Genomic DNA, 230,686 nt, shown 5'->3' on the forward strand with positions numbered 1-230,686 from the left:
CAGTCCCGGAGGAACAGTTGCCATAAATGCTGCTGAAAATGTCACAAAAAAAAGTATTATTAAATGTGTCATTGGTCAATTGACAGTGAACTTAATATAAGTTATTGGTTTGCCATCTTCAAGATACTGCTTTTCATAGAAAGTTTGTATATCCACTACTTCTTTTGGGCTTCCCTCGTTCCTGTATACATCATGATTTGCATTTAAAATCTCACAATCAAGCCCATGTAACAACCCCAATGTGTACCCATGCATAAATTCACTATCTGTTTTTAAGTTGATTACACCTTTATCCTTAAGTACAAACTTATATTTCTGTAAAAACGCCTTGTTCGTTAATCTGTGTTTAGTTCGTTTGTACTTTATTTGCGGATCTGGAAACGTAATCCAGATTTCATCTACTTCATTTTCAGAAAAAATTAAATCTATCAATTCTATCTGCGTTCGTAAAAATGCCACATTCTCCAAATTCTTCTCCAGAGCCGTTTTAGCGCCTCTCCATAATCTGGCGCCTTTAATATCCACACCAATAAAATTTTTGGAAGCATTGCGCTGGGCAAGACCAACAGTGTACTCTCCTTTGCCACAACCCAATTCCACAACTATGGGGTTTTCATTATTAAAATAACTCCTCCATTTTCCTTTGAATTCAAATTTGCCTTCAATTAGTTCATCCCTGGTTGGTTGAATAACATTGCTGAAAGAACTATTTTGTTCAAATCGTTTAAGCTTATTTTTACTTCCCAATATGAGCTATATTATGATGTTTCAGCAAAACTAAGAAATTCTTTAAGAGGACAGATTTAGTTGGCCTGAGGCTTGGCTTTTTCTAATGTAAATGAAAATTCGGATCCCACATCCACAACACTTTCAACATATATTTTTTCGCCATGTGCCTCAATTATGTGTTTTACAATAGACAAACCCAGACCGGAACCACCTTCTTTTCTGCTTCCGCTTTTATCAACCCTATAAAAACGTTCAAAAATCCTTGGTATATGTTCTTCGGGAATTCCTTCACCATTATCAGTGACTCGAACAATTACTTTGTTCCTGATAAGGTTTTCGACGCTTACTTCGGTGGTACCTCCCTTATTACCGTATTTTAAGGAATTCACTATTAAATTAGACAATACCTGTTGTATCTTATCCTTGTCTGCTCTTACATAGATCGGAGCTTCATAGTTCATATCGAAAGCCAGTGTTATATTTTTTTTGGCCGCTTTCATCTCCATAAGGTCAAAAACACTTTCTATGAGTTCAATAATATCAAAGTCCGTTAAATCCAAATTAAGATCACCAACTTCTAATTTTGTGATCAAATCGAGGTCCCTAATTATGTAAATAAGCCTTTCTATGCCTTTTTGGGCGCGTTGTAAATATTTTTTCCTAACCGCTTTATCATCCATAGCGCCATCGAGAAGTGTAAGAATATAGCCTTGTACGGTAAATAAAGGAGTTTTGAGTTCGTGAGAAATATTACCTAAAAAATCCTTTCTGTATTCCTCCCGGATTTTTAGTGTATCTATTTCAATCTTTTTGTCGAGGGCAAATTTTTCTATTTCCTCAGTCAGAGTTTTCATATCTGTTGTTACAGGATCGGCAGGGAAAGAGGAAGACTCCAACAGGGATACATCATCATAAATTTTCTTAATCCTCCGGTATATATATTTCTCAACGCGGACTTGAATTATACCGAAAGATATTGCAAAAACCAATAGTACTAAAAATAGAAGTATATACCAGTTGTCTTGAAACTGTTTTAGGTACAACAGGAAAAGACTTAGAGATAGGGCAAGAATAATAGTGATTAAAAGAGCGGAACGGAATGCAAACTTGTATGACTTTTTTAACTTTATAGCCATTATAATACAAACTTATAGCCTACTCCCTTGACAGTTTTAAAATGATTATCACCAATTTTTTCGCGAAGTTTTCTAATATGCACATCAATTGTTCTTCCTCCCACCACGACTTCCTGTCCCCAGACTTTGTCCAATATAACTTCTCGTTTAAACACCTTATCTGGTTTTGAAGCTAATAATGCCAAAAGCTCAAATTCCTTCCGTGGCAGTATTATCTCCTTTCCCTTATTGATAACTTTGTATTCTTCACGGTTAATCTCAATGTTTCCGACTTTGAGAATATCTTCACTTTGACTCTTTTCTTCACTTAAACGCCTCAATAAAGCCTTTATCTTACTCACCAATAATTTTGGTTTTATCGGTTTGGTAATATAATCATCTGCACCGGCATCGAAACCTGCGACTTGAGAATAATCCTCTCCCCGGGCAGTCAAAAAGGTAATTATAGTATTTTCTAATCCTTTCGTATTTCGAATAATCTCACATGCCTCGATTCCATCCATTTCTGGCATCATGACATCCAAAATAATCAAATGTGGAATTTTTTTCTTTGCCTTTTCAACACCTTCAATTCCATTTTTAGCTGTGTACACCTGATATCCCTGAGAAGAAAGGTTATATTTAAGAATCTCCAAAATATCCGGCTCATCATCTACCAATAAAATTTTTATGTCCTGCTTTTTCATGGATTACGGTTTGATCTATCTGATCAAAAGTAAAGATAATACTAATATGCTTTGATTACTTAACATTGATTTAATGATGATAACATTAATATAACATCTAAAAGTAAAATAGATGAAAAGTTGGTGTGCCATTCTCATGGAATTGTTCCTAATTATGCATTTTGTCGAATATTATGCATTTTACAAATTGATGAAGGCAGATGGCTAGGTAAAATTTCTATATTTGTGTTTATTAGTTTGTTGAACAGTGTAAATGAAGCAATTCTACCTAGTTTTTTTCTTAGTTTTTATTTCTTTTAGCTACGGCCAGGAAGCCCGGACTACCAGTGGTGAGATAGAGGGTTTTGAACTATATCCAAATCCTGTCACAACTGGTAAAGTTTATATACAAACAGCATTGAATGCCCCGAAAAGAATACTCATCTTTGATGTTTTTGGCACGCAGAGACTTGAGACAACAATTCTAAGAAAGGAGCTCAATGTCTCTAATTTGGTTGCAGGGGTATATGTCCTTAGGGTATATGAAAAAGACAGAATGGCGACGAGGAAATTGATTATAAAGTAAAATTACACCTCCAAAAAAGTCCCGGTTAAACCTTCTCAAAAAAAATATTGTTATCGGTGTAATGCAAATTTCATCGATTAACGTAATGCTCGTAAAAGTTTACCTACAAATATTTAGTTTTCACAACAATTTCTGTTAGGAGAATAGCTATTGGTTTATATTTACTTTGTTGATCCCAAATCAATATTGATGCAAAAAGCCTACTTATTCTTTTTACTGGTTTTTACTTTAGTAGTTTCCGGACAGGAAAAACTTCCGGCTATCGACGAAAAAGACCAGGAAATCTCAGGTTTTGTACTTTATCCAAATCCTGCTATTGATGGCATTGTTTATATTAAGACTTTAAATATTGGAAGTAAAGATATTACCGTATTCGACGTCTTTGGTAAAATTGTTCTACAAGATCGGATTTCAACAAACATGCTTAATATAGGAAGGCTTTCACCGGGTGTTTATGTAATTCAGGTGATTGAGAATAGTAAAACAATGACCAGAAAGCTGGTTGTAAAATAGTCCTAAAAATAGTTCCTTTATCCTGCTGCTCCCCTGAGGGGCTTTTTTTATTTTAACTATTTTTGTAGCCTTCTTACTGATATGGATATCAATAGCATTTTTGAGATAAGAACTTCATCGCAATTTAACAACATGGCGCTGGAAATATTTAATTTTCAATATGCCAATAACCCCATTTATCAGAAATTTTGCAGCTATCTTGGCAAATCCAGATCCAATGTAACTGCAGTAGAAGAAATTCCATATTTGCCAATTCAATTTTTCAAATCCAAAAGAGTAATAACTACTAATCAAAAACCACAGCTTGTTTTTGAAAGCAGCGGGACAACAGGACAACTTGTAAGTAAGCATTATGTCATAAAGCCGGAAATTTATGAAGAGAGCTATTTGAACACCTTTGCTCATTTCTATGGGAACATAAAAGATTATTGCATATTGGCTTTGTTACCTTCTTATATGGAACGAGAAGGTTCTTCACTTATCTATATGGTAAAAGATCTCATTGAGAGAAGTGAAAATCCGAAGAGCGGCTTTTATCTTGATAACAAAGTTGAATTACGAAAAGCCCTCCAAAGCCTGGATAAATCTGGCCATAAGACTCTCCTTATTGGTGTTTCCTATGCGCTTCTCGACGTTGCGGAGAATCATTCTATGAATTTAAAGAATACAATTATTATGGAAACAGGCGGGATGAAAGGCAGGAGAATTGAATTGGTTCGTGATGAATTGCATAGAATTTTAAAAAATAGTTTTGGACTTGAAGCGATTCATTCAGAATATGGAATGACCGAACTGCTTTCCCAGGCATATTCAAAAGCTAACGGGATATTTAAATGCACACCCTGGATGTCTGTCTCAATAAGGGAAACAGATGACCCCATGTCTACTGAAACTTATGGGAAAATCGGCGGAATAAACATCATAGATCTCGCTAATATTTATTCTTGTTCGTTTATCGCAACACAAGATCTGGGGAAGGTTTATAAAGATGGAAGCTTTGAAGTACTGGGCAGATTTGACCACTCAGATGTTCGTGGTTGCAATTTAATGGTCCTTTAGTACGTGTCTAAATTATATATAAATCATTTCATAATACGTTTCGGGCTTTCGGTACCCATCCATTTATCCCAGAATGTGAAATATAATCCAAAATTATAATTGAACTTTCTGTGATGCTTGTCGTGATGACTAGCGCCAATTACCCATTTCCCAAACCATTTTCCATATTTTCCCGATGGATATATCTCAACTCCTGCATGATTAATTGTAGCTGAAATAGTCATAATTAGCAGGGTAAACAAAAAAGCATAAAAATGCAATGGTATAAACAAAACTATAAGTGGAAGTATAATAGCCTGCAACACTGTTTCAAAAGGATGAAAGGAGAAGGCAGTAAATACGGAAGTATGCACACTTTTATGATGAATCTTGTGAATGTACCTGTAAACAGAGGGTTTGTGCATCCAACGGTGAATCCAATAATAATAAGTATCCTGAATGAATAAAGTTATGAATACTCCAATTGGTAAATACCATAATGGATAATCATTAATATCGAGGTAGATCGCTGTATAGCCCATAGACCACAATAAATAAATCGCTATAGCAAAAAATGCAAAAATCAACCCGCTTATCGCTGACCAGTACAATTCCTTAAATAATTGCTTTTTCTTTAAGGGTGTATGATCCAATATCCTCTTGTCAAATTTTTTTCTGAATAAAATGAAAAACGTATAGTGATATACTCCTGAGACTATCAAAAAGCGAATGAAAATGATAAGGAATAGAGTAAAAGTCAAAAGTAGCACCGCACTTAAGTCAAAAAAATCAATATCATTCATTTATATTCCCAATTTATTACTTTAAAACCAGTATAAAATAATTCTTTTTACCTCGCTGGAGTAAAACATATTTATCGTTAATCAAATCTGCTTCCGAGATCAGATAATCTTCTTTTACTTTTTCCTTGTTAACAGAGATTGAATTTTGTTTCAGTTCTCTCCGTGCCTCCCCATTAGAACCTAAAAATCCTGTTTTAGCCGCCAATGCTGCAATCATGTCCAATCCGTTATCTAATTCAGATCTGAGAATCTCGGCTTTAGGGACGCCCTCGAAGATATCTAAAAAAGTGTTTTCGTCTAAACCCATAAGATCTGCAGAAGTTGAATTTCCAAAAAGAATAGAACTTGCAATCAACGCTTTTTCAAATTCTTCCCTGGAATGAACCAAAATCGATATTTCTTCTGCAAGGCGTTTTTGCAGTATTCTAAAATGCGGTGTCCTGGAATGCTCAATAATCAAATTGTCTATTTCATCTTTAGACAGAAATGTAAAGATTTTAATGTATTTTTCAGCATCCTCATCCGATGTATTCAGCCAATACTGATAAAATTTATAGGGCGAAGTTCTATGGGCGTCTAACCATATATTTCCACCTTCTGTTTTTCCAAATTTAGTTCCATCGGCTTTGGTAATAAGCGGGCAGGTCAGTGCATATCCTTTACCCCCTCCAATCCTCCGAATAAGCTCCGTGCCTGTAGTTATATTACCCCACTGGTCACTCCCTCCCATCTGTAGTGTACAATTATAATTCTGAAACAGATATAAAAAATCATACCCCTGAACCAGCTGATATGTAAATTCCGTAAAAGACATACCCTCCTTTTCATCTGGCGACAGTCTCTTCCTGACAGATTCTTTGGCCATCATATAATTTACCGTAATATGTTTCCCAACATCACGAATAAAATCCAGGAAAGTAAAGTCTTTCATCCAATCATAATTGTTAACCAAAACCGCAGAATTTTCTGCCTGGCTATCAAAATCCAGAAAACGCGACAATTGTTCCTTTATCGATTCCTGATTCAATCGAAGCGTAGTTTCATCTAATAAATTTCTCTCCGCCGATTTACCGGAAGGATCACCTATCATACCTGTAGCCCCTCCAATCAGCGCATAAGGTTTGTGGCCGGCAAGCTGAAAGTGCCTAAGCATCATTACACTCACCAAATGGCCAATATGAAGCGAATTTGCAGTTGGATCTATCCCTACATAGGCAGATTGCATCCCGGTAAGTAAATGTTCTTCGGTTCCGGGCATAGCATCGTGTACCATTCCCCGCCATTTTAGTTCCGAAACAAAGTTTGAAATCATTTTACAGTCTCTTAAAATAGTTGCTGCAAATATAATAGAAATAGCCAGCAGCTTAACTTATTGAACAAATATATCCAACCGAAATGAGTAATTTAGCAGCATGATTTTAGTTACGGGAGGAACCGGTCTGGTAGGTTCTCATCTTTTATTTCATTTGCTCAGGCAAGGTGCTTCTGTTAAAGCTATTCATCGAAAAAATAGCAATATACAGAGGGTTAAAGAGGTATTCTCTTTTTATGAAGAAAATCCCGCAGCACTTTTTAGGCAAATTCAATGGATAGAAGCTGATATTAATGATATCCCGGCGCTTGAATTGGCCTTTGAAGATGTTACTTCGGTCTATCATTGTGCAGCCTTTATTTCGTTTGATCCAAATGATTTCAATTCATTACAAAAAATAAATAAAAGGGGTACAGAAAATATTGTAAACCTAAGTATTGCCAGGAAGATCAGGAAATTGTGTTATGTAAGTTCCATAGGAGCTTTGGGAAAGTCTGCAACAGGCCAAATGATCAATGAAGAAAGTGAATGGAATGATGCATTTTCAAATGTCTATGCATCTTCAAAACATTTTGCAGAAATGGAAGTCTGGAGGGGTGCGCAAGAAGGGCTCTCCATGGTAATTGTTAATCCTGGTGTTATCCTTGGTCCGGGATATTGGAAAAGTGGCAGTGGATTACTTTTTCAATCGGTTGCCAGGGGAATGCGCTATTACTTCCCGGGAGGCACCGGATTTATTTCAGTGGGTGATGTGGTTAAAATAATGGTTCAGCTTATGGATTCGCCTATCAAAAATGAACGTTTTATTGCAGTGGCGGAAAATTTGTCTTTTAAAAGTATTTTAGAGAAAATCTCTCACGGCTTTAACAGGCCCGCTCCTAAAATTCGATTGAAATTTTGGCAGTTAGAATTTTTCTGGAGAATAGACTGGGTTTTAAAATTGTTTATCTCCGGAAAAAGGAAATTAACAAAACAAGGGCTAAGATCTTTGCGCTACCCACAGGTTTATGATAATTTAAAAGTACAGGAAGCACTTAACATGGAATATGAACCGATAAAAGCATGTGTGGACTATGCATGTGTAAAGTATATGGAGGCTCATTCCTCCTCCTGAATTTCAATTAAGCTGTCTTTTTTACGTTCACCCAATTTGACAAAACGTTCTTTTTCATCGGTAATCCTGTTTTCCAATTTCTTATAAATATCCTCATATTCTAAAGGCAAGGAGGCATAATATAAATCACTGGTTACAAACTGTACACTATCAACTTGATATTTATTATAAATATAATCCATGGGCTCAAAATTCATATTTTCCATAACCTTGGGCCCCGAAGACTTAGCTGCATTTATAATGGCCAAATCATAAAGAATATCGATCATTTTGTCTTTGGAAATTAGATTAACAGGCTTTTCTACGACCTCCTCTCCACATGAGAAAAGAGTACCAATAAATACTATTAATAAGAAAATATTACGCATAACTATCTGTCAAAAGTGAGTCTTTTAGCATTTCTGAAACTCGAAAATTCTCCATTATTATAGGCTAAATGCCCATTTACAAAAGTTTGTGTGACTTTTGTTCTAAATCTTGTACTATCAAAGGGCGACCATGCGCATTTATATAAAATATTGTTTTTAGCAACAGTCCATGGTGAGTTCATATCTACTATAGCCAAATCTGCATAATAACCCTCTTTTATAAACCCTCGTTTTGCAATTTGAAATAGCTTTGCGGGATTATGGCACATTTTTTCAACCACTTTATCTATAGTAATAATTCCGTCCAGTGTTTTCTCCAGCATAGCAGCTAATGCATGCTGCACAAGAGGACCTCCGGAGGGTGCATTCATATAAGAGTTATGTTTTTCTTCTAAGGTATGTGGTGCATGGTCTGTGGCCACAACATCAATTCTATCATCCAGCAGAGCCTGCCATAATTTATCTCTGTCTGCAGAGGTTTTAACAGCAGGGTTCCATTTAATTAACGTTCCCTTCTCTGAATAATCCTTATCGGAAAACCATAGATGATGAATGCATACTTCTGCTGTAATCTTTTTTTGTTCTAAAGGAATGTCATTCCTGAAAAGCGCTGTTTCTTTTCCGGTAGAAACATGGAAAACGTGTAATCTGGCCCCTGTTTTCTCTGCAAGGGCAATTGCACGGGATGAAGAAAGGTAACAAGCTTGCTCACTTCGAATTAAAGGATGGTATTCCACGGGTATATCATCGCCATATATCGCCTTATATTTCTGTGTGTTTTCTCTGACGGTCTTTTCATCTTCGCAATGGACAGAAATTACCAGTTCTGTATTCTTAAATATTTTTTCAAGAACTTCCTCATCATCCACCAGCATATTTCCTGTAGAAGACCCCAGAAATAACTTTATGCCTGAACAGGCATACCTATCAAGTTTTTTTATTTCCTCCAGATTATCATTGGTGCCACCGAACAAAAAGGAATAATTGGCATATGATTTCTTTGAAGCTATTTCAAATTTTTGCTCCAGTTTTTCAATAGTAGTTGTTTGTGGCTTCGTATTGGGTTGCTCCATATAAGAAGTTATTCCACCTGCAATTGCAGCCCTGCTCTCTGACTCTATATCCCCTTTGTGTGTAAGCCCGGGCTCTCTAAAATGCACCTGATCATCTATTATTCCCGGTAAAACAATCTTCCCGCCTGCGTCAAGAATTTCTGCGTTTTTTGAAGAAAGATTACTCCCGATTTTTGCGATAATCTCATCTTGAATTAAAATATCTGACTCAAATCTTAACCCTTCATTTATGATTACAGCATTTTTAATGAGTGTTTTACCCATAACTTAAATTTTGGTAAATAAACTTCTAAATTTCATATTGATAACTCCAAATACGGCTTCCCAGATAATTGAAGAACTCATCTTGGACTTCCCTTTCTCGCGATCTGTAAAAATGATGGAGACTTCTTCAATTTTAAATTTTTTGAGGTATGCTCTAAATTTCATTTCTATCTGAAAAGCGTATCCAACAAATTTTACGGTATCAAGGTTTATAGCCTCTAAAACTTTCCTTTTATAACAGACAAAGCCTGCTGTAGGGTCATGAACTCGCATGCCTGTAATTAATTTTACATAAAAAGAAGCGCCATAGGACAACAAGACTCTATAAAGTGGCCAGTTAACCACATTTACTCCTTTCTTATAGCGCGATCCAATTGCCAAATCTGCCCCATTTATACAGGCCCGGTATAATCTTTGCAGGTCTGAAGGCCTGTGTGAAAAATCGGCATCCATTTCAAAAATATATTCGTATTTTCTTGCCAATGCCCACTTAAATCCATGAATATAGGCAGTTCCCAAACCAGATTTCTCTTTTCTTACTTCAAGAAATAACCGCAAGGGATATTTCTTTTGTAATTCAATGACCTTATTGGCTGTACCATCGGGTGAATTGTCATCCACTATAAGGATATCAAATTCCTTTTTAAGTTGAAAAACCTCATGGATGATAGCCTCAATATTTTCAATTTCATTAAACGTTGGAATTATTACTAGGCTATCTGACATTTGGTTTTTGGCAATTTCAACAAAAATACTACTTTAAAAGGTCTGGCAGAAAATACGAAAGTAATTTTATCGTTTCTTTAAAGGAATTAATTAGTGCTATTATTTGTAATTTTGAACCGAATAGGCAACCGGAATGAAACTCAAACTACCCAGAATTTTCCTTTACTTATTGGTATTAATTTTTATACTAAACCTATTACAGGCTTATTTTACTGAGCTGATATTTGACGAAGCCTACTATTGGTATTACGCACAGAACATGGCATGGGGCTACTTTGATCATCCGCCTATGGTTGCTTTGATGATAAAGATAAGCAGCCTTTTTTTTAGTGGAGAGCTTGGAGTTAGATTTATAAGTACTCTATTTTCTGCAGGCACTTATATTGCTCTCTGGTTTTTATTTGATAACAAAGAAAAGAATAAATATATACGCCATTATTTTGTGTTGATTTTCTCAATGACCCTTATCCATGCCTATGGCTTCCTAACACTTCCCGATACACCTTTACTTTTTTTTACTGCTTTATTCTTATTGTTTTACAAGAAATTTTTAAAGTCGCCTTCCATAGGGATATCAATTATTTTGGGACTTGCTATGGCTGCTTTAATGTACAGCAAGTACCATGCTGTCCTGGTCATACTATTTGTGCTGGCATCTAATCTGCGCCTTGTCTTTAACAAATATGCCTGGCTTTCTGTACTGGTTTCACTGATATGTTATACACCCCATTTTATATGGCTTATTAATAATGACTTTATTTCTATTAAGTACCACTTGTTCGAAAGGCCAAACAGGGCTTATGAATTTGGGGATTTTACGGTGGGGTTTTTTATCAACCTCATGGTAATATTCGGATTAACGTTTCCATGGATATACAGAGCCTTATTAAAAACAAATAATAATGATAAATTCAATAAAGCTCTTCTGTTTTTAATCTATGGAATAATTGCTTTCTTTTTTATTTCCAGTTTTAACAGACGTGTACAAACACAATGGTTAATTGTTATTTGCATACCCATGATCGTAGTTGTATACAATCAAATACTCAAGGATAGGGTTACCCGAAAATGGATTTATATCCTGGGGATGGCAAACATTGTAATTTTAATGTTCCTTAGAATAGGGTTGATTTACCCCCCTCTTTTTCCAATTGTCTATGAAACACATGGAAATAAAGATTGGGTAAATGAAATTAGCTCACAAGTAGGATCAATTCCTGTAATATTTGAAAATTCCTATACGAAAGCACCAATGTATTCCTTCTATTCCGGCAATACCTCCTATTCACTCAATAATATCAGGTACAGGCAAAACCAGTTTACTTTAGACGAGTCGGAAAACCTTGTTCAGGGACAAAAGGTCATTTATATCTCAAGGTTTATGGATGAGGGTGACATTTCTTATTACGATGCAAAAGGTGATAAGCACTATGGCATCTATATAGATGATTTTGAATCTTTTCGAAAGTTGAGAACCATTATTGACGAGCCTGTTGAGTTGCTGGAAAACAAATATTTAGACTTTAAAATATACAATCCATACGCAACCGATATAGAAATCTCCAAATTAGAATTTGGAGTAGTTTTTCTTAACAAATACAAAAACTTCAGAGAAGTACAAAAATCTGAAGCAAGGCCCTCCCATGAAAATATGAGTATACTGAAATCTAAAGATACAACCAGCTTTAAAATTTTAATGCCAGAACCTAAAATTAATGATGCCTACTTTTTTAAGATTAGCATTTCTGAAAACGGACTTTATTGGGGTATAAACGGGGAAAACGTTAAATTGCCTTAATGGAACCTGTTCAAAGAGTAATTCATAACATAAACTGGATAACGATCATTATCTTTTCCAGCATTCTCTGTATAGTAATTGCAAAGAATTTGTTTTATAACAGGTTCCTGAATTTTATGATTCTTCCTTTTAATAACAAGTATATTTTTATGTATAATAAAAAGGATAAACTAATAAACTGGTTCAACATTTTTTTTACACTATTCCAGTTACTAAATTTTTCACTTTTTATTTACTACGCTTCAAATATTTTGTCTAATTCAAATAGTGACCTGTATTTTTTAGTTTTTTCAATTATTCTGGGGTTTCTGGTTTTATTTTTATTTGGGAAAATATTACTCCAACTGGGTAGTGGTTTTATCTTTAATAATAATAAAATAATATCCGAATTCATTTTTAAAAAACTATCCTACCTTAACTTCAGCAGTATCATCATGTTAGCGGCAAATATTGTCCTTACTTATGTGTTTAAGGACTCTAAAATAGTTGTATTTGTCAGCATATTCCTGGTTGTAGTTGTAAATATTATTGGTTGGATAACAATTATAAAAAATTATCAAAAAATAATCTCCGGTTACTTTTTCTATTTTATTTTGTACCTTTGCGCACTCGAAATTGCACCCTTTGTAATCATCGCAAATTATCTAAAAGATCAAGGTATATGAAGATAAAAACGATTTTGGTATCACAACCAGAACCAAAAATGGAAAATTCTCCATACCTAAGGTTAATTGAAAAGGAAAAAGTAAAGGTAGACTTTAGGCCATTTATACATGTTGAAGGGGTAGAAGCCAAGATTGTAAGGCAGCAAAAGATAGATCTTAAAAATTATACGGCTATAATCCTTACCAGCAGGAATTCTGTTGACCATTTTTTTAGAATAGCGGAAGAAATGCGTTTTAAGGTACCCGATACCATGAAATACTTTTGCCAATCTGAGGCAGTGGCTTATTATCTTCAGAAATATGTTGTTTACAGGAAACGTAAAATTTATGTAGGTAAAAGAAATTTTAGTGAATTACTGCACTTGTTTAAAAAATATAAAGAAGAATCCTATTTACTGCCTTCTTCTGATGTATTAAAACCTAGCATCCCCAATACATTGAATGAACTTGGAGTGAATTGGGATCGAGGTATTTTTTATAAAACGGTTATAAGTGATCTTTCTGATTTAAGAAATGTCTACTATGATGTTCTCGTATTTTTTAGTCCCTCCGGAATAGAATCATTGCTTAAAAATTTTCCGGACTTCGAGCAAAAAGACACGAGGATTGCGGTCTTTGGAAATTCAACTGTGGTTGCGGCAACGGATGCTGGCCTGCGAATAGATATCCAGGCCCCTACTCCGGAAACACCTTCCATGACTATGGCTTTACAGAAGTATATTACCAGTGTCAACAAAAAATAAAAACTAAATTAAAAAGGTCTCATTTACTGAGACCTTTTTAACTGGTAGTAATAGCATGTGGCACACCCGGCCTGATAACTTGGCTGGCTTGATGTTTAATGAGTACAAAGGCAGGGTAGCCCAAAACAAAATTATATCCCCCCCGGCCCCGGCTAAATTTTAAGTATTTATTGCTAAAACCTTCTGATTTCCAAGCCAATCAGTAATTTGATGAATCCGGGTTATTTAAATTTTTTACATGCCTGATACCCTAAAAGTATCCAGCCAATAATCAATAGCAGGCCCCCGATTGGGGTTATAATGCCTATTGTTTTAAAATCAAAGCCGGTAAGACTATTCGTAGCGAGGAAATAGATTGAAAATGAGAAAAAAATAATCCCCGAAACAATAAAATAAAACACCACTTTTTTTTCTTTGCCTGGAATACTTTTTATACTTCCAAGAATAAGTAGTAATAGCGCGTGATACATTTGATACGTAACCCCGGTCTTAAAAGTCTCTTTTTCGCTTGCAGTGATTAGGTCATCCAGGCCATGAGCCGCAAATGCACCCAGTATTACCGCCAAAACAGCAAAGAAAACCCCCGTACAGAAAATTGTTTTGTTCATAACTTAAATGGCCATATTTCTTGTAAATGTAACAATTTGATACCTTAGTCCTCGCAATAGTTTGTATAGAAAATAAGTTAAATGTCACGAAAAATATTAGTCATTGGGGCAGGCAAATCCACCTCCTATTTGTTGGATTACTTGCTGGAAAAAGCAGATTCGGAAAATCTATTTTTAACTATAGGAGATCTGAATCCCGGAATAGTTCCTGATGAAATAAAAAACAATCCTTCATGCAAAGTTATTAGGTTAGATATTTTTGAGGATGATGAAAGGGATATGGCTATTAAAAACTCAGATATTGTCATTTCCATGCTCCCGGCCCGTTTTCACATAAAAGTTGCTGAAGATTGTATTCGCTTAAAAAAACATATGGTTACTGCCTCATATGTAAGTGAAGAAATTAAAAAATTAGACGCTTCTGCCAAAAAAAATGGTTTGGTATTTATGAATGAAATTGGCCTGGACCCGGGCATTGATCATATGAGTGCAATGCAGTTTATAAACAAAATCAGGGACAAAGGAGGCAAAATGTTATTGTTTGAATCGTTTACCGGCGGCCTGGTTGCTCCGGAGAGTGATACTAACCTGTGGAATTATAAATTTACATGGAATCCCAGAAATGTTGTTATTGCCGGTCAAGGTGGAGCCGCTAAATTTATACAGGAGGGCACATACAAATATATTCCTTATCATAAACTATTCAGGAGAACAGAATTTATGAAGATTGAAGGTTATGGGACCTTTGAAGCATATGCTAACAGAGATTCTTTGAAATACAGGGAAGCTTATGGCTTAGAGAAAGCACTAACTCTCTACAGAGGCACTATGCGACGTGTTGGTTTCTCCAAAGCCTGGAACATGTTCGTTCAACTGGGCATGACGGATGATAGCTATACTATAGAAAATTCTGATGGAATGTCCTACCGGGAATTTACCAATCTTTTTTTACCCTATTCACCAACCGACTCGGTTGAACTTAAACTAAGGCATTATCTCAAAATAGATCAGGATGATATTATGTGGGAAAAACTGCTGGAATTAAGCCTTTTCGATTCAAAAAAAACTATCCACATAAAAAATGCTACTCCCGCGCAAATGCTGCAAAAAATATTGGAAGACAGCTGGACGATGGAGCATGACGATAAAGATATGATTGTCATGTATCATAAGTTCGGATATGAATTAGATGGGAAAAAACAACAACTTGATGCAAATATGGTGGTGATCGGTGAAAATCATACCCATACGGCAATGGCCAAAACAGTTGGCTTACCGGTGGCTATTGCTACCTTACTGATATTGAATAAAAAAATTACAACTCCGGGAGTCCAAATTCCTATTTTAAAGGAAGTGTATGAGCCTATCTTAGAGGAGCTGGCAACCTATGGCGTAGTTTTTAAGGAGTATAAAAAACCCTATTTGGGTTATAATCCTGATTCCGTAGCGGGTTAATATTTGAAACTATTTTTGGTATATTTAGATATTAAATGCAAGCCAGTTCATGAAATCAGGTAATGAAAATATAAAAATTGATGGGATTGATAAAAAAATCCTAAGGTACTTAATGCAGGATGCCAGAAAACCAATACTGGAAATTGCGAGAAATATTGGGATTTCCGGTGCTGCAATTCACCAAAGACTGCGAAAACTCGAAAAGTCAGGTCTTATTGCCGGATCCAAGTTTATTGTGAACCCAAAAGTTTTGGGTTATACAACCATGGCATACATAGGTATTTTCCTGGATAAGGCTATGAGTAATCCTGTTGCCGTTAAACAATTAGAAAAAATACCTGAAGTGCTGGAATGCCATTATACAACAGGCAATTGGTCTATCCTTGTAAAAGTTTTATGCAAAGACAATGAACATTTAATGCATTTGTTGAACAAAAAAATTCAGCAGATTGAGGGTGTTTCGAGAACAGAGACCTTCATATCACTGGATCAGCAGATAGACCGCCAAATTACTATTTAACAATTCAACAATATTGAAGCAGTGAACCTAATCTCTTCCACCGAAAACCTGGAATCCCCAGTATACCAAAGATGCCAGAGATCCAATTGCTGCAACAACGTAGGTTCTCGCCGCCCATTTTAAGGAATCTTCGGAACCTTTATATTCTTCCTGCGAAACAATGTTCTTCCTTTTTAACCATGCCAAAGCTCTGTTGCTCGCATCATATTCAACGGGAAGAGTAATAAAACTAAATAAAGTGGCAAACCCCATCATTATAAGTCCTGCCACGGCAATATAAAAACCGAACTGACCTCCTTGTCCCTCGGTTGAAGCTGCCAGTATAAGCCCTCCAAAGACTACCCATGTAGACATCCCCGATGTAACACTGACCACAGGAACTAATTTAGATCGTATTGAAAGCCACTCGTAAGCCTGAGCGTGCTGTACAGCATGACCACATTCGTGAGCTGCAACAGCCGCTGCGGCTGCATTGCGTTGGTTGTAAACCCCTTCACTCAGATTAACAGTTTTGGTTTTTGGGTTATAATGATCCGTAAGCATTCCGGCAGTCGAGACTACTTTGACATCCCTTATACCATGGTCACTTAACATTTGTTCGGCAATTTCCGCACCGCTCATACCATTGCGTAAATGCACTTTAGAATAATATTTAAATTTGCTTTTTAGCTTGTTACTTACCAACCAGCTCACCAGGGCTATAGCACCAAGTAATATATAATACATTGTCATAATTTCGTTTTTTACTAATTTAAAAGTAAATATTAGATAACAAAAACCCGGCCAATATTGAGCCGGGGTCTATTTACTGACAAAAAGTACATTTAAACTGTAAGCTCATTCCAATTAAAAGCTTCCAAAATCTCCTTATACACTACTTCTCCATGTACAATATTCAGGCCTCTCTGCAAAGAAGAATCTACTTCACAGGCCATTTCCCAGCCCAAATTTGCAAGTTTAAGGACGTATGGTAATGTAACATTTGTAAGAGCCATGGTAGATGTATGAGGCACCGCTCCGGGCATATTAGCTACGGAATAATGAACCACATCATTGATTATATAAATGGGGTCTTCATGTGTAGTTGGTCTTGTTGTCTCTACACACCCGCCTTGATCTACAGCAACATCAACAATTACAGTTCCTTTGCGCATGTCTCCTAACATATCTCTGGTAATGAGCTTAGGAGCCTTTGAGCCTTTCAACAGAACTCCGCCTATAATTAAGTCATGCGTTTTTATATGCTTTCTTATATTGAATTCATTAGAAAACTCAGTTACTACATGGCTGGGCATTACATCATTTATATATCGAAGCCTCTTCATATTTACATCCAAAATTGTAACATGTGCACCAAGGCCGGCTGCCATTTTTGCAGCCTGCGTTCCAACAACCCCGGCCCCAAGTACAAGAACCCGTCCCGGCGCAACCCCGGGAACACCTCCCAATAAAACCCCCCTTCCTCTGACGGGTTTCTCCAGGTATTTTGCACCTTGTTGTATTGCCATCCTCCCTGCAACTTCGGACATTGGAGTTAATAAAGGCAGTGTTCCATCTTCATCTTCAACAGTTTCATATGCAATGCACACTGCTTTGCTATCTATCATGGTCCTGGTTAAAGACTCACTGGAAGCGAAATGAAAATATGTAAAAACCAGCTGTCCTTTTTGGATATAATTGTACTCCTCTTCAATGGGTTCCTTCACTTTGACAATCATTTCAGCCATGGCATAAACCTGCCCAATAGTATCTAATATCATTGCACCGGCTTGTTTATAGTCCTCGTCAAAAAATCCGCTTCCTTCACCGGCACCAGACTGAATGTAAACTGTATGATTGTTTTTAACTAGTTCAAATACTCCGGCGGGGGTCATTCCAACCCTGCTTTCGTTGTTCTTGATTTCTTTAGGTACCCCTATTATCATTGTGATAGAATTTTATGTTCAGTTCAAAAATGTAACAATAATCCTTGAAAATGAAATAAAATCGATAAAATGTAGGGTAAATTCCCTAATTATAACATTTTTTAATGGTTAGCCTCTATTTTAGAGGGGGTATATTTTTAAAATATTAGTTTTTTGAACGCTTATTTACTAAAATAGAGGGGGTGTGTTCTAATTTATATCAAAATATGCTGGTGACTATCGTTTTATGCCAGCGTGTAAAATTCCTTACAATTACTCCTCTTAATCTCGTAATACTTCAAGACGGAAATTTTGGCTATTTTGAATGATGGACAAGAATTAACCTACGATATTTACAATTTTGCCGGGAACCACAATTACTTTTTTAGGGGTACGCCCCTGAAGTTGAGCCTTTGTTTTTTCATGAGCCAGAACGGCTGATTCTATTTCTTCTTTTCCCATATCCAAAGGAAGCTCAATCGTGAAACGCATTTTACCGTTAAATGAAATCGGATATTCTTTGCTGTTTTCTATAAGATAATCAGCTTCAAATTTTGGAAATGGCTCCGTTGAAATAGATTCTTTATGTCCTAGTTTTTCCCAAAGTTCTTCAGCAATATGGGGGGCATATGGCGAAACCAAAATTGCGAGGGGCTCCAGAATAGATTTATTGCTGCACTTTTGCGCGGAAAGTTCATTTACACAAATCATAAAGGTTGCTACCGAAGTATTGAAAGAAAATTGCTCTATATCCTCCTCCACTTTCTTTATTGTTTTATGAAGTGTTTTTAGTGCTTCTTTAGCAGGCAACTCTTCTGAAACATGAAAACTACCCTCTGAACCAGAATGATATAGCCTCCATAGTTTTTTCAGAAAAGCATATACCCCTGAGATACCTGCAGTATTCCATGGTTTAGCCTGTTCAAGCGGCCCAAGAAACATTTCATACATGCGCAGTGCATCTGCACCAAATTCTTCGCATATTTCATCAGGGTTCACCACATTATATTTGGACTTGGACATTTTTTCAACTTCTCGTCCAACAATATACTTTCCGTTCTCCAAAACAAATTCGGCATCCTTGAACTCAGGTCTCCATTTTTGGAATGCCGCAATATCCAATTCATCAGATGAGCTAACTAAAGAAACATCGGCATGTAATGGAGTAACTTTAAGTCCATTTATCAATCCTTTGGAAATCAACTTATTCGTACCTTCTTCTCTATAAACAAAGGCGCTGGTTCCAAGGATCATCCCCTGATTTATTAATTTTCTGGCATATTCTTCATAAGGAACCAATCCCTTATCAAACATAAATTTCTGCCAAAAACGGGAGTATAACAGATGTCCGGTGGCATGTTCAACACCCCCTATATAGAGATTTACCTGTTGCCAGTAGTTAATTGCTTCCTGTGAGAAGATTTCCTTATTGTTTTCCGGGTCCATGTACCGGTTAAAATATTGGGAACTTCCTGCCCATCCGGGCATAGTATTAAGTTCTAAGGGAAAAACAGTCTTGTTATCTATTAAATTATTATCTACAACTTTACATTGTTTTATATCCCAGGACCAAACCGAAGCATTCCCTAAAGGGGGTTCTCCAGTATCTGTAGGTAAATATTTTTCAACTTCCGGTAATGTTAAGGGTAGATTTTCCTCGCTAATCATTTTTGGGATTCCATCAACATAATAAACCGGAAAAGGTTCTCCCCAATAACGCTGGCGACTAAAAACAGCATCTCTAAGGCGGTAATTTACTTTCCCTTGTCCGCTGCCAATTTTTTCTAGTTCGGAAATCACTTTTTTGGTAGCTTCCTTAAAATCCAATCCGTTTAAAAACCCGGAATTAGTAATTACAGTTAATTCTTTATTTGCAAAGGCCTCCTCAGAAATATCAATACCTTCAAATATGTTTGGAACAGGAATATTAAAATGTTTTGCAAAATCATAATCGCGCTGGTCTCCGGCTGGAACGGACATTACGGCTCCGGTACCATAACCCGCTAAAACATAATCCCCGATCCATATTGGTATTGATTCCCCTGTAAAAGGGTGTTCGGCATATGCACCTGTAAATGCACCCGTGATACTCTTAACATCTGCCAGCCTATCTCGTTCGGATCTTTTGGAAGTGATTTGAACATAGCTTTCAACTTCCTCTTTTTGTTCCTGTGTAGTAATTTTCGACACCAACTCGTGTTCCGGAGCGAGAGTCATGAAACTTACACCAAAAATCGTATCCGGACGTGTTGTGAAAACCTCAATAGGATAGGAACTTTGGTTGTCTACGGAAGGCATAGTATTGAATGTAACTGAAGCTCCCACGGACCTACCAATCCAATTTGCCTGGGCATCTTTCAAAGACTGAGGCCAATCAACTTTTTGTAAATCATCGATGAGTCGCTGTGCATATGCAGTAATACGCATGCTCCATTGGGTCATTTTTTTCCTTACAACCGGATGTCCTCCACGCTCGGAAACACCATTAACTATCTCGTCATTAGCAAGTACTGTTCCCAGAGCAGGACACCAGTTAACCACCGTGTCTGCTAAATAAGTTAATCTGTACTTCAATAACAGTTCTTCCTGCTTTTTTTCATTCAGTTTATTCCATTCTGCAGCAGTAAATACAGGGGTGTCTTCGTCACAAGCTGCCTTGATATTCACATTCCCCTCTTTCTTAAAAATCTCTATAAGCTGCTCTATTTCTTCTGCTTTATCCTTGCTTTTGTCATACCAGGAATTAAAAAGCTGAATAAATATCCATTGCGTCCACTTGTAATATTTCGGGTCAGAGGTGCGGACTTCCCTATTCCAGTCAAAAGAGAATCCCAGTTTATCCAATTGCTCTCTGTATCTCGCTATATTGGTCTCTGTAGTAACAGATGGGTGCTGTCCGGTCTGTATGGCATATTGTTCTGCAGGCAGACCAAAAGAATCATATCCCATGGGATGCAACACATTAAATCCCTTATGTCTTTTATATCGGGCATAAATATCGCTGGCAATATAACCCAAAGGGTGTCCTACATGAAGTCCGGCACCTGATGGGTAGGGAAACATATCCAATACGTAATACTTCTCCTTCTCAGAACCATCAATTGCTTTGAATGTGCTTTTTTCCGCCCAATATCTTTGCCATTTGGCCTCAATCTCCCTAAAATTATAGCTCATAATTTTTGTTTATAACCGATACCGCGCAAAAATAAGTTTATTCAATTTACTTTCCTATTTTTACGTATTCATATCCCGCTATGAGCAAATCTTTTGAACTCTATCAAAAACGCAAGTTGATCTCTTCCTACTTTTCGGTGGTTTTGAGTATTGGGCTTGTATTATTTTTATTAGGTGTTTTAGGCCTATTAGTGCTAAATACCAAAAAGTTGGCGGATCATTTTAAAGAACAAATAAAAATATCCGTTTTCTTAAAAGACAATGCCAAAGAAGTTGAGGTAGATCAATTACAGAAAAGCCTGGTAATGGCAGATTATACCAAATCTGCAGAATATGTCTCCAAAGAAGAAGCCGCTGAAGTGCACAGTGCCGAAATTGGTGAAAACTTCCTGGATTTTTTGGGTTATAATCCTCTTAAAAATTCAATTGATGTTACTTTAAAAGCAGATTTTGTATCAACAAATCAAGTAGCGGAAATTGCAGAAGAAATAGCCAAAAGGGACTATGTGGAAGAAGTAAGCTATGATAGGCCACTTATTGCTTTGCTTACGGAAAATGTAAAACGAATCAGTTTCTGGATATTGGTAGCAAGCGCTGTTTTTACACTAATCGCCGTTTTATTAATTAATAGTTCAATCCGCTTATCTATATATTCTAAAAGGTTTATTATTAAAACTATGCAAATGGTGGGTGCTACAAAAAGGTTTATCAGAAGGCCATTTATTTGGACAAACATTAAATTAGGAATGCTGGGTTCCTTATTAGCACTGATAGCCCTGGGTACTGTACTTTATTATGTAAATATGAATTTCCCGGAATTAAATCTTTTACAGGACATTATGATATTAAGCATCCTTTTCGTTGGCGTTTTTGTTTTAGGTGTACTTATTTCATTAATTAGCACCTATTTTGCGACACAGCGTTTTCTTAATCTCAGAACAGATGATTTATATTATTAAATTTGCAGCATGAGTCAAAAGCAAAAAAACAAACAAACCCAGGTCCCGAAGGCCGAATTTATCTTCCAGAAAAAAAATTATTTCTTTATGTTTATAGGGCTTGCGTGCATAGCTCTTGGTTTTATTTTAATGAGCGGAGGTGGAAGTGATGACCCTAATGTATTTAATCCGGATATTTACAGCTTCAGAAGAATTCGGTTGGCGCCAACACTGGTCCTTATTGGTTTAGGGATAGAGATATATGCCATCCTATTAAATCCTCATAAGTCGAAAAATAACTAATTGGAAATCATAGACGCAATTATCCTTGGCATAGTACAGGGATTAACAGAATTTTTACCCGTTTCTTCCAGTGGCCATCTGGAATTGGGAAAGGCAATTTTAGGTGATAACTCTATTCCTGAAGAAAGTCTTTTGTTTACCGTTGTATTGCATTTTGCCACAGCCCTGAGTACCATTGTTGTCTTTAGAAAAGATGTTTGGACAATTTTCAGAGGATTATTTCAATTTAGATACAATGAAGAAACCCTTTTTTCATTAAAAATAATTGTCTCCATGATTCCTGCGGCTGTTGTTGGCCTTGTCTTTGAAGAAGAGCTGGAAGGCCTTTTTGGCGGTAATGTAGCGTTTGTTGGATATATGCTCACCATAACGGCATTACTGCTTTACTTAGCAGATAAGGCCCGGGAAACCGAAAAGAAAGTTACCTTTCTAAATGCATTTATTATAGGAATTTCACAGGCTATTGCAATTTTACCGGGTATTTCCAGAAGCGGGGCCACTATTTCCACATCCGTATTATTGGGTGTAGATAAGACCAGAGCTGCCAGATTCTCATTTTTAATGGTTGTACCCCTTATAATAGGTAAAATGGCCAAAGATATTATTGGGGGAGAACTTCAATTTGAAAGTGAACAGACACTTGCCATGGGAGCTGGCTTTGTGGCCGCTTTCATAGCCGGTTTAGCCGCCTGTACCTGGATGATTCAGCTCGTGAAAAAAAGTAAGCTGACTTACTTTGCCATCTACTGTTTTGTTGTTGGATTCATTGCTATTGGTTTTGGTCTTTGGGGTTAAGTTCATTATTTATGTATCTTTTCATTTAAATTAATGTCTTGAAAACGGAGCAAGATTTTTTGGAGGGGCAACTTATTCTAATAGATAAACCTTTAAAATGGTCATCTTTTCAGGCCGTTAACGCTATAAAGTGGGCAATTAGAAAAAGATACCAGTTAAAAAAGATTAAAGTGGGTCATGCCGGGACATTAGACCCTCTTGCCAGCGGACTCTTATTAATTTGTGTCGGGAAATTCACAAAGCGAATTCATGAATTTCAAGGAATGCCAAAAGTTTATGAGGGTACTATCACATTGGGTAGCTCCACTCCTTCTTATGATTTGGAGACTGAAATAGATACTTTATATCCAACTGAGCACATCACCGAAGAACTGATTCATAAGGCAAGAACTTCATTTCTAGGCAAGATTGCCCAAAAACCTCCTGTTTTTTCAGCTTTAAAAAAAGACGGAAAGCGCCTGTATGAATATGCAAGAGAAGGCAAGGAGCTGGAGCTAAAGGCACGGTCCGTTGAAATTTTTGCATTTGAAATATTGCAAATAAATATGCCGGATATACATTTCAGGATACAATGCAGCAAAGGAACTTATATTCGATCTATCGCCCATGATTTTGGAAAAGCATTGAATTCCGGAGGATACTTATCATCCCTAAGAAGAACCAAAATAGGTGAATACAACGTAGATAATGCGGTAACACCGGCATATTTTAAGGAAAATATAGATATTTAACCTCTTTAAAATAAGCTAATGAGTGAAATATATTTTTAAAAAGGTGGTTATACAAATATGGACCTGAATAGAAGTCAGCTTTCTCTTATAATTACTTTCTTCTCCCTTTCTATCGTGATTTTATTACTTTTTAATATTCACCTTGGATCAGAGGAGCAGGAAGAGTATACAATAGAATTAAGCCTGGCCGACGAGGAGCTTGAAAAAATAATTGAAGAGTTGGAGAGGCAGGAAGAACTGGCAAATGCAGATCCCATAAAAAGTCATATGGCTTTTAACGAAACAGCCAAATCCAGTTTTGAAGAACCTGAACCACTTAAAACACTTGAAGAACTATTAGAAGAAAAAGAAGCCTCCATGAATGAGGATGAATTCCAGGAATATTTGAATTCAGATTCAGGGTATGCCGCGAGCCTTAAAGACCTCGTTAAAAAAAGAGAGGAAAAAAAACAACAATTAGAGGAAGCTGAAGCTAAGAAAAAAGAATTCACGAATAAGCTTGAAAAAAGGAAAACCTCTATTTCTTTTTCCTTAATCGATCGCACTAATTATTTGCTCCCCCCACCTATCTATACATGCATAGAAGGAGGGAAAGTGGTTGTTAACATTGAAGTAGACGCCTCGGGTAATGTTGTTGACGCCAGTTATAACGAAAAAAGTTCAAATACTTCTAATGGTTGCCTTGTTGAAAATGCTATTTCCTATGCGCTAAAAGCTAAATTCAGTTCCGCAACAAGAGATAGCCAGAAGGGAACAATTACCTACCTATTCCAAAGTAAGTAAACCCTATAGGCCATCCAATACAATTTAGTTACCCTTCGTGCTTATCATACCAATGTTGTAAATCCTGCGTAAACCGGGGTGTGAGTTCCACAGGTTCTTTTCATAATCCCCAACCATTTCAGTTGCCCTGTCAGGTCTTGGACCTCAGGAATTAATAACCTTCCTAACTTCGTTTATCCAACATTATTAGCATGGGAACAGGCATGGCACCATTGGTTAGAAACAGATTAATAAGCTCCGGGGTTTCATCTCTCAATGCAACTTTGAAAATAATTTCAGCAGATGCTTTATAACCTTATTCATTACAGGAATTAAGGGAGCAGCATTACTACCCCAACTTTCGGCTAAATTGCCCGTTTCTTGATCATTCCACCCCTTGTATCATTTATACTATTCATAACCACAAATGCATCAGGGTCTATCTTTAATATTTCGTTGTTTAATTTGTTGATTTCTAATCTTGTAATTACCGTATAGATGACTTCATAGTTATTGTGCATTCCATTTTTTTGATAACCACCACGGGCGTTGTAAATTGTCAGCCCTCTTCCAAGTTTATTAGTAATCATCATCCGAATTCTTTCACTTGCCTCAGATATAATAGTTACTCCTGTATATTCCTCTATCCCATCCACAACAAAATCAAGAGTTTTGGAAGCGGCCAGATAAGTAAGCATAGAATATAATGCTGATTCTATTGATAGCATATAAGCCGCGGCGAGAAAAATGATTAGATTAATGGCAATCATAACATCTCCGATTTTAGTTCCCAGTCTTTTGCTCAAATAAAGAGCAAGTACTTCCGTTCCGTCCAGAACGCCTCCTCCTCTAATTGAAAGACCAATACCAGCTCCTAAAAAAAATCCGCCAAAAACGGAAACTAAAAGTTTGTCTTTTGTTATCTCCGGAAACTCTATCAATGCAAGCGTTAAGGAAAGGCCGAGGATGGCAATGGTAGTTTTAATCGCAAAATTTTTTCCTATAACTTTAAATCCCAATAATAGAAAAGGTAAATTCACAAGAATAATCAAGGAATACAAAGGGAGTATTGTAGTTTCTGTTATTAAAAGTGATATCCCTGTTACGCCCCCATCTATGAATTTATTTGGGAGTAAAAAACTTTCTAACCCAAATGCAGCAGATAAAATGCCTGTGGAGATAAAAAAAGTATCCTGAATGATCAATTTAGGTAAAGTTGGCATAAGCTTGGTATGAGGCATTTTCAAACTGGTTTTTAAAATTTTGGTTTCTAAAGATTTTCCGGATTAATTGCCAGGCTTCTAAATAATTTAGCCTTGGCACTCAGGTATTTGTTTTGAACTTCATTTTGCTTGAGTTCGGAATCAATGAGTCTATTTTCCCTGCTAATTATTAAAAACAAGGAACTTTCTCCGAAATCGAATTTTCTTTCTTCTGCTGCCAATAGTTTATTATAGTCACTAACAATATCCTCAATAAGTGAATTCTGTATCTGATAAGAATCCAAAGCATTATAGGTTGCCAAAACTTTATTTTGAATTTCTATTTCAGCATTGTCCAATTCAAATTGAGTATCGTTTAGTTTAAACTTTGCTAATTTCAGATCTCCTCTTTCCTTTCTTAAAAATAATGGGAACAGGAAGTTAACACCTCCTTTATATTGCTGTGAATCATAAGAACTCAGAGTGCCCGGGGTTTCTGTAAGGAAGTTATACTCAATATCAATTTTTGGCAATAATTTATTGGCTTTTAACCTCTTATCTACCTCCAGGCCGGCCAATTTAAACCCTAAAGACTTAATCTTAGGATGGTTTTCCAATGAAAAACTATCTAACGGTTTTCCCATGATTTCCAGCGTAATATCCACCTCCTTATTTATGTCGATATTTGGAATGACATTTGGCTGCAACTCTATTGGAATATTATTTTCGATCCATAAATAATTCGAAAGCTCCAAAGTCGTATTGGTCAACTCAACCATGGCTTGTTCGAGACGAAGTTGCCTGTCCTGTAATGCAATTTTGGCTTCCACAACATCTATTGATGCAATATCACCTGCTTCCGCACTACGCTTAATTCCTTCCAATCTAGAACCGGCATTACCAACAAAATTCTCATAAACCGTTTTGTTTCTGTATGCCTGTAACCAATGGAAATAGGCTACTGACGCTTTATATAGAATCTCATTAACTAATAAATCTCTATCTGCCAGGGTCTGTTCTTTAAAATATTTGGCTCGTTTTAAGGTTGCCATTCTTTCATTGATCCATATTCCCTGAAGCACTGAAACAGAGATTCCCGCACTAAACAATCCGTCCTCTGGCAATGATTCATCCGGATTTAGAAACTCTCCATCATCCTGCTGAAAGTTACCTTTCAATTCTATCCCATACCAGGTAGGGACTTTGAAGGTAGCGTTAAAACGGTCATAATACTCAACACCCTTAAACTGCTTTCTTTCGTAATCTACTTCAATTTTTGGATCAAATCCACCTCTTGAGCGCATTAGATTTGCTTGCCCAATACCAATTTGTAATTCGGCCTGACGAGCAATAGGATGATATTTTTTTACATATCCTAAGAACTCGTAAAAGCTTAAAACTAGGGTGTCGTTCCCCTGAGCGTTTAATGAAAGTGAAACGAAAAGAATAAGTAAAAACCAATGCTTTTTCATATTACTTTTTCTCAGATTTAGACATTTCCCCATTCGGCTGATAGTAATTAGGAGGGAAACCATTTAGCTGTCGCCACAATTCAAACCAAATCGGCACGTCCTCTAAAAGGGCTATAGTATAGGCTCCGGAACCAACTCTTAAATCCTTTGGCCATTCATGGTCATTTGGATCAGGTGCTAATAGAATTCTGTATTTTCCATTGTCACTAATAAAAGTTTCAATGGCTACTACCTTTCCTCCATAAGTACCATAAGAGGCATTAGGCCATCCGCTAAAAACAATAGCTGGCCAGCCATCAAATTGAATGCGCACCTCTTCGCCCAAATGCATTAGCGGAAGATCTATAGGCTCAACATAAGTCTCAACTGCCAAATCATAGTCCGCAGGCATAATTCCTACCAAGCGCTCTCCTTCTTTGAATGTTTCACCTACACCGCCTTTAATGGCTTTATTGATATAACCATTTTGCGGTGCCCTTACGTAATACATTTCATTACGCATACTATAATTTGTAAACTCATTTTCCAGCTTTGTTACCTGAGCTTCAGAATCAAATTGATTGGATTGTGCCGTATACATATCGCTTTGCGCTTTGGATATTTTATCTGTATACGCCGCATTAACTCTGCTTATTTCTACCTGGGCATTTATAACCTCATTTTTTGAAGCAAGTAATTTATTCTCCTGCGAGATTAGTTTAGCCTGGGTTTCCTGCAACTTCAACCTTTTCTCCTCTACATCTGTTACGGCCTTTAATCCTTCTTTCTGCAATTGTACTACCCTGTTATATTGCCTTTCAGCAATACTGATGTTAGTTTTGGCGGCCTCCAGGTCAATGCTGTCACTTTGAACCTTCAATTTTGCCTGAATCAATTTATTCTCTGCCTGTTGATATTTCAGTTTCCGTTCGTTATTTAAAGCACTTATCTGATTATTAAGGGCTTTGACTTTACCTTCATAAGAAGTTACCGCATTTGACTTTGCAACTATTTGTTGCCCCGTTCTTTCTACCAAATTAGGATCGAAGTACTCATTTTTCGTTTCTGAAATAAATAAAATAGTATCGCCTTTTTTCACATAATCCCCTTCCTGCACATACCATTTCTCAATTCTACCGGGAATAGGCGACTGAATGGTCTGCGGCCGCTGATCTGGCTTTAGGGTAGTTAGATAACCCGTACCAGAGACATTTTGTGTCCAGGGCAAAAAAAGAATAATTATACCCGTGAATGCGAATATCAAAAGGAAGCGATTAAAATGCTTATAATGACGCGTATGAAAAACTTCCCTGGCAGAACTAAATTGTAATAAGTTCACCTTTTGATTTAATCTATTTGGAGATATATTTAGCATGTCTTTTAACTTTCACTAATTATTTTGCCTTTGTCCATTGTGATTATTCTTGTACAATGGTTTACCCATTCGTCATTCTGACTAACTACAACCAATGCCCACGGCCGGTCTTTACCAGAGAGAAAATTCATGATTTCCTTAGTTTCCTCAATTCCAAACTGATCTAAGGGGTCTTTAAGAATAAGCAACCTTGGTTTTCTGACAATACTTCGCGCCAGAACAATTTTCTTTGTGATTACATAGGGTATTTGTTGTCCTTCGGGATATAACATGGTTTTGATTCCTTTAGGTTGCTCCTTGACAAATTGCGTTAATCCGGTTTTTTCAAGAGCCCAGTAAACATCTTGATCGGATATATCTGTATCCCCAAAAGTGATATTTTCGAGTATACTTCCTTCAAAAGGGGACTCCTCTGTAAGAGACTGGCCTAAATGTGAGCGGTAATAATTTAAATTAATTGATTTTAAAGAAACATTATTAACAAAAATATCACCTTGATCGGGCTCAATTATACCCGCTATCAGCCGAAGTAATGTAGATTTACCGGATCCACTGCCACCGCGTATTAATATGGCGCATTTAGGTGTAATATTCAAGGAAACAGAATCAATGATATGTTTGCTTCGTCCTGGAACATTGTATCTTACATTGTCTAATTCAACTACAAAACTTTCATCATCCTTAAATGGTTTTTCACCTTGCTGTGGCTCCAATTCTTTGTCTACTACCTGACCTAACTTTTCAAGTGAGGTTAGTAAATCATAAAATGTCTCCAAACCCAATATCAGTTTTTCCACTGAACTTATTACCAATAATATGATAATTTCTGCCGCAACAAACTGCCCAATATTCATCTCCTGATTAAGTACAAGAATCCCCCCTATAAGCAATAAGCCCAATGTTACCAACACTTTAAAGCCAATCATTTGAATAAACTGGATCACTAATATTTTAAAGTGACTTTCCCTCGCACTAAGATAATCAGACACCAGTGCGTCCGTTTTATTCATAGCTAAATTGGTCTTACCAGACAGCTTAAAACTAATTATGGAGCGCGCCACTTCCTGTATCCAATGGGCAACTTTGTATTTATTTTTTGATTCGTCCAAACTAGTCTCCATCCCGCGTTGTGCAGTAAATTTGAATACTATATAAATAAGTAGTAATAGCAGAATCCCATAAATAATAAAGAAGGGATGATAAAATGAAAGCAATAATAATCCAAGTATTATTTGAAGTAAAGCGGCAGGGAAATCAATTAATATTTTAGAAAGCCCCTTTTGAACATTGAGGGTGTCAAAAAAACGATTCGCTAACTCCGGAGGATAGAAATTCAGCAATTGGTTCATCTTTATTTTCGGGAACCTATAGGCAAACTCAAATGCTGATCTAGTAAATATTTTTTGCTGAACATTTTCAATGATCCTTATTTGCATTAATTGCAGGACTCCTACAAAAGCTACTGCCAAGGTTACAAGTATTACCAAAATAATCCAGGAAGTACTAACCTGCGCACCCTGTATAAGGTTAATTATAGCCTGTATTCCCAGGGGAAGAGACAAATTAACAATTCCCGCAAAAATTGCGTAGTAAAAAACCTGGAGAATATCTCTCTTATCCAGCTTTAGCAATCCTAATAAACGCTGCCAGGCACTAAGAATATTTTTAGCCATTTTTTTTAATATTTAAGGTATTAAATGTGAGGTGTTTAAAATATTCCGTGGGGGTTATTTTCTTATTGCAACTTGTTAAAGAAGAAAAATGATCCATTAAAAAATACTGATGCAAAGCCCCCTCTATAATAGTACTGGCCAGACTTGAGGAATAAGGATAATCCGGATTAACCTCATTTATCATAAGGCTCATTCTATTAACCAGTCGTTTGTATATTACGAAATAACCGTCCTTGTTTTCCTGATCTACTTCTTTAGTCAGATAAGATTTGGAATACTCATTGATTACAATTTTATTCAGTAGAACTTCATTAATGTGGGTAAAAGCCAAGTCAATCTCGGTGGCTTGCGTCACAATTTCAATGGCTCTTTCCAGTTTGGAATTAGCTTCCGGGATACTGTTTGTTGCAAAAACCAACTGATATTCAAGCCAACCCCAATACCATGAAGCCAGATAAAGCAAAAGTTTATGTTTGTTTTCAAAATAGCGGTATATAGAACTTTCATTAGATCCGATTTTTTGACCTAGCTTTTTAAATGTAAAACTCTCGAAACCAAAATCATTGATCATAAAAATACTTTCTTCAACAATTCGTTTACCCAGGTTTGAGGACTCCGGGTCCTTTACATATAGTTTATCATTAATTGTAATCCGAACAGACTGGAATAATCTTTCCATATACTTTTATTTAAATATTGCGCAAATATAATAGTATTACTATCATGTTATAATAGTTTAACTATTTTTTAACGAAAGTATTACTATTTTTTATCTCTGAGGATAGCGTACAAATATTAACTCCTAATAAATTCCATTCCGATTAATGCTATATCTTTATATAAAAGATTGTGTTTATGGAAGTGCATAAATGTGGTTGGTGTCTGGGCAATGATTTATACGAAGCCTATCATGATGAAGAGTGGGGTGTTCCTGTAAAAGATGATGCTACCTTATTTGAATTCCTGGTATTGGAAACTTTTCAGGCCGGGTTGAGCTGGCTTACCGTATTAAAGAAACGGGAAAATTTCAGAAGAGCTTTTGACAATTTTGATTACAGGAAAATTGCGGCCTATAATCAATCTGAAATTGACGCTTTGCTAAAGGATTCAGGTATCATTCGAAATAAACTTAAAATTAGGGCTACAGTTTCAAATGCCAGGGCTTTTATTGAAGTACAGAAAGAATTTGGGAGTTTTAGCGACTATATCTGGGGTTTTGTAAATGGTAAACCCATAAAAAATAGTTTTGCAGATTACAGGGATGCCCCGTCAAAAACATCACTTTCGGATACTTTAAGCAAGGATCTGAAGAAACGCGGGTTCAAGTTTGTTGGAAGCACGGTGGTTTATGCCCATATGCAGGCAACAGGGATGGTCAATGATCACGAATTAAATTGTTTTAGATATGAACAGGTATAGGTTTTTATTATTGGTAATTATAGCTTTATTGCAATATTCAACAAGCCTTTCTCAGGTAAAAGTTGAGCGCGAACATAGAATTAAAAAAAATCAATTCCCCGATGCAGCCCATGATTTCATCCAGGAGAAACTGCAGGATGCCAAGAAAATTCGTTTTTATAAAGAAACGGATACTACAAAAATTACTTATGAGGCGAAGTTTAAAAAAGATAAACTGCACTACAGTGTTGAATTTGATGAATCTGGCAAACTTGAGGATATTGAAATTCTAATCAAAGAAGTAGACGTCCCCGAGGATTCGTGGTCACAAATCACAAAGTTTCTCAAAGAAAAGTTTAATAAATATAAAATTAGAAAGATTCAGCAACAATACCCTATTACCCGTGGTGAAACAGCAGAATCTACTTTAAACAATGCATTCCAAAATCTTTTGATTCCTTCCTTAAATTATGAATTAATGGTATGGGGTAAAATACAGGAGGAACATGCAGACTTTGAAATACTGTTCGGAGCGGACGGAGGTTTTATTAAAATGAGGGAATCTCTTCCGGCCAACTATGATCATGTACTCTATTAATAATTACAAACTTTTAATTGGCTTACTCCTATTTTCTGTTTTTATCAGAGGTCAGGAAAATTTCACTACCTATGCAGAGCCCCGTTTATCTCTGAATTACAACCTTTCCAAAATGTATTCGCACAACTGGACCGTTGCCAACAGGAGCACAATATATGAATCATCAGAATTAGAATTTAATGCACTTCAGTTTGACATAGGTCATTTTTCAAATTTCAAAATAGGTGGTAATCAAAGTTTGAGCCTGGGAATATTATTCAGATATTCTGAACTATTTGAACGGGAAAGTATAAATGAATTTCGAATAACTGAACAATACAACATTATATCCAGATCACATATTGTTCGCTATGGCCATAGATTTAGGGCCGAACAAAGAATTACATCACTACTAACCATTCATCGATTCAGATATAGATTTACATTAGACCTGCCCCTCGAAGGACAGAATTTAGATGTAGGAGAAAGTTATTTTATTGGAAATGCCGAAACACTGCTGAATGTAGGTAAGGATTTAAAGCCAATTTACGAACAACGTTTTACAGCGAATTTTGGTTGGTTATTAAGCTCTAAAACCAAATTGCAATTTGGGCTTGAATATAGATTGCTGAATTTTACAGAGACCATTCTACATAGAACATTATTGCTTTCTTCCCTAAACTTCAGCCTGTAACAATTCCAAAAATTTCTTTCTCGGGATCTCCTCTGCCCCCAAACTTTCCAAATGTTCTGTGTATAATTGGCAATCAATGAATTTATAATTAAGTCTTTCCAGGTCCCGGGCTAATTTTATAAATGCAAATTTAGATGCATTTGACACCTTAGAGAACATACTTTCACCACAAAATACATGCCCCAGATCAATGCCATAAAGGCCTCCAACCAGTTTATTATCTTCCCAAACCTCGTAAGAAATGGCAATACGCAGATCATGAAGCTTCAGATAGGCCTCTTTCATGTTAGAAGTAATCCATGTGCCATCCTGCCCTGCTCTCTCTATTTGGGCACAGGCTTCCAGAACTTCCTTAAAGCATTTATTCCTGGTTAAAGTAAACCGCGTACCCGACATAATTTGTCGCATACTTTTAGAAATCTTTATTTTCCCGGGGAATAGGACCATCCTTGGATTCGGACTCCACCATAAAATCAAAGAATCATCATTGAACCAGGGGAATATACCCGATCTATATGCGAGCAATAATCGTTGCGGAGATAAATCGCCCCCAATGGCCAATAATCCCTCCGAATTAGCATTTTCTGCAGGAGGGAACTCCAACCGCTCTGTTAATAAGTAAATTTCAGTATTCTTTTTTTTCAAGTTTAGCAGTTCTTGGAATTACTGGTCAACCTAAAAATATTTTACAGATGTAAAATGCTTTTGTCTAAAAAGGAAGGTCGTCATGATCCTCTTCATTTAGTTCTTCAGCTGGTTCAAATGCCTCTATTGGAGCTACCGGTGGCATTCCGCTTTCAGCTTGATCTGTTTGTAATGATTCTATTCGCCATCCCTGGACAGAATTAAAATATTTTACCTCACCCTGAGGGTTTGTCCATTCTCTTCCTCTTAGGTTAATGCTGACTTTTACTGTTTCACCAACATTATGCTTATTAAGTAAGTCGCATTTATCCTGAACAAATTCTACCAATATATGTTGAGGGTACTGTTCTTCTGTGGTAATAACCAACTCTCTTTTTCTAAAACCATTATTTCCAAAGGTTTTAGTCTCACCAATCATTTTAATTTTTCCTTGTATTTCCATTTATTTCAATATTTATTAGCAATACTTTCCATGCCGAAAGTATCTTATTGTTATCTAAGTATTCTCTTGTTATTTTTAGTAGTTCTGTTGTATCCTTGTTTTTAACAATTGACCTGATTTGATCATTTGAAGCTATGAATTCTTCAATCTCATTTTTATCAGGGATCCTATCCACATTACCCAATAATCCCAGATCGTTCCCGGTAAGCATTTTTAGTGATCTTATTTCTTTTGGTATATTATCAACTCCAATTCCTATGGCAGAAAGAGGTTTTGGAACTTCAAACATGCCCTTATTAGCCCTGCTGTACCAATTACCGCCCATACGGGCTACCTGGTCTATCTTAAACTGGTCTATTAAGCCATTCTCATCTAAAATTGATTCATAGAAATGCATTTTAACAACTTCTGAAAAAACCAGATTCCCAGCCCCGCCTTCTTCGCCCAGCGGTTCAACTTTTGTTACCTTGCATTCAAATTGAACAGGAGATTCTGCAACTCTATAGGGCCTGACCAAATCCGATTCTAACATTGTTAACCCTGCTTTTTTAAATTCATTTTCCTTTTCCCCGTATTCCGTGCTGGTCAAAGACATTTGCTGAACGAGCTCATAATTTACAATATTAATAACCACTTCTTTAATTTTAAGCACATTATCCAGTGTATGTTTCGTTGTATTATCCCGCACTCTTCTAGCCGGTGAAAATATTAAAATTGGTGGATTTGCACTAAAAACATTAAAAAAACTAAAGGGCGAAAGGTTTGGAATACCTTGTTCGTCTATAGTACTTGCAAAAGCAATTGGCCTGGGTCCAACAGCCCCTAAAAGATAAGCGTGCAACTTACCAGTGGGAATCTCAGAAGGTATAAGGGATATAGCTTTTTGCATCATTACAAAGGTATATAAATTGTGTCCCATTTAAAACTTTAACTCACTAGCATAACACAACATTTTAGATCAATTTCTGTTATCTTTATTACTCATTAACTACTTGCATGAATTTTAATTCCCAAAAGAAGATTTCTAACCTGTTTTTATTAATAGCAGCTTTTGTTATTGTAAGTCTTATACTTTGGAATACCAATAGTTTTTTTAAGAAATTCAAGGAAGAAGAGCGCCATAAAATGGAGATTTGGGCCACAGCCCAGTCTGAATTATTGCAATCTTCAGAGGGTAGAGACCTGGGAAATCTACACGTTAAAATTTTTCAAAATAACACCTCAACCCCAATGATACTCGTTAACATGGATGGCTCCATAAGAACCAACAACATGCCTGAAGAATTAGTTGGTGACACAATTTATATAAAGAAAAAAATAAAGAAATTCAAGTCGGAAAACACCCCTATTTCTATTGATTATAACGACGAGCAACTAGCCACTCTGTATTACGGTAATTCAGAAGTTTTAAATAAATTAAAATATTACCCTATTGCACTGTTGTTAATCATATTTTTGTTTGCGGCGGTTATCTTCTTTTTCTTTAAAACCAATAAAGCTTCTGAGCAAAACAAACTTTGGGCCGGAATGGCCAAAGAAACCGCCCATCAGATTGGCACCCCTCTGACCTCGCTTCTCGGGTGGAATGAACTATTAAAAAGTGAACAAATAAACCCGGATATTACCAAGGAAATTGAGAAAGATATTGGCAGGCTTCAGAATATAACAGACCGCTTTTCCAAAATAGGTTCCCTGCCAAAACTTGAAGAACACGACATAGTTGAAGAAACCAGAAGTGCTTTTGAATATCTGAAACTCAGAAGTTCCAAACTTATTCACTTTAGCTTTAATTCTCAGGTTGAAAGATTTCCAATTCTATTAAATAGTTCTTTATACAACTGGACCATAGAGAATTTAGTTAAAAATGGTATTGACGCCATGAAGGGTAAGGGCAACATTGCTATTGAAATAGTTTCGGAGGGGAAGTACGTAAATATTTTAATTTCAGACACCGGACATGGCATTGCTAAAGGAGACTTTAATTCTATTTTTAATCCCGGGTTTACATCAAAAAAACGAGGTTGGGGATTAGGATTATCACTTGTTAAAAGAATAATAGAAGAGTACCATAAAGGAAAGATAAAAGTGCTTTCTTCGAGCAAGGAAGGCACCATAATGCAGATATCCTTAAAATCGGACCAAAAATAGATGGTAAAAGAAAAATTAATTGTCTTAAAAGAAGCAGAAATTACGAACAATTGTCCTGAATGTTTTAATCAGGATATGAAACTTACGTTTTATCAAAAGCACTTATTTCAAAGGCTATATCATAGAACAACCGCAACGATTACTCATCAAATTAAATGCAATAAATGCAAAAAGATTATTTACCCCGTAAATTGGACAGAAGATATTGAACGTGTTTTTGAATATTACCAAAAAATGATTAATCCGGAAAAAGCGAGTATTAAATTCACGCCTTTATTCTATATACTAATACTATCTCCCTTCCTTATTGCAGGCATAGTATATTACCTGTACCAAAGTGGTATTATTTCAATTTAGAACGGATCTTTAACGCAATTTCCTGAAATTCCTCCGTCGATAATTGAATTTTATTTGTAAAAGTTGCATCTGCTATTTTATTTAATGGAATAAGGTGTACATGAACATGCGGCACTTCCAATCCTATTACCGTAATCCCCACCCTTTTGCAGTCTATTGCCGCCTCAATGGCCTTGCCTACCTTTCTGGAAAATGACATTAACCCAAGATAGTCTGCTTCTTCCATATCCATTATTTTATCCACTTCTTTCTTTGGCACACAAAGGGTATGGCCCCTGGCATTGGGATTAATATCCAGAAAGGCAAAATGATTATCGTCTTCGGCGATTTTGTAAGACGGTATATCGCCATTTATTATTTTAGTAAAAATACTACCCACGACGAATAAAGATTTAAATAGAATTCCTTTTACTATTAAAAAGATTAAATATAAATAGGTTTTAATTCCTGCTTATCTCAAGAATATCAAATTTTAGAGTCCCATTAGGAACTGTTATTTCCGCAACATCCCCGACTTCTTTACCGAGGAGTCCCTTACCAATTGGGGAAGTAACAGAAATTTTTCCCGCCTTTAAATCGGCTTCACTCTCAGCCACAAGCGTATAGCTGATTACCATACCATTTTGGCGGTTTTTAAGCTTTACAGTCGATAGCACCAACACTTTGGATGTATCTAATTGAGTTTCATCAATTAACCTTGCATTAGACAGGGTTTCCTCCAGTTTAGATATCTTTAGCTCCAGTAACCCCTGTGCTTCCTTGGCAGCATCATACTCGGCGTTTTCAGATAAATCACCTTTATCCCTTGCATCAGCGATAGCCTGCGAGGATTTAGGCCTTTCAACGTCTCTGAGGTAGTTTAATTCCTCTTTCAGTTTTTTTAATCCTTCAGCAGTGTAATAAGACACAGTACTCATAACTTCATAATTTATTGAACATAAAAAATGCTCAAAATCATTAAACAATAAATCCTACGAAAACGCAGGATTAGTTTAAACAATCATTTCGATGTAACTAATTTAAGATAAACACATTAGGTGGGGGTTTTCATCAAAACGAAGTTCAACTTATAAGAAAATCCCCTTTTTTAAAGAGGATTTAACGCAAAGATACATATTTTTTACTCAATTTTGTTCAACGGATCTGAATTGAATCCTATTATTCTATGAAAAGATTATACATATGGTTGGTATTTATTTTACTTCTGGCATGCAGTGAAGATGAAGGAAACCGCAATCCCTATTTATTAGAAGTTGGATTCAGATTTGAAGTAAATCTTAATTTACCTTTATATAGTCCCTTAACTAACACAGGAAATGCCATATTTATAGGGAACCAGGGTGTGGGAATAAGAGGAGTTTTTGTAATCAATAAAGGTTTTAACGAGTTTTTTGCATGGGAGGCCAGTTGTCCAAATCACGCTCCAAATGCATGCTCTACAATGGATCTTAATGGTCAAACTGTAGTCTGTTCATGCGAAGATTTTGAGTATAGCCTGTTTACCGGGCAACAACTAAACAGGCCCGATGATGATGAACGTTATTATGACCTTTTGTTTTACAACACTTCATTCAATGGAACATCCATTGTAATCTCGAACTGAGGAAGGGATATCCTAATTAATTATCCGACTAACCCTAGAAGTTGAACGTTGCTCCCAACAGAAAGTTTATCCCTGCCTGCGGATAATACCCGGCTCCTTCAATAGTGGTTATGGCTCCAGGATTGGAAAAATCGTCATCAAAAGTAAAAAAGTAGCCATTGGATACATATTTTGCATCAAAAATATTGTTAATCAGTCCTGAGAACACAATGCTTTTCACGAATGAGTTTGTATTAAAAGTGTATTGTATATTAAAATCTGTTTGTGAATAGTCTTCAAGAACAGAGCTTTCGGCATCAATATTTGCCATAAATTGTTTTCCAACATATTTAGTCAATAATGACATTTGAAATTGTTCATCTGGCAAATAAGTAAGTATGTTACCTATCACTATTTCAGGAGAGTAAGCAATATTGGTATTCCCCAAATCCTGTAGCTCACCATCTCTCTGAAAAACAAAATCAATATTTTTATTTGAACTAAGGGCTATATTTGGTTGTAATTTAAAGTGCCTGCCAATATCCATATTTGCATCTACTTCAAGACCCAGGCGGTAACTGTCTCCCACATTTGCCCTTAGTGGGGCACCAACGTCATTCAATTCTCCGGTTAGTACCAACTGATCTTTATATCTCATATAATATACATTGGTACTCACCTGAACAGAAGGTGAGACATATCTCCAGCCAAGTTCAAGGTCATTTAGTCTCTCTGGTTTAGGGTTGCCATTCTCATAATCATTCCTGTTTGGTTCACGATTGGCTACCGCATAGGAGAGATATAAATTATTATTGGCATTAAGGTCATAGGTGACCCCAAGTTTAGGGTTAAAGAAATTAAACGTATCATCGACAATTCCGGTGTCTTCCCCATTTGCCTCATAGCTGACAGTTCTAAATTGTAAATCCCCAAAAAGTCTCCACTTTTCAAAAATCTCATAGTTAATTTTTCCAAACATATTAAAATCTGTTTTTTTGGAATCGTCATCGTAATATCTATCCCTAATCATGCTATTACCAGCAAATCGGGCCCAGATTACTTCACCAAAATGATCGCCATTATAGGAATTCCATCCTCCTCCAAGGATAAGGTTCACTCTGTCTTTATCATATTTAACTGAAAATACAGTTCCGTAAAAATCATTATCAAGCCAGCGGCGCCTCACTAAGTCCGTAGTATTTACCAATTCTCCGTTTACCAAGATTGGTGAGAATCCATAAGTTGCAAAATCATCATCCTCCCTGAATTGTTCAAAGTAGCCACGTCCATAGGTATAATGAAATGCAATATTGGTGCTCCATAAAGGAGAAATTGTCTCATTCCAAAGTAATTGAAAATGATCTTGTTTATAATTATCTTCTTCCCTGTCATAAAATTGTATATCCCCATTTTCATCCGTATATATCCCGGCCGGGTTAAATGTTCTATCCGTGGCAAGTGTTTCCGCGTCAATGCCAAACCACGATTGGTAAGTAACTTCGTGCCCTCCGAAAAGGAGCGCTTTTATTAACGTATTATCATCAATATAAGAGCCTTGTAAAAAATAGGAATCGAGTTCAGAAGAAGCCCTGTCAATATAGCCATCAGATGTTATTCTGGATAATCTCCCTGAAATTTCAATATGTTCATTTAACAATCCTGTGCTAAACTTAATGTTGTTACGCAACGTATTAAAGCTGCCATAGGAGGAGGAAATATGTCCATATGCTTCGGATGATGTTGCATCTGTCAAAATATTTAAACTGGCTCCAAAAGCCCCGGCACCGTTAGTTGACGTTCCAACGCCCCTTTGTAGTTGCAAGCTTTCTGTAGACGAGGCAAAATCCGGTAAATTCACCCAAAACGTACCATGCGATTCAGAATCGTTATAAGGTATTCCATTAATAGTTACATTAACCCGGGTAGCATCACTTCCTCTAACGCGTATGCCCGTATACCCCACCCCTGCTCCGGCATCTGAAGTTGTTACTACTGCAGGTAAAAAGTTCATAAGAATAGGGATATCCTGACCCAGATTCCTGGGCATTATTTCTTCCTTTGCTAAGTCCGAAAAGGTTACAGGAATTTCTTGAGTAACCCGTATGGCTGAAACAAAAACCTCATCCAATACAATTTTTTCAAGGGCAGTCGTATCAGATTCTTTTTGTTGGGAATACGTATTTACTCCAAAACCTACTAAAAATAATAATGCAATAACAGCCTTCATCCGTAGTTCAATTACACGAATAAAAGGGGTTCTATTCTTATTTTTATGATTCTTTTTTTTCTGAAGAAACAGGAAAAAATCCAAGTGGCGAATTTCGCCTCCCTTAGCAGCATTACCTGCCCAGGTTCATTGGGTATAATCTCAGCTTATCCTGAAAGTATTATAAAAATTGTATTTCGAGAATACTATTCTACTTAATACTTTTTTCAGGAGTTCGCACCCCTTTTGAGATGATTCAAAGTTACGATGGTAGTTTCATTTTTCATAATAAAACTCCATAAATTAAAAAGGTTCACAGACTGGAAAAACCGTTTTTATGGGATAAAGAGATCTTCTTCAATTATGTAACCTGATGTGTGGGCTTTAGAAGATCGTTGGCTGTTTTTACCGGATTAAATGTGAGTAAGGGAACTTCAACAAATATTGTATTCCAAAAGGCCATTGCACCATTCCAAAGGCCCGGTAATTCATAAGCCTTTAGTTCTTTGCCTTCTTGTGTTTTTAGCGTAATAAATCCCTGTTTGGTATCAACAAAATTCGAAAGGTTATATTTCTCACCCCTAAAGTTTCTTACACCACAGACAATATCTACCGGATTAAAATGTGTGGAATTTTTTAAAATGCTCATTTGAGCCTCATCTGAGCTATCAATTTGTGCAGATTCTACGATTTGCAATGAAATATGTGCATGGGCATCCCTAATCCAAAAAGGGCCACCACCCGGTTCGCCTTCATTCTTAACCATTCCGCAAACGCGTATGGGCCTGTTTATTTTATCTTTTAATATTTCTAACTGCTCTGAGATGCTAAAACTTGAAAAACTATCTAAAAACCTGACATTCAGATCATTTTCTAAAAATATTTTAATTTCATGTAGTTGTTCCCCGGTAATATCATTTCTATCTAACTGATCAGCATAGGCAAATGCTTTTTGCTGTACTTCCAGAAGTAATCCGGCAAGCACTTTTTTACTAAACGCAAGTTCAGCTTCGTGTTCGGGAACGACTACATTATCTATGTTTTTAATAAAAATAATATCCGCATTTTGCTCATTTAAATTCTCAATAAGTGCTCCATGTCCACCGGGTCTGAATAAAACTGACCCATCTTCCTTCTTAAACGGCTCATTATCCAGGGTAACGGCTATAGTATCTGTAGAGGCTTTTTGATTTGAATAAGTAACATCAAATTCTGTTTTTGTAGCTTCTGACACCCTCGGTCCTGCGGTTTTAAATTCTTCATTAAAAAAGGCCTGGTGTTGCTCTGAAATGGTAAAATGTAATTTTGCTTTATTGTTTACTGCAGCATATGCGGAAGCTTCCTTTAAATGCTCCTCAAATGGAGTGGCTGTAAATTTCCCATAATTATGAAAGGGTAAAAGCCCTTTTGGATAAAAACCATAATTGAGACCATCTTCCCGCAACATTTCACTTACAAAAAGATATTTATCGTCATTACCCGAACCGGCTCTATTTTTTAGTCGTTTTTGGACTATCCCATAAAAAGGGAATTTTTTAATATGTTTGAAAAATGTCCTCAAATCTGTTTCATTTAATCGCTCTATATAGGCATCTACACTTTCCCTGTCGGGATCGTAATGCTCTAAAAAGCTAAAGAGCGATTTAAACATCCTGGATGCTGCACCGGATGCCGGGACAAATTTGAGTAAGCTTAAAAGCCCTTTTAGCTCTTCGAACTTACTAACTAATATTTTCTCCCTGGCCTTGGTTAATTTTTTAATCCCATCCGATACAATTGCGGCCTTTTCCAACCTTACGAAGGGTATCCCCTGCTTAAATATCTCTATCTGATCAAGAACCTTTTCTTTTGAGATTCCTTTTTCTTCTAGTTGTTTCAAATCCTTGGGTAAAAACTCAATCATTTGTCCAGTAATTTATCGATAGATTTAATAGCCTGTGAAAGCCTTTTTTTGTTATCTCCATTTAAAATAACAAAATTCTTATTATACTTTTCCAATGTATCTTTAAAATAAAGAAACATGCGCTCCCGTTCATTCGGTTTGTCCCTAAGGTCGTCTTTTTTCCAAGGAATGTCTATTGAAGTAAGAAGGTAAAGGTCGTATATATTCTGCAAAGCGTATTTTTCCAAAACAGGATCACAATAACCCAGGTAGTAAGCTTCAGAATATACTTTGGTTTCCAATAAATCCGTATCGCAAATTAGAAGCCTATTTGCTTTTTTTGTCAAATAATTTTCCAAACGAATCTGACCTTCCGCAATAGGGATCAAATCCTGTGGCTCACAGGTTTTTTTTTCCTTATTCCACTTTTCCTGCAAATACTCACGAGCATATTCAGGCACCCATTCTGTTTTGTAATGATGAGCAAGTTCCTTAGCCAAAGTTGTCTTACCGGTAGACTCTGGTCCAAAAAGGACTACTTTAGTAATGTTAGCGGGCTTTTGTTTAAGTTTTTCTTCCATGCCATATAGCCGTATATGGCAATTATGGTAAATAATAAATATTGAAGTGATGTGAAAATAAGTCCTTTATACAAATATAAAGGAACTGTAATTATATCACCAATAATCCAATACGTCCAGTTTTCCAGTTTCTTTTTGGCCATAAGCCACATCCCTACAAAGAAGATGGCAGTGGTAAGGGTATCCACATAGGCCGTCCAACTATTAAATTTATCAAAAAAGGAATAAACCAGAAAAACAAAAAAAACAGCACCAACAAAGAGCAGTACAGACCATTTTTTCTCCTGCTTGTTGGTTCTGGTAATAGGTATAAAATGGTCATCATCTACTTTTCGTGTCCAGAAATACCATCCAATAATACTCATGGAAAAATAATAAGCGTTTATCAGCATATCACCCAATAACCCAAACACCCATAATATATATACAAAAATACCCGTACTTATAATACCTGTGGGAAATACTAGGATGTTCTCTCTTTTCGCATACCAAACACTCAAAATTCCAAAGACAACACCTATCATTTCAAGAATGACTATAAAAGTTGGGGTGTCCTGATATTGGGCAAAAACCCAATCAAAAATTTGGCTCATAATGGCTTCGGTCTGATTTTACGATTTTGATGTACAATAACCCATTTTCCATTAATTCCAAAGCAAGTTTAATTTCTTTATTAAGCAGATTCATTATACTATCATAATCTCCGTAAATCTGGGTGCTTAAAGGGTTTTCCCGGATAGTTAACCCTGAGTCCCGTAATTTTTTGATGAAATTTATAATTAATTCTTCATAATTATCCTGAAGTGGGGTTAATGTTAATTCAACAGATATATCCATAGTTTGTAAATTAAATTTAAAGCTGGTTTACTATCAAGCTTATTTTTTTATTGCATAAACGCAGGTAAATCCTTCAAATTCGAGGAAAGAAATAGAATAGTTAGTAAGAGAACCCTGATACTTTATAAGTCCGGTGGTAGAACTATCCGTCTTTTTAAAATCATGGATATAAATATGATTCATAAAGCTTAGCCCATGCGTGGCATATATCTTATAGAGAGATTCTTTTGCTCCCCAAATAATGGTGAGTTTTTTTACCAGTTCTATCGGACTTACAATCCCTGCATAATCTTCCATAGGAGTGAACTTGTGACCAATGATGGCTATTTTGTCGCGTTGCTTTTCAATATCAATACCAACTTCATCATCCTGACTTATGATTATTCCTGTAAATTGATATGAATGCGTAATGGAGATGTGTTTTCCATCTTTTAAATGTGGCTTACCAGCCTGGTCATAAAACAGGTCTTGGTCAACATAGCCCGCAAGTCCCATCAAATGCCTGATACTTAAAAATGCCCTCCTGTGCAATTCAGATTTCATGCCATCCATCCTTTGCTGACATGGGTTAGTGAGGTTAATATTCAAGGAAAGTTCCTTCTCAGATTCAGTAACCTTCCAGATGTATAACTTAATTCTTGGGTTAACGGTAATAGTTTTGTAAAGAGGCATATTATTTTTAAAGTTTTCATTACCTTTACTTTCTGAAAATTTTAACAGAATTTCTGTTAGGCGAATGTAAAAAATAAAAAAGATATGCAAACTAAAACTGTTCCATACGTACCATTTAAGGTGAAAGACATTTCATTGGCAGAATGGGGAAGAAAAGAAATTAAATTAGCCGAAGCGGAGATGCCTGGGCTAATGGCATTGCGCGAAGAATATAAAAATGAACAACCCCTGAAAGGTGCGCGTATTGCGGGATGTCTTCACATGACCATACAAACCGCCGTATTGATAGAAACACTTACTTCTCTGGGTGCAGAGGTTACATGGAGTTCATGTAATATTTTTTCCACTCAGGATCATGCCGCTGCGGCCATAGCAGCTGCAGGGATACCTGTCTATGCATGGAAAGGTATGAATGAGGAGGAATTTGATTGGTGTATTGAACAAACCCTGTTTTTCGGCAAAGAACGGAAGCCGCTTAACATGATCCTGGATGACGGAGGTGATCTTACCAATATGGTACTGGATCAATTTCCAGAACTGACATCGGGAATAAAAGGTCTTTCAGAAGAAACAACAACAGGAGTTCACAGATTATACGAGCGTTATAAAAATGGTGTATTGCCCATGCCTGCCATTAATGTGAATGATTCGGTTACCAAATCCAAATTTGACAATAAATACGGTTGTAAAGAAAGTGCGGTTGATGCTATTCGCAGGGCTACGGATACGATGCTGGCAGGAAAACGTGTTGTAGTTGCGGGTTATGGTGATGTTGGAAAAGGTACTGCAGCTTCCTTCAGAGGGGCCGGAGCCATTGTGACAGTTACAGAGATAGATCCTATCTGCGCATTACAGGCCTGTATGGACGGGTATGAGGTTAAAACTCTGGATAATGTGGTAGGGAACGCGGACATTGTGATTACTGCTACCGGAAATAAGGATATTATCAGGGAAGAACATTTTAGGGCTATGCGCGATAAAGTTATCGTTTGTAATATTGGGCATTTCGACAATGAAATAGATATGGCCTGGCTAAATGATACTTATGGTAAAACAAAGGATGAGATTAAACCTCAGGTAGATAAATATACGATTGACGGAAAGGACATTATAGTGCTTGCTGAAGGCCGATTGGTAAATTTAGGATGTGCCACAGGTCATCCAAGTTTTGTTATGAGCAATTCTTTTACAAACCAAACTCTCGCTCAAATAGAACTTTGGAAAAATAGTGATAACTATGAAAATAAAGTATATATGCTACCTAAGCATTTAGATGAAAAAGTTGCTAAATTGCATTTATCACGTTTAGGCGCTGAACTAACGGAATTAGGTAAAGATCAGGCAACATATATTGGCGTTGAAGTCCAGGGACCTTATAAGCCAGACTATTACAGGTATTAGGATTAGTATTTATTATTGGAAAACAAAAAACCCATTATGAAAACATAATGGGTTTTTATTTTGAGTTATTCAATTGAGTATTATGCCTCAAAAGGCTCTATAGAAACATAAGATTTTCCGCCTGCTTTCTTTTGAAACTTTACCAGTCCGTCTACCTTAGCATGTAAGGTATGATCTTTACCTGCGTAGACATTATTACCTGGATTGTGTTTGGTTCCGCGTTGTCTTACAATAATATTTCCTGCAATAGCTGCTTGTCCACCAAAAATCTTAACCCCTAAGCGTTTCGATTCTGATTCTCTACCGTTTTTAGAACTACCTACACCTTTTTTATGTGCCATGATATTATTTTTTATACCAAGCCTGGGCCCGTATTAGTTATTATTTTATTTATTCAATGCCTCAATAAGGTCAGCCTTTTTCATGGAAGAAATACCTGATATTCCTTTAGCTTTAGCCATTTCCTTTAATTCTGCGACCGTCTTTTTGCTTAAGTCAATTGCTTCTTTAGCTGCTGGTGCTGCCTTTGCTTTTTCAACCTTAGCCTTTGGAGCTTCTGCCTTCGGAGCTGCATTTTTAACGGGTGTTTCCTTTACAGGAGCTTCTTTTTTAGTTTCTGCCTTGGCCGTAACTTTTTTAGCACCCTTAGCTGTAATACCTTCAATTACCAACTCTGTTAAATACTGGCGATGCCCGTTTTTCTTTCGATAACCTTTACGTCTTTTCTTTTTAAAGACAATAACTTTGTCACCTTTAACGTGTTTAACGACTTTAGCCTCTACTGCGGCTCCGTCTATAGCTGGGGCGCCAATTGTAATGTTTTTACCATCTTCCAATAAAAGCACATTGTAAAAAGAAACTTTCTTTCCTTCGTCTTCCTGTAAGCGGTGAACATACACTTTTTGGTCTTTTGCAACTTTAAATTGCTGCCCTGCTATTTCTACAATTGCATACATAGCGTAAAATTAAATATTATTATTTCCCTCTGAAAGCGCTTTTTAACAAAATAAATGCCTATGGCACCTTAAAGGCGGGTGCAAATATACTGCTAAATTGGGAAATCACAAGAGTTTTTTTGTTCTAAACAGATTTTTTCTTAAGGTCTTTTGGAGTTTTGAACAGCTGCATAAAAGCAAGTGTTAATACCAGGGTAGTAGCAAAACCCATTATTGCCACAGTGAAGAATACGATTCCTTCAAAATTTTTGAAATTATTAAACCAGCTGGTTGAAAGTTCTTTTAGGAATTCTGTGTTAATTTCAGTGGCATAGAACGCAAAAAAGAAGGTAAAAATAAGCGTAGCCACAACACCGGTTACCATTCCTGCCTTAAATCCTACCCCATAGTTGAAGTTATATTTTTCCTGAAGTCTGAAATATTTTATAGCCTCATAAATCCCAAAACCGGTAATCACCCCATTAAAAAGACTAAAAAATACATTGGTATGAAGACCAAACAAGGATAAAATCAAAAAATATGCAATTAAACTCCCACTGGTTGCAATTCCAAAACGGATGGGAAGGGCAATTCTTTTCATCTTCTTATTTTTATTTGTATTTCCCTTAAAATAGTGAATATTGGCTAATTATCATATAATATCTTGTTAAAGAAGCAGGGTTTTCCTTCAAATAAGCCCGAAAAAATTATATTGCAGTCCTGTAAATTCATTTAATCAAGTACATAAATCAACCCATAAATAAATTTTTATGCAAAGGAATTTTTATACAACTTTTGTTGCCTTTATGGCTTTTGCTGCCATCCAGGCACAAGAAGTCATGTATCAGGAATATGATCTGGATAACGGGCTTCATGTTATTCTGCATCAGGATAATACAGCTCCTGTAGTTACCACAGCAGTGATGTACCATGTTGGTGGAAAAGACCGCACTGAAGGCCGCACGGGATTTGCTCACTTCTTTGAACATCTGCTGTTTGAGGGTACAGAAAATATTGAGACAGGAACCTGGCGGGAAATTGTTTCCTCTAGGGGTGGCACTTTTAATGCCAATACTTCGCAGGATAGAACCTATTATTATGTGATTTTACCTTCAAACAATTTGCAATTGGGTTTGTGGATGGAATCTGAACGAATGTTGCATCCCATTATAGACCAAAAGGGGGTAGATACCCAACAAGAGGTTGTTAAGGAAGAAAAAAGGCTTAGGGTTGATAATTCGCCATATGGACAATTAACCACAGTTTTAGGAAAAAGCCTTTTTAAAGTTCATCCTTACAAGGATCCGAATATAGGCTATATGGAAGATCTGGATGCCGCCACCCTTGAGGATGTAATTGCTTACAGCAAAAAGTACTATGTCCCCAATAATGCAGTATTAGTTGTTGCCGGCGATATAGACATCGCTGAAACCAGGAAAATGGTTTCCGACTATTTTGCTGAAATCCCAAGAGGCGAAGATGTGGTGAGAGATTATCCAAAAGAAACACCAATAACTGTAGAAGAATTAGTTAATGCCTATGATATCAATATCCAAATACCTTTAGTGGGAACGGCCTATAGAATTCCCGGGTTCAGAGATAGAGATGCGTATGTCCTTAATATGTTATCTGCTTATTTAAGTGATGGTAAGAGCTCCAAACTATACAAAAAAATAGTTGATGAACAAAAACAAGGGGTTCAGGTAGGGGCTATAAATCTTGATCAGGAGGATTATGGTATGTATTTGGTCTATGCGCTGCCTGTTGGCGAAACTGCATTGGATGTGCTCGTTGAAGAAATGGAAGAAGAAATCTCCAAAGTGCGTTCAGAATTGATTTCTGAAAAAGATTATCAAAAATTACAGAACAAATTTGAAAATAATTTTGTGAACTCCAATTCTGGTATAGAAGGGATAACCAACTCTTTGGCACGGAATTATTTGTTATATGGCGATACGGAATTAATAAACAAAGAAATTGATATTTACCGTTCTATCACAAGGGAGGAGATACAGGCAGTGGCCAATAAATATTTGAATACCAATCAAAGGGTCATCATAAATTATTTACCAAAAGAAAATATTGACAATTGAAAATATGAAAAAATTATATTTTACAATCGTAATTGCATTAACAGCAATTACCCTTAATGCCCAGGTAGACAGAAGTAATATGCCTGAGCCAGGGCCTGCCCCTGAGATTAACCTTAAAGATCCCCAACGTTTTGAACTTCCCAACGGCCTTAAAGTTTTGGTTGTTGAGAATAATAAACTACCCAGGGTCTCCATTCAGCTTACAATAGACAACCCACCTGTTGCGGAAGGAGGGAAAGCCGGAGTTTCTATCCTTACCGGAAGTTTGCTGGGGAACGGCAGTAAAACTATTTCCAAAGATGATTTTAACGAAGAAATAGATTTTCTCGGCGCGCGAATAAGCTATGGATTTCAAAGTGCTTTCGCCTCATCTCTATCCAAATATTTTCCAAGGATTTTAGAACTCATGGCGGATGCAGCTATAAATCCAAATTTTACCCAGGAAGAATTTGATAAAGAAAAGGCCAAATTAATTACAGCATTAAAATCTGAGGAAAAAGATGTTTCCGCAATTGCCAGAAGAGTTCAGAATGCTCTGGCTTACGGCGTCAATCATCCAAATGGTGAATTTGCCACCGAGGAAACGGTAAACAATGTTGCCCTGGAAGATGTTGAAAGGTTTTACAGGGAATTGTTTGTTCCGGCCAATGCCTACCTGGTAATAATCGGGGATGTAAAGTTTGACGAGGCTAAGGAATTAGTTACCAAAAATTTTGACGATTGGGTAAAAGCATCACCACCTTCATTAGGATATTCAGAACCGTTAGACGTGCAGTATACTCAGGTCAACTTTGTGGATGTGCCTAATGCAGTGCAATCGGAAGTGACCGTTGAAAATCTGGTTAATCTTAAAATGAAGGATGAAGATTACCTTTCAGCCAAGATTGCTAACTTCATTTTAGGCGGTGCATCTGTTAGTCGCCTTGAGCAGAATTTAAGAGAAGACAAAGCGTTTACGTATTATGCAAGATCAGGACTTGGCGACAACAAATATGGGGTTTCTACATTTAAGGCATTTACTTCAGTAAGAAATATAGTTACGGACAGTGCAATTGTGGAATTATTAAGTGAAATAGACAAAATTATTGCAGACCCAATTTCTGAAGAGGAATTGGAAATAGCGAAATCGGTATATACAGGAAGTTTTGTATTGGCCCTGGAAAAGCCTTCTACAATAGCCAGGTATGCTCTGAATATTGAAACTGAAGACCTCCCCAGGGATTTTTACAAGACGTATTTGGAACGCATAAATGCAATTACCGTTGAAGATGTTCAGAAAGCCGCTGAGAAATACTTCCAAATTAAAAATGCAAGGATCGTGGTAGCCGGCAAAGGAAGTGAAGTAATTGAAAGTCTGGAAAATATTCCTTTTAATGGCAGAATGCTTCCTGTGAACTATTATGATAAATATGCGAACACTGTAGAAAAACCAAATTATGACATTGACATGCCAGAGGGTGTTAATGTGCAAAGTGTTCTGGATTCCTATTTTGAGGCAATCGGCGGCAAAGCCCAGGTGGACAAGATACAATCCTTGAAACTGGTTTACGAAGGGTCTGCGATGGGGTCAACGATAAAAACCGAGGAAAAGAGGACCACCGACAAATATGCGCAAACTACCTTTATGGATGATGCTCCAATGATGGGAGTCATTGCAAAAGGAGATGAATTATATATGAAACAGGGCGGCAACAAAGTTCCATTACCCCCTGAAATGCAGCAGGATATGAAAGCTACCATAGGAATTTTTCCAGAACAGGGAATAGCCTTAAGCAACAAAGCGAAACTTACAGGAACAGAAAAGGTAGATGGAAAAGCAGCGTATAAAATTGAAGTTCCGGGGTCAACAGTTCAGGCAACATATTTTTACGATGTGGAATCCGGTCTAAAAGTAAAAGAAGCCACGGTAATTAACATGAATGGTCAAACGCAGAATCAGGAAATTATTTATAAGGACTATAAGGTAGTAGACGGCATAAAATTTCCTTCTGTTAGAATTGGTTCTATGGGACCACAAATGATTGAGACCAAATTGCTGGAAGCTGCAATCAATGTGGAGGTGTCAGAAGAAGATTTTAACTAGAATTCTATTATTTTTAATATTAACATGAGCACCTCAAATTAGAGGTGCTTTTTCGTGGAATAAGGCCGTAGTTTTTCTTAATTTTGTGATCTGAAAACCATCGATCATGAAAACTAGATATGTGATTTTTACCTTACTAACTTTGGTGTTTCTTTTTTCCTGTAAAGAAAAAAAGGAAGCTGAAGATACACTTACACAAATGAAAGAGGTTATGGCTATACATGACGAAGTGATGCCCAAAATGGGAACAATTGGAAAACTCGTAGCCGAACTAAAGCCAAAAGTAGACTCCACAGAAAGTGGGATTGCTTATGAAGTAGCCATGAAAGATTTACAAGCTGCTCATAAATCTATGATGGATTGGATGAAAGGATTTGGTGATCGTTTTACTTCGGATGAAATTCTGAATGGTGCAGAATTAACAGAAGAAAAAAAAATGTGGTTAAATGAGGAAGAGGAGAAGGTAATAGCTCTAAAAGATCAGATCAATACCAGTATTAAAAATGCCGAAAAATTGCTCGAATAACGATTAAAAAGGCAATTGATTCAAATCTACATTACCCCCTGAAATTATTATTCCCACGGATTTTCCCCGATAATCATCCTTTTCGCGGATCACAGCTGCAAGAGCAACGGCACTAGAAGGTTCTGCAATAATCTTTAAGCGCTCCCAGATAAGGCGCATAGCACTAATAATTTCATCTTCAGTGACACGTATAATGTCGTGAACATATTTTCGGATTATTGGAAATGTATTGTCTCCTAAAACTGTTTTTAATCCATCGGCAATAGTATTGGTAGTATCATTTGATTCTATCTTGCCGCTATGGAATGAGCGATAGGCATCGTCTGCCTCAAATGGTTCACCACCAACAACTTTGCAGTTATCTCCAAAATAATGCGCTGACAATGCCGTGCCGGCTATTAACCCTCCCCCTCCTACAGGAGCAAAAATATAGTCCAGTCCGGGATAATCCTCCAACAATTCCATGGCAGCCGTTCCTTGTCCGATTATTACATTCATATCATTTGAAGGGTGAATAAAAGTAGCTCCTGTTTCCAGAGCAATTTTGTTTGCAGCCGCAGTTCGCGACTCAATTGTTGGGTCACATTCCACAATGTGACCACCATATTGACTAACCGCTGCCTTTTTAACCTTGGGCGCATTTGATGGCATAACTATATAAGCCTTTACATCAAGACTTTGAGCTGCAAGGGAGAGTGCCTGTGCAAAATTACCGGATGAATGCGTAACAACACCTTTGGCTCTTTCTTCTTCTGATAATAGCAAGATGGCATTAGTTGCTCCTCTCATTTTGTAGGCCCCCATACGCTGAAAGTTCTCACATTTAAAGAACAATTTTGCCCCCGAAATCTCATTCAATAAACGGGATGTTAACACAGGTGTACGATGAATATATGGTTTTATCCTGTCATGGCAGTCGAGAAGCTGATTTCTATACATCTATTAACAATCTTTCCTAAGCAGAAGCCAGGTTTAAGTTTATTCATTCCAACGAAGAGATTCCATTATTCTCCTTATATCCTTTTGTAAATATATAGCGGCTGGATAAATAGAATCATAGTTCGGTTTCGCTCTGAAATAAAGAGATCCTGTCACAAAATGACGTGTGCTGTCTGTAACATAAAATTGTGCCTGCGATGCGGCATCCCCTGAAACTTCGTAGAACATCCCGTACACGCTGTCTTTCTTATTTATAAAAGGCTGTTCCGTTATGTTGTCAGCCTTAACCACGTGTTCATAAGATAGTTTTTGAGCATCTCGCAGTAATTCCTCCAGATTATTGTTCACTTCTTTGTAGGTAATAAAAATAGAGCCTTTCATTAAAGGGTAGTCCAGGGTAACAGAAAAGTTTTTACCCTTTTTTACCTGTGCCGTTGCGTTATGTTCAAATATAAATTTCTCTGAAACCAGCCTATCTGCAGACGACTCAGGATATTCTAAGCGAAGCATGGCTTTTGGTTTTGGGAGGTGGTCATCGCCACATGAAACCAAAAATATACTGAGTATTAGAATATATAAATATGATTTACTATTCATGAGGTAAAGTAACTTTAATTTGCTTCAATCGTTTCTTATCCAGACTCTCAACCAAAAACTGGTAGTCCATATAAGAAACTATTTCTCCCCTTTTAGGAAAACTTCCGGCTATCTCCAGAACAAACCCTGCTATCGTTTCAGATTCACCCTTTTGTGACTCGAAGTCTTCTTCATTTTTGATTTTTGTAACCCTGTAAAAGTCTTTCAGGGTAGTTTTACCTTCAAATATATAAGTAAAGTCATCGAGTTTTGAATATATCAGATCTTCATCATCAAATTCGTCTGAGATATCCCCAACAATTTCCTCAATTACATCCTCTAATGTAACAATGCCTGAAGTTCCGCCATATTCGTCAACAACAACCGCCAAATGATTTTTTTTATCCTGAAATTCCAGCAGAAGGTCATCGAGTTTTTTATTTTCAGGAACAAAATAGGGTTCTCTGATCAGAGTTAACCAATTAAAATTTTTCCTGTCTATATAAGGTAGTAAATCCTTAACATAAAGAACTCCCAGGACATTATCCATATTTTCTGAAAATACCGGGATTCTGGAATAACCATGATTCTTTATTTCTTCTAAAACCTCTGTAAATTTCATGTCTTCGCTTAAAGCGAAAATATCTAACCTGGGCCTCATCACCTGTTTTGTGTCGGTGTTACCGAAAGAAACTATTCCTTTTAAAATTTTTTGCTCTTCTTTTGTTGTATCTCCTTCAGATGTAAGTTCAAGAGCCTGGGAAAGATGATCTACACTTAGGCTAGACTTTTGTTTTCCTAATTTGTTATAGATAAATATGGTAGCAGAACGCATCGGAGAACTTAGAGGGGTAAATAGGAAATCAAGCATTTTTAAGGGATATGCCATAAAGATGGAAAACTGAAGTCTATTTCTATTTGCGTAAATCTTCGGGAGTATTTCACCAAACATTAAAATTAAAAAAGTGGCTACCAGTACTTCCAATAAAAAACGAACGGATATTAAACCAAAAAGCAGATAATTAATTTCTGAAAATAATATGTCTCCAATAGAATTAAATAAAAGTACTATGCCAATATTTATGGCATTATTGGCAATCAGGATAGTCGCAAGAAGTTTTTTGGGACGAATTAAAAGTTTAATGACTATTTTTCCTCTTACAGTCTTCTTTTCTTCTATCTCATTTAAATCTGTTGGTGAGAGCCCAAAAAAAGCCACCTCAGCACCTGAAATAAGGGCAGAACTAATTAAGAGCACCAATAGTATTATAATTTTTAATACAAAAGTGCCGTCAATTATTGAAAGGTTTAAGAATAAACTAAGGGGGTCAGGATCCAATAGTCAAAATTTACTTTTAGTTGTTTAGAACGGTAAATCATCATCCTGCTCCTGTTCATTGACAGGTTGTACTTCTATGGAAGTTTTCGGTTGCGAAGTTCCCGATGCCGGCTGAGTCTTTGGTGTATTCCCGGCATCATTGGCCATACTTTCCTTTTTGGTAGACAGAAAAGTGAAATCCTGAACATTTACCTCAGTAGTGTATCTGGTATTTCCATCTTCTCCCTGCCATTGCCTTGTTTTTAATCTTCCCTCGACATATATTTTATCTCCTTTGCTAAGGTATTTTTCACATATTTCTGCGGCTTTATTGCGAACAACAATATTGTGCCACTCCGTATTAGTAACCTTTTCACCGGTTTGTTTATTGGTATAAGTCTCATTAGTAGCAATAGGGAATCTCCCAATACAATTGCCTCCCTCAAAATAATGCATTTTTACTTCGTCTCCCAGATGCCCTATTAGCATCACCTTATTCAATGTTCCGCTCATAATATTTTAATTATTTCAAAAGTACGAATTTTTAAGTGTTTTTATAAACTCTTCAATTAAAACAGGAACGGGGTATTTATCCAGTTCTTTAGAGGACAATCCATTCGGCAGCCGGTCTTTTGTTTTAACTATCCAAAACTTCGTATACAAATGCTGATGAGACAATTTATGTACGATGATTTTATCAGATGACTGGTATACATGCTGTGGTTCCTGAAGGGTCAGAATTTCCGGCAGTCTATGTTTTATTTCATTAACGCTTATTTCTTCTGGCGTTTCCAGGAGTGGAAATTCATACAAATTATGCCAAATATCTTTCCCTGTTCTTTTTATGAGGTGCGTTTTTCCATCATCATCCAGAACAACCAGATAATTAAAAAACCTCTTTTTAATATCCCCCTTTTTTAGCTTTACCGGGTATTTCTCAATACTATTAGTCTGAAATGCCACGCATTTTTCATTTAAAGGGCAGGATAAGCAAAAAGGCTTTTTTGGTGTGCACTGAATGGCGCCAAATTCCATAATTCCCTGATTATAATCTCGTATGTTTTCATGGCTTAATACTTTTCGGGCCAAATTTTTAAAATATGATATTCCCCTGGATACATTTATGGGAATGTCAATACCAAAATACCTGGATAATACTCTATAGACATTTCCATCTACAACCGGCTCTGGTTGGTTAAAGCTTATGGAGGCTATGGCACTTGCAGTATAATCTCCAACCCCTTTTAATTTCATTAATCCTTCATAAGTCTCAGGAAAGTGCCCATTATATTCTTTCACTATTTTTTTAGCAGTAAAATGCAGGTTTCTGGCGCGAGAATAGTATCCAAGCCCCTGCCAAAGTTTTAAAACTTCTTCTTCACTAGCATCCGCTAAGTCAAAAACGGTTGGGAATTGTTTAACGAATTTAATGTAATAAGGCACTCCTTGAGCTACCTTTGTTTGCTGCAGCATAATTTCAGATAGCCATATGTTGTATGGATGAGTAGTAGTGCGCCAGGGGAGTGACCTTTTGTTTTCAGAATACCAATGAAGAATTTTGTTTGAAAACGTCATCACTTAAATACTAAGGAACAAAAGTAAGAGTTTATATACTTAAAATTAGCTCATTAAGATGAAAGAATGAATTTAATTTATATATTTGCACGCTTGAAAAACTTACAGAAATCTAAAATATTAAAATGACAAAAGCGGACATTGTATCCAGAATCTCAGAAAAACTGGGAATAGAAAAAGGAGACGTACAAGCAACTGTTGAAAGTTTTATGGAAGAAGTAAAATCTTCCCTGGAAAATGGAGATAATGTATATCTCAGAGGATTTGGCAGTTTTATTATCAAAACAAGAGCAGAAAAAACTGGTAGAAATATTTCTAAGAATACTACTATCAAAATACCAGCTCACAACATTCCGGCATTTAAACCTGCTAAGGTCTTTGTAGAAGGAGTAAAAAGCAACGTACAAGTAAAATAATAACAGCAACAAAAAGTATAGTTTCATGCCGAGTGGTAAAAAAAGAAAAAGACATAAGGTAGCTACCCACAAACGAAAAAAAAGAAGGAGAGCTAACCGCCACAAGAAGAAGTAGTTGTCTAACTACTTTTTCATTTTATACGTTCATTGACATAGAAATTCAAAAAAGAATTTCAACGGGTTTATACAACCTGTGACAACTATTGTTTAATCCATTCGTCAGATCACATATGCGACGAATATAAATTGAATCAGGTGAATAGAGAATTAATCGTAAGATCTAATTCTAATACCGTTGATTTTGCCTTATTAAATGATGGAAAACTCATAGAACTTCACAAAGATGAAGACGACAATAAATTCAATGTTGGTGATATTCTAATCGCCAAAGTCAGGAAACCGGTTACCGGTCTCAATGCTGCTTTTGTTAATGTAGGTTATGAAAAAGATGCCTTTTTGCATTATCATGATCTAGGTCCGCAATTATCCAGCATGCTGAAGTTTATTAAATTAGTGAGTACGGGGAAATTAAAAGATTATTCCCTTAAAAACTTTCCATTCGAAAAAGATATTGATAAGCATGGCAGCATTAATAATGTAATCAAAGCCAATCAGTCTCTTTTAGTGCAAATTGTTAAAGAACCCATTTCAACAAAAGGTCCCCGAATTAGTTCGGAACTTTCCATAGCCGGTAGATATTTGGTTATGGTTCCTTTTTCAGATCGTGTTTCCGTTTCACAAAAAATAGGAAGCAATGAAGAGAAAGACAGACTTAAAAGGCTTGTTAAAAGCATAAAACCAAAAGGTTTTGGGGTAATTATAAGAACAGTTGCAGAAGGCAAAAAAGTAGCGGAATTAGATAAAGATCTTCAGAACTTGCTGAACAAGTGGACAGCAATGTGTAAGAAATTGTATAAAGCGCCGACACCTTCGAAAGTATTGATTGAGCTAAATAGAGCTTCTTCTATATTAAGAGATGTTTTTAATGATACCTTCAGCGGAATACATGTTGATGATGAGACGCTTTATGAACAGATTAAAGATTATGTGCAAGAGATTGCACCGAAAAAAGAATCTATAGTTAAGTTGTATAATTCTTCTGTGCCAATTTATGAGAAATTTGGTATAGAAAGGCAGATCAAAACATCTTTTGGGCGCACGGCGTCCATGAGTAAAGGAGCCTATCTGGTAATAGAACATACCGAAGCACTTCATGTAATAGATGTGAATAGCGGTAATCGTTCGAACAAAGCAAAGAATCAAGAAGATACTGCTTTGGAAGTTAACTTATTGGCTGCCTCAGAAATTGCAAGGCAATTACGATTGCGGGATATGGGTGGTATCATTGTTGTCGATTTCATAGACATGGTCAAGTCCGATCACAGAAGAAAACTTTTTAATCATCTAAGAGATGAGATGAAAGAGGACAGAGCCAAACATAAAATATTGCCGCCCAGCAAGTTTGGTCTTATACAAATTACAAGGCAAAGAGTTCGTCCCGAAGTTAATATTAAGACAACGGAGACAAATCCCAGTGGACAGGACCAGGAAGTAGAGGCTCCCATTGTTTTAATTGAAAAAATGAATGTAGAGCTTGAAAGAATAATGAAAGGACCTGCAAAGGATAAAGGAATTGTGTTGAATACACACCCTTTTATTGCAGCTTATTTGACCAAAGGATTCCCATCACATCGTTCCAAATGGTTTATGGAACACAAAAAATGGATAAAAATTCAACCAAGAGATGCCTATACATATCTCGAATACCATTTTAAAGATAAAGATGGCAAAACCATTAGATAAAAAAAGCGACTTCCAAAACGGAGTCGCTTTTTTTTTGCCCTTAAATGATACATGATAAAATGCGCTAAGCAAAAAATTTGTACTATCACATAAGTAGTATCTAATATCTGCCTTAATTAGATATTCATGGTTATTGCTAAATTTGTTTCCAGGAAAGGAGATAATACTTAAATTATGAAAAATCCTACTAGTATAGTTTTATTAATTTTAATACTGATTCATTCGTGTACCTCCAATCCTGTTACTGGTGATTTTTCCAAAGTAGTTGAAGACAGTCCCCATATAAAAGGTAAAAAAGACTATTTAAATTCTCCATATGTAACAGCCGGAGATAGATTATATATGGTTGGTCACCAAAATGGTACTTTTCCTGATTTGGGATGGCATGTAAAAGGTGAAATGGGAGGTGTATGGGATCACCCGATAAAATTAATGGATGGTTTTGAAGTAAGCCTCAATTGGGATGATCTGACTTTAAAACTGGATTCGGCAACATCTTTTGTTAACTATCCTTTTGCAAATAAGCATCTATATGATCTAAGTAAAAATAATCTGCAAATTGAAAGGTTTCAGTTTGTGCCTGATGGCAAGGAAGGGATTCTGATTCAATATAAATTGAAAAACCTGTCGGAGAAAACACAAAACTTTGACTTTTTATTCAGAGGGGACTCCGATCTCAGACCCGTTTGGCTTGGAGAGCGAACCGGGATGATAGACAGTGAAGATAAGGCTGAATTTGTTACTAATACAGGAACTTGGTTAATGAAGGACAATCAAAATCCATGGTACGTTGCTTTTGGCACTTCTATACCCCCCTCTAAATACAGTTCTGAAAAAAGCCATCGTCCCGGCCTCGGTATTTCAGGCAATTTGACTTATGAAATATCCCTGCAGCCTGATGAAATTCAAATAATTAATTTTACCATAGCGGGTTCATATCAGTCCAGAGAACAAGCATTGGCCACCTATGATTCAATTCAGAATAAAGGCATTAGTTATCTAATAGCTAAAAAACAAAGGTACAGTACGCTTGCAGAACAATCCAAACTTACAATTCCTGATAAGGAATTACAAAATGCCTTTGAATGGCTCAAATACAATTGTGATTGGCTAATAAGAGACGTCCCTGAAATTGGAAGAGGAATAACCGCAGGAATTCCGGATTATCCCTGGTGGTTTGGAGTAGATAGCGAATATGCCCTGCAAGGCTATATGGCTATTGGTCAAAGAGATATTGTATACCAAACAATTCATCTTTTGGACAGTGTTTCCAATAGCGTTAATGGAAATGGCAGAATCCTTCATGAAATGTCCACAAATGGAACTGTTTTTAATAAGGGAAACATTAACGAAACTCCACAATTTGCGTCATTAATCTGGCAGATATATCTCTGGAACGGGGATATATTTTTTTTGGAAAAGTACTTTCCAACAGTCAGGAAAGGACTAAACTGGTTAATGTCTGAAAATGATGCCAACAAAAATTTATTTCCTGATGGCTTCGGTATGATGGAAATACATGGTCTTGATAGCGAAATGATAGATGTAGCAGTTTATACTCAAAGAGCTTTTGCTGATGCTGCTAAAATGGCAATTGAACTAAAAGAAGATTCATTAGCATTAGATTATAGTAAGATAGCCAACACTTTAAAAGATAAAATAAATTTGGAGTTTTGGTCTGAAGAATTTAACTCTTATGCCGACTTTATTGGAACTGATGAACAAGCTTTGCATTTAATAGAAGATGCAATAATAAGAGCAGATACCCTTAATAAACCCTGGGCAATTGAGGAATTAAAAGAGACTAAAAAATCTATCATTGAAAATCCGTCTAAAACACTAAGGCCATTTGTCCTGCATCACAACTGGGTTGTAAATACCCCAATGGAAATGAAAATTGCAGAAGAAGAGAAAGCATTAAAAGCGCTGCAAACCTCTGAAAATTTTGTAAATCCTTTTGGCGTTTTTGTAACCGGCATAGACAGAGATGCTTCTGCGGGTTCAGATGATGGCTCTTTTAAAGGAAGTAAAGTCTTTTCATATACAGGTGCGGTAATGACACTTCCAACAGGGGTTCAGGCAATTGCGGAAAATAACTATGGCAGGCCTGACAAGGCATTAAATTACCTTAAAAGGATGACACGCACCTTTAGTTATGCCCTTCCCGGCAGTATATATGAGGTTTCACCCGATTATGGAATGATTACCCAAGCCTGGAATATCTATAGTTATGCAATTCCGATAATTCATCAATTTTTTGGTATCCAACCTGTGGCATCAGAAAAAAGGATTCAGATTAAGATTCAAATGCCTGAAGAATGGAATTCTGCTAGTATAGAAAACGTGATGGTCGCAGAAAATAAAATATCAGTTTTTTATGAGAAAAAAGACAAATCAATTGCTGTGAAAGTAACGCAATCTGAAAGTGACTGGACTTTGGAAGTAGTGCTGCCAAAAACAGAAAATGAAAATTATGAACTAATAAAAGGTAAAGCAGAGATAACTACAGATGAAAATCAAATATTCTACCATTCCAACGATCCTATTATTGAAATCAGAACCATTCCTTAGAAATAGAAGTAATAATCAGGAACTGTTATCTATAGTATCTAAAAAACTAACCTCTGCAACATTGGTATGAATTATTCCCGTAAGTCTTATACAGTAAATGAAGTAACAAAGAAGTTGGAAAGGTATTGCATGTATCAGGAGCGCTGCCATTTGGAAGTTATTACGAAATTACAGACAATTGGAATGATCCCCGAGGCAACAGATCTTATTATTACACATTTAATTAAAAATGATTTTTTAAATGAAGAGCGATTTTCCAGAAGTTTTGCCAGAGGGAAATTTAACTTCAAAAATTGGGGTAAAGTAAAAATCGTAGGAGAATTACAACGACGAAACATCTCAAAATTCAATATAAAACTGGCTATGGACGAAATAGATGAAGAAGATTATCTACAAAAATTAGATTGGTTGGCCAGAAAGAGATTACATCAAATCAAAGAAGCTAATTTGCAAAAACGGAGAAAGAAACTGGCAGATTATTTATTCTACAGAGGATGGGAAAGAGATTTAGTTTATTCAAAAATTTCTGAACTCATAGCTTAACTTATGAATGTTACTTTCTATAGTCCTTACTGAGACAAAACACTTGTATTTAGGACTGTATTTTGTAACTTTGACCTCTAATTTAAAAAAAATGAAGCCAAAAGTCACCACAGAGTTTCATCACGGTCAGGCAAAAATATTCAATAACCCATTTTTGGAAAGCCTTACCAAGACAAATCCAATTCAAAACATCGTTGTTTATGGAATCACTATCATAGCAATGATTTCATTTACTTACTTAAAAATAGGTTTATCTGCTTTAGAAATTATAAGCCTTTTTATTGTTGGTGTATTCTTCTGGACATTTGCAGAATATATGTTACATCGTTTTGTTTTCCATTGGGTTACAGAAGCAAAATGGTCTCAGCGCTTTCATTTTATTATGCATGGTTCGCACCATCATTACCCCAGAGATGAAGAACGCCTGCTAATGCCACCGGTTCCCGGTCTAATTATGGCAAGCGTACTATTCTTGTTATTTTTCGCTATTTTCTGGCTACTGGGAATTTCTGATCTTGCCTTTGGCTTTTTTCCGGGGTTCTTTACGGGCTATTTAATGTATTCTTTCGTTCACAGGGCTACGCATATAGCGCGTCCTCCTAAGAGGTTTAAGAATTTATGGCAACATCATAGCCTGCATCATTACAGATATCCCGACAAGGCCTTCGGCGTATCAAATACATTTTGGGATAAGGTCTTTGGTACCATGCCTCCATCTAAGGTAAAAGATAAAAAAGAAGAACTGGTATAAGCGAAAGTTCTATTTTATTGCCTTCATTCTTTCGAAAGGTTTTGTTCTGTCAAATAAATACCTATAAGTGGTATGTATTTTACATATTTCGCCTCCTACTTGCTTCACGACAATAATCATTTTTCTATTAAAATCCCCTATGCCATTAATTTCAATAACTTCATATTGGTTAGATAAACTTTTGGCCATCTTATGAAATGCATGAATTATTCCACCATCCAATCCCTTACCCTGATGCTCCGGAACAATTCCAAAAACAAACCCTAACATTTTCCTATTTCTTTTATGTCGCTTATGCCAAAGAAACTTTAACTTTCCTATAAGATTGAGATTGCCATTGACATATTTAAACCATTGATTTACCTCGGGAATATTTATATAAAATGCGACCGGCTCTCCTTTATAGTAGGCAAACCATATTATTCTTTCGTCTATAATTGGCTTCAATTTACTCATCAACAAATGTCCCTGTTCTTTTGATATTGCGGAGACGCCTTCATGATTAACCCACGCTTTGTTGTACATATCGATTATATTATTCGTTTGTTCTTCAAATTTTTCCATTTGGAAATGTTCAAACGAATAGTCCGGGTTACTATTTACGATGGCCGCTTTTCTCTCTAATCGCGGGTTTACATCTTCCTTTATTACTTTTAGGAAAGTATAATGCTCAAAATAAGTCTGAAAACCATAGTTTTCAAAAAGTTCCCTGTAATAAGGAAAGTTGTAGTTGCATTGATAGTTAGGTTCCAGATCATACCCTTTGGTCAGGAGCCCCCACCATTTGTCTCTCGCGCCAAAGTTTATTGGCCCATCCATAAATTCAACACCCTGATCTACCAGCCAATTCTTACTGATATCGAATAATGCATTCGCAGCATTTTGGTCATTTATGCATTCAAAAAAACCCACCCCACCAAAATTTTCAGTAACACCCTTAACGGAGGTTTTCTTCAAAACAAAAGCTGCAATGCGGCCAAGGATTTTGTTCTCATTTAACAATAACCACCGGACACAATTACCACGTTCAAAATTCTTGTTGACTGCAGGATCAAAAATATCCGCAATATCCTTATCAAGAGGCCTTATATACTGTTTTTGATTTTTGTAAAGATCTACCGGAAACGATACGAATCTTTTACAATCGCTGCGGGACTTTACTTCAAGAAGATGCATTAAATACAATTAAAAGAAATGTAAACATAAACATTATTCGAAAGAAAAAATAAAGTGGTCAATAATTTTTTATTGGGAATGGTCATGGTAAATGAATTTAAGGGTGCATTCTATTTGTCCTTTTTATAGCCTGACTATTTTTCCAGTCAATCCAATTTTGACCTCTTATTCTTCTCATAAGATTATCAAAATATCTCATAAAAAATACATTGTAGACTGCTTTTAGAAGATTTCTCGAATTATGAGCAATCCCCCGCAAACTCATTGAAAACCCGGGTGTTATGTATTTCATATAATGCCAAAATCCTTCTGGAATATATAAAACTTCCCCATGGTTTAATTGCGCCCTAAATCCATTGGCATGCTTAAGGGCCGGCCATTCGTCTAAGTTTGGATTAGAAAAATTTATACTTTCGTGTGTAATTAATGAATGTGGTATTTTATAGAGGTATTTATTTTCAGTTTGAGGAAAAAGGATACATTCTTTTTTCCCGGCGAAATGAAAATGGAAAATATTGGCTAGATCAATATCATAATGCATAAAGGTGTGCGAATCCGCACCTCCAAAAAACAACATTGGAAGACCCTTCATTAAGCGCACACCAAAATCAGGATAAGAGAAATCTTTTTGGAGTTCGGGTGCTTCCTTAATTAAATTCCATAAAAATATTCTGTATTTCGTTGGTTGTTGCCTGATCAGATCTATATAGTCCGTCATCTTCATTTTGGAATGAGGCTCATTAAAACCGTCTTTATAATCAACGGGCCTGTCGTCATATAAAGGCACAGTTTTATCACCTGCGACCTTTTTTATATAATCAAAATCCCATTTTGAATAAGCCGGCCAATCTGTTATAAATTTTTCAATAACAACAGGTTGCTGAGGTTTATAATAGTTTTCTATAAAATCCTCTTTGCTAATGGTTTTTACTCTGGGTATATCCTTTAATTGCAAAATCTAATAGGTAAATTAAACCTTATCATTTAAACCCTAATAAAGTCTATATGGCAATTTTCTTGCTAGGAAAGGTTGCCAGGATTGGATTTCATTTTTGCAAGCTCATTGCGCTCTATCTTATGTTCTGGTCTTGACCATTTTGGTTTCTCCCCAATAGGTTGTATCCTGGATTCACTTGCTTCCACCGTCCTTGGTTGTGGAGCTTTTACAAATGGCTTTTGCGGAATAAGTCCTAATTGCTTAAACATTTCCAAATCCTCATTTACATCCGGATTTGGCGTTGTCAATAATTTATCGCCTGCAAAAATGGAATTGGCTCCCGCAAAAAAGCACATTGCCTGTCCTTCCCTCGTCATTTCCGTTCTGCCGGCCGATAATCTTACCTGCGTTTTAGGCATAACAATTCTGGTTGTGGCAACCATTCGTATCATATCCCAAATAGATATAGGATCAATATCCTCCATAGGAGTTCCTTCTACCGCTACCAAAGCATTAATTGGTACAGATTCTGGCTGAGGATTCAAAGTAGATAAAGCTACCAACATTCCTGCCCTGTCCTCTAATTGTTCTCCCATGCCAATAATTCCCCCACTACAAACAGTTACATTGCTTTTCCTTACATTTTCTATCGTTTTTAATCTATCGTCAAAGGCTCTGGTAGAAATCACATCCTTATAATAATCTTCAGATGTATCTAAGTTGTGATTGTAAGCGTAAAGACCTGCTTCTGCCAAACGCTTTGCCTGATTTTCAGTAAGCATCCCTAAAGTGCAGCAAACCTCCATATCCAGCTTATTAATGGTTCTTACCATTTCTAAAACCTGTTCAAATTCGTCGCCATCTTTTACATTGCGCCATGCAGCTCCCATACAAACCCTGGAACTTCCGGATTCTTTAGCACGCAGAGCCTGGGCCTTTACATGCTGAACAGACATTAAGTCATTGTTTTCAATATCTGTATGATAACGTGCTGCCTGGGGACAATAGCCACAATCTTCAGGACAACCGCCGGTCTTTATGGATAGCAAAGTAGATACCTGAACTGTATTTGGATCATGAAACTTGCGATGAACTGTGGCTGCCTCATATAATAATTCCATCAGGGGTTTATTATATATTTCAAGGATCTCTTTTTTTGTCCAGTTATTTCGTTCTTCAACCATATGCAAGAATTTAATATAAACATCAAAAATAATCTTTAATCTGTAAAAAATTGATAAATCTCGATTATAGTGATTTAACCTATCTGGCTTTCGGGGTTTTTTAATAAAATACTAACTGCATTGCCGCCAAAACCTACCGCATTTACAAGTACTCTATTTATTTTCCTTGGGGGGTTTGGGCTCCTAAAAGGAACTCCAAGAAATCTTTGGTGTTTCAACATTAATATTCCCATTTCCACACTAAGAATTCCTGATGCTCCAAACGTGTGTCCTACTTTCCATTTATTCGTAGTAAGTGCAGGTAAGAAATTTCCAAAGATCTTCTTAATTGCAGCAAATTCTGCCGCGTCACCTTTTATTGTGCCAGGTGCATGCATCACAATAATATCAATTTCTTTTGGAGGTACACTTCCTAAAGCCATAGACATTGAATCCTGCAAACAGCGGGCATCTGCGGAAAGAGAAATATTATGTTCTAATGATTCAGTTGCAAATCCCAGCCCTTCTATTATGGCAAGTGAGTTCTTATGAATTCCATATTCCAGGCAGGCAACGCCCGCACCTTCACCAAGGATCATGGAATTTTTTTGTTTATTAAGGTCAAGAGCCCTGCATGGGTAATCATTCTCTTCTTCCGAAGCATATATTTTTAATGCTCTCATTTGAGCAATAGTAAAAGGTGTCAAAGGTGCTTCACTTCCTCCTACTAGAAACTTTTTCGCCATTCCACTTTTAATCCATGCCACACCATTTAATATGGCATGTAGTGCCGTAGAACAGGTAATAGAGTGGGAAATACTGGGACCCTTCGATTGAAGATCATTAGATATCCAGGAAGAAATATTTCCCAATGTAGTAGTCGGAGATGTTAAAACAGCGGTAGAATTATTTTGTAAAAAATCTTTGTGATATTTTTCAAAAAGCCCCGTAGCACCGCGGGATGAACCTATATTAATTCCAAAATTATCATTTTCCCCCCAACCTGCATATTTAACTGCTCGCCTGGCCGTAAAAATACCAAATAGCACACTGTCATCGAGATTCAAATATCTTGAATTGCTATTCCTAAGGTTATTTATTTCCAATTTGGAAGGTTCTGATAGGCAAGATATCCATGCCGCCGTATTTCCAATAGATGCTTTTCTGAAAAAATGTCCTGAATGCTGATAACCGGCCCAAATATCCTCCTGATTATTCCCCAAAGGGGAAATGGATGCAATGGACGTAATAGTAATTGGTGGAGACAATGCCTTCTTATTTAGAGTAAAAATAAAAGTTCTTACCTTCAATGTATAAAAACAATATAAAAAACAATGAACAATGAATTGCTGCCTGAAAAAAGCTGGTGGAATCGCAATTGGACCTGGGCTTTACCGTTAGGTGGGTGTTTGACCGTTTTGATAATTATTGGCGTAATTATTAGCACTATTTTTTTTAGTGTTACTTCTATGCTAGATGATTCGGTGCCTCTTGAGTACGCTCTTAAGAAAATTAATGAAGATTCGGAAATAGTGGAGCAAATGGGTTTCCCGATAGAAAAAAATGGAATGATACAAGGTGAATTCAATTGGGTTAATGATGAAAAAATTGCAGATATGCAAGTTCCTATAAAGGGCCCTGAGGATAGTGGAACTTTATATATAAAGGCAAGCGCTAACGGCGATAAGTGGACCTATCACGAAATAAGGGTCGTAGTTAAAGATAATGAAGAGCTGGACCTCCTGGACGATAATTGGGATTAATAATTATCATTAACTTTTAAACCACCTCATCCAATGCGCCTTCAATACTGTCATAAATCTTAGATAACTGTGAATCTGAAATTATATATGGAGCCAAAATATAAATTGTATTTCCCAAAGGTCTCAAAAATACACCATGCTCCATAAAAAAGTTAAACAGTCTGTTACGTAAGTTCCCATAGCGTTCCGTTTTAATATTCAAATCTAAAGCAAAGATTATTCCGCACTGACGAACTGCAGCCACCTTAGGGTGTTCCTTGATTCTCAATCCAAACTCTTTATGCGACTGTATAACTCGCCGAATATCACTTTGAATTTGTTCGGATTGCAGTAATTCCAGACCAGATAATGCAGCAACACATGCCAGTGGATTTGCTGTATAAGTATGTCCATGAAACAAACCTTTGGATATTTCATCACTGTAAAACGCATCAAAAACTTCCTGGGTGCAGGAAGTTACTGCTAAAGGAAGTAATCCGGCTGAAAGGGCTTTTGACAGGCATATGATATCGGGTTTTACACGAATATGATCTGAGGCAAAATTTTTTCCTGTCTTGCCAAATCCGGTCATGACCTCATCTGCAATAAGAAGGACCTGATGTTTCTTAAGAAATTCAAGAATCGTATTCAAGCCATCGGCATCGTGCATCTTCATCGCTGCTGCCCCCTGTACCAGTGGCTCATAGATAAATCCGGCTATATTGTTCAGTTCTAACTCTGAATTAAGTCGTTGTAAAATATAACCAATATTGTCTTTTGTAGGTGTTGGAATTCGTTCTACTTCAATAAAATAATCTTCAAAGGGACCATTATATACTGAAAGCCCGGAGACAGACATGGCTCCAAAAGTATCACCGTGAAAGCCTTCCTCAAACGCCAGAAGCACTTTTCGCTTGTTGCCCTTATTGAAATGATATTGCAGGGCCATTTTAATACCGACTTCCGTAGCTGTAGAACCATTGTCTGAAAAGAATATTTTCTGCTGCTCAGGTGGTAATATTTTTATTAATTCTTCTGATAACCTAATAGCAGGCTCATGGGTGAAACCGCTAAAAACTACCTGGTCCAGCACCTCCATCTGACGTTGTACTTTTTCCAGGATATATTCATTGCAATGCCCATACATTGAAGTATACCAGGATGCAATTCCATCTATGTATTCGCTTCCGTTCTCATCATAGAGAATAGCTCCTTTAGCCTTGATTATACCCATCATGTCAGGCTGAAGTTTATGCTGCGTCAGTGGGTGCCACAGATGCTTTTTATCTCTTTCCGTAAGGTCTTTCAATATTTCCGAATATAATTGTCAGCATCAATGTCCGACATTGGATTAGAATTTATTGCAATGGCTCTCATATATTCTGAAGCATTGGATAGAATTTAGTTGCGTATTGTTTAATTAAAGATTTGTCAAAGCCGGGTTCTTCATTTATCCTGCCAATTACCTTAACTTCGGTCTTTTTCAAAATAATGTCTTCAGTGCTATGATGTTCATTTCCACTGAATATAACAGCTACCTTAAACCCTTTTTGCTTCAGGCTTTCAATAGTCAACAGTGTATGGTTAATACTTCCTAAATAATGTCTTGATACAACGATAATCAGATAATTACTTTTAATGATATCCAAAATTGTATCCTTTTCGTTTAAAGGCACTAATAATCCCCCTGCTCCCTCGATTACCAGATGATTTGTGGTTTTAGGCTCTATAATTTGGTTAAGGTCGATCTCAATATTATCTATGTCCGCAGCAGCATGAGGGCTCATAGGAGTATTCAATTCGTAGCTGCTCTTGTGTATAACAGTTTTTTCATTGGAAACCAATTCAGCTACTTTATGACTATCTGAATTTGACAAGTCCCCGGCTTGCACAGGCTTCCAGTAATCCGCTTTCAGGGACTCTGTAATTATAGCCGCGGCAATTGTTTTACCAACATCGGTAGAGATCCCTGTTACAAATATTCTTTTCATATTGAAGGGCTTGTAATCATGTCGCAGTTAAGGCATTTGTACTTTTTTTTCGAAAAAAGGAAAAAGCTTATGAATAAAACTCTTTCTGCTGTAATAAACTTCAGATCTTTGGGCTTTGCAATTTGGGCAAGTAACCAGGTTACCTTTATTGTCTAGTGCATAACTTCTAATTTCATTATAGATATTTAAAGCCATTTCTTTATCCCTGGAATAAACCTGCAACTTAACTCCTCCAATAGCGTGGCTTATTAAAGGATCTGTATTGATTGTATTTTCGTCCTTCAAAAAGACAGGAATTCCCTCGGACTCCAGTTTTCCTTTAATTATTTGTACATCCGCAGCATACTCAAATGCACCAAGGGTATAAAATTCCTGATCCATAGCTAATTAATTTCTTGCGCCAATTGTTGTAATATAATACAAATATCCTTTTTTGAATTGAAGCTGTGTAAACAAAATCGCAATCGTTCCTCTCCTTCGGGCACGGTGGGAGAAAGAATTGGTCTAATATCAAATGAATTATTTTTAAAATTCTGTGCTACATCTTTTACTTCATTATTGCCTTTAATTATGCAGGAATGGATAGCTGAGCAACTGGGAATAAAAGAAGATGAAATCCCCAGACGTTCCTTCTCCTCATTAAAATATGCAATATTTTCATGAAGCAAATCTCTCTCTCTAAGTCCCTCGGGGCCCATCAAAAACTGATAAGCCGCCATTATAGTGGCCAGGGAGTGGGGCGGCAATCCGGTTGTATAAATAAAGCTTCTCGCAAAGTTTATCAAATATTTATTTAGGCCTTCACTTCCCAAAATTGCCGCACCATGGCACCCCAGGGCCTTTCCAAATGTTATAATTCTCGCAAAAATACCTTCCTGCAGATCCAATTCCGGCACAATTCCTCTGCCATTTGAACCAAATAAACCAACAGCATGGGCTTCATCAACAATGAGGTGGCATTTGTATTTCCTGCATAAATCCAAAATGGCCTTCAAATCCGGCGAATCTCCATCCATTGAAAAAACAGATTCCGTAACTATATAAATTTCGCTGTTCTTGTTCCTCTCGCCTTTATTAATCACCCGCAAAATTTGCGTGCACAAGTCTTCAGGATCGTTATGCCTAAACTTATAATTCCTGGCGTTACTCATTTTGATGCCATCTCTGATACTGGCATGAATATACTCGTCATATAGTATTATATCATCTCTTTGAGGTACAGATGAAAACAGTCCAATATTGGCATCATATCCGGAATTAAAAATTAATGCTGAATCTGCCTGATGGAATTCCATTAGAAAATTTTCCAATTCAGAAAATAAAATGCCATTTCCGGTAAGTAATCTGGATCCCGTGGCACCATTATTTAAGATTTCTCTGTCTGAAAGAAGCCCTATGGCATTTTCAAAAACAATCCGGTTATTAGCAATACCGAGGTAGTCGTTGGATGAAAAATCAATTCCCTGAACCTCTTTTGCTAAGCTCCTCAAGGCATTCATTTTCTCTCTATCCACTAATCTTTTATGCAATTTATCCGGTAAGTGCCTCATTTCACAAATGTAGTATTTCCTACTTTTAAATAGTATATTGAATCACAGAAACTCCAGGTAATGGCTATTGAAATTAAGCAGGTACAAAACAATTTGGAATTGAAACAAATTCTTGCTTTGCAGCGAGATAATCTTCCAAACGCATTGTTAAAGAAAGAAATGCAAAAGGAAGGTTTTGTAACTATAGCGCATACCTTTGATCTGCTAAATGATATGAATAAAGTATGCCCTCATATTATTGCCAAGGAAAATGACATGGTAGTAGGGTATGTCTTGTGTATGCATCCTAAATTTGGCAATAAAATAGATATTCTAAAACCTATGTTTAAGGAAATTGATGCTGTATTATCCGGGGATGAAAAATACATGGTAATGGGGCAGGTTTGTATTGATAAAGCATATCGAAAAATTGGGTTGTTCCATAAACTTTACAAGAAAATGCAGGATATTACTAAGCCAGATTTCAACTGTATTATTACCGAAGTGGATGCGTCAAACAAGCGGTCACTTAATGCACACCTGGCAATTGGTTTTGTAGAGCTCAAGATTTATAGCTCCTACGGACGTAAATGGCATTTGATAGCTCTCAAATAAAAAAGGGTCCATACAACCAGTATGAACCCTTTTTTATATTTTCTGAATATATTAATCGGCCAGAACTATTAATTTATTATCATTTAATTCTATTGTGCCACTATTAATATGAAGGATAGTTTTCCCATTTGAATCGTTGGTAAACCTATCTCTATATTCTTCATCGATCTGAATATCTCCCTGAATCTTAACTTCACCTTCCTGCAATATGGAAACTATTGGTGCATGGTTTGTAAGCATCTGAAATTCGCCATTTACGCCGGGCACAGTTACAGAAGTTACTTCTCCTGTAAATAAAACAGCTTCTGGTGATACGATTTCTAAGTACATAGTTTAAATATTATTTTTAAACTTCAGCCAACATTTTTTCACCGGCTTCAATTGCTTCTTCAATGGTTCCTTTAAGGTTAAAGGCAGATTCGGGTAAATGATCTAATTCTCCATCCATAATCATATTAAACCCTTTAATAGTCTCTTTAATATCAACTAATACTCCGGGTATTCCCGTAAATTGCTCAGCTACATGGAAAGGTTGCGATAAAAATCGCTGTACTCGTCTTGCCCTGCCAACTGCCAATTTATCTTCTTCTGAAAGTTCTTCCATTCCAAGTATGGCAATGATATCCTGTAATTCTTTATAATGCTGTAAAAGTTCCTTAACCCTTTGAGCACAAGCATAGTGATCATTACCTAAAATTTCAGGCGTAAGAATTCTGGAGGTAGAATCCAGAGGATCAACAGCCGGATAGATTCCAAGTTCCGCTATTTTCCTAGACAAAACCGTGGTAGCATCCAAGTGGGCAAATGTAGTCGCGGGCGCCGGGTCTGTTAAATCATCTGCTGGCACATATACTGCCTGCACCGAGGTAATAGAACCTCTTTTTGTTGATGTAATTCGTTCCTGCATTGTTCCCATTTCGGTGGCCAAAGTAGGCTGATATCCTACCGCTGAAGGCATCCTGCCCAAAAGTGCAGACACTTCTGAACCGGCTTGGGTAAAACGGAAAATATTATCAACAAAAAACAGTACATCCTTGCCTTGTCCATCTCCTGCACCATCCCTGAAATATTCTGCAATTGTTAGTCCGGAAAGCGCTACCCTTGCCCTGGCTCCGGGAGGTTCATTCATCTGTCCGAAAACAAATGTAGCTTTGGATTCTTTCATTACTTTCTTATCAACCTTAGACAAGTCCCATCCCCCTTCTTCCATCGAGTGCAAAAAGTCATCTCCGTATTTTATAATTCCAGATTCGAGCATCTCACGCAACAAATCATTACCTTCTCTTGTACGCTCACCAACACCGGCAAATACGGAAAGTCCGCCATGGCCCTTGGCTATATTATTAATCAACTCCTGAATCAGTACGGTTTTACCAACACCGGCTCCGCCAAATAATCCAATTTTACCTCCTTTAGCATATGGCTCAATAAGATCTATAACCTTTATTCCTGTAAAAAGAACTTCCGTAGAAGTAGATAATTCTTCAAATTTTGGAGCTTCTCTATGTATTGGAAGCCCGTTTTTACCAGACTTTGGCAAATCTCCCAGGCCATCAATGGCATCTCCAATTACATTGAACAAGCGTCCATAAATATCGTCCCCAATCGGCATTTGAATGGCATTACCCGTAGTTACAACTTCGGTTCCCCTGCTTAAACCATCAGTAGAATCCATGGCAATTGACTTAACTGTATTTTCTCCAATATGAGCTTGCACTTCTAAAACAAGAAGGGTGCCATCACTCCTGGTGATTTCCATAGAATCATATATTCTTGGCAGGTCTGCTCCGGATGGAAATTCAACATCAATAACCGGTCCAATTATCTGGGATACTCTACCTGTAACTTTAGCCATTATTCAAGTATTTTTATTTAAAATTTAAAGCGATTTAAAAGTAACTTAAATCAATATATAAATTGATTGTTTTTTCAGGCTGCAAAGATATGTTTTTCTAACTTAAATGGAAATTGTTTTACCTTATTTTAAAGGCAATAAAAAAGCGCCTCTTATAAAGCGCTTTTTTAAGTGAAATTTATTGTTCTTACTGCAAGGCAGGGGAATAATTTGTTGGATAGTTTCCCAGATCAACCAGATTTCCTGATGCTTCAAAATTTGAACCATAAGTAGCATCAATGGCTTTCATAAATTCATTGGCAATTAATGCATAGCCTCTGGCTGTAAAATGGACACCATCCAACGAAAATGCTCCGCCTGTAACTAAGTCGGAGGTTAACGTAAAATTACCGCTAGTAAGACCGCCATTTGTCAATTGGCCTAATAAGGCATCGGCATCTACAAAAGCAAGGCCTGCCGCACTTGCCGTACTCGAAATAGTGGCGTTAAAAGCTGTTGTGGCGTCGGTGATTTCCTTTTGTTCACTAGGCAAAAGCACCCATTTATCTTCCAATGGAATGGCTACCCCATTTACGGAAAGGGGATTGTTTGGATCTGCAAGGGTACCGATAAAATTCGAGGCTGGTAGCACGATCAAATCTTCTGCCGTAGCCTGTCGAATTTGAGGTAGCCCGGCAAATGCCGGATTAATAGCTCCCAAATCTGTTAAACTCTCATCTTCAATTACCACTGCATTAGTAGCACTTGCCTCAAAACTAATAAGCCTGGCATTTGCCTCTTCCTCAGTAAAAAGTCCGGTGCCTGCTAAAGCGGCTAAAGCAGCCTGTATTCCTCCGTTATAAGCTGCATAGGCCTGGTTTACAGCAGCTGCTGTCCCAGCATTCAGAGGTACCGGGTTATGTGGTACTGTAGTTAAATACGGTATGGTAGTCACATCGGGAATATTGGCCACAACACCTCCCGCACCGGAGGCGGTAAGTGTAGCTATCAAAGCTCCATAAGTTTGGTCAAAACCCACTCCCGGTGGTCCGGCTGAGGGAGTAATAGGGTCGGTTCCATCTCCGCCGGATATTGCATAACCCAGGACATCAAAATTTCCTATCCACAAGGAAAAGAATGATGGGCTTTGGGCTACTGCCAATTGCAAAACGCTGGCATCAGGGGTTGACCCCGTCATTCTAACAAAATAAGGATTGGCCAGTCCCAGCAATACATTCCCCAAATTACCATAACCCGGGGCCAGGAGATGAAAACTTTTTGCTCCGGGTACTCCCAAATTGCCGAACGGGCCTGTGGGATTGTTAAGAGCTATATCGGTAGTCACTGTCACAGGTCCTACCACAGATTCTAGTGGAACCGGGCCGGCTCCTCCAAAAACAAGTCTTGGATCAAACCCGGGAATCCGATTGCCTGCCAGGGCTAAACCACCAAGATTATCATTGGTCAGTGGTTGTGTAAAACTACCTCCGGCAACTAGTTCAAATTGTTGTGCTAATATATTGGGAAATGAAAAAGTCTGGCTTGCACTAAATAGGGCATTATCTGTAAATCCCGCTGTGAAAGAGCTTCCCAAAGCAACAAAGTTAGAAAAATCTGCAGATCCCGGAGCTACAGGAGGCAACTCTACTTCAGGTTCTGTCATTTCAAAATCTTCCTTATCATTGCAAGCCGAAAATCCTATAAGGCATGCCAATATCCAGATATATTTTATTTTCATATTCATTGTATTATAAAGTGTTAATTGACCAAGACACGTAGTATATGGAGCCTATAAAACCAGTACCAAAAGCAGTGAAATACTCTTTTCCAAGAATATTGTTACCTCCCACCTTAAAAGTTGATTTTATGCTCGGCACCCTATAATTAAACTGAGCATCAAGGACATGGAATTCCGGAACAACCCCGTTTCCAAAAGTAGCCTCCCAGAAATAGTCATCACTGAATCTGTACGCTATATTAAATCCGAAATTTTCAAAAAGATCAGTATTTCCAAAAGATGCTTTGAATTTGTGCTCCGGGGTGTTGAAATTAGACATAAAGTCGGGGTTTGCTTCCTGATCAAAGTCCTGCCTTGTAAAAGTATAGCTTCCTCCCAGATCATAATTTCCCAATATTTTAAGAGATAATCCCAATGATGCCCCATAAGAGCTGATATCCACATCAGAATTTGTATATGCGCCCCAGATTTGTCTGTCCCCATTCGCTATTGCTGCTACTGAAAGTGAACCATCGCCAACGGTACCATAATAAGGAGCGATAACAGTCTCCTGAGAAATGAAATCCTTATATCTGTTGTAATAGGTACTGAAATCTATAACTAAATTTTCTAGTTTCCCCCTATAGCCTATCTCAAAGGAAGTTACCTGTTCCGGCTTTACAAGCTCAGGATTGGCTATTCTCAAATCAGCGGGGTTGCCAGTTTCAGCAAAGGTAAGCACGGAACTTGAGGAATAGGAATTGTTATACGCAACTGCTCCTGTCTGGGTTATAGTAGACGGCTGGCCCAAATCCTGTCCGCTACCACTAACATCAAAGTCTCTGGAATACCTGCCCAGGTTATCCGGAGCAGAACCTATTAAAATTGCCCTTCCGGCATCTAAACCTATAAATAAATCCTGTGTTGTAGGATTCCTAAAACCGGTTTGTACTGAGGCCCTTACATTGTGCTCCCTATTAATCGTAAGTCCGGCAGATAATCTTGGTGAGAAGAACCCGTCAAAAAACTCTGATTTATCATATCGAATAGACCCTGTAAGTTTAAGGTTCATACTTTCATTGAATTCTAAATTCTTTTGGATCTGGGTATAGATACCAAATTCAGAATAATTTATTGGGGCATCAAAGTCGGTGTAAATGGTCCCGGAAGAATTTAAACTGTATTGTCTGAAAGAACCTCCAACCTGAATATCGGCAAAATCAATTAAATGGCTAAAATTGTAATTTGCATCGGAATGATAGTATTTGGATGCATCCTTAAATTGGGAACCTGAATTAAGATCAGGATTCTTAATTACATTATCGAAAGCATTCTGAAATTCCGGTGAACCGGGAAGAAAACGACCAGATTCTGCCTGTTCTCTGGCTGCAGCATGCGCTTGTGCATCCGTAGCTCCTCCTAAGGTAGCCTGAACGTAGGTTCCTGTATATTCTCCAAACCATGTCTGGTCATCCTTCCATCTTCTATTAATATTAATCCCCGTAAAAACCATGTCATAGGAATCCCCGGCTTTATCTGCAACCAAATATCCCCTCAGGAAAAAATTGTCATTCCTGATTTCTAATTTATGTTGTTCCTGAAAAAAGCCATTAATATTGTAGCGGTTGGTTCCCTGGTAAATCGTTGAACCTGTGCCCACTTTGCCTACATAGGATAATTCAAGACTATTTCCATCTATTGGCCTGTAAAACAAACCCCAATCCGCTTTGATACTTTCAGCATTATAGTTGGTAAGGTCTCTTTCATTGTATCCTGTTCTACTTACATCCACTGCCGGAACCAGTGCATTGGCTCCATCGGGAAGTATACCAAGGCCCTCCAGGGTAACCGCTACACTTTTAATATTTGCTGAAACCTCGTCTCCGTATACGTTTATTCCATCATAATCCAGATCTGCCCTGGTGCGGGTTGGGTCAAACTTATCCACTTCGCTGGTTGCAGCCCAATCTGTTCCTTTCAGGTAGCCAAAGTTGACCTTGGCTGCAAATTTATCCGAGAACTTATACGCTGCCCTTATACCAAAATCTGTATAACTATTGTCCCCGGCAGCTTCCTGAGAGGTAATCCCCTGCTTTACAGAAACACTAATTCCCTGGTAATCAAAAGGACTTTTACTACGCATAAATAGTATCCCATTAAAGGCATTTGCACCATATAAAGCGGAAGACGCTCCCGGCAACAATTCAACACTTTGTACATCAGGTTCAATTAAACCAACTAAGTTGCCGATTGGAAAGTTCAGAGCAGGGGTTGAATTATCCATCCCATCCACCAACTGCATAAAACGTGTATTGGCAAAGGTGGCAAAACCACGTGTATTAATCGATTTAAAAGTTAAACTGTTCGTATTTATATCAACTCCTTTTAAATTTTCCAAACCGCCATAAAAATCTGCTGCAGTTGTATTTTTTATTGCCTCTAGGCCCAGGCGTTCTACAGTAACGGGGGATTCAAATATCCGTTCCGGTGTTCTGGAAGCCGAGATCACTACTTCGTCTAAAAACGTTTGTGCCTCGCCAAGGATAACAGAAATGGTCTGATTGTTCGTGGTAACCTCCGCAGTTGCCTCGGAATACCCAATACTCGTTATCCTTAATTGAAAGGGGGGTACTTCAGAAGTTTCCAGAACAAAATTACCATCAAAATCGGAGGTTGTTCCTATGGCTTTCCCAACTATAACAACATTGGCGCCGGGAACGGGTTGTCCATTTTCATCCGCTACATTGCCATTCACGATTGTCTGTGAATAAGCTCCCATACCCAACATCAGTAGGGAAAAAAGAAAGATTCTTCTCATGTTAATTTTGAGTTAAATTAGTATAAGTCCAAGATACAGATTTTTTTAAATTGAAAATATATAAACTAAAAAAACTATCTGTAAATAGTAGTAATTTAGCAATATAAGCCTGCTTTTAATGGTAAATTCATAATTTCAATAAAAAAGGCGACCATAAAAATGGTCGCCTTCCTTCAAGGAATTTTTGTGCTTTAATTCGCTATTCTACTATTCCACCGTGACCGATTTAGCCAAATTACGAGGTTGATCTACATTACACCCTCTCATAACAGCAATATGATATGATAGTAGTTGCAGTGGTATCGTTGTTAAAAGCGGGGTGAGACTTTCAATAGTTTCAGGGACCTCGATTACATGGTCTGCCAGTTCTTTTACCTGATCATCACCTTCAGTAACAATCGCAATAATTCTTCCCTTTCGGGATTTTATTTCCTGAATGTTACTAACTACTTTTTCATAATGTCCTTTGTTGGTAGCAATGACAATAACCGGCATTTGTTCATCAATAAGAGCAATAGGGCCGTGCTTCATCTCGGCCGCAGGGTATCCCTCCGCATGAATATAACTGATTTCTTTAAGTTTTAATGCTCCCTCCAATGCTACAGGAAAATTATATCCCCTTCCAAGATACAGGCAGTTTTCCGAGTCTTTATATTCATTTGCAATTATTTCAACCAATGGATTAGATTGAAGTGCTTTTTCCACTTTCCCCGGGATATTCTCCAGCTCAGAAAGGAATTCAAGGAACCCGGATTCCGAAAATTTACCTTTTTCTTTTGCCAGTTTTAGAGCAATTAGGGTTAATACGGTAATCTGAGTTGTAAATGCCTTTGTTGAAGCCACGCCTATTTCGGGTCCCGCATGGGTATATGCTCCGGCATGAGTCTCCCTTGCTATAGAAGATCCTACAACATTACATACTCCAAATACGTATGCTCCATTCTCTTTGGCCAGTTTAATCGCCGCCAGTGTATCGGCAGTTTCACCGGATTGTGAGATGGCAATAACCACATCTTTTTCTGTAATTACAGGGTTTCTATATCTAAATTCTGAGGCATATTCCACCTCCACAGGTATTCTGGCCAAATCTTCAAAAATATACTCTGCTACCAAACCAGCATGCCATGATGTTCCGCATGCTACAATAATGATCCTGTCGGCATTGAGAAACTTTTCAAGGTTCTGATCAATTCCGGCCATTCGTATTATTCCCTGGTCTGCAAGTAATCTTCCTCTGTAAGTATCTTTAATGGCGCTTGGTTGTTCATAAATTTCTTTTAACATAAAATGATCATACATCCCCTTTTCAATTTCTTCCAGGTTAAATTGAAGCTCCTGCACTAAAGGATACGCTATTGCATCATTCTTTATTTTTCGAAGTTTTATTTCTTTCCCAAGGCGCACAATGGCCATTTCCTGATCTTCCAGATAAACGGCATTATTGGTAAATTCTATAAACGGTGATGCATCTGAAGCAATAAAAAACTCATCTTCACCAATCCCTATTGCCAATGGGCTGCCTAGTTTGGCAACAACAATTTCATCTGGCTTCTGTACATCAAATACAGCAATTGCATAAGCCCCGACAACCTGATTTAAAGCAATCTGAACGGCCTTACCTAATAAAACCTTTTCCTTTTTCTTTACTTCTTCAATAAGATTTACTAAAACCTCGGTATCCGTTTCCGATTCGAAGGTATAACCTCTCTTGGTTAATTCCTGCTTAATCGATTCATAATTTTCAATAATCCCATTATGAATGATTATGAGATTTCCAGAATTTGAATAATGAGGATGTGAGTTCACATCATTTGGGATTCCATGAGTCGCCCATCTAGTATGTCCGATACCAACCTTCCCATTTAGTGGTATGCTGTTCTTTGATCTATCCTTCAGATCTTTAACCTTGCCCTTTGTTTTGGCCAGATTAATCTTATTTCCATCATATAAGGCAATTCCCGCACTATCATAACCGCGGTATTCAAGTCTTTGCAAGCCCTTCATAATAATGGGATAAGCATCCCTATATCCTATATATCCTACTATTCCACACATTTTAATTCTATTGACTGATTAATAGATGAACAAATTTACAAGAAGAAAATAAAACTTCGCTGTAAATTCGGTTATATAACGATAAAAAACTGTAAGTGGTATTTTGTACGAAAATTAATTAGGCTCCGTGTAGAAAATCTCTAACTTCAGCTGCATATCCTCTTCTTCAGCAGGAACATTACTGCCAAAGAGGACAGTACTTAAAGGTGTTATTGTGGCTGCAACAGGCAAATCTTCTTCGCTAATATCCAATACAGCGTTTTTAGAATTAGTAGACGCCAAATCTGCTGTTACTGCCAAGCCGAGAGTAACGTTTGCAGAATCTCTAATAATTATATCATTGATATGATTGGTTATTTTCATTTTATACCTGACCCCTTTATCATTTTCCTTTTCCAAAGACCCGCCGTAATTTATATTTATTCTATTTCTGACATCAGGATCACTTACTACACTAAGATCATAAATAGGGTTATTCGTCTCGGTGTTAAAAAGATATAATGAAGGTGGTTCATTAACATTACCGGCCATATCCAATGCCTCTCTATCTACATAAAAAATCAGGTTGGCTTCGTTAACAATCCAATTATTGGTTTTGATCTGGTTCAGGATATCTTCTCCGTTATTTTCTTCAAACAATTGAATTTCCGCATAGGCCCCTGAACCTCCTTTGAGGTATATCCTGTCTGCATTTTCATTAGTATCCAGGGCATTAGCAATCTCCGATGAAAATGGGGCATTTACCAAAGTGTTAACCGCATTTCCAATAATTGTACCAAAGGTTAAATCTCTAGTAATTAGCGATAATTCATAATCCGCTTCCTCTTTGACAATTCCTTCACCCTCCTTTTTATTGTACTCATAATTTATTGTAATTGTGGCATCCGTAATATCAAGGATAAGAAGAATATCATCAGTAATAGGAGTAGCCGACATATGCAACCCTCTAAGGAATTCACTAAAGTTGGCCTGACTTAATAATTCTGTGTCGCCTTCTTTGTCCAGTATATTATCTTGAAAAAAAGTTGGATCCAGCGCTACCTGAATACCGGGCTGGATTCGGGTGGGCTCATTCAGAGATTCGTCTGCCTCAGTTCCAGGATCATCCTCTGCAGGTACCAGGATTTCCTCATCGGATATAGTTACCTCACCATCGAAGAGTATATCTGAAACAAAATCTGGTGAAAATTCTTGGGTTGAATAGTATTCCTGGGATTCAAGAAATCCTGCATCCGCATCCAAATCTCTTAAAAAATATGTGGATCTCTCAACTTTGAAATTGAAAGGAACTTCCCGGTTTCCGTAAATACTGTCCAGATCAACCTTTCGGGGAAACCTATTTACGACATAATCGGTATCTTCGAAATCTTCTATGCCATCTCCGTCAGTATCCACATTAAGCGGATTTGTTCCCAGTATTCTTTCGTCATTATCAGTGAGACCATCTCCATCACTATCACTATTGGGATCCTCGGGGTCGGCATCAAAAGTGTCTGCTACACCATCGAGATCGCGATCACCGTTTGGGTTTTGAAGAAATGGAATATAAAGTATCACTTCCTTTACCGTTTCATTCTCCTCTATTGCTGTCTCGTCAGGATCGTTTAAAGAATTATCTTCTCTCTGTTGGCTGAATAGTCCGAATGCCGGATTACCAACGCCTCCCTGCAACCTTAATTGAGAAGTAATACTGGCCTCTGTATTGCCATAAAGCAGATCATTATATGTCCCTATTTGGTATATTGGAAGTTTGTTAGTCTCAACCGCATTAATATTTTTATTAAATACAAAAACGTCATATACGGCCCTGTTTGTCTTAAAAGGATCATCTGCAAGAATACCGTCCCCAATTGTCGTAAGGTCTTCATTACACGAAACCGTTGTAAGCATAAGTATCAAACCCGCCATAACAGCGTATACCCATCTAAAAAAAATCTTCATGAGGCTTATTTTAAAACTTCAGTGCTATAAAAATTTGCATACGCTTCTTCAAATTCCTGCAAAGGAACATATGGCAACAGAGGTTTTTGGAGGTTGGCAATATATTTAGTTAAATCTTCTGATATCTCTTCAGAGGCTAAAATAATGGCATCAGAAAAATTAACTGCAACTTTTAACAAATTATTATAGGTGGGAGACTCCAGATGAGAGATACTTTCCTCAGAAATTCCATCAAATAATATCTTATTTTTCATATTAATATCCAGACTGCCATCAAAGCCTTTACTATAAACTGAAGTAACAATTTTACTCTCTGCAAATAAAGGTTCATCTGCGTAATATGTTCTTAAATACAATGGCAAAAGCGATGCCATCCATCCATGAACATGAATAATATCCGGAGACCAGTTTAATTTTTTAACTGTTTCAACTACGCCTTTGGCAAAGAAAATAGACCTTTCATCATTATCCGGGAATAGTTCCCCATTCTCATCTGTAAATGTGGCTTTACGTTTAAAATATTCCTCATTATCTATAAAATAGACTTGTATTCGCTCGCGGGGAATAGAAGCCACTTTAATAATAAGCGGCATGTCCATATCATTGATAACCAGGTTCATTCCAGATAGCCTTATTACCTCATGCAATTGATGTCTTCGCTCATTGATATTGCCATATCTTGGCATAAATATGCGTATTTGGCCCTTTTTACTGTTGACCATCCTTGGCGCTTCGTAAGACATTAAGGAAACTTCATTCTCTGGCAGGTAGGGCACTAATTCAGAAGATACAAACAATATCTTTTTACCATTCATAAAAAAATGTATTTTGTTTATCGGAAAAACGTAGCTGCAAAATTACAAAAATAATGTAGAATAGCAGTAATTATAGTAAGTTTGCTGGCTTTTATAATTTATTATGTTGTTATTCAGTAGCAAAAAGGAATTAATAGGTCATTTAGCCACATTAAAAAATGATGCAACATCTGTTGGTTTGGTTCCTACTATGGGAGCATTGCATAAAGGACATCTATCCCTGGTCAGAAAAGCTATCTCAGAGAATGAAGTTGTTGTTGTCAGTATCTTTGTAAACCCAACGCAATTTGACAATAAAGATGATCTGAAGAAATATCCTGTAACATTGGATTCGGATCTTGAATATTTAAAAAGCATCTCCGAGGAGCTGATTATTTTTGCACCCGAAGTAACCGAATTATATTCCAATAACATTAGTTCTAAGGATTATAAATTTGATGGATTAGATACAACGATGGAGGGGAAATTCAGGGCCAATCATTTTTTGGGTGTTGCCACAGTGGTTGAAAAGCTTTTTTTAATTGTGAAACCCCATAAGGCGTATTTTGGTGAGAAAGATTTTCAGCAACTATTAATTATCAAAAAATTAGTTGAAAAAACCAAAATGCCAATTGAAATTATTGGCTGTCCAATTGTCAGAGAACCCAATGGACTTGCCATGAGTTCCAGAAATGAAAGACTACCAAAAGAGTTAAGAGATAAGGCCGCTGTAATCTATGAAACACTTTTATCTGCCAAACATTTATTTGGCATGAAAAGTGCTGATAAAGTAATGAATTGGGTGAAAAATAAATTTGATAAGCAGTCCGAATTCGATTTAGAATATATAAATATCGCGGAGCAGGAAACTTTGAAACCTGTCAAAAGAAAACAACAAAAAACAAAATACAGGGCCTTTATAGCTGTTTATGCCAACGGGGTTCGTCTAATAGATAATTTAGCCCTTAATTAATTAACTTTGTGCCATGCAAATAGAAGTAGTCAAATCCAAAATACATCGGGTTCGCGTTACGGGAGCTGACCTTAATTATATAGGAAGTATAACCATAGATGAAGATCTTATGGATGCCGCCAATATTATTCAGGGTGAAAAAGTGCAGATTGTAAATAATAATAATGGTGAGCGATTGGAGACCTATGTTATTCCGGGGCCAAGAGGAACAGGTGAATTAACACTAAACGGTGCTGCTGCAAGAAAAGTGGCTGTAGGTGATATTCTGATTTTAATTACCTATGCCAGAATGGATATTGAAGAAGCCAGGAAATTTAATCCGGCTTTGGTTTTTCCTGATGAAGAAACAAATTTGTTGAAATAGTTTTGAGCAAAAAACTGAAAAAGATCTTAAAAATCATACTCCCAATTGCTTTGGGAGTTTTTTTAATCTGGTATTCATATCGAATAACTTCTGAAGAAGATCGAACACAAATAATCAGGTATATTAAAGAAGCTGACCTTTTTTGGGTTGGTATTTCTGTTCTTATTGGGATTTTTAGCCATATTTCCAGGGCAATACGATGGAATTATCTTCTGGAACCCCTGGGATATACACCAAAAGTGAGTAATAATGTTTTCATCATCCTGATTGCTTACTTTGCTAATTTGGGCATCCCAAGGTCAGGAGAAGTTTTAAGGGCCACTGCACTTGCAACCTACGAGAATGTTCCTTTCCAAAAAGGTTTTGGGACCATAGTTACAGAAAGAGTAATAGATTTACTGATTTTACTTTTAATAATAATAATAGCTCTTTTTTCGCAAACCGATATAATCCTTGCTTTCTTAAATGAAAAGGGGGTAGGTATCACAACTACCTTAATTTTTCTAAGTATCGGTTTTATAGGACTAGTGTTGCTTATGGTATTTTTACGGCGTTCAAGTTCCCTGTTTGCCATAAAAATAAGGGACTTTGTTAAAGGTCTTTTAGACGGTGTTCTGAGTATTTTCAAAATGAAACATAAATGGGCTTTTGTCTTGCACACATTTTTTATATGGGGTGCCTATGTTCTGATGTTCTGGGTTATAAAGTTCACCGTCCCGGAAACCATTGCACTCTCATTTGGCCAACTGCTGGTAGCCTTTGTTGCCGGGGCCTTTGCAATGTCGACGACCAATGGTGGTATTGGACTTTACCCTATAGCTGTAAGCAAATCGCTGTCTATTTTTGGTATTTCAGCTGTTTCCGGAAATGCTTTTGGCTGGATTATGTGGATAGCTCAAACTATTATGGTTGTTGTGTTTGGTGCAATATCTTTCCTTCTCTTGCCGTTATTGAACAGGAATAAATAGCCTAAAGCTGTTTTCAAATAATTTGGCATGAAACGTATTTTTTTTCTATGTGCTGTAATTCTTTTCAGTACAAGTGCAGAAGCACAGATAACACAAGAGGTTTTTGAATCGTTTAAACTGCAGGAGAGAAGGGATATAAAATATTATATCCCGGAAGATTATAGCCCGGAGAAAAAATATCCTCTGGTTGTTGTGCTGGATGGAGAATACCTGTTTGATCAGGTAGTTGCAAATTCAAAATTTTACAGCTCTTTTCAGGGGACTCCAGAGACCATTGTTGTTGGGGTATTTCAGAGTCAAAATGATTTGAGATGGGAAGATTGCGCCTTTGAGGAAGCTTCCGGACTTCCCGCAGAAAAGGGTAAACTGTTTTTTGAATTTCTGGGCATGGAACTTATCCCTTACTTTAAGACTACTTACAGTACAGCCCCTTTCAGCATGTTTGTTGGATATGATATTACGGCAAACTTCGGGAACTATTATTTGTTCAAGGAAAAATCCCTGTTTAACGCATTCATCAGCATATCTCCTTACCTGGCACCGGAAATGGAAAACAGAGTTCCCTCCAGACTTAGTGAAATAAATCAGCAAATATTTTATCACTTAATAGTAAGTGGTGAACGAAATGATAGCAGAAATTCGATAATGGAGCTAGACAAAGCCTTAAAAAGTATAGATAAAAAAGGGTTTAATTATAGCTTTGATGAATATCCGGCAGCCAACGAAGTGTCTGTAGCCACTTATGGAATCGGAAAAGCATGGGGAAGCATGTTTGAGATTTTTAAGCCAATTAGTCCGAAAGAATACAAAGAAAATATTCTTACATCGGAAGAACCTGTTTTTAAGTATTTGGAAGACAAATACAATTCGATAGAAGAATTATTTGGTTTTAGAAAAGAAGTTGAGTTAAATGATATTATGGCCATATATGCAGCAAGCAGGAAAAAAGATGATTTTGAATCTTTGAAACCCCTGTCAGAATTGTGTAAACAAGAATTTCCAGATACAATGCTCGGATTCTATTTTGAAGGTGAATATTATGAAGAATTAGGAGAAGGCAAAAAAGCATTACGGACTTTTGAAAAAGCTTTTGCGATGGAAGAAATTGACTTTCTGACAAAGGAAATGGCTTTGGAAAAAATGGACGCTTTAAAAGCAGACTTTGGCTTTTAGTACGGTATCACTACAATCCTATTAGTTAAATATCCACTGCTATTTAAACTATCAACTTTCTTTTGATTTTTATGGTAACCACAATATCTTTAGCCAAAACCAGCTCAGGTTCAAATGGCTAAAACAAAAACAGCATTTTTTTGTCAGAATTGTGGCACCCAATATGCCAAATGGGTAGGACAATGTGGCGCTTGTAAGGAGTGGAATACTATCGTGGAAGAAGTAATCCAGAAAGAAAAAGATATTCCCTGGCAAAACTTTAGTGATGCCAAGACTACAAGCTCCAGGCCTGTTTTGGTTGGTCAAATCAATGCTTCCAGGGAATTTAGGCTCGATATTTACGACAAAGAATTTAACCGGGTTTTAGGCGGAGGTTTAGTGCCCGGTTCATTGGTTCTGCTCGGTGGAGAACCCGGAATAGGCAAAAGTACATTGCTGCTGCAAATTGCATTAAAACTCAACATAAGGACTCTTTATGTCTCTGGGGAGGAAAGTCTGAAGCAAATAAAAATGAGGGCAGAGCGGATTCATCCCAATAATCAGACCTGCTATATCCTAACCGAAACTAAAACGCAAAATATCTTTAAACAGATAAATGATATTAAACCTGATATCGTAGTAATTGATTCTATTCAGACCCTCCACTCAGATTATATAGAGTCTTCCGCGGGAAGCATATCCCAGGTTCGTGAATGCACAGCAGAACTTATAAGATTTGCTAAAGAAACAAATACACCTGTAATCTTAATAGGCCATATTACCAAAGACGGAAATATTGCCGGACCTAAGATTTTAGAACATATGGTAGATACAGTCTTACAATTTGAAGGCGACAGGAATTATGTATATCGAATTTTGCGTGCGCTTAAAAACAGATTTGGTTCAACTGCTGAGCTGGGCATTTATGAAATGCAGGGAGATGGACTCAGGGAGGTAAACAATCCCTCGGAAGTACTTCTTTCAAAAAGTGATTCAGGACTGAGCGGTACAGCTATTGCTTCGACCATAGAAGGGATGCGGCCGTTGATGATCGAAATTCAGGCTTTGGTTAGTACCGCCGTTTACGGCACTCCACAACGTTCTGCTACCGGGTATAATGCGAAACGTCTCAATATGCTACTGGCTGTTTTGGAAAAAAGAGCTGGCTTCAGGCTTGGGGCAAAAGATGTATTTTTAAATATCACAGGCGGAATAACTGTAGACGATCCGGCTATCGATCTTGCAGTAGTCGCTGCAATTTTATCAAGTAATTCAGATGTGCCTATAGAGAAAAATGTATGTTTCGCTGCAGAAATAGGTCTGGCGGGAGAAATTAGACCCGTGCAAAGGGTAGAACAAAGAATTCTTGAAGCCGATAAACTCGGGTTTTCAAAGATTTTTGTTTCAAAGAATAATAAAATTGCCCTAAAGAATACAAAAATAAATATTGAATTGGTATCCAAAATTGAGGATGTGGTAAACAAACTCTTTGTCTAGGTGATACAAAAAAAACTATCTTTTGTGACAAAAGACTTTTCGAACCAATAAATAAGGATTTTGAAACCTGATAAATAAATTTAGGGAGACGGATCTGGTATATTATTGTGAATAGATTCAATCTCAATTAACAGCTCATCCGAGAGGTCAACTTCAATACTGGATATATTTTCTTCGAGTTGTTTCATAGAGGTTGCCCCTATAATATTACTGGTTACAAATGGTCTGGAATTTACGAATGCAAGCGCCATTTTAGTTAGTGAAAGATTATGCTCACGCGCAAGTTCATAATATTCCTGGGTAGCCCGGTTCGCATTGTCGCTGCTGTATCGGCTATATGCCGGGAATAGTGTGATTCTGGCATTTGCAGGTTTCATACCTCCCATATACTTTCCACTTAAAACTCCAAATCCCAAAGGCGAATAGGCCAGGAGGCCAATATTTTCTCGTATCGAAATTTCTGAAAGCCCTACTTCAAACTGGCGGTTTAATAGATTATATGGATTCTGTATCGTAATCATTCTGGGTAAACTGGAGTGCACCTTGCTCTCTTCCAAAAAACGCATGGTTCCCCAGGGAGTTTCATTGGAAAGCCCTACATGTCTTATTTTACCAGCATTTATGAGATCCCTTAGCGTTTCCAATACCTGGTGAATGTTATCCTGCCAATGATCTGTAAGATCATGTTGGTAACCTCTTTTTCCAAAATAGTTGGTGCTGCGTTCCGGCCAATGCAATTGATATAAATCAATATAATCCGTTTGAAGTCGTTCCAGACTTCCTTCAATCGCTTCAACTAAAGATTCCTTCCTAAAACCGGTTGATCTGATAAACTTGGTAAAATCCGCTTTCCCGGCAATCTTTGTGCCCAGAATAATCTTGTCTCTTTTTCCCGTTTTCTTAAACCAGTTGCCAATTATTTTTTCGGTATCAGCATATCTGTCGGGATGGGCAGGGATAGGGTAAAGTTCTGCAGTGTCAAAAAAATTTATTCCCTGATCAACTGCATAATCCATTTGCTGATGTCCTTCCTCTTCCGAATTCTGGCGGCCCCAGGTCATTGTACCCAAACAAATCTTACTGACTTCTATATTCGTGTGAGGTAATTTTTTATATATCATAGGCAAATGCTATCCTTTCTTTGACAAGACAAATTTAATGATTCCGATGTTTACATTTTATTAAGCATACTTTAATTATTCATGTAATTCAACCAGAATCGGGCAATGATCACTATGTCTTGCTTCCGAAAGTATTACAGAACGCTTTAGTCTATCCTCAAGGCTACGGCTTACCATTCCATAATCCAGGCGCCACCCCTTATTGTTATTGCGGGCATTAGCCCTGTAACTCCACCAGGTGTAATTATGTGGCTCTTTGTTAAAAAACCTAAAGCTGTCTATAAATCCGCTATCTATAAAATTCCCTATCCATTCGCGTTCAACAGGTAAAAAACCTGAAACATTCTTATTCCTGACCGGATCGTGAATATCGATGGCCTCATGGCAAATATTGTAATCTCCGCAAATTATAAGATTGGGGTGTTCCACTTTAACTCTATCTATATATGATTGCAGATCTGCCATATATTGCAATTTCAGGTCTAATCTGGCCAGGTTAGTCCCTGAAGGAAGGTACATGCTCATAATGGAAACCCCGTTAAAATCTGCGCGAAGATTCCTGCCTTCAAAGTCCATATAGTCTATTCCAGTTCCATATTCTACATGGTCCGGGCGGTTTTTAGACAAAATGGCAACCCCGCTGTATCCTTTTTTTTGAGCACTAAACCAGTGATTATAATTATATCCGATATTATCAAAAACACTTAGATCTAATTGATCTTTCATTGCCTTTATTTCCTGAAGACAAATCACATCCGGATCAACCTGTTGGAGCCATTCCAGAAAACCTTTGTTAAGGGCCGCCCTGATTCCGTTTACATTGTACGAGACTATTTTCAAACCTATTTTATTTATTTTCAAAAATAGTGAATGTTTAATCCAACCTGCAAAATGTATTATACTATATGGATTAAGAATGGCCAATATATAAAATGTGCTTTTCTTTTTGAAGTCGGGTTTTGTAAAGGCAGGTCAATACCATTTCACGATTTTATTTGACTCGATATTCCAAAGGTGACAAACCTGCATTTTTTTTAAAAGATTTATTATTGAAGGGTATTAATAATGATTGCTTAAAATAAGGCACAGCAGCCTTAATCTAGCTTTTATACCTATTTTTGGAATTCATACAATTTAATGAAGTACTACTTTTTACTTTTTATCCTATTTGCAAACTGTTTCTTTGGGCTTTCGCAAGAAAAAGAAAAGGATACTATTACCTACCTTAATGAAGTAATAATTTATAATCCTATTAGAGCTAACAAAACTCTTGGGATTACGCAATCGACAATTATTCGGGAAAATGCGTTTCAAAATCACAGTCCGATTGATTTAGCCTCATCAATTAATCAGATCTCCGGGGTTTATTTACTTTCAGGCGCGCTAAACACTAACCGAATAACCATCCGGGGAGTTGGTGCACGCACCCCTTTTGGAACAGATAAACTACGTTTATATTTTATGGATATTCCGGTTACAAATGGCAGTGGTTTTTCTACTATTGAAGCTTTTGATCTGGAAAACCTAAATTCAATGGAGGTAATTAAAGGGCCTAAAGGAACTGCCTACGGAACAAATCTGGGAGGGGCCATACTCCTTAAACCAAAAGAACAGTATGCTAAAGGAACATTTTTTACCAATAATTTTACTGTTGGTTCTTACGGGCTTATCAAAGACAATTTAAGTATTGCTCATAATACGGATAGTCTGGAGTTTAATTTGAGCTATAATCATTTGAATACGGATGGATACCGGGAGAACAATAACTTTAACCGCAATGGTATACTTCTGACCACGGCCATTAAACTAAGCTCAAGGAATTCAATTGGCATATTGGCCAATTATATTGATTACACCGCGCAAATACCAAGTTCTTTGGGGATTACTGCATTTACGGAAAACCCAAGACAAGCGGCTTTTACATGGAAACAGGCAAAGGGGTTTGAATCTAATAAATATACACTTTTAGGGCTCTCCTATAGCTATAAAATTAGTAGCAGACTAGAGAATACAACAAGTCTTTTTTACTCCTATCTTGATCATTATGAACCCCGTCCTTTTAATATTCTGGATGAGTTTACCAATAGTTATGGTTTCAGGTCCTTATTCAAAGGTAATTTTAGATTTGAGGATAGAGAAGCCTCTTACCTGTTTGGAGGAGAACTTTACAAAGATGAATATAACTGGAGAACTTTTGAGAATTTATATGAAGAAAACAACGGAAATGGCAGTCTCCAGGGAAATGAGCTTAGTCGCAACAAGGAATACAGGAGGCAATTCAATGCATTTGCATCTCTTACGCTCCCACTCTCAAATAAATTTAACATGCAACTTGGTGTTAACGTAAACAAAACGCATTATGACTATCGAGATTTATTTAACTCAGGGGAAGATAATAAAAGTGCGAAGCGAAGTTTTGATCCTATCGTAATGCCAAGTTTGGATTTGATCTACTCAATTAGCCCGGGGCGGCAGTTATATGCAAATATTAGCAGGGGATTTTCCAATCCCGGACTGGAAGAAACACTTACTCCAGAAGGGGTTATCAACCCGGAAATAACCCAGGAAAAAGGGATGAATTATGAGCTAGGCACAAAAATGTATCTTGCTAAGAATAAGCTATGGTTAAACCTGGCTGTTTTTAGGATGAATATTAATGATTTACTGGTTTCACAACGTATAGGAGAAGATCAATTTGTCGGTAAAAATGCAGGTAGCACAAAACATCAGGGCATTGAATTAGATATGAATTATACCTTTGACCTGAGTCCTAAATTACAAATTATCCCATTTGCAAGTTATACCCTGAGTGACCATATATTCGTCGATTTTGTAGATGGGGACAATGATTATTCAGGAAATCCTTTAACTGGTGTTCCCAGGAATAGAATAAATTTAGGACTGCGCCTTAACCATTCCAAGAATTTTTATTGGAACACTACCTATCAATACGTAGATGGCATTCCACTTACAGATGCCAACAGTTTATATAGCGAACCTTATAATCTCCTAAATACAAGATTGGGGTATAATAAAGAGATCTCAGAGAATTTATATATCTCATCAGATTTCGGTATCAACAATATTTTTGATGTTAATTATGCGCAATCAGTGTTAATAAATGCTGTTGGATTTGGCGGAGCTGAACCCCGATACTACTACCCGGGAAATGACAGGAATTTTTATATAAGTTTGGGACTTAAATATCATTTATGAGTATTACTGCCGAATAAAACTTCATTCCATTTTCTTCAACCAGTGCTTTATTGCCACTTCATTGGCAATAGTCTCATTAACGGCACTTACCGCTATTCGCATCTGTTCCATAGAATCTCTATGACGAATAGTCACTGTTTCATCTTCTAAAGTCTGATGATCAACAGTAATGCAAAAAGGAGTCCCGGCAGCATCCTGTCTTCTATACCTTCGGCCTACTGCATCCTTTTCATCATAGATCACATTGAAATCCCATTTGAGATCATCAATAATCTTATGAGCTATTTCCGGTAATCCATCCTTTTTAATGAGTGGCAGAACAGCAGCTTTTGTAGGTGCAAGGACCGCCGGAATTTTTAAAACAATTCGTGTAGTTCCATTTTCAAGCTCCTCTTCCTTAAGTGAATTTGAAAAAACGGCCAGAAACATTCTATCAACTCCAATCGATGTTTCTACTACATAGGGCACATAATTCTGATTGAGTTCAGGGTCAAAATACTGTAATTTTTTGCCTGAATATTTTTCATGGCTCGCAAGGTCAAAATCGGTTCTGGAATGAATCCCCTCGAGTTCTTTAAATCCAAAAGGGAATCTGAACTCTATATCCGAAGCGGCATCTGCATAATGGGCCAGCTTTTCATGATCATGAAAACGGTAATTCTCTTCTCCCATTCCCAGTGATAAATGCCATTTCATGCGCAATTCTTTCCACTTTTCATACCATTCTATCTGAGTTCCGGGTTTAATAAAATATTGCATTTCCATTTGTTCAAATTCCCGCATCCTGAAAATAAACTGTCTTGCAACAATTTCATTTCTGAATGCCTTTCCAATTTGTGCAATTCCAAATGGAATTTTCAGTCTTCCCGATTTTTGAACATTCAGAAAGTTTACAAATATGCCCTGAGCTGTTTCCGGTCTCAAATAAAGATCGGTTGCATTTTCCGCCGAGGCTCCTAATTTAGTCCCGAACATTAAATTAAACTGTTTAACATCCGTCCAGTTTTTAGATCCTGAAACCGGGCATGCTATTTCCAATTCTTCGATTAGGTTCTTGACATCCGCTAAATCTTCTGCTTCCAAAGATCTGCCTAAACGTTTAAGTATACTTTCCGCTTTTTCCTGATATCCCAAAACACGGGGATTCGTTTTCAGAAACTGGTTTTTGTCGAAGGTCTCACCGAATCTTTTTGAAGCTTTTTGAACTTCTTTGTCAATTTTTGCTTCTATCCTGGCCACGTAGTCTTCAACCAGGACATCTGCGCGGTATCTTTTTTTAGAGTCTTTGTTATCTATTAGCGGATCATTGAAAGCATCTACATGTCCGGATGCTTTCCAGGTAGTAGGGTGCATGAATATAGCTGCATCAATGCCAACAATATTCTCATGCATCTGAACCATTGCTTTCCACCAATATTCTTTTATGTTTTTTTTAAGCTCTGCGCCATTTTGAGTATAGTCGTATACTGCACTCAAGCCATCATATATTTCGCTTGATTGCACCACATAGCCATATTCCTTCGCATGTGAAATTACTTTTTTAAAGATGTCTTCCTGATTTACCATTTGGCAAAAATAGAATATTATCGCATTTATTTTTTAAGAGATAGAAATAAAATAAAACAACATTTTGAAGTGATGTTTATTTCAAATGAAATTCTGAAGATGAAAGCAGCTTTTCATTTTCAAAAACATTAAGAGTGTAGGTGCCTGGATCAAGTGACCCCTCAGGAATTGTTATAAAATCACATACACTAAGTTCTTCCCCTGTGGATATAAGTTCAACCCTTTTACTGTAGATATTTCCATTTACGGTAATTATATTGGCATTGTCCTCAATTACACCCATATTAGGGCCAAGAAACTGAAAATAAATAACCTTTTCTTCATTCCTGTCATTAGGATTACCCATAATTGTCACACATCCCCTGAGCTTTTCAATAGTAGATGCTTTGGTAGTTTTAATAGGTTTTTCGCTTCGCAATCTAAAACCACTTCCTTCTGAATTTTCCAACTTCAGATAGCTCTTTATTCGCAATTCTCTGCTAAGTTCCTTATTTTTTTCCCGTAACAAAGCTTCTGCTTCTGCAAGAGAACTACTTTTCCCTCTTAATTCCTCAATCATTTCCCTGGTCTCCTCATACTTATCGGAGAGTAACATATTATTATACTTTAGGAAATTATTTTTTAGTTTAAGACTATCATGTTTTATTTCTAATTCACGAAGCTCTTTCTTGTATTCTTTCAACTTGGCCACGGTAAAGTTCAGCCTTCCTACCGAATCCAATAGTTCTTGTACACGATATCTGGAATCCTGTAATTCTATTTCGTTTACCTCATTAAGTGCTGAAAGTCGATCTACCTCAGTTTTCATGAGGGTTAAATCTTTTACAAGCAGTCCTTTTTCATTTTCAAGATAGTTTATTTGTGTCCTGGATTGGGCATAACTATAGTAGAAGGCAATTAATATGCCTATAATTACGGCTACCAATGCCGCAAGTATTATCTTATAGTTAAATTTATTATCTTGAATATCCATTCAGACAGGCTAAGTAAATAAGATATAGGTTTAGTTAAGATTTGTACTTTTCCAAGCTATCAAATATAATAAATGATATCAACACGGTACTTCTACCGAGGTTGTGTTTTGGATGTAATGCTCAATTATATCGAGGAGAGCAGCTGTTGTGTACCCTTTGTCGGAACCAAATACCACTTACCGAATACAATTTTATTGAAGAAAATGCAGTGGATAAAATATTTTATGGCAGAATTGACATAAAAAAGGCCTCTGCTTTCCTTTTTTATTCAGATCAGGGACTTGCTAAAAATTTAATCCACTATTTAAAGTATAAAAATCAACCTCAAATAGGTCAATTTTTAGGGAACTGGTACGGACAGGTACTAAAAGATCGAAACGCTTTAAATTATATTGATATTGTAATTCCTGTTCCATTGCATAAAAAGAGGCTTAAAAAACGAGGATATAATCAGGTTTCCGGGTTTGCACAAAGAATTGCAGACCACCTCAATGCCAGTTATATGGAGCATATTCTTATAAAGACAGCAAATACCCGGACTCAAACCAAAAAAAACAGGTTATATCGATGGAGGGGTATGCCCGATCTGTATAAAGTGACTCATCCCGAGATTTTATGTAACAAAAACGTGTTATTGATTGATGATGTCATTACTACCGGCGCTACCATAGAAGCCTGCGCACGGGCAATAAAAAAGGTAAAAGATGTTAGTGTTTCAGTTGCTGCGATGGCGGTTGTTCCTTAATTTCACAATTCTTTAAATTAATTGTTTCTTTGCCTTATAGAATAATCAAATGCCTCGAATACAGCGTATTTTATCCTTCTTTTTTCTGATTGCAGTTGTCCTGGCCGTAATACAATGCGCGAGGAGAGGAACTCCAACCGGTGGGCCTAAAGACACAACCCCCCCTGTACTAATTAAGGCTGATCCGGAAAACCTGACAACGGAATTCAAGGCTAAAAAAATCAGGCTTTATTTTGATGAATACATAAAACTGGAGGATGTTCAAAATCAGTTAATAGTATCTCCTCCTTTAAAATACAATCCTGAAGTTTCGCCTCAGGGAGGTGCTAGCAAATACGTTGAAGTAACAATAAAAGATACTTTGTTAGAGAATACAACCTATACCCTGAATTTTGGACAAAGTATTGTAGATAATAATGAGGGTAACCCCAACAGCTTTTTAACTTATGTTTTTTCAACAGGCACCTACATTGATTCGTTAACTGTTTCCGGGGTTGTTAAAGATGCTTTCAATGTTAAAGCGGACGAATTTATTAGTGTTATGTTATACGAAATAGATACCGCATATACAGATTCTACAGTCTTTAATAAACCTCCCAATTATCTTACAAATACTTTAGACAGTACTACGATCTTTCAACTTAAATATCTGAAAGAGGGCAACTACGCTATATTTGCTATAAAAGATGAATCTAAAAACAATGTATTTGATCAGAATATTGATAAAATAGGCTTTATTGAAGACACTGTATCACTTCCCACAGACACCGTTTATCTTCTTAATCTTTTTAAAGAAATCCCAGATTATAGTATAAAGACGCCAAATTTTGCGGCTGCCAATAAAATAATTTTTGGCTATTCCGGAGGAGATGAAAAATTAGATATCACAACTTTAACGGAATTCCCCGATTCTATCAGGACACTCATTGCTAAAGAACCCGAAAAAGATACCCTAAATTATTGGTTCACACCTTTTGAAATAGATTCAATAATTTTTAAGGTGACTAATGAAAAAATGAAGAAAATTGACACCTTTACGGTAAAAACAAGAAACCTGGTTTCAGATTCCCTGATGCTTACGCCCAGTCACCGAAACAAAATTAATTTTGAAGATGAATTCCATATAACTTCGAGCATTCCAATTAGTGCAATAGATACAACAAGAATTACAATGTTTAACAAGGATACAACAGAGGTTGATTTCAAAACTAAATTGGACACTTTGAAAAACCGCATATTCATGGATTTTGAGAAAGAACCGGAAGAGACCTATTATTTAAATATGCTTCCAGATTTTGTTACCGACTTCTTTGGAAATACAAATGATACTATTAGCTATAGATTAGCTACAGATGGATATGCTGATTTTGGGAATCTGCGCTTGAATTTGGCAGGTGAAATAGACTATCCGATTATTGTACAATTAACTGATGAAAAGGGGAAATTGTATAGGGAAATATACGTCCCCGAAGCAAAATCTCTGGATTTTAACACTCTTGAGCCGGGAAATTATCTCATCCGCATTATTATTGATGCAAACGCCAACGGAAAATGGGATACAGGAAACTATTTAAAGAAGATTCAACCTGAAAGAGTTATCTATTATCCGGGCACTATTGAAATGCGAGCCAATTGGGAAAAAATCGAGACTTTTACTGTTTTAGACTAAAATGATCTCTATCTTCTAAAAATTTAAATTGAGCCCTGAAATCTTTTAGTCCCTGCAGGCTTAAAGATGCGTAGATCACCTCATCTTTTTCTGAGAATACAACCTGACTTCCCATAGGATCATATATGGCCGAATGACCAGGGTATCTGTGTGCATTATTATCCTCACCCAATCTATTAACCCCGATACAATAACTCATATTTTCTATAGCCCTGGCTTTTAATAATGTATCCCATGCTTCAATTCTGGGTTCAGGCCAATTAGCCACAAAAACCAACAGGTCATAATCCCCTTTATATCTGGCCCAAACAGGGAATCGCAGATCATAGCATATTAAAGGGCAAATCCGGAATCCTTTGTAAGAAAACACCAATCGCTCTGTACCCGACTCGTATACTTTATCTTCCCCTGCAAATGTAAACGTGTGTTTTTTGTCATAGCTCGCGGATGTCCCATCAGGGTGTATAAAAAAAAGCCTGTTTGTATATTTATTTTTTTTCTTAAATGAAATGCTCCCAACCAAAGCCATATTCTTGTCCTGGGCTATTTCCTTCATCCATTTTACGGTATTTTCTCCCTCATCAACATTCACTCTTTCCGGGTTCATCGTAAATCCGGTAGTAAACATTTCAGGCAAAATAATCATATCCGTATCGCCGGGAATATCCTTTATTTTTACGGAAAACATATTTCTATTTTCCACTGGGTTTTCCCATATCAAAGCTGTCTGTATCAATGCTACTTTTAGTGTACTTTGCATAAGATTTATTAGTTATCCATTCTTTTCCAAAAGGGTAATCAAATCTGAAAAACCCTTCATTTTAGCATGGTCCAGAGCCGTATTTCCCTGAGCATCTTTCACAGTTGTATCTGCGCCACATTCCAACAATAGCTTAGCTAATTCCACCCTATTAAATGTTACAGCATAAATCAGGCAAGTGGCACCCATGGCATTTCTTTCATTTACATTTGCGCCTCTGCCTATTAAATCCCTGGCTATTTGAACTAAACCTTTAAAACTGGTTCCCATTAAAGCCGTATTACCTGAAGCATCTTTCGCATCGATTTTTGCACCTTTCTCCAAAAGGAAATTCGATATCTCTCTATGATCATAATATGTAGCGAGAATTAGGGGGGTAGACCCTCTCTGGTCAACAGAATTAACCAGGATTGGCATTTCTGAAACCAAATCCCTGACAGCTTCAATATTGCCATTTCTTATTTCGTTATAAAAAGTATCCGTTTTGTCTTTCATATCAATTAAATGTATAAAAAATATGCCACTAAAGTAATCTTACTGTTTTGATATAGCTCATGATTAAAAAATGAACGCAGTTAATGCCAATTAAAAAGTGCCAAATTGTGGTTCTTTAAACTTAATTATTGGTTGCAACGTCTAAAGAAATAGTTATATAAATTTTAGAAATTCAGCGGATTCCGGGTGAGAAATCTTCAGGCGCATTCTGTGGTAAATTTAAAGTTTCAGAACCTCCGGAATCATTATAAATAGTCCATTCAGTAAAAGTAAAGACCGCATTCCCTTTATTGATATTTGAATTCCTAACAGCTTTTCCATCCTCAAATTCATGATTTGTACCAGAACCATCTTCACCTATAAGTCCAAAGATGTCAATTATAGCTCCAAAGGGGTCAACAAGTAGGATATTGTCATCACCATTGGAATCTGCCGGACTATTATTACCAAGCTCGAAATCAGGGGGAAAACCGTATACACTTTCAAATTCTGCTGCATTCGGCGAAAAAACAAAGGTGCTGTTCGCATCAATTATTATCCCTGAAAGATCTATTTCTGAGCCTGCAGTAATATTTTCATTGGTGAACCTTAATAAAAACCAGCCATTTAAAGGAAACGGTTCATTCCCCGCATTGTAAAGTTCAATAAACCGGGCTTCAGCATTATTGTTAGGATCAGCTATCTCAGATATAAATATCTGGTCTGATGTCAAAAAGACATCCCTGTCTGAACAGCGCTCACTTGTCAAATCAAGATCGTTTAATCGGCGTATAATTAACTGATAATCATTGTTTTCTCTATAAAGCACTGCCGTTACAGATCCATTCCCGGAAGGAAGTAATTTATCCTGAAAATCAGAATACCCACTATTTAATAATTCAATTCTTGTACCATTACAGTTGGTAAGATTCCTTATTGTCTCCTCCTGTGGGACGGCAAAAGTCATACTTTGTTCCTCTGCTATAATCTCCAGACTTTCAAGTTTTACCAAAGTGCTCACAAGGTCCTCGTTAAGTTCTGGTATTGAGGTAACTGTTGGAACCAATTTACTGACAGGTTCGCATGAAAGAAACAGATGGTCCTTGACTGCGAGGGCAGGCAGCCTTCCTACGCTTAATTTTCCAAAAGACATAAATACACCCCCAAGTTTATAAACCCCTTTACTCTTCCCCAAATAAAGACCCTTTAGTTTTATATAAATTTTGCTTCCCGTTTCATAAAACAAATAGGAATCCCTAAGATCTATTTCTAATTGAAACCCCGAAGTGGGCATTACTGGATCATCTTGCACATGAATTGTACTAAAAAAATTGCCCTCCTGATCTGAAGATATAACATAAGCTTCAATTACCAATTCTTGCTGTATTTGTATTACATCATCTACAAATAAATCTTTGACCTCCTTAAAAGTACTATTAGTTATTAATTGGTCATTACACGTAGTTTGCGGATTTTTAAATACCGGATCTTTTACACAGCCGAAAATGAAAAGGAGACAACAATATTTAAAGAATATACATGGTTTACATTTTTTAATTATTTTCATTTTTTTACCTCTAAACATATAATTATTGCCTTCTTTGTTTTAAAAACTTATGGCAAGATTCAAAAAAATAGTTCTTCCATAGCCAAACCAATACTTCGGTCCAAATGAGGGTGAACCACTAAGATTATCCTGAACTAACTGTCCGTAATTACCATTCCTGTTTTGTTCATAACCCCCTGTTCTAAATACCACATCGAATACATTGTTAATGCTGGCAAAAACACTTATATATTTTCCATTCAGTAACCAGGATTTACCGCCCACCAGATTTAACAGGTATATGCTGCCTAAAGGATTTTGATTTAATAACCTATCTGCATACTCCAAATTCATATTTTCAAATTGTTGGCCCGTTTGGGGATTTAAATAGAAACTCCGGGTTCTTCTTATAACTGATATACTTGCATAATTCTCCGTCAGATAATTCATTTTTGCACCAATCCACCAGAACTTCGGGTCTCTGTAGTCTACGCCAAGCGAAAGTGCCATTTGAGGACCATTTGGCAGTCTATAATTTTTAATTTTTGCTATCCCCAGGTCTTTTGTCCCTTCAATAGTGATTAAATCCTCTTCGGGCCCTGCAGTATCAAAATTTATCGCCAGATTAGGATCACTGGCATAAACATATTTACCTAGTGCAAAGGCCCCGGATAAACTTACAGATGAAGAAAGCTGGTAAGACATGCCGCACTCAATGCCCATGTTAAGTTTATCAAGGTTTGTAATTACTTCTTGCACAAAATCTGAACCAACTCCGGCATCAACAAAGAAAAAGTTAACATCTGTAAGTTTTTGAAAACGAGTATAAAAGCAGGTCAATCTTCCCATGAGTTTAGGAAACCTGGCAAAGTAATTGATATCTATACTTGTTATTTTTTCTTTGTTTAAATCAGGGACAATTGCATTATTTTCTCTAGGGTTTATAAAGGCATTTAGTATTAAAGGGGCTCTATTTAAGAGCATTCCATTTGTGCTGATCCATTGTCTCAAATTTAATTTATAAATAAACCCTCCTTTAAGCCCATAATTACTGAATTGTATTGGATTGCTTTTTCCAAGGGAATTTTCGGGGAAGCGTTCATTCAAAAAATGTCCGTTTCGCTGGTACCTCGAATTGCTGTAATTCGCTGCCAGAAAAAGGTTCCATTTACTTTTGTCGATACTCGTTTGGATAAAAGCATCCAACACCTGGTAATTAAAAGTATAGTCATAATTGAAAATATTACCTTCCCCCTTCTTTAATTCACCCTCCAGATCATTTCGGGTATCAGAAAAAGGGTCTTTATCTTCATGAAAATCTGCCCCCAATAAGTCTGCTATTTTGGCGAAATTATGTGAAATAGCACTTCTAAAAGACATGTTCATGTCCAAAGAGAACACCTCATTGGGCATAATATTAAAAGTAGTATTGAGTGTCAATTGTTTATCAGAAGCAGTATCATCATATAGGACATAAGCTGCCATCCCATTTCCTGAGTTAACAGTATTTGCTTTATAGAGACTTTGCCATTGTAATTGAGGGTTTGATAAAAAGGCCTGTTTGGTTAAATCAGCATTTAAAAAGTTTGCCCCAATTGGACTATTTATGTAAAAGCTGGGTAAATATCTATAATAAGCTGGGTCCGGATTTGGAGCGTTGTAATATCCTATTCTACTTTTTGTAAAGTTGCCAAATTGGTATGATATGGCTGTATTGATATGCAGTTTTTTAAATTTCCCAAAATAATTAACCATAAATAACGGTTCTAAAATTTTGCGTTCCCTGGAGTTTCGAAAGTGGCCGCTTTGAAGGCCCCAATAAGGATTATACCTATTACCCGCTAAATTATACACCTCTTCCGTTATGGCTGCAGAACTTCCACGGCGATTGGAAGAAAGAATGCCTGTAAAAAGCAGACTATTAGTGGTATTGAATTGATATTCCATTGCTCCATATATGGAAAAGGCATCATATAATGTTCCGCTAACAAACCCTTCCCTGGCCCACCTTCTTGATGCAGCAAGCGAGTAGTGCAGATCACTTTCATTCTTTCCTGATGTATAGCTTGCCATAATACGTCCTGAGTAAATACGATTAGAGAGAGAGCCAGATAATTTAAACCCCGGCCGAAGACCTGATGGTCTTGTATCAATATTTGTGACCCCAAGAAGTCCGCCAAACCCATAAGATGATGCCTCCAATCCTAAGTTAAAATCCTGATTCCTTAAAACATCATTAAGACCTCCCCAATTATTCCATTGCGGCCTCCCGCTACTCAGTTTATTCATAAGAATACCATTTATTAATACGCTGCCATTTCGTGAGTCGTACCCCTTCACTTTGAAAAAAACTTGTCCAAAATCAAAGGCTGCACGGTTTAAAAAGACATCGCGTGTAGCTGTAAGCATTCCCAGATTTCCTCCCTCCATTTCCCCTTCAATAATTTGTGTGTCAGTAAGTGTTATTAAAATTTCATTTTGATCAGTGATGAAGTCCTTCTCAATCAAAATACGCCCCAACACCAAATCGTGCTGGGAAATCTCTACCGGCAGTCTTTTTTCAACATATTCCCTGGCCTTAATTGATATAATGAATTGACCTTTTAAAGAAGTAACAAGGGTAAAGCTCCCATCTATATTTGTAATGACCTTTAAGCTGGTTCCCTCAATTTCAATAGTTGCGTTTGATAGTGCAAGTAAACTTTGAGCATCCCCAATATTCCCATTAATACTTATCTGTTGTGCATTAAGCACTTGAAAAAGGAATAATACAACAAAAATAGTGTGGATAAATCGCATTCAAATTTATATAAGGTTCAGGCCTAAAGTATTCTCAGCGGCTGCATATTGCTTGCGGCATCCGCGTATAAATTGCAAATGGAAACAGGTTGTAACTACTTTGAAAAAACATCATGGATATAAAAAGCATGTTTTTAATTGGCTTGCTGATAGCAAATATGGCACAATCACAAAATGAAGACCGGTTTAGCATACGCACCATTGCTTTCTACAATGTTGAAAACCTTTTTGATACAGTCAATGACTCATTGTACTTTGATGATGAAATGACACCTGGTGGAAATTACAACTGGACATTGCAGCGTTATGACCTTAAAATCAACCATATAGCTGAAGTCATCTCGAAGATTGGGAGATCAATTACGCAAACTTGTCCGGATATAGTAGGTCTCTGTGAGGTTGAAAATCTGGACGTATTAAAGGACCTTATTAATCATCCGTTTCTTCGGCCTTATGACTTCAAAATTATTCATTATGATTCACCGGATGAAAGGGGTATTGATGTTGCTTTAATATACAAAAGCAACAGGTTTATTCCCATTTCATTCAAAAGCCACAGACTGTTGATTTTTAATGATTCCGATCAACGCGATTATACAAGGGATCAGCTTGTAGTAGAAGGGCTATTAGAAGGGGAGAAATTCTATATAATAGTTAACCACTGGCCTTCTCGCAGCGGAGGGGTGGCAAGAAGCAGTCCTTATAGGAAGGCTGCTGCCAGACTCAACAGAAGAATAATAGATTCTGTGCTGAGACTTAACTTTGATGCAAAAATACTATCTATGGGTGACCTGAATGATAATCCAACCGATCCTAGCATTAAAAATATGCTGACCTACAATTATAGGGAGAACAGAGAAAGTCCGTCTCTCTTTAACCCCATGCAATCCCTATACAAAAAAGGTGCAGGTTCCCTTGCTTACAGGGACCAATGGAGTTTATTCGATCAAATCCTGCTCTCAAAAAATCTTATTGATGAAAATAGGAATTCTTATACTTTTTGGAAAGCAGGTATCTATCACCCTTCTTTCTTACAGACTAAAACAGGCAACTACAAAGGTTATCCGTTTCGGACCTATGTATCCGGGAGATATGCCGGTGGATACAGTGATCATTTCCCTGTTTATGCTTTTCTACTAAAAAAGGTAGAGTAAGGTTTATTCCGGAGTGGTTATTTTAATATTTCTCCATTTAACTTTTATACCGCCTCCATCATGAATTTGCAGCGCTATGGAACCTTCGCCCGCTCCAATTTTATCATCTTTAATAGTGACCATTTCCACGCCATTCAGCCAGGAAGTAAGTTCATCTCCCGACAATTGGATTTTCATTTTATTCCAGGCCCCTTCTTTAAGCACATTCTCCTTTTCAGCGGTGGGTTTAATTAACCACCCCCGGCCATAGGATTCATAAACCCCTCCTGTGTGATGGCCTTTTGGCGCAACTTCAACCTGCCAGCCACTAACTTTGGTTCCATCAACCGTAGATCTTATAAACACTCCGCTGTTACCATCTGCTTCCTGAAAAAACTCAAGGGTAAGCACAAAGTCCTTGTAATGTTTATCTGTAGCCAGATACCCATATTGAGCGTCAGGACCACTTTCAGAAACTAAAAGTCCGTCTTCTACATACCATTTTTCAGTACCATAGATGGTCCATCCGGAAAGATCTTTTCCATTAAACAAAGATTGCTCCTGAGCTAAAACCACAACGCTAAATAACAGGGCTACAAGACTGCTGAATAATTTCATAATTTATCTATTTATTTATTAGTTAAACCATTGACTCCATGGAATCCTGCTAAGGATAAGAACAAGGCCAAGGCCGTAAAAAATACCAATTGCTTTAAATTTTCTCCCGGCTTCCATGAACTTTTTATGGCGAGACCAGCCTATTGTAATTAATACTATGGCAATTATATTTATAAATGGATGCTCCACTGCCAATAGTCTGGCGGCCGAATTTAACCCGCCCATCCCAAGCGTTTTAATTGCCGAAAAGCCATTTGCTGATACGAAAAACAAGATTAGACCCAAAACCAATTGGATATGTGAAAGTATAAGGGCAAAAAGACTTATCCTAAAATCCTTTTCAAGTGTAAACATTCTTTTGCCCATTAATCCTGTGATTGCATTGGCCACGGCAAGAAAGAGAATTGCCAGAACTACGTAAGCAAGGTAAGAATGTGCTGTTTGTAAAATTTCCATTTTGATTTATTTTTTCTAAAAATACGCATTTCTGGGAATTAAAAAACCCCGGCTAAAATACCGGGGCCTTTTAGTGGGAATTTTGACATTCCTAATTAAATATATATCGCAGACCAAGTTGCATTTGCCATCTGGAAGACTGCAATCCTGAATCGTCTAATTCAACAATATTCGGAGAACCATCATCATTGACAACCCCGGAGTTTATATCGAAGGTAGGTGTATCACCGGTAGATACAGTCGTAAGTGGGCTCACATTGTTTCTTACAAATTTTCTCTTACCCCAATCCTTGTTTACAAGGTTCGTGAAATTGAAAATATCTGCAGAAATTTGGATAGTATTTCGTTTCCCCCCAACGTCAAATGAGAAATCCTGAAGAAATTTCAAATCAATAATATTGCTCCAAGGTCCTCTTGAACCATTTCTCTCGGCATATTGCCCCCTTCGGTTTCTTAAATAATCCACACTATTTATAAAGGTATCCAATTGTTGCCATTTGGCAGCCTGTTCAGCAGGGTCCCCGGCAAAAACAATTTCATCCTGAGTTGCCGGAATATAAATGAGTGCATTATCCCTGGAATCATCATTCAACAAGTCGCGTCCTTCTCTATAGGTAAAACTATAAGGTTGTGATTGTGATCCGTCATAAAACACACCAAAAGTGGTTTTGACATTTTCATTCCATCTCACTTCATAACTTACATTAGCTGTTACCCTGTTACCAAGGGCAAAATCTGAACGGGTAACCGGTAAGTCGGAATTTTTACCATTAACGGTTTGAATGTTTCTCCATTGAGAGCTATTCTGTGAAGAGGTTCCATCAAAAACCTTAAAAGAATCACCCCATGAATAGTTAACCTGACCGGCAAAGCCATTCTCAAATGGTTTTCTTAGAGAGAAAGTAAAGTTTGTTGCATCTCCGCCGCCTGTGTTTGAGGCTAAATAAATTCCCCCATAGGTGCCATCAATTAAATCACCTCTGTCATAAAAAGGGCGGTTATCTGCTCCTGAATATCTACCTACTGGTCCTTTAAGATTCAGGTTTTCATAATAAATATCTGTAATTACATCGGTATACAAGAAATCAACCGAAGCAATTAAATTCCAGATTGGCAATTTCTGGTCTATGGCAATATTGTATTTAGCCACTTGCGGTAATTTAAAATCTTTAGCGAGCAAATCTACATTTCCACCTACGCCCCCTGTTCCGGGAAGCGGATCTTTAAACTGATTATTTACGTCTGATTCAAAAGGCTGATCAAATTCAAACATAAATCCGCCTGTTACTCCATTATTGTTATAGGTGCCTCCGGGCCATACCAGTGGAAGCCTCGATGTAAATACACCCAATCCCCCACGTATTTGGGTGGTATTGTTTCCGTCAATATCCCAGTTAAATCCAACTCTGGGAGCAATCATTGCGGTTGGGCTGATTCCCTGACCCACTCTGGCACCTTGTAAATCTTTACCAGCTGCCTCCAGTAAACCAACAGTTCTTGTATTAAAATCTTCATTTACAGGTCCATCAGACCAGTAAGGCACATCAATACGGAAACCTAGTGTTGCCTTTAAGTTATCTGTAACCTGAATTTCGTCTTGGACATAAAGCCCTAACTGGAAAGTATCGAATTCTGAAGCACCGTCTGATTCATCTCCTACTGTCCCATCTCCTACCAAAGAATACCCGTGTTGGTAAACATCGCTATTTTGTGAAGTCAAAAACTGGTTAAGGCCACTGGAAAGGAGGATTCCATTATCATCGAACTGATCTTCAAAGGTGTAATCCCCATAATTGAATGCAAAGAATAAGTTTTTAACTTTTGCAAATTCCAGGTTAGTACCAAAAGTGAATGTATGCCTGCCTGCGTAAACATCAAAATTATTGGTTATTGTAAATACATCCTGATCCAGCAAGTTGGCTGTTGAAAAGGGTTCAGCTCCAAAAGAAATTGTACCCCCGCCATCTTGAATATCTACTGTTGGAAATGGGGCTCCTGCCGGGTCTCTGTCATCCCTTACCCTTGTATAGCCGAGAACAAGGTTATTGGCAAACTTATTCCCGTACCTTGAACTCCATTCCAGGGCAGTTGAATTCGTTGTAGTATTAAATGTCTCCGATCCATTAATAAAACCAATATTTCTATTACCAGAGTTTCGGGCTTCAACATTATCTGCTCCAACATAACTATGCCTTAACGTAATTTTGTGGTCCTGGTTTATGTTCCAGTCTATTTTTGCAACCAGTTTATTACTTTCAAGCGTTCTCGTATTGTTATCAAAGATCCCCGGGTCATAACCATAAGTTTGTCGCAGGAAGTTAGAAAGTCCGTCAATATCCGCAAGTGATGAATTACCTGTATAATTACTAAAATTAAAAGGCTGTGGTGTTTCCTCATCCTGTCTTTCGTAGTTTACGAAAAAGAAAAGTTTGTCCTTTACTATTGGACCACCAATTCTTAAACCATAGGTATAGGCGCTAAAATCTGATACTTTTTCTCTTTCTTCTCCATCCCCAACCAAATCGGGAGGTGTCTTACCCACTAAATCCTGATTTCTAATAAATCCGTAAACAGAGCCACTAAATTCATTAGACCCCGATCTTGTTATAGCATTAATAGAACCACCAGAGAACCCGGATTGCCTTACGTCAAAAGGGGCAATATTTACCTGGAAGGTTTCAATAGCATCTACAGAGAAGGGATTAACCCCTGTTTGGCCGCCATTGGTGCCCGAACCTGCCAGCCCGAAAACGTCATTATTAACAGCTCCGTCAATATAAATTGCATTATACCTGTTGTTCTGACCGGCTAGTGAAATAGAAAATCCATCATTCCCTTCAGTAAGCTGAGCCTGAGGAGTAATCCTTACAAAATCTGCCAGAGATCTGGATGCAGAAGGTAAAGTCTGAATATCTCTTTGGGAGACATTCGTTTCCGTACCGGTCTTACTTGAACTGAAGATGCCACTGCCGGTACCAGTTACCACAACTTCATCCAATGCTGTAGCCGACTCAACTAATCCGGTGCTGATTGTAGTAGATTGTCCTAACGTTAAATTTACATTTTCCTGAACAAAATCGTTAAACCCAACATAGGATATGGTAATTCTATAAGGGCCTCCAGATCTCATATTTGATATCCTGTAATAGCCATCAAAATCTGTTGCAGCACCATATTTTGCTCCTGTAGGAACATAAACGGCAACTACGGTTGCCCCAGGCAAGGGCTCACCGGTGTCATCGGTTATCTTGCCTCCAATAGAAGAGGTTGTAACTCCTTGTGAAAATGCCATAGCTGACACTAAAAAAGCAATTAAGCCAAAGTAGATTTTTTTCATTTTACTAAGTGTTAATTTGTTTTTGATTAATCCCGCAAATGTGCCTGATATAAGACACAAATACGTTAAGTAAATATTAAAAAACCAATAACAAAATAAATGCTAGTTTGAAAACAAAAAGATAGAAAACGGGTTTATTAAAGGTGAATTGTTTCGAATTACAAAAGTGATAATTTAACCCTTAAAAAAATGCAAAAGATTCAGCGTAGAGCTATCATGTTTGGCAATTTCTGAATTAGTAATGTCTTTCAAAATCGTGGAGGCAAGTTGTTTCCCAAGTTCAACACCCCATTGATCAAAACTGTATATATTCCAGACAATGCCCTGTACGAATATCTTGTGTTCGTACATGGCGATTAGCATCCCCAGTGTTTTGGGAGTAAGTTTATCTATTAACAGGGTATTTGTAGGTTTATTTCCTTCAAAAGTTTTGAAAGGAACAAGCGCTTCGATTTCGTCGGCCCCCATTTTTTTAGCTTCTAATTCGTGCCTAACCTCCTCAGGGGCTTTGCCATTCATAAGCGCCTCAGTCTGAGCAAAAAAATTAGCCATCAATTTATTGTGATGATCAGTGTCTCCGTGCAAAGATTCCTTAAATCCAATGAAATCTGCAGGTATTAATTTTGTGCCCTGGTGTATTAACTGAAAAAAAGCGTGCTGTGCATTAGTTCCAGGTTCTCCCCATATAATAGTTCCGGATTGATAGTTTATAAAATTCCCGTCGCGATCCACACTCTTGCCATTACTTTCCATAATACCTTGCTGCAGATAGGCAGAAAATCTATTCAGATATTGCGCATAAGGAATAATGGCCTCTGTTTCTGCTTTGTAGAAATTATTATACCAAATACTTAAAAGGGCGAGTATAACAGGAATATTTTCATCAAAACCTGCAGTCCTGAAATGCGTGTCCATTTCATTTGCACCAGATAAAAGTTGCTGGAAATTCTCATATCCTATTGCCAGGGAAATAGACAAGCCGACGGCACTCCAAAGAGAAAATCTTCCACCTACCCAATCCCACATAGGGAATACGTTGTCATCTGCTATTCCAAATTCACTGATCTTTTCAGTATTTGTAGAAACCGCTGCAAAATGTTTGGAAACATCCATTTCTGATGCGGTATTTAAAAACCATTTTCTAATTGTATTGGCGTTACTCAGTGTTTCCTGGGTAGTAAAGGTTTTGGAAACAATTATGAAGAGTGTGGTCTCCGGATTCAATTCCTTTACTATTTCATGGACATGATCCCCATCTACATTACTCACAAAATGAGTGCGTAAGTGGTTTTTATAGTACTTTAAAGCTTCCGTGACCATTAAGGGTCCCAAATCTGAACCTCCAATGCCAATATTCACTATATCTGTGAACCTTTTGCCCGTGTACCCTTTTTTTTGACCACCAATTACCTCTTCAGAGAATTTACGAATCTGGTCTTTTACCTGATAAACTTCAGGGATAATATTTACCCCTGCTACCATGATCTTTTCTGTTTCTTTTGCCCTAAGAGCTGTATGAAGTACGGATCTGGCTTCAGTTTTATTAATAAGGTCGCCACTGAATAGCTTTTCAATGGCATCTTTTAAATTTACTTCTTCTGCAAGTTGCATTAGAAGAGATAAGGTTTTATCCGTTATTCTGTTCTTGGAATAATCTATTAGAAACTCTTCGAATCTTACTGTGAATTTTGACGCGCGTTCCTTGTCTGCCGCAAACAAGTCCTTGAGATGCAAGCTTTTTGTTTCTTCAAAATTCTCACCGAGTTGTTTCCACGCAGCTGTGGTTGTTGGGTTGGTGTTCTGTAAAGGCATTGAGTTAATTAAGAGTTAGCAGTTCTTCATTGGTTTTTCCCGGAAATTCAATACAGTCTAATTGCACTTTTTGAGGGCCAATAAAATTAAAATATTCTTCCCTCACGTTTTCAGGAAGCGGTTCTGCAGCAGGAAGTTTTTCCTTAAACGGGTCAACCTGACGGCCATTTTTCCAAAAACGATAGCAAACATGAGGCCCCCCCGTGTTTCCGGTCATACCAACCCATCCAATGACATCTCCCTGTCTGACAAACTCTCCTCTCTTTACCTTTTGTTTTCTCATATGCAGGTATTGGGTGCTATAAGTGCCATTATGCCTGATTTTTACATATTTTCCATTTCCTCCCTTTCTTGTAGATTCGGTAACCGTTCCATCGGCGGTTGCCATAATAGGCGTGCCAACCGGTGCTGCATAATCAGTACCACGGTGTGGCCTTACTTTGTATCCATAGTATCGAATTCTTCTTTTTAAATTATAACGAGAAGAAATTCTGCTGAATTTTACAGGTGCCCTTAAAAATGTTCTTCGCAAATTGTTTGCCTCATCATCAAAGTAATCTATAATATTTTTTAGCGAATCAGATTCATAGGCGAAAGCATATAAAGGTGTGCCATTATGCTCAAAATAGGCAGCTTCAATGGGTTCGGCCCCTGCATAAACTGTATCATTGATATACTTTTCCTTATAGATAACTTTAAATTTATCTCCTTTTTGCAATCGAAAGAAATCTATGGTCCATGCATAAATTTCAGAGAGGTCATTGGTTACATTGTAATCTATACCCTGATCCAATATTGCCTCTGATAGAGAGGTTTCAATTATTCCTGCTGCTTCTTTCTGCACATATTTTACGTTCAAACGATCTTTATAGGCCACAACGGAGTCTCGAAAGTCAACGACGGTGTAGTTTATGAGGTCGTTCTGATAAATAAAAACCTGAGCCCCCCGGGCGGTATCTTTTGACTTCAGAATAAGATAAGGTTTCCCTACTCTGATTTTACGCACATCGAATGTATCTCTGTAGTCCTCCGATAATTTTGCAATTTTTGGATAGTCCACCTTATTTTGAATCATTAATTCTCCAAAACTATCCCCGCGTTTTACGGTATCCCTGACTACTAAGAAATCCTCAAGATTAAACCCGAATTGTTTATCCGTAGCTGATACCGTCGAAGCTTCTATCTCATTGCTCTCATTAACTACTTTGTTGGTTTGAACTTTTTTACAGGAAATAAAAATACTAAGTAATACAAATGTGCCCCAATACTTATACATGGTCAGTTTTCAATTTTTTCCGGGTTAAAGATATGGTCCACCCATTGTTTTCCCCAATTATTTAACTCTTGTTTTGAATGCAAATTTGGAAAAAATACAACCTTTTGAAAACTTGGAGGCAAATATTCCTTCCAATTAGTTCCCCCGGTGGCCTCAATTGAAGTGTCCTCCGCGTTCAGATATCTGTGTGCTGATCCCAAATGCATCAAAGGCCAATTTACGTTTGCATTTATGTCCATTACTTTTAACGCCTCAATAAGTTCTTTATTATGCTTACTCTCTTCAGGTAAGTTTAAATATTTATGATATATCGTATTGTTTTTCAACTGTTTGGCGATCCGAATAAATCTAGGGGTATATCTGTATTCAAATTGTTTAAGTGTTAGGGTCTTCTCGCCGGTGCGCTTATCAGTCGCTCCCTTTTTCCAATAAATTTCTTCATATAGTTCCTCAATACTATTATTTTCAGAAAAATCTTTTCTTTTGGAGGGAAATACCAAATTTTCCAGGGGAGTAGCATAGATCTCTATCGTTCTATATTGAGCGGATTGAAATCCGCTTGCCGGTAACAATGCCATTCGATAATGAAGGAATTGCTCTCGTTCCATTCCTCTAATCATTATGCTAAAGGAAGAAATCAGCGCTTTATAATAATTATTAATACGATTTAATTTTTCAATAAAGAAATTTACATTTTGAGATTTATCGTCTACAATTTGTTTTTCTTCGTGAAGTATTAGCTTAAAATATAGTTCGGTGATCTGATGATACATAATAAATATTTCCTCATCAGGGAAATGTGTTCTGGGAACTTGCAAACTCAATAAGGTATCGAGGTGAATATAATCCCAGTAGGTGAGGTAGCGTTGGTACAACAAGCCATCTAAGTAGGAGCTTAAATCCTGACCTGAATCCTTATATTTTTCTTCTAGTTTTAAAATTTGGGATTCTAAGCGCTCCTTATTTTTCATATTTTTTTTAGTCCATTATTATTTTGAACTGGTGCTTAAGACCATTAAAGCCATCTAAATCTGCAGTAATTGCTCCAACCACAAGATCAGCCTTAATTCTTATAGGTATTTTGTTCATGTCATTAGACACCCATAAAGCCAGACTTTCCTCCTCTTTAAAGACACGACCAGACTGTACCAGAGGTTGAAATTTAAGACATTCTACTTTCCCAAATTTTGTTTTAAGTATTTCCTTGCCTAAATACTTTAGTTTAAACCTATATATTCCATCATCGTCATAAAGAACTTTTAGCTCCAAAGCCTCTCCCAGAACCAAATCTTCAAATTCATAGTTATTTCTCAAATAATAAAAAGCTGAAATAAGATCCTGGACACTATCCTGTAATGTAAAATTAAGTTTTTTATCGTTCTTTTTATCATTTAGAACCGCTACATCTTTATTATGATCAAAATTTATTTCCTCATCCTTGGTGTAGCCTCCCTCATATAACTTTCTGACAAAGCGGTAAGGTTTCCCGTCTTCTTTGTCGAAATAGCTTTCATAAGTGTCATCCACTTTGAAAAATATACTGGCGAAACCCGTTGTTTTGCCCCTGCCAACAACATGATATACAGGAATACTATCCACCATATCATTCTTTAGGTGCAATGTAGCATAACTTGCATTTAAAAATCCATAATGCACTCTAAATTTCAACCATTCCCCCGGTTTGAAAGCTGAAGACTTTGTTTCTTTCCTGAGATTCTTGTCGCTATTATTTTTATGAGATTCAACAACAGCATATTGCCCGGTCAGTGACAGGGTTATAGCAGCAAAAAATAGAACAACAATCTTTTTCATATTTAATTTACCGTTTAAAATTATCAAAAAAAGAATTTAATAAATCTTAATTTACAATTACATAAACAAAATTTATTCCAAAGTATTGTCTTTTAACTTCTGTTCTGTCGTTCAACTTTATTTTGAACAGATTGGAAACATTTGTCAATTGCAACTACTTGAATGAGCTGCTGGAAACAAAACCGGAAGATAATTGGACTTATCTTCTTTTATTGATTTTTAACAAAAAAAAAGCCCCGATTAAGAAATCAGGGCTTTTCCTAAATAACCAACCAAACTTTAAATTATGAAAAACCAATACTTAAAGTTATAAGGGAACCACCCCTTATGTCGTCAAATTTACTTAATAACTATTTTCCCTGAAAGTCTTTTAACTTACTTTAACGAGGGTATTAACAATACTTTATAAATGTGCCCTGATTTTTGACAAAATCTTAAGAAAAATACCGTTAAAGCGTTCCCCGGGAAGCCTGTTCTCTTTCTATAGCCTCAAAGAGTGCTTTAAAATTACCTTTGCCAAAAGACTTTGCCCCTTTCCTCTGAATAATTTCTATGAACAAGGTAGGCCGATCCAAAACGGGTTTTGTAAAAATCTGAAGTAAATATCCCTCATCATCCCTGTCTATAAGAATCCCTAATTCCTTTAAAGGTTCAAGATCCTCATCTATTTCCCCCACCCTGTCCAGTACATCTTCATAATAACTGGATGGAACCGTTAAAAATTCAACTCCCCTGTCTCTAAGAGATGTGACGGTATGAATAATATTATCGGTGGCCATTGCCATATGCTGAACACCAGCGCCATTGTAAAACTGGATATATTCTTCTATTTGCGATTTCTTTTTTCCATCTGCCGGTTCATTGATTGGAAATTTTATCCTTCCATTACCATTACTCATCACCTTACTCATTAGGGCTGTATAGTCTGTTGAGATATCCTTATCGTCGAATGAAACCAACTGAGCAAAACCCATGACCTTCTCATAAAATTCACACCACTTGTTCATTTCGTTCCAGCCCACATTGCCTACCATATGATCTACATATTTGAGCCCCACATCTGCCGGTTTGTAATAGGGGTCCCATTTAATGTAGCCTGGCATGAAGACTCCACTATATTGCCCTCTTTCTACAAAAACATGAACAGTTTCACCGTATGTATGTATTCCCGACAGAATAACCGCGCCGTTATCATCTTTAAGTTCCTTAGGCTCAAAATAACTCACTGCTCCTCTACTGGTGGTTTCCTTATAACTTTCGGTAGCATCATCTACCCAAAGAGCTATAACTTTTACACCATCTCCATGCGATTCCACATGTCGGTTAATTTCTCCTCCGGGGACAAGAGAAGAAGTAAGTACCAGCCTTATTTTTTCTTGCTCTATTACATAAGACACCCGGTCTTTGAGCCCTGTTTCCAAACCGGCATATGCCAAAGGCTGAAAGCCCCAGGCAGACATATAATAGTATGCAGCCTGTTTTGCATTCCCCACATAAAGTTCCACATGATCCGTTCCCAAAAGCGGTAAAAAATCTTCTGCTTCAGGATTTTCCTTAGGTAACCTTAATGACGTTTTATCTAATATTTCCATGATATTTTTTGAATTGATTCGTAACTAAAAGTGTTTTGAGACAGATTAGTCCCTACCTGAGTATTGGTATTTTTACCACATAGCCCTGAGGTGGGCAGAAATATCAATTCTGGTTTCCAGCATTAGCTTTATCATATGTTACAAATATCGGAAAAAACTACCAATCTTCGTAAAAACGAGGGGTAATTCCCCTCAATTGAAACCCGGATAAACTTCTAGAACCAATAACCAATACTGAAGAAAAAATTACCATCATTCAATTCCGGAGTCCACGAGTACATTACCTGCACGGGGCCAATAAAAGAATCCCATCCATAGGATATTCCGTAACCTGAAAAATCGGGCAGGGTAAACCATTCCCCGGTTCTAAATAGATCGTCTTCAACATTTGCGATATTTACCGAAAGCATCATATGATGATTCTTTATAAATTCATAATCCAGACGCCCATAAGCCTTGACATAACTATTACCTGGTAAACTCAAAAAATCATATCCTAAAAAAGGAACAAAATTATTGATAAGATCATTTCCATAACCTCCCAAAACAAAATCCAATGCTTTTACTTCAGAATTGCCCAGTTTAAAACCCCCTTCGGTCTCGAGGTTAATTGAAAGTTTATTACTTATTGGAAATGCAGCCCCCATTCTTGCCTTTGCAATGGAAAACTCTTTGAAGTTATTATTAAAATCTGAAGAAAATAAATACAAATGAAAATCACCTTTAAAATACAGTCCTTTTGAGGGAAAGTATCTGTTATTATAAGTGTCTAGTATTAATTTTCCATAAGTGCTAAAATAATTGCTGTTTTCAAAAAATATACGCTCGTTAACAGTTCCTGTTGGCGGCACCGTATCCTGGTTGCTAAATGTCCTTGAACTATACTTCAATAACTTATGCTCTAAACCCATAATGAAGGCAAATTCTTCCCTGAAAACAGTCTGGACGTATAACTGATTTGTGAAATCAGATACATCAAGGTTTATTTGATTAATATTATCATCATTAGGGACCGCAAAATTAGAACGGATTACCTCATAATTAGCATCATATCTAAAATCATTAAGTCGTGAATTTATTCCGAAACTCCAGTAAGATCCTTTATCCAGGTAATATTGAAAGTTATATCTAATATTGTCTCCAAGGGCAAAATCAATTGAGGCAACATCATCCTTCATTAAAAAATTCTTTTTGGTAAGATTTACCAGTGCGGCAGTCTTGTATAAATCATCGTAATGAACCCCAAGCCTCAAATAAGCCTTATTGGGATTTTCTTTCAATTTCAGAATCAGGTCTTCACCCAGGCCATTTGAAACCAGTTCATATCTAATTGTTGAAAAATTGTTAGTGGCAGCAAGATTGCTAATCCCTTGCTGCAGTTTTTCAAAAGTGGTTTTTAGAGGTAAGTCCATTCGCAATTTTCCTTTTACGTATGCGCGCGAATAATTTATATTCCCTTCAAGGATTAGTCTATTGATTACTATGGAGTCCTTTGGAATTATATTCCTTAGCTCTTTGTCCGGGCCCTTTTGCCTAGCCGCCAATTCTTTTAAGGCATCGAGCTGTTCAAGGGCCGCAAGCCTGCCGTTTTCAATAATGGCATCAGCCAAATCAAAATCCATAACGGAATAGTTTTCAATATCGGGCTTAATATAAATATCTGTTTCCATGGCCTTTTCCTTCATTTTCGCAACCGTTCTAAAGCTATTTAGCTGAAGTAATATTTCAGTAGCAGACTGTAAATTCTCACGGCTTCTTAGATCGTGCTGAACGTCAACACCTATAATGATATCTGCACCCAGCTTTTTAACTTCCAGGACCGGATAATTATTAATTACCCCTCCGTCGATTAAAATTTGACCGTCTATTTCGGCAGGTTCAAATAAAGATGGAAATGTGCCGCTGGCCATTACTGCTTCCGGAAGATATCCTTTGTTAAGTACTACTTGATCACCACTTTCAATATCTGTGGCAATGCAAAAAAAAGGAGTAGGTAAGTCATTAAAATCGTTTACATCCTTTACGTGATACAGTAGTCGCACGAGTTCATTGTAAATTCTTTGCCCACCAGAAATAGCTGAAGGGAACGATATTTTAAATTTATCAAAAGGAAGTGTAAGTGCATATCTCTCAGAATCTTCTTTTTCATAAAACGTCTTGGCTCCTCTCGGAAGGTTGTCCTGAATGAGATCATCAAAATCGGCCTCTCTGAATAATGAATCCAACTCATTTGCAGAATATCCGGAGGCATACAATGCTCCAACAATAGCTCCCATACTAGTGCCCCCAATATAGTCAATTGTAATGCCTGCTTCTTCTATAACTTTGAGTGCCCCTATATGCGCCATCCCTTTGGCTCCTCCACCGCTCAGGACCAAACCTACTTTTGGTTCCTTGTCCGGCTCATTTTTTTGGGCCCAGCCAATCCCAACACATACTAATAACGTCAGAATCAAAGCTAATTTTTGCATTAGGTTAAGATATGGGATTAATGGAAGTTTTCATAAATTTTCTTTGCCATAGTATGTCCGACAGTTTTCGAAAGATCTTCGATTGAAGCCTTTTTAATCCTGTTTACAGATTTGAAGTTTTTAAGCAACTCTTCTGCCGTTTTCTTACCTACCCCATGTATGCGTTCCAATTCAGAATCAATAGCCGCTTTACTTCTTTTATTTCGGTGGAAATTAATGCCAAATCGATGTGCTTCATTTCGCAATTGTTGTATTATTCTCAGTGTTTCCGACTTCTTATCCAGATATAATGGGATAGGGTCATTGGGGAAGTAAATCTCTTCAAGCTTTTTTGCAATTCCAATTATTGCTATTTTTCCTCTCAGTCCCAACGCATCAAGGCTCTTGACGGCTGAAGATAATTGTCCTTTACCCCCATCTATTACAATAAGCTGGGGCAAGCCCGAATCTTCTTCCTGCAATCTTCTATAGCGCCTGTATACAACTTCCTCCATTGATTTAAAATCATCAGGGCCATCCACTGTTTTAATATTAAAGTGCCTGTACTCCTTTTTAAACGGTTTTCCGTTCCTGAATACAACACAGGCTGCAACAGGGTTACTTCCCTGAATATTCGAATTATCAAAACACTCTATATGCCTTGGCTCTTCAGCAAGACGTAAGTCTTTCTTCATTTGAGCCATAATCCGGTTTGTATGTCTGTCCGGATCTGTAATCCTTACTTGTTTAAATCTTTCTTGTCTATAAAACTTTGAATTTCTTTCGGACAGCTCCAGGAGCTTTTTTTTGTCCCCCAGCTTTGGGACAACAACCTTGACATCATCGCCAATATTACATTGAAAAGGGAGCAAAAGGCTTTTGGACCGGGAATTAAATCGTTGCCTTATTTCTACAATTGCCAGCTGTAATAGTTCTTTATCAGTTTCTTCCAGTTTCTTCTTTATTTCCATGGTGTGCGACCGGATTATGGATCCATGTGAAAGTTGAAGAAAGTTTACATAGGCAAAGGCATCATCTGAAATAATACTGAATACATCAACATTGTTTATTTTAGGATTTACAATTGTAGATTTAACCTGATAATTTTCCAATACCTCAATTTTGTCCTTGATACGTTGTGCCTCTTCGAACTGCATCTCTTTCGCAAGAGATTTCATTTGTGTTTTGAAATAATGCAGGGAGGATTTAAAATTACCTTTTATAATTTGTCTTATATCATCAATCTGTTTATGGTATTCTTCGGAATTTTGAAGTCCTTCACACGGTCCTTTACAATTTCCAAGATGATATTCCAGACACAATTTATATTTCCCGGCATCAATTTTTTCGGGAGATAAATCATAACTGCAGGTGCGCAAAGGATAAACGCTTTTTATAAGCTCAAGTAGAATTTTTACCGTTTTCATACTGGTATATGGCCCATAATACTCAGAACCATCCTTTATTAGCTTCCTGGTAGGAAATATTCTCGGAAAACGCTCATTTTTAATGCAAATCCAGGGATAGGATTTATCATCCTTGAGCAGTACATTATATCTTGGCTGGTATTTTTTTATAAGGTTATTCTCCAGAAGTAAGGCATCAGATTCCGTTTTAACAACTATGTGTTTCAAAGAATCTATCTTCTTAACCATTACGCGAGTCTTTCCGTACTCGTGTGTTTTATTAAAATAGGATGAGACCCTCTTTTTAAGGTTCTTTGCCTTACCCACATACAATATCTTACCATCTGCATCATAAAATTGATACACCCCGGGACTGTCGGGCAAGGTACTAAGCTTAATCTCTAATGGTATTCCGGGCATAAACCAGTTTTCATTGTAATTTTCTTCTCTACAAAGGTAAGTTACAATACAATTACTATAAAGTTCATATCCTCTTATTAAGTTTAAAATCACCCGGGTTTAAATCAAAAAATAATTCGGTCTTGTTTACGGTTAGCGACTACAATCCGTTAAATGCTATTAACACATATATTTTATGATAGGCATTTGAAGTTATCCTAATTACTTATAATTCAATTATTTAACTCTTTAGGCACAAGAAATTTGAATCATTTCCTAAGGAGTACGGTGTTAAGAAAATTGTAAAAAATGTGTATTTCATCGATTAAATTGTGCTCTTTATAGGATAATTGACATTTATTTATTTATATTTAGAGCGTTAAACTCAATTACTGCATGGAAAATTATGTCATCACTTTAGGTATGTACCTTATTTTGATGCTATTTTTTAAAATATATTTTGCTGTTGCAGCAAAAGATTAATTTTATTAAAATAGTTCCCCAAACTAGCTACAGGTTTAATCGGTATTTATGCTAAAAAAAGAGCTTCGATTAAGCTACCTTCAATTAAGATATGAATTGTCTTCAGAAACAATTTCTAACTATAGTTTAGAAATTGCAAACAGTTTGTTGGATTTACCTGTTTGGACTTATAATTATTACCACCTTTTTTTATCAATTACTGAAAATAATGAAATTGACACCAGTTTCATTTTATCTATTCTACAGGGAAAAGACAAAAATATTGTAGTCCCGAAAGTACTTGAGAAAACCGGACTGATTCATTATTTACTTACGGACAGTACAGTCTTAAGGAAAAACAAATGGAATATTCCGGAACCTGCAGAGGGACTAGAGGTATCCCCTCTTAAAATAGATGTCGTATTTATTCCTCTTTTGGCATTTGATAAACAAGGCTACCGGGTGGGTTATGGCAAAGGATTCTACGATAAGTTTTTAAAGGAATGTCGTGAGGACATTGTAAAAATTGGCCTCTCCTTATTTGAACCGGTAGATAAAATAAGTGATATAGAGAAGCATGATATTTCAATGGATTACTGCGTTACCCCTAAGAAAGTCTATACTTTTTAAGGCTCTTTTTTACCAAAAGCCTTTTTATTGAATACTATTAATATTCCTACTCCCGTGCTGATAGCGGTATCTGCCACATTAAATACCGGCTCAAAAAAGCGAAAATTATCGCCGCCAACCAATGGAACCCATTCGGGCCAATTTGTGTCAATTAGGGGAAAATAAAGCATGTCAACCACTTTGCCATAGAATAAACTGCCATAGGGCTCCTCTGAAAACCAGCTTGCTACCTGATTATAGCTGTCATTAAAAAGTATTCCATAAAATAAGGAATCAAGAATATTCCCAAGCGCACCGGCAAAAATTAGCGATACTGCAGCAATTAGTGTTGCTGTTCCTTTCTTCCTGATAATGTCATATAACCAATATCCAATTCCGACTATTGCAAAAAGGCGAAAAACCGTGAGGACCAGTTTGCCAATTTTATCAGATACCGGTAATATATCACTCAATTTTGCACCCCAGGCCGCACCTTCATTCTCAATAAAAAGAATTCTAAACCAGGAAAAAACTTCCATGGATTCTCCAAGTTCAAAATTTGTTTTAATGTATATCTTACTGATCTGATCTATTAGTAAAACAATTGCTATAATAAGCAGGGACCTCTTTATTTTCATTCTTTTTCAAAATAGATTCGGCTAAAATAGGGATTATTCCACCAACAAAAGGTAAGGGTGTTCCATTTTAAATAGACATAGGGGAAATTTGACAGGAACTGACCACAGGGCATACTAATGCAGCAGGCAGAGGAGGCTTCATAAATCTAAGGCTATGCGCATGCTGAAAACCTAAATTCTCTGAAGAATAACTATAAAGCGATAAATAAGGGTATGCCTTTTATTTTTGCATATTTTTGGCCTCAATGCTCAGTGTAGCATGGGGCACCAGCTTCAGGCGCTCTTTATTAATAAGCTTGCCCGTTACCCGGCAAATACCATAGGTCTTATTTTCTATTCTGAGCAATGCATTTTTAAGGTCCCGAATGAACTTTTCCTGACGTATTGCCAATTGCGTATTCGCTTCTTTGCTCATTGTCTCTGAACCCTCTTCGAAAGCCTTAAAAGTTGGAGAGGTATCATCAGTGCCATTATTCCCATCATTCATATATGAGCTCCGGAGCAGTTCCAGATGACTTTTTGCTTTCTCAATCTTTTCTTCTATCAGTGCCCTAAATTCTTCTAATTCTTTATCGGTATACCTTACTTTTAAATCTTGTCCCATAATTTTAGTGTTTTTGGATAGACAATTTTGTGTTTACATCATCAAAGGTAATGGCCAGGCCATCTTCCATTTGTTCTTCAAAATTTAGTTCTGAGGCTAAGGTTTCGTTTTTAATATAATTCATATTGCTCTTAACCGCTCTTTCGACTAAACCGTCTTTTAATATTCTAATATCTATTTTATCAGTTACTTCAAAACCAGAATCTTTTCTAAGGTTTTGTATTCTATTTACAAGCTCTCTGGCGATTCCCTCCTGTTTGAGTTCCTCATCAATGGTTATATCAAGAGCAACCGTAAGAGAACCTGCACTGGCCACCAGCCAGCCTTCTATATCCTGAGAAGATATCTCTACATCTTCTAACTCTAATATAATACTTTTATTTTCTATTTGAAGTGAAATTTTACCTTCACGTTCAATTTCCTGAATATCTTTTTGATCCAGTTTGTTCACTGCGGCACTAATCAGCTTCATGTCTTTACCGAACCTAGGGCCAAGTACTTTGAAATTAGGCTTAATACGTTTTACCAATATTCCTGAGGCATCATCCAAAAGTCTTATTTCTTTTACATTAACCTCTGTTTTTATCAAATCTGCCACAGCTTCTATTTCCGAACGCTGTATTTCATCCAAAACGGGGATCATAATTTTCTGCAAGGGTTGGCGCACTTTGATTTTTTCTTTCTGTCGAATAGATAATACAAGGGAAGATATGGTTTGCGCCTTTTGCATTTTACTTTCCAATTCCTTATTTACAAATTCAGCCTTAAATTCTGGAAAGTCAGCCAAATGAACACTCTCAAAAAGATTTTTGCCCGTGGCTCTGGTTAAATCTGTAAACAACCTGTCCATAAAGAATGGCGCAATTGGTGCTGAGAGCTTGGCAATAGTAACTAAACAGGTGTATAATGTCTGATATGCAGAAACTTTGTCTTCCTGGTAATCTCCTTTCCAAAATCTTCTCCTACTTAAACGAACATACCAATTACTCAGGTTTTCCTGCACATAATCAGAAATGGCCCTTGCTGCTCTGGTAGGTTCATAACTATCATAAGCCTCATCCACCCTTTTGATCAAGGTATGTAATTCTGATAAAATCCATTGGTCAATCTCCGGACGGTTTACCAACGGTATTTCTGCCTCTGAATAAGTGAATTCGTCAATATTGGCATAAAGAGAAAAGAAAGAATAGGTGTTGTAAAGTGTTCCGAAAAACTTCCTTTTTACTTCGGCAATGCCCTCCTTGTCAAATTTGAGGTTATCCCATGGGTTGGCATTGGAAATAAGGTACCAACGCGTTGCATCGGGCCCATATTCCTTTATAGTCATCCATGGATCTGCTGCATTTCCGAGTCGTTTAGACATTTTTTTGCCTTCCTTGTCAAGCACTAATCCATTGGAGACGACATTTTTATAAGCCACGGAATCAAAAACCATTGTTGCAATAGCGTGCAAGGTATAGAACCAGCCCCTGGTCTGGTCAACCCCTTCTGCTATAAAATCTGCCGGAAAAGTCTCACGCCTATCAATACGCTCTTTATTTTCAAAAGGATAATGCCATTGTGCATAGGGCATGGAACCGCTGTCAAACCATACGTCAATAAGGTCATTCTCGCGCTTCATTGGTTTCCCTGAATCTGAAACCAGGATAATCCGATCAACAATATTTTTATGAAGATCTATCTTATCATAATTCGCTTCACTCATGTTTCCTACTTCAAAATCCGCGAAGGCTTCAGATTTCATAAAACCGGCCTTAACAGATCTGGCCATTTCACCTTTCAATTGTTCTACGGAACCAATAATAATTTCTTCATTGCCATCTTCCGTCCTCCAAATTGGTAATGGTATTCCCCAAAATCTAGATCTTGAAAGGTTCCAATCGTTTGCACTCGAAAGCCAATTTCCAAATCTCCTTTCCCCGGTAGCCTTGGGTTTCCAATTAATGGTTTGATTTAGTTCATACATACGTTCCCGGACATCGGTTATTTTTATGAACCAAGAATCCAGGGGGTAGTATAGTATTGGTTTATCTGTGCGCCAGCAATTGGGATAACTGTGCACATATTTTTCAACTTTAAAAGCTTTGTTTTCTTCTTTTAACCGTATGGCAATTTCAACATCAACAGAACGTTCCGGAGCTTCCCCGTCTTTGTAGTACTCATTTTTGACATACTTACCCGCCAAATCACCCATTTCTCTGCGGAATTTGCCTTGCAAGTCAACCAATGGGACTGGATTGCCGTTTTCATCCAACACCAACAAGGGGGGTACAGGCGGATCTGCCTTTTGGGCCACCTGCATATCGTCTGCACCAAAAGTGGGCGCAGTATGAACTATTCCGGTACCTTCCTCCGTCGTAACAAAATCACCTTCTATAACTCTGAACGCGTTTTCAGGATTCGCGTAAGGTTGTGCATAATCAATTAGCTGTTCATATTTTATTCCGGTCAGATCTGCTCCTTTACAGGATCCGCATACCAGGTAAGGTATTTTTTTATCCTCCTTAGAAAAAGACAACAGTTCGCTTTCATTTTCAACCTCAATAAATTTGCCGGTAAACTGCTGACTAATCAGATTTTTAGCCAGAATAACAGTAATTGGCTTAAACGTATATTGATTGTATGTTTTTACCCAGGCGTATTCAATTTTTGGCCCAACGGTCAACGCAGTATTTGAAGGAAGTGTCCAGGGGGTTGTTGTCCATGCCAGGAAATAGAGTTCATTTTTTAACGGCTCCAGGAATTCAGGCAGTGAACTATTTATAATTTTAAATTGAGCAGTTACTGTTGTATCTGTTATATCCTGATAGGTCCCCGGCATATTCAATTCATGAGAACTTAAACCTGTACCTGCTTTTGGTGAATATGGCTGAATGGTATAACCTTTATAGATAAGTCCTTTGTCGTAAATTTGTTTTAACAACCACCAAACAGTTTCCATGTATTTGGGCTTATAGGTGATGTACGGATCATCCATATCTACCCAATACCCCATTTTTTCTGTAAGGTCGTTCCAGGCATCTGTATAGCGCATTACTGCTTTTTTACATGCCTCATTGTATTCTTCAACGGATATCTTTACGCCTATATCCTCTTTTGTAATTCCGAGTTCTTTTTCTACACCCAGTTCTATTGGCAGACCATGTGTATCCCAGCCCGCTTTTCGCTTAACCTGAAATCCCTTCATAGTCTTATACCTGGGGAATATATCCTTGATAGTCCGGGAAATTACATGGTGAATCCCTGGCATTCCATTTGCAGAGGGCGGTCCTTCATAAAAAACATAGCTTGCCTGTCCATCTCTTGAGGAAATACTTTTTTCAAAAATATCCCGGGATTTCCAAAATTGGAGTATTTCTTCTCCAATCTCAGATAAATCTAACCCCTTATATTCCGCAAACTTCATACAAATAGTCTCCTTTGGTGTAAATTAAGGCTGCAAAATTAAGGAATTAGAATGAAATTATTGGTCCTATTCCAATCTCAAAACCGAAAACTTGCTCCTAGAATAAAATTAATTCCTGCAGCTGTAATTCCGGATGAATAAGGACGATACCTTTGATTGGTTAAATTCTCAACGGCGAATGTCAATTTAAAAGGATCGGCAACTTGATATTGAGACCTAAAATTTAAGGTATACCAGGAGGGTGAATAAGGGTTTCCATTTGCATCTTTAGCATAGATATAACTTTTATTTATCTCAGAAATCGCCAGGTTTTCAAAAGAAATTTCGCCATTGTAATTCACAAAAAGGTCGGCTTTCAACTTTTGGTTTCTCCAAATAAGGTGAAAATCACCGAAGGTTGGGGGAGTATGTCTGCCGGGAGTATCATTGCCATTTGCATCCTCTTCGATTCCCTCAGTGAAAGTTAAATTAGACAGGATTGAGAAATTTTCAGAAAGAAACGCCTGTAAACCAATCTCCAAACCATAAACATATGCATTAGAAGCATTTTGAATGGCCTGTACATTACTTAATTCCCCATTGTAAATAATTTCATCTTCGCCGTTAAACAGATAATCCCTTCTGACCAGAGCGTCTACCAGATAGGTGTAATATGCTGCGCTTTTAAGCACTACCTTATCCTTAAAATTCTTTTGTACTCCAAATTCAGCGTTATAGGCGTATTCCGGTTTTAGATCGGGATTTGGCACTACTACTGAACCTGGCTCAGAATCAAACACCTTGCCTATATCATCTATATTTGGGGCCCTAAAACCCGTACCTCCGTTAAGTGTGAACTGCAAGTCGGCTTTAGGAAACCAGCTAAACCCTATATTTCCTGTAAAAGCCCCATTATTCAGATCTGCATTGTCAAAAGGAAAAGGATAGAAAGTTGTATCAAAATCTGCATTAATCCAGACATGGCTATATCGAACGCCGGCCAACCATGTGAAATTTGGTTTAGCTTTGAATTCACTATTCAAATAAGCTGCAAGGGACTGCCAGTCAGAGCCATCCGGATATCTGGATTGGGCGGGTTCCACAAATCCTGTTTCAATATTGGTTTGGCTCCCAACCGAACCTACTTTATTAAAAATATATTCCGCACCGTAATACAATCTTAAATTTCCAATTTTCTTGTTTTCAAAGTCAACATTTAAGGAAAATGCATTTATATTTTCTTTTGTAGTACTGCGAATAGGGTCCTGAAATTGCCTTTCATTCCTGCTTTCCTTAAAATTCTGGAATGCTCCGGTAATTCGTAACCCATCATAAAATCTACCCCTGCCTTTATTGGAAACCTGAATGTTTCCCATAAACCACTTCTGTGGTCCATAAAACCATTCTGCTGAAAGCAATCCGTTTCCACTGCTGTCTGGTCTTATAAGTCTATCGTATCGGGAATAATCTGAAGTGCCTGATAAAAACAATCCCAAATCATAATTCCAATTATTATTTGGTCGGTAGGCTATTTTTTGCATTAGGTTAATCTGATTATAGCCTGTTGGGATCTGGTTACGCGGATTTTCATTTTCGATTAATACATCCTCCCCATTTATTCGTTTTACATATTGTTCCCGAAGATAAGAATCAGGACCATGCCGGCCCATTTTCAGGTCATTAAAGTAATTGTACGAAGCACTGGTTAAGAAAGCCCATTTTTTTAACCCAATATTTATGTTAAAATGCCCTGTATTCTCATCATTCCCGGAAGCATATCTGTAATTCATGCCCCCGGATATGTCCAAACTATCAACAGTTGAAAATTGCGGGTCATTCGTAATAAAATTCATTACTCCACCTATAGCATCACTTCCATATATTACAGACCCGGGTCCAAAAACCACTTCGGTATTCTTAACTGTAAAAGGGTCTATGGATATAATATTCTGAATATTACCTCCCCTAAAAATGGCATTATTCATGCGCACTCCATCCACCGACAACACCAACCTGTTTGTTGCAAAACCTCTTATCATAGGACTTCCACCGCCTAACTGACTTTTCTGCACAAATATTTTCCCGCTGTTTTGCAGGAGGTCTGCTGAAGTCTGTGGATTTGTAAATGCTATTGCCTGTGCGTTTATGGAAACTATTTTTTGTGGTATATCTTTCTTTTGTTGTTCCCACTTGGAAACGGACATTACCACTTCATCTAACTGTTCCCTCTTTAAACTAAGATAAACCTTGCCACCTCTTCTTACCAGCAGTTGCCTGGTGGTTTTTTTAGTTTGATAACTAAGGTGCCTTATTGTAATTCGTTCGTTGGGGTTAAAAACAGATATATCACATTTTCCGTCAAAATCAGAAAGGGCGGTTTTTGATTTATCATTATTGAAAAGAGCTACATTAATTACGGGCTCCTTTGTTTCTGCATCAAGGATTATTATATCCTGACCAGAAATTAGGTTAGTAAGCAGAAGTATAATAAGAAAAATTCCCCTTTGCATTTTAGCTAAAGACTTCGTTCAAAATAGCGAGCGATCTGGGTTTTTTAAATCCGTGCAAATGTACTTCAAAATAGAGTACGAGGGATTTTAATAATTCTTGCCTGGTTTTTTTGCCCATCCTGACTTTGTGGATAGCATCAAATTTTATGCCTAAAAATGCTTTGAAGTTTTCAAGGGCTTCTCCTTTTAGAACCGGATTAATCCCCGGCATTTCAATAAATGCACCTTCAACCAAATCAAAATACGGATAATTTATATTCGATTTAGCCGGATAAAACCCGAGATATTTTGATAAACCCAACATAAAAAACAAATGAAAGTTATTTATATTATGGTGTGTATCCATCCATTGAAGTGATGCTTCCATAAAGTGGAACAGGTCCTTATTTTGCTCTTCTTCAAAAATGCTGTTGACCAGAATTTCGGACAAAAATAAGATCATTGCATTTTTAGCGATATCTGTATGAACACTTTGGTAGGGATAATTTACTTTGGCATCAATGAGCCGTTCTAAAGTACCTTTGTTTTTGTGATTCACAACTATTTCCAGTTGCGTTAGGGGTTGAAAGTAAGCGGTTTTTAATTTCCCCCTTTTTGAGGCTAAAATTCCCTTGAGAAGATATGATTTTAGCCCATCCGAATAAGTAAAGGCTTTAACAATTAAACTTGTATCTCCATACTTTATGGAAGATAGCACTAAAGCTTTCGTGGAAATTTGCATTTATTGCGCTTAGAATAATGCAAAGATAGGTTGATTTAACAAAAAATTAGAAGGGCGGTTTCAGAAATTGAAGCTTTCAAAAAATTGAAGTTCATTCCCTGAAACCGCCCATTATCTGATTAGAATTAAATAACACCTTGTGCAAGCATGGCATCTGCTACCTTGACAAATCCGGCAATATTAGCCCCTTTCACATAATTGCAATATCCATCATCTTCTATGCCATATTCAATACAGGAATCATGAATATCTTCCATAATTCCGCGTAGTCTTTCATCTACTTCTTCCCTTGTCCAACTTATCCTTAAGGAGTTCTGCGACATCTCCAGACCCGAAGTAGCCACACCCCCGGCATTAGAAGCTTTACCCGGTGCAAATAAGATTCTGCCTTCATGAAATACATGAATTGCTTCAGGAGTTGAAGGCATATTAGCACCTTCAGCAATGCATATACATCCGTTGGCAACCAAATCTTTAGCATCATTTCCATCCAGTTCATTTTGGGTAGCACATGGCAGCGCAATATCGCATTTAACTCCCCATGGACGTTTCCCTTCATGATACGTAGCCGATTTATATTTTTTCACATATTCAGATATTCTGCCGCGCTTATTATTCTTGAGATCCATAACAAAGTTCAATTTTTCATTATCAATCCCATCCTTATCATAAATATATCCGCCTGAATCCGATAATGTCAGTACTTTTCCCCCCAACTGCAAAATCTTTTCAGCAGCATACTGAGCGACATTTCCAGATCCTGACACAACAACCGTTTTCCCTTCAATTGTCTCATTCTTTGTTTTTAACATGCTCTGAGCAAAATATACAGTGCCGTAGCCGGTTGCCTCAGGACGAATTTTAGAACCACCCCATGACAATCCCTTTCCGGTAAGAACACCGGTGAACTCATTTCTAATCTTTTTATACATCCCAAAAAGGAAACCTATTTCCCTGGCTCCTACTCCTATGTCTCCTGCCGGAACATCTGTATTAGGCCCTATATGCCTGCATAACTCGGCCATAAAGGCATGGCAGAACCGCATAACCTCATCATCTGATTTTCCTTTAGGATCAAAATCTGAACCTCCTTTGCCCCCTCCCATTGGAAGGGTAGTCAGACTATTTTTAAACACCTGTTCAAAAGCAAGGAATTTAAGAATGCTGGCATTAACAGATGGGTGAAAACGCAATCCTCCCTTATAAGGCCCTATTGCGGAATTCATTTGAATGCGATACCCCCGGTTTACATGTATCTCGCCATCATCATCCACCCAGGAAACTCTAAAGGAAATCAACCGCTCTGGTTCAACCATTCTTAGCAGGATGTTCTTGCCGTAATAGATTTCATGTTGGACTATGTAAGGAATTACCGTATCGGCAACCTCCTGCACGGCTTGAATGAACTCCGGTTCATGACCATTCCGGGTCCTCACCTCATCCATAAATGCATCAATTGTTGTGTTCATATCAAATTTAATTAGCTATGGTTTTTATTGAATTAAAAATTCAACGGCAAAATTATATCTTTTCTTCAATTTAAACCTGCTTTTTTTAAAAATATGATAAAATTTACCCGATTGCCTGTTCCAGATCAGAAATAAGATCCCGGGCATCTTCAATTCCCACACTTAGCCTGATCAGCGAATCAACTACGCCGCTTTTTTCCCGTTCCTTTTTAGGAATACTTGCGTGAGTCATACTTGCCGGATGGCCCGCCAAACTCTCCACTCCTCCTAATGATTCAGCCAATGTAAAAACCTTTAGCTTTTCTACTATTGCAATAGCATCTTTAAAATTACCCCCTTTGGGCACAAAAGATATCATTCCGCCATATGCTTTCATTTGTTTTGTGGCAACGTCATGATTGGGATGGTTTTTAAAACCAGGCCAATACACCTTTTCAATTTTTGGATGTGCCAGTAAATACTCGGCTATTCTTTTTCCATTTTCACAATGCCGCTGCATTCTTACATGCAATGTTTTAATTCCCCTTAGCACTAAAAAACTATCCATTGGCCCGCATACGGCTCCACTTGCATTTTGAATGAAATACAATTTCTCTGCTAATGCCGCATCCTTCACAACTAAAGCACCAACGACCACATCGCTATGACCCCCAAGATATTTAGTTGCAGAATGCATCACTATGTCGGCTCCCAAATCCAGTGGTTGTTGCAAATAAGGAGTTGCAAAAGTATTATCAACCGCCATAAGAATTTTATTGCTTTTGGCCAGCTCTGAAACTGCTTTAAGATCAATTATATTCATCATCGGATTGGTTGGAGTTTCAACCCAAACTAATTTCGTATTTGAATTAATCAATGCAGCGATCTCCGATACTTCCTGCATACCTACAAAGTGAAATTTGATTCCGTATTTTTCAAAAACCTGTCGGAAAAGACGATAACTCCCACCATAAAGATCATTAGTTGAAATTACTTCATCACCTGGCTCTAAAAGTTTAATAACGGCGTCCATTGCTGCTAATCCGCTGGCAAATGCCAATCCGAAATTTCCATTTTCAATACTGGCAAGTGCATTTTCCAAGGCGGTCCTTGTTGGGTTGGCGCTACGAGAATATTCAAATCCCATATGCTCCCCCGGACTGGTTTGGGCATAGGTAGATGTTTGATAAATTGGAGGCATTACGGCACCGTAAGCCTTGTCAGGCTTTTGACCCCCATGAATAACCTTGCTGTTAAATCTTAATTCCTTTTCACTCATGTTACAAATTTATGTTCACAAATGTATTGTTATCTTTTGGAGAAACCAATGAATCCTTAGTTTTGCAAAAGATCCTAATTCTACTCAATGAAACAACTTGTCCCCTGTCTTTTTCTACTGTTCTTAATTACCGGCTGTCAGGACAATCGTAATGTCACATTTGAAGCTCTAAGTCTTGAGAATACTAAATGTAAAGAATGCCCGGAGGTTTCCATTGCTATTCCAGAAGCATTGGGCAAAAATAAACTTGCCAAATCTATTAATCTGACTTTGCAGGAAGAAGTTATTTCCAAATTAACTTTTGATGATGAAATAAATGCTGAAACCATGCAGCAGGCAATTGAATCATTCACAAATGGCTATTTTGAATTAAAAAAAATCTATCCCGATGAAACAATCGGATGGAAGGCCACAATAAATGGAAGGGTAACCTATGAAGATAATAACCTTATAACCATTGAACTTCGGTCTTATTTGTTTACTGGTGGCGCCCATGGTTACGGATCGACAAACTATTTAAATTTTAATAAAAAAAGAGGCAGGGAAATTGACCCCTGGGAGTTGTTTGAAGACAGGGAGGGATTTCAGGAGTATGCAGAAACGCAATTTAGGTTACAGCAAAATATCCCCGTAAATAAGTCTATAAACAGCACAGGATTTATGTTTGAGAAAGACCTTTTTTATCTGCCCGAAAATATCGGATTTACGGAGAAAGGGCTTAAACTTTTGTATAATCAATATGAAGTGGCGTCGTATGCCGATGGCCCAATAGAACTGACCCTGCCTTATAAGGATATCCAAAAATTTTTATCTGGAAAATAAAAACCTAGAACGCCTCCTCCTTTAATAGTATTTTATCCAGTGAAAGTATTACTCCAAGATGTAATCCTTCATGATATAGATTGAAGGCTAAGGCGTCTTCAACATTTCGCAATATGACCCTGGTGCTGGTGGTATATTCATTATACGCCTTGAAAACTCCATTCTCATAATCTTCCTGTGCCCATTCCGCCGTAGAAAGCAAAAAGCCACCAATATGATCTATCTCCTCATCTGTTGGAGGTATATCGGGCAAGGTTCCTTTTTTGAATTTTTGGATCAAAGAATCATCAATACGCGGAGTTAGATTACTAAATTTGTAAACAAGTATTTGCTGGGTAACAACAACATGGGCTATATTCCACCAAATATTATTGCGATAGCCTTCCGGAATTTCAAATAGAAGATTATGGGGAGTTCGCTTTAATATTTTGTACAGTATCTTCCTGTTTTGAATTGTGATGTCAAATATTTTTTCCAATGTCTTCTAATTTTCCGATTAATAATAATGCTTTTACCATGAATAAAAATAACATAAACATCTAGAAATATTTAAGGGTGGTTATTATAATTTTAATTTCGATAAAAACTTGTCATGAAAAAAATTTATTATTTGAGTACTTGCGATACCTGCAAGCGTATTTTAAATGAATTAAAGCCTCTTAATGATATTGAAATCCAGGATATTAAATCTGAACCAATTACTGTTGAACAATTAAAGGAAATGAGAAATCTGGCAGGCAGTTATGAAGCCTTATTCAGTAAAAGGGCACGCCTGTATAATGAGCGTAAATTAAAAGACCAACGACTTGAAGAAAAGGATTATGAGGCACTGCTATTGGAGCATTACACATTCTTGAAAAGACCTGTTATTTTGGTAAACAATCAAATATTCATAGGGAATAGCAAAAAAGTAGTTGCTTCTGCCAAAGAAATCATTCATACTTGAGTAAGCGAACTCTTGCCATATTATCCGCCCTGGGCGCTACAACAATTTATGGATTAAACCATACCATTGCAAAAGGTGTGATGCCTTTGTACATTAAACCTTTTGGTTTTATAATGCTTAGAGTCTTAGGGGCTTCTATTTTGTTTTGGAGTATTTCCTTTATGGGACCGAAAGAAAAGATTGAATCTAAGGACTGGGGGCGGGTATTGCTGTGCTCACTTTTTGGCATGGCAATTAATATGCTCGCGTTTTTTAAAGGCCTGGATTTGTCAACGCCGATAAACAGTGCTGTTCTTGTAACAACCACTCCTATCATTGTGGTTATTTTGTCTTTTTTCTTAATTAAAGAAAAAATCAGGATGCTTAAAATTGCCGGTATACTGATTGGCCTTTCAGGGGCTCTTATCCTTGTGCTTTACGGTAATGAAATCAGACAGGATGCATCAAATATCCCTTTGGGCAATTCTCTCTTTCTATTGAATTCCCTGTTCTTTGGTCTTTATCTTATTCTTGTAAAAAAACTTCTTGAAAAATACCACCCTTTAACTCTTTTAAAGTGGATGTTCCTGATTGGCATTCTGTTTAATTTGCCGGTTGCACTTACTGAGTTTTTAGAGGTGTCGTGGTTTTCGCTGCCATTTGACGCTATTTGGAAAATGGCATTTGTGGTTATAGGAACTACTTTTTGCGCTTATTTGTTTAATGTTTTTGCTTTAACCCAATTAAAAGCCTCTACCGTTAGTGCCTTTGTTTATGTGCAGCCGGTAATTGGGATTCTTTTTGCTGTAATTAGTGGCAGAGATAACCTCACAACCGTTAAAATAGCAGCCGCCTGCCTGGTGATGCTGGGAGTTTATCTTGTCAGCAAAAAACCAAAACCGGGTAAAATAGCAGACTAAATAGCTCTGACTAAAGGTTTAACCACAAAATCATTACTTTCAGTACTATTTTGGGCCTCCAATATCCTGGTTATAGAACATTTTAACTTCTATGCCTCTTCATATATTCACAAACAAAATTTATCCCTATTTTTAAACTCACAAAAAACAACTATGTCCAACAAACCGTCATTTATCAAAGAACTTTCGTTGCCTGCCATTGCAGCGCCCATGTTTCTAATCTCCGGTCCTAAATTAGTTATTGAATGTTGCAAAAATGGTATTATAGGAACTTTTCCTGCCCTTAACCAAAGAACAAGTGAAGGATTTGAAGAATGGCTTGTTCAAATTAAAACCGAGTTGGATGTTTTTGAAGAACAAACCGGGACAAAAGCAGCACCCTTTGGCGTAAATTTAATTGTTCATCCCACAAATCCAAGGCTGGAAGCAGATCTGAAATTATGTATTAAACATAAAGTCCCTGTCATTATAACCTCTTTGGGGGCAGTATCACAGGTAGTTGATGCTGTACACAGCTATGGCGGACTCGTTTTTCACGATATAATTAAAAAAAGACATGCAGAAAAGGCCTCAGAGGCTGGCGTAGATGGATTAATATTAGTTGCTGCAGGAGCTGGTGGTCATGCAGGAACGATTAACCCTATGACCCTTGTGGCAGAAGTTAAAAAGTTCTATGACAAAACCATTATCCTTTCAGGATGTATTAGTACCGGCAGAGACATTGCATCTGCCCTGCAAATGGGCGCAGATTTGGCTTATATGGGTACTCGGTTTATTAACACCCTGGAAAGTAAAGCGCCGGAAGAATACCGGCAGATGATTATAAAGGCAGGTGCCAGTGATATAACCTATACTGCGGCCATTTCCGGAGTACATGCCAATTTTCTGGGAGCAAGTCTTGCCGCTGCCGGAATTACAGAAGAAGACCTGAAAAAGGATGTTAAAGTTGACTTTGGGAAAGAATTGGATACGGAAGCCAAGGCCTGGAAGACAATTTGGTCTGCCGGTCAGGGATCGGCAACAATAGATAATGTGCTTTCTGTGGCCGAGCTGGTTTCAAAACTTAAATCTGAATTTAAGGCAGCAATAGAAGAGCAAATTACCTTGTTGGAATATTATCCAAAATAATAATTAAAGTAATCATCTGATATATGTACGTAAAAAGGAACATTGGCTGGGGAGTGATCCTTAGATACGCATGGAAAAACCTCATCTTTTTTAGCCTTTATGCAAGTTTAATATTTTATGCATATCATTTCCTGGGATGGGATTTTATTGATATCCCGTTTCAGCCTATAAGTGTCATTGGTATTGCGGTTGCTTTTTATATTGGTTTCAAGAACTCTCAAAGCTATGATCGTTTTTGGGAGGGTCGAAAAATTTGGGGAGGCATAGTAAATTACAGCAGAACCTGGGGTATACAGGTGTTAAGTTTTGTGCGTACCGAGGACATAGCATACAACAAAAAGATACAGGCGCAATTGATTTACAGGCATATAGGGTGGATAAATGCCCTTAGGGTGCAACTCAGACAGCCAAAACCCTGGTCCTTAAAAGAAGACAGATCAGTAGAAAGAATGTATGAGAAACATGGAGAACGAAATCCGTCCTGTAACGAGGCTTTTAAGTACGTGGATAAAAGAGAATTTACTGATCTCAAAAAAAGAGTTAATCCGGCTACCCATTTAATTAAAAACCAGGCGATGGATATTGTAATGCTAAAAGAAAAAGAAATCATTGATGGTTTTCAGGAAGATCAGATGCAATCTGTTTTAGAGGAGTTTTATAATCTTCAGGGTAAAAGTGAACGAATAAAGAACACTCCTTTTCCCAGACAATATGGCTATTTTTCCAGGGTTTTTACCTGGATATTTATTTTGATTTTACCTTTTGGTCTGATCGACGTTTTTGAAGATGATACTTTAATGACAATCGACTCTATGAAAGCGTGGTACGTATTTTTGATGATTCCATTTTCTGTTCTCATATCATGGATCTTTATTACTATGGAGAAAGTAGGTGATAATAGTGAAGATCCTTTTGAAGGACGTATTAATGATGTGCCTATGACAGCCTTATGCCGCACAATTGAAATAGATTTAAGAGATATGCTGGATGAGGAAAACCTTCCTGGGCCTGTTGCGCCTAAGGACCATGTTCTATATTAATGCCACTGGTTGAATCTCAATATAATCCTCCACTTCCGTTTAAAAACGGTCATTTAGCTACTATTTATTCCGGGCTGATCAGAAAGGTCAGGAACATTACCCAGCAAAGGGAGCGTCTGGAACTTAGGGATGGCGATTTTATAGATATGGACTGGAGCTTTTCTGAAACCCATAGCAATGCCGTTGTTATTCTCCTGCATGGTCTTGAAGGACATGGACAACGTCCATACATAACAGGCAGTGCCAGGCATTTTAATTCCAACGGCCTGGATAGTTGCGCAGTTAATTTCAGAGGCTGTAGCGGAGAAACCAATCGTTTATTCAGATCTTATCATTCTGGGGCCACAGAAGACCTTAAAGCCGTAATAGAGCATATCCTGTCTGCCGGAAAATATAGCAGCATTTATATAAAAGGGTTTAGTCTTGGAGGTAATCTAGCATTGAAGTACCTTGGAGAAGGTGATGTGGCAAATGAAATAAAAGGAGCTGTAGCCGTATCCGTGCCATGCAGTCTGCACGATTCCCTAATACAATTGCTTAAATTTAAAAATGTTCTATATGCAAAAAGATTTAAAAAACACCTGGTTGAGAAACTGTACATAAAACAGCAAAAATTCCGGGAATTACTATCCGTAAAAGAAATAGAGAATATAAAAAACCTCAAAGATTTTGATGATCTGTATACAAGCAGAGCTCATGGGTTTAAAGATGCCCTTGATTATTATAAAAAGTGCAGCAGTCTTCAGTTTTTGCCACGGATAAAAATTCCTGCCTTGATAATTAATGCACGTGATGACTCATTTTTAGGTCAGGACTGCTACCCTGTTAAAGAAGCCGAGAATAACCCTATGCTTTTTCTTGATATGCCTAAATATGGAGGGCATGTGGGATTTTTTGATTCTCAAAACATCTCTTATTCAGAAAAAGTTGGTTTAAAATTTATTCAGGGCCTTTTTTGATCCATGCTATTTCTTATCTTAGTGCCTCTAATTTAAACGACATGCGAAAAATATTTGCCATAATTGTTATTTGTGCCCTGGCTGTAAGCTGCGGAGAAAAAAAAGAAGAGAAAAAAGAAGGTGGTTTTGAAATGAACCGTGCAAAGAAGGAGGTGAAAACAGAAACTAAATCTGAAGCCGTCCCGGTTGATTTAAACAACAAAGGGGTTGGGCCAATTACCTCTGTTGAGTTTGCAGAAGAAATTGATACTGAACTGGCTGCAGTGGGTGAAGCAAAGTACAGCGCTATTTGCACAGCTTGCCACATGGCAAACCAACGTATGATAGGGCCTGCATTAGCTGGTGTTTATGATCGCAGAAGCCCGGAATGGGTAATGAACATGATCCTTAACCCGGATGTTATGCTCAAAGAAGACCCTATTGCACAGGCATTATTGGAGGAATACAACAATGCCATCATGCTTAATCAGAATTTAAGTGAAGAAGATGCCCGGGCTGTTGCCGAGTATTTGCGTACATTATAAAGTTTAGAATTACTTATTTAAGTGCTGTTCTCCGGAATTAATACTAAGGGTTCAGCACTTTTTTTTTTGGAAAAATTAATTCAATATGGATGGCTATACCTCTATATTTGTATTATTCCCTCACTGGTCAAATGACTTCCCTCATTTTATATTTTTAAAGAATCGAGAAATTTTTAGTTTCGTATAAGCAAATTAGCCTTATGAAAAATATTGTACAGCAAAAATTAGTTTTGAGATATCTCGTATTATTTCTTCTGATCACAAGCCTTAAGAATTACGGACAAAATAAAAACTTTATTGATCAACCATATTTAGAGACCACGGCACGAGTAGACACCTTAGTTACACCCGACCGTATCTATTTATCTATTCTAATTACAGAAGCGGACACCAAAGGAAAGGCTTCGGTTGAAAAACTCGAAAATAAAATGGCCGACAAATTGGAAACACTGGGCATTGATACGGAGAAACAACTTACACTTTCTGATCTGGCCAGTAATTTTAAAAAGTATTTCCTAAGAAAAGCAGACGTTCAAAAAGACAAGGAATATTCATTATTGGTTTATGACGCCGTAACGGCAGGTAACGTTATCCTTGGTCTTGAATCAATTGGAATCTCAAATGTGAACCTTACAAAAACAGAATATTCACAACTGGAAAACCTTAAAATAATTCTTAGACAGCTTGCTGTAAAAGAAGCGAAAAAACAAGCAGAGGCAATGGTTCTTCCTTTAGACCAACAATTAGGATCTGCCCTTTTTATATCTGATCTGAACACCGGGATACTAAACAGATATCAGGGAAGGGTGGCTGAAGTAAAAGTTTTTAAAGATGGAGATAAAGATCAGCCCGTTGAAATTGAATTTGAAAAGATAGAAGTAGAAAGTACTGTGAATGTTAAATTCTCAATTCAATAATTAGGTTACTTTATCAACAACCAGCTTATAGGTAGGATCTTCAAGGACATTTACTTCTATGATAGCATCGGCATTTGCCAACAAACGCCTGCAATCATTACTCAAATGCCTTAAATGCACCTTCTTACCCACCTTGTGATAGCGTTCTGTAATTTTGTTCAAGGCTTCTATAGCAGACATATCTACCACCCTGCTTTCTCTAAAGTCAATGATTACCTCATCCGGATCTTCCAGCACTTCAAACTTCTCATTAAATAAGGTCACAGATCCGAAAAATAATGGCCCATAGATCTCATAATGCTTTATTCCATTCTCGTCTATATACTTTCTTGCACGAATTCTTTTGGCATTATCCCAGGCAAAGACAAGTGCGGAAATAATTACCCCAACCAGGACAGCCAGGGCAAGATTATGCAGAAAAACAGTAACAAGGGTCACCAGTATCATAACCAGGACGTCAGATTTTGGCATTCTCCGAAACGTTCGGAGACTGGCCCATTCAAATGTTCCGAGTGCCACCATAATCATTAACCCTGTAAGTGCGGCCATAGGAACTTTTTCAATCAGGTCGGCTCCAAACATAATAAAGACAAGAAGCATTACTGCGGCAACAATGCCAGATAATCTGGCCCTTGCACCATTTGATGTATTAATTAAACTCTGCCCAATCATAGCACAACCCCCCATTCCGGAAAAGAGACCGGAAAGAATATTGGCTGTGCCCTGGGCAACAGCTTCTTTATTGCCGCGCCCACGCGTTTCTGTAATTTCATCTATAATATTCAGTGTTAACAAACTCTCTATTAAACCTACGCCTGCCACTATTGCCGCATAGGGAAAAATGATCTGAAGGGTTTCCAAATTAAAAGGCAGTTGTGGGATATGAAAAGGAGGAAATCCGCCCTGAATAGAAGCAATATCTCCAATTGTTCTTGTGTCTATATCAAATGCGAGTACCAGCCCAAAAACAGCCAGGATTGCAATTAAAGATGCTGGAACCGCCTTGCTTAATTTTGGCAACCCCCATATAACAAGCATTGTGAAGACAACTAACCCCAAAAAGATAAATAAAGTGCTCCCGGATAACCAGGAACCATCATTCGCCTTGAACTGGTCTAACTGAGAAATAAAAATAATAATTGCCAACCCATTTACGAATCCAAATATTACCGGATGGGGAACGAGCCGCATTAATTTACCTAATCTAAGAACTCCGGCAGCAATCTGTAAAATTCCTGCCAGCACTACTGCAGCAAATACGTATTCCACACCATAATCCACGGCCAGTGAAACTATAACCACTGCCACTGCACCGGTTGCTCCCGAAATCATGCCCGGTCTTCCTCCGAGAATAGAAGTAACCAACCCCATCACAAAAGCCGCATACAAACCGGTTAATGGGGATAGCCCTGCAATAAGTGCAAAAGCTATTGCCTCAGGCACTAAAGCCAGTGCTACCGTTAATCCGGACAGGACTTCAGTTTTATAATTTACTTTTTGAGAAAAATCAAATAGATTTAAGTACTTCTTCAAAGCCTGTATATTTTAAGGTGGCAAAAATAGTACTTATTGGCAGTTTAATATCTTAATTGAAAAGAATTATGGAATTCATAAATTACCACCTTTGCAGCCCAAGTAATTTCTTTCCAAGTTCAGATAATTTAGCAGTATCGTATCTGTCCTGCTCCCAATTTCTTGGATCACCCGGAAATGCATATCCTTCCGGAGCTACCCTGTTCTTCCAGGAATTGATGCGCCATTGTCTTAATTCTTCATTTTCTTCCTCTGCAGGCATCATAGAAATATACTGAGCTATTCTTACTTTATCCTTAGACCGGTTGGGTCTTATACCATGAGGTTGAGTGCTGTTAAATATCAGGAGATCCCCTGCCTCCATTTTTACTTTTACGATCTTTTCTTCCAAACCGGTTGTATCTGGCTGAAAGTGATCTCTGTCTTCAGGCTGGGTAAGTTTCCAGCTGTCATAATTCCTGTACAACCATGGAATACATTGAAAGCCTCCCATGTTCTCGTCTGTCTGATCAGCAAGTGCCAGAACCCCCTGCACGTTCTGCGGGCGTGTTTCCGGATCGTAATCCCAGTGTATAAAGCCTTTCTTTTCAAACCCCGGTCTTTGTGGGAAATTTAGATTGGCTCTGTCGATAGTGACCCATAGTTTTTCTGTTCCCCAAACATCCACAAAGGCGTCATATACGCGTTGCGCTTGTCGGTTATCCCAAAGAAGTTGATGGTTATACACCTCAACCATACCGGTGCCGGTAAGCTCTTTCATTTGCATTTCCGCCCTGGGTGGTGCATACCAGGTTTCAGGATCGTTCGGGTCCTTTTCATCGAACTCCCATAGAAAATCTGCAGTCTTCTTTGCCTGTTCCCTCGAAATGGCATTTTTTATCACTATATATCCATTATGCTTCCAGGATTCCCAGTCCTTTTCGCTAAGAACCCTTAACGGAACATTATTAGACCTGTCATTAAGTTCAATTTTACTACTTGTAGCTGTTGAGGGGTTTCCCGGAATATCTTTATGGGCCTTATTGGCCATTTCCAATTTGGATGCTGCTTTTTCCATAATAATTCTGTATTGTGATTAAAAGATAGTCAAATCTAAAGAGATCAAAAGGTCATCTCCACCTTGATTTTGATCTATTTTTGAACTATATTGATATTTTATTTCATTTTTATAGACTTTAAAAACAATTTTGTTAAATATTAAATTTGAAAATTCAACTAGAACAAATAAATCCGGATGCCAAAAGCTCATTCCGGTTACTACACAATCCAAGGTTAAATGACCTATTCTATTGGCATTTTCACCCTGAATATGAATTGGTTTATATTGAAGGTGCCAACGGCACAAGACATGTGGGAGATCATATTTCTCTATATGAATATAGTGATCTGGTATTAATAGGGTCCAATATTCCCCATTTAAATTTCGATTATGGCATACAGACTGAATATCAAAAAGAGGTATTGCATGTTAGTTCGGCATTCAAGAACAAAATATTTACTGAAATCCCGGAGCTCTCCGATGTTTTTGAACTTTTTGAAAAATCGCAATATGGAATCGCTTTCACTGGAAATACCAAAACTACTATTGGCTCAAGGCTGAAAAGACTTCATGCTTTAAGCCCTTTTAAGCAGTTTCTGGAAGTACTCCACATTTTCTCAATTTTGGCAGCGTCTAAGGAGTATGTCTTATTACATGACTATCCGGTCATAAATAAATACAGCCAAAAACAAAAAGACCGATTAAAGGATGTTTATACATTTATTGATCAAAACTACCAGCGGAAAATAGGACTTAAAGAAGTGGCTTCGCTTAGCAATTTAAGTAAAGAAGCCTTTTGCCGATATTTTAAAGGTGCTACTGGCAGATCTTTTACTTCGTTTTTAAATCAATATCGTATTAGCCAGGCCAAGCGTTTACTTATGGGAGGGAGTAATATCAGCGAGGCCTGCTACGAATGTGGTTATGAAAGTCTTTCTTATTTTAATCGTACTTTTAAAAAAATTGCATTAGAAAATCCATCTGATTTTAAAAAAAGATATTTAAACAATAAAACGTTTTAAACTCTTAAATGAAATGAAATGAAACACCTATTTAAATTACTTTTTTTCATTATTTCCTTAGCAACAATTGCGCAAGATGGCGTATTAAATAATGCATATAACAGAACATCTTTCTCACTTAACGGGGAGTGGAATATTATAATAGATCCATATGAAAATGGCTATTATAATTATCGTTATGAAGCTTTTGATTTGACGGATCCCCCTTCAAAAAATGCATATTTTACTAATACATCGCCTGCAGACAAAACGGATTTAATAGAATATGATTTTAACAATTCCGAAACTTTAATGGTCCCCGGAGACTGGAATACCCAAAAGGATAAACTATTATATTACGAAGGATCTATTTGGTACAAAAAATCTTTCGATTATTCCAAGGAAGAAGTCTCCAACAGGGTTTTTGTTTACTTCGGAGCGGCAAATTATCAAGCTGATGTATATCTAAATGGCAGTAAACTGGGCAGACATATAGGAGGATTTACGCCTTTTAATTTTGAGGTAACGGATTTACTGATGGAAAAGGGAAATTTTCTGATAGTCAAAATTGATAATAAGAGGACCCCCGAAGCAGTCCCTACATTAAATACAGATTGGTGGAATTATGGTGGTCTTACCAGAGATGTTAAGCTAATAGAAACAAAAGAGACTTATATAGATGACTATATGATTCAATTAAATCCCAAAAATCCAGAAGAAATTATAGGATATATTCAGCTCAATGGACCAGGTAAAGCAAACAAGGAAGTAACGCTTAGCATATCAGAAGCAAAAATTTTAAAAAAATTAAGCACTGATATAACCGGCAGGGTTCAAATACATATTAGTAAGGCCAAATTGAAAAAATGGAGTCCGGAAAATCCAAAATTGTATGATGTTTCCCTATATGCAGGTGAAGACCAGATAAAAGATAAGATTGGTTTTAGAACTATAAAAACAGAAGGAACAACAATTTTATTAAATAATAAACCAATTTTTCTAAGAGGAATATGTATACATGAAGAAAGTCCCATTAATCAGGGACGAGCCAAAACCATGAAAGATTCTGAAAAGCTTTTGGAATGGGTAAAGGAAATGAACGGAAATTTTGCACGCTTGGCTCACTATCCCCATAATGAGTATATGGTCAGAGCCGCTGATAGTATGGGAATATTGCTTTGGGAGGAAAATCCGGTTTATTGGACAATTAAATGGGAGAATCCCGGCACCTACGAAAACGCACAAAATCAACTTACAGAGGTCATACAAAGAGATAAGAACAGGGCATCAGTCATCATTTGGTCTATGGCTAATGAAACCCCGGTAAGTGAACCCCGTCTTAAATTTCTTAAAAAATTGAAAGAACATACCAGAAGTCTGGACCCTACCCGTTTAATAAGCGCGGCATTGGAACAAAATGCCGTAGATGGTAATAGCAATATGCTAACCATAGACGACCCATTTGCCGAAGAAGTCGATATTCTCAGCTTTAACCAATATATAGGCTGGTATGTTGGATTGCCTGATAAAGCCCGTACCATTAACTGGAAAATTGATCAGAACAAACCTGTATTTATTTCAGAATTTGGTGCAGGAGCTAAATTTGGATATCATGCTGACAAGGAAACAAGATGGTCCGAGGAATATCAGGAATATCTCTATGAAGAAACTTTAAATATGTTAGACAAAATTGAAAAACTACAAGGATTTTCCCCATGGATTTTAAAAGACTTCAGATCACCCAGAAGGTCTCTGGCTAAAATTCAGGACGGGTATAACAGGAAAGGGCTTATTGATGAAAAAGGAAATAAAAAGAAAGCCTTCTATCTTCTGAAAAAATATTATGACAATAAAGCAAAAGCAGCTAAGGGTAACTAAAGTCATTACTAAAATAAGAAAACCACCCCGAATTCAATTCCGGGGCGGTTTCTAACTAAATAACCAACCAAAAATAATTTTACAAACCTTACCCTATTCTGGTAAATAACGCAAAATTCAAAGTATTCATTGCCTGAAAACCGTTGAGCCTATGTTAAATTTTTACGCATTTCATCGTTTTATTTATTCCAATATTCAATCCTTCCGGTCAAACTTATCTTCTGGTTTAATATTGCTTCGGTATAACTGTTTATGAAGTAAGTGGTTATTATTTTTGAGTAAATTTGATTGTGTAAATTCATTTGATGGAAAAAGATCTTAAAATTGCGGTATTGGGAGGTGGAAGCTGGGCTACGGCTATTGTAAAAATGCTCACCGAAAACAAGGATAAGGTAATCTGGTATATGCGCAATGAGGAAGCCTTAGAATATATCAAAGTCAACGAACACAATCCCAACTACCTTACCTCTGTAGAATTTAAGGTTGAACAACTGGTCCTTACCAATAATATGGATGAAGCGGTTTCCATGGCCAACCTTTTGATTTTTGCAATTCCATCTGCTTTTTTAGAGAGTGAACTCAAAAAACTTACAATCCCTTTAAAGAATAAGGTAATATTCTCTGCTATTAAAGGAATTGTTCCGGAAACAGGGTTAATTGTGGGGGAGCATTTTCATCAAAAGTACGCTATTCCCTTTGAAAATATTGGTGTTATAACCGGCCCTTGTCATGCCGAAGAAGTGGCCTTGGAGCGTTTGTCATACTTAACAATTGCCTGTGCCGATACGGAAAAAGCAGAAATCCTTTCAGAGCATTTAAACAGCCATTACATTAATACAAAAATTTCTGATGATATTATAGGCACAGAATATGCAGCCATGCTCAAAAATATTTACGCGCTTGCAGCAGGTATAGCCCACGGGTTAGGATATGGTGATAATTTTCAGTCTGTTCTCATGAGCAACGCTATCAGAGAAATGAAGCGCTATATTTCGAGAGTTCACAAGATGAAGCGCAACATCAACAACTCTGCCTATCTGGGAGATTTACTGGTAACCGGCTATTCTACTTTTAGTAGGAACAGGATGTTCGGTAATATGATTGGAAAAGGGTATACTGTAAAAAGTGCTATGATGGAAATGAAAATGATAGCAGAAGGTTATTACGCGACGGAGAGTGCCTATAAATTAAAATCAACATTTAAAAAGAAAGTCAGGACTCCAATTATTGATGCAGTATATGATATTCTTTATAACCATAAGAGTGCTAAAATAACTTTCAGAGCACTCACCGATAAATTAGATTGACCCTTAAATTTTTTTATTAGCTTCTAATTGAATACTTTAGAAACATCTTGATTTGATATTTTCAAACATTTTGAAATGAATCTAAAATATTTTATTCTCCTTGCAGTGGCAGTAGTCATTCTTATATCCATGGCTTTTACCTATGGAGGAAACGCCAAATCTTCAGGAATTAAAATAAATAAAAATCCTTTTGTTGCTTATTCTCAGGAAATTTCGGGAAGCGATATTACCATTAAAATGAATCCTGTAAAAGGAGGTGAATTTTTGATGGGCAGTAATGACCACAACGATGATGAAAAGCCTCAGCACAGGGTTTTAGTAGACGATTTCTGGATGAGTTCATTTGAAATAACCTGGGACCAGTACGAGCTTTTTTTAGAGCGGCAAATTGATACTTTTGGGCTCAAAGATTTGGATGGTGAGATTGCTATAGATATCGACGCAATATCTTCCGCATCAACGCCATATGTTGATATGAGTCAGGGCATGGGCAAAAAGGGGTATCCCGTAGTAAATATAACGCAACACGCGGCATTAACATTTTGCAAATGGCTAAGCGCGAAAACAGGAAAATTCTACAGGCTTCCCACAGAAGCCGAATGGGAGTATGCAGCAAGGGCAGGTAGCAACTCCTCCTATTATTTTGGGGATAACCCGGCTGAATTAAATTTATATGCATGGTATAAGGATAATAGTGAGGGAAAATATCAAAAAGCGGGTACTAAACAACCCAATAAGTTTGGCCTTTATGATATGCACGGCAATGTTTCTGAATGGACCATGGATCAATATGCTCCGGATACTTATGCCAATAGATTGGGAAAAACCAGCAACAATCCTTTTGTGAAACCAACAAAACTATATCCCAGAACGGTTCGCGGAGGGTCCTGGATGGATCCTGCCATTGCGCTCAGATCATCTGCCCGCGAAGGATCTTCAGCAGAATGGAAAAGAATTGACCCTCAGATTCCTAAAAGCCGCTGGTGGTTTACCAACGCCCCGAATGTTGGTTTTAGAATTATTCGTCCTAAAAAAATTCCTCCAATAGAAGAAATCGAAGCCTATTGGCTTACTGCAATTGATGACTATTAAAATCTTTAAAAATGAAAAATGAAAAGCACGCCCTGTCCCGTAGAAATTTTTGTAAAAATACTGCAATCGCCGCAGGCGGAATCTTAACTGTACCTTTGGACGTGGCGGCCTCGGCACATGTTCTTGGCGATGATTCCATAAAAATTGCGTTGGTTGGCTGCGGTGGAAGGGGTACCGGCGCTGCAGCGCAGGCCCTGAGTACTAAGGAAAATGTAAAATTAGTTGCTATGGCCGATGCATTTCAGGATCGTCTTGATAGCTGTTATGACATCTTATCCACGAAATTTGTTGATACGGACAAAATTGCACTTAAAGAAGAAGATAAACACCTGGGTTTTGATGGCTACAAAGCAGCAATTGATAAAGCAGATGTAGTAATATTAACAACGCCGCCCGGTTTCAGGCCTCTCCATTTTGAATATGCAGTAAGTAAAAATAAGCATGTTTTTATGGAAAAACCCGTAGCTACAGATGCCCAGGGTATACGAAGCGTGCTGGAAACTGCCAAAATTGCCAAAACTAAAAAATTGAATGTTGTTGTTGGGCTGCAACGTCATTATCAAAAGAATTATTTGGCCTGCCTTGAGGAAGTCAGGGCCGACAAAATAGGTCAGATCGTTTCAGGGCAGGTTTATTGGAACAGTGCAGGGGTATGGGTTAAGGAGCGCCAGGAAAATCAAACAGAAATGGAATATCAAATGCGGAACTGGTATTATTTTAACTGGTTATGCGGGGATCATATCGTTGAGCAGCACATTCACAATATCGATGTGGCTAATTGGTTTATCGGGGAGTTCCCGGTGCATGCCCAGGGTATGGGGGGCAGAGAAGTAAGAAAAGGAAAAGAGTACGGTCAAATATTTGACCATCATTTTGTTGAATTCACATATCCTTCAGGCGCGGTAATATCGAGCCAGTGCAGGCATCAAAAAGGCTGCTTAGACAATGTCTCCGAAAGTCTTATGGGAACCAAAGGTAAAATCTATTTGGATTCTCAGAATAAAGGAATAATTACCGGCTATAATGGCACTAAGATATATGAACATCAGGGGGCTAATGATCCTAATCCCTATCAGACAGAACATGATGTCCTTTTTGATTCCATTAAAAACGGAGGGGTTATAAGTGATGCGGAGCATGCTGCAAAAACAACGATGACGGCTATTCTTGGAAGGATGGCAACATATTCGGGTCAATTAATCACCTTTGAAGATGCCTTAAACAAAGGGAGGAGTATAATGCCAGATGAATATAGCTGGGACGCAATGCCTCCTGTAACGCCAGATGCCGATGGATTTTATCCAATACCCGTGCCGGGAGTTACAAAAGTGCTGGAAGAAAAGAAAATAAATTAAACCCGGTCTATGGAAAAAATGGAATGCTCATGTATTTCCTGCATTATTTTCTCTTTCCACAATAGTATCTGAGAATCATCCGACTTAAAAATTGATTTAAATTCTTCCAGAATACGATCTAACAGTAAGGGTATGCTTTCAATATCGAAATATAATCGGCCTGTCCTTCGGATGAAAAAGTCCATAGGTGAAGTTATCATTTCATAATTGATGCCATAATGAAGTTCCGCTATGGCCATTCTTACATGTGGGTCCTTTTCTTTTTGAATGGAATAATCCTGTAAAATGGTTTCCGTTTGCTTTCCATAGGTCGTAACAAGATACCAGGCATCATATTCCGTTAAACCATCTTTTTTTATTCGCTCAAATATTTCTAAGATATATTTTTTGACGTGTTTATATTTTCTAAAATCATTGCCACATAAAGGAATCTGATCTGTTGTGCATTCGGGGACTTTAATTCCTTCTTCCTCCTCCATTTTTTTTGACAGCAGGTTAACGACTCTTTCTGCCATCTTGCGATACCCGGTTAGTTTGCCCCCTGCCATACTAATAAGCCCGCTGTCAGAAATGAATATTTCATCCTTGCGGGATAATTCCGATGCAGATTTACCTTCTTCATGGATTAAGGGCCTTAAACCTGCCCAGGAGGAAATAATATCATCCATTTCCAAATTAATTTTAGGAAACATATTGTTAACTGCGGAAATTAAATACAATGCATCAGCTAAATCTAACTTTATATTGTCTTTATCCTGGTCATAGTTAGTATCGGTTGTGCCCACATACGTAATTTTACCTCTGGGAATGGCAAAGATCATTCGTCCATCAGGAACATCGAAATATACAGATTGCCTTACGGGTAATTTTTCAAATGGAAATACTAAATGGACTCCTTTAGTGAGATGAAGGCGCTTGCCCTTTTTTGAGTTATTTAAACTTCGTAATTCATCTACCCATGGGCCCGCAGCATTGATTACATATTTTGATTTAATCTTGAATTCATCACCTGTAATACTATCCCTGAAATGAAGTCCTGAAATGATATCCTCTTCATAATCAAAAGCTGTAACCTCTGCATAGTTTAAAGCTACAGCACCGAATGTAAGGCTAGTCTTAATGTTTTCAATTGTGAGCCTGGCATCATCTGTGCGATATTCTGCATAATATCCGGCACCTTTTAATTTCTTCTTTGGCAATAGCGGTTCCAGTTCTAATGCCTCTTTCTTTTCAACCATTTTGCGCTTGTCATCGCCAGATACCTGTGCTAAAATATCATATACCTTTAAACCAATAGATGTAAGCCATTTCCCATAAGACCCGCCATCGATTAAAGGAAGTAACATTTTTTCAGGAAGTACCAGATGCGGAGCGAGTTTATGAACTATTGCCCGTTCCGATCCTACTTCTTTTACCAACCAAAAATCAAACTGTTTAAGATACCGGAGACCACCGTGAATTAACTTTGTAGATTTACTACTGGTTCCTGAAGCAAAATCCCTTTTTTCAAGTAATGCTACTTTTAGTCCCCTTGAAGCTGCATCCAGTGCTATCCCACCACCCGTTATTCCACCTCCTATAATTACAAGGTCAAATTTGGTTTTGGTTAGTTTCTGAATGATTTTACTCCTGTCAAGGTTTGAAAATCGCACGTTCTCTTTCATGTTTTTTTTGGAATTCAAGGTTACTCAACTTCAATACAAATGTAACGGTTTATAACCCCAATACAGATGCCCTGATTTTAACCAAATGTTATCATTGATTATCTTTACTATTAAAGTTTCAGGTGCAAATATCAGAATAGCGTGTTTTAGGATAAAGCGGTAAATTCATATTCTCTTTCAACAAGACAGACTCGTATTTTATACCATTTATACCATTCTTTTTTCCCCAGTTCCTGAGCCGCCAAATGTTTTAGATTGGATTTCCATTTTGATATAGATTCAAGGTTTTCCCAGTAGCTTATTGATATTCCAATTTCATCTTTTGCACTCTCAAATCCCAGATAGCCCGGTTGAATTTTAGCCAGTTCTTCCATTTGCCTCGACATTAGGCCATAACCTTTATCACCGGAAGTTCTGGTGCTGGTAAAAATTACGGCATAATATGGTTTTGTCATGATGGGTTACAAAATGAAAGCGCGTTCTACAAAATAATTTACTATAGCCTCTTTCATTAGTATGGATTGCTCTCCAGCCTTAAGCGGGGGAAGTGTTTCCTTAACCTTATAATGCGGCCAACCTTCGTCGTCAAAAAACTCAAATTCATAGTATCCGTAGGGCTCCAACAATTTGCAAATGGCAATATGCATAAGATTAACTTTCTCTTCTTTTTTATAGGTTCTGTGGTATTGACCCAATTCCTGGATACCAATGAGGTAAATAATCCCATCTATATCTATTGGATCACCATCGGAAAACCTGTCGGACAGTTTCTCAATGAGTTCTTGCCACCTATCTCTTAACTGACTATCTCTGCTCACTGTAATTATGGAAAAAGGTGTAAAATCTAAATTTCATCGTGAACCCTTCTTTTGGTAAAATCAAAGGTACAAATCAAAATTCTATATTTGTGCAAACAAATTTCTGTGAATATTCTGGATATTATTTTGGGTTTATTTCTGGTATATGGTCTATATAAAGGACTAAAAAATGGACTCTTCGTTGAAATTGCCTCTCTAGCTGCCATTATTATTGGGCTTTATGGAGCAATTAAATTTTCGTATTTAACAGGTAGCTACCTTTCCCAAAACATGGATTGGGATGAAACTTACATAAAATTGACGGCCTTCATTATCACCTTTCTCGCCATAGTGATTCTGGTCAATATGGCTGGTAAAATACTAACCAAAATTGCAGATTTTGCGATGCTTGGATTATTAAACAAAATTGCCGGTGGTCTGTTTGGCGTATTAAAAACTGCTGTTATCCTTGGTACGCTGTTGTATTTCTTTGAAAGTGCGATTCCATCGTTTGATCCTTTTAAAAATAATATAGTTAAGGAATCCTTACTTTATACCCCGATAAGAGATATTGGGAGCCTGGTTTATGGTAACGTTATAGAGGTATTTAAAGTCGGATAATTGGTAAAAAGTGCAGTTCATCGAAAAAAAAAGGTTTTTTATGCGCTCTTTTCATAATTTCTTTAATATTACAAAGCTGATCCCTTAGACAAGGATGCAGGAGAACTCCCCACTCTTTCCTTACCCTACTTACAGATAGAACACTATATGAAAATGAGATTGCCTATAGCTATCTCGGTTTTATTTGTATTGTTGGCTGGATCCTGTAGCCCAGAATCCATAGAAAATACAGATATTCCGAGTCCAGAAAATGCCGTTTTGGTAGAACAGGCTTTATTGGATATTGTCAACGACCATAGAACAAGCCTTGGTTATTCCTCATTGCTCTTTAGCACAGTTGCCTATGAGTATGCCAATACGCATACGGACTATATGATTGCCAAAGGCAGTTTAAGTCATGACAACTTTAGCGCAAGAGCCTCGAGTATTTCCAGCCAGGTAAATGCCGAATATGTGGCTGAAAATGTTGCAAAAGATTACCCGGATGCTGCCACAGCTTTAGAAAATTGGCTTCAGAGTCCTAATCATCGCAAAACTATAGAAGGCGAATTTACTCATACGGCGGTAAGCGTAAAACAAGACGCCAGCGGAAAACTCTATTTTACCCAGTTGTTCTACCGCTAATTTTTTATCCGGAAAAATTTCTTTTAGTACATTTGATAGGAGTATTGCTTTTAATACGATCTAAAAACCTCCTTAATACTTAGAAAAAAATGTCTACAAAACCTCCATTTAATCTTTACAAGTGGATTGAAGAAAACAGAGACTTACTTAAACCCCCCGTTGGAAATAAGAATTTATATAAAGAATCCGGAGACTATATAGTAATGATTGTTGCCGGGCCGAATGCGCGAAAGGATTATCACTACAATGAAACTGAGGAGCTTTTCTTTCAATTGGAAGGCAATATCGAGGTCCATATACAGCAAGACAAACAAAAAAAAACAATGAAACTGGGGCCTGGAGATATCTACCTGCATCCTGCAAAAATTCCACATTCTCCTGTCAGGCATGAGGGTTCCATTGGTTTGGTAATAGAGCGTAAGCGAGATCAAATGCAAATTAAGGACGGCCTCCTTTGGTTTTGCGATAATTGCAACCACAAACTTTACGAAACATACTTTACATTGCATGACATTGAAAAAGACTTTTTATCGCATTTTAAGTATTTCTATGGTTCTGAAGAGTTAAGGACCTGTGATAATTGTGGAACCGTTATGCCCGTTGACGACAGGTTTACCGCAAAAGAAGAAAGAACATAAATGAAACTTACAATTGCCATTTTAACCGGGATTGTGGCAGTACTGCACTTGTATTTTCTTTGGTTTGAAATGTTTGCCTGGACTACCAGAGGGAAAAAAATATTTAAAAATTTCCCTGAAGATATGTTTGAGCCAACAAAGTCCCTTGCTGCAAACCAGGGCCTTTACAACGGATTTTTGGCTGCGGGCCTTATATGGGCATTTATAATACAGGATCCTCTATGGAGCACAAATATTTCCGTTTTTTTTCTTAGTTGTGTTGCAATTGCCGGCATTTATGGTGCTTTTACGGCAGATAAAAAAATCTTCTTTGTGCAGGGGCTTCCTGCATTATTTGCGCTGATCTTAATCTTTATTGATCAGGTCTAAGATTCCACAACTTTCGGGTTGCATCATCACTATTATTTGTAGCTTTGTCCTAATCTAACAAATTATGTTTTAAAAGTTATAAAATGACATTAGTTGCCGTGGATTTTGGAATAGACCAAGCATTGGAAAAATTAGGAATCAAGGAAACCAATAATGGTACCTCAACAGGATCGGATTATTTTTCCTCCGGGGAAATTATCGATTCTTATTCTCCGGTTGATGGCGCTTTAATTGGTAAAGTAAAAAGCACCTCGCTAAATGATTATGAAAAAGTAATTGAAACTGCCACTGAAGCCTTTCAAATCTGGCGAAAAAAACCTGCCCCTCAAAGGGGTGAAATTATTCGTCAGTTTGGTGATAAACTACGCGAGCTAAAGGAGCCTTTAGGCAAGCTGGTTTCCTATGAAATGGGGAAATCTTATCAGGAAGGTCTTGGTGAAGTCCAGGAAATGATAGATATATGCGATTTTGCTGTTGGCCTTTCACGTCAATTACATGGGCTTACCATGCATTCGGAAAGACCCGGGCATCGTATGTATGAACAATACCATCCTTTGGGAATTGTAGGTATAATTTCTGCTTTTAATTTCCCGGTTGCCGTGTGGGCCTGGAATACGGCACTCGCATGGATTTGTGGGGATGTATGCGTATGGAAACCATCAGAAAAAACGCCACTTTGCGGCATAGCCTGTCAAAATATAGCCGCTGAAGTATTTAAGGCAAATGGACTTCCGGAAGGTATCTCTTGTTTGATAAACGGGGATTATAAAGTCGGGGAAATGATGACAAATGACAAAAGAGTACCTCTGGTCTCTGCTACGGGTTCTATTCGAATGGGAAAAATTGTTGCACAAGCCGTTGCTGCAAGACTGGGAAAATCTCTCCTTGAGTTAGGTGGCAATAATGCTATCATAGTTACTCCGGATGCAGATTTAAAAATGACCGTAATAGGAGCCGTTTTCGGCGCAGTGGGCACTGCTGGTCAGCGGTGTACTTCTACAAGAAGACTTATAATACATGAATCTATTTACAATAAGGTAAAAGAATCTATTGTTACTGCCTATGAACAACTACGAATTGGAAACCCGCTCGATGAGAATAATCATGTTGGCCCTTTAATAGATAAAGATGCCGTAGCCATGTATAAGGACGCACTTGAAAAAGTGGTCGATGAAGGCGGAAACCTGATCGTCAAAGGAGGTGTTTTGGAGGGTGAAGGATACGAAAGTGGTTGTTATGTATATCCGGCCATAGCCGAAGCCGATAATGACTTTAAAATTGTCCAGCATGAAACTTTTGCGCCAATTCTTTATTTGTTAAAATATTCGGGTGATGTAGAAAATGCAATAAAGATTCAGAATGACGTTGTTCAGGGACTTTCCTCTGCCATTATGACCAATAATCTGAGAGAGGCCGAGATTTTCCTTTCAGCAGCTGGTAGTGATTGTGGTATAGCCAATGTTAATATTGGCACTTCAGGTGCTGAGATTGGCGGGGCTTTTGGAGGAGAAAAGGAGACAGGAGGTGGTCGTGAAAGTGGTTCCGATGCCTGGAAAATATATATGCGAAGACAAACCAATACAATTAACTATACCACGGAATTACCTCTGGCTCAGGGTATCAAATTTGATCTTTAAATAAAATACCGTTGCTATTAATGGAAGAAATAACAACGGGATTCTTACTAACCAAACTAATTCAAACTAGTCGTAAGCAGCAATAGCCCGCTATTTTGATGCCGGATCCTCATCAGGATAAATAGGGTTAGCGCTTAGTCCTGACAAATATCATAAATGGCTGTATATTTCTGCAACGGGAAGTTATAATTGGCGGTAAAAAATGTATAATCGGTAACTATTGGTTTATGTGCCGTATTTATCGCAGTGTGGAATATCTCATTAAATACCATGGGATTATCGGGGTTATTCCAGGTATTTAGCCTTATTATATTAGCAAAATTTAAGATTTTTTTAATACATTGTATTAAGAACGACTAATCATCCATTACCATGACAAAAAAGATGACCAACTTGCTTGGGATTATCATTACCATTTTAGCAGGTATTTATTTTTTTGTAATGTACTGCAGCCAATGTAGCTGAGATGATGATCTTGCACTTAAAAGGATGTGCAGTCTTCCATGCAAAAAATGTAAAGGATCTATAAAAAACCAACGTTAAGAGCAAGGATGGATTATTACTTAAGAACTAATTAAATGATATCAACTTATGAATTTTGAAAGTATAAACATCTGGTGTTGGATCATTCCTATTCTTGTAGGTCTTCTTTGCGCTATTTTTGGATATTTATTGGGTAAAGGAGCAAATGCCACCATTGACAATTCTTCTGAGTTAATTGAATTAAAAAATCGAAATGCAAAATTAGAAGCTGATCTTGCAGCTTGTACTCAAAAAATGGCCACTGAGAGTTTAGAAATGGTTTCTTCCGAAATTCCTTTTAACAAAAGTGCAGCCAAAGCAGCAATGGGCAAAAATGTAAAACAGGATGACCTGAAAATTGTGGAAGGCATTGGCCCTAAGATTGAAGGCCTGTTTCACAATTATGATATTAAAACCTGGAAGGCCTTATCCAAAACCACCGTTTCCAAATGCCAGGAAGTACTGGACTCGGGGGGTGATCGTTACAAAGTTCATGATCCGGCATCCTGGCCAATGCAAGCGAAAATGTGCTATGAAGGCAAGTGGAAAGAATTAAACAAATGGCAAGTAGAACATAAGCATGGTAAATTATAATTCAAAACCGGATTATGTCCGGCCCTTATTTATAACATGCCATTGGCCTCTACCCATTTAAATCGGAATTGATCCTCACTCAGCTTCATTCTTTCGGCAATACGCTGTAAACGATCCGGCATACCTAAAAGATAGTCTCTGGCTTTTTGGGCTTCATCTGAAAGGCTTCTAATAGATTCGAGATCCCAATACTGATTCAATTTATTAAAGATGTCTATATAATCCTGAGAAGTGTATACTCCCAATCTTTGAGCGCAGTTTGAAAAATTTTCAAATGCAAGTCCCATGCTTTCTCCGGATTCTCTCAAAAAATGGGCCGGCATTACAATCTTTCTCTTCATCATATCTGCATAGGCAAGCATCATACCATTAGGGTCCTGTCCAAATATGGTCTTCACAAATTCTCTATAAGCCAAATGATGGCGCATTTCGTCGCCGGCAATTATACTGCACATTTTACTAAGAAGTGTATTGCCTTTTTTCTTAGCCATCTGACCTACCCTTTTATGGGAAATATTGGTAGCCAATTCCTGGAATGAAGTATATACGAAATTCTTATATGGATCTCTGTCTGTTCCTATATCAAAACCATCATTAAGCAGGTATTGGGTTGAGATCTCGACTTCTCTCATATTTACTCTTCCGGAGAGGTACAAATATTTGTTCAGCACATCGCCATGCCTGTTTTCTTCTGCCGTCCAAGCTCTTACCCATTTGGACCAGCCACTTGGTTCTTCTGTGTGCTGATTAATTCCTTCAACATCCATTAACCAGGATTCATACGTTGGTAGCGCTTCTTCCGTAATTGTATCTGCAACCATGGTCACCCAAAAATCATATCCCAATTCTTTAGATTCCTCTCTGATTTGCTCTACAGCATCAATAAAACCTTCACTACGCGAGTCTGGAAGAAAGTCGGATGGCTGCCATATTTCTTCAATGGGGATTAAAAATGAATCCATAAATCCGGCAACTTTAGGTTCTATTGCCTGCATAACCTCCAGCCTAATATTTTTGGTAGACATATTAAATTTTCTTGCAAAGTACGACAATAAATTTTTGAAATAATTGCAGAAGCAATTCAAATATCAATTTCTTCCCCTTTCATTTGGATAAAAAAGATGAACCGGATCACTTTGCCAAACCTGCTTGGAATCTACGTCCATTATGGATAAAGATCCTTTAAACGCAGCTCCGGTATCCATATTCCAGACATTTGCTGCCCTATGAGGTTTATTTTTACCAATTCTGGTTACAGGAGTGTGGCCAATATATATTTCATGGTAATTGGTTAGTCTTTGAGGGTAAAACAAGTCTCTTTCTTCCAATTCAGGATTATGTGCTAATGCCAGTTCCCACAATGTTCTGTCCCAATAAAATATTGCAGGAAAATATTCAAATTCTACCCCTTTTAAGCTTGTGAAACCTGCATGAACAAAGAGGCGGTTTTTATCATCCAGGTAGTAATTTTCAAGATTATTGTAAAAATCCATATGGACTCTTTGTAAACCACCATCAACAGATTCATAGGATGTCTTGCTGGCCATACCCCCATGTTGCAACCACGTAGGGTTATCTTTCCCTGTTTTCAACCAATCATAACAGAGTTCATCATGGTTTCCCCTTAAAAATATGCATTGGTGTGTTGCTCTTAATTCAATCAGAAAATTGACCGTTTCAACAGCCTGGCTCCAACCATCAACATAATCTCCTAAAAAAATTAGAAGATCATCTTCCCTGGCATTGGCTCTCTGCAAAACTTGTTGTAAAGCCTTGAGGCCAGAATGTATATCTCCTATTACCAAAGTTCTCATTCAGCAAAAATCGGAATAATTCGCAGGATGACAATAATAAAAAGTTTGAGAAGGAATTTATTGTTGCTTTTTCCTCGAAATACAGATGTGCCATTATTCTTAATTTCGATCAGACAGGGTTTAAGTCTGATAACATTACTAACTTTGATAGCGTCAATCCATTTTGCAATAGATAGGAATCACCTCTTTTAATTGTTTTTTTATCTCTTCAAACAGGTTCATATTACAAGATTTTTATTTCAAAGGAAATACAAACAATTATTTCAAACAGACCGGGTGTCTGTAATTTAAAAAATGCTTGGCATATTCTAATAACGAACAGAATAAATAGCAGTTATTTTTTGGTGTGACACCTAATTTCTCATTACTTTGGGAATTGCTTAAGTACAGTTCCATGAAAGAAGTGTTTTGTATAGGTGAGGTACTCATAGATTTTGTTGCTGAAAAACAAGGCAGTGATTTATCCCAGGCCCGTGAATTTACCAAGAAAGCAGGGGGTGCTCCGGCCAATGTTGCCTGTGCAGTAGCTAAACTGGGAGGGAAAAGCGCATTTATTGGTTGTGTTGGCAACGATCCTTTTGGAACCTTTCTATTGAATGTTTTAGAAAATGAAGGGGTGGATATTTCTTTAACACAACGATCAGAAATTTTTACAACCCTGGCATTTGTCTCCATAGCTGAAGACGGGGAGCGCGATTTTGTATTTAGCAGGGGTGCAGATAAGGAACTTAAATACAGTCCCGGAATTAAGAAAAAATTCAATAAAAACATAATTCACTTCGGAGCTGCGACCGCTCTATTAGGTGGAAGTCTGGAGGAAGCATATGGACGATTTTTATTTGATGCCCTAACTCAAGAAACTTTTATAAGCTTTGACCCAAATTTCAGAGCAGACCTGTGGAAAAACAAAACTGAGATCTTTATAAAAAAAAGTATGCCATTTATTGAAAAATCTGCTCTTTGTAAGTTTAGTTTAGAAGAAGCAAAATTGATTTCAGGGAAGGAAAATATTTCGGAAGCGTGCGAGTTTTTTCATGAAGCAGGCACGGAAATCATTACGATCACATTGGGTTCTGAAGGCACATTTGTAAGTTGTCAGGGACATTCACGCATTATTCCCAGTATTAGCGTAAAGCCTGTTGATACTACAGGAGCGGGAGATGCATTTATAGGGTGCTTGTTAAAGCAACTTTCTTCAATCGATAGTATAGAGAGTATTAAAAGCAATCCTGATTTGCTTTTTGAAATGATAGCTATAGCAAATAAAGCAGGGGCTATTACAACTATGAACTACGGGGCAATAAAATCATTGCCTTCTCAAACTCAACTTGACCAATAGCATGAACCAGGCCTCATTGCACAGGTTGTTGGCTTCAAGTGAGCTGGATAGCCCTGAGAAAGCAAATCTTAATAAATTATTCGATTTAAGGTTATCTACCAACCTGCCTATAATACAGAACTTATTCTTGTCGCTATATCCAGAGTCTAATTTACCAGATTCCTTTCAAGTCCTGATGGAGCTTTTGCCTGAACTTTTCAGAAAGAGGTCAAGAAACCTTAAAATTCAAGACTTAAAGCGACTGAAAGATGCAAATTGGTATCAATCAGAAAAAATGGTCGGCATGCAATTGTATGTGGATCGATTCAATAAGGATTTGAAAGGTGTCGAAACCAAAATTGGATATTTTGAAAAATTAGGTGTCAATCTTATTCATATAATGCCGGTCACTACCAGGCCAAAAGGAGAAAATGACGGGGGTTATGCGGTGAACAGTTATACGCAGGTAGACAAGAAGTATGGAACCAAAGAAGACCTGGTAAATCTGGCAAAAAAACTGCATTCCAAAGATATGCATCTGATGATGGATTTTGTTGTAAACCATACTTCAGATGAATTTCCCTGGGCAAAAAAAGCTATGGCGGGTGATAAAAAATATCAGGACTATTATTACACCTACCCGGACAGACAATTACCGGATCAATTCGAAAATTCTCTTCCAGAAGTGTTTCCCAAAACATCCCCTGGAAACTTCACCTTTAATAAAAAAATGAATAGGTGGGTTATGACGGTGTTTAATGATTATCAATGGGATCTTAATTATAAAAATCCTTTGGTATTCATGGATATGCTGACCAACCTGACAGATTTAGCCAACCTGGGGGTAGATGTGATTCGATTTGATGCCCTGGCTTTTCTATGGAAGAAAATGGGCACAGATTCTCAAAACCTTCCTGAAGCACATCGTTTAATTACTTTATTTCGCATGTGCCTCCAAGTCGTTGCTCCCGGGGTTGTTCTGTTGGCAGAAGCCATTGTTTCTCCTCAGAAAATTATAAAGTATTTTGGAGAAGGCATCTCAAAAGGCAACGAATGTGAACTTGCTTACAATGCTACTTTAATGGCATTGCTATGGAATTCTATTGCAACAAAAAAAACCCATCTTTTGTATAAAAATCTGATAAATTTGCCAAGTAAACCCGAAGAGGGAGCCTGGATAAATTATATCAGATGCCATGACGACATCGGACTTGGTTTTGAAGACCGCTACATATACGAAGTAGGTTGGGATGCATTTGCTCACAGAAAGTTTTTGCTGGATTACTATGGGCAAAAACTCGATTGGTCTCCCGCCGCAGGACAAATTTTTATGTACAATCCTAAAAATGGTGATGGGCGAATTACCGGAAGTGCAGCTTCTCTGTTGGGCCTGGAGAAAGGATTAGCACAGAAAAATCATGAATCGATAATAATGTCGGTTAATAAAATCCTGATGCTACATGCCATAATTTTGTCCTATGGTGGGATTCCCATGATTTATGCCGGTGACGAAATAGGGATGCTGAATGATTATTCTTATCTTAAAAATAAAGACTTAAGAGAAGATAGCAGATGGGCCAACAGACCCAGACAAGATTGGAAAACCATATCTGAATTAGATAAAGTTGACACCCCTCAATCTCAAATATTTCATTCCCTAAAAAGATTAGTGGAAATAAGGCGAAATACTCCGGCATTTGCCGACAAGAACAATTTAAAGCTACATCCTAACGCAAACCCGCATATTTTTATGTTCGAAAGAACAAATGATTTTGGGAAAGGCGTCCTTGTGATTTGCAATTTTGACGAAACCATTCATATGATTGAAGTCGGAACCCTGACATCCATGGGCTATTCATCAGGAGGCAAATTGAAGGATCTTGTTTCAGGCAAAAAAATTGTTTTAAAAAGTGGCTTATTAGAAATTAAGCCATACCAAATATTTTGGTTGGTTAAACCTTAACTATATTTTACTTTTCTTAAAATTCGCAAAGACTCTTTCAGCGATTCATAAATACCCAAATCGTATTTCTTTAATATAGGCCTGGCCGTATCCATAAGATCCTTAGCTTCTTCAAAACCATTAAAGTGGCATATAAGATAAGTTGCCGGCAATAGTTTCAAATCAAGTTCTTCCGAGCGTTTCAGGGATAACCCCTTTTGAATTTTCTGGAGTATCGCATTGTTCGAATTAAAAATATGATGCAAGGTTTTTTTGTCGTATTGAGGGGGTTCAAAAATTAAATCGCTTTGAATTTGATAAGTTCCGTTATCCGAGAAAAATATATCCACTTTTTCCAAAGGAAAGTACTTTTGTTGATTTCCAAGACCCAACTTCACGTACTCCATAATAGAAAACGATTCATCATTATAACTTATTGAAATTTCATCGAGCGCAGAATAGAACAGTTTAACCTGCTCATTAATAAGTTCAATATCTACTCTGGAATAAAAAACTTCGTTTTTGACCTTTTTTTGATTCCCTGCCCAACAAAGCACAAATTGTTCTTTAAAAACCTTATAGCTGCTAATCAGATCCCTGTGTCTGTTATTAATAAAATCTATAACCCCGTCAAGTGTAAGTTCAATATTATTTCGGGCGTGTTGTTCAATTGTGGCAACGGCATCTGAATTGATATCTTTTAGCACCACATCAAAAGCCTTGGGCATGCTTATACTCCCATCTCTGAAAAAAACAGCTCCGCCATAATATTTCCATATATTGCGCCGCAATGAGCAGACCTTACCATTAGATCGTATGGTTACCAAACCAACTACTTTGCCTTCGGGTAAATGTGGAAAAGGAATATTTTCATAAGAAATCAAAGGTGGGTTATCCAAATACGCATTTACCAGGTTTTGAATCTTACTGTCATCAAAGAAATCTACCCCAAGGATTTTATTGTCTTCATCCTCGACCCCAACAACGATAAACGAATTGTTATTTGGATTGCTGTTAGCCAGCGCACAGACATGCTTAAGAAACTTGGCCTTCCCTTCCCGCTTACCTATATTTATAAACCTTTTTTTATCATAAAAACTATTTTCGTCATTATGAGCCAAAAGGTTTTTTACCAGCAGGCGTTTGTTAATCATATTGTTTTATTCACTATTGTACTGCTTGCCTGAGCAGTGGGCATAACTATAAGATCTGCAATATTCACATGAGCCGGCTGTGAAATTACAAAGTAAATTATGTTTGCGATATCTTCTGGTTTTAATGGTTGAAATCCCTGGTAAACACTGTTGGCTTTTGTAGCATCTCCTTTAAATCTGACATTGCTAAACTCTGTCTCCACCAATCCGGGATTAACGGCTCCAACTCTTATTCCATATGCATTCAAATCAATCCTCATTCCCTGATTAATTGCATCAACAGCATGCTTGCTGGCGCAATAAACATTCCCTCTGGGATAAACCTCTTTTCCTGCAGTGGAACCTATATTTATTATCTGTCCCGACCTGCGCTCTACCATTTGTGGTAAAATTGCCCTGGATACATATAACAAGCCTTTTACGTTAATGTCCAACATTGCATCCCAATCCTCAAGACTGCCTTTTTCTATGGGGTCCAAGCCATGGGCATTCCCCGCATTATTAATCAAAATATCAATATGTGTGAATTTCTCCGGTAATGATTCAATTGCTTTTGAAACGGCCTCTTTATTGCGTACGTCAAAATTCAATGTACAGACTTCAGTTAATGGTTCTAATTGCTTTTTCAATTTAAGCAACCGTTCTTTTCTTCGCCCGCAAAGTATTAATCGAATATCTTTTGTGGCTAAAAGCATTGCTGTAGCCTTTCCTATGCCACTGGTTGCGCCTGTAATAAATGCTGTTTTTTTCATAAGAACTGTTTGGGAGATTATTAATCAGGGAACCTTATGTCCCTGAGATGCTACTAACAATGAAAACCATTCTTCCAGCTCCAGATCAATTTCAGTAGCTCTTGCCGAAGCTACTAATCTTTCTTTGCTGGTAGTGCCAACAACAGGGTGTACTTTGGAAGGATGTTTTAAAATCCATGCCAGTAGAATTTGATTGCTATTTGCTTTATATTTTTTCTTAAGTTGTTTTAGTACTTTTTTTATGCGCTTCTTTCTTTTGTTAGCTTCCCTGAAAAAACTGCCTAAAGGACTCCATGCCATTGCAGTCCGGTTATGAATAATGCAATCATCGAAAGTGCCATCAAACATTAACTTTTCAGCTGTTAAGGAAAATTCAACCTGGTTAGCCGATACCGGTATTGCAGACTCCAACAGAGCTATCTGAGAAGGTGAGAAGTTAGACACGCCAAACTCGCGGATTTTGCCTTCTTTCTGAAGATAAAGAACTGCTTCTGCAATTTCATCTGGTTGCATTAAAGGGCTGGGTCGGTGAAGTAAAAAAAGGTCCAAATAGTCTGTTTTGAGTTTTTTAAGAGAACGTTCTGCAGACCATACAATGTACTCCCTAGAATAATCATAATGTTTTACCTTATTATCTCTCGCATTACACACATATTGAATCCCACATTTGGATATGAGCTGTAAATCCTGCCTTTGAGTTGAGCTTTGAAAAAAAGCGTTTCCAAATGCTTCTTCATTATCATAACCTCCATAAATATCTGCATGGTCAAAAGTTGTTATTCCATTTTCCACACAATAATCAATAAGCCCCGTCATTTCACCTTTTGTAAGATTCTTCCCCCAACTTCCCCATGTCATGGTCCCAGCAATAATATTTGAATATGTTATCCTGTTTTTCATAAGTATGTGAAAATATGAAATAAATCCCTTAAATACTTCATAAAACTTGGGGTTCTGGCCATTTTTTAACCAATCATTAACAGCACTTATATAAATAAATTTTCAATTTGCGCCGTACTGAGAGACCAACTTATTTAAAACAAAAAATAAATCTTTTTAATGGAGGAAAATACTACTGTAGATATTAGTGCTGTTAATGAAAAAATTGCACAGGAAAGTGCTTTTATAGACCTGCTTGTTATGGAAATGAACAAGGCTATTGTGGGTCAGAAGCATATGATAGAACGATTATTAATCGGGCTTTTAGGACAAGGGCACATTTTGTTGGAAGGAGTCCCCGGACTTGCAAAAACTCTTGCTATAACCACGCTTTCAAAGGCGGTGAAAGGCAGTTTTAGCCGAATTCAGTTCACTCCCGACCTCTTGCCGGCAGATGTCGTTGGAACTTTGATATATAATATGAAAGAAAATGATTTCTCAATTAAAAAGGGGCCGATATTCGCCAATTTTGTTTTAGCGGACGAAATTAACCGTGCCCCGGCAAAAGTTCAGTCCGCACTTTTGGAAGCCATGCAGGAAAAGCAAGTCACAATAGGTGATGAAACTTTTATTCTGGATAAACCATTCCTCGTTATGGCTACCCAAAACCCTGTAGAACAGGAAGGAACATACCCTCTGCCTGAAGCTCAGGTAGATCGTTTTATGTTAAAAACGGTTATAGACTACCCAAAGATGAACGAAGAACAGCTAATTATCAGGCAAAATCTTCAGGGTATACTTCAGGATGTTAAACCTGTCATATCACTTAAACAGATTCTAAGTGCACAACAGGCCGTAAGAGAAGTCTATATGGACGAGAAAATTGAGAAATATATACTCGATTTGGTCTTCGCTACAAGGTATCCGGAAAAATATGAATTGGCAGATCTCAAACCGCTCATTAGTTTCGGGGCTTCACCCCGTGGTAGTATTAATCTGGCGAATGCCGCCAAGTGTTATGCTTTCATAAAAAGACGCGGTTATGTGGTTCCCGAAGATGTCCGTGCCGTTGTGCATGATGTGCTAAGGCATAGAATAGGAATTACTTATGAAGCAGAAGCAGAAAATATTACTTCAGAAGAAATAATCAACCGGATTGTTAACGAAATTGAAGTCCCTTAATAGTTCAACCTATGTAGTTCAATGCTATAAACGCATTTGCTTATATAACTAAAAAGCTTGAACCCGAATGGATACCAAGGAGTTATTAAAAAAAGTTCGCAAGATTGAAATTAAGACCCGTCGTCTTTCAGATCATATATTTGGAGGGGAATACCATTCTACATTTAAGGGTCGTGGCATGACCTTTAGCGAAGTTCGGCAATATCAGTTTGGAGATGATGTAAGGAGTATAGATTGGAATGTTACAGCGAGGTATAACGAACCTTTTGTTAAAGTATTCGAGGAAGAAAGGGAACTAACTATGATGTTAATGGTTGATGTTAGTGGCTCTGAACTTTTTGGCACAACGAATAGATTTAAAAAAGATATTATCACAGAAATATCGGCTACACTGGCTTTTTCGGCTCTTCAAAATAACGATAAAATTGGCCTTCTCCTTTTTTCTGATGAAATTGAACTTTTTATTCCTCCTAAGAAAGGAAAAAGCCATGTGCTGAGAATAATAAGAGAGTTGCTGGAATTTGCGCCTAAAAGCAATAAAACGAATATTGGGGAAGCTCTCAAATATTTGACCAACGTCATGAAGAAAAAGGCAATTGTCTTTGTGCTTTCAGATTTTATGGCAACCGATTATGAACAGACACTAAAAATTACCGGTAAAAAGCACGATGTTACAGGAATTCGTATTTATGATGAAAAAGAAGAAAAGATCCCAAATTTAGGAGTGGTTCAAATGCTCGATTCGGAAACCGGTTCATTAAAACTTGTTAATACACAATCTAAGAAGGTTCGCTATGCTTACGGCGAGTATTATAGAAATCGCGTAGAATATTTTAAAGATACATTCAATAAATCGGGATGTGGTATTCTGGATTGCCGTGTGGATGAGAGCTATGTCAAGAAATTATTGGGTTATTTTAAGCGAAGAGGATAGATGTATATGATTTCGACAAAATTAAAACGTATTAGCAGGACCTGGTCCGGACCGGCCCTGCTTTTATATATTTTATTTTTTGCGAATCCGGTTATCGCTCAGTTGCAGCCCGTCATTCATTCAAAAGCGGATACTACGAACATAAAAATTGGTGAACAAATTAAGTTTACCGTTACAGTTGAGGTTGATTCAACTGCTCAGGTTTTCTTCCCTGAAGGGCAAACTTTTTCCCCCTTGGAAACGGTTGAAGCCTTTAAAACAGATACAACGCGGAAAAAAGACAGGATAACGCTACAAAAAATTTACGCCCTTACACAATTTGATTCAGGATCCTATGTACTGCCAGCTCAGCGCATTGAAATTAATGGGGATGGCTTTTTCACAGATTCACTTCAGGTAGATGTTGCTACAGTAGCTGTAGATACGGTTAACCAAAAGATGTATGATATTAAACCTTTGATTAGCGTACAAAAAAGTAATAGTGACTTTTGGAAAATACTCTTGATAGTTTTACTGATTATCGCTATTGCAGGAGGCCTTATATATTGGTTTATAATTCGAAAAAAACCATTGACCGAAGATGAAAAGGTGGCTTTGCTCCCTCCTTACGATAGGGCTCTTTTAGAATTGAAACGATTAGAAAATTCTAAATATTTAATAGAGGACAAATACAAGGTATACTATTCCGAATTAACCGCAATAGTAAGATCCTATCTGGAAGAAGAGGTACATATTTCTGCATTGGAAAGTACTACCGGTGAATTAATCGATAAATTGGAAATGCTGCAGGATGCAGGTGAGTTGAAGTTGCAGTACAATACAATCAAGCAATTTGAAAGTATTTTGCAAACGGCAGATCTTGTGAAATTTGCAAGGTCTAAACCCCCGATAAAAGTAGCCGAACAAGACCGAAAAGCTATTGAGGAGATCGTGATTAAAACAAAAGAAGCTCTCCCGGAACCCACAGAAGAAGAGTTGTTGGAGCAGGAAGAATATCAGAAAATTATTGCATTAAAAAACAGGAAGAAGAAAATAATTTCAATTACATCTGCTGCTGCAATTGTAATACTGGTTTCCATAGGAGGGCTAATTACCTATTTAGGCCCTTCTTATGTGTGGGATACAATTACTGGGCACCCTACAAAATCACTTTTAGAAGGAGAGTGGGTTTCGAGTTCATATGGATATCCCCCTATTATAGTTGAAACTCCTGAAGTATTGGTGCGGCAGGAGGTTAAGCTACCCCCCGAGGCCAAGGCCAATATAAAGGAACTGCAGGCTTTTATGTACAGGAGTGAAAAAGGGTTGTTTACAATTGGCACAACATCAACCACGTTAAATAAACCTGAAGAACCGGATTTCAATCAGGTTGTTGAGCAAATTTTGAAAAATTTTGAAGACCAGGGCGCAAAAAATATTATTACGAAACAGGAAGAATTTGTGACCCTGTCTGGTGTAAAAGGAATTAAAGTATTCGGACGGGGTAATTTTCCATTACCTGATTCAAAAGATTTAGTCAGCGGACAATACACAATTATTCTTTTTGGCGGAAATGGATTTCAACAGCAGTTAATCTTATCATGGTTAGATGAGGATGTTTATGCAGAAGAAATTGTAAATCGTATAATTGGTTCATTAGAAGTTAAAACAGAGGCATAGATGTTAGACAATATAGAATTTGCAAATCCTCAGCTTTTTTGGTTGCTCTTATTGCTTCCAATTGCTTTGATATGGCAGCTATTCAAGCGCAAGGAAGAGATTGCAAGTTTGAAGATCCCAAGCGTGGAAGGGTTTTCAACAAATGACTTATTGCCCAGGTTAAAACCAGTATTGTTTGCGTTTCGTTTGTTGGCATTGACATCAATTATAGTGGCAATGGCACGTCCTCAAACTGAGGATATTTCCACACGGACAAAAACTACAAAAGGCATTGATATTGTAATGGCTATTGATGTGTCTTCGAGTATGCTGGCAAGAGATTTAAAGCCTAACAGATTATCGGCCCTTAAAGAAGTGGCCGCAGATTTTATTAGACAAAGACCTAATGATAGAATTGGTTTAGTGGTTTATGCCGGGGAAAGCTATACCAAAACGCCAATAACAAGTGACAAATCGATTGTTTTAAATGCCCTTCAGGAAATTACTTATGGTCAGCTGAATGATGGAACAGCCATTGGAATGGGATTAGCTACTTCCGTTAACAGGTTAAAAGAAAGCAAATCTATAAGTAAGGTAATTATTTTACTTACGGATGGCGTTAACAATTCGGGGTTTATTGAACCCCAAACGGCTGCTGATCTTGCCGTAGAATTCGATATCAAGACCTACACTATTGGTTTGGGGACAAACGGAAATGCGCTCTCACCTGTTGCTTACAATGATGATGGATCCTATAGATATGGGATGAGACAGGTTGAAATAGATGAAGAATTACTTAAAGCTATTGCCGATGCAACGGGCGGGCAGTATTTCAGAGCTACAGATAATGAAAAGTTGGAGGCAATTTATGATGAAATAAATAAATTGGAGAAAACAGAAGTTGAAGAATTTAAGTATTATAAATATGAGGAGAAATTCAGACCATGGATCCTTTTGGCCGGGGCTTTGCTCCTTGCTGAATGGTTCCTGAGAAACACACTCTTCAGGAGTTTTATTTAGAATATGATTCAATTAGACGAGAAAATATATTTCTATCTTCTAACCATTATTCCGATAATGGTGGTAGTTTACGTATTATTGCAAATTTGGAAAAAAAGAACCCAAAAGAAATTTGCCACGCCTGATTTGTTGAAAAGATTATCCCCCAATAAGTCTAAATTCAAATCAATATTAAAATTAATTTTTCTTTTAATAGGGATTTCATTTCTGGTTTTAGGTCTTGTAAATCCGAAAATTGGAACAAAATTAGAGACAGTAAAACGAGAAGGGGTTGATATTGTTTTTGCCATCGACGTTTCAAAAAGTATGTTGGCAGAAGATATTGCTCCAAACAGATTAGAGAAGTCCAAACGCCTGGTTTCCGAAATTATCAATCAATTAGCCAGCGATAGAATAGGTATAATAGCGTATGCAGGACAGGCTTTTCCTCAGCTACCAATAACCACAGATTATGGTGCAGCAAAAATGTTCCTCCAAAGCATGAATACAGATATGCTTTCATCACAAGGAACGGCGATTAATGAAGCCATAGAGCTGGCGTCTACTTATTTTAATGATGAGGAACAAACAAATCGGGTTTTATTCATAGTTTCAGATGGCGAGGACCATTCTGAGGGCACAACCCTGGATGCTGTGGAATTGGCGGTTGACGAAGGAATACGAATTTTTACAATTGGTGTTGGAAAGACAAAAGGCAGTCCTATTCCCATTAAAAGAAACGGAATCGTAGAAAGTTTGAAAAAAGATTCTCAGGGAGAAGTGGTTATCACAAGACTAAATGAAGATATCTTAGAGGAAATTGCTGACGAGGGTAATGGGGAATATGTAGACGGATCAAATACGGATGATGCCGTAGAGTTCATCAAAGCAGAATTAAACCAAATGGATAAGCAGGAATTTGAAGCCAAACAATTTGCAGAATACAAAGACCAGTTCCAATGGTTCCTCGGCATTGGGCTATTGTTTCTGTTTTTGGAAATTTTCTTGCTGGATCGAAAAACCAAATGGCTCAAAAAAATGAATTTATTTAACGAGAAGGAGGTTCACTAAAATGAAAAAGATAGTTTTATTTACTCTACTAATAAGCGCTGCAGTTTTTTCTCAAGATGATTCGAAAGAGAAGGAAAAAGCACTTAAAGCCTCAACGGATATTACCTTTGAAGCTAATAAGGACTTAGCTGATAACGATTTTATTGATGCGGAAGTGAATTACAGAAGGGCCATTTCCAAAAGTGATGAGAATACAGCGGCACCATACAATTTAGGAAATGCTTACTATAACAAAGAAAGTTTTTCTGAGGCTTTTGGTCGATTTAAGCAGGCAGGAGAATTGGCGTCAGAAAAGCCTGTCAAGCATAAAGCATTTCATAATATGGGCAATGTATTCATGAAAAATAAAGAATATGCCAAAGCAGTTGAAGCTTATAAAGAAGCATTGCGAAATGATCCGTCCGATGAAGAAACTCGCTATAATCTGGCACTGGCCAAAGAACTCTTAAAAAAAGACAAGAACAATCAGAATAACGACAATAATAAAGAGAATCAGGATCAGGAAGATAAAAAAGACCAAAACCAGGATCAACAGGAACAGGGAGATAATAATGACGAAAACAAAGGCGATCCTAAAAACGAAGAAAACGATAAAGAAAATAATGAAGGAGATAAAGGAGAGGAGGAAAAAGAAGAGAATAAAAAAGGAGAAGGCGATGAAAAAAAAGAAGAAAAAAAGCAGCCTGAGCAGGGAGATCAACAAGAGCAGAAGCAACCCAGACCTAATCAGTTGTCTCAGCAACAAATAAAAAATTTACTTGAGGCAATGGAAAATGAAGAGAAAAAAGTTAAAGAAAAAATGGACGCCAAGAAAGTTAAAGGTGTCAAATCAAAAAATGAAAAAGACTGGTGATATTTAATAAACTTAAATATTTTTTCTTTTGTATATCTTTTCTATTACTGGCCTTCGGCCATGCAATAGCACAAGATAAAGAAGCTATTACTTTTGAAGTAAAACTAAGCAAAAGCAAGTTGGGAATAAATGAGCGTCTTAGGGTAGATTTTGCCATGAACAAAGACGGCGATAATTTTACACCTCCTGATTTTGAAGGCTTCAGAGTACTCATAGGACCTTTTCAGTCTATTAGTTCTTCCTGGATTAATGGTGTAAGAAGCTATTCCAAAACATATTCCTATACCTTAGCTCCGACTTCGAGAGGGAAATTTACAATCAAACAGGCCACTATTACAATTGATGGGAAAGTATATAAATCCTTATCAAAAACTGTAGAGGTAACGGCGGCAGTAGATAAACCAAATGACCAGATGTCTGTAGAAGACTTTGCTGATGATAATTTACATTTGGTAGCAGAAGTTTCCAAAACCAGTCCGTACCTCAATGAGGCCATCAGTGTTGTTTACAAATTATATGTGAGCCCCACTATTAATGTTTCCAATTTTAGACCACTGGACAATCCTAAATACAATAATTTCTGGAGTCAGGATATGCCATTCACGAGATATGATGTTCAAAATGGCACTTATGAGGGAAAGGCTTATCGTTATGTAGTTCTTAAAAGAGTTGTGCTCTATCCTCAAAAAAGCGGTAAATTAACTATTGAGCCTCTTTCTTTAGATGTATCATTGGAAGTGCCTACTAACAAACGCGACTTTTTTGGAGGAAGAATATATACGCAAACCAATAAAACAGTATCTGCAGGAAAGCGTGTTATAAATGTAAAACCCTTACCATCAGAAGGGAGGCCCGCAGATTTTGGTGGTGCTGTAGGCAATTTTGAGTTTTCCGTCTCCACGAGCAAAACAACATTAAATGCTTCAGAGTCATTACAAGCAATAATTACAGTAAAAGGGGACGGCAATTTAAAACTCTTTCAATTACCCGAACCTTCGCTTCCTGGAGCCCTGGAAGTTTATGAACCTGAATTTAATGAAGACGTAAGAACAACGCTATCCGGCATGAAGGGGCAAGTGAGCAATAATTACACCATAGTACCGTCCTTCAGAGGAAAATACCCCATACCCAGTATTTCATTCAGCTATTTTGATCCGGAAGCAGAGCGCTATAAATCATTAAGTTCTGATGAAATTATGATCAATGTCATGGAAGGTCCATTAGGATCCGGGACAATAGCGAATAATCCTTCTGCACAAAATAAACAAATGGTTATTACCTCAAATGATCAATTTAATTTTATTAAACTTAAACCAAACTTAACTGCCATTGGCACAAATTATTTCTTTGGTTCTACAAAGTTTTATTTATGGTTGATTTCGCCATTTTTACTCATACCAATTGCCGTACTGTTTGGTAAAAGGCGTGAAGCTATTGCCAGTGACGTAGCGGGCAATAAAATCAAGAAAGCTAATAAACTGGCCAAGAAATATCTATATGAGGCCAAAAAAGCTCTTGGTAACAAGGATGCATTCTATATAGCACTTGAAAAAGCTTTACATAACTACCTGAAAGCGAAGTTAAAAATAGAAACCTCTGAGTTTAGCAAAGATAAAATAGCCTCCCTGTTGTCCGAAAAAGAAATAGACGAAACTACAAACCACGCATTCGTAGATCTGCTTAAGAATTGTGAAATGGCTCGCTACAGCCCTTTCTCTGATGTTCAAATGAAACAGGATTACAATAAAGCCAGCGAAACAATTTCATCAATAGACAAAAAGCTTTAGCTATGAAGAATTTAGTCTTATTATTAGTAGTAGTACTTCATTCCCTTGCGGCTATTGCTCAAAACGAAGCTCTTTTTAACAGGGCAACAACCTACTATAATGAAGGTGAATATGAAAAAGCTACCGAGAATTACTTTAAAATTATAGAAAATGGCGAGCATTCGGCGGAAGTCTACTATAACCTGGGTAACTGCTACTACAAATTAAACCAAATAGCCCCCAGTATATACTATTATGAGAAAGCTTTGCTACTTAAACCCAATGATAGAGAAATCAAAAACAACCTGGCATATGCTCAAAACATGACTTTGGATGCTTTTGAGCCTCTTCCGGAGACAAGTCTGTCAAAACTGTACAAAAACATAACCGGGTTACTATCTTTTGATCAATGGTCCTATGCAGGTGTTCTCTTCGTTTTCCTCTTTGTTCTGGCCTATATTTTATTTTATTACCTTAGGTATTCCACGCATAAACGAATAGCTTTTATCACCAGCATTGTTTCTCTTTTCATTGCAATCTTCTGCATAGTATTGGCAATGATTCAATTCCAGGATTTTGAGGCAGATATGCCGGCTATCGTTTTTTCGGAAGAATTAATAGTCAAATCTGAACCAAATAATAGAAGTACACAGGCATTCCTTCTGCATGAGGGGACTAAAGTGTTTGTATTGGATGAGTTGGACGATTGGAAAAAAATAGAACTAAAAGATGGGAAAACAGGCTGGGTTCCATCTGGCGAAATTAAACTGTTAAAGGATTTTTAATTTTTATTTAACTATAATTCGTTGATGTTCCATTTATATTTGTTTTAAACCAATTTAATAATGACCAGAACTGCAATTATAACATCCCTAATTACTTTTTGGCTGTTCTCCATAGTTGCTCCATCTGTTATTTCATTGGTAAATAATGAGGAAAGCATTATAGTTTCTTTGAATTTAAATGAAGAAGAGCAGCAGGAATCGTCTAAAAAAGACGACAATGAAGAAAAAATAATTCTGGAAAATTGGCTTGCACAGAATCAATTCTCCCTTCATGAAAAATCGCAATATTTAGAGATAGAAAAGATAAATTTTTCTTCTCATTCCATTGAAATTCCATTACCTCCTCCGGAATTTATGGCTCATAACGCATAAATTAATTTACCTTTCAGTTTCTAATCAATCTTTAATAATTTCTTAAGGACCATATATTTATAATTATGTTCAAATATTTGAAAAACGACGTACCAGCCAGCATTGTAGTTTTCTTTGTGGCACTTCCATTGTGTTTGGGTATAGCCCTGGCCAGTGGCGCACCATTGTTTTCAGGATTAATTTCCGGTATAGTAGGTGGTATTATAGTAGGGTCACTTAGTGGCTCGCATATAGGAGTCAGCGGTCCGGCAGCGGGATTAGCAGCCATTGTATTGACCGCAATTGGTGCCCTTGGAGGATATGAAAACTTTTTAGTGGCGGTTGTTCTGGGCGGTGCCATTCAAATCATATTTAGTATTCTTAGGGCGGGTATTATCGCCTATTATTTTCCTTCTTCGGTCATTAAAGGGATGCTTACGGGTATCGGAATCATCATAATTCTAAAACAAATTCCTCACTTTTTTGGATATGATTCAGATCCTGAAGGTGATTTTGCTTTTTTTCAGGTAGATGGACAAAATACAATATCCGAGATCATTAATACAGTTAATTATATAAGTCCGGGTGCTGCCCTTATAGCTTTTCTTGCTCTGGGGATATTAATTTTGTGGGATAAGGTTCTTACTAAAAAAGCTAAAATTTTTCAACTAATTCAAGGCCCTCTGGTAGCCGTTTTCGTTGGGATACTATTTTATAACCTTACAAAGGATAGTGCCGTATGGAACATCTCTTCAGAACATCTTGTGAGTGTTCCAATACCGGACACTATAGATTCTTTTATTGGCCAGTTTAGCTTTCCAAATTTTCAGGTTATAGCCCGTCCGGAAATATGGATAACAGCCTTTACAATTGCTTTGGTAGCAAGTCTTGAAACGCTTTTATGTGTTGAAGCTACAGACAAACTGGATCCTCGAAAAAGAGTAACACCAACAAACAAAGAGCTGATGGCCCAGGGAACCGGAAATATTGTTTCAGGACTTATAGGAGGTTTGCCCATTACCCAGGTAATAGTCAGGAGTTCTGCTAATATTCAATCTGGAGCAAGATCAAAAATGTCTGCTATTATTCATGGTTTTTTGCTGTTAATCTCTGTAATTCTCATTCCCAGATTATTAAACATGATACCTCTTTCTGTTCTTGCGGCCATTTTGCTAATTGTAGGTTATAAATTGGCGAAGCCCGCGCTTTTTCAAAAAATGTATCAGCTAGGTTGGAAACAGTTTGTACCCTTTACGGTAACCGTTGTTGGTATAATTTTTACAGACCTGCTTATTGGTATAGGTTTGGGATTAGGAGTTGGAATTGCAGTTATTCTAATTAAGAGCTATCAAAATTCGCATTTCCTGCATATTGAAGATAAAAGCAATGGTAAGCATAAAATAAAAATGACTCTGGCCGAAGAGGTTACTTTCTTTAACAAAGGTGCAATCCTTAAAGAACTTGATGCCATTCCAAAAAATTCCTATCTTGAATTGGATGTTTCCAAAACCAGATATCTGGATAATGATATTATTGAAATTCTTGAAGAGTTTGCCGGAAAAGCCTTCAATAGAAATATCGATATTAAACTAATTTCTGAAAGGGGAGTTGTAGAAAATCCTGATAGTTATATTGAGTTTTTTAAGTTGAGACCAAAGTTGGGATAATTATCATAACTTAAACTAAATTTTAAACAACAAACAAATGAACTTAAATAAAGTATTTGAAAATAATAAAAAGTGGATAAGTGGTAAACTCTCCGAGAAAGAGGATTATTTTGAAGAATTAGGGAAGGGGCAAAGTCCTGAATTATTATATATAGGCTGTTCGGACAGTCGGGTAACAGCCGAAGATTTAATGGGCATGGGACCCGGAGAAGTTTTTGTGCACAGAAATATTGCCAATATGGTGATCAGCATTGATTTGAATGCAATGTCTGTGGTAAACTATGCGGTAGAGCACCTAAAAGTTAATCATGTGGTTGTCTGTGGCCACTATGCATGCGGAGGGGTTAAAGCGGCAATGCAATCTGCAGACCTGGGCATTTTAAATCCATGGTTAAGAAATATCAGAGATGTATATCGACTGCATAAAAATGAGCTCAATGCCATAGAAAATGAGGATAAGAAATATGACCGTTTGGTAGAGCTTAATGTTCAGGAGCAATGTGTTAACCTCATAAAAACAGCCGCAATACAAAAAGCCTATCGCGATCGGAATTTGAAGGTACATGGTTGGGTATTTGATGTTCATACAGGTAAACTAATTGACTTAGAAATAGATTTCGAGGGTATTTTAAAGAATATTATGGAGATCTATCATCTTGATTAAGGTTTAATTTGGAAATAAAAAAAGGCCGGTGCAAAGTGTACCGGCCTTTTTTGTTCTTAAATTATTCTATCTTGTTAGTGTGTAAATTGTTATTAAAAATGAAAACCCTTTTTTCAAATTTTAAGGGAGATTTTTTTGGCGGATTAACAGCGGGGATTGTAGCACTTCCATTAGCGCTGGCTTTTGGTGTTTCATCAGGACTGGGCCCAAGTGCAGGTTTGTATGGTGCTATTTTTATAAGTTTTTTTGCCGCTATTTTTGGTGGTACAAGCACTCAGATTTCCGGGCCAACAGCCCCTATGACAGCCGTTAGTATGGTTATTATTGCTGGTATTATAGCAATTTACGATGGTAGCGTAGAAAAAGCACTGCCAGCAATACTGAGTGTTTTTCTCCTGGCAGGACTCTTTCAAATTGGCTTAGGAGTCCTGGGAATAGGTAGATATATACGATATATACCTTATCCTGTTGTATCAGGATTTATGACAGCAATTGGAGCAATAATAATAATTACACAAATTCTTCCTGCCGTTGGCTATTACCCGAGAGAAGACTCAACTTTTGTGAATCAGTTTAAACCCGAAGCGGAAGAGCTGATTCTTGAAAATATTTTAAGAGAAGAAGCAGGAGAGGGTATCCTGGTCCTTGAAGATTTTGAAGAGACAATCAACAGATCAAATGAAATAACTGCAAAAGCAATATTGGATGAAGCAAGGACACTTGCATCCTGGGAAGCATCCGGGGTTTTAGGGGTTTTAAAAATACTTCCCAAGGCCATTGAAAATATCAAGTGGCTCGAACTTATCCTTGCTTTGGCAACTATCTTTATTATCTACGGTTTTAAAAAAATCACCACAATTATTCCCAGTACTTTGGTATCCCTGATTGTAGTATCAGGAATTGCCTTCGGATTTGATTTGGAATACAGGACCATTGAAAAAATTCCGGAGGGATTTCCAGTGCTAAATCTGGAAATTTTTACCAGCTTTAAATATTCAGCAGTATCGCCCTACATTTTTACTGCACTTACGCTAGCCTTATTGGGAGCTATTGATTCGTTATTAACTTCCGTTGTTGCTGATAATATGACTAAAACGAAGCATAATCCAAACAAGGAACTGGTTGGGCAGGGCATTGGCAACAGTATTGCCGCAATTTTTGGGGGTTTGCCGGGTGCAGGAGCAACAATCAGAACTGTAGTAAATATAAATTCAGGAGGAAAAACTAAACTGTCCGGAATGCTGGCTGGAATTATTTTATTGATAGTTCTACTAGTACTGGGCCCGGTTGCTTCACAAATACCTGCGGCCGTTCTTGCAGGAATTTTAATTACTGTTGGAATAAGTGTTATGGATTATAAAGGGTTAAGGGCAATTCCAAGCTTGCCAAGAGATATAAAATTAGGTCCCCTTAGTCTAAGTTCTGAAGTATTGGTTATGTTGGTCGTTCTGGTGCTTTCCACAGTCTGGAATCTGGTCTATGCCGTAGGAATAGGCCTGATTATTGCTTCCCTGATGTTTATGAAAAAAATGGGGGATCTTACAGCAGAGCGGTCCGATGTAAAACCCTTGCTAAAAGAAGCTGCTTGGCCGGATGAGAAAGATTTTCCAAAAAGTTTAAAACGCGAGGTTTTTATAAAGCACATAAAGGGACCTTTATTTTTTGGGACTACAAGTGATTTTCAACAACTCGCAGAACAAATTCCCAAAACGGCAAGCATAGTTATCCTGCGCCTTGGTCGTATGCAGTATATGGACCAATCCGGCCTTTACGCCATGGAAGAAGTTCTTCTGGAATTGAGAAAACACCAAATCTTACCCCTTTTTGTGGATGTTTTAGACCAACCGCGTTATATGATGGAGCGCATTGATATTATACCTGATCTGGTACCGGCAGAACACATTTTTGAGAATTTTAAGAAATGTGTCCGGTGGATTGAAGAGACAGAGCTAATTGACAAGGCATAATTCTATGGCGCTTTTGAGTTAATTATGTTTCCTTGATGGATAATTGTTATAAATTTGCCTTTTCTTGGGCATATGCTTTGCTCAAAAATTTTTATTTATTACAAATAGAAAATGATAGACCAACTAAAAAAACACCTGGCCGAAGTAGCTGATTTTTCGTCAGATAATCCAAAGGAAATTGAGGCTTTCCGAATTAAATACCTTGGTAAAAAAGGTCTTTTGAGTCAATTCTTTTCTGAATTCAAAAATATTCCTACTGAAGAGAAAAAAGAATTTGGTCAAACAATAAACGAACTTAAAAGTAAGGCCACAGAAAAAGTAAATCTGCTTAAAAAAGCAATCGAACAAGACAAGCCCGGAAAGAATATATATAATGACCTTACAAGGCCTTCTGAACCTCTGGAACTAGGGGCACGCCACCCTATTTCAATAGTAAAAAACCAAATCATAGATATTTTTTCGAGAATAGGTTTCAACGTTTCCGAAGGACCTGAAATTGAAGATGACTGGCATAACTTCACTGCTTTAAACTTGCCGAAACACCATCCTGCCAGGGATATGCAGGACACCTTTTTTATTCAGACCAATCCGGATGTGCTCTTACGCACGCATACTTCATCCGTGCAGGTTCGGTATATGGAAAACAATAAACCGCCAATCCGAACTATCTCTCCGGGGAGGGTGTATAGAAATGAGGCAATTTCTGCCAGATCGCATTGTTTTTTTCATCAGGTAGAGGGGCTATATATTGATAAGAAAGTATCTTTTGCAGATTTAAAGCAAACACTGCAGTTTTTTACTACCGAGCTTTTTGGGAAGTCCAAAATCAGACTTCGACCATCTTATTTTCCGTTCACCGAGCCCAGTGCCGAAGTTGATGTTTATTGGGGGCTGGAATCAGAAACAGATTACAAGATGACGAAAGGAACCGGCTGGTTAGAAATAATGGGATGTGGCATGGTAGATCCAAATGTATTGGACAATTGTGGGATCGATAGTGAAACCTATACCGGTTTTGCATTTGGAATGGGCATCGATCGCATTGCCTTACTTCTTCATCAAATTTCAGATATCCGCTTACTCAGCGAAAATGACGTAAGATTCCTGGAACAGTTTAAAAGTGCTTTATAAGTACTGTTCTTCACAATAATAGTACTCTTTTTTATTCCCGGAGTGCGTTCAAAGCACTATCTTTTTTGATCTTTTAAGTTTGATTACATAGCACCTTCAGGACCAGAGATTATAAGAAAGTAGTGCAATTAAGTCTGGTTAGAAATTCAATTAAGTATTTGAGCCCTGCCATTCATTAAAGGGGTTTTTGCTCAGTTGAGAGTTGTAATATTTGATATCCCCGGTTACTTCCAATCCTATCCAGGATGGTACTTCGATTTTATCATCTTCATTTTCAATTTCAATTTCTGCTATTACCAACCCCTGGTTTGAACCAAGAAATTCATCTACTTCAATAATAAGGGGCCCTATACTTACACAATAACGGATTTTCTCTAAAATATCCTTTTCACATAGCTCTAAAAGTAGCTTGGCCTCTGCAACTGGTATCTTTTTTTCCCATTCAAATCTGGTGGTGCCCGCAAGGTTGGATCTGCCTTTCACTGTCAAAAAAGCATTGTCATCCGTTATTCTTACCCGTACTACCCTATCGGGATGTGAATTTAAAAACCCCTGAACAATATGTGCTTTAGAATAGGCTAAAGATCTGTAATCGCTTGAATTCACCAGAAATTTTCTTTCTATTTCTATCATATTTATTAAGTCTTAAGCACAAAATCTGGCGTTCTCTTAGTTCTCCATCTCTCCCAGCTGTACTATCTTATCGGAGGGAATTTTTACTCTTTCATAGGCATTATTTGCCAGCCATACCATGCAGTGGGCTATCTTTTCCGGATGTACAGATCTGTATTTTCTGAATGGCCCTGCCAAAATAGCGTTTAGAACAAGAAATACTTTTTTTGCAAACCATTCTCCTGGTCTGTTTTCCTGCCTATAGCCCCCAATGAGTGATGGTTGTAGAATATGAATTTTTGGAATTCCAATGGAAATCACCGCATTTTCCATTTGCCCCTTTAGTTTATTATAGAAGATGCGGCTCTCAGCATTTGCTCCTAATGCAGAAATTACTATAAATGTCCCTATTTTATTTTTTTTGCACAATGCTGCAGCACTAACAGGAATTCCAAAATCAATTTTTTTGTAAAGGTCTTTATCCGGGGTTTTGGCTTTTGTGGTCCCTATACAGCAAAAAACTTCATCTGCCAGGAAATCATCTTCATGGTCAGATAATTTTAGTAAGTCAATAAGGTGTTCCTCTAACTTTTTATGTTTTATTCCTGCTGATTTTCTGGAAAATAACTTTAGTTTCCTATACCTCTTGTCTTTAAGAAGTATCTGCAATAGTTTGCTTCCGCATAAACCAGTGGCCCCTAAAATAATAGCTGATTTTTGTGCCATATCAATTACACTAAATATACCTTAAATTTGAATATGCTCAATGAATTCTCTTTGCGAAAAATAATACACGTAGACATGGATGCATTTTATGCCTCGGTTGAGCAATTAGATAATCATGATCTTAGGGGTAAGCCGGTTGCTGTAGGTGGAAGTGAAAAAAGAGGGGTAGTATCTGCAGCTAGCTACGAGGCTAGAAAATTTGGGGTTAAAAGTGCCATGAGCGGTTATTTGGCAAGACAAAATTGTCCGAATATCATATTCGTGAAACCACGTTTTCATAGATACAAAGAAGTATCGTTACAAATTAGAAAGATCTTCCTGGACTATACAGATATGGTAGAACCTCTTTCACTGGACGAGGCCTATCTTGATGTTACTTTTAACAAGAAAGGCAACCCTTCCGCTACCCTGATTGCCCGGGAAATAAGGCAGCGGATTTTTAATGAAATTGGTTTAACTGCTTCGGCAGGAATATCTATAAATAAATTTGTAGCCAAAATAGCCAGCGATTATAACAAACCCAATGGACAAAAAACAGTGAATCCGGAGGAAGTAGTTCAATTCCTTGAAGATTTGGAAATAAGAAAGTTCTATGGTGTTGGTAAAGTTACCGCCGATAAAATGTATAAGCTTGGGGTTTTTACTGGTAAAGATCTGAAAAGAAAATCGCTTGAATTTCTGGAAAGTCATTTTGGAAAGAGTGGGAAACACTACTACTACGTGGTTAGAGGTATTCATAATAGTGCGGTAAAGGCTGAGCGTATTCCCAAATCTGTAGGCGCCGAACGTACTTTTAGCGAAAACCTTAGTAGTGAGATTTTTATGTTAGAACGATTAGATCATATTGCCCGGGAACTGGAGGGCAGGTTAAAGAAGTCTGAAATAGCGGGTAAAACAATAACGTTAAAAATAAAATACAGTGATTTTACCCTGCAGACACGGAGTAAAACTTTACCCTATTTTGTGGCAGATAAAAATCTGATTTTAGAGACTGCCAAGGAATTATTATATCAGGAAAAACTGGAAAACTCTGTTCGTTTGTTAGGTCTTTCGCTTTCTAATTTAAATACAGATATCAGGGAACGGGATAAGGTAAAAAACGTTGTTACAGTTCAACTCAGTTTTGAGTTCTAATCCGCAATTTTGTTCATTTAAGATCCGGTTTATTTAAAATCTTGCTTTTACCAGGACAAGATCATTAAGCAATATTGGGACCATCTGTATAGAAAATAATTATTTTTTTGTTTAAAGTTGAGTAGTAAAAACTGCCATGTCCATGGCTATTATTAAACAAAACTGTTAATAGTTCATTTGAATTTTTTCCCTTAACTATCTTTTAGTAGTATTGAATAAAATTGCAATAAGAAAGAAAGTTTTTAATTCCTTTTTGGGAAGGAATATAACTTTCCTAATTCAAAATTTTAATCGTCTTTAAAAGAATTAGAATTAATGAAGGAATTTAAAAATTTTGATAACGCTGTCTCAGGTTTCTATAAAAACAGCCGGGCCAAAATCCTCCCTATTTTATCCTGGGATCTTGCAGGATCTTATTTTGATAAGACCTGCAAAGATTTTGACGATCTCAGAGTACTAAAAGGCTTAGCCTTAAGGAACCGCTGGTTGTATAAAGATACTTTCAATGAAGAATTTCTGGAGAAGGAACAAGTTATTGTTGTCACTGACCCTGAATTGAAAATTGTATATGCCACGAATAATATTTTTAACATGAATGGGTATACCTTGGATGAGATAAAAGATAAGACTCCAAAAATCTTTCAGGGTAAAAAAACCAACAGCAAAATTAATGCTGCTATTTCCAAAGCCATTAAAAACAGGGAAGCCTTTGAAGCTACCGTAGTTAATTACAGAAAAGATGGCTCAACGTATAACTGTTGGATAAAAGGGGAACCCATTTTCAACAAAAAGGGAAAAATTGTAAATTTTATAGCCTACGAACGAGAAGTGGCGTAAAAATTTCTAACTGATAATTCTGTAAATTTATCTAGAAAGCACAGGTTTCTATTTCTGTTACCCTTAGCGTATTTACCATCCCCTTGCTCTTAATTGGCATTGCAGCCAAACTTATAAGCATATCACCGACATCTAAAAAACCTTTTTTACATGCTATGGCGTTTACATCTTCGATAGTCTCATCTGTTGAAACAAACTTATCATAGTAAAATGTTTTCACTCCCCATAGCAGGTTCAGCTGTGTTAAAATTCTTTTATTTGATGTAAAAACCAAAATATGAGCACGTGGTCGCCATGCTGAAATCTGGAAGGCTGTATAACCACTATTTGTAAGGGTGGATATGGCTTTGGCCTTAATTTCATTCGCCATTATGGCCGCATGATAACAAACAGACTTGGTAATATACCTTTTTGTCCGAATATGAGGCGGCTCCTGGGGAACTTGAATTAGTTCAGATCCTTCAACACTATGCAGAATACTGGCCATTTTTTGTATTACTTCAACCGGATAATTACCTACAGAAGTCTCCCCCGAAAGCATTACCGCATCAGCACCATCCATTACAGAGTTTGCAACATCATTTACCTCAGCCCTTGTAGGTGTAAGAGATGTAATCATGGTTTCCATCATCTGAGTGGCGATAATTACAGGAATCCTGGCTTTTTTAGCTCTTAACACCAATTTCTTTTGGATAAGCGGAACCTCCTGAGCAGGAACTTCGACACCAAGATCTCCCCGTGCAACCATAATCCCATCGCAATAGGAAACAATTTTATCTATATTTTTTACTGCTTCTGGTTTTTCAATCTTTGCAATAATTGGAATTTTCTCTTTAGAATGTTCTCTGATTAAATTTTGAAGATCAATAAGATCCTGACTAAATCTAACAAAAGACAGGGCAATCCAATCAACATGGAGGGAAATTGCGAAAATGGCATCCTCTATATCCTTTTCAGTAAGAGCAGGCAAACTAATGTTGGTGTTTGGAAGGTTAACCCCTTTCTTCGATTTCAAGGGCCCTCCCTGAATTACTTTTGCCCTTACTTCGTTTTCCCTGTTAGTAGTAAGGACTTCAAACATTAGTTTTCCGTCGTCCAGCAAAATACGTTCCCCCGGGTTTACGTCTTTTGGAAAGCTCGAATAATTCATATACACTTTATCGGCATTTCCTTCGAATGGATCACCTGTAACAAAAGTTATCTCATCGTCCGGAGCAACAATAACTTCGCCCCCCATAACTCCTACTCTCAACTTCGGGCCTTGTAAGTCTGCAAGAATGGCTGTATACATGCCCATTTCCTCGTTGAGTGATCGAATCATTTCGACGCGCTTGGTAACATCCTCATAATCGGCATGAGAAAAATTAATCCTAAAGACATCTACTCCAGATTCTATCATTTTCTTCAGGACCTCTCTTTTGCTTGTTGCCGGCCCCAAAGTGGCTACAATTTTTGTCTTTTTTGTATCGGGCATACTTCTATATAATTAAGTTTTGCTTGGATTTTAATTTATCGGTTTCAATCTGGTATGCAGTAATTATCTTGGGAATTTCAAGAATAGAATCGAGCATACTACTATCCACTTCATCTTCTTCCTGTTCTATTTTTAACAAATAATCAACATCCTTGTATTCCGGCAATACGTGATATGCAGTAGAAGATGTTTCATTGCTAAAAAGATCATGAACTTCCAAATATTCTTCTTTAACGCTGGTATTAACGATTAAAGTCCAATTCCTTTCATTTAGTTTATCTTTCCATTCATAAATAGGAAAGGAGGTTCTATTAGATATATCGAGATCTGTCTTTGATCTTTTTAAATTTATTTTAAGCGCCATATTCAATCCATAGGCCAAAGCATAATCTTCCAAACCACAATGTAAGGCAATGAGAACATAGTTTTCTTCACAAAAATCATCAGAAAATTTATGCAATGTGATCATTTCTTTGTGTAAAATGTAAATATAAGATTATTATATCTGTATCCTTCCCATTTTGTCCTGAAGGGCAAAAAATGCCCTTTTAGATGCTTTTTCTTCAGCTTTCTTTTTTGAAGTAGCTCTGGCCTTGGCCATTACTCTTTCATCTATGGAAAGTTTAACGGCAAAATGCTTTAAAGGGTCCTTTCCCGTATCTTCATATACCTTGTATTGGAATTCTTTTTTCTGCTTTTGACACCATTCAATCACAAGACTTTTATAGCTTATTACTTTACCTTCCAGCTGCTCAATGTCTACATAGGGCTCAATTACTCTAGTGTTAATAAACTTCTCACAATATTTATATCCCCTGTCTAAATAAATTGCACCAATGAGTGCTTCAAAAACATTTCCATGAATATTATCTCCAAAATGCGATTTGGGAATTCTACTTTCTACATAGGAGATCAGATTCAAATCCTTTCCTAATTCATTTAAATGTTTCCTGCTTACTATTTTAGAGCGCATTTTAGTTAAGTATCCTTCATCCCCGTTAGGTACTTCGTTATACAGGTATCTAGAAATAATGGTGCCTAACATGGAATCGCCAAGAAATTCCAGTCTCTCATAATTTAATGGCAAGCCATTTTTATCTTTTTTGTTAGCAGACCTGTGAAGGAAAGCTTTTTTATAAACACTGAGCTTTTTGGGTTTAAACCCTAATATTTTTGAAATCCCTAAAAAAAAATCCCCATCCTCTTTAGGATGGGAATTGAATATATTTGAAGGAAAATTCATTTTGCTTATTAGCTATATTTCTTAAAAACCACACATGCGTTATGTCCGCCAAAACCAAAGGTATTACTCATTGCTACCTTAACCTCTCTTTTCTGGGCCTTATTTAGCGTTAAATTAAGCTTTGGATCTATATTTTCGTCTACCACGGAATGATTTATCGTAGGTGGCACAAGGTTATGATTCATCGCCAAAATAGACGCAATTGCTTCAATAGCACCAGCAGCACCTAATAAATGACCTGTCATTGATTTTGTAGAATTAATATTTATGTCCGGAGCATGCTCACCAAAAACCTGACTGATTGCTTTTAATTCAGCAACATCACCCAACGGGGTAGCTGTACCATGCGTATTGATCGCATCAACATCTTCAGGTTTAAGATTTGCATCACGCAAACAGTTTTCCATTACCTTTACCACCCCAATACCTTCAGGGTGTGGTGCAGTCATATGGTATGCGTCACTCGATAGTCCTCCACCAACTAATTCTGCATATATTTTGGCTCCCCGTGCTTTGGCATGTTCTAATTCTTCCAGAATTAACGCCCCGGCACCTTCCCCAAGCACAAAACCATCTCTGGTTGCATCAAAAGGTCTTGATGCCGTTGCCGGACTGTCATTTCGGGTAGACAAAGCATGCATAGCATTAAAACCTCCCATCCCCGCAATCGTGACTGCTGCCTCACTACCTCCGGAGACAACCATATCGCAATAGCCCAATCTGATATAATTTAGTGCATCAATCATGGCATTGGCAGAAGAAGCACAAGCAGATACCGTAGTATAATTTGGGCCCATAAAACCATGCTTAATTGAGATATTACCTGGGGCAATATCAGCGATCATTTTAGGTATAAAAAAAGGATTGAATCTTGGAGTTCCATCACCGCTGGCAAAGTTTAAAACCTCATTTTGGAAGGTTTCCAAACCGCCAATCCCAGCACCCCAGATAACACCTACTCTAAATTTATCTATTTTTTCCAGATCTAAACCAGAATCTATAATAGCTTCATCTGAAGAAATCAAGGCATACTGGGCAAATTTATCTAATTTACGCGCTTCCTTTCTGTCAAAGTAGTTCTGTGAATCAAAGTTTTTTAATTCACAGGCAAATTTAGTTTTGAATTTTTCTGTATCGAAATATGTTATAGGCGCGGACCCACTTTTGCCTTCCTTTAAACCATCCCAATATTGTTCAATATTATTACCAATAGGTGTTAAGGCACCAATACCTGTAACCACAACTCTTTTTAATTGCATTTAACCAAATTTTAAATTGATGTCTAACCCAAGTGTAAATTAAAAAAAATTATCCATGCAGCACGATTACCGCATGGATAATTATAAATCTTTATTAAGAAATCATAAATTTATTTGGCTTCTTCTATATAACTAATAGCCTGGCCAACTGTTGCTATATTTTCTGCTTGATCATCAGGGATTTGAATATCAAATTCTTTTTCAAATTCCATTATCAACTCAACAGTATCCAATGAATCTGCCCCTAAGTCGTTGGTAAAACTAGCTTCGGCCACAACTTCGTTTTCATCTACTCCTAATTTATCAACGATGATAGCTTTTACTCTTGATGCAATGTCTGACATAATAATTTTGGTTTTTAAAATTTAAATCGTTGGCAAAAATAAAAAACTTATAATGTAATAACACTATTTGTCATAAAAATGTATCGTAATTTAAGAAATTTAAATACAAGAATATTAGTTTAGACATAAATTTTCTGTCCTGGAAATGGTTAAACCCTATATAAAAAGAGATTTTCTCGACTTTTTTTTATGATTTATTAAAGGTAGTCGATCATCATGCATTTAATAATCCTAGGACTTAATTTCAAAAAGAATATTTTTGCTTAAATGAAACGAATTGTTCTTCTTGCTTCGGGCTCCGGCACTAATGTTGAAAACATTATCCATTATTTTTCTGACAACAAAGAAGTTGAAATTGTTGCTGTCTTAACAAACAGAAAAGACGCTAAAGTTTTAGAGCGGTGTGCACGACTCAATGTTAGTGCTATATATTTTAACAGACACGCTTTTATTGAAACTGACCTAATTTCTGATTTTTTAAATGGTCTTAATCTCGACTTAATAGTACTCGCAGGATTCCTGTGGCGTATCCCAAAAAGTTTAATTGATCATTTTCCAGATAGAATTATAAATATTCATCCTGCCTTACTTCCTAAGTATGGTGGTAAAGGAATGTATGGCATGAAGGTTCACGAAGCTGTAAAGGAGAATTTAGACCCCGAAACAGGCATTACCATTCATTATGTTAATGAACATTATGATGAGGGTACAATTATTACACAGGTAAGAATCTTTGTAGATGCCGCTGATACTCCCGAAACTATAGCTCAAAAAGTCCACAGTCTTGAATATGAACATTTTCCACGGGTAATTGAAAAACTGTTATTTAAAGGATAATGGCAAAAAAGAATAAATTTTACGTGGTTTGGAAAGGCAAGAGACCGGGTATTTACGAAAGTTGGGATGATTGCAAAGCTGCAATATCTGGTGCCAAAGGAGCCCAGTATATGTCATTCCCCAATTTTGAAATGGCCAAAAAAGCTTATGACAGTAATTACGACGCGTATAAGGGGAAAAAGAAAAAGAGTCCTCAGCTTTCCTCTCAGGATCTTATAAAAATTGGAGAGCCAAATTATCATTCTATTGCTGTAGATGCAGCATCCAGTGGAAATCCGGGGATTATGGAATACCAGGGGGTAGATACTAAAACTGGTAAAAGACTATTTAAACAAGGACCCTTTCCGGAAGGCACCAATAATATTGGTGAGTTTCTTGCAATAGTTCATGGACTGGCTTATTTAAAGCAGAGAAACAGCGATCGGATTATTTATTCAGATTCAAGGATTGCTATTAGCTGGGTGAGAAAAAAAAGCTGTAATACCAGGCTTTCGGAAAACAATAAAAATAATCCATTGTTTGATCTCATTCGAAGGGCGGTTGAATGGTTGAAAAACAATTCATACAATACCCCTATAGTGAAATGGGAAACCAAAGCATGGGGAGAAATTCCTGCTGATTTTGGCAGGAAATAAATATACGGCTTTTTAGTTTTTAAATCCCATTATTTGGACTTTCAAAAGCGTATATTTGCACCTTATTTTAAAATCTAAATTATGGGAAAGCTTTTAATTGTTGGCACTGTTGCTTTTGATGCTATAGAAACGCCTTTTGGGAAAACGGATAAAATTCTGGGCGGAGCTGCAACATTTATTGGTCTGGCGGCTTCACAGTTCGATACAGATTCGGCAATTGTTTCAGTAGTAGGAGATGATATGCCCTATGAACATCTGCAATTTCTGGAGGATAGAAATATTGATATTTCGGCTATAGAAATTGTAAAAGGAGGTAAGACCTTCTTCTGGAGTGGCAAGTATCGTAACGATCTCAATACCAGGGACACCCTCAGTACGGAACTGAATGTGCTGGCAGATTTTAATCCGGTAGTACCTGAAAACTACAGAAACGCAGATGTGGTTATGTTAGGAAATCTGCATCCCGGCATCCAAATGAGCGTCATAAATCAAATGGCGAAAAAGCCAAAGTTAATTGTTTTGGATACAATGAACTATTGGATGAATAATACTTCGAAAGAATTAGAAGAGGTTATAAAGCATACTGATATTATAACCATAAATGATGAAGAGGCACGACAACTTACCAATGAATATTCTTTAGTAAAAGCTGCAGTAAAAATTCATACCATGGGACCAAGATATGTGGTCATAAAGAAAGGTGAACACGGTGCTTTACTTTTCCATAATGAAAATATTTTCTTTGCTCCGGCCCTTCCTCTGGAAGAAGTTTTTGATCCTACCGGTGCAGGTGATACCTTTGCAGGAGGATTTGTAGGTTATCTGTCGGAGACCGAAAACCTATCGTTCAACAATTTAAGAAATGCGGTTATCCATGGATCTAATCTGGCTTCATTTTGTGTAGAACGTTTTGGTACAGAAAGAATGGCAAATTTAAAGAAAGAAGAAATAGATAGGAGATTACGTCAATTCAGAGAATTGACACAATTTGATATTGAATTACAATAATAAAACATGCCTCGTACTTTCGGGGCTTTTTTAATTCATTTTAATAATGAGTGATGCCATTAAACACGAATGTGGAATATCTTTAATACGGCTATTAAAGCCGTTAGATTACTATAAGGAAAAATACGGCAGTATTTTTTATGGAGTGAACAAGATGTATTTAATGATGGAAAAACAGCATAATCGTGGTCAGGATGGTGCAGGTTTTGCCAGTATTAAATTAGACATGGCCCCTGGAGAGCGCTATATGAGCAGAGTTCGTTCTGTGGAGTCGCAACCAATACAAGACATTTTTGCTCAGATTAATGACCGTATAAACTCGGCCTTAAAAGAAAACCCTGAATATATAGGCAATACAGATTTGCAAAAACGGAACATCCCATATATAGGCGAAGTACTTCTTGGGCATGTCCGATATGGTACATTTGGAAAGAATAGTATTGAAAGTGTACATCCTTTCCTCAGGCAAAATAACTGGATGCATAGAAATCTTATCGTTGCCGGGAATTTTAATATGACAAATGTTGATGAGCTCTTTGATAATTTGATACAATTGGGTCAGCATCCAAAAGAAATGGCAGATACAGTTACTGTAATGGAAAAAATCGGCCATTTTCTTGATGATGCAGTAGCCAAGCTATACAGGCAAATAAAAAAAGAAGGCCATAACAAAATGGAGGCTTCTCCATTGATTGCCGAAAGATTAAAAGTCGCAAAAATTCTTAAAAAAGCAGCAAAGAATTGGGATGGTGGATATACAATGGCCGGTATGTTTGGGCATGGAGACGCTTTTGTGCTCAGAGATCCTTCAGGTATTAGGCCTGCCTATTATTTTAAAAACGATGAGGTAGTCGTGGTCGCCTCTGAAAGGGCTGCAATTCAAACGGTTTTTAATGTTGTATATGAAGATGTTCAGGAACTCGATCCGGGCAATGCCTTAATTATAAAGAAAAACGGAAGTGTTAATGCAACTGAAATTTTAGAGCCAAAGGAAAGAAAGGCGTGCTCTTTTGAAAGAATTTACTTTTCGAGGGGTAGCGATAAAGAAATTTATCAGGAGCGAAAAGAATTAGGAAAATTGATTTTTCCTCAAATATTGTCCGCTATTGACGGAGATATAAAGAATACCGTTTTTTCATATATCCCTAATACTGCTGAGACTTCCTATTTGGGGATGATCAGAGAAGCGCAAAATTATTTGAACAAGAAAAAAGAAGAGCAAATATTAAAATTAGGATCGAATATTACCAGAGAGGAATTAAATAAGATATTAGATGTCAGGCCCAGGATTGAGAAAGTAGCCATTAAAGATGCAAAACTAAGAACATTTATAACTCAGGATAGTAGCAGAGATGACCTTGTAGCACACGTCTATGACATCTCTTATGGCTCTGTAAACAAGGATGATAATCTTGTTATTATAGATGACAGCATTGTTAGGGGCACTACTTTAAAGAAGAGTATTTTAAGAATATTAGACAGGTTATCCCCCAGGAAAATTATTGTTGTTTCTTCTGCACCACAAATTCGTTATCCTGATTGTTATGGCATTGATATGGCAAAACTGGAAGATTTTATAGCCTTTAAAGCCACTCTAGCATTGCACAAGGAGCATAATTCCATGAAGTTGGTAGATGAAATCTATCAGAAGTGTTTACAACAAATTCAATCGGCAGATAAGGATATCATTAATTATGTAAAAGATTTTTATCAGCCATTTAGTGCAAGTCAGATATCTAAAAAAATTGGTGAACTGCTAAGTCCGCCCGATATTAGAGCTGAAGTACAAATAATTTACCAAACAATAGAAAGTTTACATCAGGCCTGCCCAAAGAATCTCGGCGATTGGTATTTCACAGGAGATTACCCAACCCCGGGAGGAAATAAAGTTGTAAACAGGGCTTTTATAAACTTTTATGAAGGTAAAAATGAAAGGGCTTATTAACATTTTTATCGATGAAATACACATATTTGTGCATTTCATCGATAATTTACGCTATTCATCGGCTTTTTAATAACAGCGAACGAAAGGCGGTTACTTTAGACCTGCCATAGCATAAGTAGGTTAAGTTCATGGTAAGATTTGGGGCAAAAAAGGTGGAGACTTCTCCACCTTTTTTATTTGATTACCGTTTATATTTTATTTTACTTCACATTTAATACGACTTTTCCTCACCTTATATAGTATAATATCCGGCGAAGGGTATTTCAACCAATTAAAAAGAATTTTAGCCAAAATTTTAATCGACTTTAAAGCAATAACCTACATTTGAGGAACCATAGCATAAGTAGGTTAAGTTCATGGTAAGATTTGGGGAAAAAGGCAGGTGCAAACCTGCCTTTTTATTTTATACCCCTATCCCTAACATCATATTTCATTTTCTCAATTCTTACGCAAATTCCAAAATAAGCTTCATTGGTAAGCCTAAAATTTACCTAAATTTCTTTGTTATTTCTCACAATACCAGTAATTTAGTAATGCCATAGCATAAGTAGGTTAAGTTTATGGTAAGATTTGGGGAAAAAGGCAGGTGCAAACCTGCCTTTTTTATTTCTGATTATCAGTAAATTATATCCATTATTACGAATATATTTCTTCCCCATTCCAAAATAAGCTTCATTGGTAAGCCTAAAATTTACCTAAATTTCTTTGTTATTTCTCACAATACCAGTAATTTAGTAATGCCATAGCATAAGTAGGTTAAGTTTATGGTAAGATTTGGGACGAAAAGGGTGGAGGCTTCTCCGCCCTTTTCTATATAACAAAAAAACCTTCCTATTTAAATAGGAAGGTTTTATTTTTAATAAAAACCGGACTAAAGTTTAATCGTCATTTACTTATTGGAACTGTATAACTCAGCAACTTTATCCCAGTTTATAATATTAAAAAAGGCATTAATGTAATCTGGTCTTCTGTTTTGATAATTTAAATAATAAGCGTGTTCCCATACATCCAATCCTAAAATCGGATGGCCACCACAACCGGTTCCCGGCATTAATGAATTATCCTGATTTGGGGTAGAACAAACTTTTAAGCTCCCTCCTTTATGTACACAAAGCCATGCCCAACCAGAACCAAATCTGGTTGCTGCAGCATTACTAAAAACATCCTTGAAAGCATCAAATGAGTCAAAGGCATCATTTATAGCTGCAGCAAGATCTCCTGTTGGCTCGCCGCCACCATCCGGAGACATTATTTCCCAAAATAAGGCATGATTGTAATAACCTCCTCCATTATTTCGGACGGCCATATTAGACATGTCTAAGTTTTTTAATATCTCCGTAATAGATTTGTTTTCAAGATCTGTGTTTGCAATAGCCGCGTTAAGCTTGGTAATATAGCCATTGTGATGCTTTGTATGGTGTATCTCCATAGTTCTTGCGTCAATATAAGGTGTTAATGCATCATAAGCATAGGGTAGTTTTGGTAGTTCAAAAGCCATTTCTAAACGTTTTAAGTTAATAATTAGAGTGACTCAAAGTTACTCTTTTTAACATTTATATTGGCCTAATTATTTGTTAAGAACTCTTTAAGATTATGTAATTTGCAATAAAAAGTTAGTGCAGCACAGTTCATTTAATATATATAATGCTTCAGCAGGATCCGGGAAAACCTTTAAGCTGGTGCAGGAATATCTTAAAATTGTACTTTCTACAGAAAATTCAACTGTTTTTAATCAAATACTGGCAATCACTTTTACCAATAAGGCTGCCAATGAGATGAAAAGTCGGATTCTTGACAGCCTGTTTGAATTTAGTCATCCTGAAAATCCGAAAAAACCTTCCGCCTTATTTCTATTATTGGCAAAAGACCTGAATATAGAACACGAAAATTTACGTAAGAGATCAAATATTGCACTAAAACAAATCCTACATAATTACGCTTTTTTTGATATTTCAACCATTGACAAATTTACGCACCGACTTATTAGAACTTTTGCCAAAGAACTAAAAATTCCTCAGAATTTTGAAGTAGTATTGGACACAGACCTTTTATTGGACGAAGGAATAGATCGGCTAATTAATAAAGCCGGAACGGATAAGGTGTTAACAAAAGTTCTGATTGATTTTGCTTTGGAAAAAATACAGGACGATAAAAGCTGGGATATTGCTTATGACCTTACGAAAATCGGTAAATTAACTTTTGAGGAAAATCAATCCTACCACCTTGAAAATCTCAAGAATAAAAATCCCGAAGATTTTTTAGTACTTAAAAAATTAATTCAAAAAAAAATCCTCCTTATTGAAGGTGAAGTTGCAGACCTGGCAAAAAAAGCTTTAGAGACTATTTCGCAGTCTGGTGTAGAATTGGAAGTATTTCCCAGGCAAACGCTACCAAACCATTTTGCTAAAATTTGTGATTTTATTTTTAATCCAACCAAGCTTTACAATAACCAGTTAGAAAAAAATCTACTCGAAGGTAAAATCTTTAAATCCGGGATTCAACCGCCTGATCCAGAATTTGTATTAGCACTTAAAAAGTGTTTCTTAGATATTAAAAAGAGAATCTATCAGAGATCCTTTTTAAGGAATTCCTATTTAAATATCGTGCCTTTAACGGTTTTAAATGCCATCCAACAGGAAATAAAAGCAATTGAGCTAGAGCGCGATCAGATTCCAATATCCTCATTTAATAAGATTATATCGGAAGAAATTCGGAACCAACCCGCCCCTTATATTTATGAAAGGCTTGGGGAAAAATATCGTCATTATTTTATTGATGAATTTCAGGATACTTCACAAATGCAATGGGATAACCTTGTTCCATTAATTGGTAATGCCCTGGAAAGTGTGGATGAACAAGGTAATATGGGATCCCTCTTGTTGGTAGGAGATATTAAGCAAGCCATATACAGGTGGCGGGGTGGCGAGGCCGAACAATTTTTGAGTCTGGTTAATAAGGAAACCAATCCTTTTGTTGTAGAACCCCATATCAAATCTCTTGAAACAAATTACAGAAGCCGGGAAGAACTAATAAAATTCAACAATGCTTTTTTTACCGCCACATGCCCTTTCCTTGGCAGTCCAAATTACAATTTGCTCTTTATGGATGGGAATAAGCAAAATTCTAATGATAAAGTCGGTGGATCGGTGGATTTAAATTTTATCAAAATGCCTCAGGAGAATAAAGATTTGGCATATTGTACTGAGGTATTGAATGCAATCAAAAATGCGCTGACAAATAAGTATAATTATGCCGATATCTGTATTCTCACAAGAAAACGAAAGCATGGAATTATTTTAGCCGATTTTCTTATTGAACAAAATATTCCAATAATTTCTTCCGAGACACTTTTGCTAAGGAATAATCCCAAAGTCAACTTTCTGATCAATTTATTAAAGCATATTAATGCTCCGGAGGATTCAGAAATTTGTTATGAGATATTGTATTTTCTTGCTACAAACAGAAAAAACAAACATGCATTTATTCAAAAGTATTTAACCGATTTGCCTTCTGCATTAAAAGAAGTTTACAATTTTAATATAGGCGAGCTAAAGTATAATTCTTTGCCTGATGGCCTGGAATATGCTGTAAAACAATTCCATTTAGTTGAACATTCAGATGCCTACATTACTTATTTTATGGATGAAGTAATTGATTTGGAACAAAAAGAAGATGGCAGTATTACTTCGTTTATAGACTATTGGGAAAAGAAAAAAGAGAGACTTAGTATTGTAGCTCCTGAAAATCTTAATGCCGTGCAGATAATGACAATTCACAAAGCAAAGGGATTAGAATTCCCAATTGTCATTTACCCTTTTGCCAATACGAAAATTTATGATGAACTAGAACCGAAATTGTGGTTGCCTGTTGAAGATTTTGGAGAATTTAAAGAAGTTCTCATAAATAAGAAATCTGAAGTGGTACATTATGGGGAAACAGCGAAAACAATCTATGAACAGGAACAGCACAGACTGGAATTGGATGCATTTAACATATTATATGTGGCGCTTACGAGGGCAGTGGACAGGTTGGTTATAATAACTGAAATGGTTCTTAATGCCAAAAGTGAATTTAAATCGGATAATTACTCCGGGTTATTTATCCACTTTTTGAAAACACAGGGAATCTGGGATGAAAATAAAACAAGCTTTTCCTTTGGGTCAACTGAATGCAAAGCCCAGGAACAAGCTCTCCCCAAAGCGCAACCCAATATACCTTTTATATCTACACAAAAGGATAGTGCCAATTTTAATATTGTAGCACTGTCTGATAATCTTTGGGACAGCAAAAGAGAAGAAGCAATAAAAAAGGGTAATGTAATACACCATATAATGGGACTTATTGTAACCGAGAGCGATATTGAACCGGCGATTGCGCATATGATAAGAAAAGGAGATCTTAAAGCCGAAGAAGGTCCTCAAATTAAAGAAGTAGTGCTGCAAATCATTTCACACCCTAAACTTAAGTCATTTTATACTTCGGAGAATACAGTTAAGAATGAATGTGAAATTATAGCCGAAAATGGCCTAATTTTGCGTCCGGATCGCATGGTATTTAATAATAACAGGGTGGCAATAATTGATTATAAAACGGGCAAAAAAGCTCAAAAATATTACGAACAGCTACATACCTATGGCGATGCGCTGAATACAATGGGATATTTGGTTGAAAAAAAGATAATAGTCTATATAGATAAAAAAATAACCCCAGAATTCATTTAGTAATTATGTACGGAAAAATTAAAGAATATCTAAAAGAAGAGCTTAACAGAATAAAAGAAGCCGGTCTCTATAAAGAAGAACGGATAATTACTTCTGCCCAGGGAGCTGTAATCAAAGTTTCAGGCGGACAGGAGGTAATTAATTTTTGTGCAAACAATTATCTGGGATTATCGGCGCATCCCAAAATTATAAAGGCAGCTAAAGAAACCCTGGATACCCATGGCTTTGGAATGTCGTCTGTGCGCTTTATTTGTGGCACACAGGATATTCATAAGGAACTGGAGCATAGAATTGCAAAATTTTATGGAACGGAAGACACTATATTATATGCGGCAGCCTTTGATGCCAATGGAGGGGTATTTGAACCGTTGTTATCAGCTGAAGACGCAATTATATCGGATGCTTTAAACCACGCCTCTATTATTGATGGTGTAAGGTTATGCAAGGCTAAACGCTATAGGTATGCCAATAGTGATATGGTTGATCTCGAAGAAAAATTAGTCGAAGCCAATAAAGATAAAGCCCGGTTTAAAATAATTGTTACCGATGGTGTGTTTTCTATGGATGGATTATTGGCCCCCTTGGATAAAATATGTGATCTGGCAGATAAATATGATGCTATGGTAATGATAGATGAGTGCCATGCAACGGGATTTATAGGTGAAACCGGAAGGGGCACATTAGAGGAAAAAGGTGTTATGAACAGGATAGATATAATTACAGGAACACTGGGGAAAGCATTAGGCGGAGCCATGGGCGGTTATACTACGGGTAAGAAAGAGATTATCGATATGTTAAGACAACGGTCGAGACCATATTTGTTTTCCAATTCTCTTGCCCCCGTTATTGTTGGCGCATCTATAAAAGTATTTGATTTGCTTGAAAATGATACGTCCCTGAGAGATAAACTTGAAAAAAATACAAAATATTTTAAACAAGGCATGCAGAATGCCGGTTTTGATATCATTGATGGGGATTCAGCAATAGTACCTGTAATGCTCTATGATGCTAAATTATCGCAAAAGATGGCAAATATGTTGCTGGAAGAAGGCATCTATGTCATTGGTTTCTTTTATCCTGTAGTTCCCAGGGATAAGGCAAGAATACGGGTGCAATTATCTGCTGCTCACGAAATTGAGCATTTAGACAAAGCTATCAATGCATTTATTAAGGTAGGCAAAGAGTTAAAAATTATCTGAATACTGGTTTTTACCTAATAAAAGGACTAAAAAAAATAGGAAATTGATTTTGTTAATAATTTTTAACAACTTACATTTGCAGCTAAATAAACACTTAAACTTAAAATTTTGAACATGAAACAGCTTAGCAGATTATTAGTTGTTAGCCTATTAGTACTGGCGTCTAACAACATACAAGCGCAAGATGAAGATAATCCTTGGCAAATTGGTTTTGGGGTTAACGCAGTTGACTTCTTTCCTACGGGTGATGTAAGTTCCTTCGGAAATCAATTTTTCAATGCCAATGATCATTGGAATATCCTGCCTTCGGTATCTTATGTTGGGATTAGCCGATTTATTGGGGATGGTATCTCAGTTGGCGTTAGAGGTTCTTTAAACCGCATCGAAAAAGTTGGAGACCTGGAAGTTGATGACTGGTCGTACTACGGACTTGATGGAACCATTAAATACAATTTCTTAAAGAACACAACTATTGATCCATTCGCTGAAATTGGTGGTGGTTATACTTGGGTTAGAGATATTGGAGCAGGAACTATTAATGGTGGTATTGGTGCTAATGTTTGGTTCAATGATAATATTGGTTTGACTCTTCAAACACAATACAAGCATGCATTTGAGGATTATTTAACATCTCACTTCCAGCATATGTTGGGTCTTTCCATAAAATTCGGTGGATCTGATACAGATGGCGATGGTATTTATGACAAAGATGACGCTTGCCCGGAAGTACCTGGTTTAGAAGCATTCAATGGTTGTCCTGATTCTGATGGTGATGGTATTGAAGACAGCAAAGATGCTTGTCCGAATGAAGCTGGTCCTAAAGAATTGAATGGTTGCCCAGATTCTGATGGTGATGGAATTGCCGATAAAGATGATGCATGTCCAAACGAAGCCGGATTAGCTGCCTTAGCTGGTTGTCCAGATGCAGACGGTGATGGAATTGCTGACAAAGATGATCAGTGTCCAAACGAAGCAGGTCCTGCTGAGAATAATGGATGCCCATGGCCAGATAGAGATGGAGATGGTGTATTAGACAAAGATGATTTATGTCCTGACTTACCAGGTGTAGTAGCAAATAAAGGTTGTCCAGAACTTACTGAAGCAGTTCGTAAGTCATTAAACGACTACGCTAAAACTATCTTATTTGATACGGGTAAAGCAACTATCAAAGAACGTTCAGAAGAAGTATTGAAAAATATAGTAGCGATTCTTGAGGAGTACTCTTATGCAAGATTTAGCATAGATGGTCATACGGATAGTACTGGTAGTGCTTCTTTAAACCAAAAGCTTTCTGAAGAAAGAGCTTATTCCGTAATGAATTACTTAATTGAGAACGGTATTGCCTCTAACAGATTGGAAGCTACAGGTTATGGTGAAGACAGACCATTGGCAGACAACGGTACCGCTTCCGGAAGGAAAACGAATCGTAGAGTTGAAATTAACTTGATAAGAGAATAAGGTTTTAAACTTAATATAATAGAAAAAGGCTCCGCAAATGCGGGGCTTTTTTTATTTTTAGATATGCAGAGTTTTTTAAATCGGGTTATTGAAGAATTATGGGAAAAGAATGCATCATTTGATAATCTTGTTTTTGTACTCCCCGGTAAACGCGCTGGAACTTTTCTTAAAAATGGCATATCCAATATAGTCAGTAAAACAATTTTTGCTCCGGAAATCTATAGTGTTGAATCATTTGTTGAGATGATTTCCGGTCTTTCTTATGCATCCAGTACCCAGCAATTATTTGAACTGTATAGTTCCTATTTACAAACGGGCACAGATGAAAAGGAATCCTTTTATTCCTTTTCCAAATGGGGACAGATCCTGTTGCAGGATTTCAACGAAATTGACCGGTATTTGGTACCTGCTGATAAACTTTTTTCATACCTGTCGGTTATACAGGAAATGAACCAATGGCACCTGAAACCAGGTAAGACCAAATTAATTGAAGATTACCTCAGTTTTTGGAATAATCTGGAAGAATTGCATACCATCTTTAATTCTAAACTTTTAGAAAATAGCCTGGGTCATCAGGGTTTGGTTTACAGGGAAGCATGTAACAATTTATCCAATTACATTAATAGAACTAAAAGTAAAAAGCACATTTTTATTGGTTTTAATGCTTTAAACAAAGCAGAAGTTTTCATAATTACGGAATTCTTAAATAAAGGAAATGCCGATATCTATTGGGATATAGATTCTGATTTTCTTGAAGATAAAATCCATGATGCGGGATTTTTTATTAGGCAGTACCTAAAGGAGTGGAACTACTTCAGAACCCATCCAATAAAAGGTCTTAGTGCATATTATGGCAAACCCAAAAATATCCAAATTACCGGAGTGCCTAAAAAAATCTCCCAGGCAAAATATGTAGGGGATTTAATTTCGAAAATAAATAAGGAGGAGCCGAATCAAATTAAGAATACGGCAGTTGTGCTGGGAGATGAAACATTATTAAACCCCATATTAAACTCACTACCCGTTGAAATAAATAAGGTAAATATTACAATGGGATATCCTTTGGGCAAAACCCCTCTTGCCGGAATGTTTAACCAGCTTTTCAATCTTTATATTCAAAAAGATTCACGTGGATGGTTTTATAGGGCCTTGGTATCATTCCTGGCACATCCTTATGTTCAGAAAATACTTTCCACCGATGAGCTGGATGTAGTTGCCGGACTAAAAGCAGAAATAAATAAGGGTAACTGGATTTATATAACTCCTACTAAATTAAAATCAATCTTACCTGAAAATTCTGAAGGATTAGTTCTGCTTTTTTCAGATGAAGATTATGCCCCTTCACGATTTATTGACAAGGCAATTGCAATTGTTGAATTGTTAAAAGTAAAATTTCAATCAGATGAAAACAATTTAGAATTGGAGTATCTATATAACTTTTATACCATATTTAATGAGTTAAAATTACTTTCCGTAAAATATTCCTTTTTAAAGAATTTAAAGGATTTGCAAAGTATCTATAAGGATCTAATAGCAACTGAAAAAGTGAACTTCAGAGGAGAACCTCTTGAAGGCCTTCAGATTATGGGGATGTTAGAAAGCAGAAACCTGGATTTTGAAACTGTAATAATAACATCTGTAAATGAAGGTATCCTGCCTGCCGGCAAGACCAATAATTCATTTATACCCTTCGATGTAAAAAGAGAATTTAGTTTGCCAGCCTTTAAAGAAAAAGATGCGGTCTATACCTACCATTTTTACAGACTGTTGCAACGCGCTAAAAACATCTATCTAATCTATAATACGGAACCTGATGTTATAGAGGGGGGCGAGAAAAGCAGGTTTATTTCACAACTACTTACAGATGAAAATCATCGGGAGAATATACACACAAAAATTGCAGTTCCTCAAATTAACGCTGTGCCCAATACCCCGGTTATTATTGAAAAGGATAATGATATAATAAACAAAATAAGTGACGTGTTAACAAAAGGCCTTTCCCCCTCTTCATTAACCAACTATATTAAAAACCCAATTAATTTCTACAAGCAAAAGATTTTAAAATTAGAAGAAGTTTTAGAAGTGGAAGAGACCATTGCTTCCAATACCTTTGGGACGGTTTTACATAAGGCAATGGAAACTCTGTACAAGCCATTCCTGGGTTCTTTCCTGTCAGGAGATAAATTAAAGGATCAATTGCATAAAATAAGAGCAGTTGTTAAAAATGAACTACTAAAAATTTATGCGGAAGAAGATATAATGAGGGGCAAAAATCTCATCGCCTTCAACGTTATCGTGGCTTATATTAATAACTTCATTGTAAAGGAAATTCAGGATATTAAACATCATAGGATCAAAATAATAGCCCTGGAAAATGAACTTTCTATTAAGTTTGATGTCCCCGGCATAGAGATCCCTGTTAATTTAAAGGGAACATTAGACAGGATTGATGAAAAAGATGGCATACTTAGAATACTTGATTATAAGACTGGTAATGTTATAAATTCGAATGTAGAAATAGTTCTATGGGATGAAATCATTGAAAATTATGACAATAGTAAAGCATTTCAGCTTCTGTGTTATTCTTTTATTTATCAAATTATGAATCCCATTGAGAAAATGCACGCTGGAATTATTTCCTTTAAGAATTTGAGTTCCGGACCGTTTTATTTTTCGACCAAAAACAGCAGAACCAGCAGAAATAAGGATCTCGACATTACGAAAGAAACCCTTGATCTTTTTCAGGAACAGCTAATAAAACTTATTCAGGAAATTGCAAACCCTGCGATTCCATTTATTGCTAAAGAAGATTAATTCCTATTTTTTATCTGGTCTGCTTGGTCTTACCTCTATTTTACTTGGCAACGTCCTTGGATGCATATTGAGCAGATCATTTACCAGCTGACCTATATCCTCAGGTTGTATTTTCCAGGCATCCTTTGGAGAAGGTTCGTTATTATTAAAATGAGTAGCTACTGAACCGGGCATAATGGTAGACACCTTAATATCATATTTACGCAGGTCTAACATCGCCGCCTGGGTAAATCCAACAACGCCAAACTTTGTAGCATTGTAACCGGCTCCCATGGGGAAAAAATTAGTGCCGGCCAAACTTGCAATAGTTATAAAGTACCCTTTTGATATTTTTAGTGCCTCAACGGACGCCTTCAAAGTATGAAAAGCCCCGGTAAGATTTGTATCAATCATTTGATGCCAGTTGGTTTCAGATAATTCATCAATTGGCGCAAAATGTCCAACGCCGGCATTTGCCACAACAACATCAAGCTTTCCCCATTTTTCCAAAATTTGTGCAATAGCGTTCTGTTCATTTTCAAGATTTGTGACATCACTCAAAAGGGCCAGAATGTTTGGTCCGGCACCTAATTGCTTTGTAGCTGCCTCCAAACTTGTTTTATTTCTGCCGCTTATGGCAACTTTCATACCCGAGTCCAGTAATTTCTTTGCCACACCAAACCCTATCCCTTTGGAGCCGCCAGTAATATAGGCAACCACGCCTGTTAAATCTCTCATATCAATTGAAGTTTCTATAATTTACTACACAAATACTTAAATATTAGAAAGTGCCATAAATTAAAACAAAAACCCTCGAACATAAAGCTGAAGGAGGGTTTTGTGGAGAATACCGGAGTCGAACCGGTGACCTCTTGCATGCCATGCAAGCGCTCTAGCCAGCTGAGCTAATCCCCCGACTTTTAAGGAAGGTCAAAGGAACTACTTTTTGAATAAGTTTCAAAATTCCTCCGTATAAATTTATCCCCTAATCCTTCTTGACACTTAAAACCAGGACAGGTATACGTACAGAGAATTCAGACTTGGGAATGGCATTTTTCTCCCATAAATTTTTAAAAAATCCCCGTTTCCTTCTAAATACACAAAGTAAATCCGGATTTGTGGATTGAAAATGCTCCAAAACCCCTAAATAGGTTGTAGCATTCTCCGTAATTGTTAAATGTGAACACAAATCCATTAAAGAAGTATTTATTTTGAGATCTTCATCTGAATAACCCGGAGTCTTCACCAGAAGTAAATTTACCTTTGATTTAAATTTTTTCTTTATGACTTTTAATGGCTCAAGAATCCTCCTTTGACTTAAAATTCCGGATTTAAATGCTGTTAGAATATTTTTAATTGGTTTAAAAACAGTGCCTCTGGGCACAATTAAAGTGGGAATGTCGGTTCTTTTAACTATTCTCCCGGTTGTATGCCCCAAATATAATTCTTCTTTAATATCATTGCACCTTGGGGCAATAATAATAAGATCTATACCAAGTTCTTGGTCTATTTCCTTTAGTCCGTCTATTAGATCACCATTATAAGTGACTATCTTCAAATCTATGTTCCTGGAATCAACTTTTTCAATAACTTCCTTAACATGATTCTTAATGCTTTCCGCTACTTTCTCTGATATATTTTTCAAATCCCCTGCACCTGCCTTAGCTGAAAATACACCCATGACATATACCCTGGATGAAAATTCCGATGCGAAGTCAATAGCATATTGTAAAGTCTCATGGGCATTAGGAGAAGTTCCTATGGGCACCAATATGTTATTCATAAGGTTTGGTATTATTAAATTAAATTTACAACTTATTCAATAAATAATATATGATTAGCTGTGCAAAGATACTCGAAATCCCTGACATTCTTGAACTTACCAAAGCCTGCGCTAAACAAATGGAAAAAACAGGGATATTTCAATGGAATGAGGCGTACCCATCAAGGGCGGCTTTTGAAAAAGATATTTCCAGAAAAGAGTTATTTGTTCTAAAATCAGAGAATAGTATTATAGGCTGCATAACCATTACGTCCTTTATGGATGACGAATATTTACCTGTAAAATGGCTGACACCAAATGAAAATAATATCTATATTCACAGACTTGCAATACAACCCGAATACCAGGGTAAAGGCCATGCGCAACAGTTAATGCATTTTGCTGAAAATTTTGCGCGCGAGAACAGGTATATCTCTATACGTTTGGATACATTTAGTCAAAATAAAAGGAATCAAAAATTTTATGAACAACGAGGGTATCAAAAACTTGAAAATATCTATTTCCCCAAACAAAGTGATTATCCTTTCTACTGTTATGAACTTGTATTGTAATCCGTTTAATATTTGAAAACTGTTGTTAGCCTCAAAACAATTAATAGCCTGGCTATTCCTGCAACCATAGCTGGGATAGCAGAACCTGTATTGTCTATTACGGATACTGCAATTGTTGGCAACATTGAAACATTCGGTTTGGAATCACTTGCGGCTGTTGGGATTGTTGGTTCCTTTTTATCAATGCTGATATGGATACTAGGCCAAACCAGAAGTGCCATATCAGCAATAATCTCTCAATATTTAGGAGCGGGAAAGCTAGATGAGGTAAAGAATTTGCCTGCCCAGGCAATATTCTTTAATATAACACTGAGCGTTTTAGTTCTGCTTTCTACAATATTCATTGTAGAGGAGATTTTTGAATTATTAAATGCCTCCGGGAAAATATTAGAATTCTGTGTGATGTATTACTCCATTCGTGTTTGGGGATTTCCTTTAACTCTTTTCGTTTTTGCTGTTATGGGAATTTTCAGAGGATTACAAAACACATTTTGGCCCATGCTAATAGCAATTACGGGCGCATTGTTAAACATTGTACTAGACTTTATACTGGTTTACGGTATATCTGATTTAATTCCCGCCTTAAACCTGGAGGGCGCTGCCTGGGCAAGCTTAATTTCACAAGGGGTTATGGCCATAATGGCCTTTATTCTCTTACAACTTAAAACCAATATCAGTTTAATTCCCAGATTTCCAATACACAGGGAGCTGGGGCGCCTGGCTATAATGAGTTTTAATCTTTTTATACGTGCAATAGCACTTAATATTGCACTTATTCTTGCAGTTCGAGAAGCAGCTGCGCTGGGCGATAGATATATCGGTGCACATACCATAGCTATAAATCTTTGGCTATTTGCTGCTTTTTTTATTGACGGATATGGCGCTGCAGGTAATATAATGGGGGGTAGGTTACTTGGAGCTAAAGATTACAATACCCTATGGAGGTTGGCAAAAAAAATTGCTTTGTATGGGGGAATGGTGAGTTTGTTTTTAATGGTTAGTGGTTTTTTATTCTACAGACCTTTAGGGCGTCTTTTTTCAAATGATGCCATGGTTTTGGAATCTTTCTATTCAATTTTCTTTATTCTTATCCTGGGATTCCCCATGAATTCTATTGCTTTTGTTTTTGATGGTTTGTTTAAGGGTTTGGGTGAAATGAAATTTCTCAGAAACGTCTTGTTGATAGCTACTTTTTTGGGTTTTGCCCCTTTGCTATACATAGGCAAAGCCTTTGATTTTGGTCTGCAGGGAATTTGGATTGCACTAACCTTGTGGATGATAATCAGAGGTGGTGCCCTAATCTGGAAGTTCCGCAGAAAATTTCGCCCACTATTACAAAAGGTTTAATTTTACAGAAAATAATCCAAATGGGCACGAACAGACCCTCAGGGAGTCTTTATACCAAAATTGAAAACAGAACGGCCATTATAGAATTTGGCCATCCTGCCAGTAATTCATTTGTAACTGAACTTTTAGACAGATTAACTGATGAACTTAGAAAAGTTTCCTCCAATAAAGATGTTTCACTAATAGTATTAAAATCTGAAGGAGAAAAGGCTTTTTGTGCAGGCGCTTCTTATGATGAATTGCTGGCTATATCCAGCCCTGATGAAGGAACATCCTTTTTTAGTGGTTTTGCCAATGTCATCAATGCTATGCGAGAATGTACACAACCAATTATTGGCAGAATACAGGGGAAAGCAGTCGGTGGTGGTGTTGGACTTATCGCGGCGTGCGATTATGTCTTCGCTTGCGAAGCTGCCGCAGTCAGGCTTTCTGAACTTTCCATAGGGATAGCTCCTCTGGTCATTGCACCTGCAGTTCAACGTAAAATTGGAATAGCCGGTTTTTCAGAATTAGCAATGTCTCCTAAGGAATGGAAAAATGCTTATTGGGCACTGGAAAAAGGACTATATTCTAAAGTTTATAATTCCATAAAAGAAATGGATAAAGAGTTAGACTTTTTTAATTCGGCTATGGCATCTTATAATCCGGAAGCCTTAAGAGCAATTAAAAAGATCCTTTGGGAAGGCACAACATCCTGGAACCAATTATTGGCGAATAGAGCTGAGATTTCAGGCAAATTAGCACTTATGCCGGCCAGTAAGGCAATATTAACGAGCTTCAAAAAGTAATACTATGAAAATTCTGGAGTTACTCAATGGTGATCTTCTTTTTCCAATGCTCGCTCTTTTGGTAGTAGTCATATATCTTTATAATAGAATCCGAAACAAGAGAAAATTTAAAAAATAGTGTACAGGGCGTACAATTATTTATTAAATACTCAATACTCCTTGGTAAAGATTAAATACGAAATAAGCAGATAATGAAAGGCAAACACAGAATAAGAATTACCAAACAGTTCACTTTTGAAACCGGACATGCACTTTATGGCTACGATGGCAAATGCAGAAATGTTCATGGCCATAGTTACAAACTTTCGGTTACCGTAATTGGTGTGCCTATTGTTGATACCTCCAATGTGAAACTTGGAATGGTAATAGATTTTGGCGACTTAAAAAAAATAGTCAAAGAAGAAATTGTAGACCCATTTGATCATGCTACCGTGTTTAATAAAAATACGCCTCATATGGAATTGGCAAAAGAGTTAAAAGATCGCGGACACAAAGTAATACTGGCAGATTATCAGCCCACAAGTGAAAACATGGTCATAGATTTCGCAGCTAAAATCAAATCCCGTTTATCAGAAGAAATAAAGTTACATTCAATAAAACTTCGAGAAACAGAAACTGCATACGCCGAATGGCACGCCAGTGATAACTAGGTTGCTTTATGTATCTTTACACCAAATGAAAAGCATCACTGTCCCAATAGGTAAAAAGGTATATTTTGCCAGCGATAACCATTTAGGTGCCCCAACACAGGAATTAAGTCTTCCCAGGGAAAAAAAATTTGTTGCATGGTTGGATAGGGTGAAGGATGATGCTGCGGCAATTTTCCTGCTGGGAGATTTATTTGATTTCTGGTTTGAGTATAAAACCGTTGTACCCAAAGGATTTACCCGAACTTTAGGTAAACTTGCTGAAATTACCGACTCAGGCATTCCTATTTATTACTTTGTTGGCAATCATGATCTATGGATGAATGGGTATTTTGAAAAAGAACTCAATATTCCTGTCTACCATAAACCCGAACAATTCAAAATCAATAATACCACCTTTTTTGTAGGTCACGGAGATGGATTAGGACCCGGTGATAAGGGGTACAAGCGAATGAAAAAACTTTTCACAAACAGGATTGCCCAATGGTGCTTCCGTTGGCTGCATCCTGATTTAGGGGTTAGGCTAGCTCAATATTTCTCTATTAATAACAAATTGATCTCTGGTGAGGAAGACATTCACTTTTTAGGTAACGATAAAGAATGGCTCGTCCAATATTCCAGGAGAAAATTAATAGAAAAACACTCCGATTACTTCATATTCGGCCATAGGCATTTACCTCTTGAAATCTCACTAAGTGAAACTTCTTCCTACATAAATCTCGGCGACTGGATTTCCTATTATACCTATGGCGAATTTGATGGAACCAACTTCTCGCTGGAAACTTTTGGAAAGTAGCTTGCTTTATCTTAAATCCTTCACCTTTAATTGTAAGCTTACCCTGCCATTCCACTGATTTTCGTCCAAAGAGAACACAGCGCTAAATGGTTTTCCATTTTGAACCACTGAAAGCTTATTTCCTAAATTAAATCCAATGGCTCCTACCGGTCCAGTACCATTTTGAGTTACCGATAATTTCAGATGTTTACTGTCTTCTCCAACTCCTTTGGCATATCCGGTATCCCTAAGATTTTCTGTCATGAAAAGGGGTGTCATATTACCCGGACCAAAAGGTGCAAATTGTTTCATTATGCGATAAAGTTTTGGACTTATCTGATCCAAATCGAGTTTCCCATCGATGATGATCTCCGGAGTTAATAGATTTGGATCTATTGTTTCCGCGACTACGCTTTCGAATTGCGACTTAAATATTTCATATTGTTCTTCAACCATGGTCAGGCCTGCCGCATATTTATGCCCCCCAAACTGCTCAATAGAATCAGCACAACGTTCTAAGGCATTGTAAACATCAAAACCTCTTACTGACCTTGCAGATGCCGCAAGTTTATCTCCGCTTTTAGTAAAAACTAAAGTAGGTCTGTAGTAAGTCTCAGTAAGTCTTGAAGCAACTATTCCAATAACCCCTTTGTGCCAGGTGTCCTTATAAACAACAGAAGTATATCTATTTTCCTCCTTATTTTGCAGGATCATTTCAAGGGCCTCATCCGTAATCTCCTTGTCCAATCCCTTTCTGTTAGTATTGAATTCTTCAATTTCCGAAGCATATATAACTGCCTGCTCCATATTGTTCTCTGTCAATAAATTAACTGCATGTTGACCATGTTTCATACGGCCTGCTGCGTTTATTCTTGGGGCAATTATAAAAACGACATCTGTTATGGTAAGTTCCTTCTTTTGAAGGTTATCAATTATTGCTTTAAACCCTATTCTTGGTGCTGAATTAATTACTTCAAGTCCAAAATAGGCCAATACCCTGTTTTCCCCTGTAATTGGAACAATATCTGCCCCTATAGCCGTAGCCACAAGATCCAGGTAAGGAATTAGTTTATCAAAACTATATTCCCTGTTTGAATTTAGGGCCTGGATAAGCTTAAAACCAATACCGCACCCGCATAATTCATCATAAGGGTAATTGCAATCCTCTCTTTTTGGATCAAGGACCGCTATTGCATCCGGTATTTTTTTTCCCGGCCTGTGGTGGTCACAGATAATGAAATCAATTCCTTTTTCGCTGGCATATGTTACTTTTTCTATTGCTTTTATGCCACAATCCAATGCTATAATAAGTGTAAAACCATTGTCGTCCGCAAAGTCAATTCCTGAATATGATATTCCATATCCTTCCTTGTATCTGTCTGGAATATAAGTTGCCACATTAGGGTATAGAGTTAATAAATAAGATGACAGCAAAGCTACCGCAGTGGTTCCATCAACATCATAGTCTCCATAAACAAGAATGTTTTCATTTGCCTGTATGGCATTTTCTATCCGCTTCACAGCTAATTCCATATCCGTCATAAGAAATGGGTCATGCAGGTCGGAAAGTTGTGGCCTAAAGAATTTTTTAGCCTCTTCGTATGAAGTAATCCCGCGCTGCAACAATAATTGTGCAATCATCCGATCTACCTTAAGTATTTCGGCTAAAGCCATTACTTGCTCATCATCATGTGTTGGTTTTAATGTCCAGCGCATTGTACTTCCTTATCAATCTGTTGTAAGATAAAACGAATTCGTGCAACCTGATTGCAGGAACACTTATTTTATTTCTATTATAACGAATATGTTCCCCCTGAAGAAGGGGTATTATCCTTTATGGAAAATTGTTTTAGTATTAATACTGGCAAACTGCCTGAACATTTCCATAACCCCACAATACTTTTCAACCGAAAGATCTATAGCCCGCTGCAACTTTTTCTCGTTGAGGTTATTTCCCCAAAAGTGATACTCAATGGTTACAGCATCGTAATATTTGGGATGTTCGTCTGTTAGGTTGGCAGAAGTTTCTATTGTGAATTCCTCCACATCGAGCTTCATTTTCTTAATGAGCATTGCAATATCAAGACCAGAGCACCCTGCCAAAGCGGATAACATAAGGGCTTTAGGCCTTAATCCTTTGCCTTCCCCCCCTGCATCGGGACCTGCATCTATCGTTAAATTCAATCCGGAAGGATTAGTGCTCTCAAAGGCCATGTTTCCCATCCATTTGGTTGTAATTTGATTTGTCGTGCTCATAATTTTTCGTTTCTTGTAGAGTACAAAAATACGACCACTATGGCACTTGTACAACCACTAGATCCCAATCATGATCCACAAACCAGAGAACTCGCAGAATTTTTCAATGAAACCCTTGGTTTTTGCCCAAATTCTGTTCTCACTATGCAACATAGACCGGCGATATCCAAGGCGTTTATCAACCTAAACAAGGCGGTTATGGCCAATGAGGGAAGGGTAACTTCTGCCCTTAAACGAATGATTGCCTGGGTTAGCAGCAATGCCACGGGTTGTCGCTATTGCCAGGCCCATGCCATACGAGCCGCGGAACGTTACGGTGCAGAACAGGAGCAACTGGATAATATTTGGGAGTACAGAACCCATGCTGCCTTTTCGGAAGCTGAACGTGCTGCACTCGATTTTTCCCTTGCTGCTTCGCAGGTTCCCAATGCTGTTGACGAAAAAATCAAAGGTCAATTGTACAGGCATTGGAATGAGGGCGAAATTGTTGAAATGCTGGGGGTAATTTCTCTTTTTGGGTATCTAAACCGCTGGAATGATTCTATGGGCACCACTATTGAGGATGGCGCTGTAGAAAGTGGCGAGCTCTATTTGGGCAAATATGGATGGGAAAAAGGCAAACATAAGTAAGCTTTCCAGCATGGTAAAGCGGTGTTGATTATTTTTTTCCCGAGACAACAATTACAAACTCTCCTTTAGGAGGTATTCTTTCAAAATGTGACAGGAGTTCCGATGTTGTACCCCTAAGGGTCTCTTCATACATCTTGGTAAGTTCTCTGGATACAGAAATTGGTCTGTCAGGGCCAAAATAAGTTACAAACTGTGTTAAGGTTTTTAGAAGCTTATGCGGCGACTCATAGAATACCATGGTTCGGGGTTCTTTTGCTAAAACTTCCAGCCTGGTTTGCCTGCCTTTTTTTAGTGGCAGAAAGCCTTCAAAGACAAAGCGGTCGTTGGGAAGTCCACTAATAACGAGAGCAGGAACAAAAGCAGTGGCCCCCGGAAGACATTCAATTTCTATTCCATGTTCAATGCTGGCCCGGCATAGCAAAAACCCCGGATCGGAAATAGCCGGAGTACCGGCATCAGAAATAAGTGCAATTTGTTCTCCACTTTTAAGTCTTTGCAAAATACCATCTACCGTTTTATGTTCATTATGCATATGATGGCTTTGCATTGGAGTAATTATATCGTAATGCTGCAAAAGTTTTTTACTTGTGCGGGTATCTTCAGCCAGTATTAAAGTTACTTCCTTTAGAACTTTTATCGCCCTAAAGGTAATATCCTCCAAATTTCCAATAGGTGTTGGAACAATAAATAACTTACCTGTCAGCACTATTTTGTGATGTTACCTTTTTATTTAGGCAGTATGAGCAATTTGCAAATAATTTATCCTGGCAAATCCCACATTAGAATTTATGTGAATCTTCGCTCTATAAGGGCATAAAACCTGGATTCATATTCCTCTTTTCCTGACCACTGATTGTAATCTGGCTTAACCATATTCTCAATAAAGGCTATAGAACGTTCATGAGAATCAATGGTATTAAGCTGGGAAATTACCCTATTGAAATCTTCGGTGCTATCATTGAAAAGGTGTTTAACAAAAGCAAGTCTGTCATTTAAACCTACTGTTATTTCCTTGTTAGAAAGTTTGTCATTCAAGGATTTAGGCGCAGAGGCTCCCTTTATTTCCGGAGACATTTGTCCTGAGGTTTTATTATTATCAGCCTGGTTACCCGGGGGCTTTGCAACAAATTCAACAAATAGTCTGTCATTGTCCTCACTATTTGGCATTTCAGACACCATTCCCTTAATGGTTTCAATTCCCTGGGTAATAATATCTTCTTCGTGCGGATTATTTTCAGGAACCAGTTTATTTTCATTTATTACAGCATTCGCCATTTTTTCAAAACGGGTTGCCAGAACATTTTTTGATACGTCTATTTCAATATCGTTTAGCTTTTCATCTATAAATTTAAGAACAGCCAATTTCTCATACAGACTTCTCGCAGCTTCATATAATTGCGGTATCTCCTTCTCCTCAAGACTCTTTGAGGTTATAATATCTGTAGATATCTTAATTAATTCCTCTTTCAGTTTTCGCTTCATTTCTTTTTATTTAGACTAAACAGTAAAGGTCTATCTTTTTTAATACTTTTATATTTAGTTATCATGGATAAGGTCATTGTAGCCTTATTATGGATTAAAATTACAAAATGTTTCTCGAAAACACTGTTAATCATAAGGAACAATTCGGTTGGATAGAAGTTATCTGTGGCTCAATGTTTTCAGGGAAAACGGAAGAATTAATTCGCAGACTTAAAAGAGCCCAGTTTGCAAAGCAAAAAGTAGAAATATTTAAGCCCATTGTAGACACCAGATATCATGAAGAAAAGGTAATCTCTCATGATGAAAATGAAATTCGTTCCACACCGGTACCAGCGGCGGCGAATATCCGACTTCTTGCAGACGACTGTGATGTAGTTGGGATTGATGAAGCCCAGTTCTTTGATGATGAAATTGTCACAGTTTGCAATGACCTGGCAAATATGGGAATACGAGTTGTCGTTGCAGGACTGGATATGGATTTTAAAGGCAATCCTTTCGGGCCTATGCCTGCTTTAATGGCTACAGCTGAATACGTAACCAAAGTTCATGCCATCTGCACGCGTACAGGCAATCTTGCCAATTATAGTTATAGAAAATCTAACAATGATAAATTGGTCCTGCTGGGCGAAACAGAAGAGTATGAGCCCTTAAGTCGTGCGGCTTTTTACAAGGCTATGCTTAAAGAAAAAATTTATAATATGAAGGTAGAAGCGGTAGAGGTTAAACAAGCTAAAAAGGATACTAATGCCAAGGGCTGAAGAAACTACATTGGAATTGGATCTGGCTGCTTTAGAACATAACTACAATTATATAAAATCTAAACTTCATCCTTCAACAAGGTTATTGGCTGTTGTCAAGGCCTTTGCTTATGGCAGCGATTCGGTAATTATCGCAAAAAAACTGGAGAAAATGGATGTAGATTATTTGGCGGTAGCCTATGCCCGCGAAGGGATGGTTTTAAGGGAGGCCGGGATAAAAACACCAATTCTTGTTTTGCATGCACAGCCCTTGAATTATTCCATGGTTATTAAATATTGCCTGGAACCCAGTCTATATTCCCCAAGGGTGTTCCGCGAATTCCTCAAAGCGGCCAGGGCCGAAAAGCAAAAAGCATATCCTGTGCATTTAAAATTTAATACAGGCCTTAACAGGCTTGGGTTTTCTGAAAATGATATCGACTATATAGCAGATACGATTTTGGACAGGGACGAATTGAAAATAAAATCAATATTTTCTCATTTAGCGGCGTCTGAAGACAAATCTGAGGAAAGCTTTAGTAATGATCAAATAAATTGCTTTATAAAGATTGCCGAGGAATTTACGGCCAAATTAAGAGTTAATCCTTTTATGCATATTTTAAATACCTCCGGGATATTAAATTTTCCTGAAGCGCAATTTCAAATGGTGCGAACTGGAATAGGCCTTTATGGCTACGGAAATGAAGCCAGGTTTGATTCTGAATTACTGCCTGTGGCAACATTAAAAACGACAATCTCACAAATACACTACATAGAACCGAATGAAAGCGTAGGTTACAACCGGGCTTTTAGGTCTGAAGGATACCAAAAAACTGCAACACTGCCGCTTGGACATGCCGATGGAATAGGCAGACAATACGGAAATGGAAAAGGATCTGTTTTAATTAATGGTAAGAAGGCGCCAATTATTGGAAACGTTTGCATGGATATGATCATGATTGATGTGTCAAATATTGAATGTAATGAAGGTGATGAAGTCATACTATTTGGTAAAGGACATTCCGCAGAAACTTTTGCAGCCGGAGCAAATACCATTTCCTATGAAGTTTTAAGTGGCATTTCTCAAAGAGTTAAAAGGGTGATTATAGGAACCTGACGGTATTATTAACATCTTGTTAAGAATACATATTTTTGAGTATCTTGTTCCTGCATTTATTATCTAACCATTTAAAAACGAATGACATGCTAAAAGAATTTAAGAATTTTATTATGACCGGCAATGTAATTGATTTTGCAGTTGCCGTTATTATGGCCGGGGCCATGGGCCTTGTTATTAATGGCTTTGTTGTGGACATTATTATGCCAATAGTAGGGGAATTTGCAGGAGGTGTTGATTTTGCCAATTTGAAATATATCCTCACGGAGGCTTCAGGGACTGAAGGAGAACCGGGCTATGTAGCCGAAAATGCCATTCGATGGGGAGCATGGGTAAACACCATTGTTAATCTCATTATCGTGGGGTTCGTAATGTTTATTATTGTCAAGGCTTATAACAAAACAAAAACACCTCCGCCACCACCGGCACCTTCAGGGCCAAGTCAGGAAGAACTGTTAACCCAAATCAGAGATTTACTGAAAAAATAATTATAAATAAAACTTCCACTACGGGAGTTACCGCTGCATTACTAAACTAACTTAAAGGCCACCATTTAGATTTCGCAAACTGAATAGGTGGCCATTTTTTATATTTGTTGTTATTGTAACAATTTGTTATATTTTTATAATAACAACAAAAAGTCTTGTACTTCAACACTGGTTGCAATACCTTTGAGTACTAAATAATAAAAACATGAAGGTAGCTGTAGTCGGCGCAACCGGAATGGTTGGCGAAGTAATGCTAAAAGTGCTCAAGGAGCGGGATTTTCCAATAACTGAACTATTATTGGTGGCATCCGAGCGATCTGTTGGAAAAAAGATGTCCTATAACGGAAAATTAATTACCGTAATTGGCCTTGAGGATGCTGTAGCAGCGCGTCCGGATCTGGCAATTTTTTCTGCCGGAGGAGATACATCGCTGACATGGGCTCCCAAATTTGCAGCGGTTGGCACAACCGTAGTTGATAATTCTTCTGCCTGGCGCATGGATCCTGAAAAAAAACTGGTGGTTCCGGAAATCAATGCAAATACATTGACGAAAGAGGACAAAATAATTGCCAATCCCAATTGTTCTACAATCCAGTTGGTTATGGTACTTGCGCCCCTGCATGCAAAATATAAAATGAAACGGGTGGTAGTTTCAACATATCAATCTGTTTCAGGGACCGGAGTAAAAGCTGTAAAGCAGTTGGAGAATGAAATGGCCGGAATTCAAGGTGAAATGGCTTATCCTTATCCCATAAACAGGAATGCCTTGCCTCATTGCGACACTTTTATGGAAAATGGGTATACGAAAGAAGAAATGAAATTGGCAAGGGAACCTCAGAAGATACTTAACGACCGTACATTTTCTATCTCGGCAACTGCTGTGCGTATTCCTACTGCAGGCGGACATTCTGAATCGGTTAATGTTGAATTTGAAACTGACTTTGAACTTAATGAGGTAAGACAAATTCTGAATAATACTCCTGGGGTTGTGGTCCAGGATAATCCTGATACAAACACTTACCCAATGCCGGTTTATGCCCATGATAAGGATGATGTTTTTGTGGGTCGGATACGAAGGGATGAAACACAGCGTAACACTTTAAATATGTGGATAGTTGCGGATAATCTGAGAAAAGGTGCGGCCACCAATGCAGTCCAGATAGCCGAATATCTGGTGCACAAAGAACTTATCTGACAGCAGTATCATAAAATCTGTTAAAACCTTCGACTCAATGGGCTCCTAAAGGTTTTTTATGGTAATTTTGATCTTCATAAATTTTTATAGCCATGAAAAATACAGGTATACTATTACTTCTTATTTTAATTAATATTTCTTGCCAGAAATCAGATAAAAAAGATGCCATTGCCGTGAATTATCCAGTGACCAAAAAAGCAGATACCGTTGATGATTATTTTGGAAATACCGTACAGGATCCTTACCGTTGGTTAGAAGACGACCGTAGCGAAGAAACGGAAAAATGGGTAAAAGAAGAAAATGCTGTTACTTTTGGTTATTTAGAAAAAATCCCTTTCAGGAAAGATCTGAAAAACAGATTAGAACAACTTTGGAATTATGAGAAGCTAAGCACGCCTTTCAATGAGGGTGGTTATACCTATTTTTATAAGAACGACGGGCTTCAAAACCAATATGTCCTATACCGTCAGAAAGAGAATCAGGAAGCTGAAGTTTTTCTAGATCCCAATAGTTTTTCTGAAGATGGAACAACCTCGCTTATGGGTCTGAGTTTCACAAAGGATGGTTCTATGGCTGCCTATGCCATTTCCGAGGGTGGAAGTGACTGGAGAAAGGTAATTGTAATGGAGACTGAAAATAAAACCATTGTTGAGGATACCCTAATTGATGTAAAATTTAGTGGTTTATCCTGGTACAAGAATCAAGGTTTATATTATTCCAGTTATGATAAACCTGAAGGAAGTGAACTCTCTGCCAAGACAGACCAGCATAAACTATATTACCATGAGCTGGGTACCCCTCAAAGTTCAGATGAATTAATTTTTGGAGGTGTTCCTGATCAAAAACACAGGTATGTAGGTGCAAGTGTGACAGAGGATAATAAGTACCTTCTTATTTCAGCCGCTAATTCTACTGCAGGTAATCAGCTTTATTTAAAAGATTTAACAAAGCCGGAAAGTAAACTCATAACAATATTAGACCATGAAGATTCAGATACGGACCTCATTGAAAATATGGGCTCAAAACTTTACCTGGTTACCAATTTAGATGCCCCTAATAAGAAGATCATTGCTGTAGATGCTTCAGACCCAAGTCCGGAAAACTGGAAGGATATTATACCAGAAACAGAGCATGTTCTTAGTCCTGATACCGGCGGGGGTTACTTTTTTGCAGAATATCTGGTTGATGCAATCTCCAAAGTTTTTCAATATGATTACAACGGTAAACTAATCCGGGAAATAAAACTACCTGGTCTGGGCAACGCAAATGGATTTGGTGGGAAAAAAGAAGAAAAGGAGTTTTACTTTTCTTTTACCAATTACAATACTCCAGGTTCATCATATAAATTCGACGTGGAAACGGGCGATTATGTTCCTTACTGGACACCACCAATAGATTTTAACCCGGATGATTATGAGTCAAAGCAGGTTTTCTACTCCTCTAAAGATGGAACAAAAATCCCAATGATAATAACACATAAAAAAGGGCTGGAGCTAAATTCCAAAAACCCAACTATCCTCTATGGCTATGGTGGATTTAATATAAGTCTGTCCCCTTCATTCAGTATTGCTAATGCTGTTTGGATGGAGCAGGGCGGAGTTTATGCTGTGCCCAATTTAAGAGGTGGTGGAGAATATGGGAAAAAATGGCATAATGCCGGTATAAAAACAAAAAAACAAAATGTATTTGACGATTTTATAGCTGCTGCGGAGTACCTGATTGAAAATAAATATACCTCATCCGAAAATTTAGCGATAAGAGGTGGTTCCAATGGTGGTCTTTTGGTAGGTGCCACAATGACCCAAAGACCTGAACTCATGAAGGTAGCGCTGCCTGCTGTAGGTGTTTTGGACATGTTGCGATATCATACATTCACTTCGGGAGCAGGTTGGCATTATGATTATGGAACTTCTGAAGATAGCGAAGAAATGTTTGAATACTTAAAAGGCTATTCTCCTTTACATAATATTAAAGAAGGAGTTGAATACCCGGCTACCTTAATTACAACAGGAGATCATGATGATCGTGTGGTGCCTGCCCATAGCTTTAAATTTGCAGCTGAACTTCAGGATAAGCAGTCAGGTCCTAACCCTACACTTATTCGTATTGAAACTAATGCAGGCCACGGAGCAGGAACGCCCGTGAGTAAGACAATTGAACAATATGCCGATATATTTGCATTTACCTTATATAATATGAATTATCGTGAATTGCCAAATAAAGCGGTCCTCAAGGAATTCAAAGAATAACTATCAATAATACAGAACAAAATCCGTTTCTGTAGAAACGGATTTTTTTTTAAAAGCCATTTAAGATTACTATCATGTTAAAAATTACCGGTCTATCTTTTGCCTATGACAAGGATTCGGTATTGGACGGCATTGACTTTGCTGTTGAAAAAGGGGAACATCTTGCCATAATGGGCGAGAGTGGCTGTGGGAAAAGCACCCTTTTAAAACTAATATATGGTTCTCTTCAGCCGTCAACAGGCAAAATATATTGGGGAAAGAAAGAAGTTAAGGGCCCACTCTTTAAGCTTATTCCCGGTGAGTCCTTCATCAAATATATGTCACAGAGTTTCGACCTGATGGGAGTAACGACGGTGGCTGAAAATATTGCTGAATATCTTTCCGTAGTTTATCCAAAAGAACTAAAAGAACGCACTGAAGAATTGCTCGAAGTTATTGAAATGAAGCAATTCGCAAAAACTAAAGTAAAGCATCTGAGCATTGGTCAGCAACAGCGTGTTGCATTAGCCAGGGCTTTAGCTCAAAAACCAGAGTTGTTACTATTGGATGAACCGTTCAGTCATATCGACAATTTTAGAAAAAACAGCCTGAGAAGAAAGTTGTTTAACTATCTGAGGGAAGAGAAGATTACCTGCCTGACTGCTACCCATGACCATAATGATATTTTGCCATTTGCGGACAGGGTACTTGTGCTTAAGGATAAACAAATATTGGCTGATGAACCTGTGCTGGAGTTGTATAAGAAGCCACGAAGCCTTTACGTTGCTTCACTATTTGGTGAAGCCAATTTAGTGCCTATAGATATTATAAAATCATATGCGGACACAAAAAGAAAAATTATTGTTTATGCGCATGAATTTAAAGTATCTCAAAATTCTGGCCTTCCCGTAGAAGTAAAAAAAACATATCCTATGGGTAGTCATTTTCTGATTGAAGGACTTGCCGAGGAACAGAATATTTATTTCCATTCAGAAAGCAATATTGAAACGGGAACAGAAGTTTTTCTTAATATTTCGCTTGAGATAATTAACCAAAGGCTAAAGCTATAACCCACCTCCGGAAGATGAATAGGGATTTGATTTTGCAGGAATTAAAGTTCAGGGCTGTCCGCAGCGGCGGTGCTGGTGGTCAGCATGTTAACAAAGTTTCTACAAAGGTGGAACTGACTTTAGACTTACCCATTTCAAAGGCTTTTAATGATTCTGAAAAAGAACGCATATATAAAAACCTAAAGAAACGGCTTACTTCCGATAACAAACTCCTTGTACAATGTGATGATTCAAGGAGCCAGCATAGGAATAGGGAAATTGCCGAAGATAGATTGTCTAAGCTAATTGAAGAGGCGCTTAAAGTTCCTAAAAAGCGCAAGAAAACCTCTCCCTCAAAGGCTTCAGTAGAAAAAAGATTGAAAACCAAAAAAGTAATAGCAAAAAAGAAAATCAGCCGAAAAAAACCAGAAAATGAATAATTTTATTATTGGTCAACGGTATTCACCAAAGAACCAATCCCATCAATTTCAATTTTAATTTCATCTCCTTTTTGCAAGGTAAAGTCAGAAGATGGGACTATCCCGGTCCCGGTCATTAAAAGACTCCCATTGGGAAAAGTGTTTTCCGCATAGAGGTAATGCACCAAATCTTCCAACTTTCTTTTTATCTGGTCAACCCCTATCTCACCGGAAAATACCTGTTTATTATCCCTGCCTATTTCTAGCCTTATTTTTGTTGTTTTGGGAAGAGGTCCCTCAGCAACCAAAATACAGGGGCCAATAGCCGCCGACCCATCGTAAGTCTTTGCCTGGGGCAAATACAACGGATTTTCTCCTTCAATACTCCTGGAGCTCATATCATTCCCAATTGTATATCCAATAATCTTAGCTGTTGAACTAATTACCAGTGTCAACTCTGGTTCCGGGACATCCCAGTCAGAGTCTTTTCGTATTCTAACTTTTCCCCCGGAACCAATGGCTTTGTGTCCCATGGCTTTAAAGAACAGCTCAGGTCGTTCTGCAACATATACCCTTGCATAAAAATTACTTCCTCCTTTTTCTCTTGATTCTTCTTCACGGCCCAGTTTGCTGTTGAAATAAGTTACGCCACTTGCCCAGATTTCCTGGTTTCCTAACGGCGCAAGGAGTTCTCCTTTTAAATAAACTTCAGCATTTTGAAGAGGCTCAACCGCGGATATCCTTTGCTCAATTTTTGTTAAAAGGTTATTGTCATTAATAAATGAATCCCAATCTTCATGTTCCAATAAATAAAATTTCCCTTTATTCTCTATCAGAATTCCTTTAATCAGCTTATAAATTTTCATTTAAACATGGGTTAAGTAATCCGTTAATAATCGCTTTTGAGCACAGAACAATTTATTGAAAAATAAATGATTCATAGAAGATTTTAAGAAATCATTTTAACAATGATGTCAAAGAATATTTTCGATACAACTATTTTTTTTATTAAAATCAAAGCACTGTCCTTCAGATTTTCCCAATAGTATTTTACCAATTGGACTTGCTGCAGAAACACAATATATTTGAGTGGAGCCTTTTTTAAAAGCTCCGGCCGAAATTGCAATATAATAGGCGCTGTCAGAAGTGATCACAAGACTACCCTGACCAACCTTGGTTGCGTAATCCGGAGTGCAAATGCCGTTCAATACTTGTCTCACCTTTTCGGCTTCATATAGCCGATGGCCGAGTTTCTCCCTTTCAAGTTGAATCATAGCCCTTCCAGTCTCATGCTTATCACCGGCGCTACTTTTGGTCTCCGAATTGAGGGAATCGTTTAAGTCATCAATGGTATTTTTTATACGGCAAATCCTTTCCTCCGCGAATGATTCACAAAATCTTCGTAATTCATGCTTTATCGCTAACGAAATATTCATATCAGCTTAAATCAGCTAAATTTTTTCCAACTAAACTTCCAATAGCTATCCCCATACCTCCGAGCCTTACACCACAAAGTAAATTATCGGAAAGTTGCTTTACAATCGGTTTCTTTTTATTACCTATCCCCATAATACCGCTCCATCTGTGCTCAATCTGAAATTCTGTGTTGGGTAAAATGATTTCATGCAACATGGCTTCCAGTTGATTCTGAATAAGTTCTGTTTGTCCAAATTCTGATGTTTCTTCCGTTTTAAAATCCAGATTTCGCCCCCCTCCCAAAAGTATGCGATTTTCAATATTTCTAAAATAATAAAAACCCTCATCCAAATGAAAAGTCCCTTTAATTTTAAGGTTATTAATGGGTTTTGTTATCAGCACCTGTGCCCTGGCCGGCTTCACTTCCTGATCTAAAAGCTGATTGGCAAATCCATTTGTTGCTATTATAAGTTTTCTTGTCTTAAACTCAAATTGATTTGTGCAAACTTTTACACTACCCTGACCATCCTCGAGGGAAGTAACCTCAACAGAATTTAAAATATTAGCCCCGGAACGACGAACCAATGACAACAAAGAATTCATCATAGTCCCTGTATTAATTTGAGCTTCAAACCTACTGGAGATATAATTTTTATGGATCCTGCCAAAATCAAAATTGTTGGGATGCAAATAATATGCTTCTTCGCTGTAAACTGTTTCCAGCAATTTATTTACGCTTCCCAGTGCTTCACAACACTCATTAAATAGTTCTGTGTCTTTCTCTAAAAAAAGTTCATGCCCTCCATGTTGTTGAAAATCTATTCTGGAGTCACCCAGTGTATTTCGTAATAGCTGAATTCCTTCCCATCTGTTCCTCACCAGATCCACTACTTCCTCTTCAGTATGGCTTTTAAGGTCGCTAACAATTTCTGAGATGCTGCCAAAGCAGGCAAATCCGGCATTTTTAGTACTTGCGCCCTGAGGTAATATACCTTTTTCAAGAATTAGAATTTTCGCTTTTGGATATTTTTTACTTAAATAATATGCGCAATTAAGGCCAACAATCCCGCTTCCGACAATCGTAAAATCAATGTTGGACAACCATGTTTTATATTCCCAATAACTAAGATTCATAGTTTTATAAAAAACTCCGACATTGGCCGGAGTTTTATTCTATTCTTTTGGTTTTGGATCCATCTTAAAATCTTCCATGAATTTAGTAGTATAATTCCCCGCCAGATAATCCGGATGATCCATTAATTGCCTGTGAAAAGGTATCGTAGTTGCTATTCCCTCAATTACAAATTCGTCCAAAGCCCGTTTCATTTTATTAATTGCCTCCTCCCTTGTCTGCGCAGATGTAATTAGTTTGGCAATCATTGAATCATAGTTTGGTGGAATTGTATATCCACTGTAAACATGGGTGTCTAATCGTATGCCGTGACCTCCGGGAGTATGCAATGTAGTTATTTTGCCGGGTGAAGGCCTGAAATCATTATAGGGATCTTCTGCATTAATTCTGCATTCAATTGCGTGAAGTTTGGGGAAATAATTCTTGCCGGAAATTGGCACTCCCCCTGCTACCAGAATCTGTTCCCTTATAAGGTCATAGTCTACCACTTGTTCAGTAATTGGATGTTCTACCTGAATACGTGTATTCATTTCCATAAAATAAAATTCACGATGCTTATCCACAAGGAATTCTACGGTACCTGCACCTTCATATTTAATATACTCGGCCGCTTTAACTGCAGCATTACCCATATTCTCCCTCAGGTTATCTGTCATAAAAGGGGACGGGGTTTCTTCAGTAAGTTTCTGATGCCTTCGCTGGATAGAACAATCCCGTTCTGAAAGGTGACATGCATTCCCATATTGGTCGCCAATAATCTGGATTTCTATATGCCTTGGTTCTTCAATAAGTTTTTCCATATACATCGCGCCATTGCCAAAGGCAGCTGTTGCTTCCTGTACCGCACTTTCAAAAGCCGCTTCAATATTCTCTTCTTTCCATACTGCCCTCATCCCTTTACCACCACCACCGGCGGTTGCCTTTAACATAACAGGGTAACCCATTTTCTTTGCTTCCTTTTTCGCATGGCTAACATCTTTCAGCAAACCTTCTGAACCCGGAATAGTAGGTACTCCTGCCTTTTTCATGGTAGCTTTGGCCGTGGCCTTATCTCCCATTTTATCAATATGTTCCCCGGAAGCGCCAATAAATTTAATTTCATGCTCGGCACAAATTTTAGAAAACTTTGAATTTTCAGATAGAAATCCGTAGCCCGGATGAATTGCATCCGCATTAGTAATTTCTGCCGCTGCAATAATATTGGGTATTTTCAAATAGGATTGGTTACTGGGCGCCGGGCCAATACAAACTGCCTCATCTGCAAATCGCACATGCAAACTCTCCTCATCTGCTTTTGAGTACACGGCCACAGTTTTAATGCCCATCTCCTTGCAGGTCCTTATAATGCGCAAGGCTATCTCGCCCCGGTTTGCAATTAGTATTTTTTTGAACATAGTTTTTACTAAAAGATTCTTATTACGCCTAAATCAAATACTTAAATGTGTGTTGATAACAAGACCTTATAACTAATTTTTATGAGGGATCTACCAGAAATAAAGGTTGGTCAAACTCCACTGGAGAAGAATCCTCAACTAACACTTTTATTATTTTACCTGAAACTTCAGATTCTATATCATTGAATAATTTCATTGCCTCAATTACACACAATACATCGCCCTGTGATATATTAGCCCCAACCTCAACAAATGGAGGTTTGTCTGGAGATGGTTTTCTATAAAAAGTACCAATAATAGGCGATTTAATGGTTATGTATTTGGAGTCTTCTTCTTTGCCAGAAGCATCTGCACTGGCTTCAGCAGAAGCTTCTGCGCCGGATACCGGTGCAGGCGCCAAAGATGGAGCCGCAGGTGCAGCGCTTACAGGTATTTGCTGCACATAGGTAGTAGATTCCGGTTGTGTGTTCAATGCCCCGGTCCTGATGGTTATTTTGATTTCATCGGTTTCAAGTTTCACTTCACTAGCGCCCGATTTGGCTACAAATTTTATTAAACTTTGAATTTCTTTTATATCCATGGAATTCTATTTTGATTCGTTATTGCTGTTATATGCCCATTTTAAGTATATGGATCCCCAGGTAAATCCGCCACCAAAAGCCGCAAATACCAGGTTATCGCCTTTTTTTAGTTTCGATTCGTAATCAGAAAGTAATAATGGTAATGTTGCCGAAGTTGTATTACCATATCTTTCTATATTCATCATCACCTTCGAGTCTTCCAATTCCATTCTTTTTGCAGTGGCATCAATTATTCTCTTATTCGCCTGATGTGGTATTAACCAATCTACATCGTCATGTGTAAGGTTATTTCGTTCCATTATTTTTGCGGCCACATCTGCCATATTTGAAACGGCAAATTTAAAAACCGATTTTCCGTCCTGATAAACATAGTGTAATTTATTTTTAACGGTTTCTTCGGAGGAAGGCATTAAAGAGCCCCCCGCTTCAATCCTCAAAAATTCTCTGCCTGAACCATCAGATCTCAAATATTCATCCTGCAGGCCCAATCCCTCAAAATTTGGCTCGAAGAGAACCGCACCCGCCCCATCCCCAAAAATAATACAGGTAGTTCTATCTGTGTAATCGAGGATAGAAGACATTTTATCGGCTCCTATCAAAAGGACCTTTTTATACTTCCCGGATTCAATATAGCGTGCTGCTGTAGACATGCCATATAGAAAGTTTGAACAGGCGGCCTGCATATCAAAAGAAAAGGCGTTCACAGCGCCTATCTTTGTTGCAACATACGCCGCTGTAGAAGCAACCGGTAAATCAGGTGTTGCTGTTCCAACAATTACCAGATCAATTTCTGCCGGGTCCAAATTAGACTTGCTTATCAGGTTTTCTGCTGCTTTAATAGCCAGGTAGGAAGTACCTTTATCTTTATCTTTTAGAATTCTTCTTTCTTTAATTCCTGTTCTGGTGGTTATCCACTCATCCGTAGTATCAACCATAGTTTCCAATATTTTATTGGTTAACCTGAAGTCTGGTAAGTATGCCCCTACAGCTGTAATTGCTGCTGTTATTCTACCCATGCTAAGTTTGGTTTATATCAAGAAACCTTAAAAAAATGGTCGAAAATCCGTGAAAAATAGTCAATTTTTAGGACTTTTTATCCAAAAAGCCAATATTTAAGAATTTTGGTCTACTCCATAAAAAAACTCCCAATCAATCATAAGTGGGAGTTTAAAATTACAGCCAGGTACACTATACTGTTTCTTCTTCTGCCTTATCAATCAGAACCTGCCCGCGGTAATACAATTTACCTTCGTGCCAATGTGCTCTGTGATAAAGGTGCAATTCTCCTGTAGTTGGATCCTTTGCAAGAGTAGGCGCAACAGCCTTATAATGAGTTCTTCTTTTATCTCTTCTTGTCCTGGATATTTTCCTTTTAGGATGTGCCATTTTGTAATCTATTTATCCGTTAGTAATTTTTTTAAAACCTCCCATCTGGGATCTATTTTATTCTTATCCTTCTTATTCTCTTTTGGTCGCAATTCTTCAAGCTTTTTTAATGCTTCCGAATTTAATGTCCCGTCTAAAACACCGGGGTGAATGCGTTTGGATGGCACTGACAATACTATCATTTCGTAAATGTATTGTGCAATATTTACCTGATGTTCCCCGTGTGGAAGAATGAGTATTTCATCATCCTCATCGTTATAGCTTTCCCCGAACTTTACCAAAAGTTTCAAAGAAGCTTCTGTTTTCTGATCGAAAGGCTCATTAGTAAGATCACAATGCAGATTTACTATGCCCTTTGTTTTCATTTCAAGTTCGAGAACCGTAGCCATTTTTTCCAACACAATGTTCAGCCCAATGGCCGCATCGTTAAATTCATGGTAATCAAAAGATTCAAAGAACGTATTATCTATATGATATTCAAACTTGTGTTTACCTTGTTTTAATCCTGCAAAAGGAATGCTGTATTCCTTATTCTTCATGACGTTATACACTAGTTTAAGGCGTGCAAAGATACTTTTTTTTTCTAAAACCCCAATTAAAATAAAAATATATTTCCCAGCTAATATCCTGTTAACAAATGGGGGTGTATTCGTTTGGTCAACGTTTCATTTTTTGTTTTTGCAATGGGTTTTTCATGAGCTTTTGAAACTCTTTCCTTTTTCTGAATATATTTATTGCCATAAAAACCGCTTCCTTAAAAGAAGCAGGGTCCGCCTCTCCTTTACCAGCTATTTCATAAGCTGTTCCATGATCAGGAGATGTGCGCACTTTTGACAAACCAGCCGTAAAATTAACCCCCTTACCAAAGGAGAGCGTTTTAAAGGGAATTAAGCCCTGATCATGATACGCTGCAAGAATTGCGTCAAAACTTCTATATGCTTCAGATCCAAAAAAACTATCAGCCGCATACGGGCCGTAAACCAAATGCCCCTCATTTGATAATTCGCGAATAACCGGCTTTAATACTTCATCATCCTCCTTCCCAATAACCCCGTTATCTCCACTGTGGGGATTAATTCCCAAAAGAGCAATCTTGGGTTTACGTATACCAAAATCCATTTTTAGGGTATTTTCCATAATCCGGATTTTATTTCGAATAAGTTCAGGAGTAATGGCTTCAGGAACATCCTTAACAGCCAGATGATCTGTGAGCAATCCAATTCTCAGATTCTCCGTAACCATAAACATTAAACTTTCCCCTTCCAACTCGCTCGCCAGGTAATCCGTGTGACCAGGAAAGTTAAATTCTTCGGTTTGTATGTTTTTTTTATTTATCGGAGCCGTAACCAGCACATCTATCTCATTATTTTTTAGAGCCCTGACAGCGGTCCGAAGCGATTTTAAAGCATAAGCGCCACTTTCTTCAGTCGCTTGTCCATAGCTGACCATTGGGTTGTCGTTCCACACATTTACCACATTGACTTTCCCTGCTATAGCTTTCTTGGCGTCCTTGACACCATTGTAGTTAATATCTATCCCAAAATCGTTCTTCCATTTCGAGATAGTCTTGTTTGAAGCAAAAATAATAGGGGTGCAAAAATCTGTCATCCTGGAATCCTCGAATGTTTTCAGGACTACTTCACCTCCTATGCCATTTAAATCCCCTATGGAAATCCCAACCCTGATTTTTTTCAATTCATCCATGTTATCAAACTCTTTATTTCTACTTTTACCAAGCAAAACTACTTATTTTAAACGATACATGTTTACAGGAATAATTGAAACTTTAGGCAAAATTCACAGATTGCGAAAAGAAGGAGGGAATCTTCATATAACAGTTAGCTCATCTATAACTGAAGAGTTAAAAATAGACCAAAGTGTATCGCACAATGGAGTATGCCTGACCGTAGTAGAAAAGGACACCCCCTATTATACGGTTACAGCCATTGACGAAACATTGCAAAAGACAAACCTATCAGAATTAAAAGAGGGGCAGGTGGTTAACCTGGAACGTGCCATGGTTATGGGCTCCAGATTAGATGGCCACCTTGTTCAGGGCCATGTAGATCAAACAGCTGTTTGCAAAAAAATAATCCGCAATAATGGTAGCTGGCTGTTCTCTTTTGAGTACGATCCGAAACATAACAATATAACAATAGAAAAGGGATCTATAACTGTCGACGGGGTAAGCCTAACAGTCGTTAATTCTGAAAAAAACGCCTTTAGTGTGGCAATTATTCCCTACACCTACGAGCATACCCGATTTAAAGAATATGAAATTGGAAGTATTGTTAATCTAGAATTTGATGTAATTGGCAAGTACGTTGCCCGTTATCTGGAATTACAATCCTGATTGGAAAATATTTTTTAAAGTTCCCTATAAATTTAAGTTAGTGCCTGAAATTTTAAACCTTTATGAATATTTTACGTCTGTACATTGCATACGCCAAGAGCAAATAGAAGGAAACTACAGTTAATCCATAAAGGAGTGAAGACAACTCAACCGACATAAAATCGTAAAGGTAAATATTCTGAAACAGCCACTGATGAAGCGTTGTTTGTTCATTAATTTCTATTGAATAGAATATTTTGGTAACAAAGCTTGACAAAAAATAAACCGTAATTGCATTAGACCCTGCATATCGGAAAATACTGCCGAATTTAAGCCCCTTAACATCCGTCAAATAATAAATTAAGGCCAAAAATATATTAGCCCAACCTGCAGTAACCAAAACAAAACTGCTACTCCAAAGCGCCTTATTAATAGGAAATACAAGGTCCCACAGATGGCCTGCAATTACTAAAACAGCTCCCATTCCTAATAGAAGAAATTCCTTTTGGGTTCTTTTCGACAAAAGAATTAACCCGGTAAAAATGCCCATCAAAGAAGTCGCTATTGAAGGCAGTGTACTTAATAATCCTTCGGGGTCATAATCATCTTTGTACATATGGGTGCCAAATACATTCAGGTCTATATAGTTAGCCCAGTTATTTGGTGCTCTCTCAAATGTTGGCTCCATCCCATTTAAAGGAATAAATCCCATCCATATCCAATACCCTAACATTAATGCTATACAAATACCGAGAAGTGCCTTCCAGTTAAAATTTATAAATAAAATTGCCGCAAAAAAGAATACTACCCCTATCCGCTGCAGAACACCAGGAAACCTGATACTTTCGAAATCCTTAATAAAAGGAAAATGGATTGTGAAGGCTCCCAGAAAAAGGCCTAAACCTATTAATTTCAAGGTTCTTATGGTGATTTTCCTGTAGGTAGAAGAGCTTGTTGTTTTATTACTATATGCAAATGCTATGGAAGTTCCTACTATAAAAAGAAAAAATGGAAAAACCAGATCTGTAGGTGTATAGCCATGCCATTCGGCATGTAAAAAAGGAGCATACACATTGGACCATGTTCCGGGTGTGTTTACCAAAATCATGAGGACGATGGTAAGGCCACGAAAAATATCGACAGAAACGATTCGTTCTTTCATAATTCTATAAAATATTTTCTTTCATTCGGTTCCAGACCCGAGCCAATAAAATGCCGGAAACAATTGCTATTACCGTTAATATGGAAGCCTGCTTAATCTCCCCGTAAATCCAATAACCAGTGGCAAACATGCAGGTATAAATAAGTACACATCCCAAAACCATAGCGGAAATACCTTGAGGAACACTCCACTTTTCATCAGGATCGGCAATGGCAACCCCATCTGAATTTGCTTCATTAATAACTTTCTTCCAGCCGGGGCCTCCGGGTTGAATTTTTTTATAGAATTCTCTTAAGACCATCTTGGATTCTGGCTGAGTCATAAAGGTAGCCGCGAGCCATATGATTGTAGTTATTAATACAACAAAAATATACTCAGACCAATCCGGAAAGACACCGGTATCTGCAGCAAATAAGAATGGCCCTATTGCAGTAAGCTTAAGAACAATAGATATTATTCCGGAAGCAAACATTGCAGTAATCTCACTCCACGCATTTATGCGCCACCAGAACCATCTCAAAATGAAAATTAACCCTGTTCCTGCGCCAAAAACCAACAATACTTCAAATAATTGAAGTGCATTTTGCAGTAGCAATGCAAGAAGAGCACTGAATACCATAAGAGCTACCGTAGACAATCTACCCACTGCAACCAATCTTTTTTCTGAAGCCTTTGGATTTATCTGTTGTTTATAAAAATCATAGACAATATAAGATGAGCCCCAGTTTAACTGAGTAGAAATTGTACTCATGTAGGCAGCAATTAAAGAAGCCAAAACCAAGCCCAGAAGTCCACTAGGTAATTTCGTAAGCATGGCAGAATAAGCCAAATCATGTCCTAATTTATCATCTGCCATGTTTGGGAATGCTTCATGAATACTGGCAATATCCGGATAAACCACTAGTGAAGCTAAAGCCACAAGAATCCATGGCCAGGGCCGCAATGCATAATGCATTATGTTAAAGAAAAAGGTTGCACCAATAGCATGGTTTTCATTTTTGGCTGCCAGCATTCTTTGCGCAATATAACCTCCACCGCCTGGTTCTGCACCCGGGTACCAGGAACTCCACCATTGTACCGCCAGGGGTATAATAAAAAGGGTTATTAATGCTTGCTTATTGCTAAAATCTGGTAGGATATTCAGTTTATCTTTGACATTTTCATTGGCCATAACTGCTTCAATACCACCTACTTCGGGTAGATTTACCAAATAATAGGCCGCTCCGATTGCACCTCCCATTGCAACAAAAAACAATAAAAAATCTGTATAAACAACCCCTTTAAAACCTCCTAGCGCACTAAAAGTCACCGTAATTAATCCTGCGCTTATTACGGTCTGCCAGGGTTCAAGTCCAAGCATTATTCCCCCAATTTTAATAGCTGCAAGTGTAACCGCAGACATGGTGATCACATTAAAAATAACCCCAAGGTAAATAGCCCGAAACTTTCTTAAAAATCTTGCCGGAGCTCCGCCATATCGTATTTCATAAAATTCCAGATCTGTATTTACATTAGATTTTCTCCAAAGCTTGGCATATACAAATACTGTTAACAGACCGGTGATAAGAAAGGCCCACCAGACCCAATTCCCTGAAACGCCATTTGTTCTTACAATATCTGTAACCAGATTCGGAGTATCTGTGGAAAATGTGGTTGCCACCATAGACAGTCCCAATAGCCACCAGGGCATAGTCCGGCCGGATAAGAAAAACTCTGATGTGTTTTTTCCGGATTTTTTTGAAACAAGAATCCCTATAAGTAGAACAATTGAGAAAAATACAATTATAAATGAATAGTCTAGTGCGCTTAGTTCCATAGTTTGGTTTTGGTCTTGGCATAAAGATATTATTTTTTAGGATACATTTGTTTTTTGTTCCATAAACCACCGAATCACTTTAACATTCTATTTTGGAAATCACAACCACCACCTGGATATTGGCTTTTTCTGCTTCCGTAATCTTGGGTATCTCTAAGGCCGGACTTAAAGGCATAGCCATTATTATTGTTACCCTTATGGCTCTGGCCTTTGGAGCAAAAGAATCAACAGGTCTTATTGTCCCTCTGCTATTGGTGGGTGATGTTTTTGCGGTGATTTACTATAACAGGCATGCACAATGGAAATATATATTACGCTTTCTGCCCTGGATGATTTTTGGTTTATTAATAGGGGTCCTGATTGGAAATAACCTTCCGGAAAGGACTTTTAAATTTGGAATGTCTGCTATAATTCTGGTAAGTGTATTGCTTATGTACTGGTGGGATCTGCGTAAATCAAAATCGGTCCCATCACATTGGGCTTTTGGAGGTTTTATGGGTGTATTGGCTGGTATTACCACTATGATAGGCAATTTAGCCGGAGCATTTTCGAATATCTATTTTTTGGCCATGCGACTGCCTAAAAATGTATTTATAGGAACGGCGGCGTGGCTGTTTCTCATTGTAAATGCCATTAAACTCCCCTTTCACATTTTTGTATGGAAAACAATTAGCCGGGAAACATTGATGATAGATTTAAAGCTCATCCCAGGTATCATATTGGGGTTATTTATAGGTGTGCGACTGGTAAAAGTTATCCGTGAAAAATTTTACAGAAAATTGATCCTTATTTTAACCGCTATAGGGGCTATCCTCATTCTGTTTCGGTAAATGATAATTTTACAAGCACCGGGAAATGATCTGAAGGGTATCTCAAATCTTTAGAATCACTTAAAATGGCATATTTATGAAACTGGAATCCAGTTTTGGAAATGAATATATAATCTATTCTCCGTGTTATGGGTTCTGAAAAATTAAAGCCATTAAACGTTCCATCAGGGCCAAAAGCCTTATCTCCGGCAAGGAGATGGCTATCCTGCATTGCGCTGGAAAGTAATAAAATACTGGGGTGATCTGGTTCCAGGTTAAGATCACCAGTTAGTATTACCGGTAAATTCTGCTTATTTAATTCTCGTATTTTTTCCATAATCAGGAAGACGCTTTCCTTTCTGGCCTCCTCTCCAATATGGTCAAAATGTGTGTTAAATACCCAAAAGTTTTGAGAACTGTTTTTAGCTTTGAATAAACCATAAGTACAGACTCGCTTTATGGCAGCATCCCATCCTTTTGAAGGCAATTCGGGTGTTCCGGAAAGCCAGAAAGTGTTTTCATCAAGCAATTCCAACTTTTCAGTATTGTAAAAAATTGCAGAAAACTCGCCATTTTTAAGTCCGTCCTCCCGCCCTTTTCCCAGATAGCTGTAACCCGGCATTCCATTCTTAATTTCTTCAAGCTGATGGAGCAAGCCTTCCTGGATTCCGAAAACTTCGGGTTCGTGAAAGTTGAGCTGACCGATTAAAAAGTCCTTTCTGTTATCCCAGCGGTTCAGGCTATCAGATGCAACATCCAAACGAATGTTATAAGAGACAACGGTTAAGTTCTGCGCATATAAATTTAGTTCCATAAATAGAAACAGCACGAGGATTATAAGGCTTCTTTGTATCATAGGTTGAATGTTTATTGCAAATAAGGACTAGAGAAATTCAACTTTTTCAGGCCGTTTTGCACATCTTCATTATTCATGAATAAATTCCATAGGAGACCAGACCGGTGGTTCTCTATCATTACCGGTATAGGCCCCTGATCTATAGCCAGGTACCTGGGAACATACCAATTATGCGTATTACTATAGGCATCATATGGTCCGTATTTTCCTATCAGTGAATCCTGTTTGGTATACAATTGTCTTAAAAAGTCTGTACTTTGTTCCGGAGTATATGGCATTGAAGACAAGGCTGCTGTGGGCGAAATAACTCCCAGGTCATTTGTTGGTTGGTGCGCTGCATAACCGGTCATTGAATAACTGGAGGTTAACCCCCATTGATTTTTACCATATCCGTCAAAATTCAAAGGATTATCCAAACAATATGCATAATGGATTGATGCATGATTTGTATTTAATTTCCAATAATCAGCAAATTGGTCTTGCAGGCCTTTAGGATCCAGTCCTAAGTAAGAATAATGTGCCCAAAACAATGGTCCTACCGGCTGATTACTGAACTCATAATGGTCTAGCTCCGTCTCCAGTCCATAAAAGGTAGTGTCGTTAAGAATAGCGCCTGCCCTGGCCCATCCGTTCTCATATACTTCTTTCTCTATTCCGTGGGTTGGAGATGCTGCGGCCAAAATATAAACGATAAGACATTCATTGTAACCGCCAATCGGGAAATTCATTTCCCATCCATATTGTGGACTCCAATGCCAATAAAGGACCTGTTCTCCTCCCCTTGTGTACCAATCCCATTCTACTTCTTCCCATAGTTTCGTAATCCTTGTTGCCAGTTCTTTTTCCTGTGGTTCAGATTCATTCAGATACTCCTTAACGGTTAGCAAACCCTGTACCAAAAAGGCCGTTTCAACCAGGTCGCCACCATTATCAGCGGGACTAAAAGGATAAACCGTACCATCGGGATTTAGCCAATGCGGCCATGCACCATGAAACCGATCGGCATTCTCAAGGAAATCAATGATTTTTGTATATCGCTCAACGGCATCTTCCCTGCTGATAAAACCCCGCTCAATACCTACAAGAATGGCCATTAATCCAAATCCGGATCCGCCGGATGTTATAATATCTTTTGAATGGTCAGGGTAGTTGTTGTCTGTATGAAGACGTTCCCTGGCAAGCCCAGAAACAGGTTCTGCCCCGTCCCAGAAATAATTAAAAGTCTGTTCCTGGACCATATCTAACAATTCTGCA

216 protein-coding genes and 1 tRNA gene (2 of these 217 only partly in view) are annotated in these 230,686 nt (G+C 37.3%); 100 read left to right on the forward strand and 117 right to left on the reverse strand.

The genetic code is table 11. The annotated features are described in order from the left end of the window. The 4 genes in view from G504_RS0105145 to G504_RS0105160 are tightly spaced (at most 56 nt apart) and all read right to left on the reverse strand, a layout consistent with a single transcriptional unit that may run on beyond the window. Positions 1 to 72: the start of a LysE family transporter gene (locus tag G504_RS0105145; RefSeq protein WP_019669077.1), read on the reverse strand. 555 nt of this gene lie to the left of the window's left edge; the window shows 72 of its 627 coding nt (coding positions 1-72); the start codon lies at positions 70 to 72; its stop codon lies beyond the left edge, outside the window. A gap of 3 nt (positions 73 to 75) precedes the next feature. Then, entirely contained in the window at positions 76 to 747 is a 672-nt protein-coding gene (trmB, locus tag G504_RS0105150) for a tRNA (guanosine(46)-N7)-methyltransferase TrmB (RefSeq protein ID WP_019669078.1), read from the reverse strand. 56 nt (positions 748 to 803) lie between these two features. Then, a complete protein-coding gene (locus G504_RS0105155; RefSeq protein ID WP_019669079.1) occupies positions 804 to 1,865 on the reverse strand; it encodes a sensor histidine kinase in 1,062 nt (353 codons plus the stop codon). Next, positions 1,865 to 2,551 (reverse strand): response regulator transcription factor, encoded by a 687-nt coding sequence (locus G504_RS0105160; protein WP_019669080.1) that lies wholly within the window; start codon positions 2,549 to 2,551, stop codon positions 1,865 to 1,867. The genes G504_RS0105155 and G504_RS0105160 overlap by 1 nt, the downstream gene beginning before the upstream one ends. A gap of 253 nt (positions 2,552 to 2,804) precedes the next feature. Between G504_RS0105160 and G504_RS0105165 the strand changes: the two genes are divergently transcribed. The 3 genes from G504_RS0105165 to G504_RS0105175 all read left to right on the forward strand — a co-directional run bounded on the left by G504_RS0105165 (position 2,805) and on the right by G504_RS0105175 (position 4,688). Further along, on the forward strand, positions 2,805 to 3,116 hold the full coding sequence (locus tag G504_RS0105165; protein ID WP_019669081.1) for a T9SS type A sorting domain-containing protein: 312 nt from the start codon (positions 2,805 to 2,807) through the stop codon (positions 3,114 to 3,116). 189 nt (positions 3,117 to 3,305) lie between these two features. Then, entirely contained in the window at positions 3,306 to 3,629 is a 324-nt protein-coding gene (locus G504_RS0105170) for a T9SS type A sorting domain-containing protein (protein ID WP_019669082.1), read from the forward strand. 81 nt (positions 3,630 to 3,710) lie between these two features. Then, complete coding sequence (locus G504_RS0105175) at positions 3,711 to 4,688, forward strand: acyltransferase (protein WP_026348411.1); 978 nt, start codon at positions 3,711 to 3,713, stop codon at positions 4,686 to 4,688. A gap of 23 nt (positions 4,689 to 4,711) precedes the next feature. Here the strand turns inward: G504_RS0105175 and G504_RS0105180 are convergent, their stop codons facing one another. Beyond that, the gene (locus G504_RS0105180; RefSeq protein ID WP_019669084.1) at positions 4,712 to 5,470 is read right to left on the reverse strand and encodes a sterol desaturase family protein; all 759 of its coding nucleotides are present in this window, start codon (positions 5,468 to 5,470) and stop codon (positions 4,712 to 4,714) included. Positions 5,471 to 5,486: 16 nt separating this feature from the next. Beyond that, positions 5,487 to 6,782 carry a tyrosine--tRNA ligase gene (gene tyrS, locus G504_RS0105185; RefSeq protein WP_019669085.1) on the reverse strand — a complete coding sequence of 432 codons (1,296 nt, stop codon included), beginning with the start codon at positions 6,780 to 6,782 and terminating at the stop codon, positions 5,487 to 5,489. 100 nt (positions 6,783 to 6,882) lie between these two features. Between tyrS and G504_RS0105190 the strand changes: the two genes are divergently transcribed. After that, positions 6,883 to 7,896 carry an NAD-dependent epimerase/dehydratase family protein gene (locus G504_RS0105190; protein WP_019669086.1) on the forward strand — a complete coding sequence of 338 codons (1,014 nt, stop codon included), beginning with the start codon at positions 6,883 to 6,885 and terminating at the stop codon, positions 7,894 to 7,896. Here the strand turns inward: G504_RS0105190 and G504_RS0105195 are convergent. From G504_RS0105195 to G504_RS0105205, 3 genes are read right to left on the reverse strand one after another with little or no spacing between them, the layout of a single operon-like run. Further along, complete coding sequence (locus tag G504_RS0105195) at positions 7,881 to 8,264, reverse strand: DUF4296 domain-containing protein (protein ID WP_019669087.1); 384 nt, start codon at positions 8,262 to 8,264, stop codon at positions 7,881 to 7,883. The two genes, G504_RS0105190 and G504_RS0105195, sit on opposite strands and share 16 nt — an antisense overlap. A gap of 2 nt (positions 8,265 to 8,266) precedes the next feature. Continuing rightward, positions 8,267 to 9,601, reverse strand: a complete 1,335-nt coding sequence (locus G504_RS0105200; protein ID WP_019669088.1) for a dihydroorotase — start codon at positions 9,599 to 9,601, stop codon at positions 8,267 to 8,269. A 3-nt stretch (positions 9,602 to 9,604) separates the two neighbouring features. Then, complete coding sequence (locus tag G504_RS0105205) at positions 9,605 to 10,327, reverse strand: polyprenol monophosphomannose synthase (RefSeq protein ID WP_019669089.1); 723 nt, start codon at positions 10,325 to 10,327, stop codon at positions 9,605 to 9,607. Positions 10,328 to 10,460: 133 nt separating this feature from the next. Here G504_RS0105205 and G504_RS0105210 point away from each other — a divergent pair, with 133 nt between their 5' ends. From G504_RS0105210 to G504_RS0105220, 3 genes are read left to right on the forward strand one after another with little or no spacing between them, the layout of a single operon-like run. Beyond that, positions 10,461 to 12,125 (forward strand): ArnT family glycosyltransferase, encoded by a 1,665-nt coding sequence (locus G504_RS0105210; protein WP_019669090.1) that lies wholly within the window; start codon positions 10,461 to 10,463, stop codon positions 12,123 to 12,125. Continuing rightward, entirely contained in the window at positions 12,125 to 12,790 is a 666-nt protein-coding gene (locus G504_RS0105215; RefSeq protein ID WP_019669091.1) for a DUF4271 domain-containing protein, read from the forward strand. The genes G504_RS0105210 and G504_RS0105215 overlap by 1 nt, the downstream gene beginning before the upstream one ends. After that, complete coding sequence (locus tag G504_RS0105220) at positions 12,787 to 13,533, forward strand: uroporphyrinogen-III synthase (protein WP_019669092.1); 747 nt, start codon at positions 12,787 to 12,789, stop codon at positions 13,531 to 13,533. The genes G504_RS0105215 and G504_RS0105220 overlap by 4 nt, the downstream gene beginning before the upstream one ends. A 221-nt stretch (positions 13,534 to 13,754) precedes the next feature. On the opposite strand, the gene G504_RS0105230 is transcribed toward G504_RS0105220, so the two are convergent. Further along, complete coding sequence (locus G504_RS0105230; RefSeq protein WP_019669094.1) at positions 13,755 to 14,141, reverse strand: DUF423 domain-containing protein; 387 nt, start codon at positions 14,139 to 14,141, stop codon at positions 13,755 to 13,757. A gap of 81 nt (positions 14,142 to 14,222) precedes the next feature. On the opposite strand from G504_RS0105230, the gene G504_RS0105235 reads away from it, so the two are divergent. Beyond that, a complete protein-coding gene (locus G504_RS0105235) occupies positions 14,223 to 15,596 on the forward strand; it encodes a saccharopine dehydrogenase family protein (RefSeq protein WP_019669095.1) in 1,374 nt (457 codons plus the stop codon). A gap of 49 nt (positions 15,597 to 15,645) precedes the next feature. Beyond that, entirely contained in the window at positions 15,646 to 16,116 is a 471-nt protein-coding gene (locus G504_RS0105240) for an Lrp/AsnC ligand binding domain-containing protein (RefSeq protein ID WP_019669096.1), read from the forward strand. A 27-nt stretch (positions 16,117 to 16,143) separates the two neighbouring features. On the opposite strand, the gene G504_RS0105245 is transcribed toward G504_RS0105240, so the two are convergent. The 3 genes from G504_RS0105245 to leuS form a co-directional block, all read right to left on the reverse strand. After that, positions 16,144 to 16,848 carry a zinc metallopeptidase gene (locus tag G504_RS0105245; protein ID WP_026348412.1) on the reverse strand — a complete coding sequence of 235 codons (705 nt, stop codon included), beginning with the start codon at positions 16,846 to 16,848 and terminating at the stop codon, positions 16,144 to 16,146. A gap of 92 nt (positions 16,849 to 16,940) precedes the next feature. Beyond that, positions 16,941 to 18,041, reverse strand: a complete 1,101-nt coding sequence (gene ald / locus G504_RS0105250) for an alanine dehydrogenase (protein WP_019669098.1) — start codon at positions 18,039 to 18,041, stop codon at positions 16,941 to 16,943. A 318-nt stretch (positions 18,042 to 18,359) separates the two neighbouring features. Beyond that, the gene (gene leuS / locus G504_RS0105255; RefSeq protein WP_019669099.1) at positions 18,360 to 21,194 is read right to left on the reverse strand and encodes a leucine--tRNA ligase; all 2,835 of its coding nucleotides are present in this window, start codon (positions 21,192 to 21,194) and stop codon (positions 18,360 to 18,362) included. An 80-nt stretch (positions 21,195 to 21,274) separates the two neighbouring features. Here leuS and G504_RS0105260 point away from each other — a divergent pair, with 80 nt between their 5' ends. The 5 genes from G504_RS0105260 to G504_RS0105280 are packed head-to-tail and all read left to right on the forward strand — an operon-like array spanning position 21,275 to position 24,744. Then, positions 21,275 to 22,153, forward strand: coding sequence for a cell division protein FtsX (locus tag G504_RS0105260; RefSeq protein WP_019669100.1), 879 nt, complete (start codon positions 21,275 to 21,277; stop codon positions 22,151 to 22,153). Between the two features lie 9 nt (positions 22,154 to 22,162). Continuing rightward, on the forward strand, positions 22,163 to 22,435 hold the full coding sequence (locus tag G504_RS0105265) for a DUF3098 domain-containing protein (protein ID WP_019669101.1): 273 nt from the start codon (positions 22,163 to 22,165) through the stop codon (positions 22,433 to 22,435). After that, positions 22,436 to 23,230, forward strand: coding sequence for an undecaprenyl-diphosphate phosphatase (locus tag G504_RS0105270; RefSeq protein ID WP_019669102.1), 795 nt, complete (start codon positions 22,436 to 22,438; stop codon positions 23,228 to 23,230). A 38-nt stretch (positions 23,231 to 23,268) separates the two neighbouring features. Next, positions 23,269 to 23,961 (forward strand): tRNA pseudouridine(55) synthase TruB, encoded by a 693-nt coding sequence (truB, locus tag G504_RS0105275; protein ID WP_019669103.1) that lies wholly within the window; start codon positions 23,269 to 23,271, stop codon positions 23,959 to 23,961. Positions 23,962 to 24,018: 57 nt separating this feature from the next. Beyond that, positions 24,019 to 24,744: an energy transducer TonB family protein gene (locus tag G504_RS0105280; RefSeq protein WP_019669104.1), complete on the forward strand. Its 726-nt coding sequence runs from the start codon at positions 24,019 to 24,021 to the stop codon at positions 24,742 to 24,744. Between the two features lie 163 nt (positions 24,745 to 24,907). On the opposite strand, the gene G504_RS20125 is transcribed toward G504_RS0105280, so the two are convergent. From G504_RS20125 to G504_RS0105305, 6 genes are all read right to left on the reverse strand, one after another. Beyond that, positions 24,908 to 25,018 (reverse strand): thioredoxin domain-containing protein, encoded by a 111-nt coding sequence (locus G504_RS20125; protein WP_157473092.1) that lies wholly within the window; start codon positions 25,016 to 25,018, stop codon positions 24,908 to 24,910. Positions 25,019 to 25,088: 70 nt separating this feature from the next. Beyond that, complete coding sequence (locus G504_RS0105285; RefSeq protein WP_019669105.1) at positions 25,089 to 25,964, reverse strand: YitT family protein; 876 nt, start codon at positions 25,962 to 25,964, stop codon at positions 25,089 to 25,091. 29 nt (positions 25,965 to 25,993) lie between these two features. Next, on the reverse strand, positions 25,994 to 27,397 hold the full coding sequence (locus G504_RS0105290; RefSeq protein ID WP_026348413.1) for a TolC family protein: 1,404 nt from the start codon (positions 27,395 to 27,397) through the stop codon (positions 25,994 to 25,996). 1 nt (position 27,398) lies between these two features. After that, the gene (locus tag G504_RS0105295; protein ID WP_019669107.1) at positions 27,399 to 28,751 is read right to left on the reverse strand and encodes an HlyD family secretion protein; all 1,353 of its coding nucleotides are present in this window, start codon (positions 28,749 to 28,751) and stop codon (positions 27,399 to 27,401) included. 5 nt (positions 28,752 to 28,756) lie between these two features. Further along, positions 28,757 to 30,424, reverse strand: coding sequence for a peptidase domain-containing ABC transporter (locus G504_RS0105300; protein ID WP_019669108.1), 1,668 nt, complete (start codon positions 30,422 to 30,424; stop codon positions 28,757 to 28,759). Further along, entirely contained in the window at positions 30,417 to 31,103 is a 687-nt protein-coding gene (locus G504_RS0105305; RefSeq protein ID WP_019669109.1) for a TetR/AcrR family transcriptional regulator, read from the reverse strand. Before G504_RS0105305 ends, G504_RS0105300 begins: the two co-directional genes overlap by 8 nt. Positions 31,104 to 31,279: 176 nt before the next feature. Between G504_RS0105305 and G504_RS0105310 the strand changes: the two genes are divergently transcribed. From G504_RS0105310 to G504_RS0105320, 3 genes are read left to right on the forward strand one after another with little or no spacing between them, the layout of a single operon-like run. Beyond that, positions 31,280 to 31,843 (forward strand): DNA-3-methyladenine glycosylase I, encoded by a 564-nt coding sequence (locus G504_RS0105310; protein WP_019669110.1) that lies wholly within the window; start codon positions 31,280 to 31,282, stop codon positions 31,841 to 31,843. Then, complete coding sequence (locus G504_RS0105315) at positions 31,830 to 32,420, forward strand: hypothetical protein (protein ID WP_019669111.1); 591 nt, start codon at positions 31,830 to 31,832, stop codon at positions 32,418 to 32,420. The genes G504_RS0105310 and G504_RS0105315 overlap by 14 nt, the downstream gene beginning before the upstream one ends. Continuing rightward, on the forward strand, positions 32,407 to 33,093 hold the full coding sequence (locus G504_RS0105320) for a DUF2490 domain-containing protein (RefSeq protein ID WP_169336900.1): 687 nt from the start codon (positions 32,407 to 32,409) through the stop codon (positions 33,091 to 33,093). The genes G504_RS0105315 and G504_RS0105320 overlap by 14 nt, the downstream gene beginning before the upstream one ends. Here G504_RS0105320 and aat read toward each other — a convergent pair. From aat to G504_RS0105335, 3 genes are all read right to left on the reverse strand, one after another. Further along, positions 33,076 to 33,738 carry a leucyl/phenylalanyl-tRNA--protein transferase gene (gene aat / locus G504_RS0105325; RefSeq protein WP_019669113.1) on the reverse strand — a complete coding sequence of 221 codons (663 nt, stop codon included), beginning with the start codon at positions 33,736 to 33,738 and terminating at the stop codon, positions 33,076 to 33,078. The two genes, G504_RS0105320 and aat, sit on opposite strands and share 18 nt — an antisense overlap. A 64-nt stretch (positions 33,739 to 33,802) precedes the next feature. Further along, positions 33,803 to 34,180, reverse strand: coding sequence for a DUF3127 domain-containing protein (locus G504_RS0105330; protein ID WP_019669114.1), 378 nt, complete (start codon positions 34,178 to 34,180; stop codon positions 33,803 to 33,805). Continuing rightward, entirely contained in the window at positions 34,158 to 35,099 is a 942-nt protein-coding gene (locus G504_RS0105335) for a flavin reductase family protein (protein ID WP_019669115.1), read from the reverse strand. The genes G504_RS0105330 and G504_RS0105335 overlap by 23 nt, the downstream gene beginning before the upstream one ends. 77 nt (positions 35,100 to 35,176) lie before the next feature. On the opposite strand from G504_RS0105335, the gene G504_RS0105340 reads away from it, so the two are divergent. Further along, complete coding sequence (locus G504_RS0105340; protein ID WP_019669116.1) at positions 35,177 to 36,328, forward strand: sensor histidine kinase; 1,152 nt, start codon at positions 35,177 to 35,179, stop codon at positions 36,326 to 36,328. Next, complete coding sequence (locus tag G504_RS0105345) at positions 36,329 to 36,685, forward strand: hypothetical protein (protein WP_019669117.1); 357 nt, start codon at positions 36,329 to 36,331, stop codon at positions 36,683 to 36,685. On the opposite strand, the gene G504_RS0105350 is transcribed toward G504_RS0105345, so the two are convergent. Both G504_RS0105350 and greA read right to left on the reverse strand, forming a co-directional pair. Continuing rightward, positions 36,672 to 37,064, reverse strand: a complete 393-nt coding sequence (locus G504_RS0105350; RefSeq protein WP_019669118.1) for an HIT family protein — start codon at positions 37,062 to 37,064, stop codon at positions 36,672 to 36,674. The two genes, G504_RS0105345 and G504_RS0105350, sit on opposite strands and share 14 nt — an antisense overlap. 61 nt (positions 37,065 to 37,125) lie before the next feature. Further along, positions 37,126 to 37,602, reverse strand: coding sequence for a transcription elongation factor GreA (gene greA / locus G504_RS0105355; protein ID WP_019669119.1), 477 nt, complete (start codon positions 37,600 to 37,602; stop codon positions 37,126 to 37,128). A gap of 248 nt (positions 37,603 to 37,850) precedes the next feature. On the opposite strand from greA, the gene G504_RS19765 reads away from it, so the two are divergent. Beyond that, positions 37,851 to 38,288, forward strand: coding sequence for a Rieske (2Fe-2S) protein (locus G504_RS19765; protein WP_019669120.1), 438 nt, complete (start codon positions 37,851 to 37,853; stop codon positions 38,286 to 38,288). Between the two features lie 34 nt (positions 38,289 to 38,322). On the opposite strand, the gene G504_RS0105365 is transcribed toward G504_RS19765, so the two are convergent. From G504_RS0105365 to G504_RS0105390, 6 genes are all read right to left on the reverse strand, one after another. Further along, on the reverse strand, positions 38,323 to 40,494 hold the full coding sequence (locus tag G504_RS0105365) for a TonB-dependent receptor (protein WP_019669121.1): 2,172 nt from the start codon (positions 40,492 to 40,494) through the stop codon (positions 38,323 to 38,325). Between the two features lie 340 nt (positions 40,495 to 40,834). Then, positions 40,835 to 42,376, reverse strand: coding sequence for a DUF4301 family protein (locus G504_RS0105370; protein WP_019669122.1), 1,542 nt, complete (start codon positions 42,374 to 42,376; stop codon positions 40,835 to 40,837). Further along, a complete protein-coding gene (locus tag G504_RS0105375; RefSeq protein ID WP_019669123.1) occupies positions 42,373 to 42,936 on the reverse strand; it encodes an AAA family ATPase in 564 nt (187 codons plus the stop codon). The genes G504_RS0105370 and G504_RS0105375 overlap by 4 nt, the downstream gene beginning before the upstream one ends. Next, on the reverse strand, positions 42,891 to 43,529 hold the full coding sequence (pnuC, locus tag G504_RS0105380) for a nicotinamide riboside transporter PnuC (RefSeq protein WP_019669124.1): 639 nt from the start codon (positions 43,527 to 43,529) through the stop codon (positions 42,891 to 42,893). The genes G504_RS0105375 and pnuC overlap by 46 nt, the downstream gene beginning before the upstream one ends. Further along, positions 43,513 to 43,773: a thiamine-binding protein gene (locus G504_RS0105385; RefSeq protein ID WP_019669125.1), complete on the reverse strand. Its 261-nt coding sequence runs from the start codon at positions 43,771 to 43,773 to the stop codon at positions 43,513 to 43,515. Before G504_RS0105385 ends, pnuC begins: the two co-directional genes overlap by 17 nt. Positions 43,774 to 43,812: 39 nt before the next feature. Beyond that, positions 43,813 to 44,445, reverse strand: coding sequence for a 4'-phosphopantetheinyl transferase family protein (locus G504_RS0105390; protein WP_026348415.1), 633 nt, complete (start codon positions 44,443 to 44,445; stop codon positions 43,813 to 43,815). Between the two features lie 84 nt (positions 44,446 to 44,529). On the opposite strand from G504_RS0105390, the gene ahcY reads away from it, so the two are divergent. Next, a complete protein-coding gene (gene ahcY, locus G504_RS0105395; RefSeq protein ID WP_019669127.1) occupies positions 44,530 to 45,846 on the forward strand; it encodes an adenosylhomocysteinase in 1,317 nt (438 codons plus the stop codon). Between the two features lie 80 nt (positions 45,847 to 45,926). Here the strand turns inward: ahcY and rpmA are convergent, their stop codons facing one another. The 3 genes from rpmA to G504_RS0105410 form a co-directional block, all read right to left on the reverse strand. Beyond that, positions 45,927 to 46,187 carry a 50S ribosomal protein L27 gene (rpmA, locus tag G504_RS0105400; protein ID WP_019669128.1) on the reverse strand — a complete coding sequence of 87 codons (261 nt, stop codon included), beginning with the start codon at positions 46,185 to 46,187 and terminating at the stop codon, positions 45,927 to 45,929. A gap of 45 nt (positions 46,188 to 46,232) precedes the next feature. Further along, positions 46,233 to 46,802: a 50S ribosomal protein L21 gene (rplU, locus tag G504_RS0105405; protein WP_019669129.1), complete on the reverse strand. Its 570-nt coding sequence runs from the start codon at positions 46,800 to 46,802 to the stop codon at positions 46,233 to 46,235. Positions 46,803 to 46,926: 124 nt separating this feature from the next. After that, a complete protein-coding gene (locus G504_RS0105410; RefSeq protein ID WP_019669130.1) occupies positions 46,927 to 47,382 on the reverse strand; it encodes a DUF4199 domain-containing protein in 456 nt (151 codons plus the stop codon). 169 nt (positions 47,383 to 47,551) lie between these two features. Between G504_RS0105410 and G504_RS0105415 the strand changes: the two genes are divergently transcribed. The 3 genes from G504_RS0105415 (at position 47,552) to G504_RS0105425 (ending at position 51,483) form a co-directional block, all read left to right on the forward strand. After that, positions 47,552 to 48,874: a M16 family metallopeptidase gene (locus G504_RS0105415; protein ID WP_019669131.1), complete on the forward strand. Its 1,323-nt coding sequence runs from the start codon at positions 47,552 to 47,554 to the stop codon at positions 48,872 to 48,874. Positions 48,875 to 48,878: 4 nt separating this feature from the next. Beyond that, positions 48,879 to 50,957, forward strand: a complete 2,079-nt coding sequence (locus tag G504_RS0105420) for an insulinase family protein (protein WP_026348416.1) — start codon at positions 48,879 to 48,881, stop codon at positions 50,955 to 50,957. 106 nt (positions 50,958 to 51,063) lie between these two features. Further along, positions 51,064 to 51,483 (forward strand): hypothetical protein, encoded by a 420-nt coding sequence (locus G504_RS0105425; protein WP_019669133.1) that lies wholly within the window; start codon positions 51,064 to 51,066, stop codon positions 51,481 to 51,483. 3 nt (positions 51,484 to 51,486) lie between these two features. On the opposite strand, the gene G504_RS0105430 is transcribed toward G504_RS0105425, so the two are convergent. Genes G504_RS0105430 through mutY form a run of 5 tightly spaced genes read right to left on the reverse strand, consistent with a single transcriptional unit; the run spans position 51,487 to position 55,891 of the window. Then, entirely contained in the window at positions 51,487 to 52,422 is a 936-nt protein-coding gene (locus G504_RS0105430) for a pyridoxal-phosphate dependent enzyme (RefSeq protein WP_026348417.1), read from the reverse strand. Between the two features lie 39 nt (positions 52,423 to 52,461). Next, positions 52,462 to 53,019 (reverse strand): gliding motility lipoprotein GldD, encoded by a 558-nt coding sequence (gene gldD / locus G504_RS0105435; protein ID WP_019669135.1) that lies wholly within the window; start codon positions 53,017 to 53,019, stop codon positions 52,462 to 52,464. Continuing rightward, entirely contained in the window at positions 53,012 to 54,337 is a 1,326-nt protein-coding gene (locus G504_RS0105440; protein ID WP_019669136.1) for a gliding motility-associated protein GldE, read from the reverse strand. The genes gldD and G504_RS0105440 overlap by 8 nt, the downstream gene beginning before the upstream one ends. Positions 54,338 to 54,361: 24 nt before the next feature. Further along, positions 54,362 to 54,829, reverse strand: coding sequence for a single-stranded DNA-binding protein (locus G504_RS0105445; protein ID WP_019669137.1), 468 nt, complete (start codon positions 54,827 to 54,829; stop codon positions 54,362 to 54,364). A 15-nt stretch (positions 54,830 to 54,844) separates the two neighbouring features. Beyond that, entirely contained in the window at positions 54,845 to 55,891 is a 1,047-nt protein-coding gene (gene mutY, locus G504_RS0105450) for an A/G-specific adenine glycosylase (protein ID WP_019669138.1), read from the reverse strand. 125 nt (positions 55,892 to 56,016) lie between these two features. On the opposite strand from mutY, the gene G504_RS0105455 reads away from it, so the two are divergent. From G504_RS0105455 to G504_RS0105475, 5 genes are all read left to right on the forward strand, one after another. Next, positions 56,017 to 56,307: an HU family DNA-binding protein gene (locus tag G504_RS0105455; protein ID WP_019669139.1), complete on the forward strand. Its 291-nt coding sequence runs from the start codon at positions 56,017 to 56,019 to the stop codon at positions 56,305 to 56,307. A gap of 255 nt (positions 56,308 to 56,562) precedes the next feature. Next, complete coding sequence (locus tag G504_RS0105460) at positions 56,563 to 58,110, forward strand: Rne/Rng family ribonuclease (protein WP_026348418.1); 1,548 nt, start codon at positions 56,563 to 56,565, stop codon at positions 58,108 to 58,110. Positions 58,111 to 58,284: 174 nt separating this feature from the next. Continuing rightward, positions 58,285 to 60,681, forward strand: a complete 2,397-nt coding sequence (locus tag G504_RS0105465; RefSeq protein WP_019669141.1) for a glucosidase family protein — start codon at positions 58,285 to 58,287, stop codon at positions 60,679 to 60,681. Between the two features lie 66 nt (positions 60,682 to 60,747). Beyond that, positions 60,748 to 61,224 carry a regulatory protein RecX gene (locus tag G504_RS0105470; RefSeq protein ID WP_019669142.1) on the forward strand — a complete coding sequence of 159 codons (477 nt, stop codon included), beginning with the start codon at positions 60,748 to 60,750 and terminating at the stop codon, positions 61,222 to 61,224. A gap of 91 nt (positions 61,225 to 61,315) precedes the next feature. After that, positions 61,316 to 61,975: a sterol desaturase family protein gene (locus tag G504_RS0105475; protein ID WP_019669143.1), complete on the forward strand. Its 660-nt coding sequence runs from the start codon at positions 61,316 to 61,318 to the stop codon at positions 61,973 to 61,975. A 9-nt stretch (positions 61,976 to 61,984) separates the two neighbouring features. Here the strand turns inward: G504_RS0105475 and G504_RS0105480 are convergent, their stop codons facing one another. From G504_RS0105480 to G504_RS0105495, 4 genes are all read right to left on the reverse strand, one after another. Then, positions 61,985 to 63,151 carry a hypothetical protein gene (locus tag G504_RS0105480; protein WP_019669144.1) on the reverse strand — a complete coding sequence of 389 codons (1,167 nt, stop codon included), beginning with the start codon at positions 63,149 to 63,151 and terminating at the stop codon, positions 61,985 to 61,987. Between the two features lie 97 nt (positions 63,152 to 63,248). After that, positions 63,249 to 64,106, reverse strand: coding sequence for a cupin-like domain-containing protein (locus G504_RS0105485; RefSeq protein WP_019669145.1), 858 nt, complete (start codon positions 64,104 to 64,106; stop codon positions 63,249 to 63,251). A gap of 65 nt (positions 64,107 to 64,171) precedes the next feature. Next, positions 64,172 to 65,272 (reverse strand): biotin synthase BioB, encoded by a 1,101-nt coding sequence (gene bioB, locus G504_RS0105490; RefSeq protein WP_019669146.1) that lies wholly within the window; start codon positions 65,270 to 65,272, stop codon positions 64,172 to 64,174. Between the two features lie 74 nt (positions 65,273 to 65,346). After that, positions 65,347 to 66,519 carry a beta-ketoacyl synthase N-terminal-like domain-containing protein gene (locus tag G504_RS0105495; RefSeq protein WP_040443901.1) on the reverse strand — a complete coding sequence of 391 codons (1,173 nt, stop codon included), beginning with the start codon at positions 66,517 to 66,519 and terminating at the stop codon, positions 65,347 to 65,349. A 66-nt stretch (positions 66,520 to 66,585) separates the two neighbouring features. Between G504_RS0105495 and G504_RS0105500 the strand changes: the two genes are divergently transcribed. Then, complete coding sequence (locus tag G504_RS0105500) at positions 66,586 to 67,014, forward strand: cytochrome c oxidase assembly factor Coa1 family protein (protein ID WP_019669148.1); 429 nt, start codon at positions 66,586 to 66,588, stop codon at positions 67,012 to 67,014. A gap of 16 nt (positions 67,015 to 67,030) precedes the next feature. On the opposite strand, the gene bioA is transcribed toward G504_RS0105500, so the two are convergent. The 4 genes from bioA to G504_RS0105520 form a co-directional block, all read right to left on the reverse strand. Continuing rightward, on the reverse strand, positions 67,031 to 68,302 hold the full coding sequence (bioA, locus tag G504_RS0105505) for an adenosylmethionine--8-amino-7-oxononanoate transaminase (RefSeq protein WP_019669149.1): 1,272 nt from the start codon (positions 68,300 to 68,302) through the stop codon (positions 67,031 to 67,033). Between the two features lie 64 nt (positions 68,303 to 68,366). Next, entirely contained in the window at positions 68,367 to 68,984 is a 618-nt protein-coding gene (gene bioD / locus G504_RS0105510) for a dethiobiotin synthase (protein WP_019669150.1), read from the reverse strand. Positions 68,985 to 69,011: 27 nt separating this feature from the next. Beyond that, positions 69,012 to 69,365 (reverse strand): putative signal transducing protein, encoded by a 354-nt coding sequence (locus G504_RS18320; protein WP_240473024.1) that lies wholly within the window; start codon positions 69,363 to 69,365, stop codon positions 69,012 to 69,014. A 2-nt stretch (positions 69,366 to 69,367) separates the two neighbouring features. Next, entirely contained in the window at positions 69,368 to 70,534 is a 1,167-nt protein-coding gene (locus G504_RS0105520) for an aminotransferase class I/II-fold pyridoxal phosphate-dependent enzyme (protein ID WP_019669151.1), read from the reverse strand. A gap of 60 nt (positions 70,535 to 70,594) precedes the next feature. Between G504_RS0105520 and G504_RS0105525 the strand changes: the two genes are divergently transcribed. After that, a complete protein-coding gene (locus tag G504_RS0105525; RefSeq protein ID WP_019669152.1) occupies positions 70,595 to 71,128 on the forward strand; it encodes a GNAT family N-acetyltransferase in 534 nt (177 codons plus the stop codon). 51 nt (positions 71,129 to 71,179) lie between these two features. Here the strand turns inward: G504_RS0105525 and G504_RS0105530 are convergent, their stop codons facing one another. The 7 genes from G504_RS0105530 to G504_RS0105560 all read right to left on the reverse strand — a co-directional run bounded on the left by G504_RS0105530 (position 71,180) and on the right by G504_RS0105560 (position 82,308). After that, complete coding sequence (locus G504_RS0105530; protein ID WP_019669153.1) at positions 71,180 to 71,458, reverse strand: F0F1 ATP synthase subunit epsilon; 279 nt, start codon at positions 71,456 to 71,458, stop codon at positions 71,180 to 71,182. A 16-nt stretch (positions 71,459 to 71,474) separates the two neighbouring features. Next, entirely contained in the window at positions 71,475 to 72,983 is a 1,509-nt protein-coding gene (atpD, locus tag G504_RS0105535) for a F0F1 ATP synthase subunit beta (protein WP_019669154.1), read from the reverse strand. A 187-nt stretch (positions 72,984 to 73,170) separates the two neighbouring features. Further along, positions 73,171 to 74,700 carry an SGNH/GDSL hydrolase family protein gene (locus G504_RS0105540; RefSeq protein ID WP_019669155.1) on the reverse strand — a complete coding sequence of 510 codons (1,530 nt, stop codon included), beginning with the start codon at positions 74,698 to 74,700 and terminating at the stop codon, positions 73,171 to 73,173. Between the two features lie 10 nt (positions 74,701 to 74,710). Beyond that, positions 74,711 to 77,497, reverse strand: a complete 2,787-nt coding sequence (locus G504_RS0105545; protein ID WP_019669156.1) for a TonB-dependent receptor — start codon at positions 77,495 to 77,497, stop codon at positions 74,711 to 74,713. A gap of 207 nt (positions 77,498 to 77,704) precedes the next feature. Next, positions 77,705 to 79,552 carry a glutamine--fructose-6-phosphate transaminase (isomerizing) gene (gene glmS, locus G504_RS0105550; RefSeq protein WP_019669157.1) on the reverse strand — a complete coding sequence of 616 codons (1,848 nt, stop codon included), beginning with the start codon at positions 79,550 to 79,552 and terminating at the stop codon, positions 77,705 to 77,707. A 114-nt stretch (positions 79,553 to 79,666) separates the two neighbouring features. Beyond that, entirely contained in the window at positions 79,667 to 81,493 is a 1,827-nt protein-coding gene (locus tag G504_RS0105555; protein WP_019669158.1) for a DUF4270 domain-containing protein, read from the reverse strand. 5 nt (positions 81,494 to 81,498) lie between these two features. Beyond that, positions 81,499 to 82,308 (reverse strand): glycogen/starch synthase, encoded by an 810-nt coding sequence (locus tag G504_RS0105560; RefSeq protein WP_019669159.1) that lies wholly within the window; start codon positions 82,306 to 82,308, stop codon positions 81,499 to 81,501. A gap of 103 nt (positions 82,309 to 82,411) precedes the next feature. On the opposite strand from G504_RS0105560, the gene panC reads away from it, so the two are divergent. The 5 genes from panC to radA all read left to right on the forward strand — a co-directional run bounded on the left by panC (position 82,412) and on the right by radA (position 87,241). Next, the gene (gene panC / locus G504_RS0105565) at positions 82,412 to 83,260 is read left to right on the forward strand and encodes a pantoate--beta-alanine ligase (RefSeq protein ID WP_019669160.1); all 849 of its coding nucleotides are present in this window, start codon (positions 82,412 to 82,414) and stop codon (positions 83,258 to 83,260) included. Positions 83,261 to 83,273: 13 nt separating this feature from the next. Beyond that, positions 83,274 to 83,624, forward strand: coding sequence for an aspartate 1-decarboxylase (gene panD, locus G504_RS0105570; protein ID WP_019669161.1), 351 nt, complete (start codon positions 83,274 to 83,276; stop codon positions 83,622 to 83,624). Positions 83,625 to 83,626: 2 nt separating this feature from the next. Continuing rightward, entirely contained in the window at positions 83,627 to 84,592 is a 966-nt protein-coding gene (locus G504_RS0105575; RefSeq protein WP_019669162.1) for a lysylphosphatidylglycerol synthase transmembrane domain-containing protein, read from the forward strand. A gap of 27 nt (positions 84,593 to 84,619) precedes the next feature. Further along, positions 84,620 to 85,765, forward strand: a complete 1,146-nt coding sequence (locus tag G504_RS0105580) for an alpha/beta hydrolase (RefSeq protein WP_019669163.1) — start codon at positions 84,620 to 84,622, stop codon at positions 85,763 to 85,765. A gap of 114 nt (positions 85,766 to 85,879) precedes the next feature. Continuing rightward, positions 85,880 to 87,241: a DNA repair protein RadA gene (radA, locus tag G504_RS0105585; protein ID WP_019669164.1), complete on the forward strand. Its 1,362-nt coding sequence runs from the start codon at positions 85,880 to 85,882 to the stop codon at positions 87,239 to 87,241. Between the two features lie 80 nt (positions 87,242 to 87,321). Here radA and G504_RS0105590 read toward each other — a convergent pair whose 3' ends face one another. Both G504_RS0105590 and G504_RS0105595 read right to left on the reverse strand, forming a co-directional pair. Beyond that, on the reverse strand, positions 87,322 to 88,362 hold the full coding sequence (locus G504_RS0105590) for an aldo/keto reductase (RefSeq protein WP_026348419.1): 1,041 nt from the start codon (positions 88,360 to 88,362) through the stop codon (positions 87,322 to 87,324). Between the two features lie 75 nt (positions 88,363 to 88,437). Further along, the gene (locus G504_RS0105595; protein WP_026348420.1) at positions 88,438 to 89,202 is read right to left on the reverse strand and encodes an exodeoxyribonuclease III; all 765 of its coding nucleotides are present in this window, start codon (positions 89,200 to 89,202) and stop codon (positions 88,438 to 88,440) included. Positions 89,203 to 89,499: 297 nt separating this feature from the next. Between G504_RS0105595 and G504_RS0105600 the strand changes: the two genes are divergently transcribed. Then, positions 89,500 to 91,578 (forward strand): TonB-dependent receptor family protein, encoded by a 2,079-nt coding sequence (locus G504_RS0105600; protein ID WP_019669167.1) that lies wholly within the window; start codon positions 89,500 to 89,502, stop codon positions 91,576 to 91,578. Between the two features lie 21 nt (positions 91,579 to 91,599). On the opposite strand, the gene G504_RS0105605 is transcribed toward G504_RS0105600, so the two are convergent. Together G504_RS0105605 and G504_RS0105610 are read right to left on the reverse strand one after the other, a co-directional pair. Then, complete coding sequence (locus tag G504_RS0105605) at positions 91,600 to 93,144, reverse strand: glycine--tRNA ligase (RefSeq protein ID WP_019669168.1); 1,545 nt, start codon at positions 93,142 to 93,144, stop codon at positions 91,600 to 91,602. A 76-nt stretch (positions 93,145 to 93,220) separates the two neighbouring features. Continuing rightward, positions 93,221 to 94,117, reverse strand: a complete 897-nt coding sequence (locus G504_RS0105610) for a coiled-coil domain-containing protein (RefSeq protein WP_019669169.1) — start codon at positions 94,115 to 94,117, stop codon at positions 93,221 to 93,223. Positions 94,118 to 94,326: 209 nt separating this feature from the next. Between G504_RS0105610 and G504_RS0105615 the strand changes: the two genes are divergently transcribed. Together G504_RS0105615 and G504_RS0105620 are read left to right on the forward strand one after the other, a co-directional pair. Next, complete coding sequence (locus G504_RS0105615) at positions 94,327 to 94,863, forward strand: ComF family protein (RefSeq protein ID WP_240473025.1); 537 nt, start codon at positions 94,327 to 94,329, stop codon at positions 94,861 to 94,863. Positions 94,864 to 94,912: 49 nt separating this feature from the next. Continuing rightward, complete coding sequence (locus tag G504_RS0105620; protein ID WP_019669171.1) at positions 94,913 to 96,532, forward strand: Ig-like domain-containing protein; 1,620 nt, start codon at positions 94,913 to 94,915, stop codon at positions 96,530 to 96,532. Here G504_RS0105620 and G504_RS0105625 read toward each other — a convergent pair. The 4 genes from G504_RS0105625 to G504_RS0105640 form a co-directional block, all read right to left on the reverse strand. Next, positions 96,516 to 97,292, reverse strand: a complete 777-nt coding sequence (locus G504_RS0105625; protein WP_019669172.1) for an amidohydrolase — start codon at positions 97,290 to 97,292, stop codon at positions 96,516 to 96,518. The two genes, G504_RS0105620 and G504_RS0105625, sit on opposite strands and share 17 nt — an antisense overlap. A gap of 12 nt (positions 97,293 to 97,304) precedes the next feature. Then, positions 97,305 to 97,787 (reverse strand): ankyrin repeat domain-containing protein, encoded by a 483-nt coding sequence (locus G504_RS0105630; RefSeq protein ID WP_019669173.1) that lies wholly within the window; start codon positions 97,785 to 97,787, stop codon positions 97,305 to 97,307. 172 nt (positions 97,788 to 97,959) lie between these two features. Beyond that, entirely contained in the window at positions 97,960 to 99,333 is a 1,374-nt protein-coding gene (locus G504_RS0105635) for a DUF5689 domain-containing protein (RefSeq protein ID WP_157473050.1), read from the reverse strand. A gap of 39 nt (positions 99,334 to 99,372) precedes the next feature. Then, a complete protein-coding gene (locus G504_RS0105640) occupies positions 99,373 to 102,111 on the reverse strand; it encodes a TonB-dependent receptor (protein WP_019669175.1) in 2,739 nt (912 codons plus the stop codon). Between the two features lie 113 nt (positions 102,112 to 102,224). On the opposite strand from G504_RS0105640, the gene G504_RS0105645 reads away from it, so the two are divergent. After that, positions 102,225 to 103,265 carry an endonuclease/exonuclease/phosphatase family protein gene (locus tag G504_RS0105645; RefSeq protein WP_019669176.1) on the forward strand — a complete coding sequence of 347 codons (1,041 nt, stop codon included), beginning with the start codon at positions 102,225 to 102,227 and terminating at the stop codon, positions 103,263 to 103,265. A 3-nt stretch (positions 103,266 to 103,268) separates the two neighbouring features. On the opposite strand, the gene G504_RS0105650 is transcribed toward G504_RS0105645, so the two are convergent. The 10 genes from G504_RS0105650 to uvrC all read right to left on the reverse strand — a co-directional run bounded on the left by G504_RS0105650 (position 103,269) and on the right by uvrC (position 118,423). Further along, positions 103,269 to 103,862, reverse strand: coding sequence for a 3-keto-disaccharide hydrolase (locus tag G504_RS0105650; protein ID WP_019669177.1), 594 nt, complete (start codon positions 103,860 to 103,862; stop codon positions 103,269 to 103,271). An 18-nt stretch (positions 103,863 to 103,880) separates the two neighbouring features. Beyond that, entirely contained in the window at positions 103,881 to 104,318 is a 438-nt protein-coding gene (locus G504_RS0105655; RefSeq protein ID WP_019669178.1) for a hypothetical protein, read from the reverse strand. A 91-nt stretch (positions 104,319 to 104,409) separates the two neighbouring features. Next, positions 104,410 to 107,655, reverse strand: a complete 3,246-nt coding sequence (locus G504_RS0105660) for a TonB-dependent receptor (RefSeq protein ID WP_019669179.1) — start codon at positions 107,653 to 107,655, stop codon at positions 104,410 to 104,412. A 174-nt stretch (positions 107,656 to 107,829) separates the two neighbouring features. Then, the gene (gene pgi, locus G504_RS0105665; protein ID WP_019669180.1) at positions 107,830 to 109,467 is read right to left on the reverse strand and encodes a glucose-6-phosphate isomerase; all 1,638 of its coding nucleotides are present in this window, start codon (positions 109,465 to 109,467) and stop codon (positions 107,830 to 107,832) included. Positions 109,468 to 109,471: 4 nt separating this feature from the next. Then, complete coding sequence (locus G504_RS0105670) at positions 109,472 to 110,743, reverse strand: M23 family metallopeptidase (RefSeq protein ID WP_019669181.1); 1,272 nt, start codon at positions 110,741 to 110,743, stop codon at positions 109,472 to 109,474. A 2-nt stretch (positions 110,744 to 110,745) separates the two neighbouring features. Continuing rightward, complete coding sequence (locus tag G504_RS0105675) at positions 110,746 to 111,714, reverse strand: tryptophan 2,3-dioxygenase family protein (protein ID WP_019669182.1); 969 nt, start codon at positions 111,712 to 111,714, stop codon at positions 110,746 to 110,748. Between the two features lie 7 nt (positions 111,715 to 111,721). Continuing rightward, positions 111,722 to 112,555 (reverse strand): DUF3108 domain-containing protein, encoded by an 834-nt coding sequence (locus G504_RS0105680; RefSeq protein ID WP_019669183.1) that lies wholly within the window; start codon positions 112,553 to 112,555, stop codon positions 111,722 to 111,724. 449 nt (positions 112,556 to 113,004) lie between these two features. Beyond that, positions 113,005 to 114,147, reverse strand: coding sequence for a 4-hydroxyphenylpyruvate dioxygenase (gene hppD / locus G504_RS0105690; protein WP_019669185.1), 1,143 nt, complete (start codon positions 114,145 to 114,147; stop codon positions 113,005 to 113,007). A 215-nt stretch (positions 114,148 to 114,362) separates the two neighbouring features. Continuing rightward, on the reverse strand, positions 114,363 to 116,618 hold the full coding sequence (locus G504_RS0105695) for a patatin-like phospholipase family protein (RefSeq protein WP_019669186.1): 2,256 nt from the start codon (positions 116,616 to 116,618) through the stop codon (positions 114,363 to 114,365). 17 nt (positions 116,619 to 116,635) lie between these two features. Next, positions 116,636 to 118,423, reverse strand: coding sequence for an excinuclease ABC subunit UvrC (gene uvrC, locus G504_RS0105700; protein WP_019669187.1), 1,788 nt, complete (start codon positions 118,421 to 118,423; stop codon positions 116,636 to 116,638). A gap of 510 nt (positions 118,424 to 118,933) precedes the next feature. Between uvrC and G504_RS0105710 the strand changes: the two genes are divergently transcribed. Further along, positions 118,934 to 119,494, forward strand: coding sequence for a 5-formyltetrahydrofolate cyclo-ligase (locus G504_RS0105710; protein WP_019669188.1), 561 nt, complete (start codon positions 118,934 to 118,936; stop codon positions 119,492 to 119,494). Here the strand turns inward: G504_RS0105710 and G504_RS0105715 are convergent. The 7 genes from G504_RS0105715 to G504_RS0105745 all read right to left on the reverse strand — a co-directional run bounded on the left by G504_RS0105715 (position 119,491) and on the right by G504_RS0105745 (position 130,058). Continuing rightward, positions 119,491 to 120,111 carry a lipoprotein signal peptidase gene (locus G504_RS0105715; protein ID WP_019669189.1) on the reverse strand — a complete coding sequence of 207 codons (621 nt, stop codon included), beginning with the start codon at positions 120,109 to 120,111 and terminating at the stop codon, positions 119,491 to 119,493. The two genes, G504_RS0105710 and G504_RS0105715, sit on opposite strands and share 4 nt — an antisense overlap. Before the next feature lie 220 nt (positions 120,112 to 120,331). After that, complete coding sequence (locus G504_RS0105720) at positions 120,332 to 120,715, reverse strand: TraR/DksA family transcriptional regulator (RefSeq protein ID WP_019669190.1); 384 nt, start codon at positions 120,713 to 120,715, stop codon at positions 120,332 to 120,334. Between the two features lie 4 nt (positions 120,716 to 120,719). Further along, a complete protein-coding gene (gene ileS / locus G504_RS0105725) occupies positions 120,720 to 124,121 on the reverse strand; it encodes an isoleucine--tRNA ligase (protein WP_019669191.1) in 3,402 nt (1,133 codons plus the stop codon). Positions 124,122 to 124,198: 77 nt separating this feature from the next. Continuing rightward, entirely contained in the window at positions 124,199 to 126,610 is a 2,412-nt protein-coding gene (locus tag G504_RS0105730; protein WP_019669192.1) for a TonB-dependent receptor, read from the reverse strand. Between the two features lies 1 nt (position 126,611). Further along, a complete protein-coding gene (gene recO, locus G504_RS0105735) occupies positions 126,612 to 127,331 on the reverse strand; it encodes a DNA repair protein RecO (RefSeq protein WP_019669193.1) in 720 nt (239 codons plus the stop codon). Positions 127,332 to 127,456: 125 nt separating this feature from the next. Continuing rightward, positions 127,457 to 128,800, reverse strand: coding sequence for an NADP-specific glutamate dehydrogenase (gene gdhA / locus G504_RS0105740; protein ID WP_019669194.1), 1,344 nt, complete (start codon positions 128,798 to 128,800; stop codon positions 127,457 to 127,459). Between the two features lie 103 nt (positions 128,801 to 128,903). After that, positions 128,904 to 130,058 carry a cystathionine gamma-synthase gene (locus tag G504_RS0105745; protein WP_019669195.1) on the reverse strand — a complete coding sequence of 385 codons (1,155 nt, stop codon included), beginning with the start codon at positions 130,056 to 130,058 and terminating at the stop codon, positions 128,904 to 128,906. An 87-nt stretch (positions 130,059 to 130,145) separates the two neighbouring features. Between G504_RS0105745 and G504_RS0105750 the strand changes: the two genes are divergently transcribed. Next, positions 130,146 to 130,880 (forward strand): DUF3298 and DUF4163 domain-containing protein, encoded by a 735-nt coding sequence (locus G504_RS0105750; RefSeq protein ID WP_019669196.1) that lies wholly within the window; start codon positions 130,146 to 130,148, stop codon positions 130,878 to 130,880. A gap of 4 nt (positions 130,881 to 130,884) precedes the next feature. On the opposite strand, the gene G504_RS0105755 is transcribed toward G504_RS0105750, so the two are convergent. Next, positions 130,885 to 131,358, reverse strand: a complete 474-nt coding sequence (locus G504_RS0105755) for a DinB family protein (RefSeq protein ID WP_019669197.1) — start codon at positions 131,356 to 131,358, stop codon at positions 130,885 to 130,887. A gap of 114 nt (positions 131,359 to 131,472) precedes the next feature. Between G504_RS0105755 and G504_RS0105760 the strand changes: the two genes are divergently transcribed. From G504_RS0105760 to G504_RS0105790, 7 genes are all read left to right on the forward strand, one after another. Further along, a complete protein-coding gene (locus G504_RS0105760) occupies positions 131,473 to 131,826 on the forward strand; it encodes an arsenate reductase family protein (protein ID WP_019669198.1) in 354 nt (117 codons plus the stop codon). Continuing rightward, entirely contained in the window at positions 131,823 to 132,725 is a 903-nt protein-coding gene (locus G504_RS0105765; protein ID WP_019669199.1) for a DMT family transporter, read from the forward strand. Before G504_RS0105760 ends, G504_RS0105765 begins: the two co-directional genes overlap by 4 nt. Before the next feature lie 153 nt (positions 132,726 to 132,878). Beyond that, positions 132,879 to 133,853, forward strand: a complete 975-nt coding sequence (locus G504_RS0105770; RefSeq protein WP_019669200.1) for an NAD(P)H-dependent flavin oxidoreductase — start codon at positions 132,879 to 132,881, stop codon at positions 133,851 to 133,853. Between the two features lie 23 nt (positions 133,854 to 133,876). Beyond that, positions 133,877 to 134,893, forward strand: a complete 1,017-nt coding sequence (locus tag G504_RS0105775) for a bestrophin family protein (protein ID WP_019669201.1) — start codon at positions 133,877 to 133,879, stop codon at positions 134,891 to 134,893. Then, entirely contained in the window at positions 134,893 to 135,852 is a 960-nt protein-coding gene (locus G504_RS0105780) for a YheT family hydrolase (protein WP_019669202.1), read from the forward strand. The genes G504_RS0105775 and G504_RS0105780 overlap by 1 nt, the downstream gene beginning before the upstream one ends. A 41-nt stretch (positions 135,853 to 135,893) precedes the next feature. Continuing rightward, entirely contained in the window at positions 135,894 to 136,376 is a 483-nt protein-coding gene (locus G504_RS0105785; protein WP_026348421.1) for a c-type cytochrome, read from the forward strand. A gap of 200 nt (positions 136,377 to 136,576) precedes the next feature. Then, positions 136,577 to 137,293 (forward strand): SIMPL domain-containing protein, encoded by a 717-nt coding sequence (locus tag G504_RS0105790; protein WP_019669204.1) that lies wholly within the window; start codon positions 136,577 to 136,579, stop codon positions 137,291 to 137,293. Here the strand turns inward: G504_RS0105790 and G504_RS0105795 are convergent, their stop codons facing one another. Continuing rightward, positions 137,294 to 138,826, reverse strand: a complete 1,533-nt coding sequence (locus tag G504_RS0105795; RefSeq protein WP_019669205.1) for a SulP family inorganic anion transporter — start codon at positions 138,824 to 138,826, stop codon at positions 137,294 to 137,296. An 82-nt stretch (positions 138,827 to 138,908) separates the two neighbouring features. Continuing rightward, positions 138,909 to 139,883 (reverse strand): phytanoyl-CoA dioxygenase family protein, encoded by a 975-nt coding sequence (locus tag G504_RS0105800; RefSeq protein ID WP_019669206.1) that lies wholly within the window; start codon positions 139,881 to 139,883, stop codon positions 138,909 to 138,911. Between the two features lie 146 nt (positions 139,884 to 140,029). Here G504_RS0105800 and G504_RS0105805 point away from each other — a divergent pair, with 146 nt between their 5' ends. The 5 genes from G504_RS0105805 to G504_RS0105825 all read left to right on the forward strand — a co-directional run bounded on the left by G504_RS0105805 (position 140,030) and on the right by G504_RS0105825 (position 146,498). Further along, entirely contained in the window at positions 140,030 to 140,887 is an 858-nt protein-coding gene (locus tag G504_RS0105805) for a helix-turn-helix domain-containing protein (protein WP_026348423.1), read from the forward strand. Positions 140,888 to 140,905: 18 nt separating this feature from the next. Beyond that, on the forward strand, positions 140,906 to 142,744 hold the full coding sequence (locus G504_RS0105810; protein ID WP_019669209.1) for a glycoside hydrolase family 2: 1,839 nt from the start codon (positions 140,906 to 140,908) through the stop codon (positions 142,742 to 142,744). A gap of 305 nt (positions 142,745 to 143,049) precedes the next feature. Beyond that, a complete protein-coding gene (locus tag G504_RS0105815; protein WP_019669210.1) occupies positions 143,050 to 144,051 on the forward strand; it encodes an NAD(P)H-dependent glycerol-3-phosphate dehydrogenase in 1,002 nt (333 codons plus the stop codon). 75 nt (positions 144,052 to 144,126) lie between these two features. After that, the gene (locus G504_RS0105820; protein ID WP_019669211.1) at positions 144,127 to 145,143 is read left to right on the forward strand and encodes a formylglycine-generating enzyme family protein; all 1,017 of its coding nucleotides are present in this window, start codon (positions 144,127 to 144,129) and stop codon (positions 145,141 to 145,143) included. A gap of 11 nt (positions 145,144 to 145,154) precedes the next feature. After that, positions 145,155 to 146,498, forward strand: coding sequence for a Gfo/Idh/MocA family protein (locus G504_RS0105825; RefSeq protein ID WP_019669212.1), 1,344 nt, complete (start codon positions 145,155 to 145,157; stop codon positions 146,496 to 146,498). On the opposite strand, the gene G504_RS0105830 is transcribed toward G504_RS0105825, so the two are convergent. The 3 genes from G504_RS0105830 to G504_RS0105840 all read right to left on the reverse strand — a co-directional run bounded on the left by G504_RS0105830 (position 146,495) and on the right by G504_RS0105840 (position 148,980). Further along, positions 146,495 to 148,162 carry a glycerol-3-phosphate dehydrogenase/oxidase gene (locus tag G504_RS0105830; protein WP_040443907.1) on the reverse strand — a complete coding sequence of 556 codons (1,668 nt, stop codon included), beginning with the start codon at positions 148,160 to 148,162 and terminating at the stop codon, positions 146,495 to 146,497. The two genes, G504_RS0105825 and G504_RS0105830, sit on opposite strands and share 4 nt — an antisense overlap. A gap of 146 nt (positions 148,163 to 148,308) precedes the next feature. Further along, positions 148,309 to 148,617 carry an antibiotic biosynthesis monooxygenase family protein gene (locus G504_RS0105835; RefSeq protein WP_019669214.1) on the reverse strand — a complete coding sequence of 103 codons (309 nt, stop codon included), beginning with the start codon at positions 148,615 to 148,617 and terminating at the stop codon, positions 148,309 to 148,311. A 6-nt stretch (positions 148,618 to 148,623) separates the two neighbouring features. Beyond that, the gene (locus G504_RS0105840) at positions 148,624 to 148,980 is read right to left on the reverse strand and encodes a hypothetical protein (RefSeq protein WP_019669215.1); all 357 of its coding nucleotides are present in this window, start codon (positions 148,978 to 148,980) and stop codon (positions 148,624 to 148,626) included. A 105-nt stretch (positions 148,981 to 149,085) separates the two neighbouring features. Between G504_RS0105840 and G504_RS0105845 the strand changes: the two genes are divergently transcribed. From G504_RS0105845 to G504_RS0105870, 6 genes are all read left to right on the forward strand, one after another. Next, entirely contained in the window at positions 149,086 to 149,580 is a 495-nt protein-coding gene (locus G504_RS0105845) for a CvpA family protein (protein ID WP_019669216.1), read from the forward strand. Positions 149,581 to 149,733: 153 nt separating this feature from the next. After that, a complete protein-coding gene (locus G504_RS0105850) occupies positions 149,734 to 150,204 on the forward strand; it encodes a CAP domain-containing protein (protein WP_240473026.1) in 471 nt (156 codons plus the stop codon). An 89-nt stretch (positions 150,205 to 150,293) separates the two neighbouring features. Then, on the forward strand, positions 150,294 to 150,842 hold the full coding sequence (locus G504_RS0105855) for a 3-hydroxyanthranilate 3,4-dioxygenase (protein WP_019669218.1): 549 nt from the start codon (positions 150,294 to 150,296) through the stop codon (positions 150,840 to 150,842). Next, entirely contained in the window at positions 150,843 to 151,211 is a 369-nt protein-coding gene (locus G504_RS0105860) for a DUF1304 domain-containing protein (RefSeq protein WP_019669219.1), read from the forward strand. An 83-nt stretch (positions 151,212 to 151,294) separates the two neighbouring features. After that, the gene (gene amaB, locus G504_RS0105865; protein WP_019669220.1) at positions 151,295 to 152,848 is read left to right on the forward strand and encodes an L-piperidine-6-carboxylate dehydrogenase; all 1,554 of its coding nucleotides are present in this window, start codon (positions 151,295 to 151,297) and stop codon (positions 152,846 to 152,848) included. 591 nt (positions 152,849 to 153,439) lie between these two features. Further along, positions 153,440 to 153,964 carry a hypothetical protein gene (locus G504_RS0105870; protein WP_019669221.1) on the forward strand — a complete coding sequence of 175 codons (525 nt, stop codon included), beginning with the start codon at positions 153,440 to 153,442 and terminating at the stop codon, positions 153,962 to 153,964. Between the two features lie 29 nt (positions 153,965 to 153,993). Here the strand turns inward: G504_RS0105870 and G504_RS0105875 are convergent, their stop codons facing one another. Further along, positions 153,994 to 154,989, reverse strand: a complete 996-nt coding sequence (locus G504_RS0105875; RefSeq protein ID WP_019669222.1) for an acyl-ACP desaturase — start codon at positions 154,987 to 154,989, stop codon at positions 153,994 to 153,996. A gap of 63 nt (positions 154,990 to 155,052) precedes the next feature. After that, the gene (locus G504_RS0105880) at positions 155,053 to 155,778 is read right to left on the reverse strand and encodes a metallophosphoesterase (RefSeq protein ID WP_019669223.1); all 726 of its coding nucleotides are present in this window, start codon (positions 155,776 to 155,778) and stop codon (positions 155,053 to 155,055) included. A 394-nt stretch (positions 155,779 to 156,172) separates the two neighbouring features. Between G504_RS0105880 and G504_RS0105885 the strand changes: the two genes are divergently transcribed. Both G504_RS0105885 and G504_RS0105890 read left to right on the forward strand, forming a co-directional pair. Then, positions 156,173 to 157,117, forward strand: coding sequence for a carbohydrate kinase family protein (locus tag G504_RS0105885; protein WP_019669224.1), 945 nt, complete (start codon positions 156,173 to 156,175; stop codon positions 157,115 to 157,117). A gap of 1 nt (position 157,118) precedes the next feature. Continuing rightward, positions 157,119 to 159,059, forward strand: coding sequence for an alpha-amylase family protein (locus G504_RS0105890; RefSeq protein ID WP_019669225.1), 1,941 nt, complete (start codon positions 157,119 to 157,121; stop codon positions 159,057 to 159,059). Here G504_RS0105890 and G504_RS0105895 read toward each other — a convergent pair. Genes G504_RS0105895 through G504_RS0105905 form a run of 3 tightly spaced genes read right to left on the reverse strand, consistent with a single transcriptional unit; the run spans position 159,056 to position 161,844 of the window. Continuing rightward, positions 159,056 to 160,192, reverse strand: a complete 1,137-nt coding sequence (locus G504_RS0105895; RefSeq protein ID WP_019669226.1) for an ATP-binding protein — start codon at positions 160,190 to 160,192, stop codon at positions 159,056 to 159,058. The two genes, G504_RS0105890 and G504_RS0105895, sit on opposite strands and share 4 nt — an antisense overlap. Beyond that, the gene (locus tag G504_RS0105900) at positions 160,189 to 160,944 is read right to left on the reverse strand and encodes an SDR family NAD(P)-dependent oxidoreductase (RefSeq protein ID WP_019669227.1); all 756 of its coding nucleotides are present in this window, start codon (positions 160,942 to 160,944) and stop codon (positions 160,189 to 160,191) included. Before G504_RS0105900 ends, G504_RS0105895 begins: the two co-directional genes overlap by 4 nt. Positions 160,945 to 160,968: 24 nt before the next feature. Further along, positions 160,969 to 161,844 (reverse strand): aldo/keto reductase, encoded by an 876-nt coding sequence (locus tag G504_RS0105905; RefSeq protein ID WP_019669228.1) that lies wholly within the window; start codon positions 161,842 to 161,844, stop codon positions 160,969 to 160,971. Between the two features lie 159 nt (positions 161,845 to 162,003). Here G504_RS0105905 and G504_RS0105910 point away from each other — a divergent pair, with 159 nt between their 5' ends. The 13 genes from G504_RS0105910 (at position 162,004) to pheS (ending at position 176,831) form a co-directional block, all read left to right on the forward strand. Continuing rightward, positions 162,004 to 163,005, forward strand: a complete 1,002-nt coding sequence (locus G504_RS0105910; protein WP_019669229.1) for an AAA family ATPase — start codon at positions 162,004 to 162,006, stop codon at positions 163,003 to 163,005. Between the two features lie 67 nt (positions 163,006 to 163,072). Next, positions 163,073 to 163,939: a DUF58 domain-containing protein gene (locus G504_RS0105915; protein WP_019669230.1), complete on the forward strand. Its 867-nt coding sequence runs from the start codon at positions 163,073 to 163,075 to the stop codon at positions 163,937 to 163,939. Further along, complete coding sequence (locus G504_RS0105920) at positions 163,940 to 165,598, forward strand: hypothetical protein (RefSeq protein ID WP_019669231.1); 1,659 nt, start codon at positions 163,940 to 163,942, stop codon at positions 165,596 to 165,598. It begins immediately after the preceding gene. Further along, a complete protein-coding gene (locus G504_RS0105925) occupies positions 165,599 to 166,597 on the forward strand; it encodes a vWA domain-containing protein (protein ID WP_019669232.1) in 999 nt (332 codons plus the stop codon). It abuts the gene before it with no gap. Between the two features lie 3 nt (positions 166,598 to 166,600). Further along, positions 166,601 to 167,647, forward strand: coding sequence for a VWA domain-containing protein (locus G504_RS0105930; protein ID WP_019669233.1), 1,047 nt, complete (start codon positions 166,601 to 166,603; stop codon positions 167,645 to 167,647). 1 nt (position 167,648) lies between these two features. Continuing rightward, entirely contained in the window at positions 167,649 to 168,500 is an 852-nt protein-coding gene (locus tag G504_RS0105935; RefSeq protein WP_019669234.1) for a tetratricopeptide repeat protein, read from the forward strand. After that, complete coding sequence (locus tag G504_RS0105940) at positions 168,497 to 170,287, forward strand: BatD family protein (RefSeq protein WP_019669235.1); 1,791 nt, start codon at positions 168,497 to 168,499, stop codon at positions 170,285 to 170,287. Before G504_RS0105935 ends, G504_RS0105940 begins: the two co-directional genes overlap by 4 nt. A 2-nt stretch (positions 170,288 to 170,289) precedes the next feature. Further along, complete coding sequence (locus G504_RS0105945; RefSeq protein WP_019669236.1) at positions 170,290 to 171,051, forward strand: tetratricopeptide repeat protein; 762 nt, start codon at positions 170,290 to 170,292, stop codon at positions 171,049 to 171,051. 60 nt (positions 171,052 to 171,111) lie between these two features. Continuing rightward, on the forward strand, positions 171,112 to 171,423 hold the full coding sequence (locus G504_RS0105950; RefSeq protein WP_019669237.1) for a hypothetical protein: 312 nt from the start codon (positions 171,112 to 171,114) through the stop codon (positions 171,421 to 171,423). Between the two features lie 65 nt (positions 171,424 to 171,488). After that, complete coding sequence (locus G504_RS0105955) at positions 171,489 to 173,069, forward strand: SulP family inorganic anion transporter (RefSeq protein WP_019669238.1); 1,581 nt, start codon at positions 171,489 to 171,491, stop codon at positions 173,067 to 173,069. 37 nt (positions 173,070 to 173,106) lie between these two features. Then, a complete protein-coding gene (locus G504_RS0105960) occupies positions 173,107 to 173,733 on the forward strand; it encodes a carbonic anhydrase (RefSeq protein WP_019669239.1) in 627 nt (208 codons plus the stop codon). Positions 173,734 to 173,831: 98 nt separating this feature from the next. Beyond that, positions 173,832 to 175,700, forward strand: coding sequence for a SulP family inorganic anion transporter (locus G504_RS0105965; RefSeq protein ID WP_019669240.1), 1,869 nt, complete (start codon positions 173,832 to 173,834; stop codon positions 175,698 to 175,700). A 111-nt stretch (positions 175,701 to 175,811) separates the two neighbouring features. After that, positions 175,812 to 176,831, forward strand: a complete 1,020-nt coding sequence (pheS, locus tag G504_RS0105970) for a phenylalanine--tRNA ligase subunit alpha (RefSeq protein WP_019669241.1) — start codon at positions 175,812 to 175,814, stop codon at positions 176,829 to 176,831. Positions 176,832 to 176,981: 150 nt separating this feature from the next. Here pheS and G504_RS0105975 read toward each other — a convergent pair whose 3' ends face one another. Further along, entirely contained in the window at positions 176,982 to 177,464 is a 483-nt protein-coding gene (locus G504_RS0105975; RefSeq protein WP_019669242.1) for a CYTH domain-containing protein, read from the reverse strand. A 36-nt stretch (positions 177,465 to 177,500) separates the two neighbouring features. Next, positions 177,501 to 178,169, reverse strand: coding sequence for an NAD-dependent epimerase/dehydratase family protein (locus G504_RS0105980; RefSeq protein WP_019669243.1), 669 nt, complete (start codon positions 178,167 to 178,169; stop codon positions 177,501 to 177,503). A 33-nt stretch (positions 178,170 to 178,202) separates the two neighbouring features. Between G504_RS0105980 and dinB the strand changes: the two genes are divergently transcribed. Further along, positions 178,203 to 179,303 (forward strand): DNA polymerase IV, encoded by a 1,101-nt coding sequence (gene dinB / locus G504_RS0105985; RefSeq protein ID WP_019669244.1) that lies wholly within the window; start codon positions 178,203 to 178,205, stop codon positions 179,301 to 179,303. A gap of 315 nt (positions 179,304 to 179,618) precedes the next feature. Beyond that, the gene (locus G504_RS0105990) at positions 179,619 to 180,140 is read left to right on the forward strand and encodes a PAS domain-containing protein (protein WP_019669245.1); all 522 of its coding nucleotides are present in this window, start codon (positions 179,619 to 179,621) and stop codon (positions 180,138 to 180,140) included. 31 nt (positions 180,141 to 180,171) lie between these two features. Here G504_RS0105990 and pyk read toward each other — a convergent pair whose 3' ends face one another. The 5 genes from pyk to G504_RS0106015 all read right to left on the reverse strand — a co-directional run bounded on the left by pyk (position 180,172) and on the right by G504_RS0106015 (position 184,460). Beyond that, positions 180,172 to 181,614, reverse strand: coding sequence for a pyruvate kinase (gene pyk / locus G504_RS0105995; protein ID WP_019669246.1), 1,443 nt, complete (start codon positions 181,612 to 181,614; stop codon positions 180,172 to 180,174). A gap of 4 nt (positions 181,615 to 181,618) precedes the next feature. Then, positions 181,619 to 182,083 (reverse strand): IPExxxVDY family protein, encoded by a 465-nt coding sequence (locus G504_RS0106000; protein WP_019669247.1) that lies wholly within the window; start codon positions 182,081 to 182,083, stop codon positions 181,619 to 181,621. Between the two features lie 30 nt (positions 182,084 to 182,113). Next, a complete protein-coding gene (rnc, locus tag G504_RS0106005) occupies positions 182,114 to 182,857 on the reverse strand; it encodes a ribonuclease III (RefSeq protein WP_019669248.1) in 744 nt (247 codons plus the stop codon). A gap of 8 nt (positions 182,858 to 182,865) precedes the next feature. After that, entirely contained in the window at positions 182,866 to 184,116 is a 1,251-nt protein-coding gene (gene fabF / locus G504_RS0106010) for a beta-ketoacyl-ACP synthase II (protein ID WP_019669249.1), read from the reverse strand. A gap of 110 nt (positions 184,117 to 184,226) precedes the next feature. Beyond that, the gene (locus G504_RS0106015) at positions 184,227 to 184,460 is read right to left on the reverse strand and encodes an acyl carrier protein (protein ID WP_009778413.1); all 234 of its coding nucleotides are present in this window, start codon (positions 184,458 to 184,460) and stop codon (positions 184,227 to 184,229) included. A gap of 267 nt (positions 184,461 to 184,727) precedes the next feature. On the opposite strand from G504_RS0106015, the gene purN reads away from it, so the two are divergent. The 4 genes from purN to G504_RS0106035 all read left to right on the forward strand — a co-directional run bounded on the left by purN (position 184,728) and on the right by G504_RS0106035 (position 188,885). Continuing rightward, positions 184,728 to 185,297 carry a phosphoribosylglycinamide formyltransferase gene (gene purN / locus G504_RS0106020; protein ID WP_019669250.1) on the forward strand — a complete coding sequence of 190 codons (570 nt, stop codon included), beginning with the start codon at positions 184,728 to 184,730 and terminating at the stop codon, positions 185,295 to 185,297. Continuing rightward, entirely contained in the window at positions 185,297 to 185,932 is a 636-nt protein-coding gene (locus G504_RS0106025) for a ribonuclease H1 domain-containing protein (protein WP_019669251.1), read from the forward strand. Before purN ends, G504_RS0106025 begins: the two co-directional genes overlap by 1 nt. Positions 185,933 to 186,013: 81 nt before the next feature. Further along, positions 186,014 to 186,940 carry a PfkB family carbohydrate kinase gene (locus G504_RS0106030; RefSeq protein ID WP_019669252.1) on the forward strand — a complete coding sequence of 309 codons (927 nt, stop codon included), beginning with the start codon at positions 186,014 to 186,016 and terminating at the stop codon, positions 186,938 to 186,940. Between the two features lie 46 nt (positions 186,941 to 186,986). Continuing rightward, positions 186,987 to 188,885 (forward strand): amidophosphoribosyltransferase, encoded by a 1,899-nt coding sequence (locus G504_RS0106035; protein WP_019669253.1) that lies wholly within the window; start codon positions 186,987 to 186,989, stop codon positions 188,883 to 188,885. An 889-nt stretch (positions 188,886 to 189,774) separates the two neighbouring features. Here the strand turns inward: G504_RS0106035 and G504_RS0106045 are convergent. After that, a complete protein-coding gene (locus tag G504_RS0106045; protein ID WP_019669255.1) occupies positions 189,775 to 190,383 on the reverse strand; it encodes a superoxide dismutase in 609 nt (202 codons plus the stop codon). 118 nt (positions 190,384 to 190,501) lie between these two features. Between G504_RS0106045 and G504_RS0106050 the strand changes: the two genes are divergently transcribed. From G504_RS0106050 to G504_RS0106065, 4 genes are all read left to right on the forward strand, one after another. Next, the gene (locus G504_RS0106050; protein ID WP_019669256.1) at positions 190,502 to 193,606 is read left to right on the forward strand and encodes a UvrD-helicase domain-containing protein; all 3,105 of its coding nucleotides are present in this window, start codon (positions 190,502 to 190,504) and stop codon (positions 193,604 to 193,606) included. A 5-nt stretch (positions 193,607 to 193,611) separates the two neighbouring features. Beyond that, positions 193,612 to 194,805 (forward strand): glycine C-acetyltransferase, encoded by a 1,194-nt coding sequence (kbl, locus tag G504_RS0106055; protein WP_019669257.1) that lies wholly within the window; start codon positions 193,612 to 193,614, stop codon positions 194,803 to 194,805. 114 nt (positions 194,806 to 194,919) lie between these two features. After that, positions 194,920 to 196,263: an OmpA family protein gene (locus tag G504_RS0106060; protein WP_019669258.1), complete on the forward strand. Its 1,344-nt coding sequence runs from the start codon at positions 194,920 to 194,922 to the stop codon at positions 196,261 to 196,263. Positions 196,264 to 196,326: 63 nt separating this feature from the next. Next, positions 196,327 to 199,077, forward strand: coding sequence for a PD-(D/E)XK nuclease family protein (locus G504_RS0106065; RefSeq protein ID WP_019669259.1), 2,751 nt, complete (start codon positions 196,327 to 196,329; stop codon positions 199,075 to 199,077). A gap of 3 nt (positions 199,078 to 199,080) precedes the next feature. Here the strand turns inward: G504_RS0106065 and G504_RS0106070 are convergent, their stop codons facing one another. The 3 genes from G504_RS0106070 to G504_RS0106080 form a co-directional block, all read right to left on the reverse strand. Further along, positions 199,081 to 199,794 (reverse strand): SDR family oxidoreductase, encoded by a 714-nt coding sequence (locus tag G504_RS0106070; RefSeq protein ID WP_019669260.1) that lies wholly within the window; start codon positions 199,792 to 199,794, stop codon positions 199,081 to 199,083. Between the two features lie 103 nt (positions 199,795 to 199,897). Then, positions 199,898 to 199,971: transfer RNA gene (locus G504_RS0106075), tRNA-Ala, on the reverse strand. A gap of 70 nt (positions 199,972 to 200,041) precedes the next feature. Next, a complete protein-coding gene (locus G504_RS0106080; RefSeq protein WP_019669261.1) occupies positions 200,042 to 200,839 on the reverse strand; it encodes a universal stress protein in 798 nt (265 codons plus the stop codon). 50 nt (positions 200,840 to 200,889) lie between these two features. On the opposite strand from G504_RS0106080, the gene G504_RS0106085 reads away from it, so the two are divergent. From G504_RS0106085 to G504_RS0106105, 5 genes are all read left to right on the forward strand, one after another. After that, entirely contained in the window at positions 200,890 to 201,390 is a 501-nt protein-coding gene (locus G504_RS0106085) for a GNAT family N-acetyltransferase (protein WP_019669262.1), read from the forward strand. Positions 201,391 to 201,402: 12 nt separating this feature from the next. Next, entirely contained in the window at positions 201,403 to 202,737 is a 1,335-nt protein-coding gene (locus G504_RS0106090; protein ID WP_019669263.1) for an MATE family efflux transporter, read from the forward strand. Between the two features lie 20 nt (positions 202,738 to 202,757). Beyond that, positions 202,758 to 203,525: an enoyl-CoA hydratase/isomerase family protein gene (locus tag G504_RS0106095; RefSeq protein WP_019669264.1), complete on the forward strand. Its 768-nt coding sequence runs from the start codon at positions 202,758 to 202,760 to the stop codon at positions 203,523 to 203,525. Between the two features lie 191 nt (positions 203,526 to 203,716). Next, positions 203,717 to 204,175 carry a 6-pyruvoyl trahydropterin synthase family protein gene (locus tag G504_RS0106100; protein ID WP_019669265.1) on the forward strand — a complete coding sequence of 153 codons (459 nt, stop codon included), beginning with the start codon at positions 203,717 to 203,719 and terminating at the stop codon, positions 204,173 to 204,175. A 25-nt stretch (positions 204,176 to 204,200) separates the two neighbouring features. Then, positions 204,201 to 204,968, forward strand: coding sequence for a UDP-2,3-diacylglucosamine diphosphatase (locus G504_RS0106105; protein ID WP_019669266.1), 768 nt, complete (start codon positions 204,201 to 204,203; stop codon positions 204,966 to 204,968). A 6-nt stretch (positions 204,969 to 204,974) separates the two neighbouring features. Here G504_RS0106105 and recJ read toward each other — a convergent pair whose 3' ends face one another. Beyond that, positions 204,975 to 206,663, reverse strand: a complete 1,689-nt coding sequence (gene recJ, locus G504_RS0106110; RefSeq protein ID WP_019669267.1) for a single-stranded-DNA-specific exonuclease RecJ — start codon at positions 206,661 to 206,663, stop codon at positions 204,975 to 204,977. Between the two features lie 111 nt (positions 206,664 to 206,774). Continuing rightward, positions 206,775 to 207,203: an OsmC family protein gene (locus G504_RS0106115; protein ID WP_019669268.1), complete on the reverse strand. Its 429-nt coding sequence runs from the start codon at positions 207,201 to 207,203 to the stop codon at positions 206,775 to 206,777. 39 nt (positions 207,204 to 207,242) lie between these two features. On the opposite strand from G504_RS0106115, the gene G504_RS0106120 reads away from it, so the two are divergent. Further along, positions 207,243 to 207,833 (forward strand): carboxymuconolactone decarboxylase family protein, encoded by a 591-nt coding sequence (locus G504_RS0106120; protein ID WP_019669269.1) that lies wholly within the window; start codon positions 207,243 to 207,245, stop codon positions 207,831 to 207,833. 28 nt (positions 207,834 to 207,861) lie between these two features. Here the strand turns inward: G504_RS0106120 and rsmI are convergent, their stop codons facing one another. Together rsmI and G504_RS0106130 are read right to left on the reverse strand one after the other, a co-directional pair. Then, the gene (gene rsmI / locus G504_RS0106125) at positions 207,862 to 208,539 is read right to left on the reverse strand and encodes a 16S rRNA (cytidine(1402)-2'-O)-methyltransferase (protein ID WP_083930699.1); all 678 of its coding nucleotides are present in this window, start codon (positions 208,537 to 208,539) and stop codon (positions 207,862 to 207,864) included. Between the two features lie 80 nt (positions 208,540 to 208,619). Next, the gene (locus G504_RS0106130) at positions 208,620 to 209,315 is read right to left on the reverse strand and encodes a hypothetical protein (protein WP_019669271.1); all 696 of its coding nucleotides are present in this window, start codon (positions 209,313 to 209,315) and stop codon (positions 208,620 to 208,622) included. Between the two features lie 107 nt (positions 209,316 to 209,422). Between G504_RS0106130 and G504_RS0106135 the strand changes: the two genes are divergently transcribed. The 7 genes from G504_RS0106135 (at position 209,423) to arfB (ending at position 216,569) form a co-directional block, all read left to right on the forward strand. Continuing rightward, the gene (locus G504_RS0106135; RefSeq protein WP_019669272.1) at positions 209,423 to 210,073 is read left to right on the forward strand and encodes a thymidine kinase; all 651 of its coding nucleotides are present in this window, start codon (positions 209,423 to 209,425) and stop codon (positions 210,071 to 210,073) included. Then, positions 210,060 to 211,169 (forward strand): alanine racemase, encoded by a 1,110-nt coding sequence (gene alr / locus G504_RS0106140; RefSeq protein WP_019669273.1) that lies wholly within the window; start codon positions 210,060 to 210,062, stop codon positions 211,167 to 211,169. Before G504_RS0106135 ends, alr begins: the two co-directional genes overlap by 14 nt. Before the next feature lie 86 nt (positions 211,170 to 211,255). After that, complete coding sequence (mscL, locus tag G504_RS0106145; protein ID WP_019669274.1) at positions 211,256 to 211,657, forward strand: large conductance mechanosensitive channel protein MscL; 402 nt, start codon at positions 211,256 to 211,258, stop codon at positions 211,655 to 211,657. A 205-nt stretch (positions 211,658 to 211,862) separates the two neighbouring features. Next, on the forward strand, positions 211,863 to 212,852 hold the full coding sequence (locus G504_RS0106150) for an aspartate-semialdehyde dehydrogenase (RefSeq protein ID WP_019669275.1): 990 nt from the start codon (positions 211,863 to 211,865) through the stop codon (positions 212,850 to 212,852). A 92-nt stretch (positions 212,853 to 212,944) separates the two neighbouring features. Continuing rightward, positions 212,945 to 215,101 carry a prolyl oligopeptidase family serine peptidase gene (locus tag G504_RS0106155; protein ID WP_019669276.1) on the forward strand — a complete coding sequence of 719 codons (2,157 nt, stop codon included), beginning with the start codon at positions 212,945 to 212,947 and terminating at the stop codon, positions 215,099 to 215,101. A 74-nt stretch (positions 215,102 to 215,175) separates the two neighbouring features. Further along, a complete protein-coding gene (locus G504_RS0106160; protein WP_019669277.1) occupies positions 215,176 to 216,150 on the forward strand; it encodes an ABC transporter ATP-binding protein in 975 nt (324 codons plus the stop codon). Positions 216,151 to 216,164: 14 nt separating this feature from the next. Further along, a complete protein-coding gene (gene arfB / locus G504_RS0106165; RefSeq protein ID WP_019669278.1) occupies positions 216,165 to 216,569 on the forward strand; it encodes an alternative ribosome rescue aminoacyl-tRNA hydrolase ArfB in 405 nt (134 codons plus the stop codon). A 5-nt stretch (positions 216,570 to 216,574) separates the two neighbouring features. On the opposite strand, the gene G504_RS0106170 is transcribed toward arfB, so the two are convergent. The 9 genes from G504_RS0106170 to pdxA all read right to left on the reverse strand — a co-directional run bounded on the left by G504_RS0106170 (position 216,575) and on the right by pdxA (position 224,161). Beyond that, positions 216,575 to 217,414, reverse strand: coding sequence for a fumarylacetoacetate hydrolase family protein (locus G504_RS0106170; protein WP_019669279.1), 840 nt, complete (start codon positions 217,412 to 217,414; stop codon positions 216,575 to 216,577). A 108-nt stretch (positions 217,415 to 217,522) separates the two neighbouring features. Beyond that, positions 217,523 to 217,984, reverse strand: a complete 462-nt coding sequence (locus G504_RS0106175; protein WP_019669280.1) for a hypothetical protein — start codon at positions 217,982 to 217,984, stop codon at positions 217,523 to 217,525. A 1-nt stretch (position 217,985) separates the two neighbouring features. Then, on the reverse strand, positions 217,986 to 219,098 hold the full coding sequence (locus tag G504_RS0106180; protein ID WP_019669281.1) for an NAD(P)/FAD-dependent oxidoreductase: 1,113 nt from the start codon (positions 219,096 to 219,098) through the stop codon (positions 217,986 to 217,988). A gap of 39 nt (positions 219,099 to 219,137) precedes the next feature. Then, a complete protein-coding gene (gene accC / locus G504_RS0106185) occupies positions 219,138 to 220,490 on the reverse strand; it encodes an acetyl-CoA carboxylase biotin carboxylase subunit (RefSeq protein WP_019669282.1) in 1,353 nt (450 codons plus the stop codon). Positions 220,491 to 220,569: 79 nt separating this feature from the next. After that, complete coding sequence (gene accB, locus G504_RS0106190; RefSeq protein WP_019669283.1) at positions 220,570 to 221,070, reverse strand: acetyl-CoA carboxylase biotin carboxyl carrier protein; 501 nt, start codon at positions 221,068 to 221,070, stop codon at positions 220,570 to 220,572. 6 nt (positions 221,071 to 221,076) lie between these two features. Further along, positions 221,077 to 222,087: a beta-ketoacyl-ACP synthase III gene (locus G504_RS0106195; protein ID WP_019669284.1), complete on the reverse strand. Its 1,011-nt coding sequence runs from the start codon at positions 222,085 to 222,087 to the stop codon at positions 221,077 to 221,079. A 172-nt stretch (positions 222,088 to 222,259) separates the two neighbouring features. After that, a complete protein-coding gene (gene rpmF / locus G504_RS0106200) occupies positions 222,260 to 222,457 on the reverse strand; it encodes a 50S ribosomal protein L32 (protein ID WP_019669285.1) in 198 nt (65 codons plus the stop codon). An 8-nt stretch (positions 222,458 to 222,465) separates the two neighbouring features. Further along, positions 222,466 to 222,996, reverse strand: a complete 531-nt coding sequence (locus G504_RS0106205) for a YceD family protein (RefSeq protein WP_019669286.1) — start codon at positions 222,994 to 222,996, stop codon at positions 222,466 to 222,468. 118 nt (positions 222,997 to 223,114) lie between these two features. Next, entirely contained in the window at positions 223,115 to 224,161 is a 1,047-nt protein-coding gene (pdxA, locus tag G504_RS0106210; RefSeq protein ID WP_019669287.1) for a 4-hydroxythreonine-4-phosphate dehydrogenase PdxA, read from the reverse strand. A gap of 58 nt (positions 224,162 to 224,219) precedes the next feature. Here pdxA and G504_RS0106215 point away from each other — a divergent pair, with 58 nt between their 5' ends. Then, entirely contained in the window at positions 224,220 to 224,810 is a 591-nt protein-coding gene (locus tag G504_RS0106215; protein ID WP_019669288.1) for a riboflavin synthase, read from the forward strand. A 52-nt stretch (positions 224,811 to 224,862) separates the two neighbouring features. Here G504_RS0106215 and G504_RS0106220 read toward each other — a convergent pair whose 3' ends face one another. Next, positions 224,863 to 225,951, reverse strand: a complete 1,089-nt coding sequence (locus tag G504_RS0106220) for an acyltransferase family protein (protein ID WP_026348427.1) — start codon at positions 225,949 to 225,951, stop codon at positions 224,863 to 224,865. A gap of 4 nt (positions 225,952 to 225,955) precedes the next feature. After that, positions 225,956 to 227,767 (reverse strand): sodium:solute symporter family protein, encoded by a 1,812-nt coding sequence (locus G504_RS0106225; protein WP_019669290.1) that lies wholly within the window; start codon positions 227,765 to 227,767, stop codon positions 225,956 to 225,958. 92 nt (positions 227,768 to 227,859) lie between these two features. Here G504_RS0106225 and G504_RS0106230 point away from each other — a divergent pair, with 92 nt between their 5' ends. Next, a complete protein-coding gene (locus G504_RS0106230; protein WP_019669291.1) occupies positions 227,860 to 228,597 on the forward strand; it encodes a sulfite exporter TauE/SafE family protein in 738 nt (245 codons plus the stop codon). Here the strand turns inward: G504_RS0106230 and G504_RS0106235 are convergent. Together G504_RS0106235 and G504_RS0106240 are read right to left on the reverse strand one after the other, a co-directional pair. After that, positions 228,581 to 229,432 (reverse strand): endonuclease/exonuclease/phosphatase family protein, encoded by an 852-nt coding sequence (locus tag G504_RS0106235; RefSeq protein ID WP_019669292.1) that lies wholly within the window; start codon positions 229,430 to 229,432, stop codon positions 228,581 to 228,583. The two genes, G504_RS0106230 and G504_RS0106235, sit on opposite strands and share 17 nt — an antisense overlap. Positions 229,433 to 229,443: 11 nt before the next feature. Next, positions 229,444 to 230,686, reverse strand: the 3' portion of a protein-coding gene (locus G504_RS0106240) for a glucoamylase family protein (protein ID WP_051089565.1). 134 nt of this gene lie beyond the right edge of the window; the window shows 1,243 of its 1,377 coding nt (coding positions 135-1,377); its start codon lies off the right edge, out of view; its stop codon occupies positions 229,444 to 229,446.

Source organism: Eudoraea adriatica DSM 19308 (assembly GCF_000382125.1).
Taxonomy (GTDB): domain Bacteria; phylum Bacteroidota; class Bacteroidia; order Flavobacteriales; family Flavobacteriaceae; genus Eudoraea; species Eudoraea adriatica.

Excerpts from the sequence above, each read along its gene's own strand:
- G504_RS0105375 (WP_019669123.1), bottom strand. The coding sequence starts at position 42,936 with ATGGAAGAAAAACTTAAACAAAAGCCCGCTAACATTACTAAAGTAGTC.
- fabF (WP_019669249.1), bottom strand. The coding sequence starts at position 184,116 with ATGCAATTAAAAAGAGTTGTGGTTACAGGTATTGGTGCCTTAACACCT.
- G504_RS0105905 (WP_019669228.1), bottom strand. The coding sequence starts at position 161,844 with ATGAAAAACAGGATAACATATTCAAATATTATTGCTGGGACCATGACA.
- G504_RS0106025 (WP_019669251.1), top strand. The coding sequence starts at position 185,297 with ATGGCAAAAAAGAATAAATTTTACGTGGTTTGGAAAGGCAAGAGACCG.
- uvrC (WP_019669187.1), bottom strand. The coding sequence starts at position 118,423 with ATGCCCGGAATACCATTAGAGATTAAGCTTAGTACCTTGCCCGACAGT.
- G504_RS0105310 (WP_019669110.1), top strand. The coding sequence starts at position 31,280 with ATGGAAGTGCATAAATGTGGTTGGTGTCTGGGCAATGATTTATACGAA.
- G504_RS0106080 (WP_019669261.1), bottom strand. The coding sequence starts at position 200,839 with ATGAATAACATATTGGTGCCCATAGGAACTTCTCCTAATGCCCATGAG.
- G504_RS0105165 (WP_019669081.1), top strand. The coding sequence starts at position 2,805 with ATGAAGCAATTCTACCTAGTTTTTTTCTTAGTTTTTATTTCTTTTAGC.
- atpD (WP_019669154.1), bottom strand. The coding sequence starts at position 72,983 with ATGGCTAAAGTTACAGGTAGAGTATCCCAGATAATTGGACCGGTTATT.
- G504_RS0106065 (WP_019669259.1), top strand. The coding sequence starts at position 196,327 with ATGCAGAGTTTTTTAAATCGGGTTATTGAAGAATTATGGGAAAAGAAT.
- G504_RS0105180 (WP_019669084.1), bottom strand. The coding sequence starts at position 5,470 with ATGAATGATATTGATTTTTTTGACTTAAGTGCGGTGCTACTTTTGACT.
- G504_RS0105210 (WP_019669090.1), top strand. The coding sequence starts at position 10,461 with ATGAAACTCAAACTACCCAGAATTTTCCTTTACTTATTGGTATTAATT.
- G504_RS0105200 (WP_019669088.1), bottom strand. The coding sequence starts at position 9,601 with ATGGGTAAAACACTCATTAAAAATGCTGTAATCATAAATGAAGGGTTA.
- G504_RS0106105 (WP_019669266.1), top strand. The coding sequence starts at position 204,201 with ATGAAAAGCATCACTGTCCCAATAGGTAAAAAGGTATATTTTGCCAGC.
- G504_RS0105525 (WP_019669152.1), top strand. The coding sequence starts at position 70,595 with ATGGCTATTGAAATTAAGCAGGTACAAAACAATTTGGAATTGAAACAA.
- G504_RS0105855 (WP_019669218.1), top strand. The coding sequence starts at position 150,294 with ATGTCTACAAAACCTCCATTTAATCTTTACAAGTGGATTGAAGAAAAC.
- G504_RS0106225 (WP_019669290.1), bottom strand. The coding sequence starts at position 227,767 with ATGGAACTAAGCGCACTAGACTATTCATTTATAATTGTATTTTTCTCA.
- G504_RS0105245 (WP_026348412.1), bottom strand. The coding sequence starts at position 16,848 with ATGACAATGTATTATATATTACTTGGTGCTATAGCCCTGGTGAGCTGG.
- G504_RS0105775 (WP_019669201.1), top strand. The coding sequence starts at position 133,877 with ATGTACGTAAAAAGGAACATTGGCTGGGGAGTGATCCTTAGATACGCA.
- G504_RS0105800 (WP_019669206.1), bottom strand. The coding sequence starts at position 139,883 with ATGGAAAAAGCAGCATCCAAATTGGAAATGGCCAATAAGGCCCATAAA.
- G504_RS0105555 (WP_019669158.1), bottom strand. The coding sequence starts at position 81,493 with ATGAAGATTTTTTTTAGATGGGTATACGCTGTTATGGCGGGTTTGATA.
- G504_RS0105630 (WP_019669173.1), bottom strand. The coding sequence starts at position 97,787 with ATGAAAGACAAAACGGATACTTTTTATAACGAAATAAGAAATGGCAAT.
- recJ (WP_019669267.1), bottom strand. The coding sequence starts at position 206,663 with ATGCGCTGGACATTAAAACCAACACATGATGATGAGCAAGTAATGGCT.
- leuS (WP_019669099.1), bottom strand. The coding sequence starts at position 21,194 with ATGAGCTATAATTTTAGGGAGATTGAGGCCAAATGGCAAAGATATTGG.
- G504_RS0105885 (WP_019669224.1), top strand. The coding sequence starts at position 156,173 with ATGAAAGAAGTGTTTTGTATAGGTGAGGTACTCATAGATTTTGTTGCT.
- G504_RS0105870 (WP_019669221.1), top strand. The coding sequence starts at position 153,440 with ATGAATTTTGAAAGTATAAACATCTGGTGTTGGATCATTCCTATTCTT.
- G504_RS0105175 (WP_026348411.1), top strand. The coding sequence starts at position 3,711 with ATGGATATCAATAGCATTTTTGAGATAAGAACTTCATCGCAATTTAAC.
- G504_RS0105620 (WP_019669171.1), top strand. The coding sequence starts at position 94,913 with ATGCCTCGAATACAGCGTATTTTATCCTTCTTTTTTCTGATTGCAGTT.
- G504_RS0105785 (WP_026348421.1), top strand. The coding sequence starts at position 135,894 with ATGCGAAAAATATTTGCCATAATTGTTATTTGTGCCCTGGCTGTAAGC.
- G504_RS0106175 (WP_019669280.1), bottom strand. The coding sequence starts at position 217,984 with ATGAATATTTCGTTAGCGATAAAGCATGAATTACGAAGATTTTGTGAA.
- greA (WP_019669119.1), bottom strand. The coding sequence starts at position 37,602 with ATGAGTACTGTGTCTTATTACACTGCTGAAGGATTAAAAAAACTGAAA.
- G504_RS0105480 (WP_019669144.1), bottom strand. The coding sequence starts at position 63,151 with ATGCATCTTCTTGAAGTAAAGTCCCGCAGCGATTGTAAAAGATTCGTA.
- G504_RS0105335 (WP_019669115.1), bottom strand. The coding sequence starts at position 35,099 with ATGGGACACAATTTATATACCTTTGTAATGATGCAAAAAGCTATATCC.
- G504_RS0105320 (WP_169336900.1), top strand. The coding sequence starts at position 32,407 with ATGTACTCTATTAATAATTACAAACTTTTAATTGGCTTACTCCTATTT.
- glmS (WP_019669157.1), bottom strand. The coding sequence starts at position 79,552 with ATGTGTGGAATAGTAGGATATATAGGATATAGGGATGCTTATCCCATT.
- accB (WP_019669283.1), bottom strand. The coding sequence starts at position 221,070 with ATGGATATAAAAGAAATTCAAAGTTTAATAAAATTTGTAGCCAAATCG.
- G504_RS0106030 (WP_019669252.1), top strand. The coding sequence starts at position 186,014 with ATGGGAAAGCTTTTAATTGTTGGCACTGTTGCTTTTGATGCTATAGAA.
- G504_RS0105980 (WP_019669243.1), bottom strand. The coding sequence starts at position 178,169 with ATGGCACAAAAATCAGCTATTATTTTAGGGGCCACTGGTTTATGCGGA.
- G504_RS0105195 (WP_019669087.1), bottom strand. The coding sequence starts at position 8,264 with ATGCGTAATATTTTCTTATTAATAGTATTTATTGGTACTCTTTTCTCA.
- G504_RS18320 (WP_240473024.1), bottom strand. The coding sequence starts at position 69,365 with ATGGATCAGGAATTTTATACCCTTGGTGCATTTGAGTATGCTGCGGAT.
- G504_RS0106070 (WP_019669260.1), bottom strand. The coding sequence starts at position 199,794 with ATGAGAGATTTAACAGGCGTGGTTGCCTATATTACTGGCGGCTCCAAA.
- G504_RS0105635 (WP_157473050.1), bottom strand. The coding sequence starts at position 99,333 with ATGAAAATAATTAAAAAATGTAAACCATGTATATTCTTTAAATATTGT.
- G504_RS0105205 (WP_019669089.1), bottom strand. The coding sequence starts at position 10,327 with ATGTCAGATAGCCTAGTAATAATTCCAACGTTTAATGAAATTGAAAAT.
- G504_RS0105345 (WP_019669117.1), top strand. The coding sequence starts at position 36,329 with ATGGTAAAAGAAAAATTAATTGTCTTAAAAGAAGCAGAAATTACGAAC.
- G504_RS0106135 (WP_019669272.1), top strand. The coding sequence starts at position 209,423 with ATGTTTCTCGAAAACACTGTTAATCATAAGGAACAATTCGGTTGGATA.
- G504_RS0105860 (WP_019669219.1), top strand. The coding sequence starts at position 150,843 with ATGAAACTTACAATTGCCATTTTAACCGGGATTGTGGCAGTACTGCAC.
- G504_RS0105260 (WP_019669100.1), top strand. The coding sequence starts at position 21,275 with ATGAGCAAATCTTTTGAACTCTATCAAAAACGCAAGTTGATCTCTTCC.
- G504_RS0105240 (WP_019669096.1), top strand. The coding sequence starts at position 15,646 with ATGAAATCAGGTAATGAAAATATAAAAATTGATGGGATTGATAAAAAA.
- ald (WP_019669098.1), bottom strand. The coding sequence starts at position 18,041 with ATGATAATAGGGGTACCTAAAGAAATCAAGAACAACGAAAGCAGGGTT.
- G504_RS0105160 (WP_019669080.1), bottom strand. The coding sequence starts at position 2,551 with ATGAAAAAGCAGGACATAAAAATTTTATTGGTAGATGATGAGCCGGAT.
- G504_RS0105790 (WP_019669204.1), top strand. The coding sequence starts at position 136,577 with ATGAAAAATATTGTACAGCAAAAATTAGTTTTGAGATATCTCGTATTA.
- pdxA (WP_019669287.1), bottom strand. The coding sequence starts at position 224,161 with ATGGATGAATTGAAAAAAATCAGGGTTGGGATTTCCATAGGGGATTTA.
- G504_RS0105875 (WP_019669222.1), bottom strand. The coding sequence starts at position 154,989 with ATGTCTACCAAAAATATTAGGCTGGAGGTTATGCAGGCAATAGAACCT.
- G504_RS0106085 (WP_019669262.1), top strand. The coding sequence starts at position 200,890 with ATGATTAGCTGTGCAAAGATACTCGAAATCCCTGACATTCTTGAACTT.
- arfB (WP_019669278.1), top strand. The coding sequence starts at position 216,165 with ATGAATAGGGATTTGATTTTGCAGGAATTAAAGTTCAGGGCTGTCCGC.
- dinB (WP_019669244.1), top strand. The coding sequence starts at position 178,203 with ATGCTCAATGAATTCTCTTTGCGAAAAATAATACACGTAGACATGGAT.
- G504_RS0105215 (WP_019669091.1), top strand. The coding sequence starts at position 12,125 with ATGGAACCTGTTCAAAGAGTAATTCATAACATAAACTGGATAACGATC.
- G504_RS0105520 (WP_019669151.1), bottom strand. The coding sequence starts at position 70,534 with ATGAGGCACTTACCGGATAAATTGCATAAAAGATTAGTGGATAGAGAG.
- bioD (WP_019669150.1), bottom strand. The coding sequence starts at position 68,984 with ATGAAAAGAATATTTGTAACAGGGATCTCTACCGATGTTGGTAAAACA.
- G504_RS0105305 (WP_019669109.1), bottom strand. The coding sequence starts at position 31,103 with ATGGAAAGATTATTCCAGTCTGTTCGGATTACAATTAATGATAAACTA.
- G504_RS0105295 (WP_019669107.1), bottom strand. The coding sequence starts at position 28,751 with ATGCTAAATATATCTCCAAATAGATTAAATCAAAAGGTGAACTTATTA.
- G504_RS0106060 (WP_019669258.1), top strand. The coding sequence starts at position 194,920 with ATGAAACAGCTTAGCAGATTATTAGTTGTTAGCCTATTAGTACTGGCG.
- G504_RS0106235 (WP_019669292.1), bottom strand. The coding sequence starts at position 229,432 with ATGATACAAAGAAGCCTTATAATCCTCGTGCTGTTTCTATTTATGGAA.
- G504_RS0105280 (WP_019669104.1), top strand. The coding sequence starts at position 24,019 with ATGGACCTGAATAGAAGTCAGCTTTCTCTTATAATTACTTTCTTCTCC.
- G504_RS0105935 (WP_019669234.1), top strand. The coding sequence starts at position 167,649 with ATGAAAAAGATAGTTTTATTTACTCTACTAATAAGCGCTGCAGTTTTT.
- G504_RS0105385 (WP_019669125.1), bottom strand. The coding sequence starts at position 43,773 with ATGGATATATCTGTTGAATTAACATTAACCCCACTTCAGGATAATTAT.
- G504_RS0105850 (WP_240473026.1), top strand. The coding sequence starts at position 149,734 with ATGAGATTGCCTATAGCTATCTCGGTTTTATTTGTATTGTTGGCTGGA.
- G504_RS0106195 (WP_019669284.1), bottom strand. The coding sequence starts at position 222,087 with ATGGGTAGAATAACAGCAGCAATTACAGCTGTAGGGGCATACTTACCA.
- tyrS (WP_019669085.1), bottom strand. The coding sequence starts at position 6,782 with ATGATTTCAAACTTTGTTTCGGAACTAAAATGGCGGGGAATGGTACAC.
- gdhA (WP_019669194.1), bottom strand. The coding sequence starts at position 128,800 with ATGAACACAACAATTGATGCATTTATGGATGAGGTGAGGACCCGGAAT.
- G504_RS0105500 (WP_019669148.1), top strand. The coding sequence starts at position 66,586 with ATGAACAATGAATTGCTGCCTGAAAAAAGCTGGTGGAATCGCAATTGG.
- G504_RS0105265 (WP_019669101.1), top strand. The coding sequence starts at position 22,163 with ATGAGTCAAAAGCAAAAAAACAAACAAACCCAGGTCCCGAAGGCCGAA.
- G504_RS0105670 (WP_019669181.1), bottom strand. The coding sequence starts at position 110,743 with ATGTATAAGTATTGGGGCACATTTGTATTACTTAGTATTTTTATTTCC.
- kbl (WP_019669257.1), top strand. The coding sequence starts at position 193,612 with ATGTACGGAAAAATTAAAGAATATCTAAAAGAAGAGCTTAACAGAATA.
- G504_RS0105190 (WP_019669086.1), top strand. The coding sequence starts at position 6,883 with ATGATTTTAGTTACGGGAGGAACCGGTCTGGTAGGTTCTCATCTTTTA.
- G504_RS0105425 (WP_019669133.1), top strand. The coding sequence starts at position 51,064 with ATGAAAACTAGATATGTGATTTTTACCTTACTAACTTTGGTGTTTCTT.
- pheS (WP_019669241.1), top strand. The coding sequence starts at position 175,812 with ATGATAGACCAACTAAAAAAACACCTGGCCGAAGTAGCTGATTTTTCG.
- mscL (WP_019669274.1), top strand. The coding sequence starts at position 211,256 with ATGCTAAAAGAATTTAAGAATTTTATTATGACCGGCAATGTAATTGAT.
- G504_RS0105560 (WP_019669159.1), bottom strand. The coding sequence starts at position 82,308 with ATGAATGGTAAAAAGATATTGTTTGTATCTTCTGAATTAGTGCCCTAC.
- G504_RS0105745 (WP_019669195.1), bottom strand. The coding sequence starts at position 130,058 with ATGAGTGAAAAGGAATTAAGATTTAACAGCAAGGTTATTCATGGGGGT.
- panC (WP_019669160.1), top strand. The coding sequence starts at position 82,412 with ATGTTGTTATTCAGTAGCAAAAAGGAATTAATAGGTCATTTAGCCACA.
- pnuC (WP_019669124.1), bottom strand. The coding sequence starts at position 43,529 with ATGAGCCAAATTTTTGATTGGGTTTTTGCCCAATATCAGGACACCCCA.
- G504_RS19765 (WP_019669120.1), top strand. The coding sequence starts at position 37,851 with ATGAAAAGATTATACATATGGTTGGTATTTATTTTACTTCTGGCATGC.
- radA (WP_019669164.1), top strand. The coding sequence starts at position 85,880 with ATGGCTAAAACAAAAACAGCATTTTTTTGTCAGAATTGTGGCACCCAA.
- purN (WP_019669250.1), top strand. The coding sequence starts at position 184,728 with ATGAAACGAATTGTTCTTCTTGCTTCGGGCTCCGGCACTAATGTTGAA.
- G504_RS0105830 (WP_040443907.1), bottom strand. The coding sequence starts at position 148,162 with ATGAAAGAGAACGTGCGATTTTCAAACCTTGACAGGAGTAAAATCATT.
- mutY (WP_019669138.1), bottom strand. The coding sequence starts at position 55,891 with ATGACGTTTTCAAACAAAATTCTTCATTGGTATTCTGAAAACAAAAGG.
- pgi (WP_019669180.1), bottom strand. The coding sequence starts at position 109,467 with ATGCCTTTACAGAACACCAACCCAACAACCACAGCTGCGTGGAAACAA.
- G504_RS0105895 (WP_019669226.1), bottom strand. The coding sequence starts at position 160,192 with ATGATTAACAAACGCCTGCTGGTAAAAAACCTTTTGGCTCATAATGAC.
- G504_RS0105695 (WP_019669186.1), bottom strand. The coding sequence starts at position 116,618 with ATGCAAAAATTAGCTTTGATTCTGACGTTATTAGTATGTGTTGGGATT.
- rplU (WP_019669129.1), bottom strand. The coding sequence starts at position 46,802 with ATGTATGCAATTGTAGAAATAGCAGGGCAGCAATTTAAAGTTGCAAAA.
- G504_RS0105990 (WP_019669245.1), top strand. The coding sequence starts at position 179,619 with ATGAAGGAATTTAAAAATTTTGATAACGCTGTCTCAGGTTTCTATAAA.
- recO (WP_019669193.1), bottom strand. The coding sequence starts at position 127,331 with ATGCAAATTTCCACGAAAGCTTTAGTGCTATCTTCCATAAAGTATGGA.
- G504_RS0106215 (WP_019669288.1), top strand. The coding sequence starts at position 224,220 with ATGTTTACAGGAATAATTGAAACTTTAGGCAAAATTCACAGATTGCGA.
- G504_RS0106115 (WP_019669268.1), bottom strand. The coding sequence starts at position 207,203 with ATGAGCACGACAAATCAAATTACAACCAAATGGATGGGAAACATGGCC.
- G504_RS0105915 (WP_019669230.1), top strand. The coding sequence starts at position 163,073 with ATGGATACCAAGGAGTTATTAAAAAAAGTTCGCAAGATTGAAATTAAG.
- ileS (WP_019669191.1), bottom strand. The coding sequence starts at position 124,121 with ATGAAGTTTGCGGAATATAAGGGGTTAGATTTATCTGAGATTGGAGAA.
- G504_RS0105330 (WP_019669114.1), bottom strand. The coding sequence starts at position 34,180 with ATGGAAATACAAGGAAAAATTAAAATGATTGGTGAGACTAAAACCTTT.
- G504_RS0105465 (WP_019669141.1), top strand. The coding sequence starts at position 58,285 with ATGAAAAATCCTACTAGTATAGTTTTATTAATTTTAATACTGATTCAT.
- G504_RS0105390 (WP_026348415.1), bottom strand. The coding sequence starts at position 44,445 with ATGCCTCTTTACAAAACTATTACCGTTAACCCAAGAATTAAGTTATAC.
- G504_RS0105815 (WP_019669210.1), top strand. The coding sequence starts at position 143,050 with ATGGAAAAAGATCTTAAAATTGCGGTATTGGGAGGTGGAAGCTGGGCT.
- G504_RS0105445 (WP_019669137.1), bottom strand. The coding sequence starts at position 54,829 with ATGAGCGGAACATTGAATAAGGTGATGCTAATAGGGCATCTGGGAGAC.
- G504_RS0105810 (WP_019669209.1), top strand. The coding sequence starts at position 140,906 with ATGAAACACCTATTTAAATTACTTTTTTTCATTATTTCCTTAGCAACA.
- hppD (WP_019669185.1), bottom strand. The coding sequence starts at position 114,147 with ATGGAAATATTAGATAAAACGTCATTAAGGTTACCTAAGGAAAATCCT.
- G504_RS0105965 (WP_019669240.1), top strand. The coding sequence starts at position 173,832 with ATGAAAACCCTTTTTTCAAATTTTAAGGGAGATTTTTTTGGCGGATTA.
- rpmF (WP_019669285.1), bottom strand. The coding sequence starts at position 222,457 with ATGGCACATCCTAAAAGGAAAATATCCAGGACAAGAAGAGATAAAAGA.
- G504_RS0105590 (WP_026348419.1), bottom strand. The coding sequence starts at position 88,362 with ATGATATATAAAAAATTACCTCACACGAATATAGAAGTCAGTAAGATT.
- G504_RS0106155 (WP_019669276.1), top strand. The coding sequence starts at position 212,945 with ATGAAAAATACAGGTATACTATTACTTCTTATTTTAATTAATATTTCT.
- G504_RS0105750 (WP_019669196.1), top strand. The coding sequence starts at position 130,146 with ATGAAACAACTTGTCCCCTGTCTTTTTCTACTGTTCTTAATTACCGGC.
- G504_RS0105715 (WP_019669189.1), bottom strand. The coding sequence starts at position 120,111 with ATGAAAATAAAGAGGTCCCTGCTTATTATAGCAATTGTTTTACTAATA.
- G504_RS0105475 (WP_019669143.1), top strand. The coding sequence starts at position 61,316 with ATGAAGCCAAAAGTCACCACAGAGTTTCATCACGGTCAGGCAAAAATA.
- G504_RS0106220 (WP_026348427.1), bottom strand. The coding sequence starts at position 225,951 with ATGAAAGAACGAATCGTTTCTGTCGATATTTTTCGTGGCCTTACCATC.
- G504_RS0105290 (WP_026348413.1), bottom strand. The coding sequence starts at position 27,397 with ATGAAAAAGCATTGGTTTTTACTTATTCTTTTCGTTTCACTTTCATTA.
- G504_RS0105625 (WP_019669172.1), bottom strand. The coding sequence starts at position 97,292 with ATGCAAAGTACACTAAAAGTAGCATTGATACAGACAGCTTTGATATGG.
- G504_RS0105975 (WP_019669242.1), bottom strand. The coding sequence starts at position 177,464 with ATGATAGAAATAGAAAGAAAATTTCTGGTGAATTCAAGCGATTACAGA.
- G504_RS0105545 (WP_019669156.1), bottom strand. The coding sequence starts at position 77,497 with ATGAGAAGAATCTTTCTTTTTTCCCTACTGATGTTGGGTATGGGAGCT.
- G504_RS0105900 (WP_019669227.1), bottom strand. The coding sequence starts at position 160,944 with ATGAAAAAAACAGCATTTATTACAGGCGCAACCAGTGGCATAGGAAAG.
- G504_RS0105955 (WP_019669238.1), top strand. The coding sequence starts at position 171,489 with ATGTTCAAATATTTGAAAAACGACGTACCAGCCAGCATTGTAGTTTTC.
- G504_RS0105430 (WP_026348417.1), bottom strand. The coding sequence starts at position 52,422 with ATGTATAGAAATCAGCTTCTCGACTGCCATGACAGGATAAAACCATAT.
- G504_RS0105660 (WP_019669179.1), bottom strand. The coding sequence starts at position 107,655 with ATGAAAAAAATCTACTTTGGCTTAATTGCTTTTTTAGTGTCAGCTATG.
- G504_RS0105410 (WP_019669130.1), bottom strand. The coding sequence starts at position 47,382 with ATGAAAAGAATTGCCCTTCCCATCCGTTTTGGAATTGCAACCAGTGGG.
- gldD (WP_019669135.1), bottom strand. The coding sequence starts at position 53,019 with ATGAATAGTAAATCATATTTATATATTCTAATACTCAGTATATTTTTG.
- G504_RS0105530 (WP_019669153.1), bottom strand. The coding sequence starts at position 71,458 with ATGTACTTAGAAATCGTATCACCAGAAGCTGTTTTATTTACAGGAGAA.
- pyk (WP_019669246.1), bottom strand. The coding sequence starts at position 181,614 with ATGCCCGATACAAAAAAGACAAAAATTGTAGCCACTTTGGGGCCGGCA.
- G504_RS0105365 (WP_019669121.1), bottom strand. The coding sequence starts at position 40,494 with ATGAAGGCTGTTATTGCATTATTATTTTTAGTAGGTTTTGGAGTAAAT.
- G504_RS0105415 (WP_019669131.1), top strand. The coding sequence starts at position 47,552 with ATGCAAAGGAATTTTTATACAACTTTTGTTGCCTTTATGGCTTTTGCT.
- G504_RS0105315 (WP_019669111.1), top strand. The coding sequence starts at position 31,830 with ATGAACAGGTATAGGTTTTTATTATTGGTAATTATAGCTTTATTGCAA.
- G504_RS0105420 (WP_026348416.1), top strand. The coding sequence starts at position 48,879 with ATGAAAAAATTATATTTTACAATCGTAATTGCATTAACAGCAATTACC.
- G504_RS0105950 (WP_019669237.1), top strand. The coding sequence starts at position 171,112 with ATGACCAGAACTGCAATTATAACATCCCTAATTACTTTTTGGCTGTTC.
- G504_RS0105220 (WP_019669092.1), top strand. The coding sequence starts at position 12,787 with ATGAAGATAAAAACGATTTTGGTATCACAACCAGAACCAAAAATGGAA.
- G504_RS0105890 (WP_019669225.1), top strand. The coding sequence starts at position 157,119 with ATGAACCAGGCCTCATTGCACAGGTTGTTGGCTTCAAGTGAGCTGGAT.
- ahcY (WP_019669127.1), top strand. The coding sequence starts at position 44,530 with ATGCAAACTAAAACTGTTCCATACGTACCATTTAAGGTGAAAGACATT.
- G504_RS0106170 (WP_019669279.1), bottom strand. The coding sequence starts at position 217,414 with ATGAAAATTTATAAGCTGATTAAAGGAATTCTGATAGAGAATAAAGGG.
- G504_RS0105945 (WP_019669236.1), top strand. The coding sequence starts at position 170,290 with ATGAAGAATTTAGTCTTATTATTAGTAGTAGTACTTCATTCCCTTGCG.
- G504_RS0105600 (WP_019669167.1), top strand. The coding sequence starts at position 89,500 with ATGAAGTACTACTTTTTACTTTTTATCCTATTTGCAAACTGTTTCTTT.
- G504_RS0105920 (WP_019669231.1), top strand. The coding sequence starts at position 163,940 with ATGTATATGATTTCGACAAAATTAAAACGTATTAGCAGGACCTGGTCC.
- G504_RS0105760 (WP_019669198.1), top strand. The coding sequence starts at position 131,473 with ATGAAAAAAATTTATTATTTGAGTACTTGCGATACCTGCAAGCGTATT.
- G504_RS0105880 (WP_019669223.1), bottom strand. The coding sequence starts at position 155,778 with ATGAGAACTTTGGTAATAGGAGATATACATTCTGGCCTCAAGGCTTTA.
- G504_RS0105825 (WP_019669212.1), top strand. The coding sequence starts at position 145,155 with ATGAAAAATGAAAAGCACGCCCTGTCCCGTAGAAATTTTTGTAAAAAT.
- G504_RS0105605 (WP_019669168.1), bottom strand. The coding sequence starts at position 93,144 with ATGGTAAATCAGGAAGACATCTTTAAAAAAGTAATTTCACATGCGAAG.
- G504_RS0106180 (WP_019669281.1), bottom strand. The coding sequence starts at position 219,098 with ATGAATCTTAGTTATTGGGAATATAAAACATGGTTGTCCAACATTGAT.
- G504_RS0106015 (WP_009778413.1), bottom strand. The coding sequence starts at position 184,460 with ATGTCAGACATTGCATCAAGAGTAAAAGCTATCATCGTTGATAAATTA.
- G504_RS0105285 (WP_019669105.1), bottom strand. The coding sequence starts at position 25,964 with ATGCCTCATACCAAGCTTATGCCAACTTTACCTAAATTGATCATTCAG.
- G504_RS0105235 (WP_019669095.1), top strand. The coding sequence starts at position 14,223 with ATGTCACGAAAAATATTAGTCATTGGGGCAGGCAAATCCACCTCCTAT.
- G504_RS0105820 (WP_019669211.1), top strand. The coding sequence starts at position 144,127 with ATGAATCTAAAATATTTTATTCTCCTTGCAGTGGCAGTAGTCATTCTT.
- G504_RS0105370 (WP_019669122.1), bottom strand. The coding sequence starts at position 42,376 with ATGATTGAGTTTTTACCCAAGGATTTGAAACAACTAGAAGAAAAAGGA.
- G504_RS0106035 (WP_019669253.1), top strand. The coding sequence starts at position 186,987 with ATGAGTGATGCCATTAAACACGAATGTGGAATATCTTTAATACGGCTA.
- G504_RS0105640 (WP_019669175.1), bottom strand. The coding sequence starts at position 102,111 with ATGCGATTTATCCACACTATTTTTGTTGTATTATTCCTTTTTCAAGTG.
- G504_RS0105780 (WP_019669202.1), top strand. The coding sequence starts at position 134,893 with ATGCCACTGGTTGAATCTCAATATAATCCTCCACTTCCGTTTAAAAAC.
- G504_RS0105230 (WP_019669094.1), bottom strand. The coding sequence starts at position 14,141 with ATGAACAAAACAATTTTCTGTACGGGGGTTTTCTTTGCTGTTTTGGCG.
- G504_RS0105610 (WP_019669169.1), bottom strand. The coding sequence starts at position 94,117 with ATGGATATTCAAGATAATAAATTTAACTATAAGATAATACTTGCGGCA.
- G504_RS0105300 (WP_019669108.1), bottom strand. The coding sequence starts at position 30,424 with ATGGCTAAAAATATTCTTAGTGCCTGGCAGCGTTTATTAGGATTGCTA.
- G504_RS0106045 (WP_019669255.1), bottom strand. The coding sequence starts at position 190,383 with ATGGCTTTTGAACTACCAAAACTACCCTATGCTTATGATGCATTAACA.
- G504_RS0106000 (WP_019669247.1), bottom strand. The coding sequence starts at position 182,083 with ATGATCACATTGCATAAATTTTCTGATGATTTTTGTGAAGAAAACTAT.
- G504_RS0105170 (WP_019669082.1), top strand. The coding sequence starts at position 3,306 with ATGCAAAAAGCCTACTTATTCTTTTTACTGGTTTTTACTTTAGTAGTT.
- rpmA (WP_019669128.1), bottom strand. The coding sequence starts at position 46,187 with ATGGCACATAAAAAAGGTGTAGGTAGTTCTAAAAACGGTAGAGAATCA.
- G504_RS0106100 (WP_019669265.1), top strand. The coding sequence starts at position 203,717 with ATGAAAGGCAAACACAGAATAAGAATTACCAAACAGTTCACTTTTGAA.
- amaB (WP_019669220.1), top strand. The coding sequence starts at position 151,295 with ATGACATTAGTTGCCGTGGATTTTGGAATAGACCAAGCATTGGAAAAA.
- G504_RS0105770 (WP_019669200.1), top strand. The coding sequence starts at position 132,879 with ATGTCCAACAAACCGTCATTTATCAAAGAACTTTCGTTGCCTGCCATT.
- bioB (WP_019669146.1), bottom strand. The coding sequence starts at position 65,272 with ATGGTTGAAGAACGAAATAACTGGACAAAAAAAGAGATCCTTGAAATA.
- G504_RS0105650 (WP_019669177.1), bottom strand. The coding sequence starts at position 103,862 with ATGAAATTATTCAGCAGTCTTGTAGCCCTGTTATTTAGCGTTGTGGTT.
- G504_RS0106120 (WP_019669269.1), top strand. The coding sequence starts at position 207,243 with ATGGCACTTGTACAACCACTAGATCCCAATCATGATCCACAAACCAGA.
- G504_RS0105720 (WP_019669190.1), bottom strand. The coding sequence starts at position 120,715 with ATGGGACAAGATTTAAAAGTAAGGTATACCGATAAAGAATTAGAAGAA.
- G504_RS0105470 (WP_019669142.1), top strand. The coding sequence starts at position 60,748 with ATGAATTATTCCCGTAAGTCTTATACAGTAAATGAAGTAACAAAGAAG.
- G504_RS0105455 (WP_019669139.1), top strand. The coding sequence starts at position 56,017 with ATGACAAAAGCGGACATTGTATCCAGAATCTCAGAAAAACTGGGAATA.
- G504_RS0105930 (WP_019669233.1), top strand. The coding sequence starts at position 166,601 with ATGATTCAATTAGACGAGAAAATATATTTCTATCTTCTAACCATTATT.
- G504_RS0105710 (WP_019669188.1), top strand. The coding sequence starts at position 118,934 with ATGCTAAAAAAAGAGCTTCGATTAAGCTACCTTCAATTAAGATATGAA.
- G504_RS0106205 (WP_019669286.1), bottom strand. The coding sequence starts at position 222,996 with ATGAAGAATAAGGAATACAGCATTCCTTTTGCAGGATTAAAACAAGGT.
- G504_RS0106150 (WP_019669275.1), top strand. The coding sequence starts at position 211,863 with ATGAAGGTAGCTGTAGTCGGCGCAACCGGAATGGTTGGCGAAGTAATG.
- G504_RS0105155 (WP_019669079.1), bottom strand. The coding sequence starts at position 1,865 with ATGGCTATAAAGTTAAAAAAGTCATACAAGTTTGCATTCCGTTCCGCT.
- G504_RS0105925 (WP_019669232.1), top strand. The coding sequence starts at position 165,599 with ATGTTAGACAATATAGAATTTGCAAATCCTCAGCTTTTTTGGTTGCTC.
- G504_RS0106130 (WP_019669271.1), bottom strand. The coding sequence starts at position 209,315 with ATGAAGCGAAAACTGAAAGAGGAATTAATTAAGATATCTACAGATATT.
- G504_RS0105835 (WP_019669214.1), bottom strand. The coding sequence starts at position 148,617 with ATGACAAAACCATATTATGCCGTAATTTTTACCAGCACCAGAACTTCC.
- G504_RS0106160 (WP_019669277.1), top strand. The coding sequence starts at position 215,176 with ATGTTAAAAATTACCGGTCTATCTTTTGCCTATGACAAGGATTCGGTA.
- G504_RS0105730 (WP_019669192.1), bottom strand. The coding sequence starts at position 126,610 with ATGCAAAGGGGAATTTTTCTTATTATACTTCTGCTTACTAACCTAATT.
- G504_RS0106095 (WP_019669264.1), top strand. The coding sequence starts at position 202,758 with ATGGGCACGAACAGACCCTCAGGGAGTCTTTATACCAAAATTGAAAAC.
- G504_RS0105580 (WP_019669163.1), top strand. The coding sequence starts at position 84,620 with ATGAAACGTATTTTTTTTCTATGTGCTGTAATTCTTTTCAGTACAAGT.
- G504_RS0105910 (WP_019669229.1), top strand. The coding sequence starts at position 162,004 with ATGGAGGAAAATACTACTGTAGATATTAGTGCTGTTAATGAAAAAATT.
- G504_RS0105675 (WP_019669182.1), bottom strand. The coding sequence starts at position 111,714 with ATGAAAAATAAGGAGCGCTTAGAATCCCAAATTTTAAAACTAGAAGAA.
- alr (WP_019669273.1), top strand. The coding sequence starts at position 210,060 with ATGCCAAGGGCTGAAGAAACTACATTGGAATTGGATCTGGCTGCTTTA.
- G504_RS0105680 (WP_019669183.1), bottom strand. The coding sequence starts at position 112,555 with ATGAAAAAGATTGTTGTTCTATTTTTTGCTGCTATAACCCTGTCACTG.
- G504_RS0105540 (WP_019669155.1), bottom strand. The coding sequence starts at position 74,700 with ATGAAAATAAAATATATCTGGATATTGGCATGCCTTATAGGATTTTCG.
- G504_RS0105340 (WP_019669116.1), top strand. The coding sequence starts at position 35,177 with ATGAATTTTAATTCCCAAAAGAAGATTTCTAACCTGTTTTTATTAATA.
- rnc (WP_019669248.1), bottom strand. The coding sequence starts at position 182,857 with ATGAATTTTCCTTCAAATATATTCAATTCCCATCCTAAAGAGGATGGG.
- accC (WP_019669282.1), bottom strand. The coding sequence starts at position 220,490 with ATGTTCAAAAAAATACTAATTGCAAACCGGGGCGAGATAGCCTTGCGC.
- G504_RS0105645 (WP_019669176.1), top strand. The coding sequence starts at position 102,225 with ATGGATATAAAAAGCATGTTTTTAATTGGCTTGCTGATAGCAAATATG.
- panD (WP_019669161.1), top strand. The coding sequence starts at position 83,274 with ATGCAAATAGAAGTAGTCAAATCCAAAATACATCGGGTTCGCGTTACG.
- G504_RS0105960 (WP_019669239.1), top strand. The coding sequence starts at position 173,107 with ATGAACTTAAATAAAGTATTTGAAAATAATAAAAAGTGGATAAGTGGT.
- G504_RS0105655 (WP_019669178.1), bottom strand. The coding sequence starts at position 104,318 with ATGGAAATTTTACAAACAGCACATTCTTACCTTGCTTACGTAGTTCTG.